This window comes from Serratia rhizosphaerae (assembly GCF_009817885.1).
GTDB lineage: Bacteria > Pseudomonadota > Gammaproteobacteria > Enterobacterales > Enterobacteriaceae > Serratia_B > Serratia_B rhizosphaerae.
On record NZ_CP041764.1, the window covers coordinates 2,746,486 to 2,973,153 of the forward strand.

General features: G+C 58.8%; 216 protein-coding genes, 3 pseudogenes and 1 riboswitch (1 of these 220 only partly in view). Of the genes and pseudogenes, 123 read left to right on the plus strand and 96 right to left on the minus strand.

Translation table 11 applies throughout. From position 1 onward, the window contains the following. Positions 1-86: 86 nt before the first annotated feature. The gene (folB, locus tag FO014_RS12820; RefSeq protein WP_015674031.1) at positions 87-446 is read left to right on the plus strand and encodes a bifunctional dihydroneopterin aldolase/7,8-dihydroneopterin epimerase; all 360 of its coding nucleotides are present in this window, start codon (positions 87-89) and stop codon (positions 444-446) included. A gap of 129 nt (positions 447-575) precedes the next feature. After that, on the plus strand, positions 576-1,400 hold the full coding sequence (gene bacA / locus FO014_RS12825) for an undecaprenyl-diphosphate phosphatase (RefSeq protein WP_105232680.1): 825 nt from the start codon (positions 576-578) through the stop codon (positions 1,398-1,400). A gap of 58 nt (positions 1,401-1,458) precedes the next feature. On the opposite strand, the gene FO014_RS12830 is transcribed toward bacA, so the two are convergent. Together FO014_RS12830 and FO014_RS12835 are read right to left on the minus strand one after the other, a co-directional pair. After that, positions 1,459-2,691 carry a multifunctional CCA addition/repair protein gene (locus FO014_RS12830; RefSeq protein WP_160029790.1) on the minus strand — a complete coding sequence of 411 codons (1,233 nt, stop codon included), beginning with the start codon at positions 2,689-2,691 and terminating at the stop codon, positions 1,459-1,461. A gap of 111 nt (positions 2,692-2,802) precedes the next feature. Further along, the gene (locus FO014_RS12835) at positions 2,803-3,423 is read right to left on the minus strand and encodes a TIGR04211 family SH3 domain-containing protein (RefSeq protein WP_160029791.1); all 621 of its coding nucleotides are present in this window, start codon (positions 3,421-3,423) and stop codon (positions 2,803-2,805) included. A 279-nt stretch (positions 3,424-3,702) separates the two neighbouring features. Here FO014_RS12835 and FO014_RS12840 point away from each other — a divergent pair, with 279 nt between their 5' ends. The 4 genes from FO014_RS12840 (at position 3,703) to yjeH (ending at position 10,726) form a co-directional block, all read left to right on the plus strand. Further along, positions 3,703-5,010, plus strand: a complete 1,308-nt coding sequence (locus FO014_RS12840) for a CYTH domain-containing protein (protein ID WP_160029792.1) — start codon at positions 3,703-3,705, stop codon at positions 5,008-5,010. A 45-nt stretch (positions 5,011-5,055) separates the two neighbouring features. Further along, a complete protein-coding gene (gene glnE, locus FO014_RS12845; RefSeq protein ID WP_160029793.1) occupies positions 5,056-7,899 on the plus strand; it encodes a bifunctional [glutamate--ammonia ligase]-adenylyl-L-tyrosine phosphorylase/[glutamate--ammonia-ligase] adenylyltransferase in 2,844 nt (947 codons plus the stop codon). A 79-nt stretch (positions 7,900-7,978) separates the two neighbouring features. Then, entirely contained in the window at positions 7,979-9,409 is a 1,431-nt protein-coding gene (hldE, locus tag FO014_RS12850) for a bifunctional D-glycero-beta-D-manno-heptose-7-phosphate kinase/D-glycero-beta-D-manno-heptose 1-phosphate adenylyltransferase HldE (protein ID WP_160029794.1), read from the plus strand. Positions 9,410-9,475: 66 nt separating this feature from the next. After that, complete coding sequence (gene yjeH, locus FO014_RS12855) at positions 9,476-10,726, plus strand: L-methionine/branched-chain amino acid transporter (protein ID WP_160029795.1); 1,251 nt, start codon at positions 9,476-9,478, stop codon at positions 10,724-10,726. 67 nt (positions 10,727-10,793) lie between these two features. On the opposite strand, the gene ubiK is transcribed toward yjeH, so the two are convergent. Continuing rightward, positions 10,794-11,063: a ubiquinone biosynthesis accessory factor UbiK gene (gene ubiK / locus FO014_RS12860; RefSeq protein ID WP_160029796.1), complete on the minus strand. Its 270-nt coding sequence runs from the start codon at positions 11,061-11,063 to the stop codon at positions 10,794-10,796. Positions 11,064-11,213: 150 nt separating this feature from the next. Beyond that, a riboswitch (FMN riboswitch) is annotated at positions 11,214-11,373 on the plus strand. Between the two features lie 108 nt (positions 11,374-11,481). On the opposite strand from ubiK, the gene ribB reads away from it, so the two are divergent. Beyond that, a complete protein-coding gene (ribB, locus tag FO014_RS12865; RefSeq protein WP_160029797.1) occupies positions 11,482-12,135 on the plus strand; it encodes a 3,4-dihydroxy-2-butanone-4-phosphate synthase in 654 nt (217 codons plus the stop codon). 66 nt (positions 12,136-12,201) lie between these two features. Here the strand turns inward: ribB and zupT are convergent, their stop codons facing one another. Continuing rightward, a complete protein-coding gene (zupT, locus tag FO014_RS12870; RefSeq protein WP_160029798.1) occupies positions 12,202-12,969 on the minus strand; it encodes a zinc transporter ZupT in 768 nt (255 codons plus the stop codon). Between the two features lie 213 nt (positions 12,970-13,182). On the opposite strand from zupT, the gene ygiD reads away from it, so the two are divergent. Further along, the gene (gene ygiD / locus FO014_RS12875; protein ID WP_160031408.1) at positions 13,183-13,965 is read left to right on the plus strand and encodes a 4,5-DOPA-extradiol-dioxygenase; all 783 of its coding nucleotides are present in this window, start codon (positions 13,183-13,185) and stop codon (positions 13,963-13,965) included. A gap of 68 nt (positions 13,966-14,033) precedes the next feature. Here the strand turns inward: ygiD and FO014_RS12880 are convergent, their stop codons facing one another. Both FO014_RS12880 and FO014_RS12885 read right to left on the minus strand, forming a co-directional pair. Then, entirely contained in the window at positions 14,034-15,194 is a 1,161-nt protein-coding gene (locus FO014_RS12880) for a glutathionylspermidine synthase family protein (RefSeq protein WP_160029799.1), read from the minus strand. Positions 15,195-15,197: 3 nt separating this feature from the next. After that, positions 15,198-15,857, minus strand: a complete 660-nt coding sequence (locus FO014_RS12885) for a DUF1190 family protein (protein ID WP_160029800.1) — start codon at positions 15,855-15,857, stop codon at positions 15,198-15,200. 272 nt (positions 15,858-16,129) lie between these two features. On the opposite strand from FO014_RS12885, the gene dhaK reads away from it, so the two are divergent. From dhaK to dhaM, 3 genes are read left to right on the plus strand one after another with little or no spacing between them, the layout of a single operon-like run. Then, positions 16,130-17,200: a dihydroxyacetone kinase subunit DhaK gene (dhaK, locus tag FO014_RS12890; RefSeq protein ID WP_160029801.1), complete on the plus strand. Its 1,071-nt coding sequence runs from the start codon at positions 16,130-16,132 to the stop codon at positions 17,198-17,200. A 9-nt stretch (positions 17,201-17,209) separates the two neighbouring features. Next, positions 17,210-17,839, plus strand: a complete 630-nt coding sequence (gene dhaL / locus FO014_RS12895; RefSeq protein WP_160029802.1) for a dihydroxyacetone kinase subunit DhaL — start codon at positions 17,210-17,212, stop codon at positions 17,837-17,839. 12 nt (positions 17,840-17,851) lie between these two features. Beyond that, positions 17,852-19,282 (plus strand): dihydroxyacetone kinase phosphoryl donor subunit DhaM, encoded by a 1,431-nt coding sequence (gene dhaM / locus FO014_RS12900; protein WP_160029803.1) that lies wholly within the window; start codon positions 17,852-17,854, stop codon positions 19,280-19,282. Between the two features lie 51 nt (positions 19,283-19,333). On the opposite strand, the gene tolC is transcribed toward dhaM, so the two are convergent. Continuing rightward, positions 19,334-20,839: an outer membrane channel protein TolC gene (gene tolC / locus FO014_RS12905; protein WP_160029804.1), complete on the minus strand. Its 1,506-nt coding sequence runs from the start codon at positions 20,837-20,839 to the stop codon at positions 19,334-19,336. Positions 20,840-21,127: 288 nt separating this feature from the next. Between tolC and nudF the strand changes: the two genes are divergently transcribed. The 6 genes from nudF (at position 21,128) to FO014_RS12935 (ending at position 26,317) form a co-directional block, all read left to right on the plus strand. Continuing rightward, complete coding sequence (nudF, locus tag FO014_RS12910) at positions 21,128-21,763, plus strand: ADP-ribose diphosphatase (protein ID WP_160029805.1); 636 nt, start codon at positions 21,128-21,130, stop codon at positions 21,761-21,763. After that, positions 21,760-22,185, plus strand: a complete 426-nt coding sequence (locus FO014_RS12915; RefSeq protein ID WP_160029806.1) for a DUF1249 family protein — start codon at positions 21,760-21,762, stop codon at positions 22,183-22,185. The genes nudF and FO014_RS12915 overlap by 4 nt, the downstream gene beginning before the upstream one ends. A 70-nt stretch (positions 22,186-22,255) precedes the next feature. After that, the gene (gene cpdA / locus FO014_RS12920; RefSeq protein ID WP_160029807.1) at positions 22,256-23,083 is read left to right on the plus strand and encodes a 3',5'-cyclic-AMP phosphodiesterase; all 828 of its coding nucleotides are present in this window, start codon (positions 22,256-22,258) and stop codon (positions 23,081-23,083) included. Then, the gene (yqiA, locus tag FO014_RS12925) at positions 23,083-23,664 is read left to right on the plus strand and encodes an esterase YqiA (RefSeq protein ID WP_160029808.1); all 582 of its coding nucleotides are present in this window, start codon (positions 23,083-23,085) and stop codon (positions 23,662-23,664) included. Before cpdA ends, yqiA begins: the two co-directional genes overlap by 1 nt. Positions 23,665-23,773: 109 nt before the next feature. Continuing rightward, positions 23,774-25,669: a DNA topoisomerase IV subunit B gene (gene parE, locus FO014_RS12930; RefSeq protein ID WP_160029809.1), complete on the plus strand. Its 1,896-nt coding sequence runs from the start codon at positions 23,774-23,776 to the stop codon at positions 25,667-25,669. A gap of 354 nt (positions 25,670-26,023) precedes the next feature. Beyond that, a complete protein-coding gene (locus FO014_RS12935; RefSeq protein WP_105232661.1) occupies positions 26,024-26,317 on the plus strand; it encodes a contact-dependent growth inhibition system immunity protein in 294 nt (97 codons plus the stop codon). Between the two features lie 59 nt (positions 26,318-26,376). Here FO014_RS12935 and FO014_RS12940 read toward each other — a convergent pair whose 3' ends face one another. Continuing rightward, on the minus strand, positions 26,377-26,685 hold the full coding sequence (locus FO014_RS12940) for a putative quinol monooxygenase (RefSeq protein ID WP_105232660.1): 309 nt from the start codon (positions 26,683-26,685) through the stop codon (positions 26,377-26,379). A gap of 33 nt (positions 26,686-26,718) precedes the next feature. Further along, on the minus strand, positions 26,719-27,300 hold the full coding sequence (locus FO014_RS12945; protein WP_105232659.1) for an NAD(P)H-dependent oxidoreductase: 582 nt from the start codon (positions 27,298-27,300) through the stop codon (positions 26,719-26,721). 348 nt (positions 27,301-27,648) lie between these two features. Here FO014_RS12945 and parC point away from each other — a divergent pair, with 348 nt between their 5' ends. The 3 genes and pseudogenes from parC to ftsP all read left to right on the plus strand — a co-directional run bounded on the left by parC (position 27,649) and on the right by ftsP (position 32,441). Further along, complete coding sequence (gene parC, locus FO014_RS12950) at positions 27,649-29,922, plus strand: DNA topoisomerase IV subunit A (protein ID WP_160029810.1); 2,274 nt, start codon at positions 27,649-27,651, stop codon at positions 29,920-29,922. Positions 29,923-30,160: 238 nt separating this feature from the next. After that, positions 30,161-30,895: a 1-acylglycerol-3-phosphate O-acyltransferase gene (locus tag FO014_RS12955; protein WP_160029811.1), complete on the plus strand. Its 735-nt coding sequence runs from the start codon at positions 30,161-30,163 to the stop codon at positions 30,893-30,895. Between the two features lie 131 nt (positions 30,896-31,026). Continuing rightward, positions 31,027-32,441, plus strand: a pseudogene (gene ftsP / locus FO014_RS12960) (cell division protein FtsP). Positions 32,442-32,907: 466 nt separating this feature from the next. On the opposite strand, the gene FO014_RS12965 reads toward ftsP, so the two are convergent. Genes FO014_RS12965 through FO014_RS12975 form a run of 3 tightly spaced genes read right to left on the minus strand, consistent with a single transcriptional unit; the run spans position 32,908 to position 36,264 of the window. Further along, on the minus strand, positions 32,908-33,840 hold the full coding sequence (locus FO014_RS12965; RefSeq protein WP_160029812.1) for a PfkB family carbohydrate kinase: 933 nt from the start codon (positions 33,838-33,840) through the stop codon (positions 32,908-32,910). After that, positions 33,841-35,238: a purine-cytosine permease family protein gene (locus FO014_RS12970; RefSeq protein WP_105232654.1), complete on the minus strand. Its 1,398-nt coding sequence runs from the start codon at positions 35,236-35,238 to the stop codon at positions 33,841-33,843. It lies immediately after the preceding gene. 9 nt (positions 35,239-35,247) lie between these two features. Continuing rightward, positions 35,248-36,264, minus strand: a complete 1,017-nt coding sequence (locus FO014_RS12975) for an ADP-ribosylglycohydrolase family protein (protein WP_160029813.1) — start codon at positions 36,262-36,264, stop codon at positions 35,248-35,250. A gap of 210 nt (positions 36,265-36,474) precedes the next feature. Here FO014_RS12975 and FO014_RS12980 point away from each other — a divergent pair, with 210 nt between their 5' ends. Both FO014_RS12980 and FO014_RS12985 read left to right on the plus strand, forming a co-directional pair. Then, complete coding sequence (locus FO014_RS12980) at positions 36,475-37,212, plus strand: GntR family transcriptional regulator (protein ID WP_160029814.1); 738 nt, start codon at positions 36,475-36,477, stop codon at positions 37,210-37,212. Between the two features lie 92 nt (positions 37,213-37,304). Continuing rightward, a complete protein-coding gene (locus FO014_RS12985; RefSeq protein ID WP_160029815.1) occupies positions 37,305-39,482 on the plus strand; it encodes a YgiQ family radical SAM protein in 2,178 nt (725 codons plus the stop codon). 63 nt (positions 39,483-39,545) lie between these two features. Here FO014_RS12985 and FO014_RS12990 read toward each other — a convergent pair whose 3' ends face one another. The 4 genes from FO014_RS12990 to FO014_RS13005 all read right to left on the minus strand — a co-directional run bounded on the left by FO014_RS12990 (position 39,546) and on the right by FO014_RS13005 (position 43,418). Next, complete coding sequence (locus tag FO014_RS12990; protein WP_105232650.1) at positions 39,546-40,148, minus strand: transglycosylase SLT domain-containing protein; 603 nt, start codon at positions 40,146-40,148, stop codon at positions 39,546-39,548. Between the two features lie 143 nt (positions 40,149-40,291). Beyond that, on the minus strand, positions 40,292-41,113 hold the full coding sequence (dkgA, locus tag FO014_RS12995; protein ID WP_105232649.1) for a 2,5-didehydrogluconate reductase DkgA: 822 nt from the start codon (positions 41,111-41,113) through the stop codon (positions 40,292-40,294). A gap of 397 nt (positions 41,114-41,510) precedes the next feature. Then, the gene (gene yqhD / locus FO014_RS13000; protein ID WP_105232648.1) at positions 41,511-42,674 is read right to left on the minus strand and encodes an alcohol dehydrogenase; all 1,164 of its coding nucleotides are present in this window, start codon (positions 42,672-42,674) and stop codon (positions 41,511-41,513) included. Positions 42,675-42,677: 3 nt separating this feature from the next. Beyond that, on the minus strand, positions 42,678-43,418 hold the full coding sequence (locus tag FO014_RS13005; RefSeq protein ID WP_160029816.1) for an NADPH-dependent oxidoreductase: 741 nt from the start codon (positions 43,416-43,418) through the stop codon (positions 42,678-42,680). Positions 43,419-43,729: 311 nt separating this feature from the next. Between FO014_RS13005 and FO014_RS13010 the strand changes: the two genes are divergently transcribed. Further along, positions 43,730-44,635: an AraC family transcriptional regulator gene (locus FO014_RS13010; RefSeq protein WP_160029817.1), complete on the plus strand. Its 906-nt coding sequence runs from the start codon at positions 43,730-43,732 to the stop codon at positions 44,633-44,635. A 29-nt stretch (positions 44,636-44,664) separates the two neighbouring features. Here FO014_RS13010 and FO014_RS13015 read toward each other — a convergent pair whose 3' ends face one another. From FO014_RS13015 to FO014_RS13035, 5 genes are all read right to left on the minus strand, one after another. Then, positions 44,665-45,324, minus strand: coding sequence for a DedA family protein (locus tag FO014_RS13015; RefSeq protein WP_105232645.1), 660 nt, complete (start codon positions 45,322-45,324; stop codon positions 44,665-44,667). 158 nt (positions 45,325-45,482) lie between these two features. Beyond that, complete coding sequence (gene metC / locus FO014_RS13020; RefSeq protein WP_160029818.1) at positions 45,483-46,676, minus strand: cystathionine beta-lyase; 1,194 nt, start codon at positions 46,674-46,676, stop codon at positions 45,483-45,485. 223 nt (positions 46,677-46,899) lie between these two features. Then, complete coding sequence (locus FO014_RS13025) at positions 46,900-48,192, minus strand: TRAP transporter large permease (RefSeq protein WP_105232643.1); 1,293 nt, start codon at positions 48,190-48,192, stop codon at positions 46,900-46,902. Between the two features lie 13 nt (positions 48,193-48,205). Further along, a complete protein-coding gene (locus tag FO014_RS13030) occupies positions 48,206-48,712 on the minus strand; it encodes a TRAP transporter small permease (RefSeq protein WP_105232642.1) in 507 nt (168 codons plus the stop codon). Between the two features lie 34 nt (positions 48,713-48,746). Beyond that, positions 48,747-49,724 (minus strand): TRAP transporter substrate-binding protein, encoded by a 978-nt coding sequence (locus tag FO014_RS13035; protein ID WP_160029819.1) that lies wholly within the window; start codon positions 49,722-49,724, stop codon positions 48,747-48,749. Positions 49,725-50,169: 445 nt separating this feature from the next. On the opposite strand from FO014_RS13035, the gene exbB reads away from it, so the two are divergent. Next, positions 50,170-51,147: a tol-pal system-associated acyl-CoA thioesterase gene (gene exbB / locus FO014_RS13040; RefSeq protein ID WP_105232640.1), complete on the plus strand. Its 978-nt coding sequence runs from the start codon at positions 50,170-50,172 to the stop codon at positions 51,145-51,147. A 3-nt stretch (positions 51,148-51,150) separates the two neighbouring features. Continuing rightward, positions 51,151-51,573, plus strand: a complete 423-nt coding sequence (exbD, locus tag FO014_RS13045) for a TonB system transport protein ExbD (protein WP_105232639.1) — start codon at positions 51,151-51,153, stop codon at positions 51,571-51,573. Between the two features lie 65 nt (positions 51,574-51,638). Here the strand turns inward: exbD and FO014_RS13050 are convergent, their stop codons facing one another. The 6 genes from FO014_RS13050 to FO014_RS13075 all read right to left on the minus strand — a co-directional run bounded on the left by FO014_RS13050 (position 51,639) and on the right by FO014_RS13075 (position 58,947). After that, positions 51,639-52,457 (minus strand): shikimate 5-dehydrogenase, encoded by an 819-nt coding sequence (locus FO014_RS13050; RefSeq protein WP_160029820.1) that lies wholly within the window; start codon positions 52,455-52,457, stop codon positions 51,639-51,641. Between the two features lie 17 nt (positions 52,458-52,474). After that, positions 52,475-53,518: a substrate-binding domain-containing protein gene (locus FO014_RS13055; protein WP_105232637.1), complete on the minus strand. Its 1,044-nt coding sequence runs from the start codon at positions 53,516-53,518 to the stop codon at positions 52,475-52,477. A 21-nt stretch (positions 53,519-53,539) separates the two neighbouring features. Then, entirely contained in the window at positions 53,540-54,949 is a 1,410-nt protein-coding gene (locus tag FO014_RS13060; protein WP_160029821.1) for a sucrose-6-phosphate hydrolase, read from the minus strand. Next, positions 54,949-56,319, minus strand: coding sequence for a sucrose-specific PTS transporter subunit IIBC (locus FO014_RS13065; RefSeq protein WP_105232635.1), 1,371 nt, complete (start codon positions 56,317-56,319; stop codon positions 54,949-54,951). The genes FO014_RS13060 and FO014_RS13065 overlap by 1 nt, the downstream gene beginning before the upstream one ends. Positions 56,320-56,370: 51 nt before the next feature. Beyond that, positions 56,371-57,819, minus strand: coding sequence for a carbohydrate porin (locus FO014_RS13070; protein WP_160029822.1), 1,449 nt, complete (start codon positions 57,817-57,819; stop codon positions 56,371-56,373). 192 nt (positions 57,820-58,011) lie between these two features. Continuing rightward, a complete protein-coding gene (locus FO014_RS13075) occupies positions 58,012-58,947 on the minus strand; it encodes an aminoimidazole riboside kinase (protein WP_160029823.1) in 936 nt (311 codons plus the stop codon). A gap of 647 nt (positions 58,948-59,594) precedes the next feature. Between FO014_RS13075 and FO014_RS13080 the strand changes: the two genes are divergently transcribed. Then, positions 59,595-60,143 carry an Ail/Lom family outer membrane beta-barrel protein gene (locus tag FO014_RS13080; RefSeq protein ID WP_160029824.1) on the plus strand — a complete coding sequence of 183 codons (549 nt, stop codon included), beginning with the start codon at positions 59,595-59,597 and terminating at the stop codon, positions 60,141-60,143. 28 nt (positions 60,144-60,171) lie between these two features. Here FO014_RS13080 and FO014_RS13085 read toward each other — a convergent pair whose 3' ends face one another. The 4 genes from FO014_RS13085 to FO014_RS13100 all read right to left on the minus strand — a co-directional run bounded on the left by FO014_RS13085 (position 60,172) and on the right by FO014_RS13100 (position 67,290). Next, a complete protein-coding gene (locus FO014_RS13085; RefSeq protein ID WP_160029825.1) occupies positions 60,172-62,322 on the minus strand; it encodes a phosphocholine-specific phospholipase C in 2,151 nt (716 codons plus the stop codon). A 161-nt stretch (positions 62,323-62,483) separates the two neighbouring features. Next, positions 62,484-64,619, minus strand: a complete 2,136-nt coding sequence (locus FO014_RS13090) for a peptidase domain-containing ABC transporter (RefSeq protein ID WP_160029826.1) — start codon at positions 64,617-64,619, stop codon at positions 62,484-62,486. Positions 64,620-64,655: 36 nt separating this feature from the next. Then, a complete protein-coding gene (locus FO014_RS13095) occupies positions 64,656-65,909 on the minus strand; it encodes an HlyD family secretion protein (RefSeq protein ID WP_160029827.1) in 1,254 nt (417 codons plus the stop codon). Between the two features lie 19 nt (positions 65,910-65,928). Then, positions 65,929-67,290 carry a TolC family outer membrane protein gene (locus FO014_RS13100; RefSeq protein ID WP_160029828.1) on the minus strand — a complete coding sequence of 454 codons (1,362 nt, stop codon included), beginning with the start codon at positions 67,288-67,290 and terminating at the stop codon, positions 65,929-65,931. A gap of 569 nt (positions 67,291-67,859) precedes the next feature. Here FO014_RS13100 and FO014_RS13105 point away from each other — a divergent pair. The 3 genes from FO014_RS13105 to cbpM all read left to right on the plus strand — a co-directional run bounded on the left by FO014_RS13105 (position 67,860) and on the right by cbpM (position 69,728). After that, positions 67,860-68,429 carry an HdeD family acid-resistance protein gene (locus FO014_RS13105; RefSeq protein ID WP_160029829.1) on the plus strand — a complete coding sequence of 190 codons (570 nt, stop codon included), beginning with the start codon at positions 67,860-67,862 and terminating at the stop codon, positions 68,427-68,429. Between the two features lie 68 nt (positions 68,430-68,497). Next, on the plus strand, positions 68,498-69,421 hold the full coding sequence (gene cbpA / locus FO014_RS13110) for a curved DNA-binding protein (protein WP_160029830.1): 924 nt from the start codon (positions 68,498-68,500) through the stop codon (positions 69,419-69,421). Between the two features lies 1 nt (position 69,422). After that, complete coding sequence (gene cbpM, locus FO014_RS13115; RefSeq protein WP_160029831.1) at positions 69,423-69,728, plus strand: chaperone modulator CbpM; 306 nt, start codon at positions 69,423-69,425, stop codon at positions 69,726-69,728. A 47-nt stretch (positions 69,729-69,775) separates the two neighbouring features. Here cbpM and FO014_RS13120 read toward each other — a convergent pair whose 3' ends face one another. Further along, positions 69,776-70,363: an NAD(P)H-dependent oxidoreductase gene (locus FO014_RS13120; RefSeq protein WP_160029832.1), complete on the minus strand. Its 588-nt coding sequence runs from the start codon at positions 70,361-70,363 to the stop codon at positions 69,776-69,778. A 117-nt stretch (positions 70,364-70,480) separates the two neighbouring features. On the opposite strand from FO014_RS13120, the gene FO014_RS13125 reads away from it, so the two are divergent. After that, positions 70,481-71,101 carry a TetR/AcrR family transcriptional regulator gene (locus FO014_RS13125; protein WP_160029833.1) on the plus strand — a complete coding sequence of 207 codons (621 nt, stop codon included), beginning with the start codon at positions 70,481-70,483 and terminating at the stop codon, positions 71,099-71,101. Then, positions 71,094-71,540 (plus strand): hypothetical protein, encoded by a 447-nt coding sequence (locus tag FO014_RS13130; protein WP_160029834.1) that lies wholly within the window; start codon positions 71,094-71,096, stop codon positions 71,538-71,540. The genes FO014_RS13125 and FO014_RS13130 overlap by 8 nt, the downstream gene beginning before the upstream one ends. Here FO014_RS13130 and FO014_RS13135 read toward each other — a convergent pair. Next, entirely contained in the window at positions 71,537-72,316 is a 780-nt protein-coding gene (locus FO014_RS13135) for an AraC family transcriptional regulator (protein ID WP_160029835.1), read from the minus strand. The genes FO014_RS13130 and FO014_RS13135 overlap by 4 nt on opposite strands. Positions 72,317-72,476: 160 nt before the next feature. Between FO014_RS13135 and FO014_RS13140 the strand changes: the two genes are divergently transcribed. Further along, on the plus strand, positions 72,477-73,706 hold the full coding sequence (locus tag FO014_RS13140; protein ID WP_160029836.1) for a CynX/NimT family MFS transporter: 1,230 nt from the start codon (positions 72,477-72,479) through the stop codon (positions 73,704-73,706). 196 nt (positions 73,707-73,902) lie between these two features. Here FO014_RS13140 and FO014_RS13145 read toward each other — a convergent pair whose 3' ends face one another. Continuing rightward, positions 73,903-74,931, minus strand: a complete 1,029-nt coding sequence (locus tag FO014_RS13145; RefSeq protein ID WP_160029837.1) for a zinc-dependent alcohol dehydrogenase family protein — start codon at positions 74,929-74,931, stop codon at positions 73,903-73,905. Positions 74,932-75,035: 104 nt separating this feature from the next. Between FO014_RS13145 and FO014_RS13150 the strand changes: the two genes are divergently transcribed. From FO014_RS13150 to FO014_RS13165, 4 genes are all read left to right on the plus strand, one after another. Further along, positions 75,036-75,950, plus strand: a complete 915-nt coding sequence (locus FO014_RS13150; protein WP_160029838.1) for a LysR family transcriptional regulator — start codon at positions 75,036-75,038, stop codon at positions 75,948-75,950. A 113-nt stretch (positions 75,951-76,063) separates the two neighbouring features. Then, positions 76,064-76,972 (plus strand): endonuclease/exonuclease/phosphatase family protein, encoded by a 909-nt coding sequence (locus tag FO014_RS13155; protein WP_160029839.1) that lies wholly within the window; start codon positions 76,064-76,066, stop codon positions 76,970-76,972. Between the two features lie 210 nt (positions 76,973-77,182). Then, the gene (locus tag FO014_RS13160; RefSeq protein ID WP_160029840.1) at positions 77,183-77,392 is read left to right on the plus strand and encodes a heavy-metal-associated domain-containing protein; all 210 of its coding nucleotides are present in this window, start codon (positions 77,183-77,185) and stop codon (positions 77,390-77,392) included. A 56-nt stretch (positions 77,393-77,448) separates the two neighbouring features. Then, the gene (locus FO014_RS13165; RefSeq protein ID WP_160029841.1) at positions 77,449-79,950 is read left to right on the plus strand and encodes a heavy metal translocating P-type ATPase; all 2,502 of its coding nucleotides are present in this window, start codon (positions 77,449-77,451) and stop codon (positions 79,948-79,950) included. A 66-nt stretch (positions 79,951-80,016) separates the two neighbouring features. Here the strand turns inward: FO014_RS13165 and FO014_RS13170 are convergent, their stop codons facing one another. From FO014_RS13170 to FO014_RS13180, 3 genes are all read right to left on the minus strand, one after another. Beyond that, positions 80,017-80,655 (minus strand): response regulator, encoded by a 639-nt coding sequence (locus tag FO014_RS13170; RefSeq protein ID WP_160029842.1) that lies wholly within the window; start codon positions 80,653-80,655, stop codon positions 80,017-80,019. A gap of 15 nt (positions 80,656-80,670) precedes the next feature. Next, entirely contained in the window at positions 80,671-82,131 is a 1,461-nt protein-coding gene (locus FO014_RS13175) for a PAS domain-containing sensor histidine kinase (RefSeq protein ID WP_160029843.1), read from the minus strand. A 226-nt stretch (positions 82,132-82,357) separates the two neighbouring features. Further along, complete coding sequence (locus tag FO014_RS13180) at positions 82,358-82,903, minus strand: RNA polymerase sigma factor (protein ID WP_160029844.1); 546 nt, start codon at positions 82,901-82,903, stop codon at positions 82,358-82,360. 284 nt (positions 82,904-83,187) lie between these two features. Between FO014_RS13180 and sctW the strand changes: the two genes are divergently transcribed. From sctW to sctU, 11 genes are read left to right on the plus strand one after another with little or no spacing between them, the layout of a single operon-like run. Further along, entirely contained in the window at positions 83,188-84,318 is a 1,131-nt protein-coding gene (gene sctW / locus FO014_RS13185; protein WP_160029845.1) for a type III secretion system gatekeeper subunit SctW, read from the plus strand. A 9-nt stretch (positions 84,319-84,327) separates the two neighbouring features. Beyond that, positions 84,328-86,451, plus strand: coding sequence for a type III secretion system export apparatus subunit SctV (gene sctV, locus FO014_RS13190; protein WP_160029846.1), 2,124 nt, complete (start codon positions 84,328-84,330; stop codon positions 86,449-86,451). A 3-nt stretch (positions 86,452-86,454) separates the two neighbouring features. After that, the gene (locus tag FO014_RS13195) at positions 86,455-87,306 is read left to right on the plus strand and encodes an FHA domain-containing protein (protein WP_160029847.1); all 852 of its coding nucleotides are present in this window, start codon (positions 86,455-86,457) and stop codon (positions 87,304-87,306) included. Beyond that, entirely contained in the window at positions 87,306-88,673 is a 1,368-nt protein-coding gene (gene sctN / locus FO014_RS13200; protein WP_425500722.1) for a type III secretion system ATPase SctN, read from the plus strand. The genes FO014_RS13195 and sctN overlap by 1 nt, the downstream gene beginning before the upstream one ends. After that, entirely contained in the window at positions 88,651-89,112 is a 462-nt protein-coding gene (locus FO014_RS13205; protein WP_160029849.1) for a type III secretion protein, read from the plus strand. Before sctN ends, FO014_RS13205 begins: the two co-directional genes overlap by 23 nt. Beyond that, on the plus strand, positions 89,109-89,807 hold the full coding sequence (locus FO014_RS13210; protein ID WP_160029850.1) for a type III secretion system HrpP C-terminal domain-containing protein: 699 nt from the start codon (positions 89,109-89,111) through the stop codon (positions 89,805-89,807). The genes FO014_RS13205 and FO014_RS13210 overlap by 4 nt, the downstream gene beginning before the upstream one ends. Beyond that, positions 89,804-90,856 carry a FliM/FliN family flagellar motor switch protein gene (locus tag FO014_RS13215; RefSeq protein ID WP_160029851.1) on the plus strand — a complete coding sequence of 351 codons (1,053 nt, stop codon included), beginning with the start codon at positions 89,804-89,806 and terminating at the stop codon, positions 90,854-90,856. The genes FO014_RS13210 and FO014_RS13215 overlap by 4 nt, the downstream gene beginning before the upstream one ends. A 4-nt stretch (positions 90,857-90,860) precedes the next feature. Next, positions 90,861-91,514 carry a type III secretion system export apparatus subunit SctR gene (gene sctR, locus FO014_RS13220; protein ID WP_105232595.1) on the plus strand — a complete coding sequence of 218 codons (654 nt, stop codon included), beginning with the start codon at positions 90,861-90,863 and terminating at the stop codon, positions 91,512-91,514. Positions 91,515-91,521: 7 nt separating this feature from the next. Continuing rightward, complete coding sequence (gene sctS, locus FO014_RS13225; RefSeq protein ID WP_015673951.1) at positions 91,522-91,782, plus strand: type III secretion system export apparatus subunit SctS; 261 nt, start codon at positions 91,522-91,524, stop codon at positions 91,780-91,782. Next, entirely contained in the window at positions 91,782-92,597 is an 816-nt protein-coding gene (gene sctT / locus FO014_RS13230) for a type III secretion system export apparatus subunit SctT (RefSeq protein WP_111736372.1), read from the plus strand. Before sctS ends, sctT begins: the two co-directional genes overlap by 1 nt. Next, positions 92,590-93,684, plus strand: coding sequence for a type III secretion system export apparatus subunit SctU (gene sctU / locus FO014_RS13235; protein WP_111736373.1), 1,095 nt, complete (start codon positions 92,590-92,592; stop codon positions 93,682-93,684). The genes sctT and sctU overlap by 8 nt, the downstream gene beginning before the upstream one ends. A 13-nt stretch (positions 93,685-93,697) precedes the next feature. On the opposite strand, the gene FO014_RS13240 is transcribed toward sctU, so the two are convergent. The 11 genes from FO014_RS13240 to FO014_RS13290 all read right to left on the minus strand — a co-directional run bounded on the left by FO014_RS13240 (position 93,698) and on the right by FO014_RS13290 (position 105,523). Continuing rightward, the gene (locus FO014_RS13240) at positions 93,698-94,120 is read right to left on the minus strand and encodes a CesT family type III secretion system chaperone (RefSeq protein WP_160029852.1); all 423 of its coding nucleotides are present in this window, start codon (positions 94,118-94,120) and stop codon (positions 93,698-93,700) included. A 16-nt stretch (positions 94,121-94,136) separates the two neighbouring features. Next, on the minus strand, positions 94,137-99,116 hold the full coding sequence (locus tag FO014_RS13245) for an AvrE-family type 3 secretion system effector (protein ID WP_160029853.1): 4,980 nt from the start codon (positions 99,114-99,116) through the stop codon (positions 94,137-94,139). Positions 99,117-99,175: 59 nt separating this feature from the next. Continuing rightward, positions 99,176-99,364, minus strand: a complete 189-nt coding sequence (hrpT, locus tag FO014_RS13250) for an HrpT family type III secretion system protein (RefSeq protein WP_201282861.1) — start codon at positions 99,362-99,364, stop codon at positions 99,176-99,178. Between the two features lie 10 nt (positions 99,365-99,374). Next, positions 99,375-101,420, minus strand: coding sequence for a type III secretion system outer membrane ring subunit SctC (gene sctC / locus FO014_RS13255; RefSeq protein WP_160029854.1), 2,046 nt, complete (start codon positions 101,418-101,420; stop codon positions 99,375-99,377). Between the two features lie 78 nt (positions 101,421-101,498). Continuing rightward, positions 101,499-101,726: an HrpF protein gene (locus tag FO014_RS13260; RefSeq protein WP_111736378.1), complete on the minus strand. Its 228-nt coding sequence runs from the start codon at positions 101,724-101,726 to the stop codon at positions 101,499-101,501. A gap of 76 nt (positions 101,727-101,802) precedes the next feature. Then, complete coding sequence (gene sctL, locus FO014_RS13265) at positions 101,803-102,417, minus strand: type III secretion system stator protein SctL (protein WP_160029855.1); 615 nt, start codon at positions 102,415-102,417, stop codon at positions 101,803-101,805. Next, entirely contained in the window at positions 102,404-102,985 is a 582-nt protein-coding gene (locus FO014_RS13270) for a serine kinase (RefSeq protein ID WP_160029856.1), read from the minus strand. Before FO014_RS13270 ends, sctL begins: the two co-directional genes overlap by 14 nt. After that, a complete protein-coding gene (gene sctJ, locus FO014_RS13275) occupies positions 102,982-103,752 on the minus strand; it encodes a type III secretion system inner membrane ring lipoprotein SctJ (RefSeq protein ID WP_160029857.1) in 771 nt (256 codons plus the stop codon). Before sctJ ends, FO014_RS13270 begins: the two co-directional genes overlap by 4 nt. A gap of 5 nt (positions 103,753-103,757) precedes the next feature. After that, a complete protein-coding gene (locus FO014_RS13280) occupies positions 103,758-104,111 on the minus strand; it encodes an EscI/YscI/HrpB family type III secretion system inner rod protein (RefSeq protein WP_160029858.1) in 354 nt (117 codons plus the stop codon). A gap of 64 nt (positions 104,112-104,175) precedes the next feature. Beyond that, positions 104,176-104,433, minus strand: coding sequence for a hypothetical protein (locus FO014_RS13285; protein WP_105232584.1), 258 nt, complete (start codon positions 104,431-104,433; stop codon positions 104,176-104,178). 130 nt (positions 104,434-104,563) lie between these two features. After that, positions 104,564-105,523 carry a sigma 54-interacting transcriptional regulator gene (locus FO014_RS13290; RefSeq protein WP_425500723.1) on the minus strand — a complete coding sequence of 320 codons (960 nt, stop codon included), beginning with the start codon at positions 105,521-105,523 and terminating at the stop codon, positions 104,564-104,566. Positions 105,524-106,114: 591 nt separating this feature from the next. Here FO014_RS13290 and FO014_RS13295 point away from each other — a divergent pair. Then, positions 106,115-106,897 carry a hypothetical protein gene (locus FO014_RS13295; RefSeq protein WP_160029860.1) on the plus strand — a complete coding sequence of 261 codons (783 nt, stop codon included), beginning with the start codon at positions 106,115-106,117 and terminating at the stop codon, positions 106,895-106,897. Positions 106,898-106,901: 4 nt separating this feature from the next. Beyond that, a complete protein-coding gene (locus FO014_RS13300; RefSeq protein ID WP_160029861.1) occupies positions 106,902-107,882 on the plus strand; it encodes a hypothetical protein in 981 nt (326 codons plus the stop codon). Between the two features lie 62 nt (positions 107,883-107,944). Here the strand turns inward: FO014_RS13300 and FO014_RS13305 are convergent, their stop codons facing one another. The 4 genes from FO014_RS13305 to FO014_RS13320 all read right to left on the minus strand — a co-directional run bounded on the left by FO014_RS13305 (position 107,945) and on the right by FO014_RS13320 (position 111,295). Continuing rightward, on the minus strand, positions 107,945-108,838 hold the full coding sequence (locus FO014_RS13305) for a lytic transglycosylase domain-containing protein (protein ID WP_160029862.1): 894 nt from the start codon (positions 108,836-108,838) through the stop codon (positions 107,945-107,947). Positions 108,839-108,913: 75 nt separating this feature from the next. Continuing rightward, positions 108,914-109,882, minus strand: coding sequence for a hypothetical protein (locus FO014_RS13310; protein WP_160029863.1), 969 nt, complete (start codon positions 109,880-109,882; stop codon positions 108,914-108,916). 161 nt (positions 109,883-110,043) lie between these two features. Further along, positions 110,044-110,430: an acyl-CoA thioesterase gene (locus FO014_RS13315; RefSeq protein ID WP_105232578.1), complete on the minus strand. Its 387-nt coding sequence runs from the start codon at positions 110,428-110,430 to the stop codon at positions 110,044-110,046. Between the two features lie 82 nt (positions 110,431-110,512). Next, positions 110,513-111,295, minus strand: coding sequence for a helix-turn-helix transcriptional regulator (locus tag FO014_RS13320; RefSeq protein WP_160029864.1), 783 nt, complete (start codon positions 111,293-111,295; stop codon positions 110,513-110,515). 111 nt (positions 111,296-111,406) lie between these two features. Between FO014_RS13320 and FO014_RS13325 the strand changes: the two genes are divergently transcribed. Together FO014_RS13325 and FO014_RS13330 are read left to right on the plus strand one after the other, a co-directional pair. Beyond that, positions 111,407-112,024, plus strand: coding sequence for an NAD(P)H-binding protein (locus FO014_RS13325; protein ID WP_160029865.1), 618 nt, complete (start codon positions 111,407-111,409; stop codon positions 112,022-112,024). After that, the gene (locus FO014_RS13330) at positions 112,024-113,181 is read left to right on the plus strand and encodes a YbfB/YjiJ family MFS transporter (protein ID WP_111736389.1); all 1,158 of its coding nucleotides are present in this window, start codon (positions 112,024-112,026) and stop codon (positions 113,179-113,181) included. Before FO014_RS13325 ends, FO014_RS13330 begins: the two co-directional genes overlap by 1 nt. Positions 113,182-113,228: 47 nt before the next feature. Here FO014_RS13330 and FO014_RS13335 read toward each other — a convergent pair whose 3' ends face one another. Beyond that, positions 113,229-113,564: a zinc ribbon domain-containing protein YjdM gene (locus tag FO014_RS13335; protein WP_061322287.1), complete on the minus strand. Its 336-nt coding sequence runs from the start codon at positions 113,562-113,564 to the stop codon at positions 113,229-113,231. 311 nt (positions 113,565-113,875) lie between these two features. Between FO014_RS13335 and FO014_RS13340 the strand changes: the two genes are divergently transcribed. Further along, positions 113,876-114,661, plus strand: coding sequence for a spermidine synthase (locus FO014_RS13340; RefSeq protein ID WP_160029866.1), 786 nt, complete (start codon positions 113,876-113,878; stop codon positions 114,659-114,661). A gap of 65 nt (positions 114,662-114,726) precedes the next feature. Further along, complete coding sequence (locus FO014_RS13345) at positions 114,727-114,921, plus strand: ribbon-helix-helix domain-containing protein (RefSeq protein ID WP_160029867.1); 195 nt, start codon at positions 114,727-114,729, stop codon at positions 114,919-114,921. A 154-nt stretch (positions 114,922-115,075) separates the two neighbouring features. On the opposite strand, the gene dauA is transcribed toward FO014_RS13345, so the two are convergent. Then, positions 115,076-116,764 carry a C4-dicarboxylic acid transporter DauA gene (gene dauA / locus FO014_RS13350; protein ID WP_160029868.1) on the minus strand — a complete coding sequence of 563 codons (1,689 nt, stop codon included), beginning with the start codon at positions 116,762-116,764 and terminating at the stop codon, positions 115,076-115,078. A 243-nt stretch (positions 116,765-117,007) separates the two neighbouring features. Between dauA and FO014_RS13355 the strand changes: the two genes are divergently transcribed. Beyond that, a complete protein-coding gene (locus FO014_RS13355; RefSeq protein WP_105232570.1) occupies positions 117,008-117,274 on the plus strand; it encodes a DUF1883 domain-containing protein in 267 nt (88 codons plus the stop codon). Positions 117,275-117,433: 159 nt separating this feature from the next. Next, positions 117,434-118,381, plus strand: a pseudogene (locus FO014_RS13360) (zinc-dependent alcohol dehydrogenase family protein). Here FO014_RS13360 and FO014_RS13365 read toward each other — a convergent pair. Both FO014_RS13365 and FO014_RS13370 read right to left on the minus strand, forming a co-directional pair. Next, positions 118,353-118,979, minus strand: coding sequence for an FMN-dependent NADH-azoreductase (locus FO014_RS13365; RefSeq protein ID WP_160029869.1), 627 nt, complete (start codon positions 118,977-118,979; stop codon positions 118,353-118,355). The pseudogene FO014_RS13360 and the gene FO014_RS13365 sit on opposite strands and share 29 nt — an antisense overlap. A gap of 81 nt (positions 118,980-119,060) precedes the next feature. After that, entirely contained in the window at positions 119,061-119,495 is a 435-nt protein-coding gene (locus tag FO014_RS13370; RefSeq protein ID WP_160029870.1) for a carboxymuconolactone decarboxylase family protein, read from the minus strand. Positions 119,496-119,606: 111 nt separating this feature from the next. Between FO014_RS13370 and pdxR the strand changes: the two genes are divergently transcribed. Beyond that, positions 119,607-121,019, plus strand: coding sequence for a MocR-like pyridoxine biosynthesis transcription factor PdxR (pdxR, locus tag FO014_RS13375; protein ID WP_160029871.1), 1,413 nt, complete (start codon positions 119,607-119,609; stop codon positions 121,017-121,019). A gap of 23 nt (positions 121,020-121,042) precedes the next feature. Here the strand turns inward: pdxR and FO014_RS13380 are convergent, their stop codons facing one another. The 4 genes from FO014_RS13380 to proP form a co-directional block, all read right to left on the minus strand. Next, positions 121,043-121,834, minus strand: coding sequence for an ANT(3'')-I family aminoglycoside adenylyltransferase (locus FO014_RS13380; RefSeq protein ID WP_160029872.1), 792 nt, complete (start codon positions 121,832-121,834; stop codon positions 121,043-121,045). A 455-nt stretch (positions 121,835-122,289) separates the two neighbouring features. Next, positions 122,290-123,456: an MFS transporter gene (locus FO014_RS13385; protein ID WP_160029873.1), complete on the minus strand. Its 1,167-nt coding sequence runs from the start codon at positions 123,454-123,456 to the stop codon at positions 122,290-122,292. A gap of 201 nt (positions 123,457-123,657) precedes the next feature. Further along, positions 123,658-124,407, minus strand: a complete 750-nt coding sequence (locus FO014_RS13390; protein ID WP_160029874.1) for a 3-oxoacyl-ACP reductase family protein — start codon at positions 124,405-124,407, stop codon at positions 123,658-123,660. 291 nt (positions 124,408-124,698) lie between these two features. Further along, positions 124,699-126,177 (minus strand): glycine betaine/L-proline transporter ProP, encoded by a 1,479-nt coding sequence (gene proP / locus FO014_RS13395; protein ID WP_201282862.1) that lies wholly within the window; start codon positions 126,175-126,177, stop codon positions 124,699-124,701. Positions 126,178-126,432: 255 nt separating this feature from the next. On the opposite strand from proP, the gene FO014_RS13400 reads away from it, so the two are divergent. Continuing rightward, on the plus strand, positions 126,433-127,296 hold the full coding sequence (locus FO014_RS13400) for an RNA polymerase factor sigma-70 (RefSeq protein WP_246167953.1): 864 nt from the start codon (positions 126,433-126,435) through the stop codon (positions 127,294-127,296). Further along, a complete protein-coding gene (locus FO014_RS13405) occupies positions 127,289-127,483 on the plus strand; it encodes an anti-sigma factor family protein (protein WP_160029875.1) in 195 nt (64 codons plus the stop codon). The genes FO014_RS13400 and FO014_RS13405 overlap by 8 nt, the downstream gene beginning before the upstream one ends. Here the strand turns inward: FO014_RS13405 and FO014_RS13410 are convergent. The 9 genes from FO014_RS13410 to FO014_RS13450 all read right to left on the minus strand — a co-directional run bounded on the left by FO014_RS13410 (position 127,473) and on the right by FO014_RS13450 (position 135,954). Continuing rightward, entirely contained in the window at positions 127,473-127,964 is a 492-nt protein-coding gene (locus FO014_RS13410) for a DoxX family membrane protein (protein WP_160029876.1), read from the minus strand. The genes FO014_RS13405 and FO014_RS13410 overlap by 11 nt on opposite strands. 1 nt (position 127,965) lies before the next feature. Further along, positions 127,966-128,709 carry an HvfC/BufC N-terminal domain-containing protein gene (locus tag FO014_RS13415; protein ID WP_160029877.1) on the minus strand — a complete coding sequence of 248 codons (744 nt, stop codon included), beginning with the start codon at positions 128,707-128,709 and terminating at the stop codon, positions 127,966-127,968. Then, complete coding sequence (gene bufB, locus FO014_RS13420; RefSeq protein ID WP_160029878.1) at positions 128,678-129,604, minus strand: MNIO family bufferin maturase; 927 nt, start codon at positions 129,602-129,604, stop codon at positions 128,678-128,680. Before bufB ends, FO014_RS13415 begins: the two co-directional genes overlap by 32 nt. A gap of 35 nt (positions 129,605-129,639) precedes the next feature. Further along, positions 129,640-129,933: a BufA1 family periplasmic bufferin-type metallophore gene (locus tag FO014_RS13425; protein ID WP_160029879.1), complete on the minus strand. Its 294-nt coding sequence runs from the start codon at positions 129,931-129,933 to the stop codon at positions 129,640-129,642. Positions 129,934-130,204: 271 nt separating this feature from the next. Beyond that, entirely contained in the window at positions 130,205-130,990 is a 786-nt protein-coding gene (locus FO014_RS13430; RefSeq protein WP_105232545.1) for an SDR family oxidoreductase, read from the minus strand. Positions 130,991-131,001: 11 nt separating this feature from the next. Further along, positions 131,002-132,285, minus strand: a complete 1,284-nt coding sequence (locus FO014_RS13435) for an MFS transporter (RefSeq protein WP_105232544.1) — start codon at positions 132,283-132,285, stop codon at positions 131,002-131,004. Between the two features lie 44 nt (positions 132,286-132,329). Next, positions 132,330-133,127, minus strand: coding sequence for an SDR family oxidoreductase (locus tag FO014_RS13440; protein WP_160029880.1), 798 nt, complete (start codon positions 133,125-133,127; stop codon positions 132,330-132,332). 26 nt (positions 133,128-133,153) lie between these two features. Continuing rightward, entirely contained in the window at positions 133,154-134,659 is a 1,506-nt protein-coding gene (locus FO014_RS13445; RefSeq protein ID WP_105232542.1) for an FGGY family carbohydrate kinase, read from the minus strand. Between the two features lie 344 nt (positions 134,660-135,003). Next, the gene (locus tag FO014_RS13450) at positions 135,004-135,954 is read right to left on the minus strand and encodes a sugar-binding transcriptional regulator (protein WP_105232541.1); all 951 of its coding nucleotides are present in this window, start codon (positions 135,952-135,954) and stop codon (positions 135,004-135,006) included. Between the two features lie 309 nt (positions 135,955-136,263). On the opposite strand from FO014_RS13450, the gene FO014_RS13455 reads away from it, so the two are divergent. The 3 genes from FO014_RS13455 to FO014_RS13465 are packed head-to-tail and all read left to right on the plus strand — an operon-like array spanning position 136,264 to position 138,862. Further along, positions 136,264-137,109 (plus strand): transketolase, encoded by an 846-nt coding sequence (locus FO014_RS13455; protein ID WP_105232540.1) that lies wholly within the window; start codon positions 136,264-136,266, stop codon positions 137,107-137,109. Position 137,110: 1 nt separating this feature from the next. Next, a complete protein-coding gene (locus FO014_RS13460) occupies positions 137,111-138,052 on the plus strand; it encodes a transketolase family protein (RefSeq protein WP_160029881.1) in 942 nt (313 codons plus the stop codon). A 39-nt stretch (positions 138,053-138,091) separates the two neighbouring features. Then, the gene (locus tag FO014_RS13465) at positions 138,092-138,862 is read left to right on the plus strand and encodes a DeoR/GlpR family DNA-binding transcription regulator (protein WP_160029882.1); all 771 of its coding nucleotides are present in this window, start codon (positions 138,092-138,094) and stop codon (positions 138,860-138,862) included. Here the strand turns inward: FO014_RS13465 and FO014_RS13470 are convergent. Continuing rightward, positions 138,851-139,639 (minus strand): DeoR/GlpR family DNA-binding transcription regulator, encoded by a 789-nt coding sequence (locus FO014_RS13470; protein ID WP_160029883.1) that lies wholly within the window; start codon positions 139,637-139,639, stop codon positions 138,851-138,853. The two genes, FO014_RS13465 and FO014_RS13470, sit on opposite strands and share 12 nt — an antisense overlap. A gap of 491 nt (positions 139,640-140,130) precedes the next feature. Here FO014_RS13470 and FO014_RS13475 point away from each other — a divergent pair, with 491 nt between their 5' ends. The 6 genes from FO014_RS13475 to FO014_RS13500 all read left to right on the plus strand — a co-directional run bounded on the left by FO014_RS13475 (position 140,131) and on the right by FO014_RS13500 (position 146,116). After that, complete coding sequence (locus tag FO014_RS13475; protein WP_160031411.1) at positions 140,131-141,066, plus strand: D-ribose ABC transporter substrate-binding protein; 936 nt, start codon at positions 140,131-140,133, stop codon at positions 141,064-141,066. Between the two features lie 45 nt (positions 141,067-141,111). Continuing rightward, a complete protein-coding gene (locus FO014_RS13480) occupies positions 141,112-141,723 on the plus strand; it encodes a DUF2291 family protein (RefSeq protein ID WP_105232536.1) in 612 nt (203 codons plus the stop codon). Between the two features lie 9 nt (positions 141,724-141,732). Beyond that, complete coding sequence (locus FO014_RS13485) at positions 141,733-143,268, plus strand: sugar ABC transporter ATP-binding protein (protein WP_160029884.1); 1,536 nt, start codon at positions 141,733-141,735, stop codon at positions 143,266-143,268. Between the two features lie 19 nt (positions 143,269-143,287). Beyond that, positions 143,288-144,355 (plus strand): ABC transporter permease, encoded by a 1,068-nt coding sequence (locus tag FO014_RS13490; RefSeq protein WP_160029885.1) that lies wholly within the window; start codon positions 143,288-143,290, stop codon positions 144,353-144,355. Positions 144,356-144,660: 305 nt separating this feature from the next. Beyond that, entirely contained in the window at positions 144,661-145,266 is a 606-nt protein-coding gene (locus FO014_RS13495; RefSeq protein ID WP_160029886.1) for a helix-turn-helix domain-containing protein, read from the plus strand. Beyond that, on the plus strand, positions 145,256-146,116 hold the full coding sequence (locus FO014_RS13500) for a queuosine precursor transporter (RefSeq protein ID WP_160029887.1): 861 nt from the start codon (positions 145,256-145,258) through the stop codon (positions 146,114-146,116). Before FO014_RS13495 ends, FO014_RS13500 begins: the two co-directional genes overlap by 11 nt. A gap of 720 nt (positions 146,117-146,836) precedes the next feature. On the opposite strand, the gene FO014_RS13505 is transcribed toward FO014_RS13500, so the two are convergent. After that, a complete protein-coding gene (locus tag FO014_RS13505; protein ID WP_160029888.1) occupies positions 146,837-148,222 on the minus strand; it encodes a carbohydrate binding domain-containing protein in 1,386 nt (461 codons plus the stop codon). 307 nt (positions 148,223-148,529) lie between these two features. Between FO014_RS13505 and psrA the strand changes: the two genes are divergently transcribed. After that, a complete protein-coding gene (gene psrA / locus FO014_RS13510) occupies positions 148,530-149,456 on the plus strand; it encodes an L-proline-binding transcription factor PsrA (RefSeq protein ID WP_160029889.1) in 927 nt (308 codons plus the stop codon). Here the strand turns inward: psrA and FO014_RS13515 are convergent. The 3 genes from FO014_RS13515 to FO014_RS13525 all read right to left on the minus strand — a co-directional run bounded on the left by FO014_RS13515 (position 149,404) and on the right by FO014_RS13525 (position 152,850). Then, positions 149,404-150,210, minus strand: coding sequence for a substrate-binding domain-containing protein (locus FO014_RS13515; RefSeq protein ID WP_160029890.1), 807 nt, complete (start codon positions 150,208-150,210; stop codon positions 149,404-149,406). The two genes, psrA and FO014_RS13515, sit on opposite strands and share 53 nt — an antisense overlap. 22 nt (positions 150,211-150,232) lie before the next feature. After that, positions 150,233-151,528, minus strand: coding sequence for an MFS transporter (gene tcuC, locus FO014_RS13520; protein ID WP_160029891.1), 1,296 nt, complete (start codon positions 151,526-151,528; stop codon positions 150,233-150,235). A gap of 371 nt (positions 151,529-151,899) precedes the next feature. Further along, entirely contained in the window at positions 151,900-152,850 is a 951-nt protein-coding gene (locus FO014_RS13525) for a LysR family transcriptional regulator (RefSeq protein WP_160029892.1), read from the minus strand. A gap of 114 nt (positions 152,851-152,964) precedes the next feature. Here FO014_RS13525 and FO014_RS13530 point away from each other — a divergent pair, with 114 nt between their 5' ends. From FO014_RS13530 to FO014_RS13545, 4 genes are read left to right on the plus strand one after another with little or no spacing between them, the layout of a single operon-like run. Beyond that, positions 152,965-154,140, plus strand: a complete 1,176-nt coding sequence (locus tag FO014_RS13530) for a fumarylacetoacetate hydrolase family protein (RefSeq protein WP_160029893.1) — start codon at positions 152,965-152,967, stop codon at positions 154,138-154,140. Between the two features lie 53 nt (positions 154,141-154,193). After that, a complete protein-coding gene (locus tag FO014_RS13535) occupies positions 154,194-155,588 on the plus strand; it encodes an MFS transporter (RefSeq protein WP_160029894.1) in 1,395 nt (464 codons plus the stop codon). Continuing rightward, a complete protein-coding gene (locus FO014_RS13540; protein WP_105232524.1) occupies positions 155,578-157,362 on the plus strand; it encodes an IlvD/Edd family dehydratase in 1,785 nt (594 codons plus the stop codon). The genes FO014_RS13535 and FO014_RS13540 overlap by 11 nt, the downstream gene beginning before the upstream one ends. Positions 157,363-157,380: 18 nt before the next feature. Further along, the gene (locus FO014_RS13545) at positions 157,381-158,961 is read left to right on the plus strand and encodes an aldehyde dehydrogenase (NADP(+)) (RefSeq protein ID WP_160029895.1); all 1,581 of its coding nucleotides are present in this window, start codon (positions 157,381-157,383) and stop codon (positions 158,959-158,961) included. Between the two features lie 17 nt (positions 158,962-158,978). On the opposite strand, the gene FO014_RS13550 is transcribed toward FO014_RS13545, so the two are convergent. The 5 genes from FO014_RS13550 to FO014_RS13570 all read right to left on the minus strand — a co-directional run bounded on the left by FO014_RS13550 (position 158,979) and on the right by FO014_RS13570 (position 164,173). Next, positions 158,979-160,295, minus strand: coding sequence for an APC family permease (locus FO014_RS13550; protein WP_201282864.1), 1,317 nt, complete (start codon positions 160,293-160,295; stop codon positions 158,979-158,981). A 53-nt stretch (positions 160,296-160,348) separates the two neighbouring features. Beyond that, the gene (locus FO014_RS13555; protein WP_160029897.1) at positions 160,349-161,650 is read right to left on the minus strand and encodes a cytosine permease; all 1,302 of its coding nucleotides are present in this window, start codon (positions 161,648-161,650) and stop codon (positions 160,349-160,351) included. A gap of 20 nt (positions 161,651-161,670) precedes the next feature. Then, the gene (locus FO014_RS13560; protein WP_160029898.1) at positions 161,671-162,360 is read right to left on the minus strand and encodes a helix-turn-helix transcriptional regulator; all 690 of its coding nucleotides are present in this window, start codon (positions 162,358-162,360) and stop codon (positions 161,671-161,673) included. A gap of 27 nt (positions 162,361-162,387) precedes the next feature. Further along, the gene (locus tag FO014_RS13565) at positions 162,388-162,798 is read right to left on the minus strand and encodes a GNAT family N-acetyltransferase (RefSeq protein WP_160029899.1); all 411 of its coding nucleotides are present in this window, start codon (positions 162,796-162,798) and stop codon (positions 162,388-162,390) included. Between the two features lie 529 nt (positions 162,799-163,327). Next, positions 163,328-164,173, minus strand: coding sequence for an alpha/beta fold hydrolase (locus tag FO014_RS13570; RefSeq protein ID WP_160029900.1), 846 nt, complete (start codon positions 164,171-164,173; stop codon positions 163,328-163,330). Between the two features lie 154 nt (positions 164,174-164,327). On the opposite strand from FO014_RS13570, the gene FO014_RS13575 reads away from it, so the two are divergent. Then, positions 164,328-164,933 (plus strand): TetR/AcrR family transcriptional regulator, encoded by a 606-nt coding sequence (locus FO014_RS13575; RefSeq protein ID WP_160029901.1) that lies wholly within the window; start codon positions 164,328-164,330, stop codon positions 164,931-164,933. Positions 164,934-165,055: 122 nt separating this feature from the next. Here FO014_RS13575 and FO014_RS13580 read toward each other — a convergent pair whose 3' ends face one another. From FO014_RS13580 to FO014_RS13615, 8 genes are all read right to left on the minus strand, one after another. Next, positions 165,056-165,829, minus strand: coding sequence for a glycosyltransferase family 2 protein (locus FO014_RS13580; protein WP_160029902.1), 774 nt, complete (start codon positions 165,827-165,829; stop codon positions 165,056-165,058). Between the two features lie 101 nt (positions 165,830-165,930). After that, on the minus strand, positions 165,931-167,010 hold the full coding sequence (lptG, locus tag FO014_RS13585) for an LPS export ABC transporter permease LptG (protein WP_160029903.1): 1,080 nt from the start codon (positions 167,008-167,010) through the stop codon (positions 165,931-165,933). Continuing rightward, on the minus strand, positions 167,007-168,077 hold the full coding sequence (gene lptF, locus FO014_RS13590) for an LPS export ABC transporter permease LptF (protein WP_160029904.1): 1,071 nt from the start codon (positions 168,075-168,077) through the stop codon (positions 167,007-167,009). Before lptF ends, lptG begins: the two co-directional genes overlap by 4 nt. A 28-nt stretch (positions 168,078-168,105) precedes the next feature. After that, positions 168,106-168,672 carry a YtfJ family protein gene (locus FO014_RS13595; protein WP_160029905.1) on the minus strand — a complete coding sequence of 189 codons (567 nt, stop codon included), beginning with the start codon at positions 168,670-168,672 and terminating at the stop codon, positions 168,106-168,108. Between the two features lie 13 nt (positions 168,673-168,685). Further along, a complete protein-coding gene (locus tag FO014_RS13600) occupies positions 168,686-169,522 on the minus strand; it encodes a hypothetical protein (RefSeq protein ID WP_160029906.1) in 837 nt (278 codons plus the stop codon). Beyond that, the gene (locus tag FO014_RS13605) at positions 169,519-170,856 is read right to left on the minus strand and encodes a lipopolysaccharide biosynthesis protein (RefSeq protein ID WP_160029907.1); all 1,338 of its coding nucleotides are present in this window, start codon (positions 170,854-170,856) and stop codon (positions 169,519-169,521) included. Before FO014_RS13605 ends, FO014_RS13600 begins: the two co-directional genes overlap by 4 nt. Positions 170,857-170,980: 124 nt before the next feature. After that, positions 170,981-171,736 (minus strand): nucleoside/nucleotide kinase family protein, encoded by a 756-nt coding sequence (locus FO014_RS13610; protein ID WP_160029908.1) that lies wholly within the window; start codon positions 171,734-171,736, stop codon positions 170,981-170,983. 30 nt (positions 171,737-171,766) lie between these two features. Beyond that, positions 171,767-172,492 carry a nucleoside/nucleotide kinase family protein gene (locus FO014_RS13615; RefSeq protein WP_160029909.1) on the minus strand — a complete coding sequence of 242 codons (726 nt, stop codon included), beginning with the start codon at positions 172,490-172,492 and terminating at the stop codon, positions 171,767-171,769. A gap of 368 nt (positions 172,493-172,860) precedes the next feature. Between FO014_RS13615 and FO014_RS13620 the strand changes: the two genes are divergently transcribed. After that, complete coding sequence (locus FO014_RS13620) at positions 172,861-173,592, plus strand: nucleoside/nucleotide kinase family protein (RefSeq protein WP_160031412.1); 732 nt, start codon at positions 172,861-172,863, stop codon at positions 173,590-173,592. Positions 173,593-173,654: 62 nt separating this feature from the next. Here the strand turns inward: FO014_RS13620 and spt are convergent, their stop codons facing one another. Genes spt through FO014_RS13640 form a run of 4 tightly spaced genes read right to left on the minus strand, consistent with a single transcriptional unit; the run spans position 173,655 to position 177,756 of the window. Continuing rightward, positions 173,655-174,827: a serine palmitoyltransferase gene (gene spt / locus FO014_RS13625; protein ID WP_160029910.1), complete on the minus strand. Its 1,173-nt coding sequence runs from the start codon at positions 174,825-174,827 to the stop codon at positions 173,655-173,657. Further along, positions 174,814-175,074, minus strand: a complete 261-nt coding sequence (locus FO014_RS13630) for an acyl carrier protein (RefSeq protein ID WP_126531429.1) — start codon at positions 175,072-175,074, stop codon at positions 174,814-174,816. Before FO014_RS13630 ends, spt begins: the two co-directional genes overlap by 14 nt. A 31-nt stretch (positions 175,075-175,105) precedes the next feature. Beyond that, positions 175,106-176,020 carry an NAD-dependent epimerase/dehydratase family protein gene (locus tag FO014_RS13635; protein ID WP_160029911.1) on the minus strand — a complete coding sequence of 305 codons (915 nt, stop codon included), beginning with the start codon at positions 176,018-176,020 and terminating at the stop codon, positions 175,106-175,108. After that, complete coding sequence (locus FO014_RS13640; RefSeq protein ID WP_160029912.1) at positions 176,017-177,756, minus strand: fatty acyl-AMP ligase; 1,740 nt, start codon at positions 177,754-177,756, stop codon at positions 176,017-176,019. The genes FO014_RS13635 and FO014_RS13640 overlap by 4 nt, the downstream gene beginning before the upstream one ends. Before the next feature lie 743 nt (positions 177,757-178,499). Here FO014_RS13640 and FO014_RS13645 point away from each other — a divergent pair. Both FO014_RS13645 and FO014_RS13650 read left to right on the plus strand, forming a co-directional pair. Continuing rightward, positions 178,500-179,624, plus strand: a complete 1,125-nt coding sequence (locus FO014_RS13645) for an N-acetyltransferase (RefSeq protein WP_160029913.1) — start codon at positions 178,500-178,502, stop codon at positions 179,622-179,624. Positions 179,625-179,855: 231 nt separating this feature from the next. Beyond that, the gene (locus FO014_RS13650; RefSeq protein WP_160029914.1) at positions 179,856-180,221 is read left to right on the plus strand and encodes a diacylglycerol kinase; all 366 of its coding nucleotides are present in this window, start codon (positions 179,856-179,858) and stop codon (positions 180,219-180,221) included. Between the two features lie 187 nt (positions 180,222-180,408). Here FO014_RS13650 and FO014_RS13655 read toward each other — a convergent pair whose 3' ends face one another. Further along, positions 180,409-180,711: a DUF6538 domain-containing protein gene (locus tag FO014_RS13655; protein ID WP_160029915.1), complete on the minus strand. Its 303-nt coding sequence runs from the start codon at positions 180,709-180,711 to the stop codon at positions 180,409-180,411. A 263-nt stretch (positions 180,712-180,974) separates the two neighbouring features. Between FO014_RS13655 and FO014_RS13660 the strand changes: the two genes are divergently transcribed. The 27 genes and pseudogenes from FO014_RS13660 (at position 180,975) to FO014_RS13790 (ending at position 205,410) form a co-directional block, all read left to right on the plus strand. Further along, entirely contained in the window at positions 180,975-181,877 is a 903-nt protein-coding gene (locus FO014_RS13660) for a ParA family protein (RefSeq protein WP_160029916.1), read from the plus strand. Beyond that, on the plus strand, positions 181,874-182,233 hold the full coding sequence (locus tag FO014_RS13665; protein WP_160029917.1) for a hypothetical protein: 360 nt from the start codon (positions 181,874-181,876) through the stop codon (positions 182,231-182,233). Before FO014_RS13660 ends, FO014_RS13665 begins: the two co-directional genes overlap by 4 nt. Next, positions 182,226-183,565, plus strand: a pseudogene (gene dnaB-PI / locus FO014_RS13670) (SPI-7-type island replicative DNA helicase). Before FO014_RS13665 ends, dnaB-PI begins: the two are co-directional and overlap by 8 nt. 2 nt (positions 183,566-183,567) lie before the next feature. Further along, positions 183,568-185,292, plus strand: coding sequence for a ParB family protein (locus FO014_RS13675; RefSeq protein WP_160029918.1), 1,725 nt, complete (start codon positions 183,568-183,570; stop codon positions 185,290-185,292). Further along, a complete protein-coding gene (locus FO014_RS13680; RefSeq protein WP_160029919.1) occupies positions 185,289-185,540 on the plus strand; it encodes a hypothetical protein in 252 nt (83 codons plus the stop codon). Before FO014_RS13675 ends, FO014_RS13680 begins: the two co-directional genes overlap by 4 nt. Continuing rightward, positions 185,541-186,266: a DUF2786 domain-containing protein gene (locus FO014_RS13685; protein ID WP_160029920.1), complete on the plus strand. Its 726-nt coding sequence runs from the start codon at positions 185,541-185,543 to the stop codon at positions 186,264-186,266. It begins immediately after the preceding gene. After that, positions 186,263-186,487 (plus strand): hypothetical protein, encoded by a 225-nt coding sequence (locus tag FO014_RS13690; RefSeq protein WP_160029921.1) that lies wholly within the window; start codon positions 186,263-186,265, stop codon positions 186,485-186,487. Before FO014_RS13685 ends, FO014_RS13690 begins: the two co-directional genes overlap by 4 nt. A 208-nt stretch (positions 186,488-186,695) precedes the next feature. Further along, a complete protein-coding gene (locus tag FO014_RS13695; protein WP_160029922.1) occupies positions 186,696-187,325 on the plus strand; it encodes a DUF2857 domain-containing protein in 630 nt (209 codons plus the stop codon). Next, on the plus strand, positions 187,322-187,585 hold the full coding sequence (locus FO014_RS13700; RefSeq protein ID WP_160029923.1) for a ParE family toxin-like protein: 264 nt from the start codon (positions 187,322-187,324) through the stop codon (positions 187,583-187,585). The genes FO014_RS13695 and FO014_RS13700 overlap by 4 nt, the downstream gene beginning before the upstream one ends. A 137-nt stretch (positions 187,586-187,722) precedes the next feature. Next, positions 187,723-189,000 carry an STY4528 family pathogenicity island replication protein gene (locus FO014_RS13705; protein ID WP_160029924.1) on the plus strand — a complete coding sequence of 426 codons (1,278 nt, stop codon included), beginning with the start codon at positions 187,723-187,725 and terminating at the stop codon, positions 188,998-189,000. 476 nt (positions 189,001-189,476) lie between these two features. Then, positions 189,477-190,190 (plus strand): PFL_4669 family integrating conjugative element protein, encoded by a 714-nt coding sequence (locus FO014_RS13710; RefSeq protein ID WP_160029925.1) that lies wholly within the window; start codon positions 189,477-189,479, stop codon positions 190,188-190,190. 77 nt (positions 190,191-190,267) lie between these two features. Continuing rightward, positions 190,268-190,762: a hypothetical protein gene (locus FO014_RS13715; protein ID WP_425500812.1), complete on the plus strand. Its 495-nt coding sequence runs from the start codon at positions 190,268-190,270 to the stop codon at positions 190,760-190,762. Positions 190,763-190,775: 13 nt separating this feature from the next. Further along, on the plus strand, positions 190,776-192,815 hold the full coding sequence (locus FO014_RS13720; RefSeq protein WP_160029927.1) for a DNA topoisomerase III: 2,040 nt from the start codon (positions 190,776-190,778) through the stop codon (positions 192,813-192,815). Positions 192,816-193,494: 679 nt separating this feature from the next. Further along, a complete protein-coding gene (locus FO014_RS13725) occupies positions 193,495-193,971 on the plus strand; it encodes an STY4534 family ICE replication protein (RefSeq protein ID WP_111736420.1) in 477 nt (158 codons plus the stop codon). A gap of 62 nt (positions 193,972-194,033) precedes the next feature. After that, on the plus strand, positions 194,034-194,537 hold the full coding sequence (locus FO014_RS13730) for a single-stranded DNA-binding protein (RefSeq protein ID WP_160029928.1): 504 nt from the start codon (positions 194,034-194,036) through the stop codon (positions 194,535-194,537). 385 nt (positions 194,538-194,922) lie between these two features. Further along, positions 194,923-196,482 (plus strand): ATP-dependent nuclease, encoded by a 1,560-nt coding sequence (locus tag FO014_RS13735; protein WP_160031413.1) that lies wholly within the window; start codon positions 194,923-194,925, stop codon positions 196,480-196,482. Next, positions 196,467-197,489: a DEAD/DEAH box helicase gene (locus tag FO014_RS13740; protein WP_160029929.1), complete on the plus strand. Its 1,023-nt coding sequence runs from the start codon at positions 196,467-196,469 to the stop codon at positions 197,487-197,489. Before FO014_RS13735 ends, FO014_RS13740 begins: the two co-directional genes overlap by 16 nt. A 265-nt stretch (positions 197,490-197,754) precedes the next feature. Continuing rightward, positions 197,755-198,390 carry a PFGI-1 class ICE element type IV pilus protein PilL2 gene (gene pilL2 / locus FO014_RS13745; RefSeq protein WP_160029930.1) on the plus strand — a complete coding sequence of 212 codons (636 nt, stop codon included), beginning with the start codon at positions 197,755-197,757 and terminating at the stop codon, positions 198,388-198,390. Further along, positions 198,387-199,142 carry a hypothetical protein gene (locus FO014_RS13750; RefSeq protein WP_160029931.1) on the plus strand — a complete coding sequence of 252 codons (756 nt, stop codon included), beginning with the start codon at positions 198,387-198,389 and terminating at the stop codon, positions 199,140-199,142. Before pilL2 ends, FO014_RS13750 begins: the two co-directional genes overlap by 4 nt. A 10-nt stretch (positions 199,143-199,152) precedes the next feature. Then, positions 199,153-199,863 (plus strand): TIGR03759 family integrating conjugative element protein, encoded by a 711-nt coding sequence (locus tag FO014_RS13755; protein ID WP_160029932.1) that lies wholly within the window; start codon positions 199,153-199,155, stop codon positions 199,861-199,863. Further along, the gene (locus FO014_RS13760) at positions 199,842-200,519 is read left to right on the plus strand and encodes a transglycosylase SLT domain-containing protein (RefSeq protein ID WP_160029933.1); all 678 of its coding nucleotides are present in this window, start codon (positions 199,842-199,844) and stop codon (positions 200,517-200,519) included. The genes FO014_RS13755 and FO014_RS13760 overlap by 22 nt, the downstream gene beginning before the upstream one ends. Positions 200,520-200,523: 4 nt before the next feature. Then, positions 200,524-200,880: a hypothetical protein gene (locus FO014_RS13765; protein WP_160029934.1), complete on the plus strand. Its 357-nt coding sequence runs from the start codon at positions 200,524-200,526 to the stop codon at positions 200,878-200,880. Next, positions 200,867-201,382 carry an integrating conjugative element protein gene (locus FO014_RS13770; RefSeq protein ID WP_160029935.1) on the plus strand — a complete coding sequence of 172 codons (516 nt, stop codon included), beginning with the start codon at positions 200,867-200,869 and terminating at the stop codon, positions 201,380-201,382. The genes FO014_RS13765 and FO014_RS13770 overlap by 14 nt, the downstream gene beginning before the upstream one ends. After that, the gene (locus FO014_RS13775; protein ID WP_160029936.1) at positions 201,379-202,005 is read left to right on the plus strand and encodes a restriction endonuclease; all 627 of its coding nucleotides are present in this window, start codon (positions 201,379-201,381) and stop codon (positions 202,003-202,005) included. Before FO014_RS13770 ends, FO014_RS13775 begins: the two co-directional genes overlap by 4 nt. Then, positions 201,989-202,564 (plus strand): hypothetical protein, encoded by a 576-nt coding sequence (locus FO014_RS13780; RefSeq protein WP_201282865.1) that lies wholly within the window; start codon positions 201,989-201,991, stop codon positions 202,562-202,564. Before FO014_RS13775 ends, FO014_RS13780 begins: the two co-directional genes overlap by 17 nt. After that, positions 202,557-204,668, plus strand: a complete 2,112-nt coding sequence (gene traD / locus FO014_RS13785) for a type IV conjugative transfer system coupling protein TraD (RefSeq protein ID WP_160029937.1) — start codon at positions 202,557-202,559, stop codon at positions 204,666-204,668. The genes FO014_RS13780 and traD overlap by 8 nt, the downstream gene beginning before the upstream one ends. Continuing rightward, a complete protein-coding gene (locus FO014_RS13790; protein ID WP_160029938.1) occupies positions 204,652-205,410 on the plus strand; it encodes a TIGR03747 family integrating conjugative element membrane protein in 759 nt (252 codons plus the stop codon). Before traD ends, FO014_RS13790 begins: the two co-directional genes overlap by 17 nt. Positions 205,411-205,672: 262 nt before the next feature. On the opposite strand, the gene FO014_RS13795 is transcribed toward FO014_RS13790, so the two are convergent. Further along, on the minus strand, positions 205,673-206,683 hold the full coding sequence (locus FO014_RS13795) for an IS110 family RNA-guided transposase (protein WP_160029939.1): 1,011 nt from the start codon (positions 206,681-206,683) through the stop codon (positions 205,673-205,675). Positions 206,684-206,703: 20 nt separating this feature from the next. Continuing rightward, positions 206,704-206,964, minus strand: a complete 261-nt coding sequence (locus FO014_RS13800; RefSeq protein WP_246167956.1) for a winged helix-turn-helix transcriptional regulator — start codon at positions 206,962-206,964, stop codon at positions 206,704-206,706. 194 nt (positions 206,965-207,158) lie between these two features. On the opposite strand from FO014_RS13800, the gene FO014_RS13805 reads away from it, so the two are divergent. The 18 genes from FO014_RS13805 to FO014_RS13890 all read left to right on the plus strand — a co-directional run bounded on the left by FO014_RS13805 (position 207,159) and on the right by FO014_RS13890 (position 223,134). Continuing rightward, the gene (locus FO014_RS13805; RefSeq protein WP_160029941.1) at positions 207,159-207,944 is read left to right on the plus strand and encodes an NAD(P)H-dependent oxidoreductase; all 786 of its coding nucleotides are present in this window, start codon (positions 207,159-207,161) and stop codon (positions 207,942-207,944) included. A gap of 669 nt (positions 207,945-208,613) precedes the next feature. Beyond that, complete coding sequence (locus FO014_RS13810; protein ID WP_151428233.1) at positions 208,614-208,946, plus strand: integrative conjugative element protein, RAQPRD family; 333 nt, start codon at positions 208,614-208,616, stop codon at positions 208,944-208,946. Continuing rightward, positions 208,946-209,188 carry a TIGR03758 family integrating conjugative element protein gene (locus FO014_RS13815; protein WP_160029942.1) on the plus strand — a complete coding sequence of 81 codons (243 nt, stop codon included), beginning with the start codon at positions 208,946-208,948 and terminating at the stop codon, positions 209,186-209,188. Before FO014_RS13810 ends, FO014_RS13815 begins: the two co-directional genes overlap by 1 nt. A gap of 52 nt (positions 209,189-209,240) precedes the next feature. Beyond that, on the plus strand, positions 209,241-209,606 hold the full coding sequence (locus FO014_RS13820) for a TIGR03745 family integrating conjugative element membrane protein (protein ID WP_160029943.1): 366 nt from the start codon (positions 209,241-209,243) through the stop codon (positions 209,604-209,606). 11 nt (positions 209,607-209,617) lie between these two features. Beyond that, positions 209,618-209,983, plus strand: coding sequence for a TIGR03750 family conjugal transfer protein (locus FO014_RS13825; protein WP_160029944.1), 366 nt, complete (start codon positions 209,618-209,620; stop codon positions 209,981-209,983). Further along, positions 209,980-210,651, plus strand: coding sequence for a PFL_4703 family integrating conjugative element protein (locus FO014_RS13830; RefSeq protein ID WP_160029945.1), 672 nt, complete (start codon positions 209,980-209,982; stop codon positions 210,649-210,651). Before FO014_RS13825 ends, FO014_RS13830 begins: the two co-directional genes overlap by 4 nt. After that, positions 210,648-211,556 carry a TIGR03749 family integrating conjugative element protein gene (locus FO014_RS13835; protein ID WP_160029946.1) on the plus strand — a complete coding sequence of 303 codons (909 nt, stop codon included), beginning with the start codon at positions 210,648-210,650 and terminating at the stop codon, positions 211,554-211,556. Before FO014_RS13830 ends, FO014_RS13835 begins: the two co-directional genes overlap by 4 nt. Further along, positions 211,549-213,048, plus strand: a complete 1,500-nt coding sequence (locus FO014_RS13840) for a TIGR03752 family integrating conjugative element protein (protein WP_160029947.1) — start codon at positions 211,549-211,551, stop codon at positions 213,046-213,048. Before FO014_RS13835 ends, FO014_RS13840 begins: the two co-directional genes overlap by 8 nt. A 14-nt stretch (positions 213,049-213,062) precedes the next feature. Continuing rightward, positions 213,063-213,476 carry a TIGR03751 family conjugal transfer lipoprotein gene (locus tag FO014_RS13845; protein ID WP_425500813.1) on the plus strand — a complete coding sequence of 138 codons (414 nt, stop codon included), beginning with the start codon at positions 213,063-213,065 and terminating at the stop codon, positions 213,474-213,476. Then, the gene (locus FO014_RS13850) at positions 213,476-216,343 is read left to right on the plus strand and encodes a conjugative transfer ATPase (protein WP_160029949.1); all 2,868 of its coding nucleotides are present in this window, start codon (positions 213,476-213,478) and stop codon (positions 216,341-216,343) included. The genes FO014_RS13845 and FO014_RS13850 overlap by 1 nt, the downstream gene beginning before the upstream one ends. Before the next feature lie 166 nt (positions 216,344-216,509). Further along, positions 216,510-216,743: a hypothetical protein gene (locus tag FO014_RS23970; protein ID WP_246167959.1), complete on the plus strand. Its 234-nt coding sequence runs from the start codon at positions 216,510-216,512 to the stop codon at positions 216,741-216,743. Positions 216,744-217,006: 263 nt separating this feature from the next. Next, complete coding sequence (locus tag FO014_RS13860; RefSeq protein ID WP_160029950.1) at positions 217,007-217,729, plus strand: hypothetical protein; 723 nt, start codon at positions 217,007-217,009, stop codon at positions 217,727-217,729. Position 217,730: 1 nt separating this feature from the next. Further along, on the plus strand, positions 217,731-218,207 hold the full coding sequence (locus FO014_RS13865; protein WP_160029951.1) for a hypothetical protein: 477 nt from the start codon (positions 217,731-217,733) through the stop codon (positions 218,205-218,207). A 100-nt stretch (positions 218,208-218,307) separates the two neighbouring features. Continuing rightward, positions 218,308-218,712 carry a TIGR03757 family integrating conjugative element protein gene (locus tag FO014_RS13870; protein WP_160029952.1) on the plus strand — a complete coding sequence of 135 codons (405 nt, stop codon included), beginning with the start codon at positions 218,308-218,310 and terminating at the stop codon, positions 218,710-218,712. Positions 218,713-218,785: 73 nt separating this feature from the next. Next, positions 218,786-219,721 (plus strand): TIGR03756 family integrating conjugative element protein, encoded by a 936-nt coding sequence (locus FO014_RS13875; protein ID WP_425500815.1) that lies wholly within the window; start codon positions 218,786-218,788, stop codon positions 219,719-219,721. A gap of 10 nt (positions 219,722-219,731) precedes the next feature. Beyond that, positions 219,732-221,213, plus strand: a complete 1,482-nt coding sequence (locus FO014_RS13880) for an integrating conjugative element protein (RefSeq protein ID WP_160029954.1) — start codon at positions 219,732-219,734, stop codon at positions 221,211-221,213. Between the two features lie 14 nt (positions 221,214-221,227). Further along, entirely contained in the window at positions 221,228-221,599 is a 372-nt protein-coding gene (locus tag FO014_RS13885) for a hypothetical protein (protein ID WP_160029955.1), read from the plus strand. Next, positions 221,596-223,134, plus strand: coding sequence for a conjugal transfer protein TraG N-terminal domain-containing protein (locus tag FO014_RS13890; RefSeq protein ID WP_160029956.1), 1,539 nt, complete (start codon positions 221,596-221,598; stop codon positions 223,132-223,134). Before FO014_RS13885 ends, FO014_RS13890 begins: the two co-directional genes overlap by 4 nt. Positions 223,135-223,172: 38 nt before the next feature. Here the strand turns inward: FO014_RS13890 and FO014_RS13895 are convergent, their stop codons facing one another. Then, positions 223,173-223,556, minus strand: a complete 384-nt coding sequence (locus FO014_RS13895) for a hypothetical protein (protein WP_160029957.1) — start codon at positions 223,554-223,556, stop codon at positions 223,173-223,175. Between the two features lie 579 nt (positions 223,557-224,135). On the opposite strand from FO014_RS13895, the gene FO014_RS13900 reads away from it, so the two are divergent. Next, positions 224,136-224,513: a DUF3302 domain-containing protein gene (locus FO014_RS13900; protein ID WP_160029958.1), complete on the plus strand. Its 378-nt coding sequence runs from the start codon at positions 224,136-224,138 to the stop codon at positions 224,511-224,513. Then, on the plus strand, positions 224,513-225,655 hold the full coding sequence (locus FO014_RS13905) for an HlyD family secretion protein (RefSeq protein WP_160029959.1): 1,143 nt from the start codon (positions 224,513-224,515) through the stop codon (positions 225,653-225,655). The genes FO014_RS13900 and FO014_RS13905 overlap by 1 nt, the downstream gene beginning before the upstream one ends. A gap of 494 nt (positions 225,656-226,149) precedes the next feature. On the opposite strand, the gene FO014_RS13910 is transcribed toward FO014_RS13905, so the two are convergent. Beyond that, on the minus strand, positions 226,150-226,668 hold the 3' portion of the coding sequence (locus tag FO014_RS13910) for a helix-turn-helix domain-containing protein (protein WP_160029960.1). Its footprint extends 123 nt past the window's final position; only the last 519 of its 642 coding nucleotides appear in the window; its start codon lies beyond the right edge, outside the window; its stop codon occupies positions 226,150-226,152.

The following is a 226,668-nucleotide window of genomic DNA, read 5'->3' on the forward strand; positions in this document are numbered from 1 at the left end:
GGTCGTTTTAATCTCAACATCTATGGATAATACGCATATTCCGCTGGAAGTGGTATCCGGCAAGGCCAAAAACAGAGAATGACGTGATGGATATCGTATTTATTGAGGAACTTACCGTAATCGCCACCATTGGCGTTTATGATTGGGAACAAACGATTCGCCAGAAGCTGGTGTTCGATATCGAAATGGGCTGGGATAACCGCAAGGCCGCCGCCAGTGATGACGTCAACGACTGCCTGAGCTATGCCGATATCAGCGAAGCGGTGATCCAACATGTTGAATCCGGACGTTTTGCTCTGGTGGAACGCGTGGCAGAGGAAATATCCGAAATATTGCTCCAGCGCTTTAAATCCCCATGGGTCCGTATTAAGGTCAGCAAGCCGGGCGCGGTGGCGCAGGCCAGCCGGGTTGGCGTTGTGATTGAACGAGGCCGGCGTCCGGCGTAATAAATGTCATGCTGATGCAACGAAAGGCCGCTAACGTGGTCTGAAACGCAGAATTGTTTTAGCGGCAATGTCTTAAACACTGCCGCTTTTTTATGTTTATAGCGGAAGAATTGTGGGGTAAGCGCGCACATGGCGGACATGCATTCACTGTTTGTGGCATTTGTTCTTGGGGTTGTAGAGGGATTAACGGAATTCCTGCCGGTGTCTTCAACCGGGCACATGATTATCGTGGGCGAGTGGCTGGGCTTTACCGGCGATAAGGCGAAAACCTTTGAGGTTATCATCCAGTTAGGTTCTATCCTGGCGGTGGTGGTGATGTTCTGGCGTCGTCTGTTCGGCCTGATCGGCATCCACTTCGGCGGCAAGCCGGTGGCGCACGAGGGACATACGCCGGGCCACCTGAAGCTGACTCACATTCTGCTGGCAATGGCGCCGGCGGTAGTGCTGGGGCTGCTGTTCCATGAGGTGATCAAATCACTGTTCGAGCCGAAAAACGTGATGTATGCGTTAGTGGTCGGTGGTGTGCTGCTGCTGACGGCGGAGTGGCTGAAGCCGAAAAAACCGCGCGCGGTCGGGCTGGACGATATCACCCACCGTCAGGCGTTTATGATCGGCTGTTTCCAGTGTCTGGCGCTGTGGCCGGGTTTCTCGCGCTCCGGGGCGACCATCTCCGGCGGCATGCTGGTCGGCGTCAGCCGCTATGCGGCCTCCGAGTTCTCCTTTATCCTCGCCGTGCCGATGATGATCGGCGCCAGCGGTCTGGACCTGTACAAGAGCCTGCACTTCCTGACGCTAGCGGATCTGCCGATGTTTGCCGTCGGCTTTGTCACCGCCTTTGTGGTGGCGCTGGTGGCGATTAAAACCTTCCTGACGCTGATCAAACGTATTTCGTTTGTGCCGTTTGCCATTTACCGCTTTATCGTTGCGGCGGCGGTATACGTGGTGTTTATGTAAACCGCAGGCCGACAGTCGGTAATAAAAAACCCCGCACCGCGGGGTTTTTTTATGGCCGTTACGGCTGGGGCTGCGCCGCTTTCCAGGTTGCCAGCGCCTGCCGGCGGCGGCGCTGCACTTCCTCGCGAATCGCCGGCCCCTGCAGGCCGCTGGCCACCACCTCTTTCACCGATACGCCGCTGGCAATCCGGTAGGCTGCCCGCAGGTAGTCACCCTGCGGGTACGGCAGCTCCTCAAAACCGGTGCGGCCGCGCGCATCGGCCTCGCTGGTCAGGATGATTTGCTCCAGCCGCTGCGGTTTGCGCCAGACGTCGATGGCGTCAAACAGCTTGATCAGCGTTTCCGGCCGCAGTTTATTTACCGTATGGATGAGATCGTGATATTCGGCCACCAATTTGGCCAGATCGCGCAGCGGGTTCGGCACCCTTAAACGCTGACACATGGCCTCGACCAGGCGTACGCCGGCCGGGCCGTGGCCGTGATGGTGCGGCCAGTATTCTTTGGGCGTTAACCCCTTGCCGAGATCGTGACACAGCGCGGCAAAGCGCACGTCAATCTCCGGGCTGAGCCGTGCGGCGAGCGCCAGCGTCATCAGCGTATGGATGCCGGTGTCGATCTCCGGGTGCCACTTCTCCGGCGCGGGGACGCCGAACAGCGCGTCGATCTCCGGAAACAGTACGCCCAGCGCATGGCAGTCGCGCAGCACCTGGAAGTAAACCTGCGGGCTGCGGCTTTGCAGCGCTTTCTCCGTCTCTTTCCAGACGCGTTCGGCGGTCAGTGCCGACAGCTCGCCGCTGTCGGCCATCTGGCGCATCAGCGCGGCGGTTTCCGGCGCAATGGTGAAGCCGAGATGGGCAAAGCGGGCGGCAAAACGCGCGACGCGCAAGACGCGCAGCGGATCTTCGCCAAACGCCGCCGAAACGTGGCGCAGCACGCGGGCTTTCAGATCGTCAACGCCGTGGTAAGGGTCGACCAGTTCGCCGTCGGTGGTTTGTGCAATGGCGTTAATGGTCAGATCGCGACGCAGCAAATCCTCTTCCAGCGTCACATCGGGGGCGGCATGGCAGATAAAACCGGTATAGCCGTGGCCGGATTTACGCTCGGTGCGCGCCAGCGCGTATTCCTCATGGGTTTGCGGGTTGAGAAAGACCGGAAAATCTTTACCGACCTGCTGGTAGCCCTGCGCCAGCAACTGTTCCGGCGTTGCGCCGACCACCACCCAGTCGCGGTCGACCACCGGCAGTTCCAGCAGGCTGTCGCGCACCGCGCCGCCAACCAGGTAAATTTTCACTGTCGTACTCCTGCAGTTAACACATTCACTATCAGATTACATGAATTGAGCGCGCGCTGCCGCGCCAATAAAAAAGGCCGCCGTGGCGACCTTTTAGGCTGCGATGAGGCGTTAGTTCATCCAGCGATTGTTATTTTTACGCCGTGGCAACAGGTGTGGCAACAGCAGGCCGAGCAGCAGGCCGATGCCGGCTACGCCGCCGCCGTACATAAACCATTGCAGAATAATGGTGCGCTGTTTGTCGTCAAGCTGCAGATTTACCGCGTTCACCTTCTTCTGGGCCACCTGCAGCTGATTTTTCAGCGCCTGGTTTTCTTCCTGCAGGCCGCTGATGGTGCTGTCACTGGCGGCAACTTTCTGCTGCATGTCGGCCGTGCGCTGGTTCCAGCTATTATCAATATTGGTCAGCTTGTCCGTCAGGGTCTGCACCTGCTGCTCCAGTTCCGGCACGCGGGTGCGCAGGCTCGGCGTATTGCTGAGCTGGCTAAGCGGGATCCACACGGAGCGGCCCTTGGCATCACGGATTTGGCCATATTTGGTGCTGTCATTTACGCTGAGCAGCGTGACTTCATCGCCGGCGTTCAGCGTGCCGACAATGCGGTATTGGTTGCCTGGGCCACTGTGTACGTAGGTGTTCAGTTCATCGGAGATATAGCGTTTATCTTCGGCATGTGCGCCCCAAGTGATGCCGAGGCTCAGCAGGGCGAGGAAAATTAGGCGTAATGTCTGCATTTTTTTCATCGTTTCTGTATGAATTTATGGAACGATAGTAGAGATATCAGTCCGTTGACGCAACGGGAAAACCGGAATGTTCACGCCACAATTGTGACGGATTCCATAGGTTGCGCATCGTTCTATAACATAACAGTTTTTTTCTGCACCCAACAGGGTTCAGATGCCGCGAATCGCGGTAAGATAATTATTACCGTACGTCGTCGGGCGGGGCAGGTTTGATGCCGCATCCACCGTGAAGAGCGACGCGAATACGTAACTTATTGGTGCAAAAATCTTATGACCGTTGAAATTGAACTGAAATTTATTGCCACGCCGCAGGCGGTTGCCGCACTGCCCGCGCAGATGGCGGCCTGGCCGCATCAACACAGCGCGCCGCAGCGGTTAACCAATATTTACTTTGAAACCGCCGATAATTTCCTGCGTCGTCACGATATGGGGCTGCGCATTCGCGGTTTTGACGACCGGTATGAAATGACGCTGAAAACCGCAGGTTCGGTGGTCGGCGGTTTGCATCAGCGGCCGGAGTACAACGTCGCTATCGCGACGCCGGAACTGGCCTTGTCACAGCTGCCGGCGGAGGTTTGGCCGCAGGGCTGCGACGTTGAGGCGCTGCAGCAGCAGTTGCAACCGCTGTTCCGCACTGATTTTGTCCGTGAAAAGTGGGTGGTTACTTACAACCAAAGCCAGATTGAAGTAGGGCTTGATCAGGGTGAAGTGCGGGCGGGGGAGCTGACGGAAGCCATTTGCGAAATCGAGCTGGAGCTGCAACAGGGCAATACGCAGGACGTGCTGCTGCTGGCGGCCGAGCTGGCGCAACAGGGCGGGCTGCGTCAGGGCAGCCTGAGCAAGGCGGCGCGCGGCTATTACCTGGCGCAGGGCGCGGCGGCGCGTGAGGCACGTCCGCTGCCGGTCTTGCACACACCGGCCAAGGCCAGCGTTGAGCAGGGCATGATTGCCGGTTTTGAACTGGCGCTCGAACATTGGCAGTATCATGAAGAGCTGTGGCTGCGTGGTGACGCTGCGGCGCGGCAGGCGATCGTGGATGCGCTGGTGCTAATTCGCCAGACGCTGGTGGTGTTTGGCGGTTTGGTGCCGCGCAAGGCCAGCGCCGGGTTGCGCAGCCGCCTGTCCGAGCTGGAACCGCTGCTGGAGGCGCCGGAGGCTGAGGCGCAGACGCTGTGCTACAGCCCGGTGTACCTGCAGTGTAAGTTGGCGCTCACATCATGGCTGGTCGGCGGCGCGTGGCGCGCGTTTATCGATGCCAAGGCGCAGGCAAAGCTGGACGGTTCTTTTAAGCGCTTTGGCGACATTATGCTGGGGCGCAGCGCCGCCGATTTGAAAGAGGGCTTTAACCGCCCGCTGAGCGATGATGAGTATCAGGAGCAGCTACCGCGTCTGAAGCGGCAGCTGGCGGCCTTTACGCTGCTGTCCGGCGCTTATGCTGATGAGGTGTCCGCACCTTATCTGAACGGCTGGCGCGAGCTGCTGGCGGCGCTGTCCGGGCGCCGTCAGGGCTGGTACGAAAGCTGCCGCAAACAGGCTTTATCCCATGCGCCTTTCTGGCTAAACGGCGCGGTTCGTTAATTATTCAGGCCTGTCGCCGGCGGGCCGTTATCAGGGACATTCAGCATGTCGCCACTTTCAGTCACATTACAGGCGCAGGCACAGCAGGTTGTGGAGCGCTTTCAGGAAGTTAACGGTAGCGCGTGGGTATTTGACGAGCGGGAGCAACAGGCTCTGGCGTCGAGCGATTTCATCAGCGATACGCTGTTGAATCATCCGGCGTGGCTGACGACGCTGCGACAGCAGCCGCCGACGGCGGAGGAGTGCCAGCATTATGCCGCCTGGCTGCAGGACGTGCTGGAAGAGGTGAGTGATGAAGCTGCGCTGATGCGCGAGCTGCGTCTGTTCCGGCGGGAAACGCTGGTGCGTATTGCCTGGGCGCAGGCGCTGAATCTTTGCAGTACCGAACAGACCCTGCAGCAGTTGAGCGCGCTGGCGGAAACGCTGATCGTCAGCGCGCGCGACTGGCTGTACCAAACCTGCTGCCGTGAATGGGGCACGCCGTGCAATGCCGACGGCGTCCCGCAGCCGCTGCTGGTGCTGGGCATGGGCAAGCTGGGCGGCGGCGAGCTGAATTTTTCATCCGACATCGACCTGATTTTCGCCTATCCGGAAAACGGCCAGACCGTGGGCGGCCGCCGTCAGCTGGATAATGCCCAGTTCTTTACCCGCCTTGGGCAGCGGCTGATTAAAGCGCTGGATCAGCACACTATCGACGGTTTTGTCTATCGGGTGGATATGCGCCTGCGCCCGTTCGGCGACAGCGGCCCGCTGGTAATGAGCTTTGCCGCGCTGGAGGATTACTATCAGGAGCAGGGGCGCGACTGGGAACGCTACGCGATGGTCAAGGCGCGGCTGATGGGCGGTTTCGACGATCCTTACAGCGCAGAGCTGCGCGGTATGCTGCGGCCGTTTGTATTCCGCCGCTATATCGATTTCAGCGTGATTCAGTCGCTGCGCAATATGAAAAGCATGATAGCCCGCGAGGTGCGGCGGCGCGGGTTAAAAGACAACATCAAGCTGGGCGCCGGCGGTATTCGTGAAATCGAGTTTATCACCCAGGTTTTCCAACTGATCCGCGGCGGGCGCGAGCCATCGCTGCAGGGACGAGCGCTGCTGCCGACGCTGCAGGCGATAGGGGAGCTGGGGCTGTTGCCGGAAGCGCAGGTCGCGGAGCTTGGCGCCGGCTATCTGTTTTTACGCCGGCTGGAAAATCTGCTGCAGGCTATCGCCGACCAGCAAACCCAGACGCTGCCGCAGGATGCGCTCGATCAGACTCGGCTGGCCTGGGGCATGGGGCTGGCCGACTGGCCGGCGCTGCTGACCCGGCTGGACGCGCATATGCGGGCGGTAAGGGCGGTGTTTGACGACCTGATTGGCGATGACGGCCCGGATGCGGAGGACGATCCGCAGTGTCAGCATTTCGCCGGCCTGTGGCTGGATGCGTTGGATGAACAGGAGATCGCGCCGCTGACGCCGCACCTAGGTGAAGAAGAACGCCGCATGATGCTGCGCACCCTTGCCGATTTCCGTCAGGACGTCGATAAACGCACCATTGGCCCGCGCGGCCGCGAGGTGCTGGATCAACTGATGCCGCGCCTGCTGGCGGAAGTGTGCCCGCGCAGCGATGCGCCGACCGCGCTGGCGCGGCTGACCCAGCTGCTGCTGAGCATCGTGACCCGCACCACCTACCTCGAACTGCTGGTGGAGTATCAGGCGGCCCTGAGTCATCTGATTCGCCTGTGCGCCGCCTCGCCGATGGTGGCCAGCCAGTTGGCGCGCTATCCGCTGCTGCTGGACGAGCTGCTCGATACCAATACGCTGTATCAGCCGGTGGCGCCGGACGCCTACCGCAGCGAGCTGCGGCAGTATCTGCTGCGCGTGCCGGAAGAGGATGAAGAGCAGCGGCTGGAAGCGCTGCGCCAGTTTAAACAGGCGCAGCAGTTGCGTATCGCCGCCGGCGATATTGCCGGTGCGCTGCCGGTAATGAAAGTGAGCGATCACTTAACTTACCTGGCGGAGGCGATTATCGACGCGGTGGTGCAGCAGGCGTGGAACGACATGGTGGCGCGCTATGGCCAGCCGACGCATCTGCATGAGCGCGAAGAGCGCGGCTTTGCCGTGATCGGCTATGGCAAACTGGGCGGCTGGGAGTTGGGCTACAGTTCCGATCTCGACCTGGTGTTCCTGCTGGACTGCCCGCCGGAGGTAATGACCGACGGCGCGCGCAGCATCGACGGCCGCCAGTTTTATCTGCGGCTGGCGCAGCGGGTGATGCATCTGTTCAGCACCCGCACCTCGTCCGGCATTCTGTATGAGGTTGACGCGCGCCTGCGCCCTTCCGGCGCGGCCGGTATGCTGGTCAGCACCATCGACGCCTTCGCCGAGTATCAACGCCATGAAGCCTGGACCTGGGAGCATCAGGCGCTGGTGCGGGCGCGCATCGTGTACGGCGATACGGCGCTGCAGCAGCGTTTTGACGCCATTCGCCGCGATATTCTCTGCCAGCCGCGCGACGACGACACCCTGCGTCAGGAAGTGCGGGAAATGCGCGAGAAGATGCGCAGTCATCTCGCCAACAAGCGGCGCGAACTGTTTGATATCAAAACCGATGAAGGTGGCATCACCGATATCGAATTTATCGCGCAATATCTGGTCTTACGCTATGCCGCGGATGAAGCGCGACTGGCCCGTTGGTCAGACAACGTGCGGATTTTCGAGCTGATGGCGAATTACGACATCATGGCCGAGGACGAGGCCGCCGCGCTGACGCAGGCCTATGTCGCGATGCGCGATGAGATCCACCATCTGGCGCTGCAGGAACACTCCGGCAAGGTCAGCAGTGAGCAGTTCACCGCTGAGCGGGAGCAGGTGCGCGCCAGTTGGCGCCGCTGGCTGGGCCAGCGGTAAAATTACCTTTATGCCGGTATTAGCGAGGTCTGTGATAATATCGGCGCCATTAAATTTATGACCTGTTTGGAGTTATCGGATGAAAGTTACGCTGCCTGATTTTCGCCGCGCCGGTGTGCTGGTGGTTGGCGATGTCATGTTGGATCGCTATTGGTATGGGCCGACCAGCCGTATTTCACCGGAAGCCCCGGTGCCGGTGGTCAAGGTAGATACGATTGAAGAGCGTCCCGGCGGTGCGGCTAACGTTGCGATGAACATCGCCTCGCTCGGCGCCAATTCGCGTCTGGTGGGCCTGACCGGCATCGATGATGCGGCGCGGGCGTTGAACGCCAAACTGGATGAAGTCAACGTGCGCTGTGATTTTGTCTCGGTGCCGACGCATCCGACCATCACTAAACTGCGCATCCTGTCGCGTAACCAGCAGCTGATTCGCCTGGATTTTGAAGAAGGCTTCTCCAATGTGGATCCGCAGCCGATGCTGGAGCGCATTCAGCAGGCACTGCCGCAGATCGGCGCGCTGGTGCTGTCCGATTACGCCAAGGGCGCGCTCAGCCAGGTGCAGGGAATGATCCAACTGGCGCGGGCGGCCAAGGTGCCGGTGCTGATCGACCCGAAAGGCACGGATTTTGAACGTTACCGCGGCGCTACGCTGCTGACGCCGAACCTGTCCGAATTTGAAGCCGTGGTCGGCCACTGCAGCAGCGAAGAGCAGCTGGTGGCGCGCGGCATGCAGCTGGTGAAGGATTTTGAGCTGTCCGCGCTGCTGGTCACCCGTTCCGAGCACGGCATGACGCTGCTGCAGCCGGGGCGTGAACCGCTGCATCTGCCGACGCAGGCGCAGGAAGTGTTTGACGTCACCGGCGCCGGCGATACGGTGATCGGCGTGCTGGCTGCTGCGCTGGCCGCCGGCAATACGCTGGAAGAGTCCTGCTTCCTGGCGAACGCTGCCGCGGGCGTGGTGGTCGGCAAGCTGGGCACCTCGACCGTTTCGCCAATCGAACTGGAAAACGCCATTCGCGGCCGGGCCGAAACCGGCTTTGGCGTGATGAACGAAGAACAGTTGAAAAAAGCGGTGGCGCAGGCGCGTCAGCGTGGTGAAAAAGTGGTGATGACCAACGGCATCTTCGACATCTTGCACGCCGGTCACGTCTCCTATCTGGCCAATGCGCGCAAGCTGGGGGATCGCCTGATCGTTGCGGTAAACAGCGACGCCTCTACCAAACGACTGAAAGGGGAAACGCGACCGGTCAATGCGCTGGAAAACCGCATGGTGGTGCTCGGTGCGCTGGAAGCGGTCGACTGGGTGGTGCCGTTTGAAGAAGACACGCCGCAGCGGCTGATTGCCGACGTCCTGCCGGACTTGCTGGTGAAAGGCGGTGATTACAAGCCTGAAGAGATTGCCGGCAGCAAGGAAGTGTGGGCGAACGGCGGTGAGGTGAAGGTGCTGAACTTCGAAGACGGCCTGTCGACCACCAATATCATCAACGCGATCAAAGACGGACGCGGTTAATTCACGGCGTCAGCGCGATCTCAGGCGCGCTGCGTATGCGCGCGCCGCTGAATACGGTGGTTGTCAGTGAGTGGACTGAAGCAGGAACTGGGGCTGGTGCAGGGCGTTGGGCTGCTGTCCACCTCGTTATTGGGTACCGGCGTGTTTGCGGTGCCGGCGCTGGCGGCGCAGCTGGCGCAGGGCGACAGCCTGTGGGCCTGGCCGCTGCTGATCGCGCTGGTGTTTCCCATCGCTATTGCCTTTGCGGCATTAGGGCGACACTTTCCCAGCGCCGGCGGCGCGGCGCACTTTGTCGGCATGGCGTTCGGCCCCCGTATGGGCAAGGTTACCGCCTGGCTGTTTTTGTCGGTGATCCCGGTCGGCCTGCCGGCCGCTTTACAGATTGCCGCCGGCTTCTGGCAGTCGACGCTGGGTTGGAGCGCCGGTGGCCTGCTGCTGGTCGAGATCGCCACCCTGCTGCTTATCTGGCTGCTCGGCACGCGCAGCGCCGGTTCCAGCGCCAATATTCAGACGCTGATCGCCGTGCTGGTGGTGGCGCTGGTGGCCGCTATCTGGTGGAAAGGCGACATTGAACCGGCTGAGATCCCGTGGCCGGCGCTTGAGGACGTTGCGCCAGGCAATATGTTCCGTGCGCTGGCGGTGATGTTCTGGTGTTTTGTCGGGCTGGAGGCCTTTGCCCATCTGGCGACCGAGTTCCGTAACTCGGCGCGCGATTTCCCGCGCGCGCTGCTGCTTGGCATGCTGCTGGCCGGTCTGGTGTATTGGGGCGGCACCGTGGCGGTGCTGCATTTCCATGCCTATGGCGCACATCAGGCGGCTGCGGCTTCGCTGCCGGGCATTGTGGTGCAGCTGTTCGGGCAGCATGCGCTGTGGGTGGCCTGCATTATCGGCTATCTGGCCTGTTTCGCCAGCGTGAATATTTACACCCAGAGTTTTGCCAGGATGGTGTGGTCGCAGGCGCAGAGCAAACCGCACAGCGCATTAGCCAGGCTGTCGTCCGCACAGACGCCTCTAAATGCCCTCACGCTGGTGGTGGGCAGCTGTCTGTTATTCACCTTGCTGATTTATATGCTGGGCCTGCCGCTGGATACGCTGCTGGTGTACGCCAACGGTATTTTTGTGCTGATCTACTTGCTGTGCATGCTGGCGGGGTGCCGGCTGTTGTCGGGCCGTTCGCGGCTGATGGCGCTGGTGGGTACGCTGCTGTGCGTGCTGCTGCTGGTGATTATCGGTTGGAAAAGCGCCTATGCGCTGGCGATGTTTGCGCTGATCTGGCTGCTGCTGCCGAGGCGGGCCAGAGTAAGCGCGAAACAATAAGGGGCTGAACCAGGTCAGCCCGCTCGTGTTCAGGTAAGCGTGGCGGCGGACGATTGCCGCGCCGGGCTTATTCTTCTTCCTGTTTCGGCGCGCCGGTCTGCTTGCCTTCCAGATCGGCGATGCGCTGTTCCAGCAGCGCCAGCTTTTCGCGGGTGCGCAGCAGCACCTGGGTCTGCACGTCGAACTCTTCACGGTTCACCAGGTCCAGACGACCCAATTGCGCCTGCAGAACCTGACGCACTTTTTTCTCTACGTCTTCCCCGAATTCGCGTACGCCTTTTGGCATGGATTCATGCACCTGACGTGCGATCTGTTCAATTTTTTTCGGGTCAATCATGGCGTATCCCTTTCAGAATGTAATGGCTGTTGTTTAGTGTAATGCGAGTTGCGCGCCGGATAAACCACTACCTGATCTTTACATTGCGTCACTTCACAGCGCTACTGCGCATATCTTGAAAGGTGCGGGGGATAGCGTTATAGTCGTTCTGCTTATTCTCAGGGCGGGGTGAAAGTCCCCACCGGCGGTAAATCACCTGTTACGGTGAAAGCCCGCGAGCGCTCAGCCAGCCTGCAAGGCCGGTTAGAGGTCAGCAGATCCGGTGTAATTCCGGGGCCGACGGTTATAGTCCGGATGGGAGAGAGTAACGGTATCTGCCGGGCATGCGCCCGCTTGCGTTATTTTTGGCTATAACAATAGTCACTCCTCAAGATCGCCCTGATTCTGGTAATCCATAAATTTAATGAGGTTTTTTACCATGAATCAGACGCTACTTTCAGATTTCGGCACGCCGGTAGAACGCGTTGAACGCGCGCTGGACGCACTGCGCAACGGGCGCGGTGTGATGGTGCTTGATGATGAAAATCGTGAAAACGAAGGTGATATGATCTTCGCCGCAGAAACCATGACCGTTGAGCAGATGGCGCTGACCATTCGCCACGGCAGCGGCATTGTTTGCCTGTGTCTTACCGAAGAACGCCGTCAGCAGCTGGATCTGCCGATGATGGTGACCAACAACTCCAGCCAGTTCCAGACCGCGTTCACCGTAACGATTGAAGCGGCGCAGGGCGTGACCACCGGCGTTTCCGCCGCTGACCGCCTGACCACTATCCGCGCGGCGATTGCCGATAACGCCAAGCCGAGCGACCTGAACCGTCCGGGCCACGTGTTCCCGCTGCGCGCGCAGCCGGGTGGCGTATTGTCCCGCCGCGGCCATACCGAAGCGACCATCGATATGGTAACGCTGGCCGGCTTCAAGCCTGCAGGCGTGCTGTGTGAACTGACCAATGACGACGGCAGCATGGCGCATGCGCCGGAAGTGATTGCGTTTGCCAAGCAGCATGAGATGGCCGTGCTGACGATTGAAGATCTGGTGGCTTACCGTCAGATGCAGGAAAAGCAGGCGAGCTGAAGCGCGCTTTAGCGTTACCGATGAAAAAAGGCTGAACTCTGTTCAGCCTTTTTTGTTGTCCGGCGGTTAACCCAGTCCGCCGCTTTGCAGCAGCGTCAGGCTAAAGCCCATTACCGCCATGCCGCACAGCACGCCATAGCTGGGGTTGTTGTGGGGGTCGATCTTTTTCGCCAGCGGCATCAGTTCATCCACCGACAGCGCCACCATAATGCCGGCCACCGCCGCCATAATCGCGGCCATCATCACCGGTGAAATCAGCGGCCCCAGCAGCACAAAGGCCAGCAGCCCGCCGAGGATCTCCGCCAGGCCGGAAATCCCGGACCACAGCAGCGCCTTGGTTTTTGAACCGGTGGCGGCATAAACCGGCCCGGCGACCGCCAGCCCTTCGGGAATATTGTGAATGGCGACCGCCAGAGCGATGCCCATCCCCAGTTCCAGGTCAGCGCTGGCGGTGACAAAGGTGGCGATGCCTTCCGGGAAGTTATGCAGGCTGATGCCCAGCGTCAGCAAGATGGCGGTGCGCTTGAGATTGTGCGGGTTGATCGGCTGTTGCATCAGATCCTGCGGGTGCTGGTGCGGCAGCATGCGATCGAGGGCAAAGTAGCCCAGCAGACCCAGCATAAACATGCCGTAGCCGAGCATCGGCGACATGCCTGCCGTATGCAGCGCGGCGGGCAGCATTTCCATCAGTGAAATCAGCAGCATAATGCCGGCCGCGAAGCCGAGGGCAAAGGCCAACAGCCGGTTGGAAGGCTTCTGGCCGATAATGCCGAACAGCGCGCCCACAAAGGTGGCGCCACCGGCCAGCAGAGTCAGAATCAGCGGTACCGACATCGAGCGTCCTCTTTTGTATGCTAATGATAATTATTCATATTCTGATACTAACAGAGTAAAAGCATAAATCGAGCGGATTTACCTGATTGCTGACATTGTTTTCACCATTCAAATTTCTTGAATATCATCATCACGCTTATCCCGCTGTGTCTTGGAGATAAACGGCGTAAGGTGGTCATCAGTAATGTTGATGACTCCGCAAAGGGGGAAATGATGACGATTTCTCGTATGCCGGCGCTGTTTCTCGGCCACGGCAGCCCGATGAACGTGCTGGAAGAAAACCGCTATACCGAAACCTGGCGCCGGCTGGGGGAAAGCCTGCCGCGGCCGCAGGCGATTGTGGCCGTCTCCGCCCACTGGTATACCCGCGGCACCGCAGTGACAGCGATGGAACAGCCGAAAACCATTCACGATTTTGGCGGTTTCCCGCAGGCGCTGTTTGATACGCAGTATCCGGCACCCGGTTCACCGGAATTGGCGGCCCGCCTGCAGCAACTGTTGGCGCCGACGCCGGTGCTGGCGGATCGTGAGACGTGGGGATTGGATCACGGCAGTTGGGGGGTGTTGATCAAGATGTATCCGCAGGCGGATATTCCGGTGGTGCAACTGAGCATCGACGGCACCCAACCGGCGCAGTACCACTATGCGCTGGGGCGCAAGCTGGCGGCGCTGCGGGAGCAGGGGGTGATGATCGTCGCCAGCGGCAACGTGGTGCATAACCTGCGTATGGCGCGCTGGCAGGGGGACGGCAGCCCGTATCCGTGGGCCGAGTCGTTTAACCAGTATGTGCGCGACAACCTGCGCTATCAGGGTGAGGATCACCCGTTGGTGAACTTTATGCAGCACGAAGGCGCCGCGCTGTCGAACCCGACGCCGGAGCACTACTTGCCGTTGCTGTATGTACTGGGCGCCTGGGACGGCGACGAGCCGATAAGCATACCGGTCGACGGCATCGAGATGGGCTCGCTCAGTATGCTGTCGGTACAGGTCGGATAAAGAAAAACGCCGGCGTTAAGCTGGCGTTGGCGTGTTCAGAGCAGAGTCGCCGGTTTACGGCGCACGATTTAGCCCAAAATAATATGCGGGTAGAAGCGCGACAGGTCTTGGGTGATCAGCTCGCGGTCTTCGCGCAGGCCAATGCCGCAGGCCTGATCGTTGATCAGCCAGCTGCCGATCAGCGTGTAGCTGCCCTCAAACTGCGGCAGCGGGTGGAACTGCTGCACGATCATGCCTTCTTCGCCGTAAGGGCCGTCGACGTTGGCCACTTCCTGACCGTTTTGTACGATGCGGATATTGGCCCCTTCGCGGGAGAACAGCGGCTTGACCACGTAGTGCTCCAGCGGCGGATGCTCATCTTCGGCAAAATAGGCCGGCAGCAGATTGGGATGATTGGGGAACATTTCCCACAGCATCGGCAGCAGCGCCTTATTGGAAAGGATGCTCTTCCAGGCCGGCTCCAGCCAGCGCACGCCGGCGTCCTCCAGCTTGGTGGAGAACATCTCGCGCAGCATAAATTCCCACGGATACAGCTTGAACAGGTTGCCGATCACCTGGTTTTGCAGATCGGTAAACTGGCCCTTTTCCCCCAGGCCGATCTCTTCCATAAACAGGAACTCGGTGGGGACGCCGGCCTCCTGCGCGCAATCCTGCAGATACTGCACCGTGCCGCGGTCTTCTTCGCTGTCCTGACAGCAGGCCATATGCAGCAGGCCGAAACCGTGGTGCGCCTTCAGTTCGGCAAAGCGTTCGATCAGCTTTTCCTGCAGGCTGTTGTACTGATCCGCCTGCGGATCCAGCTTGCCGGCGTTAATCTGATCTTCCAGCCAAATCCATTGGAAGAACGCCGCTTCGTACAGCGAGGTCGGCGTATCGGCGTTGTTTTCCAGCAGCTTGGGCGGGTTCACGCCGTCATAGGCCAGATCGAGACGCGAATAGAGCGACGGCGCGCCGGTGCGCCAGGCGCTGCGCACAAACTCCCAGGTATGCTTCGGAATGCGGAATTTGGCCATCAGAGCATCGCTGGCGACCACTTTTTCCACCACCTGCAGGCACATCTGGTGCAGCTCTTCGGTAACGCTTTCGATCTCTTCAATCTGCGCCAGCGTAAACTGGTAGTAGGCATCCTCACGCCAGTAGGGCTCGCCGTACATGGTGTGAAAATTAAAACCGAACTCCGCCGCCTTGGCCTGCCAGTCCGGGCGCTCTTCAATGGCAATGCGTTTCATCGGTTAGCCACCCATACTGCGGGAAGAGGTGCCGGACGCCGCGCTGCGCTGCATGCTGGTCTGTTTGGCGACGGTTTCGCCGAAGCCGCCGCGCGTAACGGTGTTGGTGACGGCCGGTTTCGGCGCCATGGCGGTTTTCGGCACCGTCATGGTGCGGCCGCCGGCGGTGGCCGGGCCGTAGCTCTTGCCGGTGGCGTCGACGAACTTGCCGTTGGCCGGGCTGGCCGGGTTTTTCGAGGAGAACAGCGGCTGCTGTGCAAAGCCGGAACCGCCCATCATACGGCCCATCATGTAGCCCGCCATCAGCGGCATCCAGAAGCTGCCGCTGCTTTGCGATTCCGCCGCCATGCCGGCCTGGGCCGGCGCCTGCGTACACTGCGCTTCGCCGAATTCGGCCACGCAGTCTTCACGGCTGGCGTACTTCGGCGCGGTTTTTTCCGCTTCTTTCAGCGCGTTGTTGTAGGCGGTGGTGCACTGTTCGCTCATAGACGGATTGGCGCGCGAGCAGTCGTCGGCGTTTTGATACAGCGAGACGGTCTCGTCGCTCTTTTCACAGCCGGCAAGCATAAATACGGCGCTGACGGCCAGCGCGACCGGCGCCATACGGTAGCTGCGCCAGGACTTGCGGAACGTCTCTTGGTTGATGTTTTTGGTCCGTTTCATCGTGGTAAATCCCATCTCGTGCGGGCTGTCTCGCCCTTTCCCAGTAGTGGCGTAAGAATAGGGGAAAGCTGGTCAAAATTAAAGCTGAAACGCCGGTTCAAAATGGTATTTACGCAGCTATACACAAAATTGCCGGCTTTGGCGGAGAACCGGGTGCAACGTGCAGAAATATGCGTCGTTTGTGCCGGTTTGCTCGCGGAAAGTCCGTGTCTCTTGTTCCATACTGAAACCTCGGCAGGCGCCAAAAACGGCGTCATTCGGAGGAGGCCAAGGTGAAAAAACTAATCAATCAGGTTGAATCGGTGCTGGAGGAGCAGTTGCTCGGGCTGGGCGAGGCGCATCCGGCGCTGTTGGTGCAGTGCGATCCGCTGTTTGTCTGCCGTGCGGACGGCCCGGCGGCGGGCAAAGTGGCGCTGTTATCCGGCGGCGGCAGCGGCCATGAGCCGATGCACTGCGGCTTTGTCGGCGCAGGCATGCTGGACGGCGCCTGCCCGGGAGAAATTTTTACCTCGCCGACGCCGGATAAAATGTTCGCCTGCGGGCTGGCGATTGACGGCGGCGCCGGCGTGCTGCTGCTGGTCAAGAACTACACCGGCGACGTGCTGAATTTTGAGACCGCCGCCGAACTGCTGCACGACGGCGGCGTGGCGGTGGCGACGCTGCTGGTGGATGACGATGTGGCGGTAAAAGACAGCCTGTTCACCGCCGGACGCCGCGGCGTCGCCAATACCGTGCTGTTGGAAAAACTGCTCGGCGCGGCGGCGGCGCGCGGCGATTCGCTGGATGATCTGGTGACGCTGGGCCACCGTCTGAACAATCAGGGGCACTCCATCGGCATCGCGCTCGGTGCCTGCACCGTGCCGGCCGCCGGCAAACCGTCGTTTACGCTGGCGGATAACGAGATGGAGTTCGGCGTCGGCATTCACGGCGAGCCGGGCATTGCGCGGCGGCCCTTCAGCGGCCTCAATCAGGCGGTGGATGCGATGTTTCATACCTTGCTGGAACACGGTCACTACCAACGTACGATTCGCGTCTGGGATCGGGGGCAGGGCGAGTGGCGGGAAGAGCTGCAGACCAAGCGGCCGCTGGCGCGCGGCGACCGGGTGATTGCGCTGGTGAATAACCTGGGGGCGACGCCGCTGTCGGAGCTGTACGGCGTCTACCATCGTCTGGCCGAGCGCTGTGCGGAAACCGGGCTGATTGTGGAGCGGAGTCTGGTCGGCGCCTACTGTACCTCGCTGGATATGCAGGGCGTCTCCATCACCCTGCTGAAGGTGGACGACGAGGCGCTGTCACTGTGGGATGCGCCGGTCAATACGCCGGCGCTGCGTTGGGGTTGCTAAGGAGGAAGCATGGCGTTAACGAAACAACAGTTGGTCGACTGGCTGATGCGCTGCGGCGAGGTATTTCGCCGCGAGCGTGATTTTTTGACCGAGTTGGATACGGCGATCGGTGATGCCGATCACGGCCTGAACATGAACCGCGGTTTCGACCAGGTGGCGGCTAAGCTGCCGTCGGTGGCGGAGCAGGATATCGGCGCGATATTGAAAAGCAGCGGCATGACGCTGCTGTCCAGCGTCGGCGGCGCCAGCGGTCCGCTGTTCGGCACCTTCTTTATCCGCGCGGCGCAGGTGACGGCCGGCAAACAGAGTCTGGATCTGGCTGAACTGCAGCAGATGGTGCAGGCCGGCGCGGAGGGCGTGGCGGCACGCGGCAAGGCGCAGCCGGGAGATAAAACCATGTGCGACGTCTGGCAGCCGGTGGCGGACAGTCTGAAGCAGTCGCTGGCACAGGCGTCGGATGTCAGGGCTGGGCTGCGGCAGGCCGCAGAACGGGCGCGGCAGGCGGCGGAAAGCACCATCGCCATGCAGGCGCGCAAGGGACGGGCCAGCTATCTGGGAGAGCGCAGTATCGGCCATCAGGATCCCGGCGCGACTTCGGTGATGCTGATGATCCAGGCGCTGTCTGCGGCGGCGGGCTAAGCGGGAGGCGAAATGATCAATATCGTAGTGGTTTCACACAGCGCGCTGCTGGCGCAGGGCGTTGAGGCGCTGGCGCGGCAGATGATGCGCAGTGAAGGTTGCCGGCTGGCGCTGGCGGCGGGCGTTGACGATGAGCAAAACCCGATCGGTACCGATGCAATGCAGGTGATGGCGGCGATTGAATCGGTGGCCGACGGTGACGGCATCGTGGTGCTGATGGATCTGGGCAGCGCGTTGCTGAGTGCGGAAACCGCGCTGGAGTTGCTGGAGCCTGCACTGGCGGCCAAAGTGACGCTCTGCGCCGCGCCGTTGGTGGAGGGCACCTTGGCGGCGGTGGTGGCCGCCAATGCCGGCGCCGGGCTGGAACAGGTGCTGGCGGAGGCGCGGGGCGCGCTGCAGGCCAAGCAGGCGCAGCTGGGGGAGACGGCGACGGCGCTGAAAACGCTTGAGCTGCCGCCAGAGCAGGGCAAAAGCGTCCGTTGGCAGGTACAGAATGCCCATGGCCTGCACGCGCGCCCGGCGGCGCGTCTGGCGGAAACGCTGGCGCATTTTGACGCCGAACTGACGCTGGAGAAGGGCGGTCAGTGCGTCGATCCGCGCAGCCTGAATCAGCTGGCGCTGCTGCAGGTGGGCCATGGCGACACCATCCGGCTGATCGCCAGCGGCAGACAGGCCGACGAGGCGCTGGCGGCGTTTAATACTCTGGCGCAGCAGCACTTCGGGGAAGCGGTTTCCGGTGAACAGCCGCTGTCGTTGCACGGGGTGCCGGTGGCGGAGAGCGTCAGCAGCGGGCCGATTCTGCAGTGGCGTAGCGTCTGGCCGACGCTGCCGGCGCGGCATACCGGCGTCGATGATATTTTGCATGAGCAGCAGCGACTGCGTCAGGCCCTGCAGCAGACGCTCGGCGATCTTAACCGGCTGGCGGAGCGCACCGCGACGCTGATCGGCAAACCCCAGGCGGGAATCTTCGGCGCGCACAGCATGTTGCTGGACGATCCGGACTTACAGCAGTCGGCGTATACGCGCATCGCCCAGCAGTGTTGCAGCGCCGAGCAGGCGTGGCGGCAGGAGATGGAGGCCGTTGCGGCCGATTATCGCGCGTTGGACGATGATTATCTACGGGCGCGCGAGCTGGACGTGCGCGACATCCTGCGGCGCACCCTCAGCTATCTGCAACAGCAGCCGATCCCGCCGATTACCCTGTCGGAGCCGGTGATTTTAGTGATGGATGAGCTGATGCCGTCGGAGGTGGTGATGCTGGACCGGCGCATGGTGCTGGGGATTTGTCTGAGCGGCGGCAGTGCGCTGTCGCACAGCGCTATTCTGGCCAAGGCGATGGGCATGCCGATGGTGGTCGGCATGAGCGATTGTCTGGAAAAAACCCGCAGCGGCCAGACGGCGATGTTGGATGCGGCGCGCGGGGTGCTGCAGCTGAGCACATAAAAAAGGCGCGGCAGAGGCCGCGCCCGGAGTACGTATTGTCACGCTGGGCCGTCAGTTGCGGAACGGATTGCGTGGCTGGCTGCCGGTTGCCGCCGGTGCGGTAGGCTGCGGCGTCGCGCTGTTGACGCGGTTAGCCGGAGCCGGTGCGGCGACCTGCTGCATCGGTGCGTTATCCTGATAACCGTCGGCATAGGCATCCTGGCCGCGGTTCTGCGGCGCGACCGCGTCCGGCGCGGTAGAAACCGGTTGGCCCAGCGCGCCGTTCAGCGTCAGCAGGTCATTCTGGTTCAGGGTGCCGAGCGCCGATTTAATGTTCAACTGGTTGATCAGGTAGGTGTAGCGCGCGTCGGACAGCTGACGTTTGGCGTCATACAGCTGAGTGGTGGCGTCCAGCACGTCGACGATGGTGCGGGTGCCCACCTGGTAGCCGGCTTCCATCGCGTCCAGTGAACTCTGCGCCGAGATCACCGCCTGTTTGTAGGCGTTGATGCTGCTGATTGAGGCGTTGACGTTGTTGTACGAGGAGCGCACGGTCTGCACCACGGTGCGGTGCGAGCTTTCCAGCTGTTCGCTGGCGCCGACGAAGCTGTACTGCGCCTGCTTCACCTGCGAATTGGTGGCGCCGCCGCTGTAGATCGGCAGGTTAAAGCTGACGCCGATTTTGTTCTGGCCGATGTCTGAATCAGGACTGGTGTTGCGCGAGCCGTTATTTTTGGTATTGGTAATACCGGTGGAAGCGCTCATATCGATGGTCGGCATATAGCCGGTTTGCGCATATTTGATCTGTTCACGCGCCAGATCCTGGCTCAGACGCGCCGAGAGCAGGCTCAGGTTGCGCGCTTCCGCTTCTTTCAGCAGGTTATTGACCGCTTCCGGTCGCGTGGTGGCGAAACGGTCGGTATTCAGCGAAGCCAGTTCCGGGTAGAAGGTGCCGGTGACCTGACGCAGGGTTTCCAGCGCGTTGTCCAGCTCGTTGCGGGCGTTGACTTCGCTCGCCAGCACGGTGTCGTAGTTGGAACGGGCGTTCTGCACGTCGGTGATCGCCACCAGGCCGACATTAAAGCGCTGGGTGGTTTGATCCAGCGTGCGGTACACCGCATCTTTCTGCGCCTGGGTGTAGGACAGCGTATCGATCGCCTTCAGCACGTTGAAGTAGGCGGTGGCGGTGTCGAGGATCAGCTTCTGCTCCGCGGTCTGGAAAGTCACGTCGGAGATGCCGGCGGTTTTTTCCTGCAGCGTCAGCGCGCGCCATTTGGACATGTCAAAAATGGTCTGGGTCAGCGCCAGCGAGCCTTGGGTGGTATCGCTGTTGCTATCCTTGGCGTCGCGGTAGCCGCTGCCGTAGGTATAACCGGCGGACAACCCCAACTGCGGCAGCAACGGGCTGCGCGACTCGTTGATTTTTTCGAATGCGGCATCGCGGTCAGCGGCGGATTTGCGCAGATCCGGGTTACTTTCCCTCGCCTGTTTATAAACCTGCAGCAGGTTCTCTGCCTGGCTCATTGCACTGAAGCCGCCCAGGCTCAGTCCGATAAGAAGGGGGAGCAGTTTCTTCATTTGCATTCCTTGTTGTGCAGCAATATTGGTATGTTAGCGCTGACGATAGTCTAAATAGTTGTCAATTCTAGCAGAGTCCGCGCTTGGCATAAGGTGGCTGAACGTGCCATCCGGCGGATCTTTTCGCATCCGGCTTGTCCTGTGAGGCGCTGGCCGTCATGTTCACGTCAGTGACTCCTGTTATCATGGTCAATAATCTACCACAACGCGCGGCGGGAGAAAGTCTCGCCGGTTCTGTCATCAAAACTGTTTATTTCACCGGCATACTCACGCAGGAGAACCGTGTTTATGAGCAACTTACGGCCTACGCCCGTTACTTTCGACAAAAATGATGTAGAAATTATTGCACGGGACACGCTGTACCGTGGTTTTTTTTCACTCAATTTATACCGTTTTCGTCATAAATTGTTCAACGGCGGCGTGAGCGAAGAGATCACGCGCGAGATTTTCGAGCGTGGTCATGCGGCGGTGCTGCTGCCTTACGATCCGCTGCGCGACGAAGTGGTGCTGATTGAACAACTGCGTATCGCCGCGGTCGATACCTCAGACTCGCCCTGGTTACTGGAAATGGTGGCGGGTATGATCGAGAACGGCGAAAGCGTGGAAGACGTGTGCCGCCGTGAGGCCGAAGAAGAGGCCGGCGTGGCGGTCGGGCGCTGCAAACCGGTGCTGAGCTATCTGGCCAGCCCGGGCGGCACCAGCGAACGGCTGTCGATTATGGTCGGCGAAGTGGACGCCGCGACCGCCGAAGGCATTCATGGATTGAGTGAAGAAAATGAAGATATTCGAGTCCATGTGGTGAGCCGCGAACAGGCTTACCGCTGGGTGGAAGACGGTACGATTGATAATGCGGCGTCGGTGATTGCCCTGCAGTGGCTGGCGTTGCACCATGAATCGCTCAGAAAAGAGTGGGTCAACCCATGACAAAGCGCTATACCCCTGATTTCCCTGAAATGATGAGAGTGTGTGAAACCAATTTCGCGCAACTGCGGCGTTTGCTGCCGCGCGACGACGAAACGGGGGAAACGGTGACTTATCAGGTAAACGACGCCCGCTATCGGCTGACGATTGCGGAATCTACGCGTTACACGACGCTGGTGACGATTGAGCAGACCTTCCCGGCGGTCAGCTACTGGAGCCTGCCGGCGATGACGGTGCGGCTCTATCATGACGCGATGGTTGCGGAAGTGTGTGCCAGCCAGCAGATCTCTCGCTTTAAAGCGCGTTATGATTACCCGAATAAAAAGTTGCATCAACGCGACGAAAAGCATCAAATTAACCAGTTTCTTGCTGATTGGCTGCGCTACTGTTTGGCGCATGGCGCGATGGCGGTTCCTGTTGTGTGATACCCGAGCGACGGTAAGCGCGCTTGAAGTATGACGGGTAGAGACAGACTGAGATAACAAAGGACACCATTTGGAAAGCCTGTTTAAACTGCCCGTGGCGAGTGGGGCCAAGGTCAGGATTTTACAAATAACCGATACCCACCTGTTTGCCGGCGAGCACGAGACCTTGCTGGGCATTAACACCTACCGCAGCTACCATGCGGTGCTGGACGCAGTACGCGCCCAGCAGCGGGAGTTTGACCTGGTTGTCGCTACCGGTGACCTGGCGCAGGATCATACCCCTGAGGCATATCGGCACTTTGCGGACGGTATTTCACAGCTGCCCGCCCCCTGCGTGTGGCTGCCGGGCAACCATGATTTTCAGCCGGCGATGGTCGACGCGCTGGCCGCCGCGGGCATTACCCCTTCCAAGCACGTGCTGCTGGGCGAGCACTGGCAGGTGATCCTGCTGGACAGCCAGGTGTTCGGCGTACCGCACGGCGAACTGAGCGAGTATCAGCTGGAGTGGATGGAGCGCTGTCTGCAGGCTCATCCGGATCGCTACACTCTGCTGCTTTTGCACCATCACCCGCTGCCTTCCGGCTGTACCTGGCTCGACCAGCACAGCCTGCGCAACCCGCATATGCTGGGCGCGATCCTGCTGCGCTATCCGAAGGTGAACACGCTGCTGTGCGGGCATATTCACCAGGAGCTGGATCTGGCCTGGCAGGGGCGGCGTCTGCTGGCTTCGCCGTCCACCTGCGTGCAATTCAAGCCGCACTGTACTAATTTTACCATCGACGATGTTTCTCCGGGCTGGCGCTATCTCGACCTGCTGCCTGACGGACGGGTGGAAACCCAGGTGTGCCGTCTGGACAACGATGATTTCCGCCCCGATATGGATTCGGATGGCTACTGATGTCAACGCTGCTTTATCTGCACGGTTTTAACAGCTCGCCGCAGTCGGCCAAAGCGTCGTCCTTCAAGGCGTGGCTGGCCGAACATCACCCGCAGATCGAGATGCTGGTGCCGCAGCTGCCGCCCTATCCGGCGGAGGCGGCCGAGCTGCTGGAGAATCTGGTGATGGAGCGTGCCGGCAGCACGCTGGGCGTGGTTGGCTCCTCGCTGGGCGGTTATTACGCCACCTGGCTGTCGCAGTGTTTTGCGCTGCCGACGGTGGTGGTCAACCCGGCGGTGAAACCGTTTGAACTGCTGATTGATTATCTCGGGCAAAACGAGAACCCCTACACCGGTCAGCAATATGTGTTAGAGTCTCGTCACGTTTACGATCTGAAAGTCATGCAGATCGATCCTCTGGAGTCGCCGGATTTAATCTGGCTGCTGCAGCAAACGGGCGATGAAATTCTCGATTACGGGCAGGCTGTTGCCTATTACACTGCCTGCCGGCAGACGGTGGAGTCGGGAGGAAACCACGCCTTCGTCGGTTTCGACCACTACTTCCCCCAGATTGTGGATTTTTTAGGACTCGCCCCAAAATGACAGACGTTGTGGCCAGACGACAAACGTGATGGCTCCAGGCGCGAAGGGAAACATGCGGTCTGAGCAGGCCGTTCGGCGCCTTCCTTTAACCACGAAAACATAATCAACGATGACTCAATCCAGCTATAACGCTGATGCCATTGAAGTACTCAGCGGCCTAGAACCAGTGCGCCGTCGTCCCGGTATGTATACCGACACGCAGCGCCCGAACCACCTCGGCCAGGAGGTGATTGACAACAGCGTCGATGAAGCGTTGGCTGGCCATGCAAAACGTATTGACGTGATCCTGCACGCCGATCAATCGCTGGAGGTGATTGACGACGGCCGCGGCATGCCGGTGGATATCCACCCGGAAGAGGGCGTACCGGCGGTAGAGCTGATTCTGTGCCGGCTGCACGCCGGCGGAAAATTCTCCAGTAAAAACTACCAGTTCTCCGGCGGCCTGCACGGCGTGGGCATCTCGGTGGTCAACGCCCTGTCAAAACGGGTGGAAGTGACCGTCAAACGCGGCGGCAACGTGTACGACATGGCGTTTGAAAACGGCGACAAGGTGCAGGACCTGACGGTCAGCGGCACCTGCGGCAAACGCAATACCGGCACCCGCGTCCACTTCTGGCCGGACGAACAGTTTTTCGACAGCCCGCGTTTTTCCGTCTCGCGCCTCAGCCATTTGCTGAAGGCCAAAGCGGTGCTGTGCCCGGGCGTGGAAATCTACTTTACCGACAAGGTTAACAATACCGAACAGCGCTGGTGCTACCAGGACGGCCTGACCGACTACCTGATGGAAGCGATCAACGGGCTGATTACCCTGCCGGAAGCGCCGTTTGTCGGCACCTTCTCCGGCGACAGCGAAGCGGTGGACTGGGCGCTGCTGTGGCTGCCGGAAGGCGGCGAACTGCTGACCGAAAGCTACGTCAACCTGATCCCGACCATGCAGGGCGGCACCCACGTCAACGGGCTGCGTCAGGGGCTGCTGGACGCGATGCGCGAGTTTTGCGAGTTCCGCAATATTCTGCCGCGCGGCGTCAAACTGTCGGCGGAAGATATCTGGGATCGCTGCGCCTACGTGCTGTCGGTGAAAATGCAGGATCCGCAGTTCGCCGGTCAGACCAAAGAGCGCCTGTCATCGCGCCAGTGCGCGGCGTTTGTGTCCGGCGTGGTGAAAGACGCCTTCAGCCTGTGGCTGAACCAGAACGTTCAGGCGGCGGAACAGCTGGCTGAAATGGCGATTTCCAGCGCCCAGCGCCGCCTGCGCGCGGCGAAGAAAGTAGTGCGCAAGAAGTTGACCAGCGGCCCTGCGCTACCGGGCAAACTGGCGGACTGCACCTCGCAGGACCTGAGCATGACCGAACTGTTCCTGGTGGAAGGGGACTCGGCGGGCGGCTCGGCCAAGCAGGCGCGCGCCCGCGAGTATCAGGCGATCATGCCGCTGAAGGGGAAAATCCTCAACACCTGGGAAGTGTCGTCGGACGAAGTGCTGGCGTCGCAGGAGGTGCATGATATTTCAGTGGCGATCGGCATCGATCCCGACAGCGAAGACCTCGGCCAGCTGCGCTATGGTAAAATCTGTATTCTGGCGGATGCGGACTCGGACGGCCTGCACATCGCCACGCTGCTGTGCGCGCTGTTCGTGCGCCATTTCCGCTCGCTGGTGCAGGGCGGCCACGTGTATGTGGCCATGCCGCCGCTGTACCGTATCGACCTCGGCAAGGAAGTGTATTACGCGCTGGACGAGGAAGAGAAAGCCGGCGTGCTGGAACAGCTGAAGCGTAAAAAGGGCAAGCCGAACGTCCAGCGCTTTAAAGGTCTGGGTGAGATGAACCCGCTGCAGCTGCGCGAAACCACGCTCGATCCGAATACCCGCCGGCTGGTACAGCTGACGGTCGACGATAACGACGTGCAGCAGACGCTGGCGGTGATGGATATGCTGCTGGCCAAGAAGCGTTCGGAAGATCGCCGCAACTGGCTGCAGGATAAGGGCGATACCGCCGAACTGTCGGTGTAACAAATGTTCCCAACAGTATGGATGAACTGCTGACACGTTGAGCAAGGACGCTCATGTCATGTTGGCTCTGGAAAGCTGGCATATCGCTTGTTCTTCTCATCACCGCATTCGCTTTTTCGCCATTAAGATCTGATGGCGGAAAGCTTCCTCTTCTCAATCTATCTTCAAAGAGTTTAAGTATCGTACGAAAACTACGCTATAAGAGGTGGGCTTTGTATTCGCTAAAACACTAACCGACCACCTAACCGAAGTTTGTTAAGTCAGAACCGAGAATTTTCCGGGATTATGCATGGCTCTTTTAACGGAAAGCCTTACTACATACTTACCGCATATCCAATCCCCTAGGAGAGCACAATGAAAGATTACCCATTGCTAGACAACCTTATGGGGGGATACTTTAATCAAGATGCCGATCTGATTACGGGTTCAACAGAACTAGAGGGAATGATTGATTATTACTTACAAGGGGCATCTGCGAATCTGTTGCGAAATTTAATCAATGAAATGGATGATTTTCAAACGGCGCATCCAGACGATCTGGACAAAGCGTTTTGCGAGCGATACCCCGGAGATCTGGACATGTCACCCGTAGGTGAATTTTTTGATATTTTCCGGAAGCGAATCCAAGAAGCGTTAGGGCAACATTAAGGTTCATTGAGTTTATGCGTGAACCATAAAAAGCCCGGCGCAATGGCCGGGCTTGGTGATTACAGCGCTTCTTCCAGCACCTGGATATTCACATCCAGCACGCTGTCCTTGATGGTGGCGCGATGCTGATGCATATGCTCCATCTCAAGGTGTTTTTCCAGATGCGCCACGCTTTCCCATTTTTCCAGCATGAACACCGAATCCGGCAGCGACTGTTTCCATGGCACCTGAGCCTTGATATCGACCAGCGGCTGGTAGGCGCCGCAGCCGTCCTCCGCCAGCACTGACGGGATCAGTTTCTCAATGGCTTTCAGTACCGTCTCACGGTGGCCCGGTTTAACTTTGATTTCTGCGATTACGGTGATCATGACAACCTCATTAACAAACGTGCGAAAGATAAGTTAAGCAAAAGTTTTTGCCAGATGCTCGCGATATCGTGCGATATCATTTTGAATATCCGGCTGTTTAATCACGTCGTTGCAGATAAAGGTCGGCAGCGCTTCCATTCCCAGGAATTCGTTGGCCTTATGGAAATGCAGATAAACGCCGTCCACGCCGATGCCGTGGAAGAACTGATCGGGATCGGTAAAGGCTTCCAGCGGCGCGTTCCAGGTCAGGCTCAGCATATGTTTTTTGCCCTGCAGCAGGCCGCCGGAGCCGTATTTCTTGCTGGCGTCTGAGCGGGTGCGGCCGTCGCTGGCGTACAGCGAGCCGTGGCCGACGGTAAATACTTCGTCGATGTATTTTTTCAGGATCCAGGGCTCACCCATCCACCAGCCGGGCATCTGATAGATCACCGCGTCGGCCCACAGATATTTTTGCACTTCGGCGTCGATATCGTAACCTTGATCGACCACGGTCAGCTGGACTTCATGGCCGGCGTCGCGCAGAAAAGAAGCGGCGACATCGGTCAGGGTGTCGTTCAGCTCACCGTTGGAGTGACCAAATTTTTTACCGGCGTTGATTAGAAGGATATTACTCATCGGGTTTCCTCTTGCGAATAGGCCCTGCATCTTGTTCAAGCGGCGTCAGCGTGCGGCATGAAACCGGCCAGGGGTGATAACATGATGGCGAAGAGTTTACCTGCGCGTGCAGGGGAGAAAAATGCGCGCTGAGTCACATGACTTTTGCTGTTTTAGCAACAATCCGCCGGCTAGCGGCGGTCAACATCGCCCGCAATACCGACAATGCTGTGACAGCATACGGCCAGATAAGGTACTATCGCGGGCAACAAACGACGAGCAATCACGGGCACTGCTTTTTTTGTGAACGACAGTCCTTTGCCCCAATGTCTAGGGATTGCCATGCCACGGTCTGAGGATAAATGAGTAATGAGTGATCTGACTCATGACGGTGTAGAGCGTTTACCGCTGCACACATTCACTGAAAACGCCTATCTGAACTACTCCATGTACGTCATCATGGATCGGGCGCTACCGTATATTGGCGACGGCCTGAAGCCGGTTCAGCGCCGCATCATCTACGCGATGTCTGAACTGGGCCTGAACAACAGCGCCAAATTCAAGAAATCCGCGCGTACCGTCGGCGATGTGCTGGGTAAATACCACCCGCACGGCGACAGCGCCTGCTATGAGGCGATGGTGCTGATGGCGCAGCCGTTCTCCTACCGTTATCCGCTGGTGGACGGCCAGGGGAACTGGGGCGCGCCGGACGATCCGAAATCCTTTGCGGCGATGCGTTATACCGAATCCCGCCTGTCGAAGTACGCCGAAGTGCTGCTGTCCGAACTGGGACAGGGGACGGTGGACTGGATCCCTAACTTTGACGGTACGCTGCAGGAGCCGAAGATGCTGCCTGCGCGTCTGCCGAACATCCTGCTGAACGGCACCACCGGCATCGCGGTCGGCATGGCGACCGATATCCCGCCGCACAACGTGCGCGAAGTGGCCGCCGCCGCCGTGGCGCTGCTGGAAAAACCGGGCGCCTCGCTGGATGACCTGCTGGAGTTTGTGCAGGGGCCGGACTTCCCGACCGAAGCGGAAATCATCACCCCGCGCGACGAAATTCGCAAAATCTACCAGAACGGCCGCGGTTCGGTGCGGATGCGTGCGGTGTGGAAAAAAGAAGACGGCAGCGCGGTGATCACTGCGCTGCCGCATCAGGTCTCCGGCGCCAAGGTGCTGGAGCAGATCGCCAGCCAGATGCGCGCCAAAAAGCTGCCGATGGTGGAAGACCTGCGCGATGAGTCGGACCATGAGAACCCGACGCGTCTGGTGGTTGTGCCGCGCTCTAATCGGGTGGATCTGGAGCAGGTGATGAATCACCTGTTTGCCACCACCGACCTGGAACGCAGCTACCGCGTCAATATGAATATGATTGGCCTGGATAACCGCCCGGCGGTGAAAGGGCTGGTGGAAATCGTCACGGAATGGCTGGCCTACCGCCGTGATACGGTGCGCCGCCGTCTGAATCACCGTCTGGAAAAAGTGCTCAAGCGTCTGCACATTCTGGAAGGTTTACTGGTCGCGTTCCTCAACATCGATGAAGTGATCCACATTATCCGCAGCGAAGATGAGCCGAAGCCGGTGCTGATGCAGCGTTTCGGCATCAGCGAGACGCAGGCGGAAGCTATCCTGGAACTGAAGCTGCGCCATTTGGCGAAGCTGGAAGAGATGAAGATCCGCGGCGAGCAGGACGATCTGGCGAACGAGCGCGATCGGCTGCAGGCGCTGCTGGCGTCAGAGCGCAAGCTGAATACGCTGATCAAAAAAGAGATTCAGGCGGATGCGCAGACTTACGGCGACGATCGTCGTTCGCCGCTGGCCGAGCGCGGCGAAGCCAAGGCGATGAGCGAGCACGATTTTGTGCCGTCCGAGCCGGTGACCATCGTGCTGTCGGAGATGGGCTGGGTGCGCAGCGCCAAGGGCCATGACATCGACCCCGCCGGCATGAACTATAAGGCCGGCGACAGCTTCCGCGCCGCCGCCCGCGGCAAAACCAACCAGCCGGTGGTGTTTATCGACTCCACCGGGCGCAGCTATGCGGTTGACCCGCTGACGCTGCCGTCGGCGCGCGGGCAGGGCGAGCCGCTGACCGGTAAACTGACGCCGCCGCCGGGCGCAACCATCGAACAGGTGCTGATGGCCGCCGACGACCAGAAATTGCTGATGGCCTCCGATGCCGGTTACGGCTTCGTGTGCACCTTCAACGATCTGGTGGCGCGCAACCGCGCCGGCAAGGCGATGATTACCTTGCCGGAGAACGCCAAGGCGTTACCGCCGCTGGAAATTCACGGCGACGACGATATGCTGCTGTCGATTACCCAGGCGGGCCGCATGTTGATGTTCCCGGTGGCCGATCTGCCGCAGCTGTCGAAAGGCAAGGGCAACAAGATCGTCTCTATTCCGGCGGCGCAGGCGGCCGCAGGGGATGACAAGCTGACCTGGCTGTTTGTGCTGCCGCCGCAAACGTCGCTGACGTTGTACGTCGGCAAGCGCAAGCTGACGCTGCGCCCGGAAGATTTGCAGAAATTCCGGGCCGAACGCGGCCGGAAAGGCACGCTGCTGCCGCGTGGCCTGCAGCGTATCGATCGCGTCGAGGTGGATATGCCGCCGCGCGCGTCGGTCGGGGATAGCGAAGAATAAGTTCGGCGGGCGCCGTTTCCCAGGCGACGCCCGCGCAATTCACCGCTTTCCGTATTTATTTTCAAATAATTAACATTTCTGCGTATAAATTTATTGTGCGGATGCCCGGCTGGCAGGAAAATAGCGACAAGGCCGGGTATCATCGCCAGCGGGCGTGATGCCCTGCGCGCAAATAAAATGATGGAAAGTATCTGCGCAGCGAATCATGCTGCGTCGGCAGTGTGCTAATGAGGTTGTTATGTTATTAATTTTGCGTGCCGTTTTCGTCACTCTGTTCTGTATTCTGGTGTGCATTTTCGGTTCCATCTACTGTTTATTCAGCCCGCGCAATCCCCGCCACGTGGCGACGTTTGGCCACCTGTTCGGCCGACTGTCGACGGTATTCGGTTTAAAGGTTGAGATCCGTAAGCCGGCCGACGCGGCGCAGTATGGCAAGTGCATCTATATCGCCAACCACCAGAACAACTACGATATGGTGACGGCGTCCAATATTGTGCAGCCGCGCACCGTGACGGTGGGGAAAAAAAGTCTGGTGTGGATCCCGTTTTTCGGCCAGCTGTATTGGCTGACCGGCAATCTGCTGATAGATCGGGACAACCGGGCCAAAGCGCACGGCACCATCGCTCAGGTGGTGGAGCAGATTAAGAAAAAAGATATTTCCATCTGGATGTTCCCGGAAGGAACCCGCAGCCGCGGCCGCGGCCTGATGCCGTTCAAGACCGGTGCGTTTCATGCGGCGATCGCCGCCGGCGTGCCGGTCGTGCCGATCTGCGTGTCGAACACCAGCAATAAAATCAACCTGAACCGCCTGAATAACGGTGAGGTGATTGTAGAGATGCTGGAGCCGATCGACACCACCAAATACGGCAAGGATCAGGTGCGTGAGCTGGCGACCCATTGCCGCGAGCTGATGGCGGAAAAAATCGCCCGGCTGGATGAAGAAGTGGCACAGCGCGAAGCCGCCGGAAAATAATACTCTTTCACTGGCGGTGGTAATTTTTAACGGCTTCTGGTCGTTAATGCCCGGCTTCCTGCTACGCTTAGTGGCATTATTGGCTGCCGGGTTTTTGCATACGGTTTAGCATTTGTTTTCATGGAGAAAATATGTCACTCAGTCGACGTCAGTTCATTCAGGCATCGGGTCTGGCGCTGTGCGCGGGAGCCGTGCCGCTGAGGGCTGAAGCGAGCGGAGCGCAAATCCCGTTACCGGTTCCCCCGCTGTTGGAGTCTCGTCGCGGCCAGCCGCTGTTTTTAACCCTGCAGCGTACGCACTGGCCGTTTATTGCCAACCGTAAGGCTTCCGCCTGGGGCATCAACGGCATGTACCTTGGGCCGACGGTGCGGGTATACAACGGCGATGACGTCAAATTGATTTACAGCAACCGTCTGGCGGAACCGGTATCAATGACCGTCAGCGGCCTGCAGGTGCCGGGCACCCTGACGGGCGGCGCGGCACGCCTGATGTCGCCGGGCGTGGACTGGTCGCCGGTGCTGCCGATTCGTCAGGCCGCGGCCACCTGCTGGTATCATGCCAACACGCCGGAGCGCATGGCGCCGCAGATTTACAACGGGCTGGCCGGCATGTGGCTGGTGGAAGATGACATCAGCAAATCGCTGCCGCTGCCTAACCACTACGGCGTGGATGATTTCCCGTTGATCGTGCAGGATAAGCGGCTGGATAATTTCGGTGCGCCGGAGTACAGCCCGCCATCCCAGGGGGCTTCGTCGGCGATACGCTGCTGGTGAATGGCGTGCAGAACCCGTACGTTGAGGTTTCTCGCGGCTGGGTGCGGCTGCGTTTGCTGAACGCCTCCAACTCGCGCCGCTATATGCTGCAGCTGAGCGACGGCCGTCCGCTGACGGTGATTGCCAGCGATCAGGGCTTTCTGCCCGCGCCGGTAGCGGTGCAACAGCTTTCTCTGGCGCCTGGCGAACGGCGTGAGGTGCTGATCGATATGTCGAAGGGCGAGGAAGTGACGCTGAACGCCGGGGAAGCTGCGGGCATCATGGATCGCCTGCGCGGGCTGTTTGAGCCTTCCAGCCTGCTGGTGTCCACTCAGGTGCTGACGCTGAAGCCGACCGGCCTGTTGCCGTTGGTGACGGACAACTTGCCGATGCGTCTGCTTTCGGATCAGCTGCTGGATGGCAGCGTCAGCCGTACGCGGGAGTTCCGTCTGGGTGATGACGTGGCAGGTATTAACGGCGCGGTGCGGGATGTGAACCGCATCGATCTGCAGACCATGCAGGACAGCTGGGAGCGTTGGGTGATCCGCGCCGATACGCCGCAGTCCTTCCATATTGAGGGCGTACAGTTTCTGGTGAAGAGCGTGAACGGCGCTCAGCCGATGGCCGAGGATCGCGGCTGGAAGGACACCGTCTGGGTCGACGGCGAAGTGGAGCTGGTGGTGCACTTTACCCAGCCGTCCTACGATCACTTCCCGTTCCTGTATTACAGCCAGACGCTGGAGATGGCCGATCGCGGCAGCGTCGGGCAGTTTGTGGCGCAACCAGCCGGTTGATTAACGTTGTTATTGACGTGGTTTCCTGTAAAGCGCTGTATCACTGGAATTGCCGTAAACGTGCGGTATTTCTCTGTCACTGAGGTGAACGGCAATTGCAGGGGCCGTAGGCGCGGCCCCTGCACCCGCGCCCGCGCTTAGACACGTTCTGCCCGCTGCGCGGGTACCCTCACGGTGTCACCGTCGCCGGGCGGGTCGGCTCTACAGGCATCCCTGCCTGTGCCGCCTCAACCGGACATCCCTGTCCGGTTGCCCCTGGCTCAGGTTCCTTGTTCGGCAGCCCGTGATGCGCGCTAAAGGTCAACACCCGAATCTGTAATTACCGGGCGGGTTGGTTGATGGTTTTGACGGTACTGACCGATATTTTCCGAGGTGGATGCAATATGACTGGGAGCCGAGTTTTCGGCTCCTGATAGGTTGTATTGCTTAAGCGAGGTCTATCTGCGGATTGACCTGACTTGACTGCTTATGCCTCCGGGAAGCGCTGGCGCAGCTGCGCCCAGTCCGGCGCGGCGTCGGCGCCGCGGCTGGCCACCACGCAGGCGGCGACGCGGTTGGCAAGATCGACGGCCTGCGGCAGCGGCCAGCCGGCGGAAAGGGCGGCCAGCAGGCCGGCGCAGTGGGCGTCGCCGGCGCCGATGGTGTCCACCACCTCAACCGGATAGGCGGCGATATGCTGCGGCGGATGTTTGCCGTCGCAGATCCAGGCGCCGTCGCTGTCAAGGCGGCAAATCAGGGTGAAATTGCGGGCGGCGGCGTAGCGCTGCGCCGCGTCGACGGGGTCGCCGTCGCCGCACAGGATCGCCACTTCGTCGCGGTTAAGCGTCAGCAGGGTATGGCTGTCGCTCAGCATGGCGAAAAACTCCTCGCCAAGCAGGCCGACGCGCGGGCCGGGATCGATCAGCCGGTATTGGTCGAACGGCAGACGGGTCAGCCATTCGCGCAGCGCGGCGCCCGGTTCGCCCACCAATTCATAGCCGTTGGCGTAGACCAGCGTCTCCGGCGTCAGCGGCAGGGTTGCCAGCTGCGCTTTGTTCCACTGCGCTTCACAGCCGCTGACGGCGATAAAGGTTCTTTCGCCGTTCGGCTCGGCCAGCGCCAGGCACCAGCCGTTATCCATCTGTCCGTGCCGCAGCAGAACCGGCAGCCCCAGTTCCTGCATCGCCGCTTCCACGGCGACGCCCCACTCGCCGTTGCCGACCGGCATGCCGTTGACCACCGGCACGTCCAGCCGGCACAGCACGCGGGCGACGTTAAAGGCGCAGCCGCCAATCTGCCGCCCCTGCGGCCGGGCTTCAATATCTTCGCCGCTGACGGGCAGGCGCGGCAGCGTCATGACCAGATCGCCGACGGCGCCGCCTAATACTAATACCGGCGTTACTGCAGAAAACTCACTCATTTACTTACGTTCTCCGCCCGCGGCCAAAAACAGGCCGTAGGCGATAAGGCTAACCAGGAAGGAAACAAACAGCCCGAGGCTGGAATCCGCGAACAGGCCTTTGGCCAGCGGCCCGTCGATAAAGCCGCTTTTGGTGACCATCAGCCCGCTGAGGGCGCCGAGGAACCAGCAGCACAGCGGTACCATACGCACGCCGCGATTTTGGCCGTTCAGGCCGTACAGCGCATTGCCGTCGTAACCATGATGACGACGCAGGCGCAGATAGTCGAGGATGAATATCGCTTCCCAGGCGGCAAGGAAGACGCCGCAGAACACCAGGAAGGCGATAAACGGCCCCATAAAATCGCCGGACACGAACAGCACATAGAGGGCGATCGCCAGCACCAGCAGCGCATCGAACGATACCGCTAGCGATTGCTTAACCTTAACGCCGATGGTCAGCAGGTTAAGGCTGGCGGAGTAGAGGCTCAGCACCGCAATGGTGACGATGCCGGCGGTGGCGGTCAGCAGATAAGGGATGGCCATCCAGCTCGGCAGCACCGAGCCAATCAGGGCGATCGGGTTGGCCGCAGAGGCCAGGTCGGGCAACTGCACCGACAGCAGAATACCGGTAAACATCAGCAGCATCAGCGGCAGACAGGCGCCGCCCATCACCGCGGCGAAGATGCTTTTATTGGAACTTTTCGGGCTTTGATAGCGGCTATAGTCCGCGCCGGCAATCGCCCAGCCGATGCCGGTGCCGGCGGCGATAATCGATACCGCCGGCAGGAAGCCGGTCAGCCAGTTGCCGGCGGGCAGCGCCAGCACGCGCTGCCATTCGGTGGTAAAGGCGATATACAGCACCACGACCAGCGTCATGCTGCCGAAGATGCGGCTGAACCAGGTCTGCAGCCAGACTACGGTATTTTGCCCGAGCAGGCTGACGACGATGGTCAGGCCGCCGAACAGCAACAGACTGACGCCGGTCAGCAGCGGACTTTCCGCCAGCCCCATTGCCTGGAACAGCGCCGCCAGCGTCAGCGTGCCGGTGATGACGTTCACCGCCTCCCAGCCCATCAGGTTGATCCAACTGAAGGCGGTGGGGGCGATATTGCCTTTTACACCGAAGATGACCCGCGACAGGGTCAGCGTCGAGGTGCGGCCGCGTTTGCCGGCGAAGCTGGTATAGCCGACCAGCGCAAAGCTGGCGACGCCGACCAGTGCGGCGAGAACAGACTGCAGGAATGACAGGCCGAAGCCGACGATCAGGGCGCCGTAAACCACGCCGAGGATGCCGATATTGGCCGCTGACCATACCCAGAACAGCTCGATGGGTTTACCGGTTTGCTCCGCCTCGGGCACCAGATCGATGCCGGTGCTTTCAACTTTCCATGTTTCACTGCGGTTTATTTCACTCATGCTGCAGATTTACCCTTGGTTGCGCAGCGCCCCCAGAGCCGCTGCATATGGTTGAAAATCAATCTGATTCGCCTGGTTCAGTGTTTCAATCCATTGCGCCGGAAATGCCTCAATGCCGCGCAGCGCGCCGCAAACTGCCGTCGCCATCGCGCCGATGGTGTCGGTGTCGCCGCCAAGGTTGGCGGCCAGCAGCGCACAGCGCGTCGGATCGCCGTCCGCTAATTCGACCAGCGCCAGCGCGGCGGGAATGGACTCAATGGTATCCATGCCGGCGCCGACGGTGTGGTAGATCTCGGCCAGCGCATCGCTGTCCGTCAGCGGCCGTACGCGTTCGGCCACGTCCAGCGCCCACAGAATGCGGCGGCTCAGCGACGGGCTGAAGGTGGTGATCTGCTGTTGCTGCATCTGTTCCACCAATGACGGCAGCGCCTGTTTAATCGCGCTCCAGTCGTCGCCGTCGATCGCACGGCTGACTGACCAGGCAATAGCGAAGGCGCCGGCAACGGCGATATCAGATTTATGCGTCGGGCTACAGGCCAGGCGCACGGCATCCATAAAGTAGCCTAAATCATTGGTAGATAACAGACATCCCAGCGGCGCGACGCGCATGGCGGCACCGTTGGTTACGCCGTTGGCGTTGATTTCCGAGATGGGCTGGCCGGCGCGGATGGCGTTAAGTGCGGCTTTGGAAGTGGGGCCAAGAATGTTTTTATTGAAGGCGTCGACCCGTTCTGCCCACAGCATGATGTGGTGGGCGATGCGTTCGGGTTCGACCTTACCGTGAGCGGCGAGTAGCGCCTCCATCAGCGCTACTGCCTGCTGCGTGTCGTCGGTATATTCGCCGGCGATAAAACCTGTCGCGGCAATATTCTCGTCCGGGCCAGGCAAGAAGCGATCGATCCAACCAAAATAATCGCGTACCTGCCGTAGCGGCCACAGCTCCGACGGCATCCCCATCGCATCGCCAGCGGCTTGACCATACAGTGCGCCAAGGATGGCGAGGTGGGGATTTTTTCTTATTGTCATGGGTGTTCCCTGGTGTTGGTGCATGTTGAATTAAACACGTCAACGTTACCACCATAGTGGCAAAATGGATCCAATAAAAGTCCATTAGGGCAAAAATGTGATGCCAATCTAGATCCATTGCACAATTCTCCGCACAACTTACCCGTACCGGTATAAATATGATAAAAGCTAACGCCAGAGAGGGGCGCCCAAATTAAAGAGAGCAGTCAGATGAATGACTTTAGCGCGTGGCTGCGCCAGCAGTTGGTTCAGGCCGTTGCGGCACCACGTTATATACAGTTGGCTACAGCGCTGGAGGCGGCGATTAAACAGCGCCGGCTGGCCGCCGGTGATTTTCTGCCGCCTGAGCGCGTGCTGGCCGAACGGTTGGCGGTGTCGCGGGTCACCGTCAGTAAGGCCCTGAAGCTGCTGGAAGAGAAGGCGCTGATTTCACGCCAACAGGGCGTGGGCACCCGGGTGGCGGTGTATATGGATTATTCGCTGTCGCAGGAGCAGGGGGGATTTACCGCCCAGATAACGCGCAGCGGCAGCGCCGCCAGTAACCTGTGGCTGCTGCGCACGCGCGTGACGCCGCCGCCGGAGATCGCGCAGGCGTTAAATCTGTCCGAGCATGAGCCGGTGGTGAAGCTGCGCCGCCTGCGCCTGGCGGACGGCAATCCGATTTCGTTGGAAACCACCTATATTCCGCTACGCTTTCTGCCCGATCCCGAGCGGCTGGAGCATTCGCTCTACGCGCTGTGGCAGGAGCGCGGCATCGTGCCGGAGGGCAAGCACTTTCTGTTGAAGGCGATCGCCTGCAGCGATGAAGTTGCCGGCTTGCTGAATGTGTCCTGCGGCGCGCCGCTGTTGCTCGTCACGCAGACCAGCCGCAATGCGCAGGGCGAAGTGCTGGAGATCAGTGAAGTTCAGTGCCGCAGCGACGTGTATGAGTTTGAAGTCAGCAGCTAGCGGAAAGTTCGAATAAATAACCCTGCTCTTTTTGCTGATACTGCGTATAATCGCCGCCCGGCGATTAATTAACCTGCAAAGAGCACTGTTGAATGAGCACCACCAGCCTGATCCAACCGGATCGTGAACTGTTTTCTTATAAGCGTTACTGGGCCGAATGTTACGGCACCGCGCCGTTTTTACCGATGTCGCGTGAAGAGATGGACCAATTGGGCTGGGACAGCTGCGACGTGATTATTATCAGCGGTGATGCTTACGTCGACCACCCCAGCTTCGGCATGGCGATTATCGGCCGTATGCTGGAAGCGCAGGGGTTTCGCGTCGGGATTATCGCCCAGCCGGACTGGAGCAATAAAGAGGACTTTATGCGCCTCGGCAGGCCGAACCTGTTTTTCGGCATCACCGCCGGCAATATGGATTCAATGATCAACCGCTATACCGCCGATCGTAAACTGCGCCACGACGATGCCTACACGCCGGGCAACGTCGGCGGCAAGCGTCCCGACCGCGCCACGCTGGTGTATACCCAGCGCTGTAAAGAGGCTTATAAGGACGTGCCGATCGTACTTGGCGGCATTGAGGCCAGCCTGCGCCGCATCGCCCATTATGATTACTGGTCGGATACCGTACGCCGCTCGGTGCTGGTGGACTCCAAGGCCGATATGCTGATCTACGGCAACGGTGAACGTCCGCTGGTGGAGGTGGCGCACCGCCTGGCCGCCGGCGAGAAGATCGCCGATATTCACGATATTCGCAACACTGCGGTGATGCGCAAGGCGCCGCTGCCGGGCTGGAGCGGGGTGGATTCCACCCGTCTGGATAAGCCGGGGCGCATTGAACCGATTCCCAACCCTTACGGTGAGGATCTGCCCTGTGCCGACGGCGCTCAGCCGGAGCCGGAAGCCAAGCCGGTCACCGTGCGTGCCGCCAAGCCGAAGCCGTGGGAAAAAACCTATGTGCTGCTGCCGTCCTTTGAAAAGGTGAAGGCGGATAAAGTTCTGTACGCCCATGCTTCGCGCATTTTGCACCATGAAACCAACCCGGGCTGCGCCCGCGCTCTGATGCAGAAGCACGGCGACCGCTACGTGTGGATCAACCCGCCGGCGATTCCGCTGAAAACCGACGAGATGGACAGCGTGTTCGCGCTGCCGTACCAGCGGGTGCCGCACCCGTCCTACGGCGAGGCGCGCATCCCGGCGTACGACATGATTCGCTTCTCGGTGAATATCATGCGCGGCTGCTACGGCGGCTGTTCGTTCTGCTCGATCACCGAGCACGAAGGGCGGATTATCCAGAGCCGTTCCGAAGATTCGATCATCCGTGAAATTGAGGAAATCCGTGACAAGGTGCCCGGCTTTACCGGCGTGATTTCCGATCTGGGCGGCCCGACCGCCAATATGTATATGCTGCGCTGCACCAACCCGCGCGCCGAACAGACCTGCCGCCGCGCCTCCTGCGTGTATCCGGAAATCTGCACCTATATGGATACCAACCATGAGCCGACCATCAAGCTGTACCGCCGCGCGCGCGAGCTGGAAGGGGTGAAGAAGATCCTGATCGCCTCCGGGGTGCGTTACGATCTGGCGGTGGAAGACCCGCGCTACATCAAAGAGCTGGCGAGCCATCACGTGGGCGGCTATCTGAAGATTGCGCCGGAACATACCGAAACCGGCCCGCTGTCGAAAATGATGAAGCCGGGCATGGGCAGCTACGACCGCTTCAAGCAGCTGTTCGATCATTACTCCAAGCAGGCCGGCAAAGAGCAGTACCTGATCCCGTATTTTATCTCCTCACATCCGGGCACGCGGGATGAGGACATGGTCAATCTGGCGCTGTGGCTGAAGAAAAACCGTTTCCGTCTCGACCAGGTGCAGAACTTCTATCCGTCGCCGATGGCGAACTCCACCACCATGTATTACAGCGGCAAGAATCCGCTGGGCAAAGTGGGCTATAAATCGGAAGAGGTCTTTATCCCGCGCGGCGATCGTCAGCGCCGTCTGCACAAGGCGCTGCTGCGCTACCACGATCCGGCCAACTGGCCGCTGATCCGCAGCGCGCTGGAAGAGATGGGGCTGAAGCACCTGATCGGCAGCCGCCGCGACTGCCTGGTGCCCGCGCCGAGCATTGACGAACAGCGCGAGGGCAAGCGTCTGCAGCGCCGCGCGCGTCCGGCGCTGACCAGGCACAGCGATATTCAGCGCCAGCGCTCACCGTCCAACAGGCCGCCGCGCAAGGCGATCCGTAACGGCGGCGCCAAAGGCAAGGCGTAACCGCCGTTCGGGACGGGCTAATCATGCCGGTCGGCGCGGGCTGACCGGCATTTTTTCGCCGGATTACAGCCGGGCGTAGGCCGCTTCCACCTTCGCCAGATAGCGCGGCGCCTGCGCCGACGGATGATGCTGGCGCACGTGCCACCAGAACGCCTCGGGAGACAGGCTGTTAATCATGCTGACCGCCTGACGGCGGTTGCTGGAGAAGGTGCGCAGCAGCGCGCCGGCGCCGTTGACGTAGGCCACTTCGGTGGCGTAGCGCAGCGTCACCGGGTTATCAATCCCCCGCAGCTGCCGCTGCAGCGAAGCCAGGTAGGCGGCGCCCAGATCGATATTGGTCTCCGGGTCGAGCAGGTCGTCATCGTCCGGGCAGCCGCTTTTCCCTTTAAACTGGTAGGCGTCGCAGCCGGCGGTGGAGGCTTTCAGCTGCATCAGGCCGACGGCATTGGAGCGGCTGACCGCTTCCGGGTTAAAGCCGGACTCCACCTGGATCATCGCGGCGATCAGTTTGGCGTCGACGTCGTACTCGTCGGCGGCGTCGGCGATGGCGCTATCAAAACTGTGGCGGTCGTAGCTGACGGATTTGTGCTTGCTGGAACAGCCGGCGAGGATCAGTAGCGCCAGCGGGATGGCCAGACGCGTACAGGCGGCGATCGAAAATTTCATAGTGCTCCGTGCGGTGGAAAAGTGTCAGATATTGATAGTGCCATCATCGCCGGCGGGCAGGCAAAGATTTTGACCAAATGCCGCATGACGTGCGCGGGGGCGAAAATAGGCCCGCATACAGCGGGCCGAGGAGGGAGGGCGTCTTACAGAGTGGCGGGATCCGGCCCCAGACGTTTGCTGATATCCAGTTTGGCAATCTGGCCCAGCTCGTCCTTATCCAGCTTAAAGTCGAACACCGCAAAGTTTTCGCGGATGCGCGACGGCGTGACCGATTTCGGAATGACGATCAGACCGTTGTCCAGGTGCCAGCGCACCACGATCTGCGCCGGGGTTTTTTCATACTTCTCCGCCAGATGTTTGATCACCGTCTGATCGAACACGCCTTCGCCGCCTTGCGCCAGCGGGCTCCAGGATTCGGTGGCGATATTATGCATGGCGTTCCAGGCGTGCAGCTGGCGCTGTTGCAGCAGCGGATGCAGTTCGATCTGGTTGATCACCGGCGTGACGCCGGTTTCATCCTGCAGGCGCTGCAGGTGCGGCACATTGAAGTTACAGACGCCGATACTTTTCGTCAGGCCCTGCTCGCGCAGTTTGATGAGGCTGCGCCAGGCGTCGACATACTGATCCTGCGACGGCCGCGGCCAGTGGATCAGGTACAGGTCGACATAGTCCAGCCCCAGCTTCTTCAGGCTGGTTTCCAGCGCGGCCTGCGGATCGCCCTGATCGTCGTTCCACAGTTTGGTGGTGATAAACAGTTCACTGCGCGGCAACGAGGCTGACTGCAGCGCACTGCCGACGCCTTCCTCGTTTTTGTAAATGGCAGCGGTATCAATGGAGCGATAACCAACCTCCAGCGCTTTCGTCACGGCGTTGGCTGTCTCTTCAATGCTCGCCTGCCAAACGCCGAGACCCAACTGCGGCATCAGATTACCATCGTGGAGTTTGATGATGGGTTGCGTTGTCATGCGTATCTCCTTTTGACCTGATTGCCGACGTTCATTACGTCGGAAAGCTTGCTTTAATTTTAGACCCTGCGCAGTTGAAGTTGCAGCGCGTAAACGGCGTGCGGGCCTGGCCGCAACGGCAATACGTCGGGGGTCGTTGGCAATGCTCAGAATGGCCGAGGGTTAGCGGTGCGTCGGCGATCCTGCGGAACCTGTTGTCATACGTCTCCTCCGGTAGATAAGCCAAATGGCGAAAATGGGACTGACGGAGGCGCCGTCGGCGCGGGGAAAAGCGCCCGGGATGTCCGGGCGCAGGCAATACGTTATTGTGAGACCGGGCGGCTAACGGCATACGACAACGGCGCAGCAAATTGCTCGGCCCGGCCTATAAGCCTAGCAGGAAATCGACGGGGTGCGATTAACGCGCCGCCTGATAGATGCGTTCGCTGACGTCAAGCGTGATGTCCTGATGCTCGCCCAGCGCGGTCATGCCGTGTTCGCGCAGCTTTTCCAACAGCGCGGGAATGCTGCTGCCGTCAAGCTGGTAGTCGGCCATGCGGGTCGGCACGCCCATTTTTTCGAAGAACTCGGCGGTGGCGGCAATGGCGGCTTCGATGCGCTGGTCGTCATCGCCGTCGCGCAGACCCCAGACACGCTCGGCGTACTGCAGCAGTTTGTCGCGTTTTTGCGCCTTTTTCTCCCGCAGCAGCGACGGCAGGACGATCGCCAGCGTCTGTGCGTGATCCAGGCCGTGCATCGCCGTCAGCTCGTGGCCGAGCATGTGGGTCGCCCAGTCCTGCGGCACGCCGGCGCCGATCAGACCGTTCAGCGCCATGGTGGCGCTCCACATCACGTTGGCGCGCACCGCATAGTTTTCCGGTTCCGCCAGCGCGCGCGGGCCGTCTTCCAGCAGCGTCAGCAGCAGGCCTTCGGCGAAGCGGTCCTGCACTTTGCCGTCAACCGGGTAGGTCAGATACTGCTCCAGCGTGTGGACAAAGGCGTCAACCACGCCGTTGGCGATCTGCCGCGGCGGCAGCGAGTAGGTGACCTGCGGGTCCAGAACGGCAAACTGCGGCTGTACCAGCGGCGAGAAGAAGTGCTGTTTGTCGCCGCTGCTTTTACGGGTAATCACCGCGCCGCTGTTGGATTCCGAGCCGGTGGCCGGCAGGGTCAGCACGCAGCCCATCGGCACCGCGCGGGTAATTTCGCTGCCGACGGTCTGCATGATGTGCCAGGCGTCAGACGAGGCGCTGTAGTCCGCCGCAGCGGCGATAAATTTGGTGCCGTCCACTACGGAACCGCCGCCGACCGCCAGCAGATAATCAATCTTCTCGGCGCGCACGACCTCGACCGCTTTCATCAGCGTTTCAAAGGTCGGGTTCGGCTCAATACCGCCGAACTCGGTGACGCTGCGCCCCTGCAGCGCGGCGTGCACCTGATCCAGGACGCCGTTTTTCTTCACGCTGCCGCCGCCGTAGGTAATCAGAATACGGGCGTCGGCCGGGATTTGTTGGCCCAGCTCGGCAATTTGATCTTTACCGAACAGAATTTTGGTTGGGGTGTGGAGAATAAAGTTTTGCATGGTTTATTTGTCCAGTTTAAAGCCTTGTTGCTGAATGGCGGGAAGCACATTCGGGAAATAGATATGCTGGTAATAGCTGGCGGTGTTGCGGCTCCAGTCGTCGCCGTCCGCGCGGCCGGTCTGCTGCCAGTAGTCGCTCAGCGTCTGGTTATAGGCCTTGATGGCGTCCGGCAGATTTTCGCGCTGATAGCGTTCTTCATGGCGGAAACTGTCGATCGGCAGGCGCGGTTTCTGCTGTGCGCCCTGATCGACATGGCCGATCACCAGCCCGGCGACCGGGAAGGTCAGCTCCGGCAGCTGCAGCAGTTCAATCAGCGCCTGAGGGTCGCGGCGGATGCCGCCGATCGGCACGATGCCCAGCCCGTGCGAACGGGCGGCGGTCATCAGCGCGCCCAGCGCGATGCCGACGTCGGTGCTGCCGGAGAGCAGGCTCTCAATGCTCTGGTGCGCGGTTTGCTGCTGGCCGCCCATGGCGATGCCCAGCCGGGTTTTGTGCATATCCAGCACCACGGTGATAAACACCGGCGCTTTGGCGATCCACGCCTGCCCGCCGGCAATCTCGGCGATGCGCGCACGCTGGGCAGGGTCGCGGGTGACAACCAGCGAAACCTGCTGGGAGTTGACCGACGTCGGCGCCAGATGGGCGGCGGCGATAATGCTGTCGAGCACCTCATCGGCGATCGGCTGGTCGAGATAGCTGCGCTCGCTGCGATGCGACGTCAGCAGGTCAATGGTCTGGTTCATGGTCATGCTGCCTTATCCGGTTTTGCTTCTGGTCAGCATTGCGCCGTCGTCCGTGCCTTAACGGGCCGGAGAAAACGAAGATTGCCGAGAAGAAGAGGGTGCGTTTCAGATTGACGACGAGGCGACGGCTTGCCTAAACCTATAGGGAAGATGGCGCCCGCTAATTTGTAGGGACTATTGTCAGCGACGCCCGGCGGCTTAACAATGCACATTTCTGCCTGGTATTTGCCTATTCCTACAAAGCTCTGTAGAAATAAGCGCTGTTTTATTACTATTTGTGAGGCGTAATTCTTAACCAAATCGGAGGCGGGATGAGCGACATTGACGAGCTTCGGTACCGGATGGCGCAGCAGGCGGCGCGCTTTGCCGTGGGTAACGGCTATACGCCGTCGCCGGTGCCGCAGGTAAACATTCTGTATGCTGACCGGCATTATCCGCGCCAGCCGGTGATGTATGACCCCAGTATTGTCATCATTTTTCAGGGGCACAAGGTCGGCTTCTGCGGCAGCAAGGTGTTCCGTTACGATCCGCGCAACTATCTGCTGATGACGCTGCCGCTGCCGTTTGAGTGCGAAACCTTCGCCAGTCCTGAGCAGCCGCTGGTGGGGATCTCGGTGCGCATTGATACCCAGATGCTGCAGGATCTGCTGATCGATATCGGCGATGACGACTATCTGACGGCGCCGCACGGCGAGAGCAGCGGCATCAACTGCGCATCGTTGCATGACGAGATGCTGTGCGCCACCGAGCGGCTGCTGGACGTGATGAGCAAGCCGCTGGATGCGCGGGTGCTGGGGCCGCAGATCGTGCGTGAAATTCTCTATTACGTGCTGTGTGGCCACAGCGGCGCCTCGCTGCAGGAGTTGGTCAGCCGGCATACGCACTTCAGCCAGATCGCCAAGGCGCTGCGGCGTATTGAAAAGCAGTATGCGGAGAGCCTGAGCGTCGAGGCGCTGGCCAGCGAGGTGAATATGAGCGTGTCGGCGTTCCACCATAACTTTAAGGCGGTGACCAACACCTCGCCGCTGCAGTACGTGAAATCCTACCGTCTGCATAAGGCGCGGCTGCTGATGCTGCACGACGGTCTGAAGGCCAGTACGGCGGCGATGCGGGTGGGCTATGAGAGCGCCTCGCAGTTCAGCCGTGAGTTTAAGCGTTTCTTCGGTGTGACGCCGAGCGATGAAGTGGCGCGGGTGCGGGATAACTACGCCGCCTGACGGCCGGCTGCGCGGCCGTCAGGCGAGGTTCAGGAGGCCTGACGTTTTTTACGCCAAATCACCAGCATGGCGCCGAGCAGCCCGAACACCAGCAGCGCCAGCGGCAGGATCATCAGGCCGGCCATCACCTGGTCTTCATAGCGTTTGACGAGGGGGATTTGGCTGAAGGCGTAACCCAGGCCGACCACCGACACCACCCACAGCAGGGCGCTCAGCCAGTTGAAAAACTGAAAGCGCATATTGCTCAGGCCGGAGATGCCCGCCATGGTGGGCAGCAGCGTGCGGACAAACGCCAGAAAGCGTCCGACCAGCAGCGCCGTCAGACCGTGACGGTGAAACAGCACGTGTGCGCGCTGGTGGTACTGCGCGGGCAGTTGCAGCAGCCATCCCTTGACCAGATTGGTATGCCCCAGCCAGCGCCCCTGCAGATAGCTGAGCCAGCAGCCGAGGCTGGCGGCCAGCGTCAGAATAATCAGGGTCGGTACGAAGGACATCACGCCTTTGGCGATTAAGGCGCCCGCCAGCAGCAGCAGGCTGTCGCCGGGCAGAAAAGACGCCGGCAGCAGTCCGTTTTCCAAAAACAGGGTGATAAAAAGCACCGCATAAACCACCCAAATCACGCTGGGATCGGCCAGAGCCGTAAAATCCTGTTGCCAAAGCGCGTGAACAATCTCTTTCAATACATCCATTTTCTGTCCCGTTGCGCCAGGTTCACCTTACGAAGCAAATATGATGGTGATTAGTGTACCTCTATTAGCGTAACCGGACATTAAATGACGCATAGAAATATGCTTGCGATGGATAATTTTCCCCATTGTCTGCCCGATTTTTATCGGTTGCCGGTCAATCAGCCGGCCTGCAGGCGCGCAAAACCCGCTGCCAGATCGTCGATCAGGTCTTGCACGTTCTCCAGACCGATATGCAGCCGCACCAGCGTGCCGGAAAAGTCGACGCCGCCGGCCGGACGGATCGCCTCCAGTTCCTCCGGCTGATTCGCCAGGATCAGGGATTCATAGCCGCCCCAGGAGTAGGCCATGGTGAAATGGCTGAAGTGGTCGAGATAGTCGGCCAGCTGCGCCTCGCTCAGGCGCTGTTTCAGGATAAAGGAGAACAGCCCGTTACAGCCGCTGAAATCGCGCTGATAGAATTCATGCCCTTTACATTCAGGCAGCGCCGGATGGTTGACGCGGGCGACTTCCGGCCGCTCGGCCAGCCAGCGGGCGACGGCGATGCTGCTCTGTTCATGTTGTTTAAGCCGTACGTTCAGCGTGCGCAGGCCGCGGCCTGCCATATAGGCGGTATCGGCATCCACCATCTGGCCCATCAGGTAGGAGTACTCACGCAGCTGGTCCCAGCAGCGGGCGTTGGCAACCGCGGTGCCGAGCATGTAATCGGAGTGGCCGATAATGTATTTGGTGCCGGCCTGAATGGAAATATCAATGTCGAACTCCAGCGCCTTGAACAGCACGCCGGCGGCCCAGGTATTGTCGATCATAATGACAATCTCCGGGTTTACCGCACGCACGGCGCGCACGATGGCCGGAATATCCTGCACTTCCAGCGTGATTGAGCCAGGCGACTCCAGAAACACCACGCGGGTGTTCGGCTGGATCAGCTCGGCGATGGCCTCGCCAATCAGCGGGTCAAAATAGGTGGTGGCGATATTCATCCGGCCCAGAATATGCGTGCAGAAATCCTGCGTCGGCTCATACACGGAACCGGTCATCAGCACGTGGTCGCCGGCGCTGACGAACGACAGGATGGCGTTGGAGACCGCGGCGGCGCCGCAGGGGTAAAGAACGCAGCCGGCGCCGCCCTCCAGCTCGGTCATCGCCTCCTGGAAGGCAAAATGGGTCAGGGTGCCGCGGCGGCCGTAAAACAGTTCGCCATGGGCGCGCTGTGCCGTGGCGTATTTTTTATCGGCCACGGTGTCGAACACCAGCGAAGAGGCGCGTTGCGTCACCGGGTTGACCGCGCCGTGGGTATAGCGTTTGCTGCGGCCGGCGCCGATCAGCGCGGTATCGAGATTTTTGGACGTCATACGGCTTACCTGCGGGTTGTTCACTGCGAAAAGTTGATGCGTATTACGGTAGCATGTCGATAAATAGCCATCCAGACGTTTTTACTTCTGTGATTAAAAGTGACGGTTATTCACTGCCTTCGCGCTACCGCAAGGTGGAATACGCTGTGCTAACGGCGAAAAAAAGCCCGTTTATCGGCAAACGGGCAAACAGGCAACGTGAAAAAGGCGGCAGAGACGCCGTTCAGCCGCCCATTACGCCAAACAGATGCGGCAACCACAGCGAAATGGCGGGGATATAGGTAATCAGCAGCAGCACCATAAACAGCACGCAGTAAAACGGCAGCATGGTTTTGACCACCGCCTCGATTTTCTGCTTGCTGACCGCGCTGGCGACGAACAGCACCGAGCCGACCGGCGGAGTGATCAGGCCAATACCCAGGTTCACCATCATGATCATGCCGAAATGCACCGGATCGATGCCCAGCGCGTTGGTCACCGGCAGCAGCACCGGCGTGAGGATCAGAATCAGCGGCGCCATATCCATCAGCGTGCCGAGCGCCAGCAGCATGATGTTGATGCAGATCAGAATGACGTATTTGTTCTGCGAAATGGCGGTGAAGAACTCGGTGATGCGCAGCGGCAGCTGCATATAGGTCATCACCGCGCCGAAGCAGGCAGCGAAGCCGATCAGGATCATCACGATGGTGACGGTCTTGATGGTGCGGTACATCAGGTTGGGCAGTTCGGACCAGCGATAGTCGCGGTAAATAAACATGGTGACGAAGAACGCCCACAGGCAGGCAACCGCCGCGGACTCGGTGGCGGTAAAAATGCCGGACATGATGCCGCCCATGATGATCACCACGGTCATCAGACCCCACAGCGTGTCGAGGCAGATTTTCAGCGCCTGACGCAGCGGTATGACTTCCCCTTTCGGGTAGCCGCGCTTGTGGGCGAAAGCGACGCACATCACCATCAGCGAGACGCACAGCAGCAGCCCCGGCAGGATGCCGGCGACGAACAGTGAGGCGATCGACACCGTACCGCCGGCGGCCAGCGAATAGATCACCGCGTTATGGCTTGGCGGGATCAAAATCGCCTGCACCGAACCGCTGGCGGTGACCGAGGCGGCGTAGTCGCGCGGGTAACCCTTTTTCTCCATTTCCGGCACCATCACCGAGCCTATCGACGCGGTATCCGCCACCGAAGAGCCGGAAATAGCGCCGAAGAAGGTGGAGGCGACGATATTGACCAGCGACAGGCCGCCGCGTACAAAGCCGACGAAGATATAGGCGAAACTGACCAGCCGGCGGGCGATGCCGCCTTCCGCCATAATGGCGCCGGCCAGGATAAAGAACGGGATAGCCAGCAGGGAGAACTTGTTGACGCCGCTGGTCATCTGGATCATCAGCGCTTCCAGCGGCAGGTCGATCCACAGCGCGCCGGCGATGGCGCTCAGCCCCACGGCGTAGGCCACCGGCACGCCGATGGCCAGCAGCAGGGCGAGAGAAGCAAGCAGGATAAAGGCGTCCATAGCACGGGCTCCGTCAGGTATTGCCGAGCATCACCACCGGGCGGTGGTGCTGCGGGCCGAAGAGTAGCCGCTCAATCACGAACAGCAGGGTGACGGCCGAGCCCAGCGGCAGCGGCAGGTAGGCCTGGCCGGCGCTCAGCAGCGGGAATTCCGCCATCGGCTGCTGCCACAGCTGGCTGCACAGGCCGTAGCCGTAATAAAGAATAAACAGGCTAATCACCGTCATCAGCAGGTCCGCCAGCCGGCCGCACAGACGCTGCCAGACCGGCGGCAGACGGTCGGTCAGCATATTGACGGCGATATGCGCGCCGGCGCGGTAGCTGACGGCGGCGCCGATAAAGGTAAAGGTCACCATGCACAAGATGGCGATCGGCTCCGGCCAGGCGGCGCCCTCATTGAGCACGTAGCGGCTGAAGATGCCGACCGGTATGACGGCGACCATCACCAGCAGCGCCGCGCCGGCCAGCCACATGGCGATACGGTACAGCAGATCCATTGCCTGATGATAAGCATGTGCCATAACCAACCTCCGAGAAAACGGGAAAAAGAGCGGGTTACTGCACCGCGTTGATGCGGTCGATCAGCGCCTGATGCGCCTTGCCGTACTGGTCGCGCACCGGCTGGGTCATCTTATAGAACGCCTCACGATCGATCTCATGGAACTGCACGCCGCCGGCCTTCATTTTTTCCAGCGCCTGCTGGTTATAGGCGGCCCACAGGGTGCGCTGCTCGGCCTGCGCCTCTTTCGCCAGTTTGAGGATTAGCTGCTGGTCTTCCGGGGTCAGCTTGTCCCATTTGACTTTGGAATAGAGAAACAGCTCAGGAATAATAAAGTGGCGGCTCAGGGTGTAGTTTTTGGTTACCGGCAGATAGTTGTGGGCGATAAAGGTCGGCGGGTTGTTTTCCGCGCCGTCGATAACGCCGGTCTGCAGGCCGCTGAACACTTCGCTGACGCCCATACTGACGGCGTTGGCGCCCATGGCTTTCAGCGTTGCCAGCGCGATTGGGCTGCCCTGAACGCGGATTTTCATCCCCTGCAGATCCTGCGGCTTCACCACCGGTTTTTTGGTGATCAGATTGCGGGTGCCGGAATCCATCCAGCCTAGGAACACCAGCCGTGAGGCCGGGTCGTTGGTGATTTTATCGCCGATCTCCTTGCCGATTTCACCGTCCAGCACCTTATGCAGATGCGCCTCGTCGCGGAAGATGTACGGCAGGGTGAACACATCGATCTCCGGTAAAATCGCCGCTACCGGCGCCATGGATACGCGGATAACGTCAATGGCGCCGATCTGCGCCTGCTCGATCATCTGCTTTTCGTCGCCGAGCATGCCGCCGGGGAAGGTTTTCAGCTCCAGCCGGCCCTGCGTGGCGGTTTTCAGCTTGTCTCCCATATGCTGCACCGCCACGACGTTGGGGTAACCTTCCGGGTGGACGTCGGCGGCTTTGATTGGTTGCGCCAGTGCGGCCTGGCTGCACAGCAATGTGCAGAGGGAGAGGCACAAACCTGATAGGGCGTGGGGCAGTTTCATCGCGGATCTCCAGAGTGTCGGGCATCGGGGTTATTGTTGTTCATCATCCCAGGCACGCAGCGTGAACAGAAAGGGGCGCGTCAGGCCGGGTTCGCGCTGCGTCAGTACAAAAGATAAACACAGTTGAAACCTGCTTGCTACATAATTGAAAAGCTGTTTTAAAAATAATTGATCGCCATCACTGTGATGACGTAAAAGCCGTCGTGTTTCGTGATGAGGTTAAAAAAACGGCTGAACGGTGACGGGTTTGTTGGCGTTTGACTGGGTAAATGTTACACAGCGGCGTCTGATAAAGCTGCGGCTGGCGCGGGTTAACGGTTTTTTGGACTAGGGATGCGTTATTGAGTAAATAATAATGATAACTACTATCAATCCGTGATTTGTTTGATATGATCGCACGCTGAATTCTCGTTTAATTTTGATCGGTAATGGTTGGAGGCGCAGCGTGAAAACGGCTGGCAAGACTATGAATCAAAGAGCCCGCGGCGCTGGCCGGGGACAGTGGGGCGCCGTATTCGGGCGCGGTTTGATCGCGTCCATGGTGCTGGTGGCCGGGCTGGCCGGCAGCGCGCAGGCCGCGCCGGAAACTCAGCCGGCCGCTACCGAGAGCGCCTCTGCGCCGGCAACGCCGGCTCCGGCGAGCGCCGCGCCGCAGTCAGTGACGCCGGTCAACCCGGCGCCGACCGTCCAGCCGCCGGAAACGCGCGGTATGGACTTGTCCGTCTGGGGCATGTATCAGCACGCCGATGCGGTGGTGAAAACCGTAATGATCGGCCTGGTGCTGGCATCGATCATCACCTGGACCATTCTGTTTGCCAAAGGCAGCGAACTGACGCGCGCCAAGCGTCGCCTGCGCCGTGAGCATCAGCAGCTGGCCGAGGCCCGCTCGCTGGATGAAGCCAGCCAGATGGCCCAAGGCTTCCAGCCGGAGAGCATCAGCGCCGTACTGCTGAATGACGCGCAGAACGAGCTGGAGCTGTCGGCGGAATCCAACGACAACAACGGCATTAAAGAGCGCGCCGGCTTCCGCTTTGAACGCCGGGTGGCGGCCTACGGGCGTCAGCTGGGCAAGGGCAACGGCTTCCTGGCCACCATCGGTGCGATCTCGCCGTTTGTCGGCCTGTTCGGCACCGTTTGGGGCATTATGAACAGCTTTATCGGCATCGCGCACTCGCAGACCACCAACCTGGCGGTGGTCGCACCGGGCATCGCAGAAGCGCTGCTGGCTACCGCGCTGGGCCTGGTTGCCGCCATCCCGGCGGTGGTGATTTACAACATCTTCGCCCGCGTGATCGGCGGCCACCGTGCGCAGGTTGGCGACGTGGCGGCGCAGGTGCTGCTGCTGCTGAGCCGTGACCTGGATCTGGCGGCGACGGCGGAAGCCAAACGCGCACAGCACGCACACCAGCTGCGGGCGGGGTGATCTATGGCGATGCGCTTAAATGAAGATCTGGACGACAGCGGCGAACTGCACGAAATCAACGTAACGCCGTTTATCGACGTTATGCTGGTGCTGTTGATCATCTTTATGGTGGCGGCGCCTCTGGCTACGGTGGATATCCGTGTCGACTTGCCGGCTTCGACGGCCAAGCCGCAGCCGCGTCCGGAAAAACCGGTATTCCTGTCGGTGAAGGCTGACAAACAGCTGTACGTCGGCGACCAGCCGGTGACGGCGGAGCAGCTGACCTCGGTACTGGACAGCCGCACCCAGTCCAACAAGGAAACCACCATTTTCTTCCAGGCGGACAAGAGTGTGGATTACGCCACGCTGATGAGCGTGATGGATACGCTGCGCAACGCCGGCTACCTGAAGGTGGGGCTGGTGGGGATGGAAGGGGCTGCCAAGTAACTTCCTGAGAAAGCGTAAAAGGCCGGGCATTGCCCGGCCTTTCTTTTATCTGCTATCTGCGGCGCTCAGCCGCGCGCATGCGCCGCCGCGCGGGCGACCTGTTCATCGCTCGGCCGCACGCCGGTGTACAGAACAAACTGCTCCAGCGCCTGCAGCGCAATCACTTCCGCGCCGGTAATCACCGCTTTACCCTGCTGGCGGGCGTGGCGAATCAGCGGCGTTTCCGCCGGCAGCGCCACCACGTCAAACACCCGCTCGGCGACGGCGATACAGCCCGGCTCAAAGGCCAGCTGCTGCGCTTCGGCGCCGCCCGCCATGCCGATCGGCGTGACGTTAATCAGCATCTGCGGCTGCAGGCTACCCATCTCTGCTTGCCACTCATAACCGTATTGCTGCGCCAGCGCCCGGCCGGCGGCCTCATTGCGCGCGATAATATGTCCGTTACGCAGGCCGGCGTCGCGCAGCGCGGCGGTCACCGCTTTGGCCATGCCGCCGCTGCCGCGCAGGGCGAACGAGGTGTCCGGCGACACCTGGTGCTGCGCCAGCAGTTTGGCGACGGCAATGTAGTCGGTGTTATAGGCACGCAGAAAGCCGCCGTCGTTGACGATGGTGTTGACCGAATCGATGGCCGTGGCGGACGGATCCAGCTCATCCAGGAACGGGATGCAGCTCTCTTTGAACGGCATGGATACCGCGCAGCCGCGGATGCCCAGCGCGCGTACGCCGCCGACCGCCGCCTGAATATCGTTGGTGGTGAACGCCTTGTAGATGAAGTTCAGCCCCAGCGCCTGATACAGGTAATTGTGGAAGCGGGTGCCGAAGTTGCCGGGACGGCCGGCCAGCGACATGCACAGCTGGGTATCTTTATTAATGTTTTGCGGCATGGAGCGCTCCTTGGTAATTAGCGTTGGCCGAGCAGCGCCAGCGAGCCGGCGTGGCGCCAGTGAATGCTGCCGGGCAGGTAGAGGGCGTTGTGTTCCGGCGGCCGTTCGTCGATCAACTGCGTCACCAGATCAAAACTGTGTTGCGCCAGTCCGCGGCAGTCTTGCGCCACGGTGTCGATTTTCAGCGTCATGCAGTCGAACAGGTAGTGGTCGTCAAAGCTGCACAGGTGGATATCGCTGTCCATCAGCTGATGCTGGGTGAGGTAACGGAGCACCCCCTCCAGCAGGCCGCAGGCGGCGGTAAACAGCGCCTTCGGCGGACGGCCGAGGCGTGCGCACAGGCCGGCGATCATTTCATAGCCGGAACTGGGGTGATAGTTGCCGCTGATTATCCATGCGTCCCGGGCGCTGACGCCGGCGTTTTCCAGGCCCTGGCGGAAACCGGCCAGGCGATCGCGCGTCGGCGACAGGCGCGGCTGGCCGCCGAGAAAATAGAACTCGTCGGGATGCTGTCGGGCGACCGTCTCCACCAGCTGCGCGGTCGATGACACCGAGTCGGTGATCACCAGCGGCAGCGACGAGCCGTTAATGACCCGGTCCATCTGCACCACCGGCAGGCTGGCGTTAATCTTCTGGTATTCCGCATCGTTCAACTGGCTGGAGGCGACGATCAGCCCGTCGACCTGGCGCTGTACCAGATTGTTCACCGCCATCATCTCCTGCGCCGGGTTTTCATCCGAGCAGGCAATCAACAGCTGCAAACCGGCTTCGCGGCACAGGGTTTCCAGTTCGCGGGCGATAACCGCAAAGCCGTAGTTGGTCATTTCCGGCACCACCAATCCCAGCGTATGGCTGCGGGTAGAGCGCAGCGAGCGGGCGTGAATGCTGGGTTGGTAGTGGTGCTCGTTAGCCAGCGCCAAAATACGATCGCGGGTATCGTCAGAGACGCGGTATTGCTTGCTGCGGCCATTAAGCACCAGGCTGGCGGTCGATTTCGACACGCCTGCCAGCCCGGCAATATCACTGATGGTTATGCGTTTATTCTTTTTCACTAACGGCATCTATGTTCATCGTAGGATGCCTTATTCTAACATGCATGGCCGCAGCGGCCAGTATTGCAGCGCCAGCGGCGCGTCGCCGTGCAGTTGCAGGATCGGCGGCTCGCCGGGGAAGTAGCGCGAGCTCATCACCGCTTCGCCCTGGTTGATAAAAATCTCCACGCTGGAGCGGTCGAACAGCAATTGCAGTTCCCTGAGTTCGCCGCGCCAATAGCGGTGTTCCGGCGCGCCGCTGCGCAGGTTATTGCGCGTCAGCGTCAAACGCTCGCCGTCCCACGTCAGCTGCATGGCGTCACCGAAGCCGGCGCGGAACGGGCCGTGCGGCGTTAGCCGCAGTTCGGCGCTGTCAATCGCCAGCGGCGGCGCATCGTCAGCCGCACCCTGCCAGCGGCTGAGTTCCCCGCGCAGCTGCTGCAGTTCGGCGACCGGCTGCTGATACAGTTTGCCGTCACGCAGCGCAAGCTCGCGCAGGCAGGTCATGGTGTGCAGCCAGCCGTAGCGCGTCGTCGGCTGTTGTTGTTCGTCCTGATCCGGCACGCCCATCCAGCCCACCAGCAGCCGGCGGCCGTCTGCCGCCAGCGTGGTTTGCGGCGCATAAAACTCGAAGCCGGCGTCCAGTTCGTGAAACTCGCCGTGGCTGAAGCGCGCCGTCGAGTAATCCAGCTCGCCGACGAAGTAGCCGGCCTGATAGACGTTCAGATAGCGCTCCTGCTGCGCCGCCAGCCCCTGCGGGCAGCAGATCAGCACGTCGCGCTGGGCAAGAGGGAACAGATCCGGACACTCCCACATATAGCCGAAGTCGCCCAGGCCGTTCAGTTGGGAGCCGGCGATCTCCCCCAGCAGCGTCCACTGACGTAAATCATCGGCACGCAGCAGCAGCACCTTGCCGCGATCCTGCAAATCGCGCGCGCCCAGCACCATGTACCAGTGCTGCCCATGGCGCCAGACCTTCGGGTCGCGCACGTGGCCGCTGTAACCGTCGGGCAGCGGCAGCACCGGGCCGAGCTTGCGGTATTCACCGCGCTCATCTTCCTGCGCCAGGCACTGATAGGCGGTGCGCGAACCGTCGGGGAATTTCACATTGCCGGTATAGACCAGCATGATCTTGTCGTCCGTCGCCACCGCCGAGCCGGAGTAGCAGCCGTGGCTGTCGTAACAGGCGTCGGGCAGCAGCGCCACCGGCTGGTGCTGCCAGTGCAGCAGATCGCGGGACTGCCAGTGGCCCCAGCATTTGCGGCTGTGGTCGCAGGCCAGCGGGTTCCACTGATAGAACAGATGGTACACGCCGTTGTGCTGGATAAAGCCGTTGGGGTCGTTGAGCAGCCCGACGCTGGGCGCCAGGTGCCACAGCGGGCGGTGGGGATCCGCGGCGGCGCGCGTCTGGCCCTGCATCAGCGCCAGTGCGGTGTGTTTCATCAGGCTTAACGCGTCCATTATTTATCGTCCGTTTGGTATTTCAGCAGCAGGGAAATGACAAAGGCGCTGCCGAAGGCGATCGCCAGCCCGATGACATAGCTGAGCAGCGCGTTAGCCTGCACGATGGCCATGCCGGGGATAGCGGTCAAACCGACGGCGCTCATGCCGACATGATTGGCGACCACCCAGGCGCCGCCGAGCGCGCCGCCGGCCAGCGCAGCGAGGAAGGGTTTGACAAAGCGCAGGTTGATGCCGAACAGCGCCGCTTCGGTGATGCCGAGCATGGCGGAGAAACCGGAAGGCACGGCGATCGCCTTGATTTTGGCGTCGCGGGTTTTGAAATACACCGCCAGGCAGGCGCCGCCCTGCGCGATATTGGCCATCGACCAGATCGGCAGCAGGAAGTTGACGCCGATATTCGGGTTGCCCAGCAGCCCGGCCTCAATGGCGTGGAAGCTGTGGTGGATGCCGGTGATGACGATCACCGAATACAGACCGCCGAACAGCAGCCCCGCCAGCCAGCCGGCATGGGCGATCAGCGTGCTGAGCAGCAGCGAAATGCCGTCCCCGAGCGCGCGTCCTGCCGGGCCGATAAACAGCATGGCGACAAAACCGGAGATAATCACCGTCAGGAACGGCGTCAGGATCAGGTCGAGTGAGTTGGGGATCACTTTGCGCAGCTGTTTTTCCAGCATGCTCATAAACCACACCGCCAGCAGCACCGGGAATACCGTGCCCTGATAGCCAATCATGGCGATCTCCAGCCCGAAGAAGTTCATGGTGGAGAAGCCTTCGGCCACGCCCCAGGCGTTGGTCAGCGCCGGATGGGTCAGAATACCGCCCAGCGTGGCGCCGAGGTAAGGGTTGCCGCCAAATTCGCGCGCGGCGGTGAAGCCGATCAGGATCGGCAGAATGATAAACGCCGCCGAGCTGAACATATCGAGCATCACAAACAGCGCATTGTCGGGGCTGGCCCAGCCGTAGGTTTTCATCATGCCGAGCAGCCCCATCAGCAGACCGGAGGCGACGATGGCAGGAATGATCGGCACGAAAATATTCGACAGCAGGCGGGCGATGCGCTGCAGCGGGTTAAGTTTTTTCGCCGCGATATCGGCGGCTTCCGCTTTGCTGGATTCATTGACGCCCGCTGCCTTGATAAATTCGGCATGCACCTTGTTCACCAGGCCGGTGCCGAAGATCACCTGAATCTGCCCGGCGTTGCTAAAGCAGCCTTTCACCCCCTCCAGCTGTTCGATGGCGGCTTTATCTATCTTGCTGTCGTCCAGCAGCACCAGGCGCAGACGCGTGGCGCAGTGGGCCGCGCTGGCGATATTGTCTTTGCCGCCGAGTAATGGCAACAGCGCCTGTGCGGTTGCGGTGACGTTCATGTTCTCTCCCGTTTAAATGCTAACAATGCCGGCCGCCGCGCGGCCGGTGGTTCAGAAAAAGTATTTGAATCTGGCGCGCAGGCCGTAGCGTTTGTCGTTATCGCCGTTGGCGATCTTGTTGTCGGCGTCGGCCTCCAGCATGGAGGCGTAGGCGCCGAGATACAGATTAAAGTTCGGCATGTTCATGACGTTGGGGATTTGGTACGACGCATGAATGGTGTGAATGTCATAGCGTCCCGGTTCGCTGAGCGGGTTGTCGATCTGCGCCGTCATGCCGTCGGTGGAAAACTCTTTGATATTGTTATGGGCGTAGATATAGCCCAGCTCGAAGCGGCGCCACAGCACGTTGGCGCCGGCGGAGAAGTCCTGCTCGCCGGCCGCATCCAGATAGGCGGTGCTGAGGTTGGCGACGATGCCGTTTTCGGCGTCGTCCGCCAGACTGTTCCAGCTGAGCGTCATGCCGTAGCCGTTACGCTTGGACTGGTCGACCCACTGACCGCGGGCGTTCTGGTAGCCGTAGGCGTTGTTGACCACGTTGCTTTCCATCGCCAGCGCGGCGCTGAAGCGATCTTTTTTCCAGGCGATAACCGGGCGCAGGTAGGCGACGTTCTTTTTGTTTTCCAGCGTGTTGCCGTGATAGCTGCTCTCTTGGAACAGCGAGGTGCCGTCTTCCACCAGGGTGTTGAGCTCGAAATACCAGTCGCCGGCGTATTTGCTCAGCATCAGGTTGCCGCCGCTGCTGCTGCGCCCGCGCCCCTCTTTCATCATGTAGATATAGCCGAAGCCGTCGGCGTACAGATCGTTGGCGGTGTTGCCGGAATACTCGATAAAGGTGTCCTGGTTGAGCGGGAACATATCGTAGGCTTCAAAACGGCCGATCTTGGCCTGCCAGTCCTGTTCTTTACCGAAGAAGAACGCGGCGTCGTCCAGATTCATTTTGCCGCTCATATCCGCCAGCGGCTGGACGCGGAAGCCGGAGAAGCGGCCGTCCGGGTTGCGGCGGTAGCCGTCCAGCCCGACCAGAATGCGGCCGTTAATATCCCAGCGCTCGTGATCGCCGGGCTTCCAGTTTTTGTTGTCGCGGGTTTTCAACGAGGTGAGCTGGCCGCTGCGGCTGGCGCCGTCGAGATTGAACTCCACATCGCCGTACAGTTTCAGATCGCTGAAATGGGTGAGCTGGAGGCCGGCGGCCGGCGGCGTAGCGTCCTCCTGCACTGCGGAGCTGCGCTTCGCCAGCTGTGTGCTTTGCTGCTCGACGTGCGCGGTGCGCTGCTCCAGGCTCCGGGCCTGCCGTTCGGCATGTTCGGTGCGTTGTTCCAGGCGCTGGGCTTGCCGTTCGGCGGCGGCGGCGCGTTTTTCGGCCTGCGTGGCCCGCAGTTCCGCCTGTTGCAGGCGCTGCTCCAGTGCGTTGAGGCGGGCCTCAATACTGTCGTTGGCGGCCAGCGCCGGGCCGGCGATGAATAATCCTGTCGTTACAGCCAGATAGCGTAGGTTTTTCATGGGTTCTATCATCCAGAAAGGTCATTATTATTGTTTGCTAAATTGCTAAATTGCTAAACCGGTTTTTCTGGCGGAAAGATAATCGAGAAATGGAGAGGATGGCAATGAAGTTGGCTAACCCGATTCAGCTATTGTGATCGAGCGCGCATTTATCACGGGATGCGGGGCGGGCGAGTGCCCACCCCGCGATCGTCAGGCGGGTTGCAACAGAAAAGCGGCCAGTTCAGCGGCGTGCGGCAGGGCGGTCATTGCCCCTTTAGCGGTGGTCGCCAGCGCGCCGCAGGCCTGCGCCTGGGCAATAACTGCCGGCCATTCGTCTGCCTGCGGCAGGCGGCCGAGTGCGGACAGCGCGGCCAGCAAACCGGCCACGAAGGCGTCGCCGGCGCCGGTGGTGTCCACCGGCACTACCGGCGTAGCGGGGAAGTGGCGCAGTTCACGGCCGTCATGGACGCAAACGCCGTCTCCGCCCTGCGTCACCAACAGCAGACGCAGGGGGAAGTGGGCGAGCACCCAGTCGACAGCGGCGTCCATCTCGTTGAGGTTGCTGATAAAAAACAGTTCATCCAGTGAGATTTTCACCACGTCGGCCAGCAGCAGCGCCTGCATCAGGCAGGGGCGCAGTTCTTCCGGCTGTCGCCAGACGTCTGCACGGATATTGGGGTCAAAACTGACCCAGCCGCCGGCGGCGCGGATGGCGGCCATGGCCGCCATCGTGGTGCTGCGGCTTGGCTCCTGCGACAGGGCGATCGAACAGACGTGCAGCCATTCGCCGGCTTGAAAGACCGGCAGATCGGCAGGCTGTAAAAACAGGTCGGCGCTGGGGGTGACCATAAAGGTGAAGGAGCGCTCGCCGTCACTGGCCAGATCCACCACCACGGTTGAGGTATGGTGCTCAGCATCTGCGAACATCCGGGCGGTATCCACCCCTTCATTGCTCAGCACCTGGCGGAGAAATGCGCCGAAACTGTCGTCGCCGACGCGGCCGATAAAGCCGCTGTCGCCGCCCAGGCGGGCGATGCCGACGGCAACATTGGCCGGTGCGCCGCCGGGGCACTTAAGATAACTGTTTGAATTTTCAGGAACCAGATCGACAACGGCGTCTCCCAGAACCCAGACACGGTTTGCCATGTTTTACCCCGCTATTGCTGTGGCTGATGGCGAGCTAAAATAGAAGAACCGGTTTAGCTATGCAACAGAAAAAATCGATGCCGTGCCGGAACGCCCGGAGAGAGGTGAGTCGGCGGGGCGGTGAACGGCGTGCGTAAGGGCAGTCGGGCGACGTTCAATCAGTTTGCTGTTCGCCGTAAGGATGAAAATAAAATGTGTTATCTCTACGATAATTAAGAAAGAGAGAGGTTAATTAAATAATTATTTATTATTAATAAGGTTTTTTTTGTAAATGATATCAATTATTGTCGTCTGCCTTTCACATTGTCTCGCTCTTCTCTGTTTAGTTTTCCTATGGCGTGCCGGCTAATTATCACTAATAGATTTGCTGTCAGGAAATACGTGGATTAGGCATTATCCTGCCTCTTCTTTGAGTATTTTCTTTAAATTAATTGGGTGGATTCTTGTTTGTGACATTGGCCATTTTTTTTACCGCTCACCCGCATGAAATCCGCACGCTGATTGGCTATCATCCCCTTGCTGACCCTTCAGGCTGATAGGTATGGGGCGTTTTCGTGCCGTGATGGCCATTCGCCGGCCGCTGTTTGTCTGAATGAATGGAAGAATGACATTGGTCAGGTAGCTAATGGTTATTTAAGGATGATGGAATGAAAAAATCAGCATTGCTCGGCGCTATCGTTGTCGCTTTATCTACGCTTATGCCGGCGCAGGCAGAACGTCACACCGTGATTTTTGATTATGCGCGCGCTCAGCTTGATAATTTCAGCGACCTGGACGGCATTAATATTAAATATCGTTATGAGTGGGGGTCGGTCCTGAGTCTGATGAGCTCTTTCACCGCGCTGGGTGGCGATAACCACAGCGTGAACGGCGGTAAAACCGAGCTGAATTATTATGCCTACAGCGTAGGCCCGGCCTACTACCTGAACCGTTATATGGTGATTTACGGGCTGGTGGGCCTGAACCACAGCAACGTGAAAAACGCTGCCGCCTGGGCAACGGAGCAGAATTACGGCAGAACGCGCGGCAGCCGCGGCGCCAGCTCCAGTTCGGCCTTTGCCTACGGCGCCGGCCTGATGTTTACCCTCAGGGAAAATATTGTGCTGGACGTAGGTTATGAAGGATCGCAGATCGATATCGGCGGCTTGAACCGCGACGTGAATCTGTTCACCGTCGGCGTCGGCTACCGTTTCTGAGCGTGAGCTCGGCGAGAAGCGTGAAGACTCAGGGCTGGCCCATCAGCGGATCGCTGATGCTGTGGCGGCCGTTCTCGAGTCGTCCGGCCAACCGGCGTAACCAGCCTCGTCCATCCGTCACGCTAATATCATACCAACCGCCGCTGGCGCTGACGTTGAGTGGCAGCACGTGTGTTGCGCCGGCGGCCAGCGAGATGCGTTGTGCCTCCCGGCTGCCGTAGGGGCAGCGCGCCAGCGTAATCTCTTGCGGCTGCGGGCCGGGGTTCAGCAGGGCCAGACGGAGGCGCATGCTGTCCGGTACGCTCTCCAGCCGTACTTCCGCCTGCGAGCGCTGCAGGTTGCCGCGCAGCGCACGGTGGAAACCGTTTGGCCCCAGCAGCCACAGATCGTAATCCTCCGTAATGTGCCAGTCGTCGCTCAGCGATTTACCCGCTTCCACGGTAAAGCGGCGCGGTATCTCATCCAGGCTCAGCCGGTCGTAAACGTGGAATACCGTCCCCTGACTGCCGTTATTGATCATATTCAGCGTCAGTAACTGCTGACGAGGGTAGCCGTTTGCTTCCACCTGCAGCTGGTAGGGCAGCGCGCGCGACGGGCGGGCCTGACGTTTTTGCTGTGGTAGCCGTTGCTGTTCGGCGGCGGGCAGCGGCACCTGCGGCAATTTTTCTTGCCGCCGACGCATCGCGTCGGCGGCGTGGCGGGTGGTGGTGTGCAGCGCCGGCAGTTTTTCATTGTTGGGATCGATAAAATTAAAGGCCGAGGTCAGGTCGCCGCAGACCGCCCGTCGCCAGTCGCTGATATTGGGTTCATGCACCTGGAAACGTTTTTCCAGAAATTGCAGCACGGAGGTGTGGTCGAAGGACTGGGAATTGACCCAGCCGCCGCGGCTCCATGGCGACAGTACCAGCATCGGCACCCGCGGACCGGGGCCGTAAATGCCGGCGTCCGGCGGCGGCTGATCCGTGCTGCCCGGCGGCGCCGGGTGCTGGAAGATTTCCGTTTCAAAAGGCACGGTGGATTTACCGGCGAAGCTGCCGTCGCTGCGCAGCGACGGCGCCGACGGAGAAGGCATATGATCGAAAAAGCCGTCGTTTTCATCGTAGGTGACAAACAGCACGGTTTTACTCCACACTTCCGGCCGTTCGGTTAATGCATTAAGCACTTCCTGAGTAAACCATCCGCCCTGTACCGGGCTGGAAGGGTCGGGGTGTTCGGAGTAGGCCGCCGGCGCGATCAGCCAGCTTACCTGCGGCAGTTTGCCCTGCTGTACGTCGTTGCGGAACCCGGCCAGCATCGCCTCCAGATCGCCGCCGCCGGCCGGCAGGGTGTTGCCATTGCCTTTATACAGCGGTGCGATGGCGTTGATCTGTTCACTGTACGGTACAAAATCCGTGAACTCTTTCGGGGGGTTGGCCGGATTGCCGGCCTTGATGCTGGCCGCGCGGTACTGGCGGAAACCGGCCAGCGGATTATCGCCGAAGTTATCCGGCAGGTATTGATAGACCTTCCAACTGACGCCGCTTTCTTCCAGACGCTCAGGGTAGGTTTTCCAGCGGTAGCCTTTGTCCTCGCTGCCGGGGTGATCCCACTCATTGACCACCACGGCGCTGTTATCCGGGCCGGGACCGTTGCTGCCGGTCCACAGGAAGAGTCGGTTAGGGTTGGTGCCGGCGTGCATTGAACAGTGATAGGCATCGCACAGCGTAAAAGCGTTAGCCAGCGCGAACTGAAACGGCAGCTCCGGCTCGCGGTAATAGCCCATCGACGTTGGCGTTTTGTGGCTGGGCCAGGCGCTCATACGGCCGCTGTCCCAGGCGGCGTGCGCGTCAGGCCAGGTGTGCGGAGTTCCGCTGACGCGCTGGGCGTTGCCGCGTTGCGCATCCAGATGATAGGGCAGCACCAGCCGCTCCGTTCCTTGCTGCTGCCACACGCTGCGGTTGTCCGGCAGCGGAATGGTAAAGCGGTCGCTAAAGCCGCGGACGCCGGGCAGCGTGCCAAAGTAGTGGTCGAAGGCGCGGTTTTCCTGCATCAGAATCACCACATGCTCCACATCCTGAATGCTGCCGGTCCGGTTGTTGGCGGGGATCGCCAGCGCTTTGCGAATCGAGGCCGGCAGCAGCGAAAATGCCGAACCGACGGCCGCCGCCTGTAACAGTTTTCTGCGCGAAAAGGTGGGCATGCGTCAGTAGACTCCCTGCAGGTGAAGGACTGGCGGCATGAACAACGTCGCCGTTGACTATCGGTGGTAAGTTTAGCTTATCTGCTTATTAATAAAGGGAAATGTTGTTTTTTTTACAGTATTGTGACGGTGCGTGGCCGCGCACCGTGTTGAGCGGGCAGTTAAAACGGCGCCAGCGTCTCCGGGTTGACCGGTTGCGCCTTGCCGTCGGACAGCATTACGATGCGCCTGGCGCTGCGGATGGTTTCCGGGCGATGGGCGATGATGATGCGGGTGATCGCCATATTGCGAATGGCGTCGTTGATGCGCATTTCCCTTTCTACATCCAGGTGGCTGGAGGCCTCATCCAGCACCAGTATCGATGGATTACGGTACAGCGCTCGCGCCAGCAGCACGCGCTGATTCTGCCCACCGGACAACGATGAACCCATATCACCCACCAGACTTTGATAGGTCATCGGCATTTTCATGATGTCATCATGGATTTGCGCAATTTTAGCCGCCTGTTCGATGCGTTCCTGATCGGCTTCCTGACTGAAGAAACAGATATTATCGGCGATCGAGCCGGCAAACAGGATGTCGTCCTGCATCACGCAGCCGATGCGTTCGCGGTATTGGTACAGCCCGACGTCCTGAATATCGACGCCGTCGATCAGAATACGGCCGGAGACCGGCTGGAGCAGCCCCAGCAGCAGCTTGGCCAGCGTGGTTTTGCCTTGGCCGGACGGCCCGATCAGCGCGACCGATTCCCCAGATCCAATTTCGAACGAGCAGCCATCCAGGATCATCGGTTCGGTCTCGGCATAGCGGAACGACACGTTATCCAGCGTGATCGTCGGTGGCTGAGACGAGACGGTGCCAGGACTTTCCGCCTCGTGACGGCCATCTTTTTCCTGCTCGGTCAGCACGATATCCGCCAGACGTTCGCCGTGCAGCCGCAGCATGCGAAAATCGATCCAGGCGTCCACCAGGCCAGATCCGCGTGAGATGAACTGGTCGGCGAATGACATAAAGCCTATCAGCATACCGGCGGAGAAGTTGCCGTCCAGCACCTGCAGCGCAGCCAGCCAGACCAGCGCGATACGACCGATGCTGGCGATAATGCCGTGGATGGTGCTGAAGCCGATGCTCAGGCGCTGCACGACGATATTCTTGTTGGTGGTTTCTACCAGCGCATTGGCGTAGCTGCTGACGCGGATATCCTGCCGGTTATTCAACTTCAGGGTTTTGGCGCCGCGCACCGATTCCAGCAGAATCGACTGCGCCTTGGCGGCGGTGATGATGTGGTCTTCGTTGGCGTTGCGAAACGGGCGATAGGCAATCCAGCGGATGGCGGCATACAGCAGGAACTGAAGCACCACCACCGCGGTGAGCATTCTGTTATAGGTGAACAGCACGCCGAGCGTGACGATCGCCATGATGCCGTCCAGCACCGAGCTGATAAAGCGCGTCGTCAGCGTCTCTTGAATGGTGCTGACCGAACCGAAGCGGGAGATGATATCGCCCACGTGGCGCGATTCGAAAAACGACAGCGGCAGCCCCAGCAGATGCGAGCAAACGTTGGTGGTCCACTGTACATTCAGCAGGCTGGAGAACCAGGTCATCACCCAGGAGCGCAGGGCGGTGATCAGGTTTTGGAACAGGAAGACGAAAATAAAGCCGACGCTCAGCAGCGTCAGCAGATCGCGGTCGTCGGAGACCAGCACCTGGTCCATCACCCACTGCATATAGAACGGCGTAATAACGCCGAACACCTCCAGCGCCACGGACAGCATTAATATCTGAGTTAACGCGGCGCTGATGCCGGTGACGCTGCCGATCAGGCGGAACATCGACAGCGACTGTTTTTCCACCGCCGGCTTGAACGATGCGGACGGCAACAGCTCCAGCGCCACGCCGGTAAAGCAGCTGGACACCTCCTTCATTGACACCACGCGCACCCCGCTGGCGGGGTCGTGAATGACGATGGCGTTTTTCTTGACCTTCTTCAGCACCACAAAGTGGTTCAGGTTCCAGTGCAGAATGCAGGGACGGCGCAGCTTGTCCAGCTCTTCGATCTCCAGACGCAGTGCGCGTCCGGCCATACCCAGGCTGCCGGCGACGCGCATCACGTCCGCCAGCGTGGCGCCTTTCATTGAGGTGGAGAAGCGACGACGCAGGCTGATCATGTCGATGTTGTATTTATAGTAATTCACCACCATCGCGACGCAGGCCAGGCCGCATTCGGCCGCCTGCGACTGCTGGATCACCGGCAGCCGTCGGCCGAAGCCGAAGTGAAGGTTCTTTAAAAATTCCATTGGAAAAATATGACTCCCTGTTAAAAAGCGCAGTAATTACAAGCGGTGGCCCAAAGCGTAGAGAGGCTCAAATACCCACTCGATGATCCGTCGCTTTTCAATCAAAAAATCTGCTTCCAGCTTGATGCCCGAGCGCAGCGCAACGTCCTTGCCGTACAGGTTGATGGATTGTTTGTCGAGTTCGACCACCACCTGATACAGCCGCTCGTGCACGTTTGGGTCGCCGGTGATGGCCATCACTTCCTGCGGAGAGAGCGCAGCGGTCGACACCTCGATCACCCGCCCGCGCTGGACGCCGAATTTTTGATAGGGGTAGGCTTCATAGCGCAACATCACCTGTTGCCCCGGATTGATAAAGCCGATGGCGCGGCTGCCGACCATAACTCTGGCCTGCAGCCGGCTGCCTTGCGGCAGGATGTAGAGCAGCGGCTGGCCGTTAGCGACCACCTGGCCCTGTTTGACCAGCGTGGCGCCGATGGTGCCGGTTTCCGTCGCCTTGATGTAAACGGCGCGGTGCGACTCGTTCTCCGCCAGGGAGCGGTCCACATCCGCTTGACTGCGGTCGATTTCATTTTGCCGCTTGGAGAGGGCCAGCGGCAGCTCCCGCAGCTGCTGACGCAGGGCGATAATTTTCTGCTCCAGATCCATCACCAGCCGATCGGCATCCTGCAGCCGGGCACCGACTTCCAGCACGGTGTTCTGCTGTTCATCAATTTGCTGATTAGAGGCGAAGCCCTGGTTGCGCATTTGCTGCAGCTTATGCAGCTGATTGCTGGCCAGGTTCAATTGCTGCTGACGCTTGGCCTGCTGTTTTTTCAACAGCACAACCTGCGACTCCAGAGAAGCGAGCTGTTTTTTCAGACCGCCCATGGTTTCGGCATGCAGGCGGTATTCGCTTTCCCGTTCGGACTGCAGCCGTTCATTTTGCAGCGTCAGCTGATCGTGCACGAACTGGCGGGTTTGCCCCATGGCGGTAGACAGCTCCGAGGAAATGGTCATCAGCACGCTGTCCTGCTCGACCTCGCTGCCTTTTTCCACCTGCATGTCGGTGATGGTGCCGGAAACCGGCGCGGTAATGTTGTAAATGCCTTTGCTGGGCAACAGGTTACCTGTCGCGGTCTCTTTCTTGGTGTAGCTGCCAAACACGATAAACAAGACGATCAGCGTCACCAGGCAGCTCGCCAGGGAGATAACCAGCCAGCGATACGGCGGCGAATAGAGGGAAACGGTCCCCATGACCTTATTGTTATTGGCATCCAGCGCTTCCTGGCGAAAAAGTGACTGTGTCATCCTGAATCCTGGCGAAAAGTTATTGCGAGCAGCTAATCTGCGCGATGGCGTTATGGCCGAGATCGCCGGTTGACTGGGCCTGAGCAACCTTGGCCATCAGCAGTTTGTAACGCGCTTCGGCGTTGTTTTTTACCGCTTCGTAGTAACTTTGGTAGGCGTTCAGTTCATCCATTTTGGTGCGCAGCCCCAGTTTCTTCCCGGTGGCGGTGGAGCGGATTTTGATCTGTTCCGAACGGATCATCTGCTGGGTCGAGGTCACCAGCGAACGGCTGTTGGTCACGTTCAACAGGGCGTTGTGCAGCTCTTCCTTCACTTTCTGCTGGGCGTCGATCAGGCTGTAACGCGCCTGTTCGCGGGTATAGATCGCCTCTCGCGATTGCGACATCTGTTGGCCGCCGCTGAAAATCGGCACGGATACGGAGACGCCGAGGTTGGTGTTGGTGGTTTTCGAGGTGCTGCCGAACATCTCGTCGAGCTGGTTGCTGTCTTCGGCCCGGCTCCAGTTGCTGCCGTAAGACGCCTGGAAATTGACGGTGGGCATATGGGCGCTGTGCGCCTGGTAGACGCCGGTTTTGGCGATTTCCCACTGGGCGCGTGCGCTGCGGATCTGGCTGTTGTGGGCCAGTGCGCGCTGATAGAGATCCGGTTCCTTTTCGTTGGCGCTCGGCACACCCTGCAACAGGCAGGCGGCGCTAATTGGGGCGATGGAGTTGTGCTCCAGACCGGTCAGCCGTCGATACTTGGTGGCGACGGCGCTCAGATTATTGTGTGCTTCAATCTCTTTGGCGCGAAACAGATCGCGGTTTGCCTGTGCTTCATCGGCGTCGACGCGGGTGGCATTGCCGAGCGATACGGCCAGCGTGGTCTGCTGCAGCTCGTTTTCATACACCTGCGTGGCCGCCCGTGCGGCCTGATAAACCTCGTTTTGATACAGCACGGCGGCATAAGCGTCCGCCACATCATAGGCCAGCGTTTCCTGCGCACGCAGCAGTTCGATATCCGCGCTGTTGGCTATCGCCTTGCCGCGCAGATAATCGGCATATTTAGACAGATCGAACAGCGGTTGATTGAGTGAAATGGCGTAATTATGGCGCGTGACTTTGGCGGCGTAGGTCGCCTTCGGTTGATCCTGCTGGTTGTAGCCGCCGCTTAGCTGAATGGTCGGTAGCAGTCCGGCCAGACCCTGACTGCTTTTTTCATTACCCGCCAGCTGGCGATACATTGCCGCCTGCAGCTCCGGGTTGACGGCGCCGGCATTGCGGATGGCCTCTAACAGGGTAGTGGCGTTAACGACGCAGGGGAATAAAACGGATGCCAATAACAGCGGTTTAAGGGTGAACAGTCCTTTGATTAAATACATATCGTAGCCCATGTTAATCATGCAGTCCCTGCATAGATTTAAGTAATCACCGAAAATATTCATTCGAATGAAATAAATAGAGAAAGAACGTGCCCAGGCATGACGTTATTGCTATCATTCCATGCGAGGATAAACGCCGATTAATGGCGTTATTAGTTATTTATCAGGTTAATTATAAATTTAATGAATAAATACCTATCAATATATTCACTACCTTTTTAAAAGGCGTTGTTTGATTTTTTTGTTTTATTTCAGCATGTTCTGCTGGTTTGTTGTGCAGAGAATAATACTAAAAAAACAGCACTGTCAATAACCCACTCTTTTAACGGTAAAATGCGGGTTTTTTGTCAGAAATATCCATTTGTCTGCTTTTTTAATAATTATTTGATTTGTGGGTTCTTATGTTTTGTTCTTGGTCCTTTCTTGTTTTATCTCGATATTTTTTGAGTTAAAAAGAGGGGGGCGCCCTGTTATTTCCTCCTGGTGACGGTGCGACGCATCAACGCCGCGGATCGTCCATCACGGGCGGTGTTATCCGGCTATAATTTCAGGGGTTGCTTGAAACCTCATCGATAAAAAGGAGTTAGCTTATGTTGAATATAGGAAATAATCATTTATCCGCGCTCGATCCGCAGTTGGTGAAAAAGCAGCGCAGGCTGCTGCTGGCGCTCTCGCTGCTGTTGCTGGTGGCGGGGCTGTTCTGTTTGTTCAGTCCTTTCGCGTCTGGTGCGGCGCTCAGCGTGGTGATGGGGGTCTTCTTGCTGCTGAGCGGGATCGGCATGATCGTCGGCATGATTGTTAACCGAGCGCAAAATACCTGGCCGATGATCGGCGGTATTCTATTGGGTATCGCCTATCTGATTATTGGCTACGTGTTTATCACCAGCCCTGCCGTCGGCATCTTTACCATGGCGATTTATCTGGCGGCGCTGTTTGCGTTGGGGGGCGTATTTCGCCTGCTGGCCGGTTATCAGCTGCGTGCGCTCCCGGGCAACGGGATCCAGTACGCGATCGGCGTGTTGGATTTGGCGATCGCCTGGATGCTGCTGAGCGCCGATGCGGCCACCTCGGTGGTTCTGGTGACCACCATTGTCGGGATTGAAATGCTGTTCAGCGCCTTTGGCCTGTTTATGGTCACCCGCCGTTTCAGCGCCAGGTGAGCAAATATCAGCGGTAACAAGAAGCTGCCACAGTGTCTGATAAAAGACCGTAACGAGATGATAATATTATGGAATTCAAGGATTATTATGCCATTTTGGGCGTTAAGCCTGAAGACGATCTCAAGGTGATAAAAACGGCCTATCGCCGCCTGGCGCGCAAATACCATCCTGACGTCAGCAAAGAGCCGGATGCCGAGGCAAAGTTTAAGCAAGTCGCCGAAGCCTATGAGGTGCTGAAGGACGAAGAAAGCCGCGCGGAATACGATCGTCTGCGCCTGCACCGCAACGATCCGCATTTCGGCCGGCAGGCGCAGCACAACGACAGTTACAACGCAGAAGACTTCTCCGACCTCTTCTCCTCGATGTTCGGTGAACGTGCGCGCGCGCGTCAGCAGCGCCAGCACCATGCCATGCGCGGCCAGAATCTGGAGATTGAAGTGGCGGTATTCCTGGAGGATATCTTTGCCGAACAGACACGCACCATCAGCTATCACGTGCCGGTATATAACGTGTTTGGTCTGGTCGAGCAGGAAATCCCGAAAACGCTCAACGTGAAAATACCGGCCGGAGTCAGGGAAGGGGAGCGCATTCGCCTCAAGGGGCAGGGATCGCCGGGGATCGATGGCGGCGCGAGCGGCGATCTCTATCTGATCGTGCGTATTGCGCCGCATCCGCGCTTCGATATCGTCGGTGACAATCTGGAAATCGTTTTGCCGCTGTCGCCGTGGGAAGCGGCGCTGGGGGCCAAAGTCTCCGTACCGACCATCCAGCAGCAGATTCTGTTGACCGTTCCCGCCGGCACGCAGAGCGGGCAGCGTCTGCGCATTAAAGGCAAAGGCCTGCCGGGCAAGGGACAGACGGCGAGCGGCGACCTGTACGCGGTGGTGAAAGTGGTAATGCCGCCGAAGCCGGACGCGCAGAGCGCAGCGTTGTGGCAGCGGCTGGCAGAAGCGCAGTCAGATTTCGATCCGCGTAAAGAGTGGGGTAAGTAATATGACCAACGTAAATATCACGTTTACGCTGACAGAGTTTTGTCTGCACGCCGGCGTATCGCAAGATGAACTGGTCGAAATAGTCGGGCTGGGGGTGATCGAACCTTGTCAGCCGGCCGACGACGAGTGGCTGTTTGACGATGGCGCGCTGGCGGAATTTCATCGCGCGCAGCGGCTGCATCAAGAACTGGCACTGGACTGGCCGGGGATTGCGGTGGCGCTGACGCTGCTGGATGAAGTCGAACAGCTGCGCAGGGAGAACCTGCAGCTGCGGCAGCGGCTGGCGCGTTTTACGGAAAATGTTTGAATAACCCGCCAACGCGCCACGCCGCGCTGGCAGGTTGATAACATGAGTTAGCGGAAAATGGCGCGACCGATAGCCTGCGCCCTTTCCAAGCAGGCTTCCGGGCTGCCCATTTCCGGCATCAGCAGTACTTCGCTGGTTAGCACCGGCGCGCCGCAATAGTCGAAAATACCGTGGCCTACCTGGGTGTTGAAAGCGTCGGCGTAGCCGCGTTTGACAAAGGTCTGCCGGTTAACCGCCCCCAACGCCACCAGATGCACCGGCAGGTGCGCCAGTTTCTTCACTACGGTGTCGCCGGAGGTGTCGTCATAGGCCCAGCCGTTGGTAAATACGCGATCGATCCAGCCTTTCAGCAGACCCGGCATCGACCACCAGTAAACGGGGAACACCAGTACCAACGCATCGGCGCGGTCGATACGCGCCTGTTCGGCGAGCACGTCGGGCGGGACGGCTCCGGTTTGCTGAAACGCCGCCATATCCGCGGCGGAAAACGTCGGGTTGAAGCCTTCCTGCGTCAGGTCGGCGATGTCAACGGTATGCGTCGGATTGGCCGCGGTGATGCCTTCGGCGATGGCGGCGGCGCTGCCGTGCGTCAGGGAGTGCTGCAGAGGGTGAGAAACGACGATCAGTGCATGCATGGAGAGACTCCTGTTGCCATGAAACGGGAACGGACGTAGTGTTGAAGACTCACGGTAACCTACCAATAGTAAGTTACCTTTAGTATATAGTGCCGTAGACAAATTAGGAGTCACCGTATGGCCACAGCGCCTGCACGCCGGCGTCTATCGCGGGAAGCGCGCCACCTGCAGCTGATAGACGTGGCATGGCGGATTATTCGTGAAGAAGGGACGGAAGCGCTGACCCTTGGCCATCTGGCGCAGCAGGCCGGCGTCACCAAGCCGGTGGTTTATGACCACTTCTCCAACCGTTCCGGTTTGTTCGCCATCTTGTATAAAGAGTTCGATCGTCGTCAGACGGCGCTGATGGATGACAACCTCCGTCGGGCGGCGCCGATGCTGGAACAGCGGGCGACGGTGATTGCCGCGTCCTATATCGAGTGCGTCCTGCAGCAGGGGCGTGAGATGCCCAGCGTGATGGCGGCGCTGACCGGTACGCCGGAGCTGGCGCAGATCCGGCAGGAGTACGCGGTAAGTTTTACGGAAAAATGCCGCGCGCTGTTTGCCCCGTTTTGCGACGGCCTGCCGCTGCACGACGCGGCGCTGCGGGGGATGCTCGGCGCTGCGGAAGGGTTGTCTGATGCCGTAGTGAACGGCGTGGTGAGCGAGCAGCAGGCCAAAGATGAGCTGTTTCAGGTGATTATCGCCATGGTGCAGCGTTGCCGCACTCTGGCTGAGGGAGGTGAACGGGATGAATAAGTCGACAAAAGCTGCACTGGTGTGGGGAGGTCTGTGCGCCATCCTGCTCTATCGCACCCTGCCGGCGGGTGTGATGATGTCATGGCAGGTTTTCCGGCAGTATGACATTCCGGTGATGCAACTGGTCGTCAGTGTGCTGATGCCGCTGCTGCCCGCGCTGGCGCCGCTGGGTTGCTTTTTCGCATTACGCGCGACGGCGGCGGAGCGCCGGCTGGCGGTGGTTATCCTACCGATGGTCGCCTGGCTGGCCTGCCAGGTGATACTGATTGTACTGTTCTATTTTATCGCCGTGAAAAGCGGCGGCCTACCGCCGTATTCCGAAGGGCTGTCGGCCATGATGCTGCGCATGCTGAATATCAGCTTGCTGAGCAGCATGCTGGTCGTCGCGCTGACGATTGCAGCCTGCGGCTACGCGTTCTGGCGTGAAAGCCGGCGCTAATCCTGCATCAGGTAACGCCCCGGCGTTTTACCCAACGCTTTTTTAAACATGGTGATAAAGGCGGTCGGGGAGTCGTAACCGAGTTCATAAGCGACGTTCTGTACCGATTCTCCCAGCACCAGCATCCGTACGGCGACCATCAGCTGCAGCTGATGGCGCCACTTGCCGAACGTCATGCCCGTTTCCCGCCGTATAAACCGCTCAAAGCTGCGGTCGCTCATCGCCATCTTCTGCGCCCACTCGTGCAGCGTACTGCGGCTGCCGGGCGCCAGCATGATTTCATCCGCCAGCTGTTTGATCTTGGCATTGCCGCTGATTGGCACATGCAGAAGCCCGACCGGCATCTGCGCCAGTTCGTGCATCATCACCGCCGCCAGACGGCCGGTGGGGCTGTCGGCGACGTAATCTGCCGGCAGTGTGGCGAAGTGTTTGATGATTTCACGCAGCATCAGGCTGATTTGCAGCGTACAGCACTCGTCCGGCATGCCGGGATAGTTCGGCTCGACGAACAACAGATAAATATCCACATCGCCCATTGCCCGGTTGCTGTGCTCCATCCCGCCAGGGATCCAGACGGCGTTGCCGGTCGGCACCATCCAGTAGGCTTTGGCGACCTCACACACCAGGCCACCGCGCAGCGGCAGGATCAGCTGGCCCTTGCGGTGATGATGAAACGGCATAGTCCGACGCGTTTCCGTGGCGGAAATGTGGAGCGCCACCGCCAGGCTGGTGTTGGTGTCAGGATCGAACTCTTCGTAGCTTTGCAGTAACGACATGGTAAATGGCCAAATTTAGAGATTAATTGCAGTTATATAAATATCACCACTCATTATCAAAATTTTATAATACTTCTACTCCCGTTACCGGGCCTGTAATCCTAGCGACGCGTTACGCGGGCAAGACGTCATGCTGGAAATTAACTCAGCGAATAACATTATGAAATTATTATCCTTTCGTGTGAAAAAGTCCCATCTTCTGCTAGTGGGCATACTGCTGGTGGCCGCCAACCTGCGGGCGCCTTTCACCAGTCTGGCGCCGTTGCTGGACGCCATCCGCCTCGACTTTTCCCTGAGTGCGGTACAGGCGGGCCTGATACAAACCCTGCCGCTGCTGGCGTTCGCGCTGTTTTCGCCGCTAGCCGGCAGCATTGCCGTTAAGTATGGCATTGAACGGGTGATTTTTGCGGCGCTGCTGCTGATTGCCGCCGGTATCGGCTACCGTTCTTACGGCGGTCTGTTCGGCGTGTATGGCGGCACGGTGCTGATCGGTCTGGGTATCGCCATGGGCAACGTATTGTTGCCCAGCCTGTTAAAACGCGACTTTCCCCAGCGGGTGGCGAGCATGACCGGGCTGTACGCCCTGATTATGGGGGTTGGCGCCGCGTTAGGCTCGGCGGCCGTGGTGCCGCTGTCGCAACTGTCGGCGCTGGGCTGGAATGGCGCGCTGTTCGCCATGCTGCTGTTTCCGTTGCTGGCGATGGCGATCTGGTTTCCCCAGCTTTCCCACGGTGCAGCGCGGCTGGCGATCGCCGGTGAGCCACAGCAGCGTTCCGGTAGCGTATGGCGCGCCGCGCTGGCCTGGCAGGTGACGCTGTTCCTGGGACTTAACTCGCTGATTTATTATGTGGTGGTTGCTTGGCTGCCGTCGATTTTACGTTATCAGGGCTTCAGCGCCGAACAGGCGGGATCGCTGCACGGCGTCCTGCAGTTGGCGACCGCCGTCCCGGGGCTGTTTACCGGGCATTTGCTGGCGCGGATGAAAGACCAGCGGGCGATCGCCGTTACGGTATCGCTGCTGGCCGCTGCCGGTCTGTTGGGGCTGCTGGCGCTGCCTGCTTTCGCGACGCTGTGGGTGGTGTTATTCGGTATCGGTGCCGGCAGCACCATTATCCTGGGGCTGGCGTTTATCGGCCTGCGTTCCGGCACGCCGGCACAGGCCGCGGCGCTCTCCGGTATGGCGCAGTGCGTCGGTTACCTGCTGGCCGTCGGCGGGCCGCCCGGCGTCGGGCTGCTGTATGACGCCACCCACAGCTGGCATGGCCCGCTGTTGATCTGCGCGGCGCTGGCGCTGGTAATGGCGCTGGTGGGCTACCTGGCCGGGCGCGATCGCTGTTTGACGCCGGCGGAGCCGCTGAACGAAGGCCGTTTATCCGAAGAGGAAAGATAGCGCGGCCATGACCGGTGAAAGAATATGCGGTGTGCCATGTTGACAGGGCGGCTGTTGACTGACGCCGCTTTACGTTCTCGGAATACATCAGTCATGGAGGTTGTATAAGGACAATCAGGATAAGACTGTCCTGAATATTCGCCGGGCTACCGGCCGTTTTTGAGCGTGGGCGTCAGGGGAGAAAAATGCGGACGGCCTACGCCGCCTCGCCAATGTTCACCACCACTTTGCCGAAGGCGCCGCTTTCCACACGCGCCAGCGCCAGCGGCAATGCTTCCAGCGGGTACACGCTGTCGATAACCGGTGTGAGGCCGTTGGCGTCGAAGGCGGCGCACATCTCGCTCAACGCCCGGCGATGGCCGGTGCCGATGCCGTAAATCGCCAGATCCTTAAACAGGATCGGCTCCAGCGGCGACGACACGGTAAAGCCTTCCAGCGCGCCGATCAGATGGATTTTTCCGCCGATGGCGCACATCGCCGCCGCCTGTCCCAGGTGCGTGCCGCCCGCCAGCTCAAGAATGTGGTCGACTCCCCGATCGGCGGTCAACTGCAGGACGGCGTCGACCATGCCCAGCGCGTTACGATCGATAACCGCATCGGCTCCCAGCTGTTTTACCGCCGCCATTTTGCCGGCGCTGGTGGCGACAAGGGTTTTGGCGCCCAGCATGTTGGCGATTTGCAAACCAAACAGCGCTACGCCGCCGCTGCCTTCAATCAGCACGCTGTCTCCCGGCTGCAGGTTGCCGCGCTCCACCAGGGCAAACCAGGCGGTCAGCGCCGCACAGGGCAGCGTGCTGGCGGCAGCGTGGCTGAGCGAGGCGGGTTTAGCCACCAGCCAGTCTGCTTTCATCGCCACATATTCCGCCAGTACGCCGGGGTAAAAGCCGCCCAGAGTGCGGTAAGCCAGCTCGCGCGCGTTGCCGGGGCGTGCACCGTCGAGCCACTCCGGGGCAAAGACTGAGATGACCTCATCCCCCGGCGCAAAGCGGCTGACCTGGCTGCCGGCCGCCACCACGCGCCCCGAAAGGTCAGAACCGGGGGTAAACGGAAAGCGCAGCGGTAAGCCGCGTCCGCTGTCGATCACCCAATTATCGCGGTGATTCAGGGCGACCGACATCACCTGCACCAGCACTTCATCTTCTGCCGGGCGGGGGCGCGCCGCCGTCTGTAGCGCCAGCGATTGGCGTCCGAAACCGTTCATTTCCCAACGTCGCATAGTGTTCACAAGTTGTTTTCTCCTCTGAGGGTTGAGGCATTCATTGTGTCGCAGGTAGAAAGGTGAATTAATACCCTATAATCCGCATGAACTGATGAATAAGGCACAGCAATATGAAAGGGGCCGATTACGCTGAGCTGGCCGTCTTTATGGCGGTGGCTAAAGAGAGGAGTTTCCGTCGGGCGGCACAGCGGCTGGGGCTGTCGCCGTCGGCGGCGAGCCATGCGATCCGCGCGTTGGAACAGCGGCTGCACGTCAGGCTGTTTAACCGCACCACGCGCAGCGTCGCGCTGACGGAGGCCGGTTCACGGCTGATGGCGCAGCTGGAGCCGGCGATGGCTGCGCTGGAAAGTGCGATACAGGGGGCGGGAGAGGCGCAGCGGACGCCGCGCGGTATGCTGCGCATCAGTATGCCGCGCCTGGCCGGGCATCTGGTGATCGTACCGGCGATTGAACGTTTTATGGCGCGCTATCCGGATATCCGTCTGGAGATGCTGCTGGATGACAACCTGCAGGATATTGTCGCCGCAGGGTTCGATGCCGGCATCCGTTCGTGCGACCGGGTGCCGAAGGATATGATTGCGGTCAGGCTGACGGCGGATCTGCAGATGGTGGTGGTGGCCGCGCCGGGCTGTTTTCAGACGCAGCCGCCGCCGGCGACGCCGGAGGAGATTGTCCGCCACCGCTGCATCAACTACCGCTGGAGCGGCAACGGCGCCCAGTATCGCTGGCGTCTCAGCCGCGCCGGTGAGCGCATCGAGGTGGACATCGACCCCACCCTGACGGTCAACGATATTGATCTGCTGTTGGCCGCCGCCGAGCAGGGGGCGGGGCTGGCGTTACTGGAAGCCCAGTGCGTAGCGCCGGCGCTGCGCCGGGGCACGCTGGTGCGGGTGCTGCCGCAGTGGTGTAAACCGGTCGCGGGGTTTCACCTGTACTACCCGCGTAATGGGTTTATGACGCCGCAGATGCGGGCGTTTGTTGATTTTATGCGGCTGGATATGGCCGCAGAAACGCGGCAAGAGTAATGCATATCACAAAACAGAAGGAAGTCGCGTGGTATATAGAGAGGAAAATCATCGTCTTTCTGAAGGTGAGTATTAACGGAACGTGATGTTGATATAACAACAAGGAGCGTAGTATGAGAACGATAATCAGCGTAGCGATCGCAGTGGGTTTACTCGGCGGCTCACTGCCGGCCTGCGCCGCGCAGACGCTGGAGCAGCAACAGCAGCTGAAAATTATCAGCTATAACGCCTACTGGGGGATGAAGTCCGACACCTCGAAGGGGAAACAGAAGTTTGCCGAATGGGCCAGGCGGCAGGATGCCGATATTATCGCCTGGCAGGAGATGAACCACTTTACCCGCGAGACGCTGGAGGCCTTTGCCCAGAGCTACGGGCACCGCTATGCGGTGCTGCTGAAAGAGCCGAAGGTGGCGGGCGACGATGAATTTTTCCCGACGGCAATCACCGCCAAATACCCGATTGTCAATGTACGCAAGATGGTGGATAACCTCTGGCACGGCGCGCTGTTTGCCGATGTCGGTCACTATCACTTTGTGGTCACACATATGAACCCGTTCCGCACCTCGCAGCGGATTGATGAGATGAACCTGATTCTGGATTCCATCAAATATGGTGCGGATCCGAACGGCAAATGGATCATTGCCGGCGACCTCAACTCTTTCTCGCCGTTGGATAAAAACGGCTATAACGAGAGCGAGATGGTGAAGGAGCTGCAGGATAAAGAGGCCAAACGGCCGGTGCTGCAAAACCTGGTGAACGGCAAAATGGACTACACCGTGCAGCAAAATATCTTGTCGCGCGGCTTTATTGACGTGCTGAAGCAGAAGTATCCGGATACGTTCGTCGCCACCGCGCCGACGAAAATCTTCTATGACCAGGCCAAGACGCCGTTGCGCTATGACTACATTTATGTCTCTCCGGCGATGAAGAACGACGTGGCAGAGGTAAAAGTGCTGCGCGATGCGTTTACCGACCAGTACTCGGATCACTATCCGGTGCAGATGATTATTCGCAACCGCTAAGCGGCCTGCCCTTGGAAGCGCGCGCTTCATCTCTATAATAAGACCGCCGCAGTGTGGAAGATCCACGCTGCAGCCAGATTACGCCATTCCCCCGTGCGGCGCTGATTTCTCTGAGCCGCCGCGTCAAATAAAAAATACTTTGCAAAAAAGATTGACCTTGACGTTAGGTCAAGGTTGACGATGGGGATCAACTTACGCAAGGAGCCATTGATGAATCATCTACAGCTGCATATTCCGACGATGAAGTGCGGCGGCTGCGCCGCCTCGATCGCCAAAATGGTCAAAGCGCGGGATCCGCTGGCGCAGATCGATGCCGACCCGGCAACCAAGCGGGTGATTATTACCAGCCGCGTTGACGGCGCCGAACTGATGGCCGAGCTGGCTGCGGCCGGTTTCCACGCCAGCGTCGAGTCTGACTGAACAGCAAAAGGAGCGCCCTGTGGTATGACGGGGCGCTGTCGCAGGAGGAGTTTTTTATGAACACGCATTCGACGGCATCCCAGTCTAAAGCGTCAACGGCAATCAATTTCCCCGTCGTAGGCATGACCTGCGCCTCGTGCGTGGGGCGCGTGGAACGCGCGCTCAAAGCGGTGCCCGGCGTTGCCGATGCCAGCGTCAATCTGGCCACCGAACGCGCATTCGTCACCTTTAGCGGCGCGCCCGACGTGGCGGCGGCGGTGAAGGCGGTGAATGACGCGGGTTACACGGTGGAGCTGGAAACCATCAACCTGTCGGTAACCGGCATGACCTGCGCGTCGTGTGTAGGGCGGGTTGAACGCGCGCTGGCTGCGGTAGACGGCGTGGAGCAGGCCACGGTCAATCTGGCGACCGAACGGGCGCAGGTACAGGTGGCCGCCGGGGTGAGCCCCGATGAGCTGATCGCCGCCGTCGCGCAGGCGGGTTACGAGGCGCAGACGATCGCCGCCGATAAGAGCGATACCGCCGATCAGGCGGTACGTCAGGCGGCAGAACTGCGTTCGCTGAAAAAAGCGTTGTTGGTGGCCGTCTGTTTCGCGCTGCCGGTTTTCATTCTGGAGATGGGTTCGCATCTGGTGCCGGGCATGCATGCTCTGATTGACCGCACCATCGGCACGCAGAACAGCTGGTACCTGCAGTTTGTGCTGACCACGATCGTGCTGTTCGGCCCCGGCTTACGTTTCTTCCAGAAGGGTATTCCGGCCCTGCTGCACGGCGCGCCCGACATGAACTCGCTGGTGGCGACCGGGGTCAGCGCCGCTTACGGTTATTCGCTGGTGGCTACCTTTGCGCCGCAGTGGCTGCCGGCCGGCACGGTCAACGTCTACTACGAAGCCGCGGCGGTGATCGTCGCGCTGATTTTACTCGGGCGTTACTTTGAGGCCCGCGCCAAGGGCAATACCTCGGAGGCGATTAAACGGCTGATCGGCCTGCAGGCCAAAACCGCCCGCGTGCTGCGCGACGGTAAGGCGGCAGAAGTGGATATCGCCGAGGTCAAACGTGAGGACATTATTGAAGTCCGGCCCGGTGAGCGCATCCCGGTGGACGGCGAAGTGCTGGAGGGTGAAAGCTTTGTCGACGAGTCGATGATCAGCGGCGAACCGGTGCCGGTAGAGAAAAAAAGCGGCGCCGAAGTGGTCGGCGGCACCGTCAATCAGAACGGCGCACTGACGTTTAAAGCGACCAAAGTCGGCAGCGACACCATGCTGGCGCAGATTATCCGCATGGTGGAGCAGGCGCAGGGCGCCAAACTGCCGATTCAGGCGCTGGTGGATCGCATCACCATGTGGTTTGTGCCGGCGGTGATGACCGTGGCGCTGCTGACGTTTCTGGTCTGGCTGTTCTTCGGGCCGTCGCCGGCGCTGTCGTTTGCGCTGGTGAATGCGGTGGTGGTGCTGATTATCGCCTGTCCGTGCGCCATGGGGCTGGCGACGCCGACCTCCATCATGGTGGGCACCGGGCGCGCGGCGCAGCTGGGCGTGCTGTTCCGCAAAGGCGAGGCGCTGCAGTCGCTGCGGGATGCGGCCGTGGTGGCGGTGGATAAAACCGGCACCCTGACCAAAGGGAGTCCGGAACTGACCGATCTGGTGCTGGCGCCCGGCTTTGAGCGCGCGCAGGTGCTGGGGCTGGTGGCGACCGTGGAAAACAAATCGGAACACCCCATCGCCCGCGCCATTGTCGATGCCGCGCAGCAGGAGAGTGTGCCGCTGTCGACTATTACGCGCTTTGAGTCGGTCACCGGTTTTGGCGTGAACGCCGATATCGAGGGGATGACCGTCGCGGTGGGCGCGGATCGCTATATGCAGCAGCTGGGGCTGGACGTGGCGCAGATGGCGGAAGGTGCCGCGCGGCTGGGCGATGAGGGCAAAACGCCGTTGTATGTCGCCATCGATGGCCGGCTGGCGGCGATGATCGCGGTGGCCGATCCGATCAAAGACACCACCCTGCCGGCGATTAAGGCGCTGCATGAACTGGGGCTGAAAGTGGCGATGATCACCGGCGACAACCGCCGTACCGCGCAGGCGATTGCGCGTCAGCTGGGGATCGATGAGGTGGTGGCTGAAGTGCTGCCGGACGGTAAAGTCGCGGCCATTGAGCGCCTCGCCGCCGAGTATGGGCCGGTGGCCTACGTCGGCGACGGCATCAACGATGCGCCGGCGCTGGCCGCCGCGCACGTGGGCATCGCCATCGGCACCGGGACGGATATCGCCATCGAGGCTGCCGACGTGGTGCTGATGTCCGGCGATTTGGGCGGCGTCTCCAGCGCGATTGCGCTGTCGAAAGCCACGCTGGTGAATATCAAACAGAATCTGTTCTGGGCCTTTGCCTATAACGTGGCGTTGATTCCGGTAGCGGCGGGCATACTGTATCCGCTGAACGGCACCCTGCTGTCGCCGGTGTTTGCCGCCAGCGCCATGGCGTTATCCAGCGTGTTCGTGGTGAGCAACGCGCTGCGGCTGCGCCGCTTTACGCCGCCGCTGCGTCAGGCGGACGGGCACTGAACCCGCCAGGAACGGCAAACAAAAGGCACGCTGGCGACAGCGTGCCTTATTTTTTTCCGTCCCGCCTTACTGCACCAGGTTATGGCTGATGGCGTACTTGACGATATCGGCATTGGCGGTGAAGCCCATCTTCTTCATCAAGCGCGATTTGTAGGTGCTGACCGTCTTATTGCTGATGGCCAGGGTGTCGGCGATGGCGTTAATTGATTCGCCGTGGGCCAGCATAATCATAATCTGCCGCTCGCGCAGGGTCAGGTTCTCGTGGGGGGCGCTGTTGCTCTGATACTGGGCGAATACGATCTTCTGCGCCAGCTCGTGATCGATATAGCGCGCGCCGCTGGCGACGCTGCGGATGGCATTCAGCAATGCTTCCGGGTTGCGATCTTTGGTGATATAGCCCAGCGCGCCGTGCTCCAGCATGCGCTGAGCGATCTGAGGTTCATTAAACATGCTGAGTACCAGGATCTTCAGCCCGGGGTGCTGGCTGCTGATGCGGTTGATCAGATCTTCGCCGCTGATCCCCGGCATGGAGATATCCAGCAGCAGCAGATCGACATCGCCGGCGCGCAGGCGTTCCAGCACCCGACCGCCGTCCGCGGCTTCGGCGACCACCTTGATGCCGGCGTCCAGCAGGAACAGCTGCTTCAGGCCTTCACGCATAATGGCGTGGTCTTCGGCAATCATTAAACGTATTGGCTGGGTCATGTCTTTCTCGCTTTATTATTTATCAAAATTTTGTCGGTTGAGCGGGAAGTTGAGCCGTACGCGGGTGCCTTCGCCCGGTTTGCTGTCGATGGTCAGCCAGCCCTGCAGCATTTCCGCCCGCTCTTTCATCCCCGGCAGTCCCCAGGCGTTGGAGCGTACGCGCTGCTGGTCGAAGCCGCGGCCGTTGTCCACCACTTCGATCTCCAGTTTCTCGCCGCGCTGGCGCACAAAGATATAGACGCTGCTGGCCCTGGCGTGGCGGGTGACGTTGGTCAGCGACTCCTGCACCACGCGGAAGGCGGCGGTGGTGCTGGGGTCATCCAGCTGCAGTTTTTTTTCCGTGGTGGCGATCAGAATGCAGCGGCACTTTTGCTGGCGGTTAAATTCATCGCGCAGCCACTCCAGCGCCGGCAGCAGGCCCATATTGAGCATATTCGGCCGCAGGCGGGTGGAAACGTCGCGCACCACCTGAATGGTGCTGTCCACTAGGCGCATCAGATTTTCCACCTGCAGGTGCACGGCGGCGTTATTTTCCGGCGACTGCATGCGGATCAGCGACAGACCGACCCGCAGCGAGGTCAGGTGCTGGCCCAGTTCATCATGGATTTCGCTGGCCAGGTACTTGCGTTCCGCCTCGCGCCGCGCTTCCTGATTACGCGCCAGCAGGCGCAGTTGCTGGTGTGCGTCGCGTAGCTCTTTCTCCGCCAGCCGGATGCCGGTGATATCGCGGCCGATGGCCAGCACGCTCTCCAGCTCGCCCTCCAGATTAAACTCCGGCACGCTGCGCACGTGCAGCACGCGCTGCTGGCTCTGATGTTCCAGCGCGATTTCCCCGTCGGTCGGGGTGGAACTGCTCATGGTGTGGGCGATCAGGCGCAACAGCTCCATGCCGGCGTTGTGGTGCGGCACACTTTCGGTCAGCTTCCAGCCGAAGATCTGGCTTTCGCTACGGTTAAACCACGTCAGCACGCGGGGGTTGACGTAAATACAGCGAAAAGAGAGATCGAAGCGCGCCACCATATCCGGCGAGTTCTCGACCAGCGCGCGGAATTGCTTCTCCCGCAGGTGTTGAATCGCCTCTTTCTTCTTCAGCTCGCGGACATCGCTGACGATGCACAGCGCATGCGGACGACCGCCGTGCTGATAGCGGCTGGAACTGACCTGGACGGCGATGATCTCACCGTTGCGATGCTGGTGCTGGGAGGTAAAGGTGATGCCCTCCGGGCGCATCGTCAGTTTCCACCACAGCGCGGCGACATCGTTATCCGCCAGCTCAGGCGCGATGGCGGCAAAATTGCTGCTGAGCAGCGCCTTTTTGCTGTACCCCATCAGGTTACAGGCGCGTTCATTGACGTATTTTATGGTTAAATCCTGATCGAGCAGGTAAATAGCGTCGTGAATGCGGTTGAGCGCGATGGACGATAATGACTCCGTTGCCGTCAGCGAGGGATCGAGCCAGTGGAAAAAACGCTGCAATAGATCATCTCCTTGTTATTGTGCCGTTACCGTGATGGCGCAAGCGCGGTTAATGCCGTGTATTAACCGCAGAGTAACGTAGCAGTTTCTGAAAAAATAGGACTTGATCCTGCGTTTGCGCGGCTTTTCACGGCGCTCGCCGGTTATTTATTTTAGTTCGGATTTTCATTATTTTTATTTGAACGTTATTTTCGCCTGTTATTTTCCCCGGCGTACCGGCAGCCAATCAGCGGAATACCTGGTTTTTCAGCGTTTCTCTGGCGCGCGACAGACGGGAACGCACGGTGCCTATCGGGATATTCAGCTGCAGGGCGATATCCTGATAACTGCCGTCATCGCCGATCAAAATCGTCAGCATCCGTTTAATTTCTTCCGGCAGTTGGTCAATCGAACTCATGGCCATGGCGAGCAGCCGCTGTTGTTCGGTCAGCGCGCTAGGATCGTCATCGTGCAGCAGGTTTTCCAGCACCTCATCGTTCAGCGTATCAAACAGATAACGGTTTTGCTGACGCTTGTAGTGGTTGCGGATCAGATTAATGGCGATGCCGAACATCCAGGTTTCCGGCAGCGAGGCGCCGGTAAATTTATGCCGGTTACGCAGTACTTCCAGGCAGGTCATTTGCGCGATGTCTTCCACATCCTCCGTGCTGGCGACTCTCCTTCGAATGAAATTAATCAGCTTTTTGTTCGATTGCTTAAAAATACATTCCCAGTCCACCGGTATATCTATGGCGTTGGTCGGCAGTGCGCTGGCAGTGAATGAATTCATCATTTTTATTTCTCCTTAAATAAAATCGCAGTGAGTTCACTCTTAAATAGCAAGCGCTGTGCCACTCCTATTTCGTAAATAGTGTGTTGTTTTTATGTGCCTTTATTTTTACGCTAGGAATGTTCTGAGAAAAAATCCGCAAAAAAGAAAAAATTGCTGTGCAAGGAATGGCACTAATTTCATCTGGTGATTATTTGAATTTCCAATAACTCAATTCTTTTATTTTTTTCGGAACCTGAAGCGCTCCGGCTCCACAGAAAGAGAGTCATCTTGATGAGGAACCGGCAATGTTGAAATCCTCCAGCCTGGCCTTTACGCCAAACCCGCTGCGCGCCCTGATGAAGCAGGGAGAGGTCGGACAGAATAAAAACAGCGGCAGGGCCGCCGGCCATGCCGCCGCGGGCGCGGCCAGCGCCGACGATATCAAAGAAGAAGCCGGGCTGATGTTTGGCGAAAAGGCGGAAAGTAAAAAGAAGGCGGACCAGCGCCGGCAGAACCAGCATCACGTGCGTCACCGCCATCTGCTGAACAAGGTCGAGCTGCATAAAATGTACGCGATGTTGGATGCGCGCGATGCCGGGCGTCAGCAGGCATCGCTGCAGCGGCTGCGCGACGCCTTAAAGCGTAAGGCGGAAACTGACGAACTGCTCGCCATGCTGGACGATGACCCGGCGCGCTGCGACCTGCTGTTGCGGGTGATGGAGCGCGAGGCGCGCAGCGACGGCGATGAAGAGCTGCGTCAGACGGTGGAGCAGCATCTGGAGGCGCTGGAACAGCACCACGGCGAACGGCTGCGGGCCGGGCTGAATATTGCCGGGTCGATCGCCGAGCTGACTGACAACCCGCAGCGCAAACAGAGCCTGCGCAATATTTATTACGACAGCATCGTGCATCAGCAGTCGGCGATGGCGATGGTGGATCTGCTGCTGGGGCATTTTGCGCCGCAGGACTTCAGCACCGGGCTGCGTACGCTGCAGCGCGCGCTGGCCGACGATATCGCCGCGCTGGCCTCGTCAATCGGCGCCGGGGCGCTGCGCCATATTCAGACCGGGCTGTTCGAGGCCGGGCAGGTCAACCACACCCTGGAAGAGAGCCGGACGTTGCTGGATCGGATGGCGGGAAAAATGGCGCTGGGCAATATGGATCACGTGGAACTGGCGCGGCGTCTGCTGCATATCTGCCACAACGGCGCTTTCCAGCAGGACTTCAGCCAGCTCGGACACGAGGTGGTGACCGATGCACAGCCGCGCCATCTCTCCATTTTCTTTAACGGCGTGCTGCCGCTGGTGCGCGATTTGCCGATCGGGCTGTGGAAAATCAAGGACGGGCGGCAGACGGCGCTGAAACTGCTGGAAAACCACAATACGGAACTGCTGAAGAGCGAGCGTCAGCAGGCCAGACGCGCGTCGAAGCCGTAAGGGAGCGTGATGAACAGCCTATTTGCCATCCTCAATAAAATCGCCATCAGCGCGATGCAGCGTTCGGAGATCGTCGGCGCGGCGTTTGCCCTGGCGCTGGTGTTTATGCTGATCGTCCCGCTGCCGTTGGGGCTGATCGACATGCTGATCGCCGTCAACATCTGTCTCTCTTCGCTGCTGATCGTGCTGGCGATGTATCTGCCCAAACCGCTGGCGTTCTCCACCTTTCCGGCGGTGCTGCTGCTGACCACCATGTTCCGGCTGGCGCTGTCGATCTCGGTCACCCGCCAGATCCTGATCCAGCAGGACGCTGGCCATATCGTTGAGGCGTTCGGCAACTTTGTGGTGGGCGGCAACCTGGCGGTGGGGATGGTGATGTTTCTGATCCTGACGGTGGTGAACTTTCTGGTGATCACCAAAGGATCGGAGCGCGTGGCGGAAGTGGCGGCGCGTTTTACGCTGGACGCCATGCCGGGCAAGCAGATGTCGATCGACAGCGACCTGCGCGCCGGACTGATTGACGTGCATCAGGCGCGCAACCGCCGCAATGAACTGGCGAAAGAGAGCCAGCTGTTCGGCGCGATGGACGGGGCGATGAAATTTGTCAAAGGCGACGCCATCGCCGGGCTGGTGATCCTGTGTATCAACCTGATCGGCGGCTTCAGCATCGGCGTACTGCAGCTGGATATGGCGCCCGGCGATGCCATGCACACCTACTCGATCCTGACCATCGGCGATGGCCTGATCGCCCAGATCCCGGCGCTGCTGATCTCCCTGACCGCCGGCATGATCATTACCCGCGTCTCCTCAGAAGGCGACAGTACGGAAACGCCGAACGTCGGCCGCGAGATCGCCGAGCAGCTGACCAGCCAACCCAAGGCGTGGATCCTGGCCTCGATGGGGATGATCGGCTTCGCGCTGGTGCCCGGCATGCCGGGCGTGGTGTTCTCGCTGCTGGCGTTGATCACCCTCGGCGGCGGCGGTTTCCAGGTGTGGCGTGCGCGGCAGGAAATGCTGCTGGCGAAGCCGCAGATCGAAAACGAAGTGATCCCGCCGGAGCTGAACGGCCGCGAGGATCTGCGCCAGTTCAACCCGACGCGCCCCTGGTTGATCCAGTTCCATACTTCGCGCCGCGGCGTGGCGGAGACGCTGGATCTGGTGCAGGAGATCCGCAGGTTGCGCAACCGCATCGTTTACCACTTCGGCTTTACCCTGCCGGCGTTTGATATCGAATTTACCGATAAGCAGCCGGCCGATGAGTTCCGCTTCTCGGTGTATGAGATCCCGAAAGTGGTCGGCACCTTCAACAGCGCGTTAACGGCGCTGGACATCCGCCAGCTGGAGAGCCTGAGCGAGGCGGAGCGTGAAGGCGCCATCCCCGGCGATGAGGCGCGCGGCGAAGAGGATTATCTGTGGCTGGCGGCGGAGCACCCGCTGCTGGCGCGTGAAGATCTGGCGCGCCACAGCGCCGGTGAGCTGTTGCTGACGCGTATGGAAGACGCCATCCACGCCAGCAGCCCGCACTTTATCGGCCTGCAGGAGACGCGGGCGCTGATGAGCTGGCTGGACGCCGAGCAGCCGGAGCTGGCGCAGGAGCTGCAGCGGGTGATGCCGCTGACGCGTTTCTCCGGCGTGCTGCAAAAGCTGGTGGCGGAGCGCATTCCGCTGCGCTCGGTACGCGCCATCGGCGAGGCGCTGATCGAACACGGCCAGCACGAACGCGACGTCAACCTGCTGACGGAGCAGGTGCGCATCACGTTGAAAACCCACCTTTGTCATCAATACGGCCAGCCGGACGGCATTCACGCCTGGTTGCTGACGCCTGAACTGGAAGAGGCGTTGCGCGACAGCCTGCGTCAGACCCAGAACGATATTTTTTTCGCCCTGAGCCAGCAGCAGATCCAGCTGATTCATCAGGAGGTGAAGCAGGCCTACGCGCCGGGGCAGGACAGGCAGGCGGTGCTGCTGGCGGCGCAGGATCTGCGCGGGCCGCTGCGGGCGCTGATTCAGGAGCGTTTCCATGCGGTGCCGGTGCTTTCATTTGCCGAGCTGGAGCCGGCGCTGGCGGTTCAGGTGCTGGGGCGTCTCGATGTCGATCCGGCATTCTATTCACTCACCCCCTGGGAGGATTAACGGATGTTTGAGCTGCGCGTACTGTCCGGCTACCACTGCGGCGCCGCCTTGCCCCTCAGCGGCGCGTCGTGGCGCATCGGCGGCGATCCGCAGGCCGATCTGCGCCTCGACGGTGTGGATCTGGCCGGCCTGAGTTATCTCCTGAGCCGTGACGATGAGCAGTGGCGGCTGGCTGCGGAGCCGGCGTCGCAGGAGAGCCGGACGCTGGAGGCGGATACGCCGTTCCAGCTGGCCGATGTCTGGCTGTGCGTGGCCCGCGCCGAAACGCCGTGGCATGAGGCGGCGGCGCTGCCCGCCCCGTCGGAGGAAAACTCCGCGCCACCGCCCGTCGCCCGTCGTCGCCTGTCCGGCGCGATGCGCGGGCTGGTGCTGGGGCTGTTCCTGCTGCTGAGCATCACGGTCGCCAGCTGGATCCTGCAGCCGACGATGGCGCAGACCTCCGCCGGCGAGGGGCGCACCGCCAGCTGGAACAGCGTGGAGGAGCTGCGCGCGCCGCTGCAGCAACAGCTGCGCGAACGCGAACTGCTCAAACAGGTCCGCATCAGCAAGCAGGGCGACGGTCTGCTGCTGAGCGGCGCATTAAGCAAGCCGCAGATGGCGGTGTTCGAACGCATGATGGCGCGCTTTTATGCGCACTACGGCGCCGCGGCGCCGGTGAAAACCGCGGTGCGGCCGCAGGAGAAAAAACTGCCGTTCCGCATCGTGCAGATCACCACCGGCCAGCGGGCCAATATCGTCACCGAAGACGGCCAGCGGGTGTTTATCGGCGATGAGGTCGCCGGCCTGCGGCTGGCGGCGATCACCGACGATCGGATCGAATTCAGCGGCCGCGATCCGCTGACGGTGAAATGGTGATGACGGATTTTTCTGGCGGGATCGCCGCATGGGCCGATCGTCAGCGGCGGCGTCTGCAGCAGGCGGATGCGGTAACGGCCTACGGCCGGGTGACCGGCATCAGCGGCATCCTGCTGGAGTGCAGCCTGCCGCGCGCGCGCATCGGCGATCTGTGCCGTATCACGCGCAGCGCGCAGGAGAGCGTGCTGGCGGAAGTGGTGGGCTTTAACCCGCAGCATACGCTGCTGTCGGCGCTGGGGCCGCTGGACGGCATCGCCCGCGGCGCACGGGTGACGCCGCTGTGGCTGCCGCACAGCATCAGCGTGTCTGATGCGCTGCTCGGCAGCGTGCTGGACGGCTTCGGCCGCCCGCTGGATGAACAGAGCGTCGGCGCCTTTGCGCTGCCGGGGACGGGCGTTGATACCGTGCCGGTGGTGGGCGATGCGCCGCCGCCGACCGCGCGTCCGCGTATTGCCCGGGCGCTGCCTACCGGCGTGCGCGCCATCGACGGGCTGCTGACCCTTGGCGTCGGCCAGCGGGTCGGGGTGTTTGCCGGCGCCGGCTGCGGCAAAACCACGCTGCTGGCGGAACTGGCGCGCAACACGCCCTGCGACGCGATTGTCTTCGGCCTGATCGGCGAACGCGGCCGTGAACTGCGCGAGTTCCTTGACCACGAGCTGGATGAGACGCTGCGCAGCCGCACGGTGCTGGTGTGCGCCACCTCGGACCGCAGCAGCATGGAACGTGCGCGTGCGGCCTTTACCGCCACGGCGATTGCCGAAGCGTTCCGCGCGCAGGGGAAAAGCGTGCTGCTGATCCTGGACTCGCTGACCCGCTTCGCCCGCGCCCAACGCGAAATCGGTCTGGCGCTGGGCGAGCCGCCGGGGCGCGGCGGGCTGCCGCCGTCGGTTTATACCCTGCTGCCCGGACTGCTGGAGCGGGCGGGGCAGACCATGACGGGCAGCATTACCGCCCTGTATTCGGTCCTGATTGAAGCGGATTCGATGAACGACCCGGTGGCGGACGAAGTGCGTTCGCTGATCGACGGCCATATCGTGCTTACCCGCCGGCTGGCGGAGCGCGGTCACTATCCGGCCATCGACGTGCTGGCCAGCCTCAGCCGCACCATGAGCAACGTGGCTGAACGGGCGCAGATCGCCGACGCCACCCGACTGCGCCGCCTGATGTCTGCCTGGCAGCAGGTGGAGATGCTGATCCGGCTGGGGGAATACGAGCCGGGGCATGACGCGATGACCGACGCCGCGGTGGAGGCGCAGGGCGCGATCAACGGTTTTTTACGCCAGGAGACGCGCGATCCCTGCGACTGGGAAGAGACTTTGCAGCAACTGACGGAGGTAAGCGGCTATGCGCCAGAACAGGAACAGTGATCACTCGCCGCCGCCGGACGACGGCGATCGGGCGCTTGGCCAGGCGCTGGAACTGATGCTGCCGATCCGCCGCCAGCGTTTACAGCGCAGCGAGCGCCGGCAGCGGCGGGAAGAGCAGCAGCTCAGCGCCTGCCGGCGGCAGCTGCAGCAGACGCAGCACCAACTGGAAGCCACGCGGCAGGATTATCAGCAGCGGCGGGCGCAGTTCGACCAGCGTTATTTAGGCAGGCAGCCGCTGGAGCGTCTGCAGCACGGCCTTGAGGACGAACGCAGCGCGGCGGCGTCGGTGGACGCCGGCCGGCAGCAGCTGCTGGCAGACCAGCGGCGCAGTGACGAGCAGCAGCAGAAACTGCAGGCGGCGCAGGCCGAGACGCGCCGTCGCCAGCGCGAGCTGGAGAAACTGGAGTGTCTGCTGCGGGAAGAGGGGGGCGCGCCATGATTTCCCCGACGCAGCATGAACACCGCGCTTCAGCCCGCGCACGCGAAAAAGAGCGGGAGCGCGAACCGCAACGCCCGGCGGCGCAGCGGCGTCAGGATGCGACGGCACGCCAGCCGCGCGACGAGCACGGGCCGGCCCATGATGTGCGCCATCCGCTGCGCAAGGCGCGCCCAGAAACTAAGAGTGTGGCGCGTTCACCTGAGCGCGGCCGCGCCACGGCGGAACGGCCGGTGAGCGGCGGGCAGCCGACGGCCAGGCGCGATGAAGAGAATTCCGCGCCGACGCCGGACGGCAACCTGTTCAGCATGCTGATGGAACACGATACGCCAGCATTTCCCGGTGCGCTGCACGTTGCGCCGCACGCCGCCGCCACCCCGCATGCTGCGGCGACGCCGGAAAGCGCCGCCTCTGGCGCGCCGATGGCGCTGTGGCAGCCGCTGGAGAATGAGCTGGACCGGGCGTTGGTCAATCCGCCGGCCGGCCCGGTCTCCGTCACGCTGCTCTTGCCGCGCTTGGGGGATGTGGACGCCCGTTTGCAAGCGCTGCCGGCGGGCGGCTGGGATATCGCGCTGCGCTTTGCGCCGGCGGCGCTGGAGGCGCTGGCGGCCCATGAGGAGCGCTGCCGCCACTCGCTGCGCCGCCGTCTGGCGTGCCGGGTGCGCCTGCGCTTTGAGCAGCGGGGGTATCAGCCATGAGCACGCCGCTGAAGCTGCGGCGGCAGAGCGCCGCCGAGGCCCGGCTACGCGGCCTTCTCGGCCACGGGCTGCGCCTGGCTTTTCAGCTGGGTGAGAGCGTCGGCGAACTGCGTATTGAGCCGGCCACCGGCGAGCCGCAGGCTGCGGGCACGGCGCTGCGCTGTATGGCCGGCCCGCTGTGGTTGAGCGACGCGGAAGGCGTCTGCGCGCTGCTGTCCGACTGCCCGGCACTACCAACCGCCAGCGACGAGGACGACCTCTGGTACTGGCCGCTGTTCAATCACGCGCTGAGCGCGCAAATCCGCGCGCTGTTCGGCGAACTGAACGCCGCCGACGGCGCACCGCCCGCCGGTGCGTTTGGCGTACGGCTGACGGTGACGCTGGGCGACCTGCGGGCGCAGAGCGCGCTGACGGCGGCGCCCGAGGTGTTGTGCGCCCTGCTGGCGGCGCCGGGCTGGCAGGGCATCGTCAACGACGCCCTGACGGCGCTGCCGCTGACCTTACCGTTTTGCGTCGGTGCGCTGACGCTTTCCCTCGCGGAACTGACGCGCCTGCAGCCGGACGATGTGCTGCTGCCGTGCGAGGACACATTCACCCCGCACGGTGCGGGGACGCTGCGCTTTGCGCACTTCCGGGCCCAGGGCGAACTGGTTGGCGCGGAAGGGCGGAGCACTGGTTTTTATCTTACCGATCTGGAGACAACATCCGTGACATTTCCCTACAACGACAACGAGACAGAAAGCGACGTACAGGACGAGAGCGGCATGGAACGGCGTATTGATGCGGAACCGGCCGGCGTGACGCTCGACCCCCTGCCGCTGGCGCTGACCGTGCGCTGTGGGCATCTGCATCTGACCGTGGGCGACCTGCAGCGTCTGGCGCCCGGCGCCACCATTATGGTGGATCACGTCCAGCCCGGCGAAGCGCTGCTGTGTCACGGCGACTACCCGCTGGCGAAAGGCGAACTGGTGGATGTGGAGGGGCGGCTGGGGCTGCAGATTACCCATATGCTGCCGGGCAGCGTCAATCCGCTGGGGCAGGGGCACTAAGGCTATGGAAGCGCAGTCGCTCAATCCGATGATGCTGGCGCTGTTTCTGGGAGCGCTGTCGCTGGTGCCGATGCTGATGATCGTCTGCACCTGTTTTCTCAAGATTTCCATGGTGCTGCTGCTGACGCGCAACGCGATGGGCGTGCAGCAGGTGCCGCCGAATATGGCGCTGTACGGCATCGCCCTCGCCGCGACGCTGTTTGTGATGGCGCCGGTGTTTAACGATATGAGCCAGCGGCTCAAGGCGATGCCGCTCGACTTCAGCAATATGGAACGGCTGGAGTACACCTTCGGCAATGGTGCCGAACCGTTGAAGGCGTTTATGACGCGCAATACCGACCCGGATATTCTGACGCACCTGCAGGAGAACGGCGCGCGCATGTGGCCGAAAGAGATGGCGCAGTCGCTGACGCCGCAAAGCCCGCTGCTGGTGATCCCGGCGTTCGTGCTGTCCGAACTGCAGAACGGCTTCAAGATCGGCTTTCTGATCTTTATTCCCTTCCTGGTGCTGGATCTGATCGTCTCCAACGTGCTGCTGGCGCTGGGGATGCAGATGGTGTCGCCGATGACGGTCTCGTTGCCGCTGAAGATCCTGCTGTTTGTTCTGGTCAGCGGCTGGACCCGGCTGCTGGACGGCCTGTTTTATAGCTATCTGTGAGGCGGCGATGGATATACTGAGCTTTTTTCGTCAGGCGATGCTGCTGGTGGTGCTGCTTTCCGCGCCGCCGCTGATCGTCGCGGTGCTGGTGGGGGTGATCACTTCGCTGCTGCAGGCGGCGATGCAGCTGCAGGATCAGACGCTGCCGTTCTGCCTGAAGCTGGTGGCGGTGGGGGTGACGCTGGCGCTGACCGGGCGCTGGCTCGGGGTGGAGCTGCTGCAGCTGACGCAGAACGCCTTTGCCATGATGTCGCGGGTCGGCGGCTGATGCTGTGGGGCGACCTGCTGGATCAGCTGTTTCAGTATCTGCTGGCGCTGCTGCTGGGCATGGCGCGCATCTTTCCCTGCGTGTTGCTGACGCCGATCTTCTCCTTCAACGTGATCAAAGGCGTGCCGCGCGCGGCGATCGTGGCGGCGCTGGCGCTGTTTATCGCGCCGGCGCTGCAGGCCGAGATCGCCGCCGGCCCGCCGCCGCTGCTGACGCTGACGGCGCTGGGGCTGAAAGAGATGATCCTCGGCGCGCTGCTCGGGCTGGTGCTCGGGCTGCCGTTCTGGATGATGGAGTCGGTCGGAGCGCTGTTTGACAACCAGCGCGGCGCGCTGATGGGCGGCCAGCTCAACCCGCTGCTGGGGCCGGACGTGACGCCGCTGGGCCACCTGATGCAGCAGTCGATGATCCTGCTGCTGATGGTGGGGCCGGGGCTGGGCACCATCACCCAGGTGCTGTGGGACAGTTACCGCCTGTGGCCGGCGCTGGCGTGGATGCCGCTGCCGGGCGAACAGGGCTGGGGCGTCTGGCTCGGCCTGCTGAAAACCACCTTTGTCGATATGGTGCTGTACGCCGGCCCGCTGGTGGCGCTGCTGCTGCTGATGGATTTCGCCGTCGGCATCATCAGCATCTACAGCCCGCAGATTCAGGCCACGGTGCTGACCATTCCGGTGAAGTGCCTGCTGGGGCTGCTGTTTTTCGTCTTGTACCTGCCGGTGCTCAACCACCTGGCGGGCGAACGTCTGTTTGAACTGCGCGATCTGAGCGCCATTCTCGGCACGCTGCTGCAACCGGCGGGAGGATCTGATGGCTGAAAAAACCGAACAGGCCACGCCGCAGAAGCTGCAGGAGTCACGGAAAAAGGGGCAGGTCGGCCAGAGTCAGGATATCCCGAAGCTGCTGATCTCGATCGGCATTCTGGAGACGATCTTTGCGCTGGTGGAGAGCGGCATGCAGCGCATGGAGTCGATGATGCTGCTGCCGCTGTTGCGTCTGCGTGACCCGTTCGGCCATGCGATGGAGGAGGTGATCGCCGACTCGCTGCTGGTGCTGGCGCTGTTTTCCGCCATCGTCTGCAGCATCGCGCTGCTGCTGCGGGTGCTGGGGGGCTGGATCCAGTTCGGCCCGCTGTTCTCGGTGGAGGCGCTGCTGCCGAAGCCCGAATCGCTCAACCCGGTGAACCAATTCAAGAATATGTTTTCCGGCCGGCAGATGGCGCAGTTGCTGACCAGCATTATCAAGGCGGCCGCCATCGGCCTGGTGCTGTGGCTGTCGCTGGCGCCGGAGATGGGCAACCTGGCGCGCCTGGCGCAGAGCACGCTGGACGGTTTCTGGCACGGCGTGCTGCAGCTGTTTATCAGCTGCGCGCGCCGGGTGCTGCTGGTGCTGCTGGCGCTCAGCCTGATGGATTTCGGCGTACAGCGCTTCTTCTTCCTCAAGCAGCAGCGGATGAGCCACGAAGATATCCGCAACGAATATAAGCAGAACGAAGGCGACCCGCATATGAAAGGGCACCGGCGTCAGGTGGCGCAGGATATCCTGAACGAAGAGCCGAGCGCGGCGCGCAACGTGGCGGTGGAAGAGGCCGACGTGCTGCTGGTCAATCCGACCCACTACGCGGTCGGGCTTTATTACCGTCCCGGCGAAACGCCGCTGCCGCGTCTGGTGTTCAAGGCGCACGGTGACGATGCGCACTATCTGGTGGATCAGGCGCAGCGCGCGCATATTCCGGTGGTGCGCTATATCTGGCTGACGCGCACGCTGTACCGCACCACGCCGGAAGGCAGCTGGATCCCGCGTGAGACGCTGAAGGCGGTGGCGCAGGTCTACCGCCTGCTGCGTGAGCTAGAGGACAGTTACCTGAACGAGGTGATTGAGCTGGAAGAGGAGCCGTTTCCGTAACGGCTCCCTGGGGTCAGGCGACGGGACGCAGGCGTTCCAGCAGATCCGGCATAAAGTCGCGCACCTGGTGGCCGCGTTCGATAAAACCGTTGAGCAGCAGGGCAAAACCGGTGTGATCCAGCTGGCTCAGCGCGCTGCGGCCGCACAGGCGTAGGTTACGCTCTTGATCCAGCGCCAGCCAGCAGCCGTCCATCGCGCCGATCTCAAAGTTCATCGTCAGCAGCGTCTGCAGCATGGCCGGCGTTTGCCAGGCCGGATCGGCGGGCAGAATCAGGCAGTGCAGCATCAGCATCTCGCCCGGCGGCGGCAGTTCCAATACCGCCAGCTCCCGGCCGCGTTCATCCTGCAGGGCGCAGACGCCGTTTTCCATGTGCAGTTCGGTGTGCAGGCTCGCGCCGTAGCGGGCCAGCAGTTTTTGTATGTAGTGCGTTTCCACGGGTCTCTCCTCGGGTTTATGCATCTTTCAACAGTCGCCCCTGCGCCCACGCCCGGTTGAGCGGTTCGCTTAACGCAGCGTTCTGACGGTCGGCGAGTTCGCCTTCAAGGCTGTAGCTCAGCGGCGCGCTTTGATCGACGCCGTAGCTGAAGCTGATCTTGCCCAGCTTGCGCTCTTTCTCGATGCTGACATTGCTGCCGCCGCCGATCAGAAAGCGTGGGGACATGATGCCGTCGCCCTTGGATTTACTTTCGACAAAAGCGATGGATTTGATGCGCATCTTGCTGCGATCCTGCAGCTGCCGTTCGAGATCCTGGCGCTGGATATTGCCGTGCAGCCAGCTTTCCACCAGCTCTCTGCGGTCTTCATCCTTCAGCTCCAGCGTCACCTCCGCCTTGGTGTCGGTGCTGAGCTGCATCTGGCCGATCAACCCGGCGAGGCGCGGATCCTGCGCCATCATGGCGCCGATGCGGTTGGCGTTGCTGTTGGCGTGGTTGTCGTCCTGCATCTCAAAGCGGAAAGCATCATGGATCCAGTGCGGCAGGCTGTTGCTGTCCAGCTTGGCCAGGTTGTTGTAGGTGGATTGATACTCCAGCGCGCCGGGCAGCGGCACCTTGTTATCCATGGCTTCGCGCTGGTGGATCAGTTTCTGCAGATCGCGGATCGCCGCATGCTGGCTGTTGTTCAGCGTTTTGGCGCCAAGCAAATGTTGGAGGAAGTGGTCGTTCAACGCCGCCAGCTTGGCCTTTGGCGAGGTGTCACCGGCGCTGTCCTGCACCGTGGCCAGCACCCGGGCGTCGGCCGGGCTGGTAAAGGCCTTGCCGAGGGTTTCCGCAATCTTGTCGATATGGGTGTGATCCAGCGTATGCGGTTCCGCCAGCTCCATATTGATTTTCTTTTTGGTGCGGCCGTCAAAGGTGTAGCGCGCCGCCAGCGCGCTGGTTGCCATAATTGGCTCGCGCGCATGTTCGGTTTTGCTGCTGACGCCGACGGGCACCATAATGCGGGCGTCCAGATTGCCCTGATTCAGATAGCGTACCCGGTTGTCGCTGTGGCTGACTTTGCTGCCTTCCGCATTGTGCGCATCGCTGCGTTCGCGCTGGCCGTGCAGCAGATTGGCGCCCGCCGCCAGACCGCCGCCGAGGCGCGCGCTGGCGACGTTGGCGGTCTCGTTTTTGTTGGTCATCGGCAGGCCGAGACTGGCCTGCGCCGAGGCGTTGATATCCAGACTCAGGTTCCAGACGTTGCCGTTTTTCACCTTGTGATCGATGGCCTTGTCCAGCATATCCATCGGCCTGAGCTGGTTGGTGGTCAGCTGCTCCAGAAACTGCGGCAGCTCGTTATCGCTCAGGCTGAAGGTCATGCTGTTTTGCGACTGGCGCTGCAGGTTCAGCGGCAGCGATGCGCCGAAGCGTACCACCGGCGACAGTTTGTGGTTGCCGTCCGGGCCGAAATTCAGGCTGTCTTCATTCAGGTGGCCGGTCAGCACGTTGACCCCGGCGGCGCCGAACACGTTCAGGCTGCCGCCGCCGTTGCGGGCGACGGTTACCGTCAGCCCGCTCTCCTCGCGGGTGAAGGCCAGGCTGTAGTCACGATCCAGATTCACCCGCGCGCCGACCGAACCGATAATCTGGTCGCCGGGAAGGGTGACGCTGGAGACAAAGCCGCTGTGGCCGTTGCCGAAGGTCAGCGCCTCGCCGTTTTTCAGCGCCAGCAGCTCCTTGCCGAGCCGCTGGGTCAGCTCCTCGCGGCTGCCGGTCTGGAACAGCGTGCTGGCGGTGACGTAGGTGCCGTGGTGCTGCTTGGAGAAGGCCTTGACCGTTCTTTTCATGCCGTCGTAATAGGCCTCAAGCTGGCGGGTATTCTGGAAGCCCTGATCGGACAGTTTTTTCACCGGGTGCTGATCCCACTGTTCGTCGCGGAGGTTACGCACGGTGTCGCGCAGGGTGTTCAGGCGCTGCGGGTCGGACGCCGGAGCGGACTGACAGTCGCTCAGCGCCTGATGCAGCTTTTCCTGCGTCAGCAGATCGAGAAACAGGCGTGATTTCAGCAGGCCGATATCGTCGTGATAGTCGCGTTCGTCCTTCAGGTGGTTGATCACCACGCGGTTATTCTCCATGGCGCTCAGGGTTTGCAGCGCGTCCTGCGCCGATTGCGAACCGTGGTTGCCCAGCAGATGCCGCAGGGTGCCGGCCAACTGCGGATCGCGCTGGCTGTGGCGGTTGAACTGGCCGCTGCGGGTGTGCAGCAGTTTTTGCGGGTTGTCGATTACCCGGTTGTGTTCATCCACCACGCCGTAATGTTTGCCCACCGCGGCGCTGTGCAGGTTCAGGCTGCGCCCGAGCATCTCGCCGAAGCCGGCGATCTCTTTGTGCAACTGCTGGTGTTGTGCATCGGCGCTCTGTCCCAGTCCCAGCGCGTCGAGGCGCGTCTCCAGCGTTGGCAGGCTGTTGAGTTCGGTGGTGCTGCCTGCGGACGGCGCCGGTTTGCCGGCAATCTCGACGGAGAGCTGCTGCTGGGCCTGGTAGCAGGGTCTCAGCCCGTCACGGCCGCTGGCGCGGTGGATAATTTCATTGCCGAGGTTTTTCAGCGGTCGCGGCATTTTGCCTTGCGGCTTGAACAAGAAGGCCTGCATGCGCTTTTTAAACGGATTGTTCACCTGGCGCGTATTGTTGCCGCTGGCGCCGAACACCTCAAATTCTCGCTTATAGGTAATGCCGGTTTTGGGGACGCGGCCGCTTTTGCCGCTGGCGTCCAGCCGGTCGAAGGTCTGCTGCGAGGTGTCGCTGCGGTAGGAAACGGGTGCCGTATCGTCGGTGGCCTGCCAACTGCCGTTGTGCCAGGTTGCGGAGTGGCCGCTGTCATCCGCCGCCACCAGCCGGCCCTGTGCATCGTTGTGCAGACTGGTGAGCCGGCCGAGATCCGGCGGTGGCGTCACCGGCTGCCAGGCGGTGGCGGCCTCATTCTGTTGGCCGCCCCCCGGACGCAGCGCCGGCGGCAGCCAGCCGCCCGGCGCCAGACTGAACAGCTGTCCGCCGCCGGTCAGGCCGAACAGCTGATGGCCGGCATTGCCGGCCAGATCTTTCAGCCTGCCGTCCGGCGTCCGGGCGTCGGGCAGCCCTTCGCTGCCGATCGGCCGCGGCGGCATGCGCTCACGGCGCAGACCGGGGATGATTTGGTGCAGCCGCACCCGGCCGTCTTCGTTCAGCGAGGCCAGACGTCCGTTGCCTAGCGACGTGACGGTTTGGGTCTTGCTGTTCTTGTCCAGCCCGGTCAGGGCGAGATCGGCCTCCACGCTGTTACGTACCCGCGTAAGGTGAAACAGGTTGTTCTGGAGGGAAGCCTTGTTGCCGGCCTGATTGATCTTCAGCGGTTTGACTTCGCCGTCCTCCACTTTATACGCCTGGCCGTCGTGGCCGCGGATCAGACGCTCGGCCTTTTCGCCGCTGGCCTCCCAGTGGCCGGTAACTTCATCGCGAAAGTGCACCTTGCCTTCAATCAGCGCCAGTTTGCCGAGCCGGCCCAGATCGACGACGTTGTGCGGCAGCGGTGTGCTGAGGCGCAGCCCTTTCTGATAATCCATCACCATGCTGTCGCTCAGGTTCCAGCCGGGGGTGACGCCGGTGTCGCCCAACTGGCAGCTGAATTCGTGATTGTGACGGTTCTTCACCACGGCGTGGATGCGATCGTCGCCGTCGTTCAGCAGCGCGGTCAGCTGTGCGTCGGGGTCGGAGAACAGATGGCGAATCTGGGTATCGCGGCCGTCTTGTTCCAGCTCCAGAGTCGGCGGTATTTCACCGTCCGGCAGCGCGGCGCGGTGCAGGCGACCGCCGTCGTCGAACGCCAGCAGTTCATTGCCGCGCAGGGCGATGGCGGCGGGATAAAACGGCTGCGGTTCGCCGCTGCCTTCGCGAGCCAGCTGCAACTGCAGCGGCTGCGGCGCGCCGTCCGCGCCCGCCGGGCGAAACAGCAGTTGTTGTTTGCCGGCGGCTTTGTCCGCCGTCAGCGCCAGCAGCGCACCGTGGCGGTTGAGCGCATAGGCGGAAACTTTCTGACTGAATGTATGTTCGGTGCGACCGGTGCTAAGGTTCAGCAGCTGTTTATCGTCCTGCAGCGCAAACAGCTGGCCGTTGCCCTGGCGGCTGAGCTGGCTGAAAGGTTTGGCGTCGATATCATGCATCGGCTGCCATTCGGCAGGGAGTTCCGATGTGTATTGGTATAGGCGATCGCCGTACAGGCGCAACGCTTGCTCGTCCTGGCCGGTGTGGTAGATACCGGTGAGTTTTTCCCGCAGCGCCTGCGCCGGCTTGGCGACCGTCTTCGGCTCGTCGCCGCCCCAGCTGACGCTGCCGTTATTGCCGGCGACGGGCGTCTGCTGCGGCGGTACCGATAGCCGGTGGGTGAAGGCGGTAAACGCCAGCGGATCTTCGTGCAGATGAATCAGCCGGTTTTGCTGGTCGAGCAGCGTATGGCCGTGCTCATTACCGTTGCCATGCCAGCGGTAGCGCTGGTTATTGGCGTTGAGGGTGTTTTCCAGCAGCGGGCCTAATGCTTCGCCGGCGTCGATATCCAGCGTGCCGTTGTCCCGGCGGCTTAACCCCGTCAGCTGGGCGGTGGGCGCCTGAGACTGCCACTGGTGCTGAGTGCTGCGCTCCAGCCGCCGGCGCTGCGCCTGCTTTTGCGCCAGCGTCGTCTGCTCCTCCGGCGTGACGGCCGGCGGTTCTTCACTGGCGCCGTCGATGCCGCCGAGCCGACCGTTGAGCTGCACCGCCCAGTTGCCGGACTCACGGGAGAGTCGAGGGAGCTGCGGCGCGGCGTTCTGGCGCTGGCGCAGGCCGGCCGGAGGGCGGTGTGGTGAAGACAGGGGCGCGCGCTGCGTTGACGGCGCGGTGCTGCCGCGGAGGGTGTGGTTGCCGCTGCGGGCGGCGTTCTCGTCGCCCGTCCGCCGCACCCGATTGAGTAACGCGCCGATGCTGCCGCTGATTGAGGTTGTCATAGCCTCTCCTTTATCGCAGATAGTAGCCGCGTGCGGAGGGCGGGCCTCCGCAACCGCCGTCAGGGGTTAACCTGTACCCGGGTGTAATCCGTCGGACCGGTGCGCAGGTCCGGCTGCCACCAGATGGTCAGGCTGTTGTCGCCGGACTGCGGCCGGCAGTCGACGCTGGCGCAGCCTGGCGGCGCTTTCGGGGCGCAGGCGGCGAGCAGCATGGCCGCCAGCAGGGCGGCGATAAATCGGATAACCATGTTCTTCTCCTTAGCGGGCGCTGGCGATCAGGGAGGTGCGTCCCGGCCTGACCACGGCATTTTTTTCAAACGCGACGTACACCTCAACCGACTCGCCGGGGCGCAGCTGTGAATGCGGCCAGGCGGCGACGGCGAGGGTGCGGTCGCTGCGGCAGGCGGCTTCATCAAAGCGGCGCGTAACGTTGCTGGTATTGGTGATCACCCCGACGGCGATCTGCACCGAGCGGTTGCCGTACCACTGATGGCGCTGCGCATCGTTGCTGAAGCCGGACGGAATGCGGCACAGCGTGCTCAGCGTCTGGCCGCTGCCGCCGGCCGTCATGCCGCTGGGCTGACGGTTTTCCGCCAGATCGCGCAGCGCGGATTCCAGCATGCCCTTCATATCGGTGTACTTGTGGCGGCGGTTGATCTCACCCATGGCGTTGTTCAGCTGATCGCGGTTTTCGCTGGCGATATAGCGGGAAGGATCCACCTGATCGCCCACCAGATGCGGCGTGATGATAAACAGCCGCTCGCGCTGCGAGGTTTCATGCTGCGAGGTGGTGAACAGTTTGCCGATCAGCGGAATGCTGCCGAGGATCGGAATGCGCCGTTCATGATCGCCGCTCTCTTTGGTGTGGAAACCGCCCATCACCAGCGAACGTTTCGCCTGCACCAGCGCCTGGGTGCTGATGGCGCCGTTGCGGGTGCCTTCGGCGTCGCCGTCGTCGTTTTTGTTCAGCTTGCCGTCCTCGACGTCGACGATCAGCTGCACCGACGAGCTGGCGCTGCTCTTCCCGCCGATGGCGCGCGGCGTGACGCGCAGGCTGGTGCCGGCGGTGACCGCCTGGATATCCGCCACCCGCTCGCCGATGGCGCGCACAAAGGCGGTGTCGCTGAAATCGATCACCGCCGGCTGGTTTTCCAGCGTCATGATCGACGGGTTGGCGATAATCGACGCGGTGCCTTCTCCCTCCAGCGCCTGGATATCGGCAAAGAAGCGGCGAAAATCGGTGACGAACAGCGTGCTGGGGCCGGAGAGCAGCGTCGAACCGCCGGTGACGTTGCCGAACTGGCCGGCCCAGCTGCTCGACAGTCGCGCCATCTCGCTGCGATCGATATCGACGATCAGCGCATCGATCTCGATCAGTTTCTGCGGCACGTCGATCATGCTGACCAGCGACTGATAGGCGCTGCGGTACGCCGGCTTATCGCGCACCAGCAGGGCGTTGTTGCGCACGTCTGCCGAGACTTTGCCCGCCATGCTGCCGAGCGGGTTTTTATCACCGGCGCGGCCGTGGCCGGTGCCGCGCCCCACCAGTTGGTTCAGAATGCTCTGCGACTGGCTGCGCATCTGGTCCATTTCGCTTTCGCCGCCCTGAGTGCTGTTCATGCCGCTGGCGCTCGGGCTGCTGTTTTGCCCCAGCAGTTCATTGAGGATGGTGGCCACCCCCGGCACCAGCAGGGTCTGATCGCGGTATTTGATGGTGCGGTCGGCCACCGAGGCGTACTTCAGCGGGAACGACATCATCTCTTTGTTATCGTCCTTGGGCTTTTCCGATTTTTTGGTGAAGTCGGCGATCATGGCGACATATTCCGGCGGCCCGGTGACCAGCACCACGCCTTCGTCCGGCAGTTCGCCCCAGCCGAAGCGCGGATCGAGCAGGCCGACGCCTTTCAGCGCCTGTTTGATATCCGGCGCCGCATCGGGGGAGATTTCCAGCCGTCGCGACACCTGCGCCGACTGCGCGCTGACGTAGAGCGTGTCGTTATAGACAAACCACTGAAAACGGTACTCCAGCGCCAGCCGGTTAAGAAACGCTTCCGGGCTGCCGGAGCGCAGCTTGCCGGTGATATTGGCTTCGGGCAGGGAGCTGTCATACAGCGTGACGCCGAAGCTGTCGGCAAAGTCTTCCAGGATGATGCTCAGCGGCGTGTTGTCGGCGGAATAGGCGTAAGCGCCGTTCTTCCACTCGCCGGGCGTAGCGGCCAGTGCGGCATTGAGGCCGGCGCACAGCAGCAGCGCCGCCAGCGCCAGACGTCGCAGGTTAGGTATCGCGGGCAGGGTTAGCACCACTCCTTACTCCTTGCAGTCCATGGTTGAGAGGATCTCTGACGATAAAAAAACGGCAGCATGGCGCTGCCGGGGTGTGGGTTAATTAATGGCGTCGATAATCGCTTTACGCATGCCGAACTTGAACTGCGTGTACTGCGAGCTGGCCCAGCTGGTGTTGGACATATCCTGCAGTTGGTTCTGGAAGGCATACATATCGCTGAGGCTGTAAGGCTCGCCCGACATCTCTTTGGCGAACTGGTAAGTCTCGTTGTGGCTGCGGCTGGCGGTGCTGCTCAGGCGGCGCTGCAGTAAATCGTCGGAATACATAACGGGCTCCTCTGGATGTAAGGTTCCTCGTTGAGTGGCGCACGCCGCGCGGCGGTTCCATCCTTCAAAAAATTCTTCAGCCGGCCACGCTCTCCGCCGCACCCAGCGCCTGACGCAGCGCCTGCCAGCTGATATGCAGCTCGCCCTGTTCGGTGGTCAGCAGCAGGGTGTCCGGCGGCAGCGAGTCGTCGATCGCCGGCTGCCAGCGCAGTTCCGGCCGCTGCGTCAGCCAGTGCGCTACCGCCGCGTGTCGTTCGCCATGGCTGTGCAGCGTGGCGGCGACGGCGGACGGCTGTTTGGCGCGCAGCTGCTCCAGCAGAATGTCCAGCTGCCCGGCCGGCGGCACCTGCTCCAGCAGGCGGCCGAGCGTCTGCGCCAGCAGCGCGTCGGCGGCGTCGAGCAACTGCTGCTGCTCGGCGCGGCGCTGTTGTTGCCAGTCGCCGAACAGCGTCCGGGCCTGCTGCCAGAAGGTCTCCTGCGCACCCGCCAGTAATGCGTCGCGCTCTGCCGCGGCCTGTTGCAGCAGCGTCTCGGCCTGCGCGTGCGCGGCGTCGAGCAGGGTCTGCGCCTCGCGTTCGGCGTTGGCGATCAGCGTCTCGGCCTGACGGTTGACGGCCAGCGCGTCGCGGCTGAGCAGGGCGACCTGCGGCTCAGGCGGCTGGCGCAGAGGGATTTTTCTAAGTTGCCACATGCGAATGCTCCTCACCGTTTTCCGTCAGCGTGCGCTGACACTGCCACAGCGCCGCCTCCCACAGCGGCTGCAGGCGCCGGGGTTCCAGCGACGGCGGCGACGGCGGGCAGCGGCAGACGTCGTGATGGTCAAACGCCATGCGCAGGCGCGGCCAGTAGTCGGGGTAGCGCGCCTGCAGCAGCGTCAGGCTGGTGACCGCCGACGTCTGGCCGGCGGGCGACGTCGGCAGCCAGCTTTCCGGCCGCAGCCCTTTGGCCAGCCGGCGACACCAGATTTTCAGTTCGCCGGGCAGCGTCGTTCCGCCGGTGCAGATCTCGGCGACCAGCGCCAGCAGCAGCGAGCGGGCCTCATCATCGAGGGCGAGCAGCGCCAGTAACTGCGGCTGCGGCTGGGGCAGCGCTGCGTCCGCCACTCCGAGCCGCCGGCGCAGCGCCGCACCGTGCACCCGCGCCAATGCGGCGGCCGGAGCAGGAAAAGGCAGCGCCTGACGCCAGCTGGGATGCGCGTCGCGCCAGAAGCCGCTGTGCCACCAGTCGAGCCAGCGCAGCATGACGTCGCTGTCGCTCATGAGGCATTGCCCGCGTTCGGCGCCGCGCCTTTTTTCGCCGAGCGCCGCAGCGCGACGATGCCGAGGCCGATCAGCAGCAGCAGGCTCAGCACGCTGAACAGCATTTTCACCAGTGAATACTGGCCGGGCGTCAGGGCGAAGGGACCGAGGTTGACCACCGGCGTTTGGTCGCGCCAGGCTTTGGCGGGCACGAAGACGATCGCCAAATCTTTATCGTCCCGCCCCACCAGGCCGGGAATACTGGTGGCCACCAGACGGCGGATGCGCGGTTCAATGCTGTCGGGATCCAGCGAATCGGCGTATTTGATAAACACCGACGCCGAGGCCGGCTGTACCGGTTCTCCCGGCGCGATACGCTCCGGCAGCACCACATGCACCCGGGCGACCACCACGCCGTCAATCTGCGACAGCGTCGACTCCACCTCCTGCGACAGGGCGTAGATATAGCGGGCGCGCTCCTCCATCGGGCTGGAGATGACGCCGCTTTTCTGAAATACCTCGCCCAGGTTGGTGCGCGCCTTGCGCGGCAGGCCTGCGGCGTCAAGGATATTCACCGAGCGCTCGATATCCGCTGAGGCGACCAGGACGGATACGCCGCTCTTCTCAACGCGTTTGTCGGCGGCGATATGGTAGTGATTCAGCGCGGCGACAATGTCGTTGGCGTCGCTCTCGGACAGGTTGCTGTTGAGCACGGTTTCATCGCCGCAGCCGCTGAGCAGCAGGGTGAGCGCGGCTGCCAGCAGGTATTTCACCAGTGAGTGTCCCATAGCCGTTACTGTAAGTTAGTGAGTTTATCCAGGGTTTGCGTGCCCTTGGCGATGATCTTGGCGTTCATCAGGCTCTGAATGTAGTAATCGGACAGTGCGGCGTTCGCTTGGCTGAAATCCGTCGGGTTGCTGGAGCGGGAAGCGATTTCCAGGTTGCGGAACGCCTGTTGCTGCGCGCGCTGGTTATCGCTGATGGCGCCGCCGAGGCCGCTCAGCAGGTTCTCCTGGCCGTCGCCGGCCGGCGCGTTGAGCGCAGCGCTGAAGGCGTGCATATCGTCCTGGTTGGCGCCGGCGACGCCGGCATCTGGAGAGGTGAGCGGGGCGCCGGTCAGTGACGGGCCGTTATGGGATATTTTCATCGCAGATTCGCCTGTAACGGGGGGAAAAGCAGGAGGACGCGGGCTGCGCCCTCCCGGCGCGGCATCAGTACTGAATTTTGACCTGTGCGGCGGCGGAGCCCGCCTGGGCCGCACTGTCGGCGATGCCGTTGATGCGTTGGTTTTCCGCATCCAGTTTGGCCTTGTCGACCTGGTTTTGCTGCATTTCCGCCTGCACGCCCTGCATCTGGCTCATAAAGCTGCTGCCGCTGCTGGCGCCGGCGAGTTTGGTGGCGAAGCCGGCGCCGCCGGTAATGCCGTTGGCCAGAGTGGTGCCGAGCGATGGTAATGACATCAATTTCATAACGTTTCCTCTCATATCATTGGATGATAATACGGGTACTTCACGGATTGAGTGGCGGGAGAGGGGAGGCGGTTCCGGCGGCGAACGATTTTTTTTCCGGCGACCCGCCGCGCGACGGCGGCGTGGTTCGTCAGGCGTGAATATTGAGCTGCTTCAGGCGGTGGTAGAGCGTGCGGCGCGGGATGCCCAGCTCGTGCACCACATCGTCGATGCGGTGGTCGTGGCGGTTCAGGCAGTCGTGGATCAGACTGCGTTCGATGCGTTTGAGACGCTCTTTCAGCAGCACCGCGCCGCTCTCCTGCGGCAGTGACTGGTTGAGCGGCGGCAGGCCGAGGATAAAGCGTTCGGCCGCCGCCTTCAGTTCGCGCAGGTTGCCGGGCCAGCAGTGCAGCAGCAGGGCTTCGTCCAGCGCGGTGCTGCGCGGCGGGTGCGGCATGCCAAGCCGCAGCGCTGACTCAATGGTGAAACGGCGGAACAGCGGAATAATCAGTTCGGGACGCGAGCGCAGCGTGGGCGTTTCCAGCTTGATGGTGTTCAGGCGGAAGCAGAGATCGCGGCGGAAGCGGCCCGCCTCCACCAATTGTTCCAGCGGCGTTTGTGCGGCGGCGATCACGCGCAGGTTAAGGCTGATGGGTTTGGTGCTGCCGAGGCGCGTAATGGTGCGGGTTTCCAGTACGCGCAGCAGTTTGGCCTGCACCGTCGGCGGCATGCTGTCGATTTCATCGAGGAATAAAATGCCGTTGTTCGCCGTTTCGAGATAGCCGGCGCGGGCATGGCTGGCGCCGGTGTAAGCTCCGGCCTCGACGCCGAACAGTTCGCTTTCGGCCAGGCTTTCCGGAATGGCGCCGCAGTTAACGGGGACAAACGGTCCCTTACCGCCTGCAAGTTCATAGATGCGCCGGGCCAGCGTGTCTTTGCCGGTGCCGGTTTCCCCTTCGAGCAGGACATCCACGTGCAGCGGGGCGACGATTTTGGTTAACTTGTGCAGGTAACCGTGAATATCGTCGGCCGCGGGCGGCGTCGCGTCTGAGGTGGACGCGGGTGAGGCGTGACGTTCCCTGGCGCAATCGGCCGGTGCCCGAACGGGCATTCTGGAATCAACAGGCTTAACCATAACTTCTCCGATTATTCTAAACCCACGCAGAGCCCGTAGGTTTACGCAGGTTTAATTGTTGAGCTTCCTGAATCTTTTTTTGACGACGCAAGACTGACAAAACATTACAAAGTATTAGCGTTTGGCTACTTTCCTTCATTGCCTTCCCCTACAGCTATCAGTCCAGGATGATTGTTCGGTAGTCTTTTTCCTGCTTTTTGTAGTCATTTTCCTACAGGGGCGCAGAAACGCCCGTGAGTACGCTGCTTGAATACATGCCCCGCCATCACTGCGCTGTCAGATGAATTTTTTATGTCTGCGTCCTGCGTCACGCCAAAATTCGGCAAATAGGGAACCCAAGCCGGCATTGTGACACTCAGCTAGCGAGCCTCAGCCCATCAATCGCCACAAATGTCAGGAAATTGTAAGTATGTTCTGGCGGGGAAAGCTCGATACTTTTGCAGTTTTAATGATTAACCGGAGGTCTTATGAACGCGAGGTTGACTGGCAGTATGGCTGGAGAACGGAACGTCCGCGCGCCCGCAACGGGCGGTGCCGGTTTGATGCAAAACAGAGGAGGGTAACCTGATGACACTCAATATATCCGGTTCAGGCGTTGGCATGCCGCTGGTGGGGAATCTGATCGAACGTGCCAACGAAAACGTAGAAAAAATTGAACAGGCCATCTCGCTGCCGCAGCAAAACAGTGCGGTGAAATTCAGTAATGCCAACGGTGCGGAGTTTATGCAGCAGATGACGGCGCACGAGGGTGCAGCGCAGCCCGCGCAGCAGGGCGGGCTGATGCAGAAACTGCTGATGCTGATCGGGCTGCAGCAGCTGTTGGGCGGCAATGGGACGCAGCCGGTCGAGCAATCGCCGCGCCAGTCGGAAAACAGCGCGCCTGCCGGGCAGTCGTCAGCGTCAGGCGGCGTGGGCGGGGTGATCCAGCAGGTGATGCAAATGATGCAGCAGCTGATGCAGATGATCCAGCAACTGACGGGCGGCAAAGACGCGCAGAGCGCTGACGGCGTGCAGAACGGTCAGAACGGTGGACAAACGCAGTCGGCCCGCAGTCAGTCGGAGACGCCGGCCTCCGGCGGGCAGTCTCAGGGCGGCGTGAGCGGCCTGGTTCAGCAGCTGATGCAGATGATGCAGCAACTGATGCAGATTATGCAGCAGCTGGCGGGCGGCGGGCAGAAGGCCGCGCCGTCAGGTGAGAACGGCAACGCAGAGTCTGGCGGATCCGCTCAGCCGGCGCAGCAGCAGGGCGGCGGCAATATGCTGAGCAAACTGCTGGGTTCGGTGCTGCAGATGGTCGGGCTGGACGCACTGATGTCGAAACTGGGCGGTACGCAGAATAACGGAGGGTAGCGTTATGGTGAGCAATATCTCCGGCTCGGGGGGATTTTCCCGCCTGGTCGACCAATCGATGGAAAACGCGCCGGATGGCGTGAACGAGGCGCTGCAGACGCCGCAGCTGCGCATCGGGACGGTGAACTTCGGCAACGCGCCGGCGCAGGAAACGGCGCAGCCGGAAGCGATGCCGCAGAGCGGCGGACTGTTCCAGCAGTTGCTGATGCTGATCGGTCTGCAGTCGCTGCTGCAGGGCCCGCAGGCGGATATGGCGGCGATGTTTGGCGGCCAGGGCGTCAGCGAGACGGAAAAGGACACCAGCGTGCCGCCGACCGATGACAATCTGCAGGGACGGCCGCCGGGGGATACCCGCAGCGCGCAGGAAATTATCGACGCCAACCCGGTGCTGAAGAACCTCGGTGACCAGAAGGATATCAAGCGTGATGAGCTGAAGCAGCGTTTTGGCGACTGGACCGAGGATAACCCGGATCCGGCCAGCCGCGCCGACGCCGCTTACAATATGGCGCGGGTGCTGAACAGCATCAAAGGGCTGAATAACCGCGAGGGCGGCTCCCGCGGCGACTTGGCGGACAACGGCAAGATTGACGGTATCACCAAGGACGGCGACGCCCGCCACGGCACCGAAGCCGGCGTGTTGAAAGATATCGCCGAACAGGGGCTGAAGGCTTTGCCGAGCAACGGCAACCTGCCGCAGACCAATGACAGCCATGTGCGGCTGGACGGCACCAACAAGGATAACTTCCAGTGGGCGATGGGCGAGATCGGCAAGGCGCTGTCCAATATCCCGATCCTGAAGTCCGTGCTGGCGCCGATGTTCAACAATATGGGCGAGGCCCGTGGCTTGGGTGATGTGTTTACCGGTGCGCTGAAGGGGATTGGCGAGGGGGCGATGAGCGCCGCTCGTGGCCCGGTCGGCTGGGCGATGACGGCCGCGACGGACACCGCGCAGATTGTGATAGATAACGTGAAAAATAAGAAATAGCCGTTAAGGCACCGGGGAAAGCGCCCCTGTACGGCAACGTGCAGGGGCTTTTTTTGCGTGCATCAGGCCGGCAGTTCGCCCTGGCCGGTTTTGATGATATTGGCGAAGTTCAGCACCTTATCGACGTAGGTGGCGTCGCCGGTGCCGGTTTTGGAGATATCGCTCAGATCGTTGAGGTTGACGTTGTTCGGGCCGGAATTGTAGGCGCGCAGCGCCGCACCCATGTTGCCGTCAAAGGCGTTCAACTGCTCTTTCATATACAGCGCGCCGGCCATAATGTTGTCCCGGGTACTGTTCGGGTTGGCGTCCGGCCCCAGCAGCCCGGGGTTTTTGCTTTGCAGATCGGCAAAGGTATTGCTGTTGACCTGCATCAGCCCGCTGTCCTGCAGGCCGTTGCCGCCGTTCACCGTGCTGGCGCCCAGGTTGCCGCGTGACTCCTGCCAGATTTGCGCCGCTAACACCTCCGCCGGCACGCCGGTCTTATCGGCGGCGTTCTGGATATCATCTTCATACGGTTTCAGCGCCTCAGGCAGGTGCAGACTGCCGCTGCCGGCAGCCGGCGTGCTGTTCTCCGTCGCGCCGGTTGTCTCCGGCGTGCTTTGCGGGGTAACGCCCGGCGTTGACGCGCTGCCCTGCTGCTGCGGCGTCTGCGACCCGCCGTTCTGGCTGTTGGACAGCAATTGCTGCGCCAGCTGCATAAACTGCGGCATGAGCTGACTGAACAGCATTTGCATCAGGGTGCCGGAAATGGCGCTTTGCAGCTGCTGTTGGATATCGCCGCCGCCGAGCAGGCTGTCCATGTTGGTGCCTTGGGCGCCGCCGTAGCTGATCGGCAATGGCGCGCCGTTGTCTGAGGCGTTAAGCACGGGTTTCTGCGACAGATTATCGCTCAGGTTGCTGAAGTCTCCGCTCTGCCCGAAGGGCTGCGGGACGGGGTTGGATGATACAGAGAGCATCGGTGTCTCCTTGGTGCGGGTGGGTATCGTGGTTGAGTGGCCGCCGTGGGACGCGGGGTCCCGCCCGGCGGCGCGTCAGGCCTTGCCGAAGGTGACGTCCAGCGTCATGGCGTCGGTATGGCGCATCGGGTTCTGGCCCTCCGGCAGCCGGTCGTCGTCCGGGTGCATATAGGTCATGCCGGTGCCGAGCATGTCGGTCATAAACTGGCCGCCCTTACGCATGGTCTCGCTGGAGCCGTCGTAGTAGCCGGCAATGGTTTTATTCCCGGCAGAATCGGTGCTGACAATATCTGCCGGCGCGCGGTCGGCAATGCTCTGCCGATCGCCGATTTCAAATCCCTGATGATCGGTGGCGTGAATGGCGGCGTTGCGGCCATCGATATCGCTGGTATTGACGAAGCCGTTATAGAATTCCAGGCGGCTGGCGTCGTCCCGATAGTTGCCGTCGGCGTCGGCCTGCTTCAGCAGGCCGGTAAAGTCATTCTGATAACGCATCTGGCCGCATTCCCCGGGCTTCAGGGTGATCTCGCCGACCAACTGATTGTGCTGATCAAACTGGCCGATATTGATGTCGTGATCCTGCGTATTGGTGATATTGAAGGTGCGCGGCCCGCTGCCGGCCGACGGACCGTCGGCGGCGCTTGCAGCATGGGCCGTCGGTTTGGCAGCGTTGGTTTCATTCAGCGGCATCGCGCCGCCGGACGGGGCGGCAGTATCGGTATTCTGCGGCGCTGTTTCCTGCTCGCTGCCGTTCTGGCCCTGCATCCTCCGCGCCAGCTCCGCCATCACCTGACTGAGCAGCGCGCCGATCAACTGGCTGAGCGGGTCGCCGGGGTTGGGCTGCCCGTCCGTTGACGTCGGCAGGGCATCAGTCAGCGGCGCACCGAAATTGACGCTGCTCCCGGCGCCCGGCGTGGCGAACTGCACCGCGCCGCCGCCGGCGGACTGCCGGGGAAGCTCGGCGGATGTCCAGGCATCGTCCATTGCCGGGCCGCTCTGCCATCCGGCTGCCGGGCGGTAGAAGGAAGAGATATCGACAGACATGGTGAGATCCTCGGGTTGGTAAATGGCCATAGTGAGTGGCGGCAAACCGGGGGCGGGTTCCCGAGGCGGGCTGAAATTGCGGGTATGATTCAGGGTGAAGCCGGGCTGGCGGGGAAGCGTGAGGCCGCAGGGCGTGTCTGCGGCTACGTGGTTTCAGAGGATCAGGCGTTGATAAACTCGGCGATGACCGCAGGTACGCTGGGGCGGCCGTTCTCCAGGCAGGTGGCGACGAAGGTGGCGTCGGCGTAGACCTGGCCGTCAACGCGGATTTGCTGCACGAAATTCACCCGGTTGCGCTTGTCGTTTTTCGCCAGCTCACAGGTGACTTCCATCTTGTCGCCCTTGGTGAGGCTTTTGCGAAAACGCAGGTTGTACTCCAGCACCATATACAGCCGTCCCTGCTTAAACTCCTCTTCGATATCGATGCCCAGCGCCTCTTTCATAAAGGCGTGGCGGGTCCACTCCATATAGAAGGGGTAGTAAAGACCGTCAACCACGCCCTGAAAATCGATGTGTGCTGCGTCAACTTCGTAGTGTTTTACATACATTGAATAGTCCCTTAATGCCTGATGTGAAATGAAGAACGGTGATTTTATGAGTCAATGATTAAAGCACGATTCGGCGGCAACGTTAACTCTGCGGTTGGTCAGATGGCAGATAGAAAATCAGGTAGAGCCCCGGCGAGTGTTCGACCTCCAGGGAGGTGTAGGTGTAATGGCTGACGCGACCATCGTTATTGATAATGGCTTTGTTGCCGGTGCCGATTTTCCGGACGTCGTGATAATCCCACATGGTGCGAAATTCGCTGCTTCTCGCCGTCAGATCGTCGACGATCGCGGTGAAGTCGTCGCGGTTGCTGCCGGCGGCCTGATAGGCGCGGAACGCGGCGATCGTATGTCTGGCGGCCTGCTCCCATTGATAAATCTTCTGCTTGTACGCCGGGCAGACGAACATCAGCTTCAACGAATTGCGATCCGCCTCGGCAATCGCGGACCAGTCAAAAATCTGCATTTGTGCGGCCTGGTTCCAGTACAGGATGTCCATATTATCGCGGCGGACAAAGGCCGGGTGAGGGTTAAGCGCATCGACCATCGCCATCACCTCGGCGGGGAGCAGCGTCGGCGCCTGATGGGGGGCATCGTTGCCAAACACCATGGTATTCAGGTACTGCTGCTCTACCGGCGACAGTTTCAGCACTTTGCCGATACGTTGAAGCGCCGCCGGCGAGATGCTGATCTCCCGGCCCTGTTCCAGCCAGGTATACCAACTGACGCTGACCGCCGCCAGCTGCGCCACTTCTTCCCGGCGCAATCCGCTGACGCGGCGGTTAAGCGGACTGAAGCCGTAATCGCTCGGGTTCAGTTTGGCGCGGTGTTTAACAAGAAAATCTTTGACGGCGGCGTTTCTGGACATGCTGACTCCTGAGTATGACCAACTATCATAGGATAACTGGCCCTCTTTTTCATGGCCGGCGGCGCTTTTATGCTTACTGCAAGACAGACCGTCAGCAATCTCAGGAGCCTTATGAAATCTATCTTTATATACGGTATTACCGGCGATATCGGCCAGCGCACGGCACGCCTGCTCAGTGAGGCCGGCCACCGCGTATCGGGCGTGGCCAGAAACGAGAATAAGGCCCGGGCGCTAAGGGATCAAGACATTGACGTGGTGCTGGGCGACGTGGCGTCCGCCAGCGCGCAGACGCATCAGGCATGGCTTGAGGGGGTGGATGTGGTGCTGTTCACCGCCGGGGCGAAGTCGGACGATGAGGCGAAAATCCGCGCCGTCGACTATCAAGCGGTGATTCATTCCGCGCAGGCGGCCATGCATGCCGGCGTCGGCGCCTATGTGCTGGTTTCCGCTTTCCCCGAAGCGGGGCGCCGCCGGGAAACCACCCCGGGATTTGAGTGCTATATGCACTATAAAAAACTGGCCGACGCCTGGCTGGTCAACAGCACGCTAGCGTGGACCATTCTCCGCCCGGGCAGACTGACGGAAGCCGCGCCGACCGGACGCGTACAGGCTGCTGCGGCACTGCCGTACGGCGAGATTCCGCGTGCGGATTTCGCCGCGTTTGTGGCGGATGCGATACGCCGCGGCGCCTATCCACAGGCGATTGTCGAAGTGACCGGTGCGGTGTAATGAGCAGCAGACAACACAATATTAAAATCATGCTCACCGGCCTGCTGACGCTGGTCACCGTGATGGGCATCGGGCGCTTTTCGCTGACGCCGCAGATCCCGGTGATGATTGGGGACGGCTACCTGACGCTTTCAAGCGCCGGGATTCTGGCGGCGATGAACTATATCGGCTATCTGGCCGGGGCGCTGCACGTCAGCCGTATGAAGAGCGGGCATGCGGGCTATCTGAAGGCCGGCATCTGCGCCACCGTGCTGGTGACCTTACTGTCCGGCGCGACCTCGTCGTTCGTCCTGCAGTGTCTGTTCCGTCTGGTCGCCGGCATCGGCGGCGCCTGGGCGCTGATCATCGTCACCTCTTGGACGCAGCTGACATTGGCGGGCAACCGTGCTCCGCGCCTGTCCGCCGCGGTATTTACCGGCCCGGGCGTTGGCATTACGCTCAGCGGGATATTGGCATGGGCCATGGGGTTGCGGCATCTGGATTCTGCCAGCGCATGGTATGTCTACGGCGCGGTGGCCCTGCTTATCAGTCTGATGACGTTTCGCTATCTGCCGGCGACATTCGGCCCGGCTCAGGGAGCGGGCGAAAGCGAGAAGCCGGTTGGCAGCGAGCTGAAAAAACTGGTGGCTATCTATACGCTGGCCGGGTTCGGCTACATCTTGCCGGCGACTTTTCTGGCGCAGATGGCGCACAGCGCCTTTCCGGGCGGCGATTTGGCGGCGTTTTTCTGGCCGCTGTTCGGCCTGTCGGCGGTGGCCGGCGTGGTGATGGTGATCCTGTTTGCGGCGCGCTTCAATACGCAAATCAGCCTGGCGGCGATGATGGTGCTGCAGGGGCTTGGCGTGGCTGCGGCGGTGGTATTACCGGGGGCCGTGGGATTGCTGTGTTCGACGGTGCTGACCGGCCTGGGATTTTTGTCGATTATGCAGCTGACCATGAGGTTTGCGCGTGAAATCTCCTCCGGTTCGCTGGCAAAAAATGTGGGGCTGCTGACCTCCGGCTATGCGACCGGTCAGCTGGTTGGCCCGCTGGTGTCATCCGCCAGCGTGGCGCTGTTCGGCTCGCTGCATGAGGCGATTCTTCTGGCGGCGGCAGGGCTGGTTCTCGGCGGGATCGGCGTGGTGACCCTGATACGACGCCCGGCTGAGCGGAACTGATGGCCGCGGGCGGATAGCGGCGTACGCCTTTATCCGCCCGAGAGTAATCAGCTTTTCTTCACAAACTCGGACTTCAGTTTCATCTGGCCGAACCCGTCAATTTTGCAGTCGATATTGTGGTCGCCTTCGACCAGGCGGATGCTTTTCACACGGGTGCCGATTTTCAGCGTGGATGAGCTGCCTTTCACCTTCAGGTCTTTAATCACCGTCACCGCATCGCCGTCGGCCAGCAGGTTGCCGTTGGCGTCTTTCACCACCAGCGCATCGTTATCGGCCGCGGGTTCGGCGTCGTTCCATTCATGCGCGCATTCAGGGCAGACATACAGGCCGTTATCGACGTAGGTATATTCAGACTGGCATTGCGGGCAGGCTGGGAGTTGCATAGTTATGGCCTCAATTTTCGTTAATTATAAGTCTAATCAATATGTTAATGGGTAACTCTCTCTGGCTGCGATCGTTATCTTCAGCACCAGGAGATAATGTGTGCAATGGTAACATTAAATGTGTATGACATTATAATGTTATTGGTATTATCATGCGTGCTTTAAAGGTAAGCGTGAGCCAGGCAGCGTAACGACGGCGGCTACCCGTTCGGCATCGATTGACCGGGTTTTGCCGGGTTGAGTCTTTTACGTCTCTGCGTGGCTGAGTTTATTTTGCGCCGGCGGTTGGGCGCGCAGTATCAGAGGGCCCCGTGACTCGCATTGTCGACGATATTTTACAAACGCTGCTGGACAGGGATCCGCCAGGGCAGGAAATCCACCGCGAAGCGGATGAGTACGGCGATATTATCGTTGCCGAACACAAACAGTATCGCATCCTGCGTTTTGACGATCTGTACGAGCAGAGCAAGATGAACATGCGTTCTCCTGAGGTGCCGATACATCACTATATTCAAGCGATGTTGATGGCGATTAGCTGGCAGGAAGAGGGCGACGTGCTGTTGCTGGGGCTGGGCGGCGGCAGCCTGCTGCGGGCGCTGCATGCCTACAACCCCGTCAGGCGGCTTGATGTGGTGGAGCTGCGTCCGCGCGTGCTGGCGGTTGCCCGTAGTTATTTCACGCTGCCTGATACAAACTGCGTGAACTACCATATTGACGATGCCGAGCGCTATTTGCGGCAGGCACAGGGCCGCGGCTACGGGGTTATTTTCTCCGATCTTTATTCGGCATTCAGCATGTCGCCGCTGCAGGGCACCGAAGCGTTTCTCGAACGCTGCCGGGACGCGTTGTGCGACGGCGGCTGGCTAGTGCTCAACTACCTGGAAATGCCGCACGACCAGACGCTGCTGTACCATGCCCTTTATCGGGTGTTTACCGACGTCTTTTTCTGCGAAACCGGCAGCGGCAACGTAGTGATTTACGCCAGCCGCGCCACCAATGCTTACCGACTTAAAGCGCTGCGGACGCAGGCGATGCGCCTGAGCCGCGACGGCGTGGCGGAGGTGGGCCATCTGGCGCGTTATCTGACGCGGCTGTAGTTTTCTGGCGAAGTTTGCCCGGGATGGTATTATAATTGGATTATCATAATCAGGATGATAACACCATGGAAAAGAAGACCGCGCGTTTAACCGTTTTGATCGATCCGGAGAAGAAAAAAGCTCTGGAGACGCTGTGCCAACAGCAAGATATTACCCCCTCGCAGGTGGTCCGGCAATTGATCCGGGATTACCTGCAAAAACATCATGTGGACTATCCTTCCCAGACTTCTCAGGCCAACCCCAAGGTCGAGACGCGCTGATAGTCCGGGCAACCTACGCCGATCGGCAGGGGAGATTCCGTCTGCCTGCCGCTGTCGGCGCCGTAGCTCGTTACGCGCTGTCAGATTGCCTGTTGCACCCGCATGGCGCTGCCGCGGCCTCTCTTATCCGGTATTATCATCCCCGCCGCCGTGATTATTTCTGCCTGTCGGCCAGCGCCTCCGGCAGCGTTGAATAGAAGGCGAGCCGGCCGTCAATCGGCCGTATGTGCGCCCGCGCCAGCGTTTTCAGCGGCTGAAAGGGAATGTCGGTGACGATCAGCTGCTTACCCTCCGGCAGCGCGGCAATAAAGCGCTGCAGGGCGCTGAGCCCGCCGGCGTCCAGCACCGGCACCGCATCCCATTGCAGAATCACCGTCTGATACGCGGTACTGCGTGCCAGCACCTCATCGAACACGCGCTCGGCGGCGGCAAAAAACAGCGGGCCATTCACGCGCAGCACCAATACATCCGCGTCATCGCTGAGCGTGCTCAGCCGCGTCATGCGTGCAATGCGGCGCATAAACAGCAACGACGCCAGTACGATGCCGACGGTAATGGCGATCACCATGTCGAACAGCACCGTCAGCGCCATGCACAGCAGCATCACGATAATGTCATCCTTGGGCGCCCGGCGCAGCAGATCGAACACCTTATGCACTTCGCTCATATTCCAGGCGACGAGCAGTAATAAGGCGGCCATGGCGGCCAGCGGCAGGAAGGAGAGCCAGGGCGCCAGCAGCAGCAGGGCCAGCAGCACCAACAGCGCGTGAATCACTGCGGCCAGCGGCGAGGTGGCCCCGGCGCGCACGTTGGCCGCTGAGCGGGCGATGGCGGCGGTGGCGGTAATACCGCCAAAGAACGGTGCAATAATATTGCCGATCCCCTGTCCCAGAAGCTCGCCGTTGGCGCTGTGTTTTTTGCCGGTCATGCCGTCCAGCACCACGGCGCACAGTAAGGATTCAATGGCGCCCAGCATTGCCATGGAGAAGGCGGCGGGGAGCAGTGCGGACAGCGTCTGCCAGCTTAGCGTCATCGGCTGACCGTCCGCCGCCGGCAGCGTCCAGGGCAGCTGCAACTGGGGCAAAATGGCGGGGATGCCGGCGCCCTGGCTGCCATCGGCCAGCTGATAGCTGAAGCTGGAGCCGATGGTGGCGACCTGATGACCGGCCAGATTAAGCAACCCCATGACCGCCGCGCCGGCCGCTAACGCCGGCAGATGGCCGGGCACGCGCAGCCCCAGCCGTGGCCAGACAACCAACACCAGCAGCGTCACGCCGCCAATCAGCGTATCGCCAATATCCGCGGCGGGCAGCGCCTGCAGCAAGGCGGCCAGTTTATCCATATAGCCGGCCGGCATCGCCGCGAGCGGCAAGCCGAAAAAATCTTTCACCTGCAGCGTGGCGATGGTGATGGCGATCCCCGAGGTAAAACCGAGCGTGACCGGCAGCGGAATATATTCAATCAGCCGGCCGACGCGGGTCAGCCCCATCACCACTAAAAACATGCCGGAGAGCAGAGTAGCCAGCAGCAGGCCGGCCAGGCCGAACTGTTGGGCAACCGGATACAGGATCACCACAAAGGCGGCCGTCGGCCCCGAGACGCTGTAGCGCGACCCGCCGGTGACGGCGATCACGATGCCGGCAACCGCTGAGGTGTACAGGCCGTACTGCGGCGGTACGCCGCTGGCGATCGCCAGCGCCATGGCCAGCGGGATGGCGATAATGCCGACGGTAACGCCGGCAATGACGTCTTTTAGCAGACGCTGGCGTGAGTAGGGTTCCTGCCAGCAGGCGGCAATAAGGGCGCTGAAGGGGCGTACGCGGTTGATCTTGTGTGTATTCATCTCAGGTAATGGCCAAATCAAAAATAAAGCGACATGGCGGGCCGGATGGGGTCCGTCTCGGTTGCAGGCGATCGGGTGATAGTTCTCCGCAATGAAATCAACATGTTAATTTTATTATAATGCTATTCGCATATTGCGCTGCTATGATCAACCTAAGCAGTGGGGAAGTAAAGGGCATCCTTATTAATTGTTGGGGGAAATAAACAGCCAAAAAAGGCTGGTTACCCTGAATGAGGAGAACGTATGGATTTTTTGCATGCGCAGTTACACCTGAAAACGGGCGACGTGGTGGAAGTGCACTGCGACCGGCCGTGCATCATCCTGCTGATGGATGATGCGGAGTTTGCGCGCTATACCCACGGGCAGCCGGGACGTCATCATGGCGGCCATTTCGATGAACTGCCGGCGCGCTTCACCGCGCCTGACGACGGCGTATGGCACATCGCAATTGATGCCGGCCAGTTTAACTCCGCACTTACCCACAGCATCAATATTTATCCGGTTAATTAGTCGTGCGCCTTCGCACCGCGAGGGCGCTTCCCTTTCTTCCAGCTCAACATTCCGATCTTGCAGCCTACGCGCAACGCCATTGCCCGGCCGCTCAATCTATGGAAGGATGCGGCGCAACGACGGCAGGGCCGGCGACAGGATTAATCACCGAGGTGAACAATGGTCAACAGCGCGCTGTGGTACCGGGAGTTTGGCGCACCGGAAGAGGTGCTCCGGCTGGAACACGCGCCGCCGGCCGCGCTGACGGCGGGAAGCGTGCGGGTAGAAATGCGGCTTGCGCCGGTGAACGCCTCTGATTTGATTCCGCTCACCGGCGCTTACCGCCACCGGGTTACGCCGCCCGCCGTCGCGGGCTATGAGGGCGTCGGCGTGGTGACGGAGGCGACGCCGGGGGCGGAGCATCTGCTGGGCAAACGGGTATTGCCGCTGCGGGGTGAGGGAACCTGGCAGCGCTATGTCAATTGCCCGGCGGCGCTGGCGGTGCCGGTGCCGGAGGCTATCGCGGACCCGCTGGCGTCCCGCGCCTATATCAATCCGCTGGCCGCGCTGTTGATGTTGGATCTGTATAACCCGGCGGGGCGCCGCGTGCTGCTGACCGCCGCCGGTTCCGACTGCGCCAGGCTGCTCGGCCAGTGGGCGCTGCAGCGTGGCGCGACGGCGGTGGCGGGCATCTGCCGTTCCCCGGTGCATGCCGACAGCCTGGCGGCATGCGGCATTACCCCCGTGGCGCAGAGCGAGCGGGCGCGCATCGACCAACTGGCCGCTACGGCGGATATCGTGTTTGACGCCACCGGCGGCGTGCTGGCACAGCAGTTGCTGGAAGCGATGCGGCCGGACGGGCTGTTTGTCTGTTACGGGCTGCTCTCCGGGCAGACATTCGCGCTGAAACGTCACTATCCGCCGGTGCGCTGGTTTCATATCCGCAACTATCTGGCCGACATCGCTGCGGCGCAGTGGCACGCGCTGTTCCGGCGGATATGACCGCTGCTGGCGGAAAGCCGCTGCGGCGAGGCGCGCATTTTTCCGCAGGCCGACTGGCGGGAGGCGCTGGCGCTGTACCGCCAGCCGGGCCGACAGATTAAGCCCGTGATGAGTCTGCAGCCTTGAGCGCCAGGGTGGCGAGCAGCGCCTCCTGCGCGGCCGCCAATTGCTCGTGGTCGAGAAACGCCGTTGCCTGCAGGGGAAAAAATTGCAGGGAATGCAGGCCGATGCAGCCAAAGGCGGCGGTGAGGTAAGGGGTGAGAAAGTCCGGCTGTCTGGCACGTTCGCCGCTGAACACGCCGCCGGCGGCAATGGCGATATAAACCGGTTTGTCCTGCAGCAGGCCGAGTTTCTCGCCGTCGGGGGTTGTGGTGATAGTGCGCCCCATACGCAGAATCTGATCGAGCCACGCCTTCAGCACCGAAGGCACGGTGAAATTGTTTATCGGTGTGCCCAGCACCAGCGCGTCGGCCCGCTCGACTTCCTGAATCAAGGCTTCCGACAGCCGCAGCGCGCTTTCCGTCGCGCCAGCCGCCAGCGCGCCGGGTGAGGATAATACGCTGGCGTAGTCGGCGTCGGCATGCGCTATCGGCTCCCGGCCCAAGTCGCGGCGCGTCACGCCGGCGTCAGGGTTGGCGGCTTTCAGTCGCGCGAGCAGGGCGGCCGAAAGCCGGCGGCTGTGCGAGTCGTGCCGCGGGCTGCAGTCAATGTGCAGTATATTCATCGTATCTTCTCCCATCGTGAGCAGCAGCGCCCGTTAATCAGCATAGTTCTGTCCGGCGCTGCCGTAGAGCCGTGCCCGGCGTTACTGGCGCATACCGATCGCCAGACGGTTAAAGGCGCTCATCAGGGCGATGGCGAAGGTCAGGTCGGAGATTTCCACTTCGCTGAAGTGCGCACGGAGCGGTTCGAAGTCGTCGTCGGAGGCGTGGGTGGTATCTACGTGCGTCAGCGATTCCGTCCAGGCCAGCGCGGCGCGTTCGCGGGCGCTGAAGCGTTCGCTGACGCGCCAGCCCGCCACCCCGTCCAGTTTGGCCTCCGCCATGCCGCCGGCGCGCAGCGCTTTGGCGTGCATCTCTAGGCAAAAAGCGCAGCCGTTGATCTGCGACATGCGCAGCCAGACCAGCTCGATCAGTGCTTTGCCCAGCGGGCTGTTTTCCAGCGCGTTCTTGGTGGCGATCAGGCCCTGATAGGCGTCGGGAGAAAGGGTGTGGTACGGCAGACGTTTTGGTGTGCTCATGGTGGTCTCCTGATAAAAAGTCTCGTCGCTTTACGGTATAGCCGCTACTGTAAGTGACCAATGGCCTATAGCATAGGTGCAAGAATTGACTGAATTGATGGGGCATTAGCGATGGATATACAGCAGTTGCGGCCTGACCAGCAGCATGATGCACCGCTCTACCTGCAGCTGTACCGGCGCTACCGCGAGGCGATTGCCGCCGGCAAGCTGCGCCCGGGGGACCGCGTGCCGTCGGTGCGCAGCCTCGCCAGCGAACTGAATCTGGCGCGCGGCACGGTGGAAACCGCCTACCAGATGTTGGCGAACGAGGGCTATTTCGTCGCACGCGGCGCGGCCGGCACCGTAGTGTCGCCGGGGCTGGGGACGCTGGCTGAACCGCTGGCGGTCACTGCACCGCCGGTTGTCGCTTCGCCTCATCCGCATGCCGTCACCGGCGATTCGCTGTCGTTCCAGATGGGGCTGCCGGCGTTGGACGCGTTTCCGCGCAAAGTCTGGGCCCGTCTGGCGGGGCGCAGCCTGCGTTCGCGGGAGATGCAGGCGATGTATTACCCCGATCCGGCGGGCTATGCGCCGCTGCGGCAGGCTATTGCCGCCTATCTGGGCATCTCGCGCGGCATTGCCTGCACGCATGAACAGGTGTTTGTTACCGCAGGCTATCACGGGGCGTTGGAGCTGGTGCGCCATACATTGCTGCAGGCGGGCGACGTCGGCTGGTTTGAGGACCCCGGTTACCTGTTTGCCCGGCAGTATCTGGAGCGCGCCGGCCTGCTGCTGGCAGCGGTGCCGGTGGATGCGGAGGGGCTGAACGTGGCCGCCGGGCGGCTGCGCGCGGATGACGCGCGTTTCGCGGTGGTAACGCCGACTCACCAAAGCCCGACGGGCGTGGCGCTGTCGCTGCCGCGGCGGTTGGAATTGCTGGAATGGGCGCGCCGCCGCCAGGCGTGGATTATTGAAGACGACTACGACAGCGAGTTCCGCTACCACGGTCGGCCGCTGCCGGCGTTGAAAAGCCTGGATCGCGACGGGCGCGTGCTTTATACCGGCACCTTCAGCAAAGTGTTGTTCCCCGGCCTGCGGCTGGCGTATCTGGTGGCGCCTGCCGGGCTGGTCAGCCGCTTTCGGGACAGCGTCAACCATCTGCCGGGCCCCGGCTCCATTCTGCCGCAGGCAACGGTGGCCGACTTTATGGAACAGGGGCACTTTGGCCGCCATCTGCGCAAGATGCGTGCGCTGTACGCCGCACGGCGCGGTTATCTGGTGGATGCCCTGCGGCAGACGCTGGGCGAGCGGCTGCATATCCAGCCGCAGGCCGGCGGTATCCACGTGTTGGCGCATCTGCCGGCCGGACAGGATGATAAGGCGTTGGTTGCCGCTGCCGAGTCCGCCGGGCTGGGGCTGCAGGCGCTGAGTGACTGGCGGGCCACGTCTTCCGAAGCGGGTGGGTTGCTGATGGGGTTTGCCAATTTTGCCACGGCGGCAGAGGCAGAGGCGGCGGTGCGGCGTCTTAAGGCGGTGATGGTGTAGCGCTGGGGCGGCGAAGACGTCAGTTATCCGTCGAGCCGGGCGCCAATCTGCGCTTGGGCATAGTGAACAAAGCGTTCTACCGCCGGCATGGCCGCTGCCCAGTCCTGCGTCGCCAGCCCCAGGTACTCCTGACGTGCCGCCTGCAGCGTGGCGGCATGGTCGGCGGGCAACCGAGGCAACAGCCAGTCCGCCGCCTCTTCTTTGCCGGTAATATCGCCGTGGACAACGCTGTACCAGATGCGCGCCAGCGTCAGGAGGATATTACGCTCGTCGCCCTGCAGGTCTGCGGTTGTCTGCCACAGCGTCAGCGTATCCTGAAAGGTCTGCCGCAGGTCGCGCGGCGGTACAGGGGGAAACAGCCGTGCCGCCTCGTCGCCGGCCAGCGCCACGCTGGCGTGACGCGCTTTGGTCAGCAGAATGGCAATATCCGCGTCCTGCTGCGTCGGTTCATAGATTCCCGCACCAATAGCCTCGCGCAGCCACTCGCCGAACTGCAGTTCTCTGACCGGCGGGTAGCGCCACGGCACCAGCTGTGAATACACCAGCACGGTGACCTCCAGCGCCCGCTTGATATCCGATGCGCCGGGCGGCGCAGACAGCGTCAGCAGCGCCTGCATCAGGGCCGCCCGCTGCGCGTCGTTCAGCGGCGCGCGCACCGTAACCAGCAGATCGAGATCGCTGTAGGGCCGCAGCCCGCCCTCAACGGCAGAGCCGTATAGGTGGACGGCCATCAGGTTACGGCCAAGCTGGCGGGTGAGAAGGTCGACGGCGGCGGTCAGCTGTTGCCGGACTGAGTCTGTCAGGGGGACGGTCATACTGATGATCCTGATGTCGGTTGGCAATGGTTGTGGCTTGTTTGGTTTTTGAGTGTAGCGTTATTTTTACTGCGGCAGTAATGAATTTTTATATTTGGTTAGTTGAGTATTATTGGAATGTATATAGGTTATTTTTATGAAGTCGGCTGCTGTTGGGATAATGTTATTCTTACGGAAAATATATTTATCGATAAACCCCGTGGGAGATGGTGTTTTAGCCATGTAAAATTACGTGTGTGTCGAATGAAAATCAGTAAATACTGAGGGAAGGATTATTTTTGGAATAACTGTTTATCTGGATATTTAAGGATAAATAACGTGAAGAAACGCTCATCGTTGTTATTACTGTACGTCGACGTGATCTTTTCCTCCAACGCCACGGCGGGGCGTCAGGGCTGCGAAATCAAGAAAAGTAAAAGCAGAAGGGGCAACCCCTTCTGCTTTTTTTAATGCGCTTAGCCGTTGGAATACGCCACTGTGGCCTGTGACCGGCGGTTCAGCAGCACCACGAACAGCGCCAGAGCGGCAATCATCGCCCCCGTCACCGGCACAAAAACGTAGCCCAGCCCGCTGGAGACGACGGCGCCGCCGGCGGCCGCGCCCAGGGCGTTGCCGAGGTTAAATGCGCCGATATTGACCGACGAGGAGAGGCCGGGCGCTTCGCTGGCGACGCGCATCACGCGCATCTGCAGCGGCGGCACCACGCCGAAGGTGGCGATGCCCCAGATAACCATGCCCAGCGCCGCGCCGATCTCGCTGCGCGCCAGCAGCGGCATCAGCAGCATGACGGTCAGCAGCAGCAGCAGAAAACCTGTCAGCGTATTACTTTCCGAGCGGTCGGCGAATTTGCCGCCGAGGTAGTTGCCGATCGAGAAGCCCACGCCGGTCAGCATCAGCATCAGGGTGACGAAGGTCGGCGTGGCGGCGGTCAGCGTGTGCAGCACCGGCGCAATGTAGGTGTAGAGGGTAAACATCGCCCCGGCGCCCAGCACGGTGGTCAGCAGGGCGCTCAGCACCTGCGGGCGCATCAGCACCGACAGTTCACGCTTCACGTCAGGGCGTTCGCCCGCTTCTCCCTTCGGTAATGAGAACCACAGGCCCAGCATGGCGATCACCCCCAGCCCCGCGGTGGCAAGAAACGACATGCGCCAGCCGATGGTGGCACCGAGCCAGGTGGCGGCCGGCACGCCGCCGATATTGGCGATGGTCAGCCCCATAAACATGGTGGCGACGGCGCTGGCGCGTTTTTCTTTGGCAACCACGCTGGCGGCGACCACCGAGCCGAGGCCGAAGAACGCGCCGTGGTTCATGCTGGTGATGATGCGCGACAGCAGCAGCGTGGTGTAATCCGGCGCAATGCTCGACAGCACGTTACCCAGGGTAAAAATCGCCATCAGGAACATCAGCGCGTTTCTGCGCGCCCGGTGAGATAGCAGTAGGGTCATCAGCGGCGCGCCGATCATCACGCCGATGGCGTAGGCGCTGATCAGCATTCCCGCTTTGGGAATCGAGACGTCCACGCCTTCGGCAATCACCGGCAGCAACCCCATCGGGGAGAATTCGGTGGTGCCGATGCCGAACGCGCCCACCGCCAGCGCCAGCAGGGGATAATTAATTTTCATGTAACAACTCCGTTAGCCGCTGCCAAAGCGCGGAAAGAGGGGGGAAGGGGCGAAAGTATGACATCGGTCACAAAAAAGATAAGCCGGCGGCAGGCGAAAAGATTTTTGCTGATTTGCGCACAATAGAAGGAGAAGAAGGGCATTTTCTGCAAGATGGACCGGCGGAGAACAGCGGCCCGGGCGAGCCGCTGTGTATGACCGTTACGCCGCGAAGCCGCCGTCGATGGTCAGGCTGGCGCCGGTGATATAGCCGGCTTCCGGGCCGGCCAGGTAGGCGACAAAGCTGGCGATCTCTTCATCCTTTCCATAGCGGTTGATGGCCATCAACTGCTTCAGCTGTTCGGCGAACTCGCCGTCGTCCGGGTTCATATCCGTATCCACCGGGCCGGGCTGCACGTTATTGACGGTAATGCCGCGTGGGCCGAGGTCGCGCGCCATACCTTTGGTCAGGCCGACCAGCGCGGATTTACTCATGGCATACGCCGCGCCGCCGCCAAACGGCATACGTTCGGCGTTGGTGCTGCCGATATGGATAATGCGGCCGCCGTCGTTCATATGGCGCGCCGCTTCCTGGCTGGCGATGAAGACGCTGCGCACGTTAACCGCCAGCGTGCGGTCCAGATCGTCCAGCGTCAGCTCTTCGATGCCGCCCATGGCAAACACCCCGGCGTTGTTCACCAGAATATCCAGCCGGCCAAAGTGCTGCACCGCCTGCTGCACCGCCAGGCGCAGCGCCTCGGCGTCGGCGCTGTCGGCCTTGATGGCCAGCGCCTTGCCGCCGGCAGCGGTTATGGTGTCCACCACGGCGTTGGCCTTATCGGCGGAGGAGACATAGGTCAGCGCTACTGCCGCACCCTCGCGCGCCAGGCGCAGCGCGATAGCGGCGCCGATGCCACGTGAACCGCCCTGAATAAAGGCGACCTTGTTTTGCAGAGGTAATGTTGCCGTCATGTTGTTTCTCCTTAAAAGGGGTGAAATAAACATTGTGGAGCCAGTATCCGAGATGAGGCCGGCGGGGACAGTTCAGAAAGAGCTACGCGCGTAAATCTCTCCGACTGCCCTGACGCGGCGATATCATTACTCACTCACCAAGGCGGTATTTTGATAATGTCTTCTTGGGGATAGTGTAAATATGCGGCGCCAGCCAGCGCGCGACGATCTTGTCAGAAAAACACCGTTCATAAAAAGGCCGCCGATGTTCATCGGCGGCCTTTTTTAGCCTTGGAAGCGCTCAGCCGCCGTTCAGGATGCGCTGGCTTCAGACTGGCGCTGCGCCTTGCGCCGCAGCCGCAGTTTTTTCACCAGATTATGGGCTTCCTTACTGCTGGCTACCGTCGGCGGGGAACCGCGCAGCGGTTTTTTGGCCGTTTCGCGCAGCGTCAGCACGGTGATAATGCCGATAACTCCGGCGCCCATCATATAGTAAGCCGGCATCATGATATTGCCGGTGGTATCCACCAGCCAGGCGGTGATGAGCGGCGTGGTGCCGCCGAACAGTGAAACCGACAGGTTAAAGCCGATGGCCAGCGCGCTGTAGCGCACGTCGGTGACGAACAGCGCAGGCAGCGTGGCCGGCATGGTGCCGCTAAAGCAGGAGTGCAGCACGCCCAGAATGACCAGACCGGCAAATACCGCCACCAGATTGCCGGAAGCCAGCAGGGTAAAGGCGGGGATGGCGAGCAGGATCAGCCCGGCGGCGCCCAGCGCGATAACCGGGCGACGGCCGATGCGGTCGGTGGTGTAACCCCAGAACAGCGTCAGCGGCATCATGACGAACATGATCACCATCACCAGCAGCAGGCTGCTGAGCTGTCCCAGTCCCAGAATGCCGCTGAGGTAGCTTGGCATATAGGAGGTCAGCATATAGTTGGACACGTTAAACAGCAGCACCAGCCCCACGCATTTCAGGATCGAAGAACGGTACTTCTTCAGCATCTGCAGCAGGCCGAGGCGCGGCTTGCTGTGCTCCAGCGCCTCTTGCTGCGCCATATGCTGCTGAAAGGCCGGCGTCTCTTCCAGTTTCAGACGGAAGTAGAAGCCGATTAACCCCATCGGCGCGGCGATAAAGAACGGTATGCGCCAGCCCCAGTCCAGCATCACCTGTTCAGAGAGCGTGGAGGTAAGGATGGTCACCAGGCTGGCGCCGAGCAGATAGCCGCCGATGGTGCCGAACTCCAGGAAACTGCCCATAAAGCCGCGGCGTTTATCCGTCGAGTATTCGGCGATAAAGGTGGCGGCGCCGGAGTATTCACCGCCGGTGGAGAAGCCCTGCAGCAGGCGAGCCAACAGCAGCAGCACGGGGGCCAGGATGCCGATGGAGGCGTAGCTGGGGATAAGGCCGATGCAGCAGGTGCCGATGGCCATCATGATCATGGTGATGGCCAGGACTTTTTGCCGGCCAATCCGGTCGCCCATCCTGCCAAACACAATGCCGCCGATCGGGCGGATCAGGAAGGCGGCGGCGAAGGTGCCGAAGGAGGCGATCAACTGTGCCGCCGTACTGGCGTTGGGGAAAAATACTTTACCGATGACTAACGCCAGGTAGCTGTATACGCCAAAATCAAACCATTCCATGGCATTGCCCAGCGCGGCTGCGCCGACGGCTCGTTTGAGCATATCACTATCAACAATAGTAATATCGTCAACGGTCAATTCCGGCGACTTATTGTTGAGAGGGAGGTGCTCATTCGGTGGTGTGGTTGAAGATATTCGGGAGGTCATATTTTCCTCAAAAGGGTTGCGTGATATTTATCGTATTTGTTGTCCTAATGTAAAATAAGAACATAAAACTAACGTAATAACGTCAGGCTGGGGATTATTCGGGGGCGCTACTCTAATATACCCGTGCGGATAATTGCAAGTTTCGGCCGGATATTCATTTTTACGGGTGATAATTTCCGTTGTTATTACAGGATGTGTCACTTGGTTTCATATTATCACCGTTTGTTGTGATAATGTGTAAATTAGCTGTCGCCAATGCCCCTGCCTGTTTTCAGGTTTTTTATTGTATTTTTTATTGGTGTGTTTAATGTGGCAAAAAATGGCTTTTTTAATATTGTTGTTGGTTTAATTATTTTTCCTCTGCGTACACGGCCATTTTTAATAATAGAGTGCGTCCAGCTCGGCACGGCTGAGGGGCTCGTCTGCCTGGAGAAAAAAGGGAACAATATTTATGTTTTATTGAGCGATTTGGGCAGGGAGTTTTATTATAATAGTCAATCAATCCGTCAGCTGTTGCAGAGCCTTATGCCGAATTCGCATAGCCCGTTAACCGATCCTCAGTTTGTTGCTGAATTACAGCAGCAGATGCTGCAATTTGCCCGACTGCAGCTGAATGATTTTCATCAGGCGGAGGATGTTGTGCAGGAAGCCTTTGAAGGGGCTATGAAAAATGCGGGTTCTTTTGCTGGCAGGGCGGCGTGGAAAAGTTGGGTGTTTGCGATTTTACGCCATAAAATTGCCGATATGCTGCGTATGCGTTACCGCCAGGCGGAGGTGACATCCGCGGGTGAGGAAGATCAGCAAAACTTTGAGGCGCTGTTTGACGCGCAGGGGCACTGGCCGGCTGGTGAACGGCCTCAGCGCTGGCATCAGCCGGACGAGTCCTGCGAACAGGCGCAGTTTTGGCAAATCTTTGAGCTTTGCCTGACGCAGGTGCCGGCCAAGAATGCTAGGGCTTTTATGATGCGCGAATTTATCGGCCTGGAGACGCAGGAGATCTGCCGCGAGATGGCGCTGTCGGTCACCAATCTTAACGTCGTGCTGTGGCGGGCGCGTATGCGCCTGCGGGAGTGTTTATCACAGCGTTGGTTCAGCCGTGAAGGAGGCGAACATGCTTAACTGCCACCGTGCGACCCGCCTGATGTCTCAGGCTCAGGATGCGCCGCTGCCGTTTGCGCAGCGTGCGGCGCTGCGCTTCCACCAGCTGTTTTGCTCCGGCTGCCGTAACTTTCAGACGCAGCTGGTCGATCTGCGCAGCATCACTTCGGCTTTCGCCCAGGGCAAAGATCGGTCGCCTAAACGTTAGAGCGCGGTACCCGGCGCCGGCACAGCAGGCTGTCGAGCGCCAGCTTGCCGCCGCCGTAGCTCATCAGATAAATTTGCGCGCTCATCCACATGCTGTGAACCGGCCAGGCATCCGGATAGACGAAGATCTGGATCACCAGCGTCATCACCCACAGCGCCAGCGCGGAAAAGCGTGTCGCCAGACCGAGCAGCAGCAGTAACGGAAAGAGATGCTCCGCCACGGCGGCCAGGCTTGCCGCTATGGCCGGCGGCAGCAGCGGCAGTTGGTATTCGGTGGCGAATAGCGCCAGCGCGCCGCTGCTCAGGTGCGGTATCCCCAACCGCAGCGGCTCTCCGCCCAGGATATCGATCGTCAGCCCTTCAACCTTACTCTGCCCCGACAGCCAGAACGTGGCGGCCAGCGCGATGCGCGCCAGCAGGCCGAGCAGGCTTTCCCGGACAACTTTCTGGCCCTTCGCCGCCAGCGTTTGCAGTAATGCCATGTTATTTCTCCTGCCGGCCGGATACGCAAAGGATCAGGCCGTAATGGTGTAGTCGTTGTAAGGCCGGTTGGACGGCAAACGCGGTGTCCTCCGCGAGCGCTGCCGTCAGCGCCTGCGCCAGGGATTTCCGCGTCTGCAGCGCGTGGAGAAAGCGCAGCTCCGCCGCGCCGATCGCGATCAGACGCACGTCATCCTGATGGCGAAACAGTAAAACCTGTTCGGCACGGCAGGGATCCAGCTCCGCCGGCGCCTGATCCTGCTGGTGCGCCGCCCACAGGCTGAACACGGCAAACGGCGAGCCAAACAGCCGCAGCGAAGGATGCAGACGCAGGACGCTGCCGGCGGACAGCGTGGGCTGCCCGGCGTTGTCCGGCGTCGTATCTGCCGCGTGCAGAGACTCGATACACAGCAGTTCGAGCTGCGCCAGATCCGCCAGCCACGGCCAGTCAACCAGCGGGGGAAAGCCGGCCAGCCAGGCGGGCAACGCCGTCCCATAGTCAGCCAGCACCGGCGAGGTCGGCGGGTGCCGGCGGATAAATTCGGCCGCCATGGCGCGGAAGAAGCCGTCGCCAACCTGCTGTACCAGCACCGGGCAGTTTTCCGCCAGTGCGCTAACCAGCGAGGCCATCACGTTGTTGCGATAAACGGCAAAGCGCCGGGCCGGATCGCTGCCGTTCCAGGTGGTGAGCCCCTGGGGCACGGCGCCGTTGCCGTCAAGCAGCGCCTGATACAGTGCGCGTTGCATCTTTCACCTCCTCCGTCATCAACGCTTCCGCCTGACGCGCCTCATCCAGCAGCACCGCCAGCGGCGGCAGGTTGCTGTCCCATTCGATCAGCGTTGCGACGTTGCCGGTCGCCGCCAGCGCGGCACGATACAGCTGCCAGACCGGTGCGGCGACGCGGCCGTCGTGGGAATCAATCAGTAAACGGTCGCCGGCGGCGTCCTGGTTTTCCGCATGGCCCGCCAGATGTATTTCCCCCACCCGGTGCAGCGGCAGCTCGTACAGCATGGTCAGCGGATCGCGGTGGTGGTTGACGCCGCTGACGTAGAGGTTGTTGACGTCCAGCAGCAGGCCGCAGCCGCTGCGTTTTACCATCTCGCTGATAAAGGCGGTTTCACTCAGGGTAGAGTCGGCGAACTCGACATAGGTGGCCGGGTTCTCCAGCAAGATCGGCCGCCGCAGCGCATTTTGCACCTGATCGATATGCGCGCAGACCCGCGTCAGCGTGGTCTCGGTATAAGGCAGCGGCAGCAGATCGTTGAGAAAAAAGCCGTTATGCGTTGACCAGGCCAGATGTTCGGAGAATATCTGCGGCTGATAGCGTTCCACCAGAGCGGCGACGCGTTGCAGGTGGCTGCGGTCGAGCGGCGCTTCAGCGCCGATAGACATCCCCACGCCGTGAATGGACAGCGGGTAGCTTTGACGGATGGCGCTCAGGGCCTGATGAAAAGGGCCGCCGGCCACCAGATAATTTTCCGCATGAATTTCAAAAAAACCGACGTCGGGCCGCTCCTGCAGGATCTGGCCGAAGTGCTCCGGCTTGAGACCGATGCCGGCCCGCGGCGGGAGACCGCCCATCATGCTATAGCCAGGCGCATCACGGGTGACGGCAGGCGGGGTATGAACTGACGTAGTCATCGCTGTTGCTCCTGGTGATGGGCGGTGAGGGCGGCTTACATCTCTTTAAACGAGTCCAATTGACCAAAGCCGGTCGATGACGTCGGCGATTTCATTTTTACGCAGCTGCCGGTGGGCACCAGCTTCCAGGCGTTACCCTGGTAATCGGTTTTGGCCGTGCCGGCGCAGGTGGTGCCGGCGCCCGCTTTACAGTCATTTTTGCCCTTCAGTGATACGCCGTAGCATTTCTCCATGTTGCTTCCTTCAGCCGCCATGGCTGCGGTGCCTGCGGTGGTCAGCATGCTGCCTAACGCCAGCGCCAGCAGTGCGGTTGTAGTTGGCTTTTTCATTATTTCTTCCTCATGGTTGTAAAACGGATCGTTGTGTTGGCAGAAGCAGGATGGCTTCTGAGGAGTTAGTCGCAGCGGGCGCGGACTTCTTACAGAAAAAATTATTTTTTATTTAAAGTGATTGAATAACAGAAAGTTGCGTTCTGCTTGCCGCGGGGCGCGGCAATCATGCGGGGCGTGAAGAATGAGTGCGCCATGACATAAAAAAACCGCAGCCAGAGGCTGCGGTTACGGTTAGCGGGACAACCGGGCGGTCTTTGCCTGCGGGGAATTACCAGCAGACAAAGCCGCCGTCGACCAGCAGATCGACACCGGTGCAGAATGAGGCGGCGTCGCTGGCCAGGAAAATGGCCGGGCCGGCCATCTCTTCCACGCGCGCCATGCGCTGCATCGGCGTCTGGCTTTCAAACGCCTGCGTCTGATGCACCATTTCCGGCCGGGTGTTCATCGGCGTGGCGGTATAGCCGGGGCTGATGCTGTTAACGCGGATATTTTTCGTCGTCCACTCCATGGCCAGGCTTTTGCTGAGGTGGATAACGCCGGCTTTGGCGCAGTTGTAGTGCGCCTGCTCCAGGCCGCGGTTGACGATAACGCCGGACATCGAGGCGATATTGATGATGGAACCGCCGCCGCCGGCGGCCATCAGTTCCGCTTCGGCTTTGCAGGCGTGCCAGACGCCGGTCAGGTTGATATCGATCACCCGCTGCCACTGCTCGGTTTCCATCTCCAGCGCCGGGTTGGCGTTGGCGATCCCGGCGGCGTTCACCGCCACGTCAAGGCGGCCATACTGTGACTTTACGCCGGCGATGGCGCTGCGCAGCGCATCGGGATCGCGTACGTCGCCGGTAAAGGCGACGGCGTGACCGCCGATGGCGTGAATATGCCGCACGGTCTCTGCCAGGCCGCCGTCTTCACGCAGGTCGAAACAGGCGACGTTAGCGCCGGCGCTGGCCAGGCCATAGGCGATAGTCTGGCCGATGCCGCTGCCGGCGCCGGTCACAAAGGCGGTGCGTCCCTGCAGGCTGAATAACTGTTGAGCGAAATCTTTGGTCACCATCGAATATTCTCCTAGCGTTTGGCGCTGTATGCGGACTGCGTCGTTGATAAGGTTTTCGGAACGGCAAAGCGTGCCTTTTCATCCCGGGCGACAAAACTGGTCAGGAAAATGCTGACGATATACAGCCCGGCGAAGACAAACAGCACCCCTTTGGCGCCGACGGTGGTGAACAGCAGCGCCACCAGCAGCGGGCCAACAAAGCTGGACAGCCCGGCGCCGAGGTTCAGCACCGACATCGCCGCGCCTTTTCTTTCCGGCTCCAGCGAAGGCACCAGCGCGGTGAGCGGGCAGAAGCCGGCAATCAGCGCGCCGTACAGGCAACCCATCAGCAGCATGGCCATATAGTTGCCGCTGAACCAGATAGGCGCATAGGCCATGAAAATCATGGTGCAGGCGCAGCCGAAGCCGCCGAAGATCTGTACGGTGCGGCCCCAGCCAATGCGGTCGCCCACCACGCCCCAGATCAGGTTAAAGGCGATGTTGACCGTAAAGGTCAGCGCCCAGACCTTTAACCACTGTTCGGTGGTAAAACCGTGCAGCGAGAGGTAAATCGGGAAAAAGACCGGCAACGCAAACTGGGAGGTGGTGTTGATCAGCCTGACCAGACCGCCGACGCCGACGCGGGGGTTTTCCTTGATAATCGAGATGCCGCTGAGCAGGATCGCCAACTGTTCACCGACCGTCGTGCGTTCCCGCACCGTGCCTTTTACGCACATCAGAACGATCGCCGTACCGGCCAGCGCCCAGACAATGGCGCTCCACAGTACGCCGACGTGGCCGAGTACCGGGATCATCAGCGAGGCGTAGAAGTTGGCGACGATATACAGCCCGCCGGTAAACGCCAGATAGAACCAGCCGACGGCGGTCGCCAGGGTTTTGGCCGGGTTGCGGTAGGTCACCCAGACCAGGAATGAGTAGCAGAACAGCGGGTAGCCGAGGCCGCGGATACAGTAGGTCGGCACGATAATGGCGAAGTTCATGGTAGGCAGGGCCACCAGCAGGAACAGCACCTGGCCGACCAGCCAGAACATCGCGCCGATCAGCATGGTTTTACGCGGCCCCAGCGCTTCGGCCATCACGCCCGACAGCCACGCGCCGATCGCCACGGCAATGCCGTAGATGGCGATCAGCGTGGCGCTTTGCGGCATGCTCAGCCCGCGTTCGATCAGATAGGGGGAGATCCAGGCTTGTTCAACGCCGTCGCCGACGATAAACAGCAGCACGCCGATTAAACCCCAGACCAAATCCGTTCTGAGGCCGAGTATCGTCCGCGGCTCTGAGTGAGCGGGTGTCATAAAGTACTCCGTAGGCAGGTAAGATTTATAGGAATTTTAAATGGTTATGACATGATGAGGCCGCCATCGACATTGATGGTCTGGCCGGTGATATAAGAGGCGTCTTCCGAGGCCAGAAACATCACCAGCCCGGCGACGTCTTTGGGCTTGCCTGCGCGTTTTAACGGAATGCCTTCCACCCACTCCTGCATTAATTCGCCTTTGCCGTATTTTTTCTCCGGCGTGCTCAAGATCTCGCCCCAGACGCGGTCGTTATAATCCCACATCTCCGTTTCGATAATGCCGGGACAAAACGCATTGACGGTAATATTGTGGGCGGCGAGTTCCAGCGCCAGACTTTGCGTAATGCCAATCACCCCCATTTTGCTGGCGGCGTAGTGCGGCGTATAAATAAACCCGACCCGTCCCTGTCCGGATGAGGTATTAATCAGGCAGCCTTTATTCTGCTTGACCATATATTTGGCCGCTTCCCGGCAGCACAGCCATACGCCGGTGGTGTTGACGTTAAGCACGCTGTCGAATTCTTTGCGCGTCATGGAATCGAAATGGTCGATGGTAATGATGCCGGCGTTCTGAATTGAGACGTCCACCGATCCGAAGGTGTCAAACGCCAGCTGGTAGAGCGCGGCAACCTGTTGTTCGTCGGTGACGTCGGCAACCAAGGGAACGATATTGCCGCGATAGCGCTGCGTTAACCGCTCGGCCGTGGCGAGGATATCTGCCGAATAGTCGGAGATCACCAGATTGGCGCCGGCGGCGGCAAAGCGCTCGGCAATACCTTCGCCAATGCCGCGTGCGGCGCCGGTGATTACGACGGTCTGGTTGCTGAATGAATAGCTCATAACGTGGTCCTTCTGCTTCAGGGAGATCAAGATGCGTAGAGGGTGCGCTCTACCGCGCTCTGCCACTCGCGCCAGCGTTTTTGCAGGCGGCCGTGGCGTGCCATATTGGGACGAAACTCGCCGTGTACCGGCAGGTAGCTTTTCAGTTCGTCATCGGTGATATGGGTAATGGCCTTGCGCGCCAGCAGGGCGGCGCCGATGGCCGAAAGTTCGGGGATATCGCTGCGCATAACCGGGCATCCCAGCAGATCGGCCTGATACTGCATCAGCCAGTCGTTTTTGCTGGGGCCGCCGTCCACCATGAGCGCCGTCAGCGTGAAGTCATTATGCTGGCGCATGGCGGCGACCACGTCGGCAATCTGGTAGGCGACCGATTCCAGCGCCGCGCGAATCAGGTGCGCGCGTTTAACGCCGCGGCTCAGCCCGCAAATGACGCCTCTGGCGTGCTCGTTCCACCACGGCGCGCCCAGGCCGGTGAGCGCCGGTACGAAATACACCCCGAGGGTGGAATCCACCGAAGCCGGCAGCGTATTCAGCTCATGAGCCAGCTCTGCGGCGGGCAACTCACTTAAGCCGGTGCTGTCGGCCATCCAGGCGACGGCGTCGCCGGTGTGGGGAATATTGCCCTCCAGCCCGTAGACCAGCCGCTGCCCGTCATGCCAGGCGAGGGTGGTGGCGAGCGACTGGATGTCGCATTGGGCGGACGTCACCGGCGCCATGACGGACGAGCCGGTGCCGTAGGTGGCTTTGACGCAGCCGGGCTGTCCCAGCGCGTGGCCGAATAACGCGGCGTGCGAATCGCCGATCATCGCCATGATCGGAATACCGTCGGGAATGTCCGCCAGTCCTTTGGTATGGCCGAACAGGCCGCTTGAGGGTTTGACCGCCGGCAGCGCGGCGGCGGGGATCTGGAAGATGGCCAGCATCTGTTCATCCCAGCCGCCGCTGTGCAGGTTCAGCAGCTGCGTGCGCGAGGCGTTGGAGTAATCGCAGTAAAAGGCTTCGCCCGCGGTCAGATGCCAGAGCAGCCAGCTGTCGATGGTGCCCAGGCAAATCTCGCCCTGCTCGGCGAGCGCAAAGCCGTTTGGCACCGACTCCAGCAGCCAGCGCATTTTAGAGCCGGAAAACAGCGGAGCAATGGGCAGGCCGGTTGCCGTTTTAATCGGCTGCGCCTGATGATCGCGCCGCAGGCTGTCGCAAAAATCCGCGGTGCGCGAGCATTGCCAGGAGAGCGCCGCGCCGAGCGGTTTGCCGTTGCTGCGATACCAGCCGATGGCGGTTTCACGCTGATTGCTGATCGCCAGCGCGCAGACACGCTCCGCACCGACGTGCGCCACCGCCTGCGCCAGCACGTTCAGCGAGGCGTCCACCAGTAATTCCCCCGACTGTTCCACCCAGCCTTCACGCGGCGTCTGAATGGACAGCGCCTGTGAAAACTTGGCGATGACCTGGCCGCATTCGTCCAGCGCGACGGCTTTGGCATTGGTGGTGCCTTCATCAAGCGCGATGATGACATTCTTTGTTGCCGACATAGAGTTTCTCCAAATAACGCAGAATTCAGGCGACGACCGGCATGGCGGAAAGCGGATCGCGTTGGCGCGGTCTGCGCCGACAGGGCAAGACATACGCCTTCCTCTCTCGGCTTGAATATATATTCATGTGTGATTATTTATTTAGTGCACGATAACCAAGTTGCCAAAGCTCAGCCACCGGCAAAGTCTGCAAATGTGCTTGCTATCACATTTCTAACGCGGCGCAGTGTGACGGGATAAAAGGGGAAGGTGATTTATCTTTTTGATAAAAAGCTATTTTTTCGTGCCGCCTCCGAAAGGTTTGGGGTGGCGGCAAACACGGTAACCGACCGGACTGGGGAAAATCAGTCCGTGACCAGCATTCTGGAAGTGTGGTAATCGGTGATCAGCACATCGATATAACCGCCGTTCAGCGCGCCCTTGATGGCGGCGACTTTGTCGCGGCCACCGGCCAGTGCGACGACGTTCGGGCATTTTTTCACTTTGTCGAGCGCCATGCCGATCACCGGATCTTCATCGTCGCTCAGCACCGGGGCGCCGTGCCGGTCAAAATAGTGCAGGCAGATATCGCCGACGGCGCCGCGCTCGGCCAACCGTGCCAGCATCTCCTCCTGATAGTAGTTGCCGGAGGTTTTCAGCAGCTGGGACGGTTCCAGAATGCCGATACCGACGATGGCGACGTCGACATCATCGAAATGGGCGATCACTTCGGCGACGTCGCTGCTGGCCATCAGGCGCGCTTTTTCATCCATCGAGCCTTCAATGCTCTGCGCCGGCAGCAGCCAGGCTTTGCAGTTGAGCTGCTGCGCCAGGGTCTGCGTCAGGATGGTGGCCTGCACGTTGCCGTTGGGCCCCACGCCGCCCAGCAGTTGGATAACGCCGTTCGCCTTCAGGTTCTGGGTGTGCACCTCATCCACCATGGCGCGGATGGTGCTGCTCCAGGAGGAGACGCCCACCAGATCGTTAGGCCGCAGGCGGGTTTCCATATAGTGGGCGGCGGCCGAGCCGATGGCGCGTTTCAGCACCGCGTCGGAAGCCTCTTCTGCAACGTCGACCACGATGGCCTGCTTAATGCCGTAACGCTCTTCAATGCCTTTTTCGATATTCAGAAAAATATTGGAGGGCTGAACAACGCTGATTTTGACCAGTCCTTCTTTTTGGCAGCGGGTGATAGCGCGCGAAACGAAAGATTGGGAAAGGGATAATGATTGTGCGATCTCAGACTGCTTGCGACCCTCCAGGTAGTAAAGCGTGGCAATCTTAACCAAGAGCCGTTGTTCATCCTGCTTAGCCATGTTGTTCCTCAACTATCAATTAGGTGCAATCAGTATGTTTTAGCCCGTCATCATACGCGAAAAAGTATGGACTTTAAGTGTGATGGAACTCTAATTTTCGCCAATGGTGTCGTACCGCGCTGGACAAACTTGCAGCGATGATCATACTATCATGAATATAAAATCATGATTGAATATATATTCATGATGGCAGATATCCCGCTTTGTTAGTGAATGGGGGCCTGTAAACGCAACGGTTTGGCAGGTTACCCCTCTTTTTTAACCAGGTGGAATAAATATTCGTGAAGGAATAATAATTCGGAGGCGATTATGAACCCGTTCTCACTGTCAGTGCCGGAACTGGAAAGCAAAGCGCGTGCGGTACGACGCCATATCATCAACCTGAACGCCAACAGCCCCGCCGGCGGACATACCGGGGCCGATCTGTCGCAGGTTGAACTGCTGACCGCGCTGTATTTCCGCATTCTGAACTGTGCGCCTGACCGCCTGGACGATCGGGATCGCGATATCTATATCCAGTCGAAGGGACATGCCGTCGGCTGCTACTACTGCGTGCTGGCGGAGGCGGGCTACTTCCCGCAGCCCTGGCTGGCGACCTACCAGCATGCCAACTCGCACCTGCCGGGGCATCCGGTGAAGCAGAAAACGCCGGGCATTGAACTGAACACCGGCGCGCTGGGGCACGGTTTCCCGGTGGCGGTGGGGCTGGCCATTGCCGCCAAGCGTGACAACAGCAAGCGCCGCATTTTCCTGATCACCGGCGATGGCGAACTGGCGGAAGGCAGCAACTGGGAGGCCGCGATGGCGGCGGCGCACTACAAGCTGGATAACCTGGTGGTGATTAACGATAAAAACGGGCTGCAGCTGGCCGGCGCCACCAAAGACATTATGAGCACCGATCCGCTGGATGAAAAATGGCGCGCTTTCGGGATGGAAGTCACCGAATGCCGGGGCAACGATATGGCCTCCGTGGTGGCGGCGCTGGAAAACCTGCCGCAGAACGGCAAGCCGCACGTGCTGATTGCGCACACCACCAAGGGCGCCGGCGTGTCATTTATTGCCGGCAAGCCGGAGTGGCATCACCGGGTGCCGAAAGGCGATGAGATTACGCAGGCCATGGCCGAGCTGAGCGATCGGGCAGAAGAGGAGGTATAACGTGAGTAATGCAGAACATTTGGCGAACGTAATGGTGACGGCGTTTATCGATGCGGTAGATAACGGCGTCGATCTGGTGCCGGTAGTGGCGGACTCCACCTCCACGGCGAAAATCGCGCCGTTTATGCAGCGCTTCCCCGATCGTCTGGTTAACGTCGGCATTGCCGAACAGACGCTGGTGGGGGCCGCGGCGGGGTTGGCGATGGCGGGAAAAATCGCCGTCACCTGTAACGCCGCGCCGTTCCTGGTCGCCCGGGCGAACGAGCAGGTGAAGGTCGACGTCTGCTACAACAATACCAACGTGAAGCTGTTCGGCCTTAATGCGGGCGCCAGCTATGGGCCGCTGGCGAGCACCCATCATGCCATCGACGATATCTCCGTGATGCGCGGTTTTGGCAATATCCAGATTTTCGCCCCTTCTTCACCGTTGGAATGCCGCCAGATCATCGAGTATGCGCTGGAACACGTCGGGCCGGTCTATATCCGGATGGACGGCAAAGCCCTGCCGGAGCTGCATGATGAGACCTACCGTTTCCAGCCGGGCGCCGTCGATGTGTTGCGCACCGGGAGCGATGTGGCGCTGGTGGCGATGGGGTCTGCGGTGCATGAGGCGGTGGATGCGGCGGCCACCCTGGCGCAGCAGGGCGTCAGCGCGCAGGTGATCGGCGTACCGTCAATCCGTCCGCTGGACCGCGCTGCCCTGAGCGCCGCGCTGGGCGCAATCCGCACGGTGATTACGGTCGAGGAACACAATGTGAACGGCGGCGTCGGCAGCATTGTGGCGGAAGTGCTGGCGGAATATGGTCATGGCGCACGGCTGCAACGTCTCGGCATTGCCGATGGCGAGTACGCCATCGCCGCCGACCGTCAGGCAATGCGCGCGCACCATGGTCTGGATGCGGCCGGCATTGTTCGCCAGGCGCTGGCGTCGTTGCATCAATAACGGCCATTGCGCAGATTTGCCGGCAGGGGGAGGTCACGTATGCATCCGCGACAGAGGAAAATTGTGCAGATGGTGGGCGAGCATGGCCGCCTCAGCGTCGGCGCGCTGGCGCAGGCCGTCGGCGTTTCTCTGGTCACCATCCGTCATGATTTGCAGGCGCTGCATCAGCGGGGGGAACTGTTCCGGGTGCATGGCGGCGCCGTGGCCTTGCAGAGCCATGCGCTCCGGGCCGGATTACAGCGGCGCTATGCCGCCAAACAGGGGATTGCCGGGTATGCCGCCTCGCTGGTGCGCGACGGCGATACGCTGTATCTCGACGGCTGCAGCATCAGCCTGGCGCTGATCGACGCGTTGCACGCCAGGCGCGGTCTCACCATCGTGACGACGCATCCCGATATTGCCGAGCGGCTGAAGCAGAGCGAGCATCAGGCGATGATCGTGGGCGGCCTGCGGCAAATGCGGAATGATGCGAGGATCGGGGCGTTTACCTGCAGTTGCCTCAGCCAACTGCGGTTTCAGCGCGCCTTCCTGGGCATCGGCGGCTGGCACTGGCAAAGCGGATTTACCGAGCCGGACCCGCTGAGCTGCGCGGTGAAAAACGTCGTCGCGGCGCACTCTGACGAGGTCGTGCTGCTGGCCGACTCGTCCAGGTTCGGCCGGACGCATCCGCACGCGCTGGCGCCCGCCGACGCCGCCGTTACCCGGGTCATTACCGACACCAGGCTGTCGCCCAAATATCGGCAATATTTCGCCCGGCGGGCGATACGTCTGAACGTCATTAATGCGCCGGAGGCCGTCTCAGGCGATTAGCACCCTGACGCCCAGCGTCTCGAACGCCTGTACCTGCGACGGCGTGATGCCGCTGTCGGTAATCAGGTAATCGATCTTCGACCACTCGCAGGGTAAGGCGAACATGGAAACCTTATCAATCTTGCTGGAGTCGGCCACCACGTAGACCTCGCTGGCGGCGTTAATCATCGCCAGTTTCAGTTTGATATCCGTTTCACTGGGAAAACTCAGCCCTGAGCGCGGCGAGATGCAGGCGGTGGCGAGAAACAGTTTTTCCGCCAGCACGTTTTCGAAGAAACCGGCCGCCTTGTCGCCGGAGGTCGACAGCGTGGGGAACTTAAAGCTGCCGCCGGTCAGCAGGATATTGATCTCCGGCTCACCGCCCAGCGTCAGCGCGATGTTGACCGCCGTGGTGATGACCGACAGCCGCTTGATATGGGCCATATATTTGGTGATCGCGGTGGTGGTGGTGCCGGAATCGAAAATCACGGTGTCGCCGTTTTCGATATAGCGCGCCGCCAGGCGGCCGATCGCATCTTTTTGCTCCAGATGGATCTGGCGTTCCAGCATCATCGCGCCGGTGTTTTGTTTACCGGCCAGCAGCGTGGCGCCGCCGTGATAGCGCTGGACCAGCCCCCTTTGCTGCAGAGTGCGCAGGTCGGTGCGGATGGTTGCTTCGGTCAGGCCGAATGCCGCAGTGAGCGCTTTAACCGTGACCGTTCCGTCCTCCCGGACCATCTCAAGGATCTTCTCTCTGCGTAGCCGAACGTCAGCCAGCTGTTCACTTTTGCTTTTCAATCGAAAGTCACCTTTTTCGTGATTGAGGTTACCTGACGGCCTACAAACTACCTCAGATTTTAACCATATGGTGAGTCTAATGCGAGAAATACGCGTACGCACCATGCTTTCGTTCGAAAATAAAATATTGTTATCTCTATGAAATAGTAGCGTAAATTTATTTATTAAATAGCAATCTATAGATTCGAATTGCTGATATCTTCCTGTAATTAAAGGATATGTTTTGTTTTTCTGGCTTTTGTTTGAAATATGATCAACTACACAAACGGAACAATATCGATCGCTTATATTTTTATTCGAAAATCAATATGTATGAAAACGATAGTGCAGGGCAGAAAGATACGGCTGAAGCGGTTTGATTTCTCCGGGGAAAACGAGGTGATGAATCAACAGCGAGTGGTGAGGCCGGTGGGCAATAACCGACGGGGTCGCGGGGGAGGTTGTGACGAACCGCTGACGCCAATCACATAATAATGAGAGAGAGCCTGATGATGAATAAGAAACTGTTGTTATTAAGCATCGCTTCCGCCTGTGTCTTTTCCGGCGCCGCGCTGGCCGTAGAAAAAGGCACCATCATGATTCTGGTCAATTCACTGGATAACCCGTACTACGCCGCCGAGGCCAAAGGCGCCAATGAGAAAGCCAAAGCGCTGGGTTACAAGACCTCCGTGCTGTCGCACGGCGAAGACGTCAAAAAGCAGAATGAGCTGATCGATACCGCGATCGGTAAAAAGGTACAGGGCATTATTCTGGATAACGCCGACTCGACCGCCAGCGTGGCGGCAATCAAAAAAGCCAAAGATGCCGGCATTCCGGTAGTGCTGATTAACCGGGAGATACCGGTTGACGATATCGCACTGGAGCAGATTACCCATAACAACTTCCAGGCCGGCTCCGAAGTGGCCAATGTGTTTGTCGAGGCGATGGGCGAAAAAGGCAAATATGCTGAGCTGACCTGCAACCTGGCGGATAACAACTGCGTGACCCGTTCCAAATCCTTCCACCAGGTGATCGATCAGTATCCGGATATGCAGAGCGTGGCGCGTCAGGACGCTAAAGGCACTCTGATTGACGGCAAGCGGGTGATGGACAGCATTTTGCAGGCCCATCCCGACGTGAAAGGCGTTATCTGCGGCAACGGCCCGGTGGCGCTGGGCGTCGTTGCCGCACTGCGCGCCGCCGGTCGCGACGACGTGGTGGTGGTCGGCATCGACGGCAGCAATGATGAACGTGACGCCGTCAAGGCCGGCGCGCTGAAGGCGACGGTGATGCTGCAGGCGCAGGCCATCGCGGCGCAAGGGGTCACCGATCTCGACAACTATATCCAGCATGGCAAACCGCCGGCGAAGCAGCGGGTGATGTTCCGCGGCATTCTGATTACGCCGGAAAACGCGCAGCAGGTGCAGGACTTCAACTTCAAATCTTAATGTGTTGCTGTCGCGCCCGTTGCGGCGGGCGCAGAGGAGAATGTGATGTTCACACGACTCGGGCCGGTAGTGCTGATTTTTCTGCTGGGCGGTTGCCGTATTGTTTCGCAGCAGGAACTGGCGGATTTAAAAAATCCGCCTAACCCGAAAATGGCGAATATTCCGCAAACGTGGCAACAGAAGCTGGTGCCGCAAATTGTTAAGGACGCCAAAGCGGATAACGCCTTGCTTGCCGAACTGGCGGCGGCGAAAGATTTTGATGAAGCCTGCCAGCGCTATGGCTACCGCAGCCAGGCGGAGAACCCCTGCCTGTTCAGCGTCAGGCTGAGCGGCACCATCACCGACGTTAACAGCACGTCGCGCAGCGGCAAAATGACGCTGAAAACCGCCGCCGGCGATGAGGTCCGGGTACAGACCGGGCCGATTATCCGCGGCACTGACCTGCGTGACGCCTATAAGGGCGCAGGCTATCAGGATTTTAACGATCAGGTGCTGTTCGGCGATTACGGCCGGGCGATCAACCAGCAGGCGGCCGACATGATGCGCGATTTCAAACCGCAGGTCGGGGATAACGTCGAGGTGGTCGGCGTATTCAGCAGTTGGGATCTGCCGGGCAAGATCGCCGAGGTGACCCCGGCCGCGATTACGCGTCGCTAAGGAGGGAAGATGAGCGAGCAATTGGCGCACTCCGCCGCGGCGGATGTGATTATCGAGACCCGCGACGTCTCCCGTTTGTACCCCGGGGTAACGGCGCTCGATCGGGTTAACTACCGGGTCTACCGCAACAGGGTCAATGTGTTGATCGGGGAAAACGGCGCCGGTAAATCAACCATGATGAAACTGCTGGCGGGCGTGGAATCGCCCTCTTCCGGCGAAATTCTGCTGAACGGGGAAACGGTGACACTGTCGTCGACGCAGCAGGCGGAGCGACACGGCATCAGCATTATTTTCCAGGAGCTGAATCTGTTCCCCAATATGAATGTGATGGACAACATCTTTATCGGCAATGAGTTTTTCCAGCGGGGCGTGATTAATGAGAAGTACCAGTATGCGCTGGCCAAATCGCTGCTGGAGCGCCTTGAGCTGGACGTTGACCCTTATGCGCCGCTGGGTGAGCTGGGCATCGGCCATCAGCAACTGGTCGAGATTGCGCGTGCGCTGTCCAAAGATACCCAGGTGCTGCTGATGGATGAGCCGACCAGCGCCCTGAGCCAGTCGGAAGTCAAAGTGCTGTTCAAGGTGATCGAGCAGCTCAAGCGGCGCGGCGTCACCATAATCTATATCTCTCACCGGCTGGAAGAGCTGATGGAGATTGGCGATCACATCACCATTTTCCGCGACGGGCGCTTTATCAGCGAGCGTGAAGTCAGCGACGCCAGCGTGCCCTGGATCATTGAACAGATGGTGGGCGATAAGAAAAAACATTTTGACTACTCGCCCGCGCCGCAGCAAGAAACGGTGCTGCAGGTTGACGGTTTGACCGCGCTGCACCCGAACGGCGGCTATCGGCTGAATGATGTGACGTTTGCACTGCGTAAAGGCGAGGTGATCGGCATTTACGGCCTGCTGGGCGCCGGCAGAACGGAGCTGTTCAAGGGGCTGATAGGCATGCTGCCCTGTCAGCAGGGACGCGTGGCGCTCCACGGCGAAGATATCAGCCGGCTTAACTTCCAGGCGCGGTTAAAAAAGGGGATCGCGCTGGTGCCGGAAGACCGGCAGGGGGAAGGGGTGGTGCAGCTGATGTCGATCAAAACCAATATGACGCTGTCCGATCTCAGCCTGAAGGGATTCCGGCGCGCCCTGCGGCCGCTGAGCCCGTCGCAGGAGCAGCATAACGTCGACGATATGGTGCGGCAGTTGGCGATCAAGGTGAGCGACAGCGAGCTGCCGATCACCTCGCTCAGCGGCGGCAATCAGCAAAAAGTGGTGCTGGGAAAAGCCTTGATGACCGGCCCCGAGGTGGTGCTGCTGGACGAGCCGACGCGCGGTATCGACGTCGGGGCGAAAACCGATGTGTATCACCTGATCGGCAAACTGGCGCACGAAGGGCTGGCGGTCATGTTCTCTTCGTCGGAACTGGATGAGGTGATGGCCCTGGCCGACCGTATCCTGGTGATGGCCGACGGACGTATTACCGCCGATCTGCCGCGCGCCGCCGTAACGCGGGAAAAATTAATCAGCGCTTCAACGCCGCATGACTGACGTCCGTCGGAGAGAAACTATGAGCCGTAACTATCTGATCTATATGTATCTGCTGAAGGCGCGCACCTTTATTGCGCTGCTGATCGTCATCGGCTTTTTCAGCGTGATGGTGCCGAACTTCCTGACCCCCTCCAACCTGCTGATCATGACGCAGCACGTGGCGATCACCGGCCTGCTGGCGATCGGCATGACGCTGGTGATTCTGACCGGCGGCATTGACCTGTCCGTCGGCGCCGTAGCGGGCATTTGCGGCATGGTGGCCGGCGCGCTGCTGACCAGCGGCGTACCGCTGTGGGGCGGCAATGTTCTGTTTTTAAACGTGCCGGAGGTGATTTTGACGGTTGCCGTATTCGGCTGCCTGCTTGGCCTGGTAAACGGCACGGTCATTACCCGTCTGGGCGTCGCGCCGTTTATCTGTACGCTGGGCATGATGTATGTGGCGCGCGGTGCGGCACTGCTGTTTAACGACGGCGGCACTTACGCCAATCTGGTGGGGATGGCGCCGCTGGGCAATACCGGTTTTGCCACGCTGGGGTCCGGCACCTTCCTGGGGGTGTATATCCCGATCTGGCTGATGCTGGCCTTTTTGCTGTTTGGCCTGTACCTGACGCGTAAAACTCCGCTCGGCCGCTATATTTATGCCGCGGGCGGCAATGAGTCCGCCGCCCGGTTGGCGGGGGTGCCGATCGTGAAGGTTAAGGTGTTTGTGTATGCCTTTTCCGGGCTGTGTGCGGCGCTGGTGGGGTTGATTATCGCGTCGCAACTGCAAACCGCCCACCCGATGACCGGCAATATGTTTGAAATGGACGCCATCGGCGCCACGGTGCTTGGCGGCACCGCGCTGGCGGGAGGGCGCGGTCGCGTATCGGGGTCGATCATCGGCGCTTTCGTGATCGTTTTCCTGGCGGATGGCATGGTGATGATGGGGGTGAGCGATTTTTGGCAGATGGTGATCAAGGGGCTGGTGATCGTCACGGCGGTGGTTATCGACCAGTTCCAGCAGAAGCTGCAAAGCAAAGTCGTGATGCTGCGCCGTCATGAACATAAACAGGCCATGCCGCAGGCGGAAGGATCGCTATTGCGCTGAGCCGGAAGACAGCGCGGCGTTGCGGTCAGGGAGGCTGCAACGCCGTTTTTTCGTCTGTCGATTGTCTCGCCGGTTATGGGCGCGCTTGAATACGATTCCGAGCCGCCGTTCCGCTCCGGCCATCCGCGCCGGTTTTCTCGTCCTGGCCGTTTGATTATCGATGGGAGATGGCGAATATCCCGGCGCTGCAGACGGGATGGCAGACTGGGTTTTTGGTAAGGATTTCTTAAGCATAGAATTGCGGGCACTATAGTTTCCGGCTATTCTGCTTAGTCATTGATAGCTGTCGGACTCATTGAAATATTATGTTTGGTGCGGAAAAAAGCAGTTTATTGCGTGCAAATCTGGAGCATTTGCTCCGTAGTAAAGGCGAAACACAGGTTTCTGTCAGTGAAAGCACCGGGCTTAATCGTACAACAATCTTTAAGATATTGGACGGCCGCGTTGCCAGCGTACAGAAACAGACGCTGCGTAAAATATCCGACTTTTTCGGCGTCACCATGTATGAGCTGCAGCATGTAGATATTGCGACAGCGGAAAAAATCGATGCCAGTATTTCCGTTCATGGCAATATGAATGCGGCGGCGCTGCCCATAATTCCCCTGACATCACTGATTGAGCAGATAAACGCCGGGCGTTCCGTCGGGGAGCTGACGCTGTCCTGGCCACTGACCTACTACTATGGCCATGGGCCGAACCTGATTGCCGTGGCAATGGATAAAAATCCGCCGGTGCGCTACCGGTGCGGGGATATGCTTATTATTCGCAAAGGCATCTATAAAAGCACCAGTCTAAAGCTGCTGTTTAAGAGTAATGCGGGATTCTTTACTGATGCACTGGCCTGCGTGGACGAGGTCGATACAGGGGTTATCGTATTAGGAGATATTCTTGAAGAACGTTATGGAAACTGAAGCAGAATATAAACTTATGGGGTTTGAACCCAATACTCATATGGCAAGAATCCTTATACGTTCTTCAGGGAAGGTATTGAACATTCATGCTAACGATCTGGAAAGAAGTGAAATATCGCAAAGTTTGTCTGCACATGAAATCAAGGCGTTATACCGCCATATTTATATGGATGGGCTAGCGCCCAAAACCGAGTATCAGTTGCAGGACCGGAATGACCGCTCCTGGAGCACCTATGCCGTTTTTGTCCTGGCGCTGGCGATATTTTATCAGTTCAGTAATCTGGCGGCGATTAAGCCTGTTTATATTAGCTATTTCGATATTGTGGTGACGCCGGGCACCTTTATTTACCCCTTCACCTTTCTGGTCATTGATCTGCTCAATGAGTTTTATGGCTTCCGCCTGGCCAAGAGGGCCATACTGTACTCGGTCGCAGCAAATGTGGTCATCACCCTGCTGTTATACCTATCGACAATACTTCCTGTCATTCCCGGCTGGGAGCTTAATGAGGCGTATAATAACTTTATGATGCAGCTCTATGTCGTGCTGTTCGCCTCGACCATGGCCTTTATAACCTCTGAGTTATCTAACTCATGGATACTCTGCAAGGTGAAGGCGATGACGCATTCTCGTCATCTGTACCTGCGGATCTTTTTGAGTACCTTTGCGGCGTCCATTATCGACAGCTTTGTTTTCTGCCTGCTGGCCTTTTATGGCAAGATGGAGACCAGCGTCATCGTGAAAATGGCGGTAATACAGATGATGATCAAGTCGGTTTACGCGGTGTTAAACGTATTCCCGGCCTATTATGCGCGTTTCCTCTACAGAAAATATATTCTCCATACTGAGTGAGCCGCTGCTTACACCTTGGTATGCCGGCTGTGTTTTAAAGCCGTAAGAACCGGAAATGTACTGGCCAGTATGTTTCCGGTTTTTTTGTGCGCCGCTGCATCCCCTCTGTCTTGATACAAACTAGACCTGTTTACGCATTACCGGAAACCGAAGGGGACGGGAATAGCTGGTGAACCCAATATTAAGAAAAGCGCGTGTGTAGCGTCAGCGTCCATGCGCAGTCTCGGCCGTAACCGCCAATGACACGCTGTGCTGTATGATAGAGGCATGAAAAATCCATAAGATAATTTGCATTATATGGTGGCTGGCGGGTTGTTCTATACCACTCTCCTGATTTCGACTCTTTCACATCATTTTGATAAATAACCATAATTTAAAAAGTTATTTATTAGTCACCATTTTTGTATTCATATGTTGACTTTTCAGGGTAAGAAAAACTACATTGTTATGCAAGATGACGGTATCAGGGGCTGTCGCTGGATAGCCCATAGCACGTAATACCAGGGGAACCACTGATAAAAGGGCGCAGGACATATTACAGCCCTGTTATTCCAATAAAGTAATTTTGAATCATCCATTGGCGTGAGCGTCTGCTCACGCGCTTTTCTTCTCCCGAACTGACAGCGGGTAACGCCTTGTGTAGGGCAGTTTGCTTCAGCGCTGCAGCTACGCCGTTCCGGTTTGCCGGGCCGCGTTTAAGCGACCCGGCAATAAGCGGTATCAGATCTCTTCTACCTTAATGTCGGTGATGCTGAAATCATTGCCGTCGCCGCTCGCTTTATGGCTGAATATTTCCAGCAGATTTTCGCCCTGTGCGGCGGTGAATTCCCCTGTGAGGGTTAACCACTCGCCTTTGTTTTTTAATGTTGTCAACGGCGTAATGTCACTGCCTGCAACACGCAGCGACAGTTCCGGGATCACTTTATAGTCGTTATCCCGGCGCGCCCGTATGCTGAAACGATAGCGCTTTCCTGGCTGCAGTTCGGTGTATTTTTTATACAGCAATACGCCGTTATGTGTTCTGCCTTTGACATTGGTGGTCGGGAAACGTATCAGGCTTTTTCCATCTTCGGTGTAAAACTCATGCTCAGGCGTTGCGGGGCCAAATTGCCAGTTATTTAACTGATCCCCTGTGAAGTCCGTTGATTCTGAGAACGGCGGGGGGACGGGGGTTGGCTCCGGGGCTGGCGGGGACGGCGGCGTTTCAACCGGTGCGGCGTGTTCATGGCACTTGCATCCGGATTTCTCCGCATTGCCTGCATTACCCGGTCCGCAGGCTTCAACCAAACCTTTCAGCACGTCCGCCAATGTATTTACCGCTTTTACAATTTCCGGCAGTTGCTCGCACAGGTTGCTGCCGTTGCCTGTTGGTTTATCGCCTTCTGACGGCGCTTTGCCTTCCAGCTTATCGGCTTCGTCTTTTTTATCCTCAATGCTCTCTTGCTGCGGGATTTTACTGGCGCAGATGGTATCTTTCAGCACCTGGGTAAAATCGGCGATGCCTTTGGTATAGATATAGTGCTCACCGCCGGTGCGCAACGCCAGCCGTTTGTATTCCTTGATATTGGCTTCTTCATCTTCCGGCGTCGGATACGGCGTGGTGGCGTGTGGGGTGCCCAGGTAGGTATGTACTTTGGCGCCGTTTCTCAGCGCGGTAGCGATGGCATCATTGCAGGCTTTGATACGCGCTGCATCCAGAATCATTTCTCCGCCTTCCAGGCTCTCATCGCCTAATACGAACACGTTCTTTTCTGCACCGGCGCGCCAGTCAAAATGGGTGCTGATATCTTCTACCGCGCGAGCCACATCTTCCTGCGCGCCGGCATTCGCTACGCTGTCCCGCTTGCGTCCTTTTAACGTATTGCCATCTGCTCCGGCGGTTGTCGTGAGGTAGTTATGCACCGTTTTATCAAACTTGGTGCCGGTGAATGTGCCTTCAATCCCCAAAAATTCGACCCGTAAATCAGAAGGGCAAGATTTACGGGCTTCCTCTACGGCCTTGTCCAGCGCCGCGCTCAGCGCCTTTGCCTCATCGGCCATTGAACCGCTGGTATCAATGACGATCACCAGATCGACTTTCTTACCGCTTTGCACCTGTGTATTCATCGACTGTTTCCTTTTATCCTGTTTATTTATCATTGCTTGTTATTTTGCGTTCAAAGCATAGGCGTAGTGTGAAAGCCTCGCACTGTTATGAATAAAAAATAGTGTCGCGTCGGCGGAGTATGTTGTTTTGACGTTGACTCCGCAGGTCACCGGCGGGGTGGGTGGGTGGCCGTACTATTCTTGCTGGTGGCCACCGCTATCGGCGGTCTTTTGCATGACGGCCGACCAATCGTTCTTTCTCTACGGCGCGATAAGGCGCTATTATTTTTATCCCGGTTATTTCTCGTCATAAGGATTGCTTGCCGCTATGCCCGTGAATGTTGATCTTAACGGTCTGTATGCGTTTCGCGCGCTGGTCGAATACGGCAGCTTTCGTAGCGCCGCCGAGTCTATCTGCCTGTCCCAGTCGGCCCTGAGCCGCAGAATAGAAAAGCTGGAAGCGGCATTGGGCGCCCGGCTGTTCGAGCGCACCACCCGTCGCGTCACTCTGACGCTGTACGGGCAGACGTTTGCCGAGCGTTCCGACCAGCTGCTGGCGAATTTTGAAGAAGTGATGGCTGACGTCAGTAAAGTCAGTCAGGAGCGGACGGGGCTGGTGACGGTGGCGACGGTGCCCTCGGCGGCGTATTACTTTATGCCTGACGTGATCCGCCTGTTTCAGGCGCGATACCCGCGCGTGCGCGTAAAGCTTATCGACAGCAGCGTCGGCAACGTTATCGAAGCGGTGATGAACGGCCAGGCCGACTTCGGCATCTGTTTCTCCGGCAACCCGCTGCCGAATACGGAGTTTTTACCGCTGGTGGAAGATGCCTATGTGGCCGCCTGCCGGCGCGACAGCCCGTTGGCCACAAGGGATAGCCTCACCTGGCGCGAGTTTTATCAGCAGGAGTATGTGGGATTGGATAAAGTTTCCGGCAACCGCAACCTGCTCGATCAGGCGTTGGGGGATATGATTCCCGCGCGCCCCAGCCTGTGCGAAACCCGGCATGTGACCACCCTGCTGGGAATGGTTGAGGCGGGTATCGGCATTGCCGCCGTGCCCGCCATGTCGATGCCTCCAGCAGAGCACTCCGTGCTGATGCAGCTGCCGCTGACCGAACCGGCGGTAACGCGCACGGTCGGGCTGCTCAAACGCAGCGGACGCATACAGTCCTATGTGGCTGCGGAACTGGAACAACTGATCACTGAACGGCATCTCGCAGCTGAACGGTCTGCACGGCCGGAACAGATTTAAGCCCGGTCGCGGCAATGGTCTGCTGCGCCGTTGGTGAAGAGAGGAAATCCAGCAGCGCTTTCCCTTCCTGACGATGATCCGCGTGCGCCGTCACCGCGCCGGCAAAGCGGGTGATGTACTGCACGCTGTCCGGCAGCTCGCCGATAAAGGTCACGCCGGGAACCGGCAGCAGCTCGCTGACCTGCTGAAAACCGAGCGCGTATTTACCGCCTGCCACTTCGCCCGCTACCGGGACGCGCTCCACCTTATGCGCCTTATCTTTCATCTGCGCTGCAATGCCCAGCGTGTCAAACAGCCGGCTGCTGACGTAGCGGCCGCTGGCGCTGTCGGAATAGGCCACGGAGCCGGCCTGCAGCAGGGTGGCACGCAGCGCGTCGCGGCTGCTGATATCGGGCTTCGGCTGCCCCTGTTTGACCACCACGCCAATCGGTGAATCGGCCAGCTCCACGCGTGAACCCGGCTGCAGCCAGCGCTCTTTTTCCAGGTTTTCCAGCGCATCGCCCACCATGATCACCACATCGGTTTTTTCGCCGCGCGCCAGGCGGTTAGGGATCGCCTGGGCGGATTTTCCCATCGACGGCCCGGATACCAGAATAATGTGGTTGCCGCTTTGGGTTTCATACTGCGGCGCCAGTTTTTCCAGCGCGGCCTTAAAACCGCCTGAAATCATCACCGTGACGTCTTTGGCCTGTGCGGCGCCGCTGGCGGAGGAAAGCACCAGCGCGGCGATCAGGGAAGGATAAATTTTATGCATGATGTCATTCCTGGCTGCGGGATTAATGTGAGGTTTGCAGGGTCAAGGTGCGACGGCGGTACAGATACAGCGTCGCCAACAGGGCGCACACGGCGGCAAAGCTCATCCAGTAGCCCGGCGAGGCTTTATCCCCGGTGAATTCGATCAGCGCGGTGGAGATCACCGGCGTAAAACCGCCGAATACCGCCGTCGCCAGGCTGTAAGCCAGAGAAAAACCGGCGACCCGTACTTCCGCCGGCATAATTTCCGTCAGGGCCGGGATCATGGCGCCGTTGTACAGGCCGTAAATAAAGGACAGCCACAGCAGTACGCTCAGCATCATCGAGAAGGTGGGGGTGGCGGCCAACAGCGCCAGCGCCGGATAGGCGGTGGCCAGCGCCAGCAGCGTCATTGCCACCAGAACCGGCTTACGGCCGAAGCGATCCGACAGGGCGCCGCCTACCGGCAGCCAGATGAAGTTTGAAATGGCGACCAGCAGCGTCACCAGCAGGCTGTCGGAGGCGCTCAGCATCAGCACTTTTTTGCCGAAGGTCGGCGCATAGACGGTAATCAGGTAAAAGGCGGTGGTGGTCATCGCCACCATCAGCATACCGGCGATAACCACCTGCCAGTTGGCGAGCAGCGTGCGGAAAACCTGCCGCATCGCCAGGTGGTTACGGCGGGCGCTGAATTCCTCGGTTTCTTCCAGCCTGCGGCGTAAAACAAAGATAAAGGGCACGATGGCGCAGCCCAGCAGGAACGGTATGCGCCAGCCCCATTCACGAATCGCGCTCTCTTCCAGCGCCGCATTCAGGGCAAAGCCGATCGCCGCCGCCACCATAATGGCAACCTGCTGGCTGCCGGACTGCCAACTGGTGTAAAACCCCTTGCGGCCCGGCGTGGCGATTTCCGCCAGATACACCGAAACGCCGCCCAGCTCCGCGCCGGCGGAGAAGCCCTGCAGCAGACGCCCGATCAGCACCAGCAGCGGCGCCCACAGCCCGATGCTCTGATAAGACGGGATCAGCACAATCAGAAAGGTGCCGGCGGCCATGATCGACAGCGTGACGATCAGCCCCTTACGGCGGCCGACTTTATCGATGTAGGCGCCCAGCACCACCGCGCCGATAGGGCGCATCAGAAAGCCTGCGCCGAAGACGGCGAAGGTCATCATCAGTGAGGCAAACTCACTGCTGGCCGGGAAAAAGGTGTGGGCGATGTAGGTGGCATAAAACCCGAACAGGAAGAAATCAAACTGCTCAAGAAAGTTGCCTGAGGTTACGCGCAGTATCGCGCCGGCGCGTCCCCGGGCGGTCATGGGTGAGGTCGATGAGTGCATGGTTGTCTCCAGTTTGTCAGTGGCGCTTTTGGCTGCGCCTGCTCTGGAGACTGCAGGAAGGGGGAAAAGTAAATAAGTGCAATTTACACATGGCCTGATGTGTTTTACACATCAATCGGCGCCGACCGCCAGAAATAGATTATGTTAACAATGGGTTAAAATTAGCTGGCGGGTATGTCCGTTAGTAAGCAGGGTAACTGTTAGGTTGCTATTTTGTGACGGGGTTCATAGGCGGGGTGAGAGGGGGGCGACATGGGTATTACAGCTATCGGACCTGATCCTGGTCGGCGTCCCCCCTGAAAGATAAATCCTGCTGGTCAATGAGTTACACTTGATGTTGGCGGGCGCTTCATGTTCTGAAGCCAGCTCTCTTACGTTTCGGTCAACGCTTCCTGTTCCGGCTCCAGCAACAGCGCCATAAACTCCCGGGCGATCTCGGTAAGCGGTTCGCTGCGCCGGGTCAGTACGCCATATTCCTGCGGTGCCAGCCGCAGATCGGTGTTCAGCACGCTCAGCAGTCCCCCGTGCAGATGAGCGGCGGCCATGGCTTCCGGCAGCATGCCGATCATCGGGCCGCCCTGTAGTACCTGAAGGAAGGTCTGCATCGAGATGGTTTCAACGGTATTGTGTGGCGTGGCAACGCCGGCCGTCGCGAAGGCCTCCTCCATCTGGCGACGGATCGGCGTCCCCTGAGGGTAGAGGATCCACGGCCATGCCAGGAGTTCTCCCAGGCTGTAGCGCCGATCCTGCCCGGCCAGCGGATGGCGGCGATTCACCACCAGGCAGAACGGTTCCGGCCCCATCGGGCGGAAGTCGAACAGCTGTTGCTGTTGAGGTTCGGTAAAACGACCGATGGCCAAGTCCAGGGTGCGGGCCTTTAGCATTTCCATCAGATGATCGCTGGTCTGCTCCACCACTTCAATCGCCAGCAGCGGCCAGCGCTTTTTGATACTGATGATGGCCTGGGGCAGCGCCACCGCCGTGGCGGCGAAGATCCCTCCCACCCGCAGGTGTCCGTGACCGCCGGCCCGCAGACTGTCGATGCGCGCCACAAATCCCCGCGCATCGTTGAGCGCAATCTGCGCGTAGCGCACCACCTCGCCGCCCAGCGCCGTGGGCGGCATACTGCGCGGCAGGCGCTCAAACAGCGGGAAACCGAACTGGTTCTCGATCTCCCTGAGCATTTTACTGAGCGCGGGCTGGCTCAGGCTCATCTGTTCGGCCGCCAGATGCATATTCCCGGTACGACCAAGAGTATCTATCAACAACAGATGGCGGAACTTTAGCCAGTGACAGAAGCTGGTAAACGAAATATCAGACATAGTGCGCCCTTGAATAACCGATAACCCCTGGTTATCGATGACTGAATGAATGCCATTGGAGTTTATCTCTCCCGCCGCATAACGTAACGGCAACAACAATGAGGAGAAACTCCCATGACCATCGCTCTGAATCCTGCAAACACCCTGCCCGAAGACGGAACCCGCGGCTGCCTGATCGGCCGCGCCTGGGTTCCCGGCCCCTGTCCCGGTCCTTCGCCGGTGGTTATTCGCGGCGACGACGTCTTCGATATTTCGCAACAGGCTGCCACCGTCGCCGGACTTCTGGAACTGGAAAACCCCGGGGATGTGATACGCCAGACAAAGGGACGCCATATCGGCTCACTTTGTGAGCTGCTGGCCAACGGCGGCGATGCGCCGGACCCTGCGCGCCCGTACCTGCTATCCCCCATCGACCTGCAGGTGATTAAGGCCGCCGGGGTCACCTTCGTCGACAGCATGCTGGAGCGGGTGATCGAGGAACAGGCCGCCGGTGACGGTGAGCTGGCCAGCGGCCTGCGGGCCCGCATCTACGATCTCACCGGCCCGGACCTGCGGGCGGTCAAACCCGGCTCCGAACGGGCCGTCGCCCTGAAGCAGTTGCTGATTGAACGCGGCCTGTGGTCCCAGTATCTGGAAGTCGGCATTGGCCCCGACGCCGAGATCTTTACCAAGGCGCCGGTGCTGGCCAGCGTCGGCACCGGCGCCGCCATCGGCATTCATCCCCATTCCGGCTGGAATAACCCGGAGCCGGAAGTGGTGCTGCTGGTTAACAGTCGCGGCCGGATTCAGGGGGCGACGCTGGGCAACGACGTCAACCTGCGTGACTTCGAAGGGCGCAGCGCGCTGCTGCTCAGCAAAGCCAAGGACAATAATGCCTCCTGCGCCATCGGCCCCTTTATTCGCCTGTTCGATGACAGCTTTACCCTGGATCACGTACGCAACTGCGAGGTGGAACTGACGGTTCAGGGCGAAGAGGGTTTCCAGCTTCACGGACTGAGCGCCATGAGCGCCATTAGCCGCGATCCTGAAGAGCTGGTCAGGCAGACCCTGAACGCCAGCCACCAGTATCCCGACGGCTTTGCGCTGTTCCTGGGCACGCTGTTCGCTCCCACCCAGGACCGGGATCGCCCCGGCGCCGGTTTTACCCACCGGCCCGGCGATATCGTCACTATCGGCACGCCGATGCTGGGCGCTTTGCGCAATCGGGTCACCACCAGCGACCAGGCACCGCCCTGGACCTTCGGTCTGCGCGCGCTGTTCGACAATCTGAGCCGGCGCCGCCTGCTGTAACGCCCGCCATCCTGAAATCACGCTGTAAGGCAATCCCACTGAAGGAGCATGCTATGCGTGTACAGAATCACTCTTCTACGCCCGATCCGCGCCAGCTGCGGCGGGCAATCTTCACCGGCGCCGTTGGTAGCGCGCTGGAGTATTACGATTTTGCCATTTACGGGCTGGCGTCGGCGCTGGTCTTCGGTCATATTTTCTTCCCCTCGCTGGGGGTTACCGGTGCGCTGTTGGCAAGCTTCGCCACCTATGGCGCCGGGTTCCTGGCCCGGCCTTTCGGCGGCCTGTTTTTCGGTTCGCTGGGCGATCGCAAAGGCCGCAAGCTGGTCTTGCTGATCACCATCGGGCTGATGGGGGTCGCCACCACGCTGATCGGCTTGCTGCCCGCCGGGCCGCTGGGCGCCGTGCTGCTGGTTGCCCTGCGGCTGCTTCAGGGCTTCGGCGCCGGCGCTGAACAGTCCGGCGCCGCCACCCTGATGGCGGAGCTGGCGCCTCCGAAACGCCGCGGCTGGTATGCGGCGTTGCCCTTTATCGGCGTTTTTTCCGGGCTGGCGCTGGCGACCATCACCTTTCGGGTTATGCAGTTGTTGCTGAGCGAACAGCAGATCCTGAGCTGGGGCTGGCGCATTCCTTTCCTGCTGAGCGTGGTGTTGATCGCCGTCGCTATCTGGGTGCGCTTAAGGCTGAAAGAAAGCCCGGTGTTTAAGACCCTGGAAACCCAGCAGCAGGTGATTAAGACGCCGATGCGGGCGGTCATGCGCGACGCGCGACGTCCGCTGGCCGCCACCATTCTGATGCGCATGGCGGAAACCGGCAGCTCCACTCTGTACGCCACGGTGTCCATCGCCTTTCTGACCGGCTACGCCGCCACCCAGGCCCAGCAGAGCGCCGCCTTCGCGCAGATCGGCACTAATGCCGTACTGCTGGCCAGCGTGGCGAGCGTCATCACCACGCCGCTGTTCGGCGCCCTGTCGGACCGCGTGGGGCGGTTGCGGGTTTACCGCGCCGGGGCGCTGTTCTGCATGCTCTGGGCCTTCCCGGCCTGGATGATGATCGCCAGCGGCAATCCCTGGCTTATCACTCTGGCGATCGTCGGCGGTTTTGCCATCGGCGCCAACAGCATGCTCGGCGCTCAGTGCGCCCACTTCACCGAGCTATTCGGCAACCGCTACCGTTATTCCGGCGTGGCGCTTTCCCGCGAGGTCGGCGCGCTGCTTTCCGGCGGACTGGCGCCGCTACTCGGGATCTGGCTCACAGGACTGGCCGACGGCGCCCCCTGGGTGCTGGCCGCATACACTATTGTTCTGGGGGGCATTACGCTCGCCGGTAGCTGGCTTTCCGTGGAAACCCGCGGCCGCGACCTGACACTGATTCAGGATGCCGTCGGCCGGTCACCCCGTCATCGCGCCCCGGGCGCCATACTAATAAGAGAGAAAAATCATGAAGGATAAACCGGTACCCAAACTGCGCAGCCAGCGCTGGTTCGACGATCCTGAACACGCCGATATGACGGCGCTGTACGTCGAACGCTATATGAACTACGGACTGACCCGCGAGGAGCTGCAATCCGGACGTCCGATTATCGGCATCGCCCAGACCGGCAGCGATCTGACCCCCTGCAACCGCCACCACCAGGCGCTGGCGGAACGGGTGAAGGCCGGCATTCGCGATGCCGGCGGCATTCCGATGGAATTTCCGGTTCACCCCATCGCCGAGCAGAGCCGCCGTCCCACCGCGGCGCTGGATCGTAACCTGGCCTATCTGGGGCTGGTGGAGATCCTGCACGGCTATCCTTTGGATGGCGTGGTGCTGACCACCGGCTGTGATAAAACCACGCCTGCCTGCCTGATGGCGGCCGCCACCACCGATCTGCCTGCCATCGTACTGTCCGGCGGGCCGATGCTCGACGGCCACTATAAAGGGGAGCTGATTGGTTCCGGCACGGTGATCTGGCATGCACGCAACCTGCTGGCCACCGGCGAAATCGACTACGAAGGCTTTATGGAGCTGACTACCGCTTCTTCGCCGTCCATCGGCCACTGCAACACGATGGGGACCGCGCTCTCAATGAACGCGCTGGCCGAAGCGCTCGGCATGTCGCTGCCGGGCTGCGCCAGCATTCCGGCCCCTTATCGCGAGCGCGGGCAGATGGCCTACCGCACCGGCAAACACATCTGCCAGATGGTGTGGGACGATCTGCGTCCGTCGAAGATTCTGACCAAAGCGGCGTTTGAAAACGCCATTACCGTTGCCTCGGCGCTGGGGGCATCCAGCAACTGTCCGCCGCACCTGATCGCCATCGCCCGCCATGCCGGTGTTGCGCTGACTCTGGATGACTGGCAGCGGGTGGGCGAAGCGGTGCCGCTGCTGGTGGACTGCATGCCTGCCGGACGCTATCTGGGGGAGGGCTTCCACCGCGCCGGCGGGGTTCCGGCGGTGCTGCATGAGTTGCAGAAAGCTGGTCGCCTCAACGAATCCTGCCTGACGGTCAGCGGCAAAGCCATTGGCGACATCGCCCGCGAGTCCGGCAACCACAATGCGGATGTGATTCACGACTGGGAAAATCCGCTCAAACACCGGGCGGGCTTCATTGTGCTGAGCGGCAACTTCTTCGACAGCGCGATTATGAAGATGTCGGTGGTGGGTGACGAATTCCGTAAAACGTGGCTCAGCGAACCCGGTGCGGAAAACTGCTTCGAGGCGCGGGCCATCGTGTTCGATGGCCCGGAGGATTACCACGCGCGGATTAACGATCCCGAACTGGCGATTGACGCCCGCTCGATTCTGGTGATCCGCGGCGCTGGTACCGTCGGCTACCCCGGCAGCGCTGAAGTGGTCAATATGGCGCCGCCGACGGCGCTGCTGAAACAGGGGGTAACCTCGCTGCCCTGTCTGGGGGACGGACGCCAGAGCGGCACCTCCGCCAGCCCGTCGATCCTCAATATGTCGCCGGAAGCCGCCGTCGGCGGCGGGCTGGCGCTGCTGCAAACCAACGATCGTCTGCGGGTGGATCTTAACCAGCGCCGGGTCGATCTGCTGATTGACGATAGCGAAATGGAACGTCGTCGGGCGGCCTTTACGCCCACGCATCCGCCTTCTCAGACGCCATGGCAGGAAATTTACCGCAGCATGGTCGGCCAGCTTTCCACCGGCGGCTGCCTGGAGCCGGCGACCCTCTATTTGCGGGTGGTTAATGACGACAACTTACCCCGACATTCACACTAACGAGATGAGCATCAGGTCATGAAGATTACCGGTTACAACTTTATCGGCAGCGAACGCAGCGCCCAGGGAGATACCGTACTGGAAAGCCTGGACGCCGTCAGCGGCGAAGCGCTGCCGTGGCGCTTTTATCAGGCCACCGAACAGGAGGCTGCCGCCGCCTGCGAGACGGCTCGTGGCGCCTTTAGCGTCTATAGCCGCCTGGCGCCGGAACATCGGGCCCGGTTTCTGGAAGCCATTGCCGATGAGCTGGATACGCTGGACGACGAGTTTCTGGTCCTTGCCAGCCGGGAAACGGCGTTGCCCGTGGCCCGCTTGCGCGGTGAACGCGGGCGCACCAGCGGCCAGATGCGGCTGTTTGCCAGCGTACTGCGGCGCGGCGACTGTCTGGGAGCCCGTATCGATACGGCATTGCCGGATCGGCAGCCGTTGCCGCGCCCCGATCTGCGCCAGGCGCGGCTCGGCGTGGGGCCGGTGGCCGTGTTTGGCGCCAGTAACTTCCCACTGGCGTTCTCTACCGCCGGCGGCGATACCGCAGCCGCGCTGGCGGCGGGCTGCCCGGTGGTGTTTAAGGCCCACACCGGCCATATGGCAACGGCGGAATGCGTTGCCGACGCCATCGTCCGCGCCGCGCGTCAGACCGGCATGCCCGCAGGCGTGTTCAGCATGATTTACGGCACCACCATCGGCGAAGTGTTGGTCAGACATCCGGCGATTCAGGCGGTGGGGTTTACCGGCTCGTTGCGCGGCGGACGGGCCATTTTCGATATGGCGGCCAGCCGTCCGCAGCCGATTCCGGTATTTGCCGAAATGAGCAGCATCAACCCCATCATTCTGCTGCCGGAAGCCCTGCGCCGCCGTGGGCCGCAGATCGCCTGCGAGCTGGCGGATTCCGTGGTGCTGGGCTGCGGCCAGTTCTGCACGAACCCGGGGCTGATTATCGGCGCGGCAGGGGCGGAATATAGCGAGTTTCTGCTGGCGCTGCGTGATGAAATGGCCAGCCGCCCGGCGCAGGTAATGTTGAATGCCGGGATCCTGCAGCACTATCGTCAGGGGCTTACCCGGCTGAGCCGGCATCCGCAGGTTGAAACGCTGACCGGCGAAGCGCGTGACGATAATCAGGCTGCTCCCTGGCTGTTTAAGGCCGATGCCGCCTTGCTGGCCAGCGGTGATGAGCTGTTGCAGGAAGAGGTGTTCGGCCCGGCTACCGTGGCGGTGGAGGCCGGCAGCGTGCGGGAATTACTGCAGGCGCTACAGGGAATGCACGGCCAGCTCACCGCGACGCTCATCGCCGAGCCGGACGATCTGCGCGACTGCCGCGAGCTGGTGAATCTGCTGGAAGAGAAAGCGGGGCGTCTGCTGCTGAACGGTTATCCCACCGGCGTGGAGGTGTGCGACGCCATGGTGCACGGCGGCCCCTGGCCTGCCACGTCGGACGCCCGCGGCACCTCGGTGGGCACCCTGGCTATCGATCGCTTCCTGCGCCCGGTCTGTTATCAGGATTATCCCCAGGCGCTGCTGCCGGATGCCCTGAAGGATGAAAACCCGCTGGGGATTAACCGACTGGTGAATGGCGTAATCACCCGCGAACCGCTGCGTTAAACGGCGGGGCCGTTGCTTTAAAATGACGCCCGACGGCGCCACAGCACCCCCAGCCCTACCAGCAACCACAGCGCCCCGGCCGCCAGCGCCGGGGTGTGAATATGGAACAGCACCGGCGTCAGCACCGCGATCCCCAGCAACGGCACCAGCCCGCAGGCCAGCAGCGCGCGCAGGCTGCGCTGGCGGCGCTTCACCAGAAACAGGCCGATTACCGAACAGTGCAGCAGAATAAAGCCGCAGATCGCCCCCACATCCACAAACGAGACCAGCTGCGACAGCCCGTTGTCGACGCTGGCGGCGACTACCGCCAGCACGGTGTTGACCGCGGCGGCGGCCAGCAGCGCGGTCACCGGCAGCCCGCTGCGTTTGCCGACCTGGCTGAGGGAACCCGGCAGCGCGCCGCTACGCCCCATACTGAACAGCAGCCGTCCCGCAGCCGCCTGGCCCACCATGGCGGAGAAAGCCGCCCCCAGCGCTTTCACAAAGGCCAGCGCATCGCCCAGCCACGGAGAGATAGTGTCGCCGACAATCACATAATAGGCTTTACCCTGAAGCTCAGGCTGTTGCGCAAGCGTCTGACTGTCCCAGGGACTGAGCAGCGCCCCGAGCCAGGTCTGAGCGACAAACAGCGCTCCCGCCAGAATCAGGCACCACAGGGTCGCCCGACCGGGCTGATTGCGGGAGCCTTGGTTTTCTTCAGCAAACGTGGAGATGGCGTCAAAGCCCAGGTAAGAGAGCACGGCCACGGAGACGCCGGTCAGTACGGCACCGCTGCTGATGCCTTCCGCTCCCAGAAAGGGGGCCAGCAGCGGCCGGTTAAATCCCTGCTGCCACAGCACCCATAGCCCGCCGGCCAGAATCAGCGCCAGTACGATCAGCTCGGCGATCAACACCGTCATGGTGACCCGTCGGGTTTTATGCAGCCCGGTCAGATTCAGGGTTGTGGTTGCCGCGACTGCCAGCAGCGTCCAGGCCCAGACCGGCACCGCAGGCACCAGCGCGTTTAACGAAATACCGCTAAACAGATAGGCCACCGCCGGAATAAACAGATAATCCAACAGAATGATCCAGCCGGCGATAAAACCCACTCGGGGAGTAATTCCTTCCCGGGTATAGGCATACACCGCCCCGGCGTTGGGCACCGCCCGCGACATCAGCGCATAGGACCAGGCGGTAAAGCCCATAACCACGGTGGCAATCACATAAACCAGTGGCACCACTCCGCCGCTGGTGGCGTCCAGCGTGCCAAACAATCCTACCGGCGCCGCCGGGCCAATAAACAGCAACCCCATAATCACTAAGTCGCGCATCCGCAACGAACGAACCAGTGCCATCACCATCACCTTTGATTGTTATTATCTGAACCGACGTCGTGCGCGAGCGGCAATCAGAGCGACTTTTGCGAGGCCAGCGGTTTTTGCACCCGGCTGAAGGCCAGTTTGAGCACCCAATACAGCAGGCTGGCGGCTACCAGGGAGTTGATCGTCGGCACGCCCCATTCGGTCGCCAGGCCGACGGCGCCGCCGATGATGCTGGCGACGATCGCCGCCCAACCAATAGTCGGTGTTTCTTGCGGCAGCTGGCCTGTGCGGCGGCTTTCGTCCAGGATTTTGCGGTGGCTGCGCAGCAGATAGTAATCTACCAGCATGATGCCGATAATCGGCGGGAAGACGACGCCGAGCACCGTCAGGAAGTCGACGAAACGGTCGAGAATGCCCAGTACTGACAGCGTGGTGCCCAGAATGCCGATCGCCAGCGTGGTGTAGGTGTACTTGAGCTTTTTGCCGGTGATGCCTTCCACTGCGTTAACGATGCCTAATGAAGAGGAGTACAGGTTAAGATCGTTGACGCGCAGGGTAGAAAACACCACCACCAGCAGGCCGGCGCCGCCGGCCGCCTGTGACATGATGGTCACCACGTCTGCGGTGCCCAGCGTTTTGGCGATCAGGATCGCCAGGCCGTTAACCACGAATTCACCGGCGACGATAGTAAAGATCGTAACGCCGAGCACGTGCTTGCCGTTTTTGGAGTAACGGGTCAGATCGGGCGTCATCAGGCTAGCCACGATGGCGCCGCCAACGACGATGGTGATGCCGGCGCTGATGGTCAGCGGTTTGCCCGGCGGTGCGAGTTGGATAATTTCCTGCAGGTTGTGGCCGGAAATCGCGGTCAGCGAAATATAGGCCACCAGCATGATGAACATTGGCACCGCGATGCGGGCGGCGATGCGCAGCGCTTTGAAGCCGAACGCGACCAGAATGGTCAGCAATGAGCCTGAAAGCCCGGCGGCCAGGCCAAAACCCAGTTTATTGCCCAGCGCGAAGTCGAGCGACTTGGCGAAAATGGCGTTTTGAATGCCGAACCAGCCCAGCAGACTGACGGCCACCACCATGCCGATCAGCACCGACCCCAGACGACCGAAGCCGCACCAGCGCGCCAGCAAACTGCCGGAAATCCCCTCGCGCATGCCCGCCAGACCCAGGCCATAGGTCACCACGCCGAAGATCAGGCTGCCGACGAAAATAGCACTGAAGGCGTCGATCAGCGTCATGGCGTTGCCGAGCACGGCACCGAGCATAAATTGATCCAACGCGGTCAGCATGCCCATATGTACGATGGCGACGCTTAAAAACGACACTCTTTTATCCTGCGGCACCCGGGTGAGCGGATAATCTTCGATCTTTATCACGGTGAGAGCTTCCTTGTGGTTCAGATAAACTGAATGCCCTTGGTTATCAGGCGGTCGGGAATGTAATTATCCAGATTAGCGTATTTGCAATACTCTTCGAATTGCTGCTGAGTATGCACGTTGGCTTTCTGGTAAATGTTGTAAATACGGTTTTCGATGGTTTTATTGCTGACGTTATAGATTTTGGCGATCTCTTTCACCGTAAACCTTTGCAGCATAAGGAAAATGACATCGAACTCGGCGCGGGTGAACTGCTCATTATTGACCTCGGTGGTCAAGATGCTGGGCTTTTGCTGATTGATGTATTTCAGCGGCGACAGGCTGTTCATCGGTTTGGCGTTCCAGATTACGCCAATGACCTGTTTGTCGTCGTTATAGACCGGCAGCTTTTCGCTGATAAACGGCGTCAGGCTGTCTTTACCGTACCAGTAGTGCGTTTCGATGACCGTAACCCGATCGCGCGCCGCTTCGGTCATTTTGTCGTGCTCGATGAAGTCGGCGGCAGAGTCGGCCCAGTCGGCGGGGAATTCGTGGTCATATTTGCCGGCGACGTCGAAGTTCAGCGGCGTATTGGTATAGAGATAAGCGGCACGGTTCATATAAAGGTGGCGGGACAGCTGATCTTTGATGCCCCAGGGTTCGCTCAGGTGCTCCATCATGGTAATGAGGGACTTAAAATAAGATTCATTACTTTTATGCGAGGAATCCATATTCACCTTTGAGCTGCGCCGACCGTGTTACAGATTTTTCGCCAGATAATGACGGGTATGGCGATGCGCGTAATCGCCCAGCTCACCGTAGACCTGGTAGCCCAGTTTTTCGTAGAAGCCTCTGGCCTGGAAATCGAAGGTGTCGACATAAGCCATATGGCAGCCGCGCTTACGGGCTTCTTCTTCGGCCAACTGCATCAGTTGGCGGCCGTAGCCGCTATTGCGGCACCGATCGCCGACCCACAAATATTGCACTTCCAGGCCGCCCCACCAGGTGCGTGCCACCAGGCCGCCGACGATTTGCTGATTGTCGTCGGTGACGGTCAGAAACAGCGGGTGAATATCTACGGGCTGTGTTTTATGGTTGTGCGCCCACAGGCTGTCTATAACGAATGCTTCATCCTGCGGGTTAGGTTTGTCGGTGATGTTGATATTCATTTAAATATAACTGCCTGATTAAATTATTTAAAGTTTGATTTATTGTCTTAGCGATAACTTGTTTTAATATCACTTTCGTTAATATGTTTCAAGGGTGATTTTCACCCTTTTCCATCAGGTGAGGGGACACTTATAGTGAAATCGACAGGGTGAGGAAAATGGTGAAACAGGCGCTGCCTGAACGCTGAAATGCCCTGCTTACGCCATCTTTTCCTAACTTGCGCCTCACCAGGGTTCCATTAGGAAAACTGCAGACAGTTATGGCTCCACCGAGTAGAGCAAGCCGACTTGCCGCCGGGAGAGCCACTTTATTTTTGACGTATCCATCCACAATCCGCCCGACCGTCGGGCAACTGTTATCTGTCAGCGTGGGTTTAACCCTATATATCCAGTCGCGTTTTCTCTCTTAGAAAGCGCTTAAGGGTATGGAGCGAGATTGGGAGGGCGTGGTGCGTATCTCAGGCGAACAGATAAACCTGGTGTCTGGTTTGTCGCGGACGGTGCCATCCGCGACGAGGGGCAGAAAGCGTCAGGAATGTTTCCTGTGGAAGTTAAGTATCTCGGTGGCGATAAACTCGGGTTTTTCTTCGGCTATCCAGTGCCCGCATTCCGGTATCACTCCGCCTTCAACATGATGGGCGACCTGTTGCATGCTGCGAAAACTGATGTCGCCCATACAGTGCGACCCGCCCCAGGCCATAACCGGAATATCGAGCTTGCGGGCCGCCAGTTCCCGGCTCTGACGGGCTGATTCGGGAAACGCCTTATAAAACTCGAAGCCGGCCCTCAGGCCGCCCGCGGCTGAATAGCACCTGACAAACTCATCAAGGTCTGATTCGGTGATAGCGCGGGGGTTATAAGCATAGGTGGTGAAAAAGTAGTTCAGGTATTCACGTTCGCGCCCGGTTACCAGCAGCTGCGCCAAATCCGGAGCCTGATGGAAGCCAAAATGCCAGTACTCTTTTTCAGCATCATCCTCGCTTTCAATCCCCAGGATTTTGCTTTCCAGGAACACCAGGCTTTTTACCTGATGTCTATAGTTCGCCGCATAGGCATAGGCCACGCGCGCGCCATTATCATGTGCGACAACCCGGATGCGCTCAAAACCAAGATGGGTGACTAACGCATGCAGATCCCCGGCAACCGTGTTGCTGTCGTAGCCCGTTGCCGGTTTGTCTGAATCCCCCGAACCGCGCATATCGACGGCGATCACTTCATGTCCTGCGGCGATCAGCCGGGGGATAACCCGGCGCCACTCATACCAGGTCTGCGGCCAGCCGTGAACTAGCAGCACCGGCTCTCCTGTCCCGCCCCGTACGTAGTGCAGCCTTATGCCATTAACCCGGGCTATTTCGTGTTTTAACTCATCAGTCATGGTGTTTCTCCGTATGAATTCCATTTCATTATGTAGTGATCACTATGTAATTATCAATGACTGATGTTCGCCCGTTGCCGTTGCTGGGATGGATTAGCACATTATGTAATAATCAATACATATTACTAAGTCATGCCGTTACCGGAGGAGCAATATGGCTCGTGGCAGACCGCGTACATTTGACAGGGAAGCGGCCGTTGAGCAGGCGATGCTGATTTTCTGGACGAAAGGATTTACCAATACTTCACTGAGCGATCTGACAGCGGCGCTGAAGATTAATCCGCCCAGCTTTTATGCCGCGTTCGGTTCCAAAGAGGCGCTGTATCGCGATGTGCTTGAGCGCTATCACGCCGACGTTGGCGAGAAATTGTGGGGAGGGCTGTTGTGTAACGGAAGTGCCCAGCATGCGGTTGAAACATTATTGCGGAATACGGCGCGCTATCTGACCAGAAAAACCGCCCCGCAGGGTTGCCTGCTCTCGCTGTCGGGCATGGAGGGCGGCCTGCCGGACAGCTTGAGCCATGAGCTAAGGCACCGTCGTCATGAGATGTTTGTTCGGCTGAAAAACTGCCTGCGGCTTGCCCAGGAAAAACATGAGATTGCAGAGTCTGCGGATTGCGAGGCCGTTGCCAGATTTTATTTTACGGTTCAGCAGGGAATGGTGACCCGGGCCCGTGACGGGGAAACGAAGGCCCAACTGGATACTACGGCTGAATCGGCGATGATGCTCTGGCCGGCGTTGACCGGTTTCCAGACGTAGTTCCCTCCGGATTGGTCAACCGCGTCTCCGGTTGTAGGCCGTCGGCCGGTAACTTCCATCACCTTTTTCGCATAGATCTCGTGCAGCGCGCTGACGTTGTTCACATAGTGGGTAAAGCGTGCTTATTTCTGTTTGTTTTTAACGTTTTCATCTTTTGCATACCAAGATTTAAAATACTTTAGAAAACTATATGCAACGGCATAAAATCCGGTGACGATACCGATTTTTCCGTCTTTCCATGCTCCGCTCAGCACGTACCATTTAAAAAATGCTCCGATTGCGCTAACTGCGCCCCGGAAAATTGATGGTTTAATATATTTATATTTTACCACACGGGTCGTATAGCCATTAAGTTTGTTGAATATTTCATGGAGCGAGTAAAAGGTATCGTGATTAACACTCCCTGGCATGATCGATGTACGGGTATAACCTTCAGCGGCATCGTCTACCGGGGCATCATTGAAGCTAACCAACGTTCTGTTGAAAAGGCGAACGGGGTAATCCGGTGAGGAAACAGGATAAATCGTTCTGACTGAATGCCCCAGTACAAACCAATTTCTCTTGATTCTATAGGCATTTTGTGGGGTTGGACTTTCTTGTGCTTTAAATTTAGCAATGAAATCCATGGTGTCGGAGTCAATAATTTCATCACTGTCCAGGCACAGTACCCAGTCATTATGAGATTGGGAAATGGCAAAGTTCATTTGTCGCCCATGGGTTTCGAAGCGATGATAAATAGGTTTTATTCCAAGGCTTTGACAAATGGGGAGTGTCTTATCAGTACTCCCCGAGTCGACGACAATCAACTCATCTGCAATGCCTATGAGTGGAGAAAGCACCTCACGTAATAGGCGAGAGGAATTAAAGGTTAAGATACAGACAGATATTTTTTCCATTAACTAACACTCTGAAAATCCGTTGAGCAGATGAGGTCTGGTTGGTTACCCTCTCGTGGACGTTGCGACTCTCTTTTTATCCCTTATTAATCCCAAAATACCTAACCTTGCCGATCGAAGCGGTAAACCAGCGTCAACGCCAGCAGCAGGATCAGCAGCGGCGGGGCGAGGGCGGTGAAGGGAGCGTTGAAAGAGAACAGCAAGCCCAGGTTGAGGACGATCTGATAAGTGATATAGGTGAGCAACCCCACGATCGCGCCGATGGCTAGGCGGTTGCCCAGGCCGGGTGCGCGCGGGGCAATGAAGGTAAACGGGATAGCCAGTAAAATCATGGCCAGCACCAGCAGGGGCTGCCCGAGTTTTTTCCACAGCGCGAGGCGATATTCAATGCTGGGCTGCCCTGAACTGTGCAGGTAATCGATGTAGCGATCCAGTTGGCGAAGCGAGAAACTGCCGGCCGGCAGGGTCAGCTCCTTCAGGCTCGGCACGGAGAACAGCGATTGCCAGGGCAGGCTGTCTCGCCGTTGAAGCGTCTCTTTTCTGCCTTGCCAGCTTTTCCGCATCACGTTGTGCAGCAGCCAACTGCCGTCGGCGGCGGTGCTGGCGCTCTCCGCGTAGAGGTAAGATTCTAGCGAACGATCGGCGCGGTAACGAAAGATTTCAATGTCGTGGGGCTGGTCATTTTCATCGACGGTTTTGACCGTTACAAACTCGTCGCCGCGCCGCGCCCACAGCGGGTTGACGGCAACGTCGTTATCGTTCGATTGCGCCAGGGCGTTGTTCTTCAGCTGCAGCGCGCGTTGCTGCAGCGGGGAGGCGGCCCACTCATCGATCGCGCCGAGCGAAAGGTTCATCAGCAGCCCGGCGGCGAGCATCACCAGCGCGATGCGGAATATCGACAAGCCGGCGGAGCGGATCGCCGTCAGCTCCAGGCTTTTGGAAAGCTGGCCCAACCCGACGATACCGCCGAGCAGCGCGATAAACGGCCCCAGATCGACCAGGCTGCGCGGCAGGGTCATCACGGTGACCAGCAGCGCTTGCGTCCAGCGGTAGCCGCCTGGGGTGACGTCCTCGAGTTCGTTAATCAGCGTAAAGGTGGTGAACAGCGGGATGAGCAGGCCGGCCGCAGCGGCAAAGCCAATGAGCACGTTGCGGATCAGGTAACGGCTAAAAATAGTCATCGGGAGGTTTTCCGCAGTGGGGATAAGTCGCGGGTGAGCAGCAGGGCAACGCCGATCGCCATCGCGATCGGCGCCAGCCAGACGCCGGGAATAAGCGGCAGAGTGCCGTTCGCCACCAGCGTGCGGCAAATGTTGCCGCCATAGAAAATCACGGTAAACAGAATTGTGAGGGGCAGCAGCACGGCGTAGCGGCCTTGCCGCGGCTTGGTGCGGCTGAAGGGGATCGCCAGCAGCACCATCAGCACGGTGGTCAGGCCGCGGCTCTCGCGCCACTGCAGTTCCGCCGCGTCGGCCGGATCGGCGGAGCGTGACAAGCTCGCCAGCGAAGCCGATTTGTGCCGGGACTCGGCGCTGGGCACGAACGGCTTCAGCGCGATGTCAAAGTTGTCGTAATTCTGCCCGTTGTCGTCGGCGCCTTCGCGATCCAACACATAGGCGGTGCCGGTCTTCAGCCGCACGGCGGGGCTGGCGGCTGAGGCGTCGAACACCTCAACCGACTGCGCGCGGTACAGATTGGTATGATGGGCGGCGCGGACATAAATCAGGGCGTCCGTCAGATGATTGGCCGTTTTGTCGATGTGCCCGGCGAGGATCATGCGGCCGTTGCCGCTCACGTTAAACTTGTCGGCCTGCAGGTGGCTCACGTCCAGCACCGACTGCGATTGATGCTGCAACTGATAAATATTGGCGTACGCCCAGGGCCGGCCATACAGGGAAAGCAGCGTGACGCCTATCGCCAGCGGAACGGCGAGTATCAGCACCGCCTTGTACAGTCGCAGCGGGCTGGCGCCGGCGGCCTGGATGGCGGTGATCTCCGCATCGCTATAGAGCTGGCTCAGCGCGACCGCCACCGAAACGTACAGCGCAACGGGCAATATCATCTCCAGCGCAATCAGCGATTTATAGAAAACCACGTCGGCGACTACCCGCAGCGCCAGGGTGCCGTTGGCGGCGTCGGTAAGGTAGCGTTGAGCGGAGTAGCTGGCGAACATGAAGATGAGAAACCCGGCGATCATCACCACCAGGCGGCGGATCTCAACCATGATGTAGCGTTCAATCAAAGGCATACGTCATCGGCTCCTGAGGGCGTGCGGTTCATGACTGGCTCCGCTCGATCAGAACGCGCAGCAGGGCGATCACCTGGTCAACTTCTTGCGGGGTGAGCGCGCCGTCTTTCGCCCACTGCACGCGCCCGGCGTTGTCCAGCACTACGATGGAGGAGCTTTTTTCCGGCAGCCGCCAGGCCCTGCGCCCCTGTCCGTCGCTATCGATGATAAACTGCGCCCAGGGGTAGTGACGTTTATTTTTCTCTATTTTACCGCGCACGAAAAAGCCGGAACTGGGGATCGCGTCGTCGGTGTTGACGATGGTGGTGGGCTGAAAGCGATCGCCCGGCAGGTTGGCTTCCTTGACGGCGGCGATCAGCAGCGAGTTTTTCTTTTTGGCGGAGGTGCGTCCGGCGATATACTGCATGACGCGCACCTTGCCGGCCAGCTCCGCGCTGTTCCACGGCCGGTAGAGGAAATCGCCATCGCGCAGCAGCAGTTCGCCGCGATCGGCGATGTTGACCCGCGCGACCGGTGCGCCATGAATGAAATTATGTGCTGACGCCAGCAGCGGAGACAGCAGCAGTGGCATTATCAGCCATCGACGTAAGCTCATTAAACCGCCTCCGCTATAGGGGGAAACGCGAGAGAAGCAGCTCTAGGCGCTGGCGGATATCGATATCCAGGAGCGTGGGCCGATCGTAGAGATCGCCGCCGGCCAGCTTATCCGCCACCATCACATCATGCCTGTCGCCCATCAGGCCGTTAATCGCGGCCAGGAAACGCGAGATTTGCCGCGCCTCACGGTTGTCGGGAGCGATGGAGCGCAGCGTGTCGTAAAAAGAGACCTGCCGGCTGATTATTTTCCGCACCTCGTGAAACTGTTTGCCGGTGAGTTGCGGGTTGGCGATTAGCGTTCGCAGTAAACCTATTTGCGTCTGGCGATAGGCGATAAAGTCGCGCTCGCTCGTTAGATGAATATGGCGCAGCGCATAGCGCACGTACGACCAAACAGGCCTGCTGAGCAGCACCCGCAGCAGATTGCCGTAAATCTGCAAACTCTTCTGATTGCCGTTGCGAAATGCGTCCTGAAAATGGCCGAGCACCGCGGTAGTTGTGTGGAACAGGCGGTTGGCGCGATGTTGTCCGTCGTAAAGCTGTTGGGCGAAGCGAAAATGCTTATAGCGTGCACGAATATATTTGTAGCGCATGCCGGTGGCCGCCGCCAATTGCGGATCCTGCAGAAAGCCGTTCACCAGCTTCAGCAACTCTTGGCGGGAAAAGCCGTCTTCCCAAAATTGCAGACACAGCGCATAGTTGTCGCGAATGCTCTCTAGGGAACAGTGCCAGTCAATACGTTGCGGCAGGCTGATATTCGCCTCAACCAGATCGTCCTCTTCCACCGCGACAAATAGCGCCTGGATGGTTTCAGCGGGGAACTTTTTCCAATTATTGCTTGCGGTCATTGATTACTCTCTTTGGGCACATTCAGCCCCAACATAAAACGATTGCGGTATGCGCCTATCGTCGGTATCAGGGATAACAAAACGTCTAAACATTGCCCCAGTAAATAAGCGAAGGCGGCGCCCTGCACGCCGAAGGCGTATGACATACTTACCAACAAGGCAATGTAGGACGCCGAAGCGAACGCCTGCGCGATGAGAAAAGCACGTTGTTTGCCCGCCATAAACAGTAAGGATTCCTGCGGGAAACCCATCATGGAGACGATGATCGCGCCCAGCATGATCTGAATGAGATCGTAGGCTGCCAGGTATTGCTGCCCGAACACTGCGGAAATAAGTGGTTTGCCGACCAGCAGCATCAACACCACGACGGCGAGGCCGATGCCGCCGGCCAGCAGCGAGGAGCGCAGCCCCAGCAACCAGGGTTTCTTGGTGCGAGGGTCCAGGCGCATAATCTCAGGGTAGAAGCTTTTCTCCAGCAGCTTGGCCGGGGTGCCCGTCGCATCGAAGAAGGTCATGGCGATCTTGAACAGCCCGGCGGCGGCCGGCCCCAGCACCACGCCGACCAGCACGGTAGTGCAGGAGTTGCGCGCGGCCCAGATAGTGTGGGCAATGTTGGTGGTCCAGACGAAGTTCCAGGCGCCCTCAATGCGGCGCGCGACGTTGAACAGGCGCGGCCTCAGCGCGCCGTGGATATTTCGGCGGCGCAGCTCGCGCGCGGTGAACCACCAAAACAGCGTGCCGCCGATGAGGTTGGAGGCGTACCAGGTGACGACGAATCCCGGGAATCCCAGTTCGAAATAATACGAGATGACGCTGCCTACCGCCTGCAGGAAGGGCTTGATGGCCTGCTGGACGGCGATTAAATCGAAGCGGTTGAAGGCGCGCAGCACGCCGGTCGGCGTGGAGGAGGTCATCGATGGGATCAGGGTGCAGTACAGCATGGCGAGCCAGAAGCTTTCGCTGTCCAGCCCCAGAGCATGGGATAAAAGCGGCAGCATGATCATGCCGCCCAGTACGGCGATGATGCCGCTGGCGATATCCAGGCCGAAAGAGAAGGCGACAACGTCGCGGAAACGCCGGGCGTTCTGATGCTCCAGGGCCGGGGTGCCGAACTGCACCACGAATTGCCAAGTCTGGAATTTGATGAAATCGCTGACTGCCTTGGTATAGGCCTGAATCACCACCAGCACGCCGAACATTTCAGGCGACATGCCTTTACCGGCGCAGGAGAGCGCCAGCAGTCCCAGCAAGGCGCTGGCCACGCTGCCGGAGCCTAAATAGGCGGCATTACGTAAAATAGAGCGAAACGCACCATCGGAAAACCATCGCTTCATGACATAAACCAGCCGTCATCATTATTTTTCAGCATCTTGTGTTGCGCAGTCATGCTCTTTGCCCTGTATCTGATTAATAAATCTTCGCTTCTTTCCCCGCCTCGTCGGCGTGTCCGCCACGGCGCTACCCGAAAGCGCTGTTCATTTTCTGCTCGGGGATCGTTACGGCGGAGATGGCGTTGAGCGCGTTGTTCAGCACTTCATCGTAGGGGGCTCTGGCGTCCAGTTCGATAATTTTTGAACCGTTGTATTGCAGACGAACCATGGCGGAAATTTTGTCTTTCAGCTCTTCATAACTGTGATCGGGTTTGCGTGCAAATGCCGTATCGACGTCGATATCGAGGCGAATGATCAGCTCCGGGCGATAGCGGGCCATTTGCTGATACAAGCGACGTTCGCGCGCCGCCAGGCGGGTCAGCAGCCACCCTTTCGCACGCTCTACGCCGATGCCGGGCCCGTCGTAATAAAAGCCCGAGATTTCCGCCTGCGGATAGCGATCGCTTATCACCAGCACGCCGCTCTGCGCCAGCCGCCGTACTTTGCGCAGGTTGGATGCGCGCCACAGTGAAAAGCCGTACATGATGAGCGCCGCCCAGAGCGCCGGCGGCTTATTGCTCATGCGTTGGGTTTTATCGGATTTGGCCGCCAGCCGCCGTTCCAGCCACACGCCGATAAACGGCAGGCGTTTGATTTTGTCGCCGTCTTCGCCGGAGATCAGCCCTAAATAACGCCGCTGCGTGGCGCGATGCGGCTGCAGATGTTTGACCAGATCGGCGGTCAGCGTAGATTTACCCGTGCCATCGCTGCCCACTACGGCGATAAGCCCGGTGATGTCGGCGGCAGGGGTATCCTGTTCGGCAAAGAGTTTATTTTTTTTCATCTATTTCAGTACGAAAAGGTTATTTGGCGACTAGGGGATTGATATTGCCAGTGATATTCGAACTGCACGCAGTGATTCATCGAGAATTTTACTCTCCGGGTCCCGGCCATTTAAATCCAGTATGTTGGCGCCATTAAACGTCAGGTGCGGGATAACGGCGATCTTCTCACGCAGCGCGGACAGCGAGTGATCGGGTTTACGTGAATACGCCGTGTGCTCGTCAATATCTAACCGAATTAATAATAGGGGCTGATAAGACGCCATCCATTGGTACAAACGTTGTTCCCGTTTTCTCAACCCGCGAACCCAGCGGTTGCCGCCGACCGTTTTCGCCAGCTGCGGGCCGTCGAAACGAAAACCCGCTACCTCCGCCTGCGGATAACGATCGGTGATCAAGACTTTCCCGCGGCGGCTTTTCTTCAACATGCTTCGAAATTTATAATATCGCCAATAGGAGAGTAAAAATATCACCAGCGCCGTGGCGTTATCCGGAGGTGTGGAAGGGCGCTCATGCACGCGTTCTGACTTCGCCAGCAAATAACGCCCGAAGGGCGCGCCAATAATCGGCAGCGAACTTATCCATTCACCGATACGGCCTGACGACTGGCCAAGATAAAGCAGTTCCGCAGGCTCTTGTGCTGATAACGCGTTGACCAGACTGGCGGCCAACGTGGATTTTCCCGAGCCGTCACAGCCCGTTATCGCAATTACGCGTACGGTCGAATGATGTGCGTCGGGGATTATCTGTTGACTCACAATAATTGATCCAATGCGAAAAAAACTATTGTATTCCAATCCTCATTGGGTTCAAGATATTTATTGTGATTCATTGTGATAAAATAATGAATTTTGTATTTTTAACATTATTTGTTTTGGTATTTTAACGCGTCTTCTTGTTGTTTTGTGCGGATTATCCGCGAGGAAATAAATTTAGCTTTTTATGGTAATTGTCGGGCGTTGGCCGCTGATGCCGTAGAGCAGGTATTTCAATTTTCGCTTAATATTTTGTGCTTTTTTGCGCAGTATTGAAAGTATTTCTGCCGTGCCGCATCCTGACGACGTTAAGCGATGTTTCGTTGCAAAAATGGCACACCGTTTCCGGTGTTTTGAAAGAGAGTCTTATTATGAGTGCAAAATTTCCGCCGCTGATTGCGGTCATCGGCAGCGACGGATCGGGTAAGTCCACCGTGTGTGAACATCTGATCGACTATGTGAAAACATACGGTCCGGCGGTCAGGGTGCATTTGGGCAAACAGGCGGGCAACGTCGGGCGTGCGGCATCGAAACTTCCTCTGTTGGGGCGCTCGGTGGGCAAGGCGATCGAGAGCAATACCAAAAAAGTCAAAACGACAAAATCCCGACTTGGCCTGCTGCCGTCCGTGGTGATCATCGCTTTCGTCGTGCGGCGGCTGTTGCGCTTTCGCCGCATGCTGGCCTTTCGCCGGCAAGGGTTTATCGTGTTGACCGACCGTTTTCCGCAGGCGCAAATTCCCGGCGCCTACGACGGCACGGTATTTCCCGTCAACGTCGACGGGAACCGCATTGTCCAATGGTTGGCGGAGCAGGAGCGGAAGGCGTTCCAATGGATGGCGGGGAACAAACCGGATTTGGTTCTCAAGTTGAATGTCAGTCTGAAGGTGGCCTGCGCGCGCAAGCCCGATCATCGTAGGTCGGCGCTGGAGAAAAAGATCGTCGTCACGCCGTTATTGACTTACGAAGGCGCCGAAATCGTGGATCTTGATGCCGATCGGTCGATCGAGGAGGTGCTGGCGTCGGCGGAAAAGGCCATTGAGACATTTATGGCGGCGCAGGGTTATCGTTACAAGCGCGATGAAGAGTCGGCGGCCGTTCACTAAGGTTTGACGCTGTGCGGCGATGGCGTTTCCGGCATCGCCGCCTCGTGGTAGGGACGAGCAGACTACTTTTTCAGCGCCGCAAAGGCGCGGATGATCGCATCGATCTCTTCGTCGCTGTGCGCGGCATTGACGCTGCACCGTAACAGGGTGACGCCCGCCGGCGCGGCCGGCGGCAGCACCAGATTGACATACACGCCGTGGGCGATCAGCTCACGCCAGAAGCGCAGGCCCTCTTCTTTAGAGCCGATCATCACCGGCACCACCGGGCTGATGCGCGGCCCCAGCGTATACCCCAGCTCGGCAAGCCCCTGATACAGACGGTGCGCGTTGCTCCACAGTTTTTCCCGCAGTTCGGGGTGGCGGGCGATTTTTTGCAGCGCCGTACGCACCGACGCAATACTGGACGGCGACGGTGACGCGGTAAAGATATACGGCCGGCTGCTGTAACGCAGCACATCCATCTCCTTGCCGCCGACGGCGAAACCGCCGATCGAGGCCAGGCTCTTACTGAAGGTGCCCAGAATAATATCCACGTTTTTCTCTACGCCCAGCGCCTCGGCCAGGCCGCGGCCGTGCTCGCCCATCACGCCGAAGGAGTGGGCCTCGTCGACCAGCAGATAACCGCCCAGCCGCTGTTTGATGTCGACGATTTCCGCCAAGGGCGCGACATCGCCCAGCATGCTGTAGATGCCTTCAACGATAATGATCGCCTCGCGGGCGCGCTCGCCGAGGCGCACCATGCGGCGTTCCAAATCGCCGGCGTCATTGTGACGGAAGCGAATAATCTCCGCGCCGCCGAGGGCGCAGGCGTCGTAAATGCTCGCGTGGCTGTCCGCATCGATCAGCACCACGGAGCCCGGCCCCGCCAGCGTGCTGATAATGCCCAGGTTGGTGGTATAGCCGGTAGAAAAAACGATGGCGCTGGGACGATCGAAGAATTCCGCCAGCTCCTGTTCCAGAGCCAGATGAGTGCCGTAGCTGCCGTTCGCCATGCGTGAGCCCGTGGTACCGGTGCCGAGTGCGCTCAGGGCGGCCTGGCCAGCGGCGATCGCCTGTGCATCGAACGTCAGGCCGAGATAGTTATTGGTGCCGGCGAGGATGATCTTTTGAGCGTCGATGCGCCCTTGGGTCGCGGAATAGACCTCGTCGATACAGGTGCCGAACGGATTCAGGCCGGCCGCTTGAAATTGTTCACGATCGTTGGCGAGCCGTGAAAACCGATCATAAAGTCCCATGGCTTTTCTCCAGATAAGGGCGCAGCGCGTCAAGCAATTGCTCCGGCGTTCTGACATCAAGCAATATATTGATAGGAATGGAGATATCTAATTTATCTTCCAGCATCATCAGCAGATCCAATACTCTGATGGATTCCAGGCCAAGATCATTGACGAGATCGCTATCAGGTTTTATTTCCAATCCGCCTTCGACGATACCTTGCAAACACGTCAGGATATAATCCATTACAGCATCGCGATTTAGCATAAGAACGTTGATACACCTCTAGTTGGAATAATTAAAACAGCCCTTCACGCAGTGCGCGTTCCAAACTTACCTGTGGGAACCAATTAATATGTTGAGACAGACGTTGATTGCTGGCGGACCAGTCGCGATGGGTCAGTTCGCGTATTTTGCTGCGGGTCAACATTGGTTCCTGTTTTGTCAGGCGGCTCCACAACGTGCCGGCGTCCGCTATGAATGTCAGCAGCGGCAGTGGAATGCCCACCAGACGCACGGGCCCCTGGCGCACCGCGGCGCCTATTTCGCGCAGACGCAGCCAGTTATAGCCCCCGGCCACGCCGTCGCACAGTTCGTAAATATTCGGCTGCGCCGGCTGCGCCAATAACCATTGGCTGACCGCTCTGACCAAATCGCTCACGTGCAGAAAAGAGAGTTTCGCTTCAGGCGCGCCCAGCCGAGGGAGCACGCCGCGCAGCAGGCCGTTGAACAGCGGTTTCAGTTCTTTATCGCCTGGCCCGTAAACCGCCGTCGGTCGGAAAATGCCCAACGCGATATCCGATGCCGTAGCGAGTAATTGTTGCTCGGCGACATGCTTTGAGTTGGCGTACCAGGACAGCGTTGGGTGACGGGCCGCCAGGGAGGACATAAACAAGAAACGTCGGCAGGCGCCGCTCTGTTGGGCCGCCTGCATCAGGTTCAGGCTGCCGTCCACGTTGCAGCGGGTGAAAACCGCTTCCGCATGCCCGCGCACCTGGCCCGCACAGTGCACGACGCAGTCCGCGCCGCGAACCAGTTCTGCGAGCGATTCCCGATCTTCCAGCGCGCCCGGGACCCACAGCAGATTGCCGGCGGCAGCCTTTCCCGCGCGCCGCGTCAGGGCGCGTACGGTAAACCCCTGCGCCAGCAGTTCCTGGACGATGTGCCGGCCGATAAAGCCGGTTGCGCCCGTGACTGCGACGCTGCCTGTCATTGTGCGAAACCAGCCAGTTGAGGCAGCTGAGGGTAGGAGGACGCGCTCAGCCAGCGCTTTTTAGCTTCGGCGCGGGCGGGTTTGCCCGATGACGTGCGGGGAATACTGTGCGGCGGCAGCAGCTCGATATCTACCGCAATGCCGAATTCGCTTTGAATGCGCGCGCTCAGCGAGTGGACGATTTGCTCTCGACGCTCCGGCGAACTGACTCTGCACTGGATTTGTAAAATGACCTTGGCCGCTTCGCCGTGTTCTTCGGTTACGAAGGCGATCGCGTCGCCGGAGCGGATTTCCGGTTCATGTTCCGCGACGTACTCAATATCCTGCGGCCAGATGTTACGACCGCGAATGATGATCAAATCCTTCTTGCGGCCGGTGACGTACAAATAGCCATCCAGCAGGTAGCCCAGATCGCCGGTATCCATCCAGCCGGTCACCTGAATCTGTTGTTGTGATTCATCATCGCAGAAATAGCCGTTCATCAGGCTCGGGCCGGAAATCGTGATATGACCGACCTGACGTTCCGGCAGCGGTTGCCCGGTTTCGCTACGGATCTCGATACGATGGCCGGGCAACGCCTTACCGCAGTTGACGAACGTCGAGACGGCGCGCGTCTTTTTGCCGGGCGCGACCGCTTTTCCCTCGTACTCCAGAATGTTGCGGTCGACCGTATTGATCCGCGGGCCGGAGGCCGGATCGGAAAAACTGACCGCGAGGGTATTCTCGGCCAGGCCATAGCAGGGCATGAACGCTTGGCTGTTGAAATTGAGGTGGCGGAAGTGTTCGCCAAACTGGCTCAGCAACTCGGCCGGGATCGGCTCGGCTCCCACGCCCGCGACCCGCCAACTGGAGATATCTAGATCGGCCAGCTCTTTGGCGTTGCTGCGGCGTAAGCACAGGTCGTAGCCGAACGGCGGGGCGACAGACACGGTGCCGCGATTTTTCGCGATCAGTTTTAGCCATTGCATCGGGCGCATGGCGAAATCCTGCGTGCGCAGATAATCGACGGACAGCTGAGTCGCCACCGGGGTCAGCAGAAACCCGACCAGGCCCATATCGTGATAGAAGGGCAGCCAGGAGACGCAGCGGTCGCCCGCATGCAGCTTGATACCGTCGTGGCTAATCGCATTCAGGTTAGCCATGACCGCCCGCTGGGTAATGATGACGCCGCGAGGGAAACGCGTGCTGCCCGAGGTGTACTGGAGGTAGGCGATATCGTCGGGTGAGGGCGCGGTCAGCGCGATATCCGGTTCAGGTAGCGCGTTGAAATCCGCGTCGCTGAGAATATGCGCCGACGACGTTTCCCGCGCGGCGGAAACGATCAGCGGCGTCCACTCCTCGCTGCTGATAATCGCTGCGGGGTTGCAGCTGGCGATCAGCCCTTTCAGTTTGGCGGTATAGGAATCACGCTGGCCAACGCCCATAGGGATCGCCAGCGGCACCGCCACTAATCCGGCGTATTGGCAGGCGAAGAAGGCTTCGACGAATCCCGCGCTGGTTTCGGCGAGGAGCGCGACGCGATCGCCTTTCTTGAGATTCAGGGATAATAAACGCCGTGCGCCCGACATCGCCCGTTGTTTCAGCGTGCGATATTCAAGAACAGCCAGGAGTTGATTACGACGATCGTAAAAATTCATCCCCGTTTCGCCTAGCGCCGCGTAATCCAATGCATCCACTAAAGTGGGGAAGTCCGCATAGCGCATGGGAAGAGAATGAACAGAACTAGTTTCAGACATAGACAAACTAAGCCATAGATTAAATATCACCAAAAGAGATAAACGACTCTTGGCGAGAGAATTGATACTTTACTATGAATAGGTTTTGAATAAGTTTGTTATTCAACCATCTTCATTCCACGAATAGCGAATATTGCCATGCTTGAACGATACGTCAGGTATTAACCTGGGAGGGCGTCAGTCACCCGCGTTATCAACCTTGAACGGCGTCGGATGGATATACGAAACGGTGCCGCAAGCGCCTGATGTCACCGTTCTTGGGGCTGTGTGTGTTGGGTGTGAAATAACTGTCGGCTCATAGGATCTGACCTCGCGCATGACTATTTTTGACCTTAAACGCATCCTAAACAGTATGCCGGAAGAAATCTAAAAGTGAACGATTCATTTCGTCTGCATATTAAAAAGAGCATTAAGTGGTAAAAATGGCCATGCTTATCATGATTAAAGTCAGGCACACTAAAATCGGTGGGTTTATTTTTCTGAAAATAGCACTAAATAATAAACAAGTACAATTCAGTGTATTTGACACAGCGTGTTATCGCCGTTTTTTTCCTTTCTTTGGATAAAGCACGAGAGTTACAGGGTTAATATAGGATGAGGAACATACTGATTTACATAGGGTATTAACCGGTTTTTCTTATCGTTAAACCGGGGTAATGCACAATCCCAAAACGATAGCTGCATAAAAAATGCTAATGGTGTTGTCACTCTTTTATTTATTTTACTAAAACCTAAGGTTATCTATGATTCGCATTGAGAAAGTTCTGGATAAACGCGAATTTAAAGAATTTATTACTTTCCCTTCGTTACTGTTTCGCGATGATCCCAACTGGATTGACCCGTTGTATTTAGAACGTGAGGAACATCTGTCGAAGAAGAACCCCGGCACCGAACATATCGAATGGCAGGCGTGGGTGGCGAAAAAAAGTGGGGAAGTCGTCGGGCGTATCACCGCACAAGTCGATTCGCTGCACCGCGAACTGCATGGGGAGGATACCGGCCATTTTGGCATGATTGACGCCATTGACGATCCCGCCGTTTTCAGCGCGTTATTCACAGCGGCGGAAGAGTGGCTCAGGGTCAAGGGCGCGCGCAAAATCACCGGCCCATTCAGCCTGAATATCAACCAGGAAAGCGGCCTGCTGGTCGAAGGGTTTGACACCCCGCCGTCGGCGATGATGACGCATGCCAAACCCTACTACGCGGCCCAAATCGCGCAGCAGGGATATACGCAAGGAATTGATTTGCTTGCCTATTGGATGCAGAGAACTGATCTGCACTTTTCACCTTCGTTAACTAGGATGATGGATCAGGTGCGCAAGAAAGTGACCATTCGTCGCCTCAACCGTAAGCGCTTTCACGAAGAGATGCAGGTGCTGCGGGAAGTCTTCAATTCTGGATGGCAGCATAATTGGGGATTCGTCCCGTTTACCGAGCATGAATTCGCCACCATGGGGGATCAACTGAAGTTCCTGGTGCCCGACGATATGATCCATATCGCTGAGGTGGATGGCGCTCCCTGCGCCTTTATCGTAGGACTGCCGAACATTAACGAGGCGATTGCCGATCTGCAGGGGCGCTTGTTGCCGTTCGGATGGGCGAAATTATTGTGGCGGCTGAAGGTCAGCGGCGTGCGTACCGCGCGTGTCCCGCTGATGGGCGTGCGTCAGGAATATCAATTCAGCCGTATCGGGCCGATTATTGCGCTGCTGCTGATTGAGGCGCTACGCGATCCTTTTGCCAGACGCAATATCGATGCGCTGGAAATGTCGTGGATCCTGGAAACCAATACCGGTATGCGGACGATTTTAGAACGTATCGGTGCGGTTCCTTACAAGCGCTACCGTTTATACGAAAAGACGCTTTAACTGAATGATAAAACACCGCCTTTCACTTTTCTCAAGATAATGAATGCGTACGGTGCGTGAACACATTTTTGGACGACGTCGTGTTCGACGGCGCGGTGGTTTTATGTCGGTGAATTAAACGTCCCAAGGGGAACCTGTTAGTGCTCTTAATCAGTAAGGCACGGGGATATTCACGGGGAGTGATTTATTTGCTGCGGATCGCGGCGGTCATGATTTTATGAGAAACAATGCATGCCTGTGAAAAAGAAAAAGGGAATAAACCGGTTAACCTACAGCATAAGGAACTCATGGGCCGGTTTTATTGACGCTACGATTACCGAAGATGCGTTTCGTCAATTATTGGTTGTTAACGTCATTTTACTCGCCGTTACATTTTTTTTAGATATTACCAAAATGGAGCGGCTGTTATTAATTGCCTGCAGCTTCTTGTTATTGGTGATCGAACTGTTGAATACGGCGATTGAAACCGTGGTCGACCGCATTTCTCTGAAATGGCATCCTTTATCGAAACGTGCCAAAGATCTGGGCGGTGCGGCGCAGTTAGTGGCGATCGTCATGACGATCGTTATTTGGGGGACGGTGCTGCTGGAGCGATAAGAGCGGATGCTTGCCCACTATGCCCGTGGAGTGCGATCTCAACGTTCCCCATGTTTTCCTCGCGCCGGCGAAGCGGATAAGCGTCTGCAAGTAGACCCTGACTTTAAACGAGAGTTACAAGTCAAATACCCAGGGGTCGTGGAGCACCTTCAACCGATGAAAAATGGTAAATTCAGAGGTTCGTCACCTAAAGGGATGGGGTCAGTCCAATAAGATCATCCTGCTGCATGGTCTTTGATGCCCACACACCAGCAATGAGTTCAATATCGGCATCAGTCAGAGTCTGCTCTGCGGCAAGCTGTTTTTCCGCCAACCTGAGCATGAGGTCAATCTGGATGATTTTGGCAGGTGCACGTTCTCTGGCCTCCTTCACGTCTTTAGTATCAAGGGTGAACTTGATTTCACGTTTACCAAGGATGGCGACCAGGTGTTTGGGTACGGCTTTACGGATGTGGTAAACGCCGAATCTGTTCTTAGTTGGCTGTATCATAATGCCCTTTCTGTACCACCGGGAAGCGGGGCCGGAGGAGAATAAGAGGGGTAACTACTGACAAACCAACAAGTTATTGAGCCATAACGCAAAAACCCCCGCCTAAGCGAGGGTTTGGAATAGTGGTGCCCGGACTCGGAATCGAACCAAGGACACGGGGATTTTCAATCCTCTCTTCGTAAATGACTCGGTAGTCGCAGTGTAGAAAAAGCTATTTTTGAGTGTAATCCGCATGCATCGAATAACTTTATTCGAGTGTGCACATGGAAAACGTTGTAACCAAGACTCAACATAAAGCAAGAGTAGTCCCTGTCATTTCCACCAAAGGTGGTGAAGGGAAATCTACTCAAAGCGCCAATCTGGCCGGATTCCTGGCCGACGCCGGCAAAAAAGTTCTCCTCATTGACGGCGACCATTCCCAACCTACTGCCAGTAGCATATTCTCCCTGGAATACGAAGCACCTAACGGCTTGTATGAGCTCTTAATGAAGACCGTCGATTTGGCGCGGCCTGACCAAATTATTTCCCGTTCAGTAATCAACAATCTGGACATCATCGTCTCCAACGATCCGCATGACCGCCTCTCTTCAGCCATGTTGCATGCCCCGGATGGTCGCATGCGTCTGCGTAATGTTCTGCAGCATCCCTTATTCCAAGATTACGACGTCATCATCATCGACTCCAAAGGTGCAGCGTCAATCATGCTTGAGCTTATCCTGCTGGCCAGCTCCTCGTTTGCTGTTGGTGTCATCAAGCCAATCTTGCCAGACACCCGCGAATTTTTACGCGGCACGCTGGGGTTGATGGAAGGGCTGCTGCCTCTGGCCGTTTACGGTATTGCCATGCCTCAGGTGCGAATACTGACCAACTGCATGGAATACACCAACCTGGACTGGAAAACGCTGGAAAGTCTGCAGGGTATCATTGAGAACGGCCAGTATCTGCGCGCCGACGCCTTTGACGTCTCCCTCCTGAATACAATCATTCCCAAGCTGGAAATCTACAAACTTGGCCATGCCTCGGGCCAGCCAGTCCACCGCCTGGAGACCACCACTACACGGACTTCTACGCCCGCTGCCGCTGACACCATGTATGACCTGGCTTGTGAGCTGTTCCCGGACTGGACTGCTGATTTTGACCTCCTGCGTAAGGAGGCCAACCAATGAACAGGAACTTTATCTGGCGTGCAGTAGCCCACTCTGCATTGATTAATCGCGATGAAACCCATGTTTTTGTCGATGCTCCTGATTATGAAACTGCAAAACAACATCTTTATGAGCGCTTGTCTGATGAATGGGGCATTCCGCGTGGGTTCATTGACTTCTATAACCTGTGGAATGAAGAACAACTACGAGAAATGTCGGCAGGGCAGAAGATTCCTAGTGGGCTTCAATTACTCGAGACAGGGGGAGGTAATGGGGAGGTTTGTTACGACCATTCACCTCTGATTCTGGTTGCATCAGCCATGCTTCGCGAAATCTTGGAGTACGCACTGCGTCAGCCGGAGGTGCGTCATGGCTGATATGCAAATTCCTCACTCTGTCGACGCCGAACAGGCTGTACTGGGCGGGCTGATGTTGGAGAACGCGCGCTGGGATGACGTGGTGTCTGTCCTGCGTGACGCTGATTTTTATGTCCCGTCGCATCGCCGTGTTTTCCAAGCCATGGGGCAGCTGATGTCGGTTAACCAGCCTATCGACCTGATTACGCTGTCTGAGTCACTTGAACAGAACAGTGCACTTCAACAGGTTGGCGGTTTTGCTTATCTCGCTGAGATGTCCAAAAACACACCGAGTGCAGCGAACATCGAAGCGTATGCCAACATTGTCGCAGAGCGTAGCAGACTGCGGCGCTTGCTGAATATGGACGAGAGTTGAGTGCCGAGGCAGCAACTCCGCAGGCAAAGTCAGAGTTGCTAACTGAGCGGGTAGAAAAGCAGCTCATGGAGCTGTCAGAGCAGGTGTATACCCAGCAAAATGTCTGCCTGATAGATGGCCTGGATGCGGTAGTCAGCCGGCTGGAAAGCGTCACCGGAGGAACCGGTGTGACCGGAACCCCAACAGGCTTGTCATTGGTTGATGAGATCACTTGTGGTCTGCAGGATGGGGAGCTGACTCTGCTGGCAGCGCGGCCAAGTATGGGTAAGACCGCATTTTCACTGGCGTGTTGCGTCGGTGCGCTGGAAGGCACCGATCGGCCGGTATTCTGCTTCAGCCTGGAGATGCCGCGGGAGCAATTGCTGCAGCGTTTTCTGGCGATGCTGGGCAGAGTGGATTTGACCCTGTTCCGCAACGGTCAGCTTGATGATGAACATTGGGCGCGTATTTCCGAAACCATGGGAATTATGACGGCCTGGAATGACCGTCTGATTATTGATGACACGTCCGCGCTGACGCCTGCACAACTTCGTTCACTGGTGCGCCGTTATACACGTTTGTATGGCCGGCCGGCGCTCATCATGGTCGATTATCTGCAGCTGATGCGTGCGCCTGATTTTGAAAACCGCACACAGGAAATCTCGGAAATATCCCGCAATCTGAAGGCGCTGGCCAAAGACACACAATGCCCAGTGTTGGCGCTGTCGCAGCTGAATCGGACGCTCGAACAACGGGCAGACAAACGTCCGATGAACAGTGACCTGCGCGACTCCGGTGCACTGGAGCAAGATGCTGATGTGATCGCCTTTATTTACCGGGACGAGGTGTATTACCCGGATTCTGAAGATGCCGGCACCGCCGAGATTATCTTCGGTAAGCAACGCCAGGGGCCAACAGGCATGGTGCGCGTTCAGTACGAACAGCAATACACGGCATTCCGTGATTTGGCCACACCTGAATACCTGGGAGGTGCTTAATCATGGGACGTATAAATACCAAAAATATTGACCTGGGGAGCGCATTGCTCCTGCAGGGCAAGACCGCAGTAGGCACTGATAGTAATGCTCCCGCTGAAGGGGCATTACCTGCCACGGAAATGCCGATGGTGCTGACACTGGACGACGTCAGTCCTTTCCCGGATAACCCAAGAACCTCCCGTAATCCACGGTATGAGGAAATTAAAGCCTCAATCCGGGCGCGTGGCCTGGATACGGTACCTAAAATCACTGCAGATCCTGATCGTCCCGAGCTGGGTTTCTTCTTTAGTGACGGGGGGAATACTCGTCATCAAATTTTGTCTGAATTGTGGCAGGAAACCGGGGATGAACGGTTTTACCGTATTTCCTGCATGTTTAAGCCCTGGCCGGGCCGTTTATCATGTGTGATAGGTCATTTGGCTGAGAACGAAGTTCGCGGTGAATTGAGTTTTATTGAGAAAGCATTTGGTATTAAGAAAGCCCGCGCTATTTTTGAGGAAGAACTCGGCAGGGCAGTATCATTACGTGAGCTCTCCGCATTATTAGGTGAAGCAGGTTATCCTGTTCATAACTCCAATATTAGTCGCATGGAAGATACGGTTAAATATCTGTATCCATTTATGCCTTTGCTTTTGGAATCTGGGGTCGGAGCACCCCAAATAAGGGGACTGTTAGCCTTGCGAACTGGTTCTGAAAAAGTATGGAAGCTTTTTTCAAATGATATTAAATCTACAACTTCATTTGCTGAGGTTTTTGGTTCAGTCTGCAGCCAATTTAATGATCCGGATGCGTATTCATTAGAGATGCTCCGTGATGAGTTAATTGGCGCCTTGGTTAAAGCTCTCCCACATCCCTCTTTGAATTACGATCGCTGGCTTCTCGAGCTGGATCCCAAAGAGCAGAATCGCCGGCAACAGCTTGGTGAAGAGCACCTGCAAAGCGTGCCTAATTTTGCCGTTCAGCCAAGGGTTGGATCACCCGTTGATGGCAGTGGCGAAATTGATAGCAGTGCAGCAATCCCGTTATCTTCCTCTGATGCACCTGTGCCGGGTACGTCGGCTTTGACGCTGAGCAGCGCACTGGATGAACAGGAAGGTGAAGAGGACTCATCCGACGCTGAGCCTATTTCTTCCGGATCTCCGCGCATTGAAACCCAACATGACCTGTATGGTGCGCCGCCGGTTCTGTCCGGAGATGTTGACGAGCAGCCCTCACCAGGCATGTCCGGAACAGAGGCTGCAGGGGTAGGGCAACCTGCGCAACCGTGCCCTGTAGCACCGGAAGTTACCCCGAACGCAGAGGGATCAGAAGTCGCTTTCGCTGAAGAAGGGCTTGAACCAGTGGTTTCTGTCTGGGCCATCCCGGCCCTTCAGGATGACATTGAACACCTGCAGGGCATGGCTTATCGCCTTGCTTTCGAACTGGCCGAACAAGCCGGCTGCGAAACTGAGCTCAAAGCCGATAAGGCAACGCTGATTGCGGCAGGGTACTGCCTGGCCACACAGCAGTCATCCCCATTCACTGCATTACTTCTCTCACTGACTGGGCCGGCCCCGGCCAATGAAGCCTGTTCATTAAGCGAGGCGTTGATTGGTGCTGCTGATGGCGCCGGCTTCCCGCTGCTTGATGATGTCCATGCCGTGAAGTTTCTGCGCCTTGTTCGCGTTCTTCGCCGGCTGCGTGAGCTGCAGCGTGATGTGGACACTGACACCGGGGAGGACGCATGACTGTCACTATTGAGCGTTTGCAGGCCTTTTTGGCAGCCCCCTCAGCCGGACAGGATGTGCATGAGATGGCGTCGGAGCTGTTGGCTGTCAGGGCGATCACCGCTTGTTATACCAAAGAGGGCCTGAGTGTCCTTTTGGAAACATGCAACGTCCTGATAAACAGAAAAAACACCTCTGGTTACTCGGATAATCTCAGAGAGATTGCACGCGTAGCCCATGGGCTCTTGGCCAACTGGGAGAACAATTAAATGAGCCATTTACAACGACAGGAGCGGCTGGTGAAACTGGTCCGCAAGCTCCTTGAACTTGCTCGGAGCAATAGTAATGCCCATGAAGCAGGACAGGCATTGTCCCGCGCTCAGAAGCTGATGGCGAAGTACGGGATCACGGAGCTCGAGGCGAACATCTCCTCTATTCAACAGGCGCCAACCCAGGGCGCGCCATCTCAGTCATGGGACAAAATCCCGGAGTGGATGAGCCTGTTGACCTGGACCGTCGCCAATGCGTTCGGCTGCCGGCACTACTTTTCTTCCTTTGAAAGCCGAACCGGGTTAAAGCGTCGCAACGTCACGTTCTACGGCTTCAGTGAACGTCCTGCCGTTGCTGCTTATGCCTTTGATGTGCTTAGCCGCCAATTGAAGGATGCCACAGCCGCATACCTGAAAACCCAGAATAAGCGCCTGAAAATGGCGACGCGCCGGGCGCGAGCAGAGCAGTTCCGTGCGGGTTGGGTCGAAGGCGTCCGCCGAATTGTCGATGTTTTCAGCGTATCGGAGCATGAACAAGAGCTGATGTCTGCGTGGTTGGAACAACAGGGTATGAGCACGCTGAAAACCCGCTCTGTAAAACAATGTCGCGGTGATGCCATAGCGCGCAGTCAGGGCTATCTGGCAGGACAAAATGCTCGTCTGCATCACGGGGTTGACGGTTGTGGACCTGTAGGTATTGGCTACAGCGCCGGGGAGGACAAATGAATAAAAGCCCCCTGACCAACGGACACATCGAGATATTTTCAACTTTTATGACGGTTGTTCTTGTTTTATACGCCGGCGGTGCGATTGTCCTTTTTTATAATCAATTGCGTTTAAAACTACGGACACGGGAAAAAGGTTGGCAGGTTTCTTTATTACCTTATTTGCTCTTGTTCTTACCGGTTGTGGCGGCAATATTCGTCGTGCTTGGGAGGTCTTCGTGAATCCTGCGCTGATTGTTATCTGCTTTTGTATTGTCATGTTTTTTCTAATGGCGTTTCGAGATACGGATTTAAAGCGTCTTATCAAGGACAAAGACAACTTTTTTTTGCAGCCTCTTTTATTTTTTCGGCCTCTTATATTGTTTTTTCTGGCGGCGATTTTTGTGTTGGTCGCGGCTCTTATTAATTTGTTCACCAGGGGGTACTACTAATGAGTAACAGCTTGTCACAGGCAACAAACAGCCTGCTCACGCAGCTCGTCATGGAGCTCAAATCCGGCTATATCCGCCGCTGTGAGTCTCTCGGACTCACGCCAGAGGAAATGCAGATGCTGAACGGTCTGACCGTCGATGATCTGTATTACTTGCTGAACAGCTCCGTCTCGGTGCTCACGTTCCAGATCCATCACGAGAATTTCGCCTTGATGCTGCAACAGGCCCGTCGAGAACAGCAACGGATGCAACGTATCGACCGTGCACTGGCGCTGGGCGGTTCTATCGAGATGATGCAGCACTTTTTCGGCCTGTCCAGTGTCGAGGTCTCTGCACGCCGGCGTATGACGGGGATCCAAATCCGCCAGGGACGGTGTTCGACGCTCAGTGATGAGGACAATGCATCACTGTGGCGCCAGTGGCAGAAGGCGGACATCGATGATCCGTCCAGCGCTGACGGCCTGGACGTCATGATGCTCGCGGCCGAGCAGATGGATGTGTCGTTAACAGCGGTCTGGCACGCGGTGCGCAGTTTTGATGGTGCACAGACTCGCACGGTCCGTAAAGCGATCCAGGCCGTACGTAACAAAGCAGGTGTCGGGGAGGAGCTTGTAAGGAGGTCAGCATGAAGCCGTTAGTGTTGATGCCGGGGCTATATGCCCCGCGTTCCGCCCCTCCTGCTTGTCAGAAAAAAGCGCGGGAACAGGTGAGACGTTTTCGCCAGGGGGAAAGGAATTACAAGGCACTGCATGTAAAGGGTAAGCACCGCAGTAGCCGTGCCTGGATGAAGATCAATATTAGTGACAGTTGGCGTTTGCTTAGCAGAAACAGTGGTGTTGATTGGGAGCTGCTGACCCACGAACGCTACAACAATGAATTATGGAAATGATGACATTCACCCTGTGCCTGCCTGCCTGGCGGGCACAGGCCTGAGTGCCGTTAGGCGATGTGTAGCACAGCTGCACGACAAATGATTGTGGCCACGCTTATCGGGCGTGGGCGAAAGGATAAGGATGCGCAAATTCGATGAGCATAAGCAAAAGACCCGATGACAGCCTGATCACTTATACGATTGAGCAGATGAATGCCCGGCTGGCTGAGCGAATATGCGACGAAAACCAGGCAGGCTCTGCCGATTTAACAAATCTGCGTAGTGGCCTGCTGTTCACCGGTAATGTCCACGATGCGGTACCGCGCCGGTTGATGCTCGACACGCGCCTATCTCCACTGGATAAAGTGGCGTGGATGATGATCCGCCTCTATGCCCAGCAGAACCAACAAAACCAGGGAGCCATGTTCCCGACCTACGACGAACTGCAGTTGCAGTTAGCGTCACCGTTCAAGGGAAAGGCATCGCGTGAAACGGTCAGCCGGGTTTTATTGATGTTGCGACTGACGGGCTGGTTGAGCCTGTGTCGCCGCGTGCGTGACAGTAAAGGGCAGATACGCGGGAACATTTATTCTCAGCATGATGAGCCGCTCTCAGCCTGTGATGCTGAAAGTCTTGATCCGACCTGGCTTGATACGGTTGCGGCAGCCTGCCAGCACAAGAATCGGGCTGTCAGTCAGACGGCCTGGTCAGTGTTGTCCGACATCCGAAACGACCCGACGATGCGTCATTATCACTCGCAACTGAATGTGATGGCGCAGCGTCTGGGCGCTCCTCAAACCCCTCAAGAGATGGCCGCGCAGATGACATTGCGTGAAGAAAATGCCGGCAGTTCGGTAACCGAACCCAGTGAAAAATACCCCGGTTCGGAAACCGAACTCAGTCAATTTAAGCCGAGTTCGGTATCCGAACTGGGTGAAACACGAGGTAAGAAAATACAGAGTTCGGACTCCGAACTAAGTCTAAAATCAACAGGTTACAGTAAGTCTGCGAAACCGAACTGTAACGTACGTTCTTTCACACAAAGTGTGAATAAAAAAACGTACGTTCCGCGACTGCCTGAGGCATTGCAGCAACGCATACCTGAGGCTGACCAGCAGCAAATCCATGCCCAGTTGCAGGCTTTACCCGAAGACGTTGCCCGTCAGGTACTGGAGAATTTGAGTGCCGCATTGGCTCGAGGTGAGGTGAGTAACCCAACCGGCTGGCTGTTCAGCATGATGAAACGTGCCCGTAACGGGGCTCTGTTTGCCACCACAACGGCCTCAAAGCCGGTAAAAACGGAGCCTGTACGCCCGCAGCGCCCTGCAGAAACGTCCCGAAAAGCGCCTGGCCAAGTCGCAACACGCGAACATGTCAGTGCCCTGGTGGCGAAGCTACGGCAGGGGATGGCCCGAGCCAGGAACGGAAAGTGAACTTCACATCGGAGCGTGATTTGAAGGCTTTGGTGCTGGCAGTGCCAGCAAGGCTAAAAACTAAACAGTCATGGCCCGAGCCAGGAGCGGAAAGTGAATTTCACATTGGAGCGTGATTTGAAGGTTTTGGTGCTGGCAGTGCCAGCAGGGTTAAAAAGTAGACAGTTATGACCCGAGCCAGGAGCGGAGAGCGAATCATATTTTGGAGCGCGATTTGAAGGTGTGTAGTGCTGGCAGTGCCAGCAGGGTTAAAAAGTAGACAGTTATGACCTGAGCCAGGAGTGGAGAGCGAATCACATCTTGGATCGCGATTTGAAGGCGTGTAGTGCTGGCAGTGCCGGCAAAGTTGAAATCTGCACAGTTCAGATTTCTGTTTACGAAACAAAAAGAGTTTTGGATTGCTGGAATAAGGTGCTGCCGGGACTATCTCAAGCCAGACATTCCAGATATATCCTCAACAGGAGAAGGAGCCACAAATGGCAGACACGACCGAAAGTGCACAGCGCAAGCCCGCGCAGTCAAGGGCTGGGGCCCTCAAGTCCACGCTGACGGTACAGTTACACACCCAATATGCCATCCTGCTGTGGGAAGGGCGCCAGCGAGATAAAGAAGCCAATAAACCCCAAATCGTCGGTATGCCGCAGGTGATTGCGCGAGCCGGCAAAATCAATGCCGATTCAAACGATGATAACCCTTACGCCGACCATGCCATGCTGTTACTTGAAGAGGCGATCGAGCGCGGTACCGGACGGCTGCAATCGGCCGTTGCCGACCTGGAAAAAACCTTGTCCAGCTTGCCTGGACAGGTATCAATGTCAGAGGTTGCGTCGGTTTCTCCTCTGAACATCGGTGTTTTTAGCCGAACGCCACTGGGTTATCGTTGCGTTTGGCTGCTTGTTGGGTTTGACCAACTGGCGATGAAAGCCTTCCAGGCCTGGCATTATGGGCTGATCTCCCGTCAAAAACGTGATGATTTACTGAGCCAGGGCGGGCACTGGGTTCGCCAGGTTTATGGTGTTGTTCAACAATACCGTTCGGTCGCAGCGACGCGTGATGATATTCGACTGCAAACCCCTGCCGGCATTGATGCTGTAAAACGCCTGGGGCAGCCTGATGCTGACATCATGAGCGGGGCCAAACGCTCTGCTTTTTCTCCTGCACTTCGTCCGGCTAAAGGAGATCCAGCATGAGTAATGACAGCTTGAAGTCCTTACGCTCCACGGTTGCCGTCTGCCTGTTCGGAAGTTTTCTGCTGTCAGGGTGTTCGATGTCAGATGTGACTGAGTGGAATCAGAAGATCAGCGATGCTGCACATTCTATTGCCAGTGGTTCGGGGACGAGTTCTGATCCCGGTGGAATGCCTTGGATGACCAAGGCCGGTGCTACCGGTCCTCGCAAGGATGTTCAGCATACCTACAAGCTTCCGGTGGATGTTGATACTGCGGCTGCTCGATTGAAAAGCCACTATCAGTTTATCACCACTGACGAGCTTGAAAGTCTCCGTCAGCGCGATCAGTACGGCGACTGGAGCGCCGGCTCTATTGACGAGGCACGGCCGGAATGGGCTGCAGAAAAGGGCAGTTACTACAAGATGGGCCAGGAGTGGAAGGATAACGATCGCCTGATGCTGGAAGTCGAGAAGTCCGGTGCCGGCAGTCGCCTGAAGGTCACCTACAGCTCACCGGACAGCACCCACTTGACCGACGCCTATCTGCGCCGCCTGATGACCCAGGTGCAGCAGGTTGCCAAAGGCCAGCGCTGACGGAGGCGATCCGATGCAACTTTACCTGTGTGAAAAACCGTCCCAGGGAAAAGACATTGGCGCCGTTCTGGGCGCCAACCAACGCAAGCAGGGTTACCTGACCGGGGCAGGTGTGATTGTTACCTGGGCTATCGGACACCTGCTGGAGCAAGCTCAACCTGAAACCTATGGTGAACAGTATGGCAGTCCCTGGCGTGAGTCGGTGCTGCCTATTGTCCCAACGCAGTGGAAAATGGTGGTTAAGAAAGATACCGCTGACCAGTTTGCCGTTATCCGTGGTCTGCTCAAACAGGTTGATTCGGTCGTGATCGCGACGGACGCCGATCGGGAAGGGGAGGTGATAGCGCGCGAGCTGCTGGAATATTGTAAGTTTACCGGCCCGGTTGAGCGGCTCTGGCTTTCGGCGCTGGATGAAACCAGCATTCGCCAGGCCCTGGCCAACAAGCTGCCGGGCAGCAAGACAGCTCCGCTTTATGAAGCCGGTTTAGCCCGCGCGCGCGCGGACTGGATGACCGGCATGAACCTGACCCGGCTTTATACGCTGAAGGCGCGGGAACAGGGTTATGGCGAGGTCTTGTCTATCGGCCGCGTTCAGACGCCGGCGCTGGCGCTGGTCGTCAACCGCGACCGTGAAATCGCTAATTTCGTCTCAAAGCCCTACTGGCAGGTTCAGGCCACACTGCAAAAGGACGGCATCAGTTTCCCGGCCAGCTGGGTGCCGGCGGCCAATTACTGTGACGAAGAAAAGCGCTGTATTCACCAGAACGTTGCCCAGGCGGTGGTGCAGCTCTGTCAGCAAACCGGGCAGGCGGTGGTGCTGGATGTCGGTACCGAGCGCAAGAAGGAGTCAGCGCCACTGGCGTTTGATCTCGGTTCACTGCAGCAGGCCTGCTCACGTAAATGGGGGATGGGCGCTAATCAGGTATTGAGCATCGCCCAGTCACTGTACGAAACCCATAAGGCGACAACTTATCCGCGGACAGACTGCGGCTACCTGCCAACATCAATGCAGGCTGAAATCCCGGATGTGCTTAATGCCATTACCCGGACGGACCCTATACAAAGCGCGGTGATTGCCTCGCTGGATACCGGTTTTGTCTCCCGTATCTGGAATGACAAAAAAATCACGGCGCACCACGGCATTATCCCCACTAAGCAGGCATTCGACCTGAGCAAGCTGTCAGCTGATGAACTGAAGGTCTATCAACTGATACACCAGCACTACCTGGCGCAGTTCCTGCCGCTGCATGAGCTCGATGTCACGGAAGCGACGTTTAATGTCGGTGGCCAGCTGTTCCGCACGCGAGGCAAGGTAGAAGTGATTGCCGGCTGGAAAGCACTGTTTCAGCGGGAGGAGCGTGACGATAAGGAGAAACAGGACGATTCGGCGGAGGCACGCTTGCCAGCCCTGGAAAAAGGACAGCCTTGCACTGTTGCCAGCGCTGAACTTAAAACGCTGCAGACCAAGCCGCCGAGTCATTTTACTGATGGCACGCTGATAGCGGCAATGAAGAACGCAGCGGCGTTTGTCAGCGATCCGCAGTTGAAGAAAGTGCTCAAGGAGAATGCAGGATTGGGGACAGAAGCGACCCGGGCCGGTATCCTGGAAACGTTGTTTAAACGGGGTTATCTGGAGAAGAAGGGGAAATTTTTGCTGTCGACGCCGATCGCCGGCGAGCTGATTGATGCCTTGCCGACAGCACTGACGAACCCGGGCATGACCGCGCTTTGGGAGCAGGCGCTGGATGAAATCGCCCAGGGAAAAATGACGCTCTACACATTCATGGACCGTCAGGCACAGTGGGCGACACATCTGGTCGACAAAGGAAAGACACAAGCGGTTAAATTCACTGCGCCGCCATCTCCTCCCTGCCCATTATGCAGCGGTACCATGCGCCGGCGCACCGGTAAGAAGGGGGGCGGTGCATTCTGGGGCTGCAGCAACTACCCGACCTGTCAGGGGATCATCAACATCGATGCCAAAAGTGGCGGTAAGGGTAAGCGTTATAAGGGAAAATCGGCGGCTAAAAATAAAACAACCAGATCAGAGTAAGAGATTGTCTGATGTTAATCCCGGAAAGTTTTGCTAAGGTTAGCTGGCTTTCTTATGCAGAATGCACAGGTACCCCGTAACTGCGGTGGTGGAAAAATTCTTCCATGGTTTTTTTCTGCTTCAGTTCGGTCAGTGACCCCCACACTCAGGTTGACTGACAAGGCGCAAGCAACTCCGTGAAAAACGCGCCGGGACACTAGGTTCTCCCCGGAGTTAGACAGAATATTCATCAGGTTAAGGTACTGACCCCGCGGCGTTGATTTTCGGATCAACGCCGTTTTTATTTTCTGGCTCGCAAAAATGATCATTACGGTTGACACTCACTTAACTTGCATTAAAAATGAACAGGATTATTTGTTGTCTTCGGACAACCAGCCAATGCTTCAGCACTCTGTGAGAAGCGCCTTCGGGTGAGTGCCAACCAAAGTTTCAGCGGTCTGTGAGAAACGCCTTCGGGTGACTGCAAATAGCCTCGTAGCCTGAAAGAGGAAGCCCCAGTGGCGGTAACCCTGTTTAACCTTTGAGAACAGGGATCACTGAACGGTGATGAAGGTCCATTTCACAATTCAGACAGTCTGCACTGACGTACGACTTTGCAGACTCCCGACGGGAAACACTTTTCCCGTCAGGGAAGGTGTATTTCTCCGTCACCGAATCTACACTCCATGGAGAAAACATCATGTCTACCCCAGCTCAAACTCAACAAAATGCCACTAAAAACACTGAATACTTCAACCTGACCATCAATGGTATGGGGTATCTCAGTAATGTTCGCCAGGTTAATGGTCCTAATGGCACTTTTATCAGCTGTGTTGTTAATGCACTGTCCGGTCCTACCGATAACGCCAGCTATACGCGTTTCGATTGTACCGTTGCAGGCAAAGAAGCAAGCAGCCTGATTAATCGTTGCCAGAAAGCCTGTGACGAAGACAAAAAAGTTCTGATTGGTTTTGTGCTCAGCAATCCCAAAACGGACATCTTCACGCTCAACAGCGGCGAACATGCCGGTGAACAGCGTGTCAGCCTGAAAGCACGCCTGATTCGTATCGATTGGATCAAAATCGGCCAGGAAAAGGTGTACCAGGCTGAAAAATCCTACTCTCAGCCGCCTCAGCAGGGTTCTGCGCAGCCAAGCTACGCTGAAAACTCCTTCTGATAACGCCTTCTCACGCCCCTTCCCGGGGCGTTTTTCCCTTTCCCATTTATGAGGATTCGATTATGGCGTCTCGCGGCGTAAACAAAGTGATTCTTGTCGGTTATCTGGGCCAGGATCCAGAAATCCGTTACATGCCTTCCGGTGGCGCAGTGGCTACGTTGTCACTCGCAACCTCCGAAAGCTGGCGTGATAAACAATCCGGTGAACAGAAAGAGAAGACCGAGTGGCACCGTGTTGTGTTGTTCGGGAAACTCGCTGAAATAGCCGGTGAATACTTGCGTAAAGGTTCGCAGGTCTATATCGAGGGTCAACTGCGGACACGCAGGTGGACCGATTCGGACGGTGTTGACCGTTACACCACTGAAGTGGCGGTCAATGTCGGTGGGTCGATGCAAATGCTGGGCGGCCGTTCTCCGGATAATGCCTCTGGCCAACGCAGCCAGAACAGCTGGGGCAAGCCTCAACAGCCAACCCACAGCGGCACGCCGCCTAAACAGCCTCAAACACAGGCTCAGTCCGGCGGGAATGAACCACCGATGGACTTTGACACTGACATACCGTTCTAAAAAATACTATAGACCTTTTTGTCAATTTTTAACCTGTAAGCCCCGTTAATCGGGGCTTTCTTTGTTTTTGGGAGTGGAGGAGTCTGACTGGGAGCTTTTGGGTTATCAGTTACGTCGAAGCTGGGTGGTATGTTATACCGAAACAAATGCTCTAAACGCGTAGTTCCTGCTCTGTCATTAACTTTTATCTTACGGCAGTGTAGCCGAGTAGTGTATGTCCACATTTCATGATGCAGTATCAACGCCAAAAATGTTATTAATGTCAACGGAATCAGAAAGATGAATTTTAACCTAATAGGGTAGGAAAAATGCTGTCGTCAGACCGTATGGTGTTGTACTAATCAAACGAATCGACCCAGTTCCCTTGAAAGAAAAGGATGAAATGATGCCTGTGATCACGCGGCTGATGCTGCAAAATTTCAAAAAATTTTCGGCTCTAGATCTGAGCTTTTGTGCGGATCGAAATGTTCTTATAGGAGATAATGAATCGGGGAAGAGCAGTATTTTACTTGCTTTAGATCTGGTACTCAGCGATAGCAGGTATCGAGTGGAAACTTTGGGGGTGGAAACCCTATTGTCACAGTCAGCGGTTGATGGTTTTTTGGCTGGAGAGCGTCGCATTGAGCAGCTTCCCGTGCTCACAGTTGACGTATTTCTCAGTGCTGGTACTAATCCAGATTTGAATGGCCGCCAGAACCTCGCGGATATTGACGCGGACGGACTGAGGATGCGTATTGCCCCAATGATCGATGAATATGGGCAGGATATCAGTCAGGTGCTTCAACATAATCCGTCAATCTTTCCTTTCGAATACTATTCCGTAAAGTTTACCACTTTCTCTGGCGGCCATTATGCAGGGTTCAGGCGCTATCTGCGTCATTTGCTGCTCGATAGTGCACGAATCGACAGTGAGCATGCCGCTCAAGAATATACGCGAGCAGTTTACAATGTGAATGTCCCCGTGTCTGAGCGTTATCGCTTGGAAAACAGTTACCGACAGCAGAAAAATCACTTTTGCGAACAGCAGCTCTCTGTAGTCAATGATGCTCTGGAGCTGTATCGGTTCGGCATTCGAGCTGGTACAAAATCGGGTCTGGAGGCGAATTTGGATATTACAGAAGAAGGTATTTCGATACGCAATCGAGGTAAGGGCCGGCAATGTTTCATCAAGACAGAATTTGCCCTGAGGCGACATCAGCAACAGGGAGAACTCGATGTGCTACTCCTTGAAGAACCTGAAAACCATATGAGCCACCTGAGTATGAAGAAGCTTGTAAGTCAACTTGCAACAGATCGCCAGACTCAGCTATTCATTGCCACACACAGCAGTCATATTTCTTCCCGTCTCGATCTACGTAAAGCCATCCTTCTCGGAGAGGCCGGGAAGGTACTGCTCAACGATCTTTCTGCTGATACAGCTGCCTTCTTTATCAAGGCACCTGATAATAATGTGCTGGAATTTTCATTGTCAAAACGCGTGTTACTGGTTGAAGGTGACGCTGAATTCATCCTAATCGAATACTTCTATCATCTTTTGCACGCTAGGAAACCTGAGGATGATGATGTGCATATTATTGCTATCGGTGGGACGAGCTTCCGCCGGTATTTGGAATTGGCCAGACTATTGGGTACTCGGGTCGCTGCACTGAGGGATAACGATGGGAAATATCAGCAGAACTGTGCTGAACGTTATGCGGATCTCCTCAGCGAGAACATTCAAGTCTTCGCCGATCCGGACGATACTCGGTCCACATTTGAAATAAGCCTTTATCAGGATAATCGTGATCTCTGCGAGGAACTCTTTGGCCAAGAGCGCCGTAGGTTGACGGTTCAGGAGTATATGCTAGCTAACAAAGCTGAGGCGGCATTCAGACTGTTACAGCATGACAAGATAATGAACGTACCAGGTTATATCCAGGAGGCACTAACATGGATAAGAGGGTGATTTTTGCCGTCGCAGGTTCAGGCAAAACGACACTTCTCAAAAACAGTCTCAGGGAAACCAGCCGCACGCTGATCCTGACGTACACGGTCAATAATGAGGAACACCTTCGTTCCAGTATCATCAGCCGGTTTGGTTTTATACCGGAAGGTATCCGCATAATGACCTGGTTTGAATTTTTATACGCGTTTTGCTGCCGTCCTTTTTTACAGGATCGACTGACCACGCGTGGGTTGAGTTTTGTTCAGCCACCTCTAAGGATACCACGAACCAACCGGCAACATTACCAAGATCGAGGAGGGCGACTGTATCACCGACGCCTTGCACATCTCCTGACTGAAAGAGGGTTGTTATCGGCCATCTGTGAGCGTCTTGTGCGTTATTACGATGAGTTATTTGTCGATGAAGTTCAGGATTTTGCCGGGCACGATTTTAATTTTCTGTTGGGGCTGTCTAGAGCTGATTTGTCTGTGCTTTTTGTGGGGGATTTTTACCAGCATACTTTTGATACCAGCCGGGATGGTAATATCAATGCGACACTTCATAAATCTATTGACCAATATGAAGGCCGCTTTAGGGCTTCAGGTATGACGGTCGATAGCGAAACACTCAGTAGAACATGGCGCTGCTCTCCGACCGTTTGCGAGTTCATTACGGGGCAATTGAATATTCATATTACTGCTCACGGAACGCACAGTACTAGTATAGAAATGGTAAACGATGCTGAACGTGTTGCCGCCCTACATGCAGATGATTCTGTGATAAAACTCTTTTATCGAGAACACTATCGATACGGTTGCTACTCGATGAATTGGGGAGCAAGTAAAGGGCTGGATCACTTGCAGGACGTTTGTATTGTCTTTGGTGCCGATCATTGGCGCAAACTGGGACAACAAACCCTGAAGGACCTGCCTCCATCTTCCCGTAATAGGTTGTATGTTGCATGCTCCCGCGCACGGGGTAATATCTATTTTGTCGAAGAAGCTAATTTACGTCAGTTCAGACGTTGAGCACGGATTGCCATAATTTTTGTGTTCTGACTAGCGGTCAACTTTGCTGTATCCGGTTTGTTAACCTTTTTGTTATCGAACGCGGCATTGATGTGACTGCAAAGATAGACCTGACAGAACGATGATGAATGCTGGTGTTATGAAACAGTGATGCAGACCTTCGGGTCTGCATTTTTTTTATTTTCAATAAAGAGTTGTTAATTGAGAGGGAGGGGCGGTAACCGCACAGTGGCACCTGTTTAGTCACTGTACAGGAACCTCCCGGATGAAAAAAACACTTGTAGTCTCTGCCCTGGCAGCCGTCATCCTGACGGGCTGCACCACGCAACAACCCTTGCAGCAGCGTGATGCGTCACTGGTCACGCCGCCTGTCACCGTCTCCCGCAATGTCCAGCCGGTTACCCCGGATGCATACGGCCAGGCACCGGAAGTCGTGCGCTATGACCGCTATCTGCTGGTCAGCACCGATCCGGCCGCTGTCCAGCGTGACCCGCTTTCTCAAATCATCGATATCCGTATTCCTGCCTCCGTCAAACCGACGGTGGCCGATGCGCTGAGTTACTCACTGCGCCAGTCCGGTTACACCCTGTGCGCGACTGGCCCGGCCAACGGCGTGTTGTATCGCCAGGCACTGCCGGCGGTGCAGTACCAGCTGGGGCCAATGCGTCTGCGCACCGCGCTGCAGGTCCTGGCGGGGCCGGCATGGCAGCTTGAAGTTGACGATGTGCAGCGCGTTGTCTGCCACAGCCTGCGGGACGGTTACCAGTTGCCGGCCTCTCAGCTGCCACCGTCGCCAACGCCACGTGTCTATCACGCTGCGCCGACCACAGCACCTGCAGGCACGATGGTGCCGCCGGCGATTAAACCTGTGTCTTCAACCGGAGGATGGCTGAAAAAATGACCGAGCATAACGAAGAAATGATCCCGATGACGCCGGCCAAAAAAGGATTGCTGCGTAGCAAGACCTTTTGGCTGGTGACGGGCGGGGTGGTGGTGGTTCTGATTATCGGCATGGTTGGTGTCGGCGCCGTCAAACACGTTGACCAGCGTATTGCCCAGCTGGAGACGGCGCAAAAAGCGCTGGCCCCTCAGGATGACATGACCTCGATGGCGGATGTGGTACAGGCGCATGCCAAACAGCTTAAAGCCCTGACAGTACGTCTGAACACACTCAACGACGAGATGACGGGACTCCGGACCACTAACAGTCTGCCCGAAAAGCTTGAGCAGCAGCTGCAGGCGCAGCAGGTTGAACTCAATGCACTCAAAGACAGCCTTGAGGCGCTGAAAAAGTCAGCGGCAACGGCGCCGGCAGAAAAAACGGCCCCTGCCGGCAAACCTTCTGTTTCCGTCCTGGCCGCACCCTCGGCAACGGCAAAAATCACCCCAAAGCACAAACCTACGCCGATTAAATCTTCCCCGCGTAAAGCGGTACGCCGTGTGGCGCGTAAAGCGCCATTCGTGCTGACCGGGGTGGAGCAGCGTGGGACAGCGGCCTTTGCGGCCGTGGCGCCGCAGGGATTCAGTGACCTGTCGCAGGTTCGGCTGATTGGGGAAGGCGAGTCCGTTGCCGGGTGGACGTTGGTCAGTGCCGGCCACGGTCAGGCGACGTTCCGTGTCAATGGTCGCCTGCAGACCGTCAGCGCGCAATAAGGAGCATCTGATGAAATTGACATACAGCCTGTTCGCCCTGGTGCTACTGAGCCCGTTATCACAGGCGGCGCAGCAGACAGCCATCGAGAACAGCCAGTCTACCCTGAGCCAGCTGCAGCAAAGCCAGGCCAACAAGATGGCTGAACAGGGTAAGCAGTGGGGACTGAGTGGTCAGGAGTACCAGCGTTACGAGCAACTGATGGAAGGGCCGCGCGGGACACAGTCCCCGGGGCTTGATCCGCTGACGGCGCTCGGCATCGAGGCCAAAAGCGATGCCGAACGCAAGAAGTACGCGGAGCAGTGGGTGAAGCAGGAATTTGTCCGCACGGAGAAAGAGCTGAAGTTTCAGCGTGAGGTGGATGCAGCCTGGCAGCGCCTGGGTGTGCTGCCGGTCAACATGGGAAATGCGGCCGGTATCGCGCATGACAGCGGTGGCCGTCTGGCGCTGTTCGTGAAAGGCAAGGACTGCGGCCAGTGCGATGCGCGTCTGGCTGCGGTGCTGGCTGACAACCGTCCGGTCGACATTTACCTGGTCGACAGCAAAGGGGATGACGACGTGCTGCGTAGCTGGGCGAAGGCGCATCACATCCCGGCTGACAAGGTCCGTGCTCGTCAAATCACGCTCAATCACGATGGCGGCCGCTGGATGAAATTCGGCAACGGTCTGATGCCCGTTGTCCTGCAACAGGGGAAAGACGGATGGACTATCGCCGCGTTTTGACCGTAGGCCTGCTGCAGGCCACGTTTTTGTTTGCGCATGCTGCTGCAGCGCAGGATGTGCCGCAGGGTTATCGTGAGGTGGCGATGCGTCACGGTGTGCCGCCGGAGTCGCTCTACTCGGTAGCCTTGACTGAGACCTCGATGTCACCGAAAGGCATTATTTCGGTGACCCGCGGCGCCGGCCCTGCACCGGATGTTGAGCGTCCGTGGCCGTGGACCATCAACGTGGCCGGCAAAGGTTACCGTTATGCCACCCGACTGCAGGCCTGGGAGGCGCTGCAGGGCTTCCTGAAGAAATACCCGCGCAAGCGCATCGATGTCGGTATCGCCCAGGTCAACCTGGGCTGGAACGGCCATCATTTTACCTCGACCTGGGAAGCCTTCGAACCCTATACCAACCTGAACGCCGCGGCGGCCATCCTGCGAGAGTGCTACAACCGCAAGCCCGGAAGTTGGCTGGCGGCGGCTGGTTGTTATCACCACCCTGCCGGCGGCGCCCCCGCCGCGCGTTATAAATCCATCGTGAGAACCAAGCTGGCGCGCCTCAATAGCAGCGGTACCCAGGCGACGCCAGTGGTTTCCCGTCATACCCCTGACCCGACGCCGGTAGCGACGCAGACTGCAGCGCTGACGTGGGTTGAGCCGAGGAGTCAATAAGCTGATGACCAATAAGCAACTGGAAGACCTGAAAGAGCATCTGCCGGCCGCGCTGGCAACCTGGCAACAGTCCAAAGGCAGCAAAGTTACTGTGGGCTGGCTGCATGTGGCTAATCCTGAGGTTATAGCAACGCTGCTAACTGAACTGGAAAAAGCACCGCAACTCATTAAGGAGGCGGAAATCAGAGGTGTAGAAAAGTTGTCAGCAGCATTCAAGTCCTGGTCTGGCGACAGCACTCATCTCGATTACGAAGCACAGCGGCACTGGGCTACTGCGAGCGAAGAAGCGTTGTCATTTGCTGATGACCTTCGCAATGGGGCTAATGTTGAACGGGAAGGGGGGCATTATGAAGAACGTTAACTTTCTGCTGTTCGGTTTGTGCCTGGTGACCTCCACGGCGCTGGCGAATCTTAACGTGATTGCCGATGTTGGCGGCGAGGACGCTTCCCCCTATTTTGAAGGCATTAATGCCCAGGGCGAGACGCCGGCATCACCCTCCGTCCAACCCGGTGTTGTCGACGTTCAGGCCACTATGTTGCCCGTGTCTACGCCGGAACTTTCGCCCGGCGATGTGGCTGACAGACCTCTGCAGTTACCGGGGATTGGCGCCCTGTTTATTGTGGGTGATGACGATGCCAGCCGCAGCTGGCTGCAGGCAAATGCAGACGGGCTCAAGTCGCGCCATGCTGCAGGCCTGGTTGTGAACGTCAGCAATCTGCCTGCTTTGCAGTCGCTGCAGGCGCTGGTTCCTGGTGTACCGATGGCGCCGGCCTCTGGCAGTGAACTGGCGCGCCGACTACAGTTGTCTAATTACCCGGTACTCATCACGGATACCGGGTTGTCCCAGCAGGTCACGCCATGATGTCCCCGCAGCATGTCGGTATCGCGCTGATGGCGAATCCGGTGCTTGCCGTCCTGTTGACGGGGCTGTTTATTGTGGTGATGGCCACGCTCAACCTGCGTGGCCGTGAGTCGGCCTCCGCACGGCGCCACCGGCGTTACCGTGCAACGGCCGCCCGCGTTCTGCAGCGACTGCCGCAGTTGGGTGGCGATGGCCAGCGCTTGATGTACCTACGCAAAATCAATCCCTACGTTTTTGAAGAGCTGCTGCTCCTGGCGTTCGAGCGTCAGGGGTATGCGGTTATCCGCAATACCTCCTACAGCGGTGATGGTGGCCTGGACGGTCAGGTTATCATCGGCGACCAAAAATACCTCATCCAGGCCAAGCGTTACGGACGGGCTATTACACCGTCCCATATCAAGAGTTTTGGCGCGTTGTTGCGGCATCACCACTGTCAGGGTTTTTTCATTCATACCGGCCGTACCGGCCAATTGAGCCGGGCTTTGCTACAGAACCATCCCCACGTTCATCTGGTTAGTGGCCAGAAATTGCTGGCGCTGCTTGCCGGCAAAGCGGAATGGCTGTCTTTTTTGCCGGAAAGTACGGTAACCAAACGGAGTACCCCCAATGTCGAATCGTTCTAATTATGTTGTTGTGATCACCAGCCTTCTATCCTCGGCATTCAGACTCTTGTTGGTCTGGCCCGGTGTGGTTCTGGCGATTTTTGGCCTCATTTTTTTCATCGCAACACTCTGTGATAACGGCGCGCAAAAAGCAGCCTCTCGCATGGCGGACACTGCGCAGGATTACCGTGCAGCCCCGGCCGGGATGGTGATGGTGCGCACGTGCCTGCACCCAGATGATCCTGTATGGGATATCTCCACAGGTCCGGCGGCGGCACCGGTAATAAAACGGGACTGTAAACCTCATCCGAAGACGTTTGCTGACGTCGCCAGGCAAGAGCGGCGCATCATTCTCTGGATCGGGAGTGTGCTTATCGGCCTTGGCATGTTGGTTGAACTGTTTTATTTGCTGTACCGCCGTCGCCAGATGAATCTGAACGTTGTTTACGGAAGTATCAATGCAAGAGGTGAGTATCGTGCTGTGACCTACCTCGGTGAAGCCAATGCTGATGAATGTCGCCGCTCTCCACCACGTGATGGCGGAGTGACCGGGAATAACAAGGACGGTCGCAATGAGTAACCGGCATGTGATGGAGGCGTTGCTGCGCCCGGCGGTAGAGCTCAATACGGCGATTGTATCAGGGGCCGCCGCTGTGGTCTGTGCTGTCGCGCCCTGGTCGGTGGCGCTGGCGCCCGAGGTGAGTTATGTCACCGCCGGCAGTTTTGCGGTGTTGTCTGCCATACGCGCCCGTCAGGGCATGCAGGTGATCCGCTATCGCCGTAACCTGCGCCGGCTACCGCGGTTTGTCATGACCAGCGCCGAAATCCCGGTCAGCCGGCAACGGCTGTTCCTGGGTAAAGGGTTCCGTTGGCAGCAAAAACATACCCAGCGACTGATGGATACGCGCCGGCCGGAAGTGGAAAAATATGTCCAGCCCTCCAGGGCTTACCAGATGGCGCGCCGTCTTGAGCTGCAGACCGAGTACAGCATGCCCTGGCTGTCGCAGCTGCTGCGCAAGGATTCCCCGCTTAATCCGGTACGGCCGCTGCCGCCGGTGGGCGGCAATCCGGCCATCCACGGCATCGAACCCGACGAGCTCGATGTTTCGATGGCTTTAGGCGAACGTGTTGGCCACAGCCTGGTATTGGGTACTACCCGTGTCGGCAAGACACGTCTGGCAGAGCTGCTGATCACCCAGGATATTCGCCGCGGTGATATCACCATCGTGTTTGACCCTAAAGGCGATGCTGACCTGCTGCGCCGGGTATGGGCCGAGGCGCACCGCGCCGGCCGCGGGGATGAACTGTATATTTTCCACCTGGGCTGGCCGGATATCTCAGCGAGATATAACGCCGTCGGCCGCTTCGAGCGCGTCTCCGAAGTGGCGGGACGTATCTCCGGGCAACTGAGCGGCGAGGGCAACAGTGCCGCGTTTCGTGAGTTTGCCTGGCGCTTTGTGAACATCGTGGCCCGCGCCCTGGTGGCATTGGGGCAGCGTCCTGATTACACCCTCATTACCCGCTATGTGAACAACATCAGCGAGCTGTATGAGACCTATGCGAAAAAGGTCATTGAAGAGCGGATGCCGGCGCTGCAGCAGCAAATCGACAATAACCTGTCGGTGCTGACGGAAGAGGATGTGCCGCGCAATATGCAGGGGCAGCCGAACGCGGTCAAAATTTTCGCGGTTGAAATGGCTCTGAGCTCGGAAGCCGGCAAGCAGCTGTACGACCCTATCCTGGATGGTCTGCGCAGTGCGGTTCGCTATGACCGCACCTATTTCGACAAAATCGTCGCCTCCCTGCTGCCGTTGCTGGAAAAACTGACCACCGGCAAGACGGCGGAGTTACTGGCGCCAGATTACATGGACATGAGTGACCCGCGACCGGTGTTTGACTGGGAGCAGGTCATTCGTAAGCGGGGCGTTGTCTATATCGGTCTGGATGCGTTGTCAGATGGTGTGGTTGCTTCTGCCGTCGGCAATAGCATGTTCGCCGACCTGGTCTCGGTTGCCGGCCATATCTACAAGCACGGTATGCACGGCGGGTTGCCGACCCGGGCTGACGGCAAACTGCCGATCAACCTGCACTGTGACGAGTTCAACGAGCTGATGGGGGATGAGTTCATTCCGCTGATCAACAAGGGTGGTGGTGCCGGCATGCAGGTGACGGCCTACACGCAAACCGAATCCGACATCGAGGCGCGCATCGGAAGTACCGCCAAAGCGGCTCAGGTCACGGGTAACTTCAATACGCTTGTCATGTTGCGGGTGCGCGAGAACCGCACCGCGCAGCTGCTGACCTCACAGCTGCCGGAAGTGGATGTCTACACCAAAACCCTGGTGTCCGGACATGCTGACACGGCAGACGTTGAGAAGGGACAGGACTTCACGTCCAGTACCCAGGATCGTGTCGGTACCGTCAAAGTCCCGCTGCTGAAAGAGGCGGACGTGATTAACCTGCCAAAAGGACAGGCGTTCGCGCTGCTGGAAGGCGGCCAGCTGTGGAAAATCCGCATGCCGCTGCCGAGCGGCGATGGTGATGATGCCATGATGCCGGCGAACCTGCAGAAGATCGCCGAGGAGATGCAGCGTAACTACCGCACCAGTGAGTCCTGGTGGTCAGCAAGTCAGGTGATGCCGGATGTGGTCACCCAGGGAGGACGCAATGGCGCAGGCGGATAATACGCAGCCGCGGCAGGCGGCAGAACCCCGGAAACATGGCCTGCTTTATAACCTGCTGTGGGGCTGGCCCTGGATGCTGATAGGGATGTTTTTCGCGTCCCTGTTCGTGAGCCTGGTGATTGAATGGGTAGGGATGGCGTTCTTCTGGCCGGAGCTGGGTGCATCGCACAGTGAAGCGGTGATGAATACCGAGCTGGGCTATCTGTCCTCGGAGTTTACCCGCAGCCTGCTGCTGTCTGAGCCGTCGGTCACGGTGACCCATTGGATTTTGGTGGCCTATCAGTGGGCGTTTGTGGACAGCGGCTTTTTGAGCTGGATACAGCAGGCCTATGAGACGCAGACGCATAGCCAGAATGCCATCGCCAGAGAGCTGAACAGCTGGAGTGGTTGGTTGGCCGGTACGCTCAAGGAATACTTGATGGCCACGGTGTATGTGACGGTGATTACCCTGGTGCGTGTGACCATCCTGGTGCTGTCCATTCCGCTGTTTATCCTGGTGGTGCTGGTCGCACTGACCGAGGGGCTGGGGCGGCGTGATATTCGGCGGTATGGTGCCGGTTACGAGTCCAGCTTTGTCTACCACCATGCCAAAAGACTGGTCAAGCCGGCGGTGTACATCCCTTGCATGCTGTACCTGTCCTGGCCAACGGCGGTATACCCGAATCTGCTGCTGTTGCCGGCAGCGATTTTGCTGGGTATCGCGGTGACAGTGACGACGGCTTCTTTCAAGAAATATATATGAGCGCCTCCCGTTTGCCAGGCTTTGTACTTCATGACTGACAGGACGATTGCGGCTATATATCCGGTCTTTATGCAGCTGCGAAAGCGGCTGCTGACCCTAATGAAATCCGCTGACCCACGCCTCAATTATCTCTGCGAACCCGGAGTTCGGTACTTCTTTCAGGTTTAGTGAGTCCCGGTCTGACCTGTTCTGTCATTACATACACTGCCTGTGCAACCTGTTGACATTCTGCTTATACACTGTGATTTCGTAATGAAAGTACTCAGTTATGAGCAGCTTCCTTCCGATAGGGCCTGCTGTGCGCCAGCACAGCCCATATGATTCGCGCCATTTTGTTGGCCAGCGCTACGGAGGCGACGTTTATCGGACGCCGCTTCAGCAAGTCTGTGACCCAGGGACCCGGCTCACGGGCATTCTGTATGACGCTGTGAGCGCCGTTGACCAGCAGTTTTCGCAGGTACTTGTCGCCTCGCTTACTAATCCCCAGCAACTGGATCTTCCCGCCCGTTCCGGTCTGTCTCGGAACGAGCCCCACCCAGGAAGCAAACTCCCGGCCTGAACGGAAGGCGTCTGCATCACCCATTGAGGCAACCGCGGCGGTGGCGGTCAGTAGCCCCACGCCGGGGATTTCGCTTATGGCTTTTACGTCGGGATCGTTTTTGCTCAGTTCGCGTATGCGTCTTTCGATGTCCATAATACGGGTGTCAGTTCGTTCCACTTCACCCAGCTGTTCGCGCAGACTGTCTATGAGCACAGCCGGTAACCGTCCGGACAGGCGGGCAAGTATCTCGGGGACGTTTCTGACGAGGCTGGCACGTCCTTTACGCATCACTTCACCGTATTCCGCGAGTAAACCGTGCAAGGCATTGGTCTGCATCAGCCGGAACTTCATCAGCTGTGAGCGTATCCGGTGCAGCGCCAGCATGGCCTGTTGCTGCTCGGTTTTTATCGCCACCGCTTTACCAGGTTGTTGCACCGCCCGCCAGATAGCCTGCGCGTCAGCAATATCATTTTTGTTGCGGATATTGAAGGCCTTGACGAACTCACCCGGCATAAGTTTAACCATATGACCCAGACGGGTTAGCTCTCTTGCCCAGTGATGTGCTCCCCCGCAGGCCTCCATACCGATTAGGCAGGGGGAACGATTAGTGAAAAATTCAAGAAATTTGTCACGTTTCAGGGCCTTGTTGAAAATTTCGCCTGTATCTGTATTTACGAAGTGAACCTGCATCACGTTTTTGGCAATGTCGACACCGACCGGCATGAGTTTCATTTCAGACTCCTTGTGCTTGATTAAATACTGCCGTTTTCCTCATCGTATCTGACCCTAGCAGCGTCAAGTTCAGGAAAATTGATCTCTGCCCAGTGGTCAAGAGCGGCGAGTGTGCTGACGAGTGAGTCAGCCACACTTGTCAGGCTGTATTCCACGCAGGCTGGTTTCTCTTCATGGTCAATTCTGGACACCAGTCCATGTCTTTCGAGCTGCCGCAGAGTCTGGGTCAGAACCTTTTGGGAGATGCCTTCAATTTTTCTCATCAGTTCGCCGTTACGCATAGGCCCCTCTGCAAGTGCAGGAAGGATAAGCATTACCCATTTCCCCGAAATAAGCGCAAGAGCATCGCGCGCTGAACATTTTAATGAGTAAACGTTTCCCGGATATGCCATGAGTGGTTACCTCAAAGTGCGTAATTGAATGCAAAACTAAAAGAAAACATTATAACTGTGAAAAGTCATTAGGGAGAATCTTCATGAAGGTACTGATTATCTCTGCGCATCCTGAGGCGGATTCATTTAACTTATTCTTGGCATCCAGAGCCGCCCGTGTATTTGAAAAACAGGGCTCACTGGTTCAGACAGTTAATTTATACAGTGAAAATTTCGAACCCTGTGAGGGACAGAATTTTTACCCTGACAGGCAGGACCCTCAGAGGTTTGATGCCCTGCTGGAGCAGCGGCATCACTGGGAAATGCATAATCTGCCTGATGATGTTGTCAGGCACATTGAGTTATTAAAAAGTGCTGATCTACTGCTGCTGCATTTTCCTTTCTGGTGGTTTGGTATGCCAGCGATCCTGAAAGGCTGGATGGATCGGGTATTTGTGTATGGCGGAATATACGACAGTAAACATCGACACGAAAATGGCATCATGAAAGGTAAACGGGCTTTGCTTACAGTAACGGCCGGTGCACCTGCTAATGCCTGTGGCCATAACGGACGCCATGGCGATATGCGGTTTCTGCTATGGCCGTCCATACATGCACTGCATTATATAGGTTACAGCATGCTGGAACCTTACCTCATCCATGGCGTACGCGGCGGCCTGGATGGATTAGCCAAAGAAAAACAGCAGCAATTTCTCGATCAAAAAGTCAAAGATTTTGAAAGCAGGCTTATCAATATCAATGACTGGCCCATTATTCCTTTCAATAAAGAAGAGGATTTCAATGAGGACAAAACATTAAAACCCCATTCACCGGAGTACAGTCCGTTTGTGCGGCACAATCCCGGGAACTGGAAAGCTGACCCAATCTGAAAGGTTAACTGTCCATGGTGTGCCTGCGTCACGCTACCGCCTCACCTGAAGAGAAGGGAGGCGCTCATTTCATTACCTCTGATTCCACATCGAGCTGGACGGCGGCGTGCAAAACTTGCTTTTGTGCGTCGCCGTCAGCAGATAAGCCGCGGCGCGGCGCGTCAGCCAGCATTCCCCCGTGAATTTCGGCCCCCTTTCCACCTGTTGTACGATGGTACTGCCAGTTCGTTCTGTCTGTGACTGGAAGGGGTGTCGGTTGTAAATGACTGGCATTAGGTAAAACCCAATAAGGAACGCCTATGATTAGGCAAGTTATTGCTGAAATTATCAATGGGTTAAATGCGACTGATATGCATCGGGAGTATACCCTGTTTTTTGTTTCTCCAAGCATGGGGGCGTTGTTCAGTTTTGTACTGACAGCGTACCTGCTAACTCTGCAACTGATGCCGTTGGGCGCGAAGAGAAAACGCAAGTAGTAGGGGAGGAGGGCCGCCATTCGTGGCGGCTTTTTTACGTTTCAAGCCTCACTCAGCTGTTTCCCTTGCTTGTTCATCCCCCCCTCCCAAAGTGGATAAAAATTATCAAATTTTCATAAAGAGTTATCCGCTGACCTGACCCCTTGTATCCCTCACCCTGACAGCACCCTAAATCACCAAGGAGTGCTTGTGCATGCGTATCCCCGTAGTTACCCGAGGACTGGGCGCCGGCTGTTTGCTGGGGCTGTCATTCCTCACCGCATTGCCTGCCTGTGCCGCCGAAAAAGATGAGCTGGCGTCCGCCCAGCGCATGTTGATCCAGGTACAGGCGGCGCTTGAGCGCGCACGGGTTGCGGCCGTTCAGGCCGACCCCGCCGAGCGTGGTCGTTTCTTTTTCGACTATCGCCGCGCCACCTCTGACCTCAACACCATCAATGCCGGCATCGACCGTTATCTGGAGCCGTCACGTGCACAACCCCGTGATGGCGGCTCCGTGGCGGGCAATTACCGACGGGAGCGTCCCTGATGGCCATGACCGGCGCTCAGGAACAGGCCTTCAATGCGGCCAGCGGCGGCGTTGAAATCAACGTCATGTCGCTGGTGTGCATCGGTGGGCTGTTGGCGGTGCTGTTTGTCTGGGCTGCCTGGGCCTGGATCGATGTTTACGAGGGTTGGAGGAACGAAAAAGTCCGCACCAAAGCGCTGATCCACTTCGTTCTCAAAACCGTTCTGTTGTTGGTCGTTTCAATCTGGATGTTTGCCAGCTGACGCTGGCAGGAATGTGTATCGCTTTTTCACACTGCAATTTAAGGAACATTTTATGAATGCTGTTGTTCGTCTTTTCCGCCACTTCTCCGCGCGTATCGCGGTGGTGTCCTCTTTGGCCCTTGCGGCCAGTCAGCCGGCATTAGCCGCCCTGCCAACTGTTGAGCCGCCGTCTTCCGGTGGTGGCGGTGGTCTGATGGAAACCCTCAAAGGGCATATTCAGGACGGCATTGTGCTCATTGGTCTGGTGCTGGCCGCCGTGGCATTTATCGTTGTGGCCAATGCTGGGGTTTCAACGTTCAATGAAGTCCGTGATGGGAAAGCGGTCTGGGGCAAATTCGGCGCCATCATCGTCACCGGCGTGGTGCTGGTTGTGGCCGTGATTTGGTTTGTCGGCAAATCTGCTGAAATCCTTTTTTAGGGTGAGGCGACATGCAGACTATCCGATTTTTACCTGACCGTCTTAATACCGAAGCTGTTGTCTTCCGGGGTTTTACCACTCCGGAGATGGGACTGGCGGTATTAATGGGGGTAGGACTGGGTCTGCTTGTGTCGTTGCCGTTTGTTCTCCTTGCCGGTTGGGTGGTGATCCCCACCGGCATGCTGATCACCCCACTGGCGGTTCTCTGGTTTGGTGGCAGTCGGTTGACGCGTCTCAAGCGCGGCAAGCCTGAGAACTATATCTGGCAGCGGCTTGAGCTGCGTAAACGTCGTATGGGGTGGGGTAATCCCACCCTCATCATCGACCAACAGGGCTGGTCACTGCGACGCAGCCGAGCAGTCAAGAGGTCAACATGAGCCGTTTTCGTCATGCGGTAAAAAACCGTGACCAGCACATCCTGACGCTGCGTGCAGCATGCGGCGTGCTGGTCGTTTTTCTCCTGGTCGCCATCATTGGCTGGATGCGCGCGCCATCCAACCTGACCATTCATAATCCGCCGGATCTGCGCAGCGGCTCGACCCGAGCTTGGTGGGAAGTCCCGCCCAGCACGGTCTACAGCTTCGGTTTCTATATTTTCCAGCAACTGAATGCCTGGCCGAAAAATGGTGAGGTTGATTATCCGGCCAAAATCAATGCGCTTTCTCCTTACCTGACGCCGTCGTGTCAGCGCTTCCTTAACGCTGACGCAAAAAAACGCAGCGAGTCCGGCGAGCTGGCTGGCCGTACACGCGTGGTGTTTGAAATCCCGGATCACGGTTATAACGCCCGTTACAACCAAAACCCGGTCGATATCAAAGGCCGGGATAACTGGGTGGTCCGTCTGGACCTGGTAGCTGATGAGACGTTTGCCGGCGAACCGGTAAAACGCGCCCTGACCCGTTATCCGCTGAAAGTGGTGCGGTCGGAAGGGGATCCAGAGCGCAATGAATTTGGTCTGGCGCTGGATTGTTACGACAGTATGCCGCAGCGCCTGGCGGCGGCACCGCCAGCGCCGGTGCCTGAGAAAAAAGGAGTCTTCCAATGATGAAAGCTCGCGTATTGGCGCTTTCTCTGAGCGTGTTGACAGTGTCAACACTGGTTTCTGCACCAGAGGCGCAGGCAGAGGAGCTGATGAAGTGGGAGCGTATCCCGCTGCAGATCCCGCTGGCAGTCGGCAAGGAGCGCGTGCTGTTTGCCGATAAAAATGTCCGTGTCGGCTTCCCGCCGGCGCTGAACGGCAAGCTGCGGGTGCAAAGCAGCGGCGGTGCGGTGTATCTGAAAGCAGAAAGCGCGTTCCCGCAGACCCGCCTGCAGTTGCAGGACGTGGAGAACGGGGAGGTCATCCTGCTTGACGTCACGGCGTCCGATAAAGGCTCAGCCGAACCGGTACGCATCGTTTACAGCGGTGATGTCTCCTCGGTCAGCAGCAGTCACGACAAGCCGGCCTCTGCGGAGGGGAGCAGTGCCTCGCTAGGTCAGGATGACGGCAGCCAGGCGAAGCGCAAAAAGGTGAAATACAACGCGCCGTTGCCTGTAGTGCTGACGCGTTACGCGGCGCAGAGCCTGTATGGCCCGGTGCGTACCGTTGAAGCGGTGCCGGGCATCCATCCGGTGAATCCTCACTTGCCCAAACGCATCACCACGCTGTACCCGTCCGAGCCGGTCTCCGTCACCCCGCTGGGTGGCTGGGGTATCGGCAACCGCAATGTGGTGGCGCTGAAGGTGAAAAATACGGCGAGCCGTAAAATCACACTCGATCCGCGGGTACTGCAGGGGCAGTTTGTCACGGCGACGTTCCAGCATCGGTACCTGGGGCCGGTTGGCACACCGGAAGACACCACCACGCTGTACCTGGTGACCGCCGGTCGCCCGGATGGGGCATTTGTCGCGGAGTCATCGGTAGTGCGCAAGGCCGTGAAAGCGGCGAAGAAGGGGGCGAACCATGGCTGATGTGAAATCCAATATGCTGCCGAAAGTGATCGTGTTCGGCATGCTGGCGGCGGCTGTGCTTGTCGGTCTTAAAGCCTGCAGTGGCAACAAGAGCGCGGAAAAGCCGCAGCAGGCGCAGAACGTGCTGGCCAATATGTCCCCGGAAGAGCTGCGTGCGCTGGGTGTCGAAGGGGATACCCCGGAAGACACGCTGCGCACTCTGGTCGGTACGCTGCGCACCACGCGGGCGCAGCAGGCCGAGCTGCAGAAAAACATTGATAACGTGCTGAAGGAAAACGAGGCCCTGCGCAAACGCAACAGCAACGTCTCCGGCCAGGTGAATGAGGCCGTGGCCGGCTTCCAGAAACAGGCCCAGCAGCGTCAGCAGCAGCTGCAGGAGCAGCAACAGACGCTGATGGGGCGTATCCAGTCGCTGACAGACCAGTTGGCCAGCAACAAGGACAAGGCCAAAAGTGACAGTGACATGCCGCTGGGGCTGGGACTGGACGGCATGGGCGCCGCCGGCGGCAGCGCCACGGCCGGCGATGACGGCCTGATGTGGGTTGGCCCGAAGGACCAGAAAGAAGTGGATCCGCGCAATCCGAACAGTGCCAAAGAGGGCCCGCAGTTCCCGACGTCGTTCTTGTCGGACAATGCCATCACGCGCCAGAAAGCCGCCTATGAGCAGCAGGTAAAAGGCCGCACCAATGAAAAAGGGGCGGAGGAGAACGCCGAACCGGTGTTTACCCTGCCCGAGAACTCGACCCTGGTGGGCAGTCGCGCCATGACGGCGTTGCTTGGCCGCGTGCCGATCAACGGCACGGTAACCGATCCGTACCCGTTCAAGCTGATGATCGGCAAGGACAACCTGACCGCCAACGGCATCGAGCTGCCGGACGTGGAAGGGGCGATTGTCTCAGGTACCGCCAGCGGCGACTGGACGCTGTCGTGCGTGCGTGGCCAGGTCAACAGCATCACGTTCGTGTTTGCCGACGGCACGGTGCGTACCCTGCCGCACCCTGACACCAATATGAAAGCCAACAGCAATAACAACAGCGGCAACAACGGGAAGGATGTCAGCACTACCGCCGGCATCGGCTGGATTTCCGATGACAGCGGCATTCCCTGCATCGGCGGTGAACGCAAGTCGAATGCGTCGACCTACCTGCCGACCATTGCCGCCCTGTCGGCCGCCAGCGCGGCCGGTGACGGTATCAGTCAGGGGCAGTACACGTCGCAGAACAACGTCAATGGCATCACGTCGACCATGACCGGTAACGCCGGCCAGGCGGTGCTGGGCAAGGCGCTGTCAGGCGGGATGAAAGAGACGGCTGATTGGGTGCGTGAGCGTTACGGCATGATGTTCGATGCGATTTATGTGCCGCCAGGCCAAAAGTTGGCCGTGCATATCACCCGCCAGCTGGCGATCGACTTTGAAACCAAAGGGCGCAAGGTGCGTTATGACGACTTCAGCCTGCCGGGCGAAGGTGGCAGCGCCGGCGGTCTGGACTAAGAGAGGAAACCATGATGAAGACAATCCGATCAGCCCTGGTCATGTTGGTGATTGGCACCGCCCTGTCCGGTTGCTCCACGTCAAAGGAAGAGATGCTGCCGCCGGGTGACAGCACGATGCTGGGACTCTGGCAGGGTGAGGACGGCGGCGGTTCAGCGCGCAATGCGGTGGCAGCCAGGGACAGCCTGCGCCGCCCGCTGACGGAAAGCGAGAGCCAGGCCAGCGTTGCTGACGATCGCAGCTACAGCCGCACGCAGGAGAGTGAGATCGGCCTGCAGTTCCCGCGACTGCCGAATCCCGATCTTGTGATGTACGTCTTCCCGCACCTGGCCGACGGCAACACGCCGGTACCGGGGTACAGCACCGTATTCCCGTTTTACAGCCAGGTGCAATACGCGATGCCAGGTGAACGGACGGAGGCCTACTGATGCGATTTTCCCTGTTTGATAAAAAGCGCCTGACGCGCAAAAAAGCGGTGGTGCCGGCAGATGCCGTCACTGAAGCGATGACCATCACGGAAGATGGTGCGCCGCTGTCGGTGGCCGGCCGCGAAGCGCTGACCCGGCCGGGCAAGATGACGGTCCAGGACGAGAAAAAGATTTACGATGCGAATCCGTCCATCATTGATTATTTGCCCTGGGCAGAGTTTCTGGATCATGAGCAGTGCATCCTGCTTGATGATGGTGTGTCTGTCGGTGCGGTTTATGAAGTCACCCCTGTGGCCACGGAGGGGCGCACCACTGACCATCTGGAGAAGATGCGTGACACGGTGGAAGATGCGCTGCAGGACTCGTTTGATGAACATGATCAGAACCCATGGGTTGTGCAGTTTTTCTGCCAGGATGAAGACAATGTTGATGCCTACCTGAATCGCTTGCGTGGCTATATCAAGCCGCATGCCCGGGGCTCACAATTGACCGAGTCCTGGTTGCAGGAAACCGAGCGGCACCTGCGCGGTATCGCGCGGCCGGAGGGGCTGTTCAAGGATACCCTCATCACCGACCAGCCCTGGCGTGGCCAGCAGCGCCGCACGCGCATGGTGGTGTACCGCTGGATTGGTAAAGGCAATACAGACCCGATGCCGCCGATTGCCATGCTGAACCAGACCTGTGAACGGCTCACCGGCGCGCTGAACGGAGCCGGTGTGGCTTGCGTACGGCAAAATGGTGCGCAGGTGCATGACTGGATGCTGCGTCACTTCAATCCAAACCCGGAGTGGGTGGATAAAAATACCCTGTACCGTGAGGCGGCCTATTTCGACAGCCGCGATACGCCGGAAGGCACGATGCCGGTACAAAACGATTTTGCCGAAACATTGTGGTTTACGCCGCCGGTGTCCGATCCGGACCACGGCGTGTGGTGGTTTGATAATCAGGCGCACTGCGCTATCCCTGTCGAGAAGCTGCGCCGCGCGCCGGAGCCCGGGACCATTACCGGGGAAATGAAGCGCGGTGAGAAGAAAATAAATGCGCTGATGGACATGTTCCCGGAGGGGACGATGGTCTGCATGACCATCGTGGCGCAGCCCCAGGACACGCTGGAAAACGATTTTAACAAGCTGTCGAAAAATGCCGTGGGCGAGAACACCGAGTCCGGGCGTGTGCGTCAGGATGTGGCACAAGTGAAAGAGTACCTGGGTAATCGCCACAAGCTGTATCGCGCCGGCATTACCTTCCTGCTGCGCGCCGGCGACCTGACGGCGCTTAACCACAAACGCGTGGAGCTGACGAACGTGCTGCTCGGCGCCGGCCTGCAACCGGTGCGCCCGGAGTTTGATGTGGCGCCGCTTAATACCTACCTGCGCGCACTGCCGATGTGTTTTAACCCGGAGGCGGACAAAAAGCACTGGTACACCCGACTGACATTCGTCCAACACCTTGCCGGCCTGTTGCCGGTCACTGGCCGTGAAACCGGCACCGGTAACCCCGGCCTGAGCTTCTTTAACCGAGGCGGTGACCTGCTGACGGTGGATCCGTTAAATAAGGATGACCGCAGTCAGAACGCCCATATGTTGTTTTTTGGCCCTACCGGCGCCGGCAAGTCCGCAACGCTCTGTGCGGCGACGACACAACTGATGGCCGTCCACCGGCCGCGCCTGTTCATCGCCGAGGCCGGCAACTCGTTTGGCCTGCAGGCGGACTATTTTGAAAGCCAGGGTCTGACGGTCAATAAAATCAGCATCAAGCCTGGCAGCGGCGTGTCGCTGCCGCCGTTCTCATTTGCGCACAAGCTGATTGAGGAGCTCAGTTCACTGGAGCTGGACGAGAGCGAGCTGCGCGATATCGATGCCGATGATGAGGATGAGGATAAACGCGATTACCTGGGCGAAATGGAAATCTCGGCGCGCATGATGATAACCGGCGGCGATCCGAAGGAAGAAGCCGACCTCAAACGGGCCGACCGGGCGATGATCCGCGAAGCGCTCCTGATGGCTGCGCAGACGGCCTACGATGAGCAGCGTCAGATGTTGCCGTCCGACCTGCAGAGCGCGCTGTATGACATCTCCAATGATACGAGCAACGAAAAACGTAACCCGCAGCGCCGGGCAAAAGCGGCGGAAATGGCCGAAGCGCTGGGCATGTTCACCCAGCCTGGCTCCTTTGAGGCCGAGCTGTTCAACCGTGAAGGGACGCTGTGGCCTGAAGCGGATGTGACGCTGATTGACCTGGGGCATCTGGCGCGGGAAGGGTATGAGGCGCAGATGGCGCTGACCATGGTGAGCCTGACCAACACCATCAATAACATTGCCGAGCGTGACCAATACTCGGAGCGGGATATCGTCTTTGTGGTCGATGAAGCGCACATTGTGACGGTCAACCCTCTGCTGTCGCCGTACATGACCAAAATCGTCAAGATGTGGCGTAAGCTCGGCGCCTGGTTGTGGCTGGCCACGCAGAACCTGAAGGATTTCCCGGACATTGCCGAGAAGATGCTCAACATGGCCGAATGGTGGGTCTGTCTGACCATGCCGCCAGAGGAGGTCAGCGACATTGCCCGTTTCAAAGCCCTGACCGAGGAGCAAAAAGCGGTGCTACTGTCGGCCAGTAAGCTGTCCAGGTGTTACACCGAGGGGGTTATTCTGTCGAAAAAAGTGGAAGCGTTATTCCGGGCTGTGCCGCCAAGCCTCTACCTCGCGCTGGGGATGACCGAGAAGGAAGAGAAGGCGGAGCGCCGTGCGCTGATGCAGGAGTTCGGTTGCACCGAGCTCGAAGCGGCCTTCAAGGTCGCGCGCAAGCTTGACCGCCTGCGCGGTCTGGTTGCCAATGAAGAGGACGCGGGGAGCCAGGCTGCATGATGACGTTGAAATACCCCGAGCCGGCTGTTCGCCCTCAGGAAGTGCCGTCACAGGGGGCCAGCCTGTTTACGCTGCCACCCCAGGGGCGGCGACCATCAGCAAGACGGATGCGCAGGCACTCAAGACGTTTTGTGATGCGCTCCGTGAGCGGTTGCTGGGGCGTGTTGTGCTGACGGCACACCCGCACCGTATCGGGAGCCGGACCAGCGTGGCGCTGCATCTGGAAGGCCGTCTGGGCCAGTCTGTCGATGTCCTGGTGACAGTGACAGGTACCACATCCTGGCCACAACCTGAGGAGTACGATCACCCCCGCTGGTATATCTCTGTGCCGGACGCCGCGGACGTGGTGTACCTGCTGCTCCATCTGAGTGACCTGTGCGAGCGTTTTCAGGTTAACTGATAGGGGTGGCGCGATGAGTCTCGATCCGAAAATATGTGGCCTGGTAGAGTGTATGAACAGCAAGGGATTCAAAGCAGCCAGGGGCATGGCCTTCCGGTCCGGAATCAGCTTTTCTGATACCTGAGCCAAGTTTTGAAAGGAACCTTTCACTAGATCACCGGCCTTCTGGCCGGTTTTTTTGTATTTTAAGGTGGGGTTCGAGTATGGTAATGACATTATTGTAGAGACCCTATAATCGGTAAAGGAAGGGAGGGTTCCACAGAATGGATACGTCATTACTGGCTTCACTGGACAAGGAAGGGCAGGACAAATTCAGACAGGCCATTGCGGCCTTGCAGGGAGATGTGAGTGCAGCAGCAACGGTGTTATATGTTGATCCGAAGCTTCGTCTCGAGTATTCCCGTAGAATAAAAGCCATGTCGACGGATTTATCTAGTAAGGCAGTTCACGGTCTCATCACTTGGGAGCAGGCCGCTGCAGAAGCTAATTTGACGCGAAATTCGATTATGGAATTAATTCGTAATCGGAGTACACCTGTAGGGCAGGCCTTGGCGCAGAGACTCAAACAACAGGGTAAAACGTTGAATGAGCTGATCGCGTACAAAACAAAAGCGGTGTATGGGCCTCAGGCAAACTTCAAAAGTCTCTCTGAAACGCAGAAAAATAAGGTTTATGGTGCAGTTGTTGAGTCTGCCGGAAAATCAAATCCTCAGGTTAACCTCAAAATGCAGCGCCTGTCGGCGACCGGACGTGGTTTGATTTTCCTCACATTAGCAATTGCGGTGTACGAGATTTACGATGCCGATGATAAAACCAAAGAGACAAAACGGCAGATTGCCATTGGCGGTGCAGGGATCGCGGGAGGATGGGCGGGCGGCGCTATCGCGGGTTTGATGTGTGGGCCTGGAGCTCCAGTTTGTGTTGTTGTCGGTGGTTTTGTTGGCGGTGCACTTGCTGCTTGGGAAATGAGCACTATGTGGGGTTAGTATGTTTAGTGAAACCAAATCCATCTCTCTTAGTGATTTGAAACACGCAGCTAACACGAAGGATGGTTATGAAATCATGTTGTCGGGGCAGGGGACCGGTTTTTTTGTCCCCTTCCAGGTGTTGGAAGCTGCGGTCGCTATTGATAGCGAGCGGTTCTTGCTGTTTCTTACTGATGACACGCCTTATGAAGAGGTGCTCAATATATCGCTCATGCATATGAATAAGGGGATCCTTGAGACAATATCACTGGGAGGAGCATATCTCACCGGGACCTTTAGTGAATTACACGTGCTCCCCGAGGCCGTTGAGTTTAGTTTTATTGGTGATACTACGTGGAAGGTCGAAGTCACCGAACAACCCTTCTTGAGATTTCCTTTTGTCGGTGACCCTCGCGGCGTTTCGCGATCGATGGGGCTAACTCATCACCTCAGAATTTCCGCCGATCCAGTTCCCGCCAGAGCTGATGGACGCCGTTAACCAGATTAAAATTTTCATAATCCAATAAAGACTTCTTTGCTGTCTTTCTGACCATGTCGTAGCACCCTGTGTGGATTCTATCCATGCAGGAGTGCACGCCATGAAAATCAGCACGTTGCTGACGTTGTTCCCTCTGCTGATGCCGGCATCGGTGCTTGCCGGCACGGTACTCTATACCGATTCCCACCACCCTCCGAGCAACATCGATGCCTCGGTATCCGTGATTTATCTTGACGGTCCGGAACAGCTGCAGAAGCAAATGTTCGGCGAGTTGTCGTCAAACCCGGATGAAGCCGAGCGCCAGGCGCAAGCCGTGCTGAAATCACCGCAATGGCAGGCGAACGAGCAGCAGCTGGCCACCGTTTACCGTGCGGTGGTGCGTGCCTGGGAACTGGGCGTCAAAAAAGTGCCGGCGGTGGTGTTTGATGACACCGATGTGGTGTACGGCACTTCGGATGTTGCGCAGGCTGTGGCGCTGCGCGTCCAGGCGCAGGGAGGACAGTGATATGCAATACCTCCTCCCCGATGCATCGCTTCCCGGCCAGTCCCGCCTGAACCTCAAATCCCTCGGTATGGCCATGATGCTGTCAGTGGCCAGCGTGCCGGCCGCAAATGCCGCGCTGAACAGCGCGCAGATTGTTGCCAGTGCCGTGTCGCAGGCCTGTATCAGCTGGCGTGTGTCCGGCATTTGTTATTGGATGTTTTGCGGCTTGCACGGCTGTACGGTGCGGACTTCGGTCAAGGTAACGCACTTTATCCCTGAGGCGGTGGTCTCGACCTACAACAGTCAGGGCGGCAATCCCTGGCGTGAGATGTCGATGGTCAGCCAGGCCTCCGGCGGCCTGGAGAGCAGTATCACCGGCGCGCTGAGCGGCGTATCCGCCGGCGGCGGCAATAACGAGCTGAAAACCCCCGGGCAGCGCAAAACCAACCTGCATTTCAAATATGCCGATGCCATTGGCCATCCGGCGACGTCCATTATCGGCGGCAGCATCCCCGGGTATTCCTGCCGCAGCGCCGCCATGCCGTTTGTGCCGTATTTCCTCAGCACGCTCGACAGTCTGGCATGGCGTACCGGCATGCCCGAGTCCCTGTATCCCGAAGCCCTGGTGCCTGGCCAACGCGAGATTGGCAGCCAGGCCGGCGCCAACATGTGGGGCAACGTTTACCCCCGGTCGGGATTTGTGACCCAGGTTGATGATGACAAGGCTGGCGCCCTGGTGGCGCAGCGGGTGGCGGACATCATCACCCGTTCTGGCCAGCCCCACGTCTACCAACCCTTGATGGGCCAACGCTCGGAGGGGTATTGGCCTCCGGGGGCGGTTAAGGAGAACACCGGTACCAGCAACCACAAATGGCAGCGCCTGGCGCCGCAGCTTAGCCAGTCCTGCGCCGTGTTCCCGGACGGTGACCATCCGGCGGCAGCGGATGCGAACGCTGCCTTTGCCCTGTGGCGACCCTACAGCTGCTGCCAGCGCCGCGGGCAGCGTTTCCTCTACAGCACGGACTTTTGAGGCATGAACGATGAATAACACGATGAATAAATCTCTCTGGGGACGGCGCAGCCTGCTGTCTCTGCTGATTGCCGGCAGCCTGACGCTGGCCGGCGTGAACGCGCACGCTGACGACAATGACGATAACGGCACCCTGTTTGGCATTTCGTTGCCCCAGGTGAATGACAGCAACGTGGGGTACGGGAAGAGCGCCAGCGGCGCGGTCTCGGACAAATTGTTTTACTCCCTGGGCGGCGGCTCGGTGATTTCACAGCCGGCGACGCGCGGCAACATGCAGCGGCTGGGCATGAACCTGGGCTGGAGCTCGGATTTGATGTGCGGCAACTTCGACCTGAAAACGACGATCGGCAATCAGCTTAACGGTGTCACTGACGGGTTCAAGAATCTGATGAGTGACGTTATCCAGGGCGCCACCGGTGCGGTGGCCAGCCTGCCGGCGATGGCCATCCAGCGCGCGAATCCGGGGCTGTATGAAATGCTGACCAACGGGGTGTTGCAAGGCGGCGTCGCGTTCGACAAGGCGCAGCTCAACTGCCAGAACCTCTCCAAACGCATGATGGACATGGCCGATACCGGCGCCTGGTCGCAGGCCGCCGCAATGGAAGAGGCCAAGAGCCTGGTCAACAGCAGCGGCGGCGATGCCGTCCGCTCGATGAATGCGACGGAGAAGGTGACCGGTCAGTCCGGGCAGACATGGATTGGCGGGCAGAAACGTGGCGGCTCTGGCCAGCCGGCCATCAAGCCGACCCATGACCTGGCGGCTGCCGGCTACAACATGATGAATGCGCTGCCTGTCACCAGTACCTCCGGCGTGTCCGGCAGCAGCTGCACCGGCGGTGCCTGCGCCAAATACGCCAGCAGCGAGGAGGCCGCGGCCGCAGTGGTGAAAGTGCTGGGCGACACGTCATTACGCACCTGTAAGGACGCGTCGCAATGCACCAGTGGCGAAGGCGATGAGCAGCCGGGCAGCACCGTGGCCGGCACCGGGTTTGCCCCGATGCTGGAAGAGGCCACCAAGGCCAATAATGAGCAGTTGGCCAAGTTGGTAAACGGCGCCGAAAAGCCAACCACCGCGAACCTGGCCAAACTGAAAACCGGCAGCCTGGCGGTGACGGCCGGTGTGGTGCGCGCGCTGCAGCGCGACCCGGATAATGCGGCCCTGGTCGGGCGTCTCGCCAGCGAGCTGGCGATGGCCGATACCATCGAGACGGCCTTCCTGATGCGCCGCATGATCACCACCGGCATGTCCGAACCGAACGCGGCCGCACAGAAGGTGGCGATGCAAGAGGGTGACCGCCGCATCGAAGCGCTCGATCGCGAAATCACGGCGCTGAAAAACGAGATGGAGATGAAACGTGAAATCTCCCGCAATGCGGTGCTGACCATTATCGATCGCGAGAACAACCGCGCCGAAACCAACCCGCAGCGTCAGTCTGCAGACAGCCCGGATACCAAGTTTAATCAGCTGGCCGTGCCGGAAACTGACCAGTGAGTGTGGAGACATCTATGACGAAATCAGAGAACAAAGACCTGTTGCCCCGTCGGGGCGGCAGGTTTGGCCGGGGAGTCAAACGTTTCCTGCAGCTGCTTGCCATGCTTGTGGTCGCCATGGTCATGGCGCTGGGGCTCGCACACTGGGGCGTTAACCATCCCGGTGAAACCGCAGCGCTGCGTAGCTGGGTGCATAGCACCCGTTACGGCTGGCTATTCTGGCGTCTGGCGCTTTATGCTGCGCTTGCCTGGGCATTATGGAAAATCTGGCACGCACCGGGCGTTAAGCCGGAACATCGGCAGCCCCTCAAGCGCATGGTCATCGTGTGCGCGGTCTTTGCCCTGGCGTGTGAATACTCCATCTTCGGTGGAGGGCTGACGCTATGATGACCAACAGTTATCTGGAGTATTTCCTGACGCTGCTCGGCTGGATCGTGAACAACGGCCTGTGGGAGCTGCTGGTCAGTACGGGGTTATTCGTGCTGCCGCTGCTGTTCAAGGTCGTTGGGATCTGGTTGAAGGTCCGGGAAGAGGGGGAAGATGAAGGCAACAAGGGGATGCTGTCCCTGCCGCGCATCGAGAACCTGCTCTATGGTGCATTTTTCGTGATGCTTGCCTGTTGCCTGCCGCTGATGAATGTCAGCCTGGACACCATCAAGTATGACAGCAGCCGGGCGAGCACCTGCGGCACCTGGACACCGAAGAAACCGGATGAGACGGGGTATGCGAATATCATGTCGAGCATGAACGGTCAGACGGCGAAGGTGCCGGTGTGGTGGCTGGTCGTGCATAAATTGTCGAAGGGGTTCACCGCGGTGGCTGTAGCTAACATTCCGTGTCGGCCGGATCTGCGACAAGTCCGTTTTGAGGTTCAGCACAGCCGGGTCAACAACCCGGCGCTGGCGAAGGAGCTGCAGGACTTCACCAATGACTGCTATGCGCTGGCATTGTACACCTGGCAGAACCGTGACCAGGGGCAGACGACGGACAAGGCAACATTGCGTGATATCGAGTGGCTGGGGTCGAAAACCTTCCTGAACGGCGGGTACTACAACAACCTGCAGTCGAAAACGCCGCGCGCCAGCTTCCCATGGAATGAATCACGGGACAGTGGCCGGGCTAACACCGGCCGGGGGGGATACCCGACCTGCAGCGAGTGGTGGTCGGCAGCCGATACCGGTCTGGAGGCCCGGGTGGTGAAGCAGGTCGATCCGGGTGTGATGCTGCGGATGTCCGCCGCGCTCAAGATGATGGGGGAGAACAACGCCGAATATAAAGAGGCAGTGGTGCGTCGCCTGGTCAGTCCGGATAACCTGACGGTTTCCCAGGGCGGGCGCGCTTATGCCGGCTATGGTGGCAACGCTGACTTCACCATGGACAACTCGGTTAACCGCGTTGCATCAACCGGTGGAACCGCGCTGGGAAGCCTGGCGGCATTCCCTGCCTTCGATGCGATGCGGCAGGCGCTGCCGATGGTACAGGCAATCCTGTTAATGGCGGTTTACATTATGATCCCGCTAATCCTAGCCTTCGCGGCATACAATTATGCTTCAGTGATCACAATGACGTTCGTGGTATTTGCTCTCAATTTCCTGACGTTCTGGTGGGAACTGGCGCGTTGGCTGGACAGTTGGTTGCTGGAAGCGCTTTACAGCTCAGACTCGCACAGTCGCTGGAATGTGGCCGGCTTTCAGAATAGCTCTGATGACTTAATCATGAACCTAGTTATGGGTTGTATGTTTATCGTGTTGCCGGCAGTGTGGTTAGGGGCATTGTCCTGGGCCGGGGTAAGTGTGGGGCAATCTGTTGGTGCAGCAATGAAGGGAGGAGTGGAAACTGCTCATAATACAGGTGGTAAATTGGGGGGAACTGTAGAAGGTGCTATCGGTCAGAAGGCAGGGAAAGGTATGACTGGAGGGTAATCAGAACAGAAATTTGCTGGGGAGTGGTGCTCCCCAGCCTAGTCTTTCCATTCATTGTATCTATGCGGATTATATTCTCTTCCACTGAAGCTATCTTGCTGCCAACTATGGTAGGTTTTCTCTTCATTGTTGCTGGTTAATGTGGTCTCTCCAGAAGATACCGCTCCAGTAACAAAAAGTATAAGAGCACCAAGGAGTACAGCTGAACTTGCAATGAACAACCCGCCGAACACAAGCGCTGCCAGTATGATTATACCGAACGCTATCATTGGAATATGTCCAGCCCATTTAGGAATATTTACTTTCTGAGCCTTGGACACGCAGGCACGATCCCACTTCAGGACGGTACTCTCAAGGCGCTTCCATCGGCTTGCCATGCGCACGCCACGCCGATAGGCGTGGTGCTGTGTTGCATCATCCATAATCACTCCTTAACCAGATGATAGCCCAATCCCATTCTAGCTTAAATAATAATCAATTGCTATTTATCTGGTTTCTGAGTGAGCGGTTTTACTGTTGCTGGGTAAGATCACAGTGCCCTCTGTAATTGCCTGAGATGAAGTGGGATCTTGAAACTATTGAGTATTTATGAACAACTCATATTGAAAAACCGTTATTGAACCTCTGAGTGAGCATTCGCCTGGGTGTGGTGAGTCGCTCCTAGGAGGAAAACAATACATCGGTTGCCCCAAGGTTGTATTTATTTATAAATAAAAAAGCAAGTGTTCTATCATCAGATAGCTGTCAAAATAGTAATCAAATTCAATTTTGTTGGTGGGGGTGCTGATGTTTTTATGAAAAATAATGGTTGCTTTCTACCTTACTAGCTCACTGTTTTACCAGTATTGGTTTTCCTTTCCTTCCAATGAATACGGTAAGTTTTGTCCACTCTAGAGCTGTTATCTGATAGAGTGTTGTAATGTTTGGTCTTATCTTTCTTGTATATATTGAACTATCCGGAGGGGATAGGGAGTTTGGGATACATGTTTTAGGTGTTATCTATGTTTCTAGATTATATTGCACTGGCAATACTTGTTGTTGTGATTCTGGTTTTATTTTACGGAGTTATCGCTATCCACGATATCCCTTATGAAATAGCAAAAGCACGTAAGCATCCTCACCAAGACTCTATCCATTATGCTGGCTGGGTGAGTCTGTTTACGCTCCATGTGCTGTGGCCTTTCCTATGGATTTGGGCCACACTATGGCGTGAAGATCGGGGGTGGGGAATACAAAGATTTAGTGAAGAACAATACGACTTGCATTCTCAGATGGCGTACATCCTTGGTCTAATAGAACAGCTGAAGGATGAAGTTGATAGAATAAAAGAAATAGATGGATATACCTCTGATGCTGTTGCTGTGAAGAAGGGTAAATAATGGAAACGCTATTGTTACTTTGTTATTCCGCACTTTGCATCATTGTTTTTAAGATTTTCCGTATTCCGCTAAATAAATGGACAGTACCAACGGCAGTGCTGGGCGGAGTTGTTTTTATCAGCTTGATTATTTTGTTCATGAACTACAATCATCCATTTAGTGATATGGGAAAACAGGCTTACCGTACGGTACCAATTGTATCGCAGGTTCGCGGTAGAGTGATTGAAGTATCGGCGAAGCCCAATACGATGCTGAAGAAAGGCGATGTACTGTTCCGTATCGATCCTATACCCTTCCAGACTGAAGTGGATGATCTGCGAGCTCAGGTCAAAGAAGCTAATCAAGATGCACTGTCACTAAATGCTGGACTAAATAAAGCTCAAGCTGAGCTTAATAAAACCATTGCAGATCGTGACAAAGCTAGACGTGAATATGCTCGCTACAAGGAAGGCTACATCCGAGGTGCTTTTTCTGATCAGGTGGTCGATACTCGCCGGCAGACATATAAATCTACTGAAGCGATTGTTACCGCAGCGCACGCGAAAGTTGAACGAGCGAAAAATAACCTTAATTCGAAATTGGGAGGTCAGAATACCAAAGTCGCCTCATTGTTAGCACAGTTACGTAAAGCAGAGTTTAGATTAGACAACACAGTTGTGCGTGCGCCATCCGCTGGCTATGTTAGCACTGTTGGCTTGCGTGAAGGCAGTATGTCCACGGCGTTGGGGCTTGCTCCAGTTATGACCTTTGTCCCAATTGATAGCGATAGGGCGCGCTCCTATGTGGCTGCATTTCGTCAGAACTATACACAGAGGTTGCAGCCAGGTTATAAAGCGGAGTTGATGTTCTCTGCAGTTCCGGGGACTGTCTTCAGCGGTGAAGTGACAGAAGTGCTGCCTGCTATTGGTGAAGGTCAATTCCAAGGGAAGGGACGACTTCTGACCACTATGGACTTGGTGGGGCAGGGGCGCGTGCTGGTCATTGTCAAAGCTACTGATCCGCGCCTTCAGGATTATAAATTACCCCTAGGAGTACAGGTCGGAATCGCAGTCTATTCCGAGTCTTTCAAAGAATTGTCATTGATCCGGAAAATTTTGCTTCGGATGGCAAGCTGGGAAAATTATTTCTTCCTAGAGCATTAAAATTAAAATGGTTATTACTTATGCTTATTCAATAGATAAATTATAGAAAACATCGGACTAAAATTTATCTTTCCCATGATACCGTAGGCACAAATGAAGAAATTACAATTAATAATTTTAATGATAAGGAAAACAAAGGATAAGAGAAACAATATTAACTAAAACGATGTGTGAAGGAGAAGGCTCTCTTAGATAGACTCTGTGGGGCGTTATCAATACTTAGCTGTTCACTTAGGATCTTTATTTTCATTATAGACCGCTTTACCAATGTTGTACTTCAGGATTCGAAGTCGGTACTTGGATGTTGTCCAAAATGATAAAATTGACAACACCACACATGAGATGTTTTATGTAATCTACTCAGGATGTGGTGTTTATGTAGAGATAAAAACCTCACAAAAATGGCCGGAAACCACAATATCACTTACCCTTCGCTATTGGCGGGAGTATCCACCCGCTGATGACATAAGGCCTATCCGCAGGTGGTTTCTTACTTAGCGCTTACCCGTCGGATGTTCAGGTAATGATATTATTTCAAGTAGATATCCACCTCTAGCATAGCTTATACGACCCTCATTTTTAAGAGTTGACAAATTATTAAGTATACTACTCCTAGATAGATGTGTTCTATCCTGAATGTATCTCAAGATAGTTGTGTTCTTACGTATATTATCCGGGAGGTTCATTATTTCAAAAAGATGCTCTCGTATCACTGAGTAAATCAATTGTTGATAGACCAAACTATCACGGTATCCTAAATAAGAAATGTAGTATGCTAATATCTCTGTGATGGCATACCAAAGGTTACGTTCTCTAAATATTTTTTTTGCCTTTAATGCGCTGAGCTTTAGCACCGTTGATGGTGTATCCAGTCGTAAAGCATGAGTGCGCTGATGTTGAAATAGTTCAACTATACCAAAGATATGCGGTTCGTAAACAGAACCAAGAACCAACTTATCCGATGAACGAAGAATTGATAACTGCCCATCAAGGAAGAGATAAATATTTGCCTC

What these genes read in the sequence shown, in the direction of transcription:
- folB (WP_015674031.1), top strand. Translation starts at nt 87, where the DNA reads ATGGATATCGTATTTATTGAGGAACTTACCGTAATCGCCACCATTGGC.
- bacA (WP_105232680.1), top strand. Translation starts at nt 576, where the DNA reads ATGGCGGACATGCATTCACTGTTTGTGGCATTTGTTCTTGGGGTTGTA.
- FO014_RS12835 (WP_160029791.1), bottom strand. Translation starts at nt 3,423, where the DNA reads ATGCAGACATTACGCCTAATTTTCCTCGCCCTGCTGAGCCTCGGCATC.
- FO014_RS12840 (WP_160029792.1), top strand. Translation starts at nt 3,703, where the DNA reads ATGACCGTTGAAATTGAACTGAAATTTATTGCCACGCCGCAGGCGGTT.
- glnE (WP_160029793.1), top strand. Translation starts at nt 5,056, where the DNA reads ATGTCGCCACTTTCAGTCACATTACAGGCGCAGGCACAGCAGGTTGTG.
- hldE (WP_160029794.1), top strand. Translation starts at nt 7,979, where the DNA reads ATGAAAGTTACGCTGCCTGATTTTCGCCGCGCCGGTGTGCTGGTGGTT.
- ubiK (WP_160029796.1), bottom strand. Translation starts at nt 11,063, where the DNA reads ATGATTGACCCGAAAAAAATTGAACAGATCGCACGTCAGGTGCATGAA.
- ribB (WP_160029797.1), top strand. Translation starts at nt 11,482, where the DNA reads ATGAATCAGACGCTACTTTCAGATTTCGGCACGCCGGTAGAACGCGTT.
- zupT (WP_160029798.1), bottom strand. Translation starts at nt 12,969, where the DNA reads ATGTCGGTACCGCTGATTCTGACTCTGCTGGCCGGTGGCGCCACCTTT.
- ygiD (WP_160031408.1), top strand. Translation starts at nt 13,183, where the DNA reads ATGACGATTTCTCGTATGCCGGCGCTGTTTCTCGGCCACGGCAGCCCG.
- FO014_RS12880 (WP_160029799.1), bottom strand. Translation starts at nt 15,194, where the DNA reads ATGAAACGCATTGCCATTGAAGAGCGCCCGGACTGGCAGGCCAAGGCG.
- FO014_RS12885 (WP_160029800.1), bottom strand. Translation starts at nt 15,857, where the DNA reads ATGAAACGGACCAAAAACATCAACCAAGAGACGTTCCGCAAGTCCTGG.
- dhaL (WP_160029802.1), top strand. Translation starts at nt 17,210, where the DNA reads ATGGCGTTAACGAAACAACAGTTGGTCGACTGGCTGATGCGCTGCGGC.
- dhaM (WP_160029803.1), top strand. Translation starts at nt 17,852, where the DNA reads ATGATCAATATCGTAGTGGTTTCACACAGCGCGCTGCTGGCGCAGGGC.
- tolC (WP_160029804.1), bottom strand. Translation starts at nt 20,839, where the DNA reads ATGAAGAAACTGCTCCCCCTTCTTATCGGACTGAGCCTGGGCGGCTTC.
- nudF (WP_160029805.1), top strand. Translation starts at nt 21,128, where the DNA reads ATGAGCAACTTACGGCCTACGCCCGTTACTTTCGACAAAAATGATGTA.
- FO014_RS12915 (WP_160029806.1), top strand. Translation starts at nt 21,760, where the DNA reads ATGACAAAGCGCTATACCCCTGATTTCCCTGAAATGATGAGAGTGTGT.
- yqiA (WP_160029808.1), top strand. Translation starts at nt 23,083, where the DNA reads ATGTCAACGCTGCTTTATCTGCACGGTTTTAACAGCTCGCCGCAGTCG.
- parE (WP_160029809.1), top strand. Translation starts at nt 23,774, where the DNA reads ATGACTCAATCCAGCTATAACGCTGATGCCATTGAAGTACTCAGCGGC.
- FO014_RS12935 (WP_105232661.1), top strand. Translation starts at nt 26,024, where the DNA reads ATGAAAGATTACCCATTGCTAGACAACCTTATGGGGGGATACTTTAAT.
- FO014_RS12940 (WP_105232660.1), bottom strand. Translation starts at nt 26,685, where the DNA reads ATGATCACCGTAATCGCAGAAATCAAAGTTAAACCGGGCCACCGTGAG.
- FO014_RS12945 (WP_105232659.1), bottom strand. Translation starts at nt 27,300, where the DNA reads ATGAGTAATATCCTTCTAATCAACGCCGGTAAAAAATTTGGTCACTCC.
- parC (WP_160029810.1), top strand. Translation starts at nt 27,649, where the DNA reads ATGAGTGATCTGACTCATGACGGTGTAGAGCGTTTACCGCTGCACACA.
- FO014_RS12955 (WP_160029811.1), top strand. Translation starts at nt 30,161, where the DNA reads ATGTTATTAATTTTGCGTGCCGTTTTCGTCACTCTGTTCTGTATTCTG.
- FO014_RS12965 (WP_160029812.1), bottom strand. Translation starts at nt 33,840, where the DNA reads ATGAGTGAGTTTTCTGCAGTAACGCCGGTATTAGTATTAGGCGGCGCC.
- FO014_RS12970 (WP_105232654.1), bottom strand. Translation starts at nt 35,238, where the DNA reads ATGAGTGAAATAAACCGCAGTGAAACATGGAAAGTTGAAAGCACCGGC.
- FO014_RS12975 (WP_160029813.1), bottom strand. Translation starts at nt 36,264, where the DNA reads ATGACAATAAGAAAAAATCCCCACCTCGCCATCCTTGGCGCACTGTAT.
- FO014_RS12980 (WP_160029814.1), top strand. Translation starts at nt 36,475, where the DNA reads ATGAATGACTTTAGCGCGTGGCTGCGCCAGCAGTTGGTTCAGGCCGTT.
- FO014_RS12985 (WP_160029815.1), top strand. Translation starts at nt 37,305, where the DNA reads ATGAGCACCACCAGCCTGATCCAACCGGATCGTGAACTGTTTTCTTAT.
- FO014_RS12990 (WP_105232650.1), bottom strand. Translation starts at nt 40,148, where the DNA reads ATGAAATTTTCGATCGCCGCCTGTACGCGTCTGGCCATCCCGCTGGCG.
- dkgA (WP_105232649.1), bottom strand. Translation starts at nt 41,113, where the DNA reads ATGACAACGCAACCCATCATCAAACTCCACGATGGTAATCTGATGCCG.
- yqhD (WP_105232648.1), bottom strand. Translation starts at nt 42,674, where the DNA reads ATGCAAAACTTTATTCTCCACACCCCAACCAAAATTCTGTTCGGTAAA.
- FO014_RS13005 (WP_160029816.1), bottom strand. Translation starts at nt 43,418, where the DNA reads ATGAACCAGACCATTGACCTGCTGACGTCGCATCGCAGCGAGCGCAGC.
- FO014_RS13010 (WP_160029817.1), top strand. Translation starts at nt 43,730, where the DNA reads ATGAGCGACATTGACGAGCTTCGGTACCGGATGGCGCAGCAGGCGGCG.
- FO014_RS13015 (WP_105232645.1), bottom strand. Translation starts at nt 45,324, where the DNA reads ATGGATGTATTGAAAGAGATTGTTCACGCGCTTTGGCAACAGGATTTT.
- metC (WP_160029818.1), bottom strand. Translation starts at nt 46,676, where the DNA reads ATGACGTCCAAAAATCTCGATACCGCGCTGATCGGCGCCGGCCGCAGC.
- FO014_RS13025 (WP_105232643.1), bottom strand. Translation starts at nt 48,192, where the DNA reads ATGGACGCCTTTATCCTGCTTGCTTCTCTCGCCCTGCTGCTGGCCATC.
- FO014_RS13030 (WP_105232642.1), bottom strand. Translation starts at nt 48,712, where the DNA reads ATGGCACATGCTTATCATCAGGCAATGGATCTGCTGTACCGTATCGCC.
- FO014_RS13035 (WP_160029819.1), bottom strand. Translation starts at nt 49,724, where the DNA reads ATGAAACTGCCCCACGCCCTATCAGGTTTGTGCCTCTCCCTCTGCACA.
- exbD (WP_105232639.1), top strand. Translation starts at nt 51,151, where the DNA reads ATGGCGATGCGCTTAAATGAAGATCTGGACGACAGCGGCGAACTGCAC.
- FO014_RS13050 (WP_160029820.1), bottom strand. Translation starts at nt 52,457, where the DNA reads ATGCCGCAAAACATTAATAAAGATACCCAGCTGTGCATGTCGCTGGCC.
- FO014_RS13055 (WP_105232637.1), bottom strand. Translation starts at nt 53,518, where the DNA reads ATGCCGTTAGTGAAAAAGAATAAACGCATAACCATCAGTGATATTGCC.
- FO014_RS13060 (WP_160029821.1), bottom strand. Translation starts at nt 54,949, where the DNA reads ATGGACGCGTTAAGCCTGATGAAACACACCGCACTGGCGCTGATGCAG.
- FO014_RS13065 (WP_105232635.1), bottom strand. Translation starts at nt 56,319, where the DNA reads ATGAACGTCACCGCAACCGCACAGGCGCTGTTGCCATTACTCGGCGGC.
- FO014_RS13070 (WP_160029822.1), bottom strand. Translation starts at nt 57,819, where the DNA reads ATGAAAAACCTACGCTATCTGGCTGTAACGACAGGATTATTCATCGCC.
- FO014_RS13075 (WP_160029823.1), bottom strand. Translation starts at nt 58,947, where the DNA reads ATGGCAAACCGTGTCTGGGTTCTGGGAGACGCCGTTGTCGATCTGGTT.
- FO014_RS13080 (WP_160029824.1), top strand. Translation starts at nt 59,595, where the DNA reads ATGAAAAAATCAGCATTGCTCGGCGCTATCGTTGTCGCTTTATCTACG.
- FO014_RS13085 (WP_160029825.1), bottom strand. Translation starts at nt 62,322, where the DNA reads ATGCCCACCTTTTCGCGCAGAAAACTGTTACAGGCGGCGGCCGTCGGT.
- FO014_RS13090 (WP_160029826.1), bottom strand. Translation starts at nt 64,619, where the DNA reads ATGGAATTTTTAAAGAACCTTCACTTCGGCTTCGGCCGACGGCTGCCG.
- FO014_RS13095 (WP_160029827.1), bottom strand. Translation starts at nt 65,909, where the DNA reads ATGACACAGTCACTTTTTCGCCAGGAAGCGCTGGATGCCAATAACAAT.
- FO014_RS13100 (WP_160029828.1), bottom strand. Translation starts at nt 67,290, where the DNA reads ATGATTAACATGGGCTACGATATGTATTTAATCAAAGGACTGTTCACC.
- FO014_RS13105 (WP_160029829.1), top strand. Translation starts at nt 67,860, where the DNA reads ATGTTGAATATAGGAAATAATCATTTATCCGCGCTCGATCCGCAGTTG.
- cbpA (WP_160029830.1), top strand. Translation starts at nt 68,498, where the DNA reads ATGGAATTCAAGGATTATTATGCCATTTTGGGCGTTAAGCCTGAAGAC.
- cbpM (WP_160029831.1), top strand. Translation starts at nt 69,423, where the DNA reads ATGACCAACGTAAATATCACGTTTACGCTGACAGAGTTTTGTCTGCAC.
- FO014_RS13120 (WP_160029832.1), bottom strand. Translation starts at nt 70,363, where the DNA reads ATGCATGCACTGATCGTCGTTTCTCACCCTCTGCAGCACTCCCTGACG.
- FO014_RS13125 (WP_160029833.1), top strand. Translation starts at nt 70,481, where the DNA reads ATGGCCACAGCGCCTGCACGCCGGCGTCTATCGCGGGAAGCGCGCCAC.
- FO014_RS13130 (WP_160029834.1), top strand. Translation starts at nt 71,094, where the DNA reads ATGAATAAGTCGACAAAAGCTGCACTGGTGTGGGGAGGTCTGTGCGCC.
- FO014_RS13135 (WP_160029835.1), bottom strand. Translation starts at nt 72,316, where the DNA reads ATGTCGTTACTGCAAAGCTACGAAGAGTTCGATCCTGACACCAACACC.
- FO014_RS13140 (WP_160029836.1), top strand. Translation starts at nt 72,477, where the DNA reads ATGAAATTATTATCCTTTCGTGTGAAAAAGTCCCATCTTCTGCTAGTG.
- FO014_RS13150 (WP_160029838.1), top strand. Translation starts at nt 75,036, where the DNA reads ATGAAAGGGGCCGATTACGCTGAGCTGGCCGTCTTTATGGCGGTGGCT.
- FO014_RS13155 (WP_160029839.1), top strand. Translation starts at nt 76,064, where the DNA reads ATGAGAACGATAATCAGCGTAGCGATCGCAGTGGGTTTACTCGGCGGC.
- FO014_RS13160 (WP_160029840.1), top strand. Translation starts at nt 77,183, where the DNA reads ATGAATCATCTACAGCTGCATATTCCGACGATGAAGTGCGGCGGCTGC.
- FO014_RS13165 (WP_160029841.1), top strand. Translation starts at nt 77,449, where the DNA reads ATGAACACGCATTCGACGGCATCCCAGTCTAAAGCGTCAACGGCAATC.
- FO014_RS13170 (WP_160029842.1), bottom strand. Translation starts at nt 80,655, where the DNA reads ATGACCCAGCCAATACGTTTAATGATTGCCGAAGACCACGCCATTATG.
- FO014_RS13180 (WP_160029844.1), bottom strand. Translation starts at nt 82,903, where the DNA reads ATGATGAATTCATTCACTGCCAGCGCACTGCCGACCAACGCCATAGAT.
- sctW (WP_160029845.1), top strand. Translation starts at nt 83,188, where the DNA reads ATGTTGAAATCCTCCAGCCTGGCCTTTACGCCAAACCCGCTGCGCGCC.
- sctV (WP_160029846.1), top strand. Translation starts at nt 84,328, where the DNA reads ATGAACAGCCTATTTGCCATCCTCAATAAAATCGCCATCAGCGCGATG.
- FO014_RS13195 (WP_160029847.1), top strand. Translation starts at nt 86,455, where the DNA reads ATGTTTGAGCTGCGCGTACTGTCCGGCTACCACTGCGGCGCCGCCTTG.
- sctN (WP_425500722.1), top strand. Translation starts at nt 87,306, where the DNA reads ATGACGGATTTTTCTGGCGGGATCGCCGCATGGGCCGATCGTCAGCGG.
- FO014_RS13205 (WP_160029849.1), top strand. Translation starts at nt 88,651, where the DNA reads ATGCGCCAGAACAGGAACAGTGATCACTCGCCGCCGCCGGACGACGGC.
- FO014_RS13210 (WP_160029850.1), top strand. Translation starts at nt 89,109, where the DNA reads ATGATTTCCCCGACGCAGCATGAACACCGCGCTTCAGCCCGCGCACGC.
- FO014_RS13215 (WP_160029851.1), top strand. Translation starts at nt 89,804, where the DNA reads ATGAGCACGCCGCTGAAGCTGCGGCGGCAGAGCGCCGCCGAGGCCCGG.
- sctR (WP_105232595.1), top strand. Translation starts at nt 90,861, where the DNA reads ATGGAAGCGCAGTCGCTCAATCCGATGATGCTGGCGCTGTTTCTGGGA.
- sctS (WP_015673951.1), top strand. Translation starts at nt 91,522, where the DNA reads ATGGATATACTGAGCTTTTTTCGTCAGGCGATGCTGCTGGTGGTGCTG.
- sctT (WP_111736372.1), top strand. Translation starts at nt 91,782, where the DNA reads ATGCTGTGGGGCGACCTGCTGGATCAGCTGTTTCAGTATCTGCTGGCG.
- sctU (WP_111736373.1), top strand. Translation starts at nt 92,590, where the DNA reads ATGGCTGAAAAAACCGAACAGGCCACGCCGCAGAAGCTGCAGGAGTCA.
- FO014_RS13245 (WP_160029853.1), bottom strand. Translation starts at nt 99,116, where the DNA reads ATGACAACCTCAATCAGCGGCAGCATCGGCGCGTTACTCAATCGGGTG.
- hrpT (WP_201282861.1), bottom strand. Translation starts at nt 99,364, where the DNA reads ATGGTTATCCGATTTATCGCCGCCCTGCTGGCGGCCATGCTGCTCGCC.
- FO014_RS13260 (WP_111736378.1), bottom strand. Translation starts at nt 101,726, where the DNA reads ATGTATTCCGACGATTTACTGCAGCGCCGCCTGAGCAGCACCGCCAGC.
- sctL (WP_160029855.1), bottom strand. Translation starts at nt 102,417, where the DNA reads ATGTGGCAACTTAGAAAAATCCCTCTGCGCCAGCCGCCTGAGCCGCAG.
- FO014_RS13270 (WP_160029856.1), bottom strand. Translation starts at nt 102,985, where the DNA reads ATGAGCGACAGCGACGTCATGCTGCGCTGGCTCGACTGGTGGCACAGC.
- sctJ (WP_160029857.1), bottom strand. Translation starts at nt 103,752, where the DNA reads ATGGGACACTCACTGGTGAAATACCTGCTGGCAGCCGCGCTCACCCTG.
- FO014_RS13280 (WP_160029858.1), bottom strand. Translation starts at nt 104,111, where the DNA reads ATGAAAATATCCCATAACGGCCCGTCACTGACCGGCGCCCCGCTCACC.
- FO014_RS13285 (WP_105232584.1), bottom strand. Translation starts at nt 104,433, where the DNA reads ATGAAATTGATGTCATTACCATCGCTCGGCACCACTCTGGCCAACGGC.
- FO014_RS13290 (WP_425500723.1), bottom strand. Translation starts at nt 105,523, where the DNA reads ATGCCCGTTCGGGCACCGGCCGATTGCGCCAGGGAACGTCACGCCTCA.
- FO014_RS13295 (WP_160029860.1), top strand. Translation starts at nt 106,115, where the DNA reads ATGACACTCAATATATCCGGTTCAGGCGTTGGCATGCCGCTGGTGGGG.
- FO014_RS13300 (WP_160029861.1), top strand. Translation starts at nt 106,902, where the DNA reads ATGGTGAGCAATATCTCCGGCTCGGGGGGATTTTCCCGCCTGGTCGAC.
- FO014_RS13305 (WP_160029862.1), bottom strand. Translation starts at nt 108,838, where the DNA reads ATGCTCTCTGTATCATCCAACCCCGTCCCGCAGCCCTTCGGGCAGAGC.
- FO014_RS13310 (WP_160029863.1), bottom strand. Translation starts at nt 109,882, where the DNA reads ATGTCTGTCGATATCTCTTCCTTCTACCGCCCGGCAGCCGGATGGCAG.
- FO014_RS13315 (WP_105232578.1), bottom strand. Translation starts at nt 110,430, where the DNA reads ATGTATGTAAAACACTACGAAGTTGACGCAGCACACATCGATTTTCAG.
- FO014_RS13320 (WP_160029864.1), bottom strand. Translation starts at nt 111,295, where the DNA reads ATGTCCAGAAACGCCGCCGTCAAAGATTTTCTTGTTAAACACCGCGCC.
- FO014_RS13325 (WP_160029865.1), top strand. Translation starts at nt 111,407, where the DNA reads ATGAAATCTATCTTTATATACGGTATTACCGGCGATATCGGCCAGCGC.
- FO014_RS13330 (WP_111736389.1), top strand. Translation starts at nt 112,024, where the DNA reads ATGAGCAGCAGACAACACAATATTAAAATCATGCTCACCGGCCTGCTG.
- FO014_RS13335 (WP_061322287.1), bottom strand. Translation starts at nt 113,564, where the DNA reads ATGCAACTCCCAGCCTGCCCGCAATGCCAGTCTGAATATACCTACGTC.
- FO014_RS13345 (WP_160029867.1), top strand. Translation starts at nt 114,727, where the DNA reads ATGGAAAAGAAGACCGCGCGTTTAACCGTTTTGATCGATCCGGAGAAG.
- dauA (WP_160029868.1), bottom strand. Translation starts at nt 116,764, where the DNA reads ATGAATACACACAAGATCAACCGCGTACGCCCCTTCAGCGCCCTTATT.
- FO014_RS13355 (WP_105232570.1), top strand. Translation starts at nt 117,008, where the DNA reads ATGGATTTTTTGCATGCGCAGTTACACCTGAAAACGGGCGACGTGGTG.
- FO014_RS13365 (WP_160029869.1), bottom strand. Translation starts at nt 118,979, where the DNA reads ATGAATATACTGCACATTGACTGCAGCCCGCGGCACGACTCGCACAGC.
- FO014_RS13370 (WP_160029870.1), bottom strand. Translation starts at nt 119,495, where the DNA reads ATGAGCACACCAAAACGTCTGCCGTACCACACCCTTTCTCCCGACGCC.
- pdxR (WP_160029871.1), top strand. Translation starts at nt 119,607, where the DNA reads ATGGATATACAGCAGTTGCGGCCTGACCAGCAGCATGATGCACCGCTC.
- FO014_RS13380 (WP_160029872.1), bottom strand. Translation starts at nt 121,834, where the DNA reads ATGACCGTCCCCCTGACAGACTCAGTCCGGCAACAGCTGACCGCCGCC.
- FO014_RS13385 (WP_160029873.1), bottom strand. Translation starts at nt 123,456, where the DNA reads ATGAAAATTAATTATCCCCTGCTGGCGCTGGCGGTGGGCGCGTTCGGC.
- FO014_RS13390 (WP_160029874.1), bottom strand. Translation starts at nt 124,407, where the DNA reads ATGACGGCAACATTACCTCTGCAAAACAAGGTCGCCTTTATTCAGGGC.
- proP (WP_201282862.1), bottom strand. Translation starts at nt 126,177, where the DNA reads ATGACCTCCCGAATATCTTCAACCACACCACCGAATGAGCACCTCCCT.
- FO014_RS13400 (WP_246167953.1), top strand. Translation starts at nt 126,433, where the DNA reads ATGCCCCTGCCTGTTTTCAGGTTTTTTATTGTATTTTTTATTGGTGTG.
- FO014_RS13405 (WP_160029875.1), top strand. Translation starts at nt 127,289, where the DNA reads ATGCTTAACTGCCACCGTGCGACCCGCCTGATGTCTCAGGCTCAGGAT.
- FO014_RS13410 (WP_160029876.1), bottom strand. Translation starts at nt 127,964, where the DNA reads ATGGCATTACTGCAAACGCTGGCGGCGAAGGGCCAGAAAGTTGTCCGG.
- FO014_RS13415 (WP_160029877.1), bottom strand. Translation starts at nt 128,709, where the DNA reads ATGCAACGCGCACTGTATCAGGCGCTGCTTGACGGCAACGGCGCCGTG.
- bufB (WP_160029878.1), bottom strand. Translation starts at nt 129,604, where the DNA reads ATGACTACGTCAGTTCATACCCCGCCTGCCGTCACCCGTGATGCGCCT.
- FO014_RS13425 (WP_160029879.1), bottom strand. Translation starts at nt 129,933, where the DNA reads ATGAAAAAGCCAACTACAACCGCACTGCTGGCGCTGGCGTTAGGCAGC.
- FO014_RS13430 (WP_105232545.1), bottom strand. Translation starts at nt 130,990, where the DNA reads ATGGTGACCAAAGATTTCGCTCAACAGTTATTCAGCCTGCAGGGACGC.
- FO014_RS13435 (WP_105232544.1), bottom strand. Translation starts at nt 132,285, where the DNA reads ATGACACCCGCTCACTCAGAGCCGCGGACGATACTCGGCCTCAGAACG.
- FO014_RS13440 (WP_160029880.1), bottom strand. Translation starts at nt 133,127, where the DNA reads ATGAGCTATTCATTCAGCAACCAGACCGTCGTAATCACCGGCGCCGCA.
- FO014_RS13445 (WP_105232542.1), bottom strand. Translation starts at nt 134,659, where the DNA reads ATGTCGGCAACAAAGAATGTCATCATCGCGCTTGATGAAGGCACCACC.
- FO014_RS13450 (WP_105232541.1), bottom strand. Translation starts at nt 135,954, where the DNA reads ATGGCTAAGCAGGATGAACAACGGCTCTTGGTTAAGATTGCCACGCTT.
- FO014_RS13455 (WP_105232540.1), top strand. Translation starts at nt 136,264, where the DNA reads ATGAACCCGTTCTCACTGTCAGTGCCGGAACTGGAAAGCAAAGCGCGT.
- FO014_RS13465 (WP_160029882.1), top strand. Translation starts at nt 138,092, where the DNA reads ATGCATCCGCGACAGAGGAAAATTGTGCAGATGGTGGGCGAGCATGGC.
- FO014_RS13475 (WP_160031411.1), top strand. Translation starts at nt 140,131, where the DNA reads ATGAATAAGAAACTGTTGTTATTAAGCATCGCTTCCGCCTGTGTCTTT.
- FO014_RS13480 (WP_105232536.1), top strand. Translation starts at nt 141,112, where the DNA reads ATGTTCACACGACTCGGGCCGGTAGTGCTGATTTTTCTGCTGGGCGGT.
- FO014_RS13485 (WP_160029884.1), top strand. Translation starts at nt 141,733, where the DNA reads ATGAGCGAGCAATTGGCGCACTCCGCCGCGGCGGATGTGATTATCGAG.
- FO014_RS13490 (WP_160029885.1), top strand. Translation starts at nt 143,288, where the DNA reads ATGAGCCGTAACTATCTGATCTATATGTATCTGCTGAAGGCGCGCACC.
- FO014_RS13495 (WP_160029886.1), top strand. Translation starts at nt 144,661, where the DNA reads ATGTTTGGTGCGGAAAAAAGCAGTTTATTGCGTGCAAATCTGGAGCAT.
- FO014_RS13500 (WP_160029887.1), top strand. Translation starts at nt 145,256, where the DNA reads ATGGAAACTGAAGCAGAATATAAACTTATGGGGTTTGAACCCAATACT.
- FO014_RS13505 (WP_160029888.1), bottom strand. Translation starts at nt 148,222, where the DNA reads ATGAATACACAGGTGCAAAGCGGTAAGAAAGTCGATCTGGTGATCGTC.
- psrA (WP_160029889.1), top strand. Translation starts at nt 148,530, where the DNA reads ATGCCCGTGAATGTTGATCTTAACGGTCTGTATGCGTTTCGCGCGCTG.
- FO014_RS13515 (WP_160029890.1), bottom strand. Translation starts at nt 150,210, where the DNA reads ATGCATAAAATTTATCCTTCCCTGATCGCCGCGCTGGTGCTTTCCTCC.
- tcuC (WP_160029891.1), bottom strand. Translation starts at nt 151,528, where the DNA reads ATGCACTCATCGACCTCACCCATGACCGCCCGGGGACGCGCCGGCGCG.
- FO014_RS13525 (WP_160029892.1), bottom strand. Translation starts at nt 152,850, where the DNA reads ATGTCTGATATTTCGTTTACCAGCTTCTGTCACTGGCTAAAGTTCCGC.
- FO014_RS13530 (WP_160029893.1), top strand. Translation starts at nt 152,965, where the DNA reads ATGACCATCGCTCTGAATCCTGCAAACACCCTGCCCGAAGACGGAACC.
- FO014_RS13535 (WP_160029894.1), top strand. Translation starts at nt 154,194, where the DNA reads ATGCGTGTACAGAATCACTCTTCTACGCCCGATCCGCGCCAGCTGCGG.
- FO014_RS13540 (WP_105232524.1), top strand. Translation starts at nt 155,578, where the DNA reads ATGAAGGATAAACCGGTACCCAAACTGCGCAGCCAGCGCTGGTTCGAC.
- FO014_RS13545 (WP_160029895.1), top strand. Translation starts at nt 157,381, where the DNA reads ATGAAGATTACCGGTTACAACTTTATCGGCAGCGAACGCAGCGCCCAG.
- FO014_RS13550 (WP_201282864.1), bottom strand. Translation starts at nt 160,295, where the DNA reads ATGGCACTGGTTCGTTCGTTGCGGATGCGCGACTTAGTGATTATGGGG.
- FO014_RS13560 (WP_160029898.1), bottom strand. Translation starts at nt 162,360, where the DNA reads ATGGATTCCTCGCATAAAAGTAATGAATCTTATTTTAAGTCCCTCATT.
- FO014_RS13565 (WP_160029899.1), bottom strand. Translation starts at nt 162,798, where the DNA reads ATGAATATCAACATCACCGACAAACCTAACCCGCAGGATGAAGCATTC.
- FO014_RS13570 (WP_160029900.1), bottom strand. Translation starts at nt 164,173, where the DNA reads ATGACTGATGAGTTAAAACACGAAATAGCCCGGGTTAATGGCATAAGG.
- FO014_RS13575 (WP_160029901.1), top strand. Translation starts at nt 164,328, where the DNA reads ATGGCTCGTGGCAGACCGCGTACATTTGACAGGGAAGCGGCCGTTGAG.
- FO014_RS13580 (WP_160029902.1), bottom strand. Translation starts at nt 165,829, where the DNA reads ATGGAAAAAATATCTGTCTGTATCTTAACCTTTAATTCCTCTCGCCTA.
- lptG (WP_160029903.1), bottom strand. Translation starts at nt 167,010, where the DNA reads ATGACTATTTTTAGCCGTTACCTGATCCGCAACGTGCTCATTGGCTTT.
- lptF (WP_160029904.1), bottom strand. Translation starts at nt 168,077, where the DNA reads ATGCCTTTGATTGAACGCTACATCATGGTTGAGATCCGCCGCCTGGTG.
- FO014_RS13595 (WP_160029905.1), bottom strand. Translation starts at nt 168,672, where the DNA reads ATGAGCTTACGTCGATGGCTGATAATGCCACTGCTGCTGTCTCCGCTG.
- FO014_RS13600 (WP_160029906.1), bottom strand. Translation starts at nt 169,522, where the DNA reads ATGACCGCAAGCAATAATTGGAAAAAGTTCCCCGCTGAAACCATCCAG.
- FO014_RS13605 (WP_160029907.1), bottom strand. Translation starts at nt 170,856, where the DNA reads ATGAAGCGATGGTTTTCCGATGGTGCGTTTCGCTCTATTTTACGTAAT.
- FO014_RS13610 (WP_160029908.1), bottom strand. Translation starts at nt 171,736, where the DNA reads ATGAAAAAAAATAAACTCTTTGCCGAACAGGATACCCCTGCCGCCGAC.
- FO014_RS13620 (WP_160031412.1), top strand. Translation starts at nt 172,861, where the DNA reads ATGAGTGCAAAATTTCCGCCGCTGATTGCGGTCATCGGCAGCGACGGA.
- spt (WP_160029910.1), bottom strand. Translation starts at nt 174,827, where the DNA reads ATGGGACTTTATGATCGGTTTTCACGGCTCGCCAACGATCGTGAACAA.
- FO014_RS13630 (WP_126531429.1), bottom strand. Translation starts at nt 175,074, where the DNA reads ATGCTAAATCGCGATGCTGTAATGGATTATATCCTGACGTGTTTGCAA.
- FO014_RS13635 (WP_160029911.1), bottom strand. Translation starts at nt 176,020, where the DNA reads ATGACAGGCAGCGTCGCAGTCACGGGCGCAACCGGCTTTATCGGCCGG.
- FO014_RS13640 (WP_160029912.1), bottom strand. Translation starts at nt 177,756, where the DNA reads ATGTCTGAAACTAGTTCTGTTCATTCTCTTCCCATGCGCTATGCGGAC.
- FO014_RS13645 (WP_160029913.1), top strand. Translation starts at nt 178,500, where the DNA reads ATGATTCGCATTGAGAAAGTTCTGGATAAACGCGAATTTAAAGAATTT.
- FO014_RS13650 (WP_160029914.1), top strand. Translation starts at nt 179,856, where the DNA reads ATGCCTGTGAAAAAGAAAAAGGGAATAAACCGGTTAACCTACAGCATA.
- FO014_RS13655 (WP_160029915.1), bottom strand. Translation starts at nt 180,711, where the DNA reads ATGATACAGCCAACTAAGAACAGATTCGGCGTTTACCACATCCGTAAA.
- FO014_RS13660 (WP_160029916.1), top strand. Translation starts at nt 180,975, where the DNA reads ATGGAAAACGTTGTAACCAAGACTCAACATAAAGCAAGAGTAGTCCCT.
- FO014_RS13665 (WP_160029917.1), top strand. Translation starts at nt 181,874, where the DNA reads ATGAACAGGAACTTTATCTGGCGTGCAGTAGCCCACTCTGCATTGATT.
- FO014_RS13675 (WP_160029918.1), top strand. Translation starts at nt 183,568, where the DNA reads ATGGGACGTATAAATACCAAAAATATTGACCTGGGGAGCGCATTGCTC.
- FO014_RS13680 (WP_160029919.1), top strand. Translation starts at nt 185,289, where the DNA reads ATGACTGTCACTATTGAGCGTTTGCAGGCCTTTTTGGCAGCCCCCTCA.
- FO014_RS13685 (WP_160029920.1), top strand. Translation starts at nt 185,541, where the DNA reads ATGAGCCATTTACAACGACAGGAGCGGCTGGTGAAACTGGTCCGCAAG.
- FO014_RS13690 (WP_160029921.1), top strand. Translation starts at nt 186,263, where the DNA reads ATGAATAAAAGCCCCCTGACCAACGGACACATCGAGATATTTTCAACT.
- FO014_RS13695 (WP_160029922.1), top strand. Translation starts at nt 186,696, where the DNA reads ATGAGTAACAGCTTGTCACAGGCAACAAACAGCCTGCTCACGCAGCTC.
- FO014_RS13700 (WP_160029923.1), top strand. Translation starts at nt 187,322, where the DNA reads ATGAAGCCGTTAGTGTTGATGCCGGGGCTATATGCCCCGCGTTCCGCC.
- FO014_RS13705 (WP_160029924.1), top strand. Translation starts at nt 187,723, where the DNA reads ATGAGCATAAGCAAAAGACCCGATGACAGCCTGATCACTTATACGATT.
- FO014_RS13710 (WP_160029925.1), top strand. Translation starts at nt 189,477, where the DNA reads ATGGCAGACACGACCGAAAGTGCACAGCGCAAGCCCGCGCAGTCAAGG.
- FO014_RS13715 (WP_425500812.1), top strand. Translation starts at nt 190,268, where the DNA reads ATGTCAGATGTGACTGAGTGGAATCAGAAGATCAGCGATGCTGCACAT.
- FO014_RS13720 (WP_160029927.1), top strand. Translation starts at nt 190,776, where the DNA reads ATGCAACTTTACCTGTGTGAAAAACCGTCCCAGGGAAAAGACATTGGC.
- FO014_RS13725 (WP_111736420.1), top strand. Translation starts at nt 193,495, where the DNA reads ATGTCTACCCCAGCTCAAACTCAACAAAATGCCACTAAAAACACTGAA.
- FO014_RS13730 (WP_160029928.1), top strand. Translation starts at nt 194,034, where the DNA reads ATGGCGTCTCGCGGCGTAAACAAAGTGATTCTTGTCGGTTATCTGGGC.
- FO014_RS13735 (WP_160031413.1), top strand. Translation starts at nt 194,923, where the DNA reads ATGCCTGTGATCACGCGGCTGATGCTGCAAAATTTCAAAAAATTTTCG.
- FO014_RS13740 (WP_160029929.1), top strand. Translation starts at nt 196,467, where the DNA reads ATGGATAAGAGGGTGATTTTTGCCGTCGCAGGTTCAGGCAAAACGACA.
- pilL2 (WP_160029930.1), top strand. Translation starts at nt 197,755, where the DNA reads ATGAAAAAAACACTTGTAGTCTCTGCCCTGGCAGCCGTCATCCTGACG.
- FO014_RS13750 (WP_160029931.1), top strand. Translation starts at nt 198,387, where the DNA reads ATGACCGAGCATAACGAAGAAATGATCCCGATGACGCCGGCCAAAAAA.
- FO014_RS13755 (WP_160029932.1), top strand. Translation starts at nt 199,153, where the DNA reads ATGAAATTGACATACAGCCTGTTCGCCCTGGTGCTACTGAGCCCGTTA.
- FO014_RS13760 (WP_160029933.1), top strand. Translation starts at nt 199,842, where the DNA reads ATGGACTATCGCCGCGTTTTGACCGTAGGCCTGCTGCAGGCCACGTTT.
- FO014_RS13765 (WP_160029934.1), top strand. Translation starts at nt 200,524, where the DNA reads ATGACCAATAAGCAACTGGAAGACCTGAAAGAGCATCTGCCGGCCGCG.
- FO014_RS13770 (WP_160029935.1), top strand. Translation starts at nt 200,867, where the DNA reads ATGAAGAACGTTAACTTTCTGCTGTTCGGTTTGTGCCTGGTGACCTCC.
- FO014_RS13775 (WP_160029936.1), top strand. Translation starts at nt 201,379, where the DNA reads ATGATGTCCCCGCAGCATGTCGGTATCGCGCTGATGGCGAATCCGGTG.
- FO014_RS13780 (WP_201282865.1), top strand. Translation starts at nt 201,989, where the DNA reads ATGTCGAATCGTTCTAATTATGTTGTTGTGATCACCAGCCTTCTATCC.
- traD (WP_160029937.1), top strand. Translation starts at nt 202,557, where the DNA reads ATGAGTAACCGGCATGTGATGGAGGCGTTGCTGCGCCCGGCGGTAGAG.
- FO014_RS13790 (WP_160029938.1), top strand. Translation starts at nt 204,652, where the DNA reads ATGGCGCAGGCGGATAATACGCAGCCGCGGCAGGCGGCAGAACCCCGG.
- FO014_RS13795 (WP_160029939.1), bottom strand. Translation starts at nt 206,683, where the DNA reads ATGAAACTCATGCCGGTCGGTGTCGACATTGCCAAAAACGTGATGCAG.
- FO014_RS13800 (WP_246167956.1), bottom strand. Translation starts at nt 206,964, where the DNA reads ATGCGTAACGGCGAACTGATGAGAAAAATTGAAGGCATCTCCCAAAAG.
- FO014_RS13805 (WP_160029941.1), top strand. Translation starts at nt 207,159, where the DNA reads ATGAAGGTACTGATTATCTCTGCGCATCCTGAGGCGGATTCATTTAAC.
- FO014_RS13810 (WP_151428233.1), top strand. Translation starts at nt 208,614, where the DNA reads ATGCGTATCCCCGTAGTTACCCGAGGACTGGGCGCCGGCTGTTTGCTG.
- FO014_RS13815 (WP_160029942.1), top strand. Translation starts at nt 208,946, where the DNA reads ATGGCCATGACCGGCGCTCAGGAACAGGCCTTCAATGCGGCCAGCGGC.
- FO014_RS13820 (WP_160029943.1), top strand. Translation starts at nt 209,241, where the DNA reads ATGAATGCTGTTGTTCGTCTTTTCCGCCACTTCTCCGCGCGTATCGCG.
- FO014_RS13825 (WP_160029944.1), top strand. Translation starts at nt 209,618, where the DNA reads ATGCAGACTATCCGATTTTTACCTGACCGTCTTAATACCGAAGCTGTT.
- FO014_RS13830 (WP_160029945.1), top strand. Translation starts at nt 209,980, where the DNA reads ATGAGCCGTTTTCGTCATGCGGTAAAAAACCGTGACCAGCACATCCTG.
- FO014_RS13835 (WP_160029946.1), top strand. Translation starts at nt 210,648, where the DNA reads ATGATGAAAGCTCGCGTATTGGCGCTTTCTCTGAGCGTGTTGACAGTG.
- FO014_RS13840 (WP_160029947.1), top strand. Translation starts at nt 211,549, where the DNA reads ATGGCTGATGTGAAATCCAATATGCTGCCGAAAGTGATCGTGTTCGGC.
- FO014_RS13845 (WP_425500813.1), top strand. Translation starts at nt 213,063, where the DNA reads ATGAAGACAATCCGATCAGCCCTGGTCATGTTGGTGATTGGCACCGCC.
- FO014_RS13850 (WP_160029949.1), top strand. Translation starts at nt 213,476, where the DNA reads ATGCGATTTTCCCTGTTTGATAAAAAGCGCCTGACGCGCAAAAAAGCG.
- FO014_RS13860 (WP_160029950.1), top strand. Translation starts at nt 217,007, where the DNA reads ATGGATACGTCATTACTGGCTTCACTGGACAAGGAAGGGCAGGACAAA.
- FO014_RS13865 (WP_160029951.1), top strand. Translation starts at nt 217,731, where the DNA reads ATGTTTAGTGAAACCAAATCCATCTCTCTTAGTGATTTGAAACACGCA.
- FO014_RS13870 (WP_160029952.1), top strand. Translation starts at nt 218,308, where the DNA reads ATGAAAATCAGCACGTTGCTGACGTTGTTCCCTCTGCTGATGCCGGCA.
- FO014_RS13875 (WP_425500815.1), top strand. Translation starts at nt 218,786, where the DNA reads ATGATGCTGTCAGTGGCCAGCGTGCCGGCCGCAAATGCCGCGCTGAAC.
- FO014_RS13880 (WP_160029954.1), top strand. Translation starts at nt 219,732, where the DNA reads ATGAATAACACGATGAATAAATCTCTCTGGGGACGGCGCAGCCTGCTG.
- FO014_RS13885 (WP_160029955.1), top strand. Translation starts at nt 221,228, where the DNA reads ATGACGAAATCAGAGAACAAAGACCTGTTGCCCCGTCGGGGCGGCAGG.
- FO014_RS13890 (WP_160029956.1), top strand. Translation starts at nt 221,596, where the DNA reads ATGATGACCAACAGTTATCTGGAGTATTTCCTGACGCTGCTCGGCTGG.
- FO014_RS13895 (WP_160029957.1), bottom strand. Translation starts at nt 223,556, where the DNA reads ATGGATGATGCAACACAGCACCACGCCTATCGGCGTGGCGTGCGCATG.
- FO014_RS13900 (WP_160029958.1), top strand. Translation starts at nt 224,136, where the DNA reads ATGTTTCTAGATTATATTGCACTGGCAATACTTGTTGTTGTGATTCTG.
- FO014_RS13905 (WP_160029959.1), top strand. Translation starts at nt 224,513, where the DNA reads ATGGAAACGCTATTGTTACTTTGTTATTCCGCACTTTGCATCATTGTT.